This is a genomic window from Chlamydia psittaci 6BC, from assembly GCF_000204255.1.
In the GTDB taxonomy this organism is placed as follows: Bacteria; Chlamydiota; Chlamydiia; order Chlamydiales; family Chlamydiaceae; genus Chlamydia; species Chlamydia psittaci.
Window position 1 is genome coordinate 229953 of sequence record NC_017287.1, and the last position, 230686, is coordinate 460638.

Here is a 230686-nt window from a genome sequence, read left to right on the forward strand (position 1 = left end):
ACTTGAAATCGGCTGTAGTGTTGCCATCGATGGTGTCTGTCTTACTGTAGTTAAACTTGAAGAGGGTGGTAAAATGTTTTTCGACATTATTCCCGAAACTCTTTCCTGTACTACAATAGGGGAGAAGGTAGTAGGTGATCGTGTAAATGTTGAACGATCTTTAAAAGGGAGCGATGAAATTGGTGGGCATATGGTCTCTGGTCATGTTTGTGGTGTCGGAGAGATTGTGCTTATAGAGAAAAATCGGTATTATTTCCGTGTGCCAAGTTCCTTATCTATATACCTTTTTGAAAAAGGATTTATTTCTATAGATGGCATTAGCCTGACTCTTGTTACTGTAGAAGAGGATGTGTGTTCGGTTGGATTGATCCCCGAAACATTATCTCGAACGACCTTGGGATATAAACGAGAAGGATCCAAAGTAAATATAGAGCCGGATATGGCGACCAAAACACAAGTGGATACGTTAAGGCGTTTATACTCTCGATAAATAAACAAATATATGACTTATAAGTTACTAGATAGCGGTGAAGGGAAAAAGTTAGAAAGCTTTGGCCCCATAACTCTTATCCGCCCCTCGTGTACGGCAATTTGGCCGAAGACCACACCGTCCTTATGGAAAAAGGCGCATGCGGAATATGTAAGATCAGGAGAGGAGGGACAATGGCGTTGTGCAGCCTCTATTCCTGAAAGTTGGCGCATAAACCTTGACATTGTGGATTGCACGCTAAAGCTCACCTCTTTCGGTCATATAGGGATTTTCCCAGAGCATAGTGGATTTTGGCCGGAATTGAAATTGAGCATAGAACGGCATTCTTCATGCCGGGTGTTAAATTTATTTGCTTATACCGGTTCCACATCGATATTTGCTGCAAAGTGTGGAGCGAAGGTTTGTCATGTAGATGCTTCAAAACCCGCGATAAAGTGGGCGCAAAAGAATGTAGAAAACAATGCCCTGCCCGAGAAAAGGATATTTTGGGTTGTTGAAGATGTGTTTTCTTTTTTGCAAAAAGAAATACGTAAAGGGAAAAAGTACGATATCATTTTGCTCGATCCTCCCACCTATGGCCGGGGACTTAATGGAGAGATTTTTAAAATCGATAGGGATTTCTTTTCATTATTAGTTTTGTGCTCAAAATTACTTTCAGATTCTTCTTCTTATGTTTTGATCACTTCTCATACTCCCGGCCATACTCCTGCTTTTTTGCAGAGTTTAGCTATACGTGCCTTTGCTTTAGATAAACAGTTTTGGTCCTCAGGAGAAAGCTTTTGCGGCTCAGGAGATCAAGCTTTACCCTCAGGAGTGTTTGCTAAATGGAGTTTATAGGAAAAAATAACCCTAAGGTAAAAGAAGCTGTCGCGTTAAAACATAACCGCTCTCGTAAAGGCCCCGTCTTTCTTTTAGAGGGTTTTCGAGAGATTCAAAAAGCTCTAGACTCGGGATATGAGTGTGAACGGATCTTTTGTGGAACGCGCGTCTCAGAAAAAGAACAATCTTTTTTGAATGCCATCCAAAAACTCCCTATAGAAAAGGTCTACTGTTTAGAAGAAACTCTTTCCAAACTTTCCTATAAAGAACATCACGACAATTTTATTGCTGTTATGAAGAAACGGTGGTGGTCTCGAGAAGAGTTTTTAGCTCAGAAGAGAAATCCTCTACCGTTTTATTTGATTATAGAACAGGTTGAAAAGCCTGGGAATGTGGGGGCGATACTTAGAATAGCCGATGGGGTAGGGGCGGATGGAGTAATTTTATGCGATCCTGTCGTCGATGTGTATAATCCTAATGTTATTCGTTCTTCATTAGGTACTGTATTTACCTTACCTATTTGGTCTGCCACTTTGGATCAGGTATTGCAAGTCATTCTTGAGGAAAAATGGCAAGCCTTTGTCACCTCCCCTAGAGCAAAAACCATGTATTTTTGTGAAAATTACAATCAACCGCTAGTTTTGGTTTTTGGTTCTGAAAAAGACGGACTCACTGCATCTTGGCTCAAGGGAAATTTCTCAAAAATCTCCTTACCCATGCTAGGTCAAGCTGATTCTTTAAATTTATCTACGGCCGTATCTGCAGTTGCTTACGAAGTTATTCGGCAACGTTGGGAAGCCTAGTCTAGTAGATAATCAAAAGAAAACATCGTTTACAAAATCAAAAATAGTTTACTTTGTTTATCACGAGAAAAGGAATAAATTAAAAAATAGATATGATTAATTATATATAAAATTTTTTTAATTTTCCTATGTAAACTTGATTCTTAATGTTTTTTATGAGATGCTAGATGATTCCAGGATGCGGCGGAGATTGTGGTTTTAAACAATCATAATTTTCTGAGTGGATGATCAGTGAGTTATAACGAAGTTCGATGAAAACGCGCTTTCCTTCGCCCTTTTTTATTTTTTATCGCCGCTTAACCGTAGCTATTAGCTTGGGAAAGATCCTGGGTTGGGGGTGTTTTGGGAAGATACTTTCTTGGATATTCGCCGGCACCATAAGCTTTCGACGAAAGTTATTTTGTTCAGCTCCTTATCGCGTGTCTTCTACCGTAATTAGTGTGGGAAATATTGTTCTCGGTGGTTCGGGTAAGACACCTACGGTATTATGGTTAGCTGAAGTTCTAAAAACGCGAGGGTATTCCTGTGCTATTCTTTCTCGCGGATATAAAGGAAAATGTAGTGGTCAGAGAAAGTTCACTATAGTCGATCCTGAGATACATAACGCTGCTTATGTAGGAGACGAACCGTTACTTATGGCGGAGAAACTCTCCAAGGGTGCTGTTTTTGTGCACAAAGATCGTAGACTTACGGCTAAAGAAGCCGCTAAAGATTTTGATATTTTGATTTTGGATGATGGTTTCCAAAATAACAAACTACACAAAGACGTGGAAATTGTTGTAGTTAACGGTCAAGATCCTTTAGGAGGAGGAGCTTTTTTCCCTCGAGGGCGACTCCGAGATTCTCCTAAAAGATTGCAAGAGGCCGATTTTATCATAGTTAATGGTTCTTGTTGTTTAGAGAACCAGAAGCTTTTGCATACTTGGTGTACATCACCAAAAATTTTTGTTGAACCACGCATTTCTCAAGTACTTTGGGATTCGCGAGGGGAGAAACTTTCTTTGGATAGCCTGTCTGGGCTAGCCGCCGGTGTGTTCTGTGGTCTAGGATTCCCGCAGGGCTTTCTTGATATGTTAAAACGTGCCGGAGTGAAAATATTAGGAACGTATTTGTTACCTGACCACGCAGGAATAACGAAAAAAGAATTGCACTACTTCTCTTCAAAGATCGCTATGCGTCAGGGAGAGGGGTTATTGTGCACAGAAAAGGATGGCATAAAGCTCGGAAATTTGATTCACGAGCCGGGGATTCTTCCGATTGGTAAGGTTCAAATGGAATTTGATTTTACCGATCAGGAGGGTGCTACAGCCGCCTTACTGGATAAAATAGATCGGATACATAATGGTAAGAGGTAACTAATGAAACTATGGATGAAAATCTTTATAGGATTATTTGTTGGGGTTACCCTAGGTTTAATTTTAGAAGATAAAGCGATCTTTTTTAAACCTATAGGAGATATTTTCTTAAACCTATTGAGCATGGTTGTCTACCCTCTGGTATTTTGTTCCATGGTGTTGGGTATCGCTTCTATTAGTGATATGAAGAAGCTGGGGCGCATAGGAATGAAAAGCGTCGCCCTATATTTAGGGACAACATGTCTAGCGATTATTATAGGCTTATGTTTTGCTCAATTTTTCAGTCCTGGAGAGGGCTGTGACCTATCGCAGAATGTCACTGAAACGCACATAGTGGCTCCTGAGAGAAGTAGTACGTATTTCTTGTCTTTGATTTCTCAAATTTTTCCTTCAAATCCTGTCAGATCTTTCGTTGAAGGAAATATTTTACAAATCATCGTGTTTGCTATTTTCTTAGGAATAGCTATGCGTCTTTCTGGAGAACAAGGACGTCCTGTAGCTAAATTTATTGAAGGTTTTTCTGAAATTATGTTGCGCATGATCAATATGATCATGACCTTTGCGCCTTATGGTGTCGGGGCAAGTATGGCATGGATTTCGGGAAGTCACGGTTTGGTTATTCTCTGGCAATTAGGGAAATTTATTTTTGCCTATTATCTTGCCTGTCTATTTCATGCTGTGCTTGTTTTTGGTGGTATCATCCGGATGGGCTGCAAGATGTCCTTCTCTAAATTCCTTTCTGCAATGATGGATGCCATATCTTGTGCAATATCCACTTCGAGTAGTTCGGCAACACTGCCTGTGACTATGCGTTGCGTATCTAAAAATCTTGGAGTTTCTTCGGAAGTTTCTGGTTTTGTTTTGCCTTTAGGTGCTACTGTCAATATGAATGGTACTGCGATATTTCAAGGTATGGCAGCAGTATTTATTGCTCAGGCCTATAACTGTCCATTACCTTTCAGTAGTTTGTTATTAATCGTTATCGCAGCGACTTTCTCTGCGGTGGGTAGTGCAGGCGTCCCCGGGGGCGGAATGATTACTCTGGGGTCTGTATTAGCCTCTGTAGGGTTGCCTATTCAAGGAATTGCTGTTTTAGCAGGTATTGATAGGTTGCGAGACATCATAGGAACTCCTATGAACATCCTCGGAGATGCTGTGGTCGCTGTTTATGTGGCTTCCGGAGAAGGTGAGTTGTCCACACCTTTGGAGGAGAAAAAGGTATCTTTGAAAGAAAAGGTAGCTTTGAAAGAAGAGAGTACAGAGACAGTGTAGGAGAGTTTACGCATGTTTGAATTTCGATTTCCGAAAATAGGAGAGACTGGTTCTGGAGGGTTGGTAGTTCGTTGGCTCAAGCAGGTGGGAGAGAACGTTGCAAAAGATGAGCCTGTAATTGAAGTATCTACTGACAAGATTGCTACGGAGTTAGCCTCTCCTAAAGCAGGGAAATTAATTCGCTGTCTCGTAAAAGAAGGTGATGAAGTTGCTGCCGAAGAAGTGATAGCCTTAATAGATACGGAGTCTGCTGTCGAGGAAGAGGTCGTTGTCGAAGAACTGTCACCCAATGCTTCGTGTCCTCAAGATTCTGGGAAGAATTCGGCATGGTTTTCTCCGGCAGTTCTTAGTTTGGCACACCGTGAAGGTGTTTCTCTCCAGCAACTACAACAGATTTCTGGAACAGGAAATGATGGGCGCGTCACTCGTAGGGATTTAGAAAACTATATCCTTGAAATGCGCCAACCTTCGTGCCCAAATATTGCGAATGCGAATGAAAATCGCATTCCCATGTCTCCACTACGTAGAGCTATAGCTTCCTCGTTATCTAAATCTTCAGATGAAGTGCCTCATGCTTCTCTTATTGTGGATATTGATGTCACAGATTTGATGAATTTAATTGCTGAAGAGAAGGATAGATTTTTTGCAACGCATGGTGTGAAACTCACAATTACTAGTTTCATTATCCAGTGTTTAGCCAAGGCTTTGGAGCAGTTCCCGTTATTGAATGGATCTTTAGACGGCGATACAATTGTTGTGAAGAAATCAATCAATGTGGGTGTTGCTGTTAATTTGAATAAAGAGGGCGTTGTTGTTCCTGTTATTCATAATTGTCAGGATCGTGGTTTAGTAAGCATTGCGAAAACTCTCGCTGATCTTTCTGCAAGAGCTCGGGCAAATAAACTTGATCCTTCAGAAACTCAAGATGGTAGTGTCACCGTTACTAATTTCGGTATGACGGGAGCTTTAATTGGCATGCCAATAATTCGTTATCCGGAAGTAGCTATTTTAGGAATAGGAACGATACAAAAACGTGTTGTTGTGCGTGATGACGATTCTTTAGCTATTCGCAAAATGGTCTATGTTACCCTCACGTTTGACCACAGGGTATTGGATGGTATTTACGGTAGTGAATTTTTAACCTCATTGAAAAATCGGTTAGAGTCTGTTACGATGAGCTAACACACTACGATTTTTTCTGAGGACTAAAGGGATGAGCTCTCCCACAACATCCATTGATCTATGCCAAGATATTGTCAGTAAGCAAAGGGAATCTTTAGAACGTTTTTTTGATAGTTTTCAGTGTGAGGATACTTGGGTATTAGCTGAGAAGATATTAAATCATCAAGGTTCCATATTTTTTTCTGGTGTAGGAAAAAGTGGTTGTATCGCAAGGAAAATCGTTGCTACTTTACAGTCTTTTGGAGAGCGCGCTCTTTTCTTAGCTTCTGGAGATCTCCTGCATGGGGATCTTGGCGTTGTCCGTCCTGGAGATATCGTCTGTCTTTTTTCTAAAAGTGGAGAAACTCGCGAGCTTTTAGAATGTATTCCTTATTTAAAAGAGCGGGGAGTATTCATTGCAGGAATTACCTCCGCTACGTATTCGAGTTTAGCAGTTCTTTGTGATCACGTAGTTATCTTACCTATGATCGAAGAATTAGATCCTTTTAATCTTGTTCCTACAACATCAACAACATGCCAACTACTTTTTGGTGATCTTCTAGCTATTACCTTATTACGTAGTAGGCAAATCTCTCTCGCTGATTATGGAAAGAATCATCCAGGCGGTCAGATTGGTCTCAAGGTTATTGGAAAAATTCGGGATTATATGTTCCCAAAAACAGAAGTTCCTTTTTGTTCTCCAGAGGATACAATCGCAGATTCTTTGGATATCTTTTCTTCTTATGGTTGTGGCTGTGTGTGTATAGTAAATGAGAAGTTTGAAATATTAGGAATCTTCACAGATGGAGATTTACGTAGATCATTAACTCGTCATGGAGGCGATATTCTCTCTCAGAGACTTAAAGATGTCATGACACCCAATCCTCGAGTGATTAGTGAAGATGCTGATGTGCTTCTTGGCCTACAAATGATGGAAACAGGGAGTCCTGTGACCATTTTACCTGTTGTAGATGCTAAGGATCAGAAGTATGTGGTGGGATTGCTTCAGATGCATACCCTGGCAAAAGCAGGTCTCATCTAAAAGATAAAAATATCGGAAGAGAGGGTAAGCTGGATTCTGTCTACAAGATGAGAAAACCCATCTTGAGGGCAACCATTCATCTAGGGGATATATTACTATATCCCTCAAGCGATTATGAAAAAGTTCATGAGGAATACCATTCCTCATTATGCAGAAACAAAAACTTTTTCTCTTGCTTCAGATAGGGTTTGCACGTCTACTAAGTCACCTTAATAGCTCCTATTCTTAAAATAGGAATTTTCAGCCTGTCTATAAAAAGACCCTTTTATAGCGGAATGTTTTCTGTTGCACTTTCCGTAGCCTTACGGCCCCTGGAGTTTCTCCAGTATCTTTTCTTATGAAGTCCAGACTTTCCTCTTAATATACCTTAGTAAAGGTACAAAAAGCGGTTGCCTTTCTCTTCCGATGGACTTGTTTATACAGCGGCACGTCTGCGACGACGTTTTGCTGCAGAGCTGTCGTTAGCAAGAGCGTCTGCTTCTCGCCAATATAAAATTCTAGAACAATGTTCGCAGAAAATAAGTCGATCTTTTTTACGGACTAAGTTTTCGTGCTGGGGAGTAAGAACAATATGACAACCGCTACAGACACGATTATCTATTGGAACAACAACACGATCTTTTTTGTTGTTTAATAAACGTTCGTAAATAAGGAACATTTCTGGATCCGTAGTTTCTTTTAATTCACTACGTTGCTGCAGTAGGGCTCTGCCTTCTTCGTTGATCTTTTTAATACTTTCGCAGATTTCTTTTTCGATAGCGAAACTACTGTTCTCTGTTGAGGTGAGACTTTCTTTTAAAGAGACAATCAGGTCCTCACTTCCCGCCTGTTTGTCCATAAGGTCACTAAGTTGGTGCTCTAACGCACGGCGCTCTTTATTTGCTGCTGTCATTTCTTGGGTGAGTGCATTAAACTCATCCATCTTTTTCACAGCTGCTTGTTGACTTTCTAATTTGTTAATTTGATCAGAAATCTCTTGAATCCGATTCTCGCCTTCTTTAATCTGATTCTTTAAGTTTTCCATCTCCAACTCTTTTTCCTGAACTTTTCGACGAATGTCAGATTTAAGAGATTGGACTTTAGCGAGCTCTTTCTGATGCTCTTTCTTGACTCGCATTAAGCGAATCATTTTAATATCGAGCTCTTGAATGGCTAAAATACTCTGGAGTGCTTCATGCATGAAAACTATTCCTTGCTTGGCTTAGTGGTTCCTAAATACGGATGCGAAATCATAGAATTTAGGAATGAATACATCTGAAGAAGAAAGCAAGTTTACTGCTTTTTTAGCAAGAAGTAAAGAACGTTTTTTTCAATAAAAGAAATTCCTAAGGAAGAGTAACTTAAGAAGGGTTAAAAGTTTAACCACCATAACTAGCATGTAAATTAATTTTTACCAGCCCTAGCTCAAGAACGAGTTTAAAAGATGATTTAAATTTGTCCCCTGATCATAAGGTAGTTCGCTACTTCAAAACTCTCACACTTTTCTTTCCTAAATACGTAGTTCACAAGGTTGTTTTATTCGAATCTCAAAGTAGGGTAATGACGTCAGAAAAAAAATGAAAGGTTCTTTTTAAGAATTATGTATTTAAATAGAAGAGGAGAGGATTCCGATAAAAACTTCTCCTCTTTCTACTCCTTACTTTAAGCAAGGGGAGCAAAGGGATCTTGTAAGAGCACGAGGAGTTTTAAAGAATTTGGGTTAGCGCGAGCGGTTTTATCAACGGCTTCAATTAAGGCTTTTTTACACAGCGCATTACAATCCAAAATCCATTCATAATTTCTATCTTGTCTGGGTTGTTCCTCTCTACTGTCTAATTCACAAACAGAGGAGAAAAGAGGAACGGAAACAATCGAGCAGCCTTTGTTGATAGCCTCTTCTAAACAATTCTCATAAGCAAAAAGAGCGCGGTTGTAATAGTCATTTATGACCTCATTATCTTCCCCAGAGAACTCCTCAAGCCGTGGCCCACGAACATGTCCTATGTATTCTGGAAAACTTTCTTTTTTGGGATGCGTCATAGTCGGGCTGTCTTTGATGCTTAATTTTGTAGAACGCGCTTCAGTAGGCCCGAAGGGGAGTTTAATTGATGTGTCTCCTTGATACTGGGAGGCATGCCATTGGGAGTTTTGCCCAAGATTTAGGAGTTCTCTAAAGAAGAGTCGAGATTGATTTGAGTTTTGGGAGATTAACGTCTGTGCAGCAGGAAGGAGAGCATTGAATGCGATTCCGCTTTGACTTGTGACTGTTTTGAATGTGTTGGATCTGGGGAGCGCAAGGAATTTGATAGTAAATCCTGGTGTAACGCTCTCCTGAATACCGAGTTTAACCCCTGGATTTTTCTTGTTTTGATGGAAAGATAGGTGGGCTCCCGGACTAACTAAGAAGTTCGCTTGAGCAGATGACTCTGGGAGTGTTCTAAAGTTTTGGTTTAGAGCTCCAGACCAATCTCCGTCGGCTTTTTGTTGGAAGTATTTGTACACCCCTACGGTTACTAGAGCCAACAGTACGGAGGATACTGCGAGTAAAGCCAAGGCAGGCATGGCCAAAACAATGGCTAAGGTAATACCGGCTACTCCGGTTCCAAGCGTGAGAGCGCTGAGAATGGATAAAGAAGTGATTTTCAGTACCTTATCCCATTTTTTTGTGGAGATTTCTCTTGGTGAGAATATGGGACTTAAATCTGAAGTACTTTGGTTGCGCAAGGGATTCATGTTAGCCATAAATTATAATTATATTTAGTTTCAAAACTAATTTTATAAAAAATAAATGGCTTTTTCTAGACGTTTTATTTTTGCTTCTTATTTGCCTTATAACATAACTGTATTATGAATCTGATCTTCAGTGGGATAAACATGAAAGGCGATAAATAATTCCCTGAGTTTCACACCAGCTAAGAGTCTAAGGGAGAGATATATTGGAGCAATGGTTAATAGGAATGCAAAAAATATAGGATGGACGCAGCAGCCTGCAGCAGTGATCCCAGCAATCAACATTGTGATAACTATGGATTGAATTATGCAGTGGGCAACAACATGGGTGAGCTTGCTTCTCGCAACACTTCCTTTAGAAAATAAGTTCAGAGGTTCTTCACGTTGGGAAATTTGTGCCGATGTTGCTGAAATTAACATGCAGGATACTGTAAAATAAAAGCTTAAACTCCGAATGATTTAATTGTAAAAATAGTTTTTTGTCATCAGCTTTCGGTAAGGCTGTCCTTTTGAAGAAGTTCCCCAGGATGGTTGTAAATTTCCCTAAATTCTTTAAGTGTGATCGGGCCTTGGCAGATGTGTATTCTCCTTGGGAGCTGGGGGAAGAGTTTAGCATACGCCCTAACTCCAGAGGGACTGGTTAAAATTACACGGCTGCACTGCTTGAATACAGAGGGGTGTAATTGACGTTCTCGAATGGTGTAGTGGGAATAGGCAAAAAAGCTTCGGTTTTCTCTTTTTAAAAAATCTTCAATTACAGGACGCGATAAGGCTGAGTGTGGGTAGAGGATACGAGCGTTTTTGGGTAAAGAGGAGATCATTGGGAGCACGCCTTCTCCGGTTTCAATAGTAGCTAGGGAATATTGTGCTTTTGGGAGAAGCCTTGTAAGGCGACTTGCTGTGATTTCTCCTAAACAAAGGTAATGTTTGGTAGATAACGTCTTTTTAGAATTTTTTCTGCGCATTCTAGAAATAAATAGTGATGTTGAAGATGGGCTGGTGAGCAGGATATGAGAAGTTTCTTCTAGGTAACGCAGGGCGTAACGTAGTTGAGGAGAGCTTCTTGCAAAGGGAATGATCTCAAGAATCGGAACGAAGCTGGCGTGGTATCTGTTTGCTGTTTCTCGATTTAATCCTAGGTATATGGTCATAGAATTATCTTTTTCTAGAATGTAGCATATAAGCGTAGTTTAAATAGGGAGAGTTTGTTTCGCATCTAGAAAATCGTTCCTGTAATCACAGAGTAAATACAAACGTAGAAGGCGTGTTTTTAGTAGGATTTAGGTTGCATTAGGAGCTGATTGACATTTTTCGATATGCAAGCTAGGATGTCCATTTTTAGATCTTCGCTTTTTCCCTAATGAAAAAAATAGTAAGAGTTCTTGACTTTTCTTGGGTTAGATGCAGAGAGCTTCGCTTTATATTATAGTTTTTCATTCATAGAGTTGATAATAGAGGTTCGGCAATGGCGTCGTTGTTGCATAAATTTTTAGAAAATGCTTCGGGGAAGAAGGGGCAGGACCTAGCTTCTACTGCATACTTAGCTGCATTAGATCATCTTTTACACTCTTTTCCTTCGATTGGGAAAAGTATTATAGATGAGTTGAGGAGTCAACGTTCACGCTTAAAGATGATTGCTTCTGAGAATTATGCTTCTATTTCAGTTCAGCTGGCTATGGGGAACTTGCTTACGGATAAGTATTGCGAGGGGAGCCCCTTTAAGCGGTTTTATTCTTGTTGCGAGAATGTAGATGCTATCGAGTGGGAATGTGTTGAAACGGCTAAAGAACTTTTCGGAGCGGAAAGTGCTTTTGTACAACCCCATTCGGGTGCAGATGCGAATTTATTAGCCATCATGGCAATTATTACTCAGAAAATTCAAGGACCTGCGGTTAAGCGTTTAGGATACAAAACGATTAACGATCTTACGGATAAAGAATATACGGAATTAAAAGCTGAGATAGGTTCTCACGTTTGTTTAGGGCCTTCGTTGAACTCAGGAGGACATTTAACACATGGAACTGTACGTTTAAACGTTATGTCCAAGTTAATGCGTTGTGTGCCTTATGAAGTGAATAAAAAGACGGAGTGTTTTGATTATTCGGAGATCGCACGTTTAGTACGAACACATAAACCTACGGTACTCATTGCTGGGTATTCTTCATATTCCAGAAGATTAAATTTTTCCACCCTAAAACAAATAGCTGATGATTGTGGAGCTGTTTTATGGGTGGATATGGCGCATTTTGCTGGTCTTGTTGCCGGCGGTGTATTTGTTGAAGAGGAAAATCCGATTCCGTTTGCAGACATTATTACTACGACAACTCATAAAACTTTGCGAGGACCTCGTGGAGGTTTAGTTTTAGCATCCAAAGAATATGATGCAGTGATTAATCGAGCTTGTCCTTTAATGATGGGAGGTCCTTTACCCCATGTTATTGCAGCAAAGGCTGTAGCGTTAAAAGAAGCGCTCACTGTGGACTTTAAAAAATATGCTCATCAGGTTGTGGATAACGCTAGAACTTTAGCTGAGCATTTTCAAAAACAGGGATTACGCTTGCTTACTGGCGGTACAGATAACCACATGTTAATTATCGATCTAACTTCTCTAGGTATATCTGGACGTATTGCTGAGGATATATTAAGTTCTGTAGGTATTGCTGTGAATCGCAATACGATACCATCAGATGCTGTAGGGAAGTGGGACACCTCAGGAATACGTTTGGGAACACCTGCTTTAACGACTCTAGGTATGGGCAGTGATGAAATGGAAGAAGTTGCGAATATTATTGTGAAAGTATTGCGAAATATTACTTTGAGACGTAATGCTGATGATAGTTTTAGTAAAAGTGAAGGAGAGCTTCCAGAAAACATTGCTGAAGAAGCAAGAGCTCGAGTCGCAGACTTATTATCGCGGTTCCCGCTTTATCCTGAAATCGATCTGGAAACTTTAGTTTAGTTAGGAGATGTGTTGTTCTATGCCTGATGGGGAAGTAGAGAATAAGTTACGAGATGTTATAGAGAGAAAAATCTTAGATGCCCGTCGGGTATTTTTTTCTGAGCCTGTAACGGATAAGAGCGCAGCAGAGGCTATTAAGAAATTATGGTATTTAGAACTTACCAATCCTGGTCAACCTATAGTATTCGTAATTAATAGTCCTGGAGGTTCGGTAGATGCAGGATTTGCAGTTTGGGATCAGATAAAAATGATGACATCCCCCGTGACTACTGTAGTTACAGGATTAGCTGCTTCTATGGGGTCAGTATTAAGTTTATGTGCAGCTCCAGGACGTCGTTTTGCCACTCCGCATTCTCGTATCATGATTCACCAGCCATCTATCGGGGGGCCCATTACTGGACAAGCGACAGATTTAGATATTCATGCTCGTGAAATCTTAAAAACAAAGAAACGTATAGTTGATGTTTATTTAGAGGCTACGGGGCAGTCTCGAGAAGTTATTGAAAAGGCAATCGATCGAGATACATGGATGACAGCTGACGAAGCCAAGGATTTTGGTTTATTGGATGGCATCCTCTTCTCATTCAATGATTTATAAGCATAGCGTATATTCTGGGGCAGGGAATCGCTTTATCCTAAGTGAAACTTGTCCCGATATTACAATAATTCCTAGTCTATGTAAGGAATATCAAGTAGATGGGTTTTTGCTTGTTCTTCCTTCTTCCACTGCTGATGCTAAACTTATTATTTTTAATGATGACGGTTCTCGTCCTCACATGTGTGGCAACGGTCTTCGTTGTGTTGTAGCTCATTTGTCTGAGGTATTGAAAAAAGATCACATCTCTGTAGAGACAGATTCGGGTAGGTATTCTGGGAGGTTTCATTCTTGGGAGCGGGTTGTTGTAGATATGACGCTTCCGGATTGGAACTACACTTGTCACACCCTTTCACACACACTTCCTGGAGTTCCTAGAGAAGTTTTTAGTATCCATACAGGGGTGCCGCATCTTGTTGTTTTTGTCGAAGATGTATCTTGTGTTCCTGTAGATTTGTGGGGGAGTTTTCTACGTTACCACGAAGACTTTTTACCTCAAGGGACTAATGTTAACTTTATCCAGGAGATACAAACCGGAGAATTTCAACTACGCACTTATGAACGTGGTTTGGAAAGAGAGTCTTTAGCTTGTGGTACGGGAGCTACTGCAGCGGCGTTGGTTGTAGCACAACGTTACGGTTTATCCAATACCCAAATACCTATATGGACCTGGGGTGATATTTTGATTAAAATTTCTTTAGAGGGCGATCGTGTGTATCTTGAGGGCCCTGTGGATAAAGAAAGGTCTTACTAGAGTTTTTCTAATTTTTCTATTGAATTTGAATAAAAATAGATTCAAAAATGGTTAAAGGAAGGAAGAGAGATCAGAGGTTTTTTTAAGGATAGATCTCTTGCCCTCTAACTCCAATTCTTTTATACTCTTGATTTATGACTACGTATCCTGTACCACAAAATCCTCTTTTATTACGCGCCTTGCGTCTTATGGATGCATTCTCTAAGTCGGATGACGAGAGGGATTTTTATTTAGACCGAGTTGAAGGGTTCATTCTCTACATTGATTTAGATAAGGATCAAGAAGATCTAGATAAGATTTATGAAGAACTAGAGGTGAATGCAGAACGCTATTGTCTAATTCCTAAGTTAACGTTCTATGAAGTAAAGAAAATCATGGAAACGTTTATCAATGAAAAAATTTATGATATTGATACAAAGGAAAAATTTCTTGAAATTTTGCAGTCTAAAAATGCTCGTGAGCAGTTTTTAGAGTGTATCTACGATCATGAATCTGAGTTGGAGAAGTGGCAGCAATTTTATGTAGAGCGTTCTCGTATACGTATTATTGAGTGGTTACGTAATAATAAATTTCATTTTGTCTTCGAAGAAGATTTAGACTTTTCAAAGCATATTTTAGAACAATTTAAAATTCATCTTTTTGATACTAAAGTATCCAAAGAACTTGCGCAAGCGCGTCAGTTGTTGGTGAACAAGGCTAAGGTCTATTACTCTAATGAAGCATTGAATCCTCGTCCTAAGCGGGGGCGTCCTCCGAAACAGTCAGCGAAAGTGGAATCTGAGACTACAATATCGAGTGATATTTACACAAAGGTACCAGCGGTAGCGCGACGTTTCCTTTTCCTTCCGGAGATTACTTCGGCATCTTCGATTACATTTTCTGAGAAATTTGACACTGAAGAAGAATTCTTAGCTAATTTGCGTGGTTCTGGCCGTGTTGAAGATCAGTTAAATCTTGCAAATCTTTCTGAGAGATTTGCTTCGTTGAAAGAACTTTCGGCGAAATTGGGTTATGACTCCCTATCTACAGGGGATTTCTTCGGGGATGACGACGACGATAGTGATGACGAGAAGCCGGCACCTAAGAGCAGTAAAACTTCTGCTAAACGCGGTCGTAAGAAATCCTAACGGTTTAGATCTTTTTAAGTATCCAAATAGTTGCAGCTCCGAAAGCTAGCTTCCTTTTTTTTCTTATTTGGAATTTAGCCCCACTGAAGAGTTGTTCTAGGTCGTGATCGCTAGGTAGTTTTCTAATGCTTTCTGCTAGGTATGCATAAGCTTGTGTATGTTTAGAGTACAGTTTCCCTACCCATGGAACGATAGATTTTAAGTATAGTCGGTGTACTAGATATAGGGGATGACTATGGGGAGGAGAGGTAAGCTCCAAAATCCCTAGAGTCCCTTGGGGTTTTAACATACGATGGATATTTTCTAGGATGTCTTTAGGTTTAGGGAGATTTCTTAATCCGTAGGCCATGGATGCAAGTGTTTGCGACTCCTCATTTATAGGAAGTTGAGCAATATCCCCTTCTATAAAAGTAAAAGGAGCTGAAGGGTAGCGTTGTTTGGCTATATGAAGCATGTTTGCTGAAAAATCCACGAGAGTTGCTTTCGATCCTGGGTAATCACGGATATACCTATAGGCAACCTTTCCTGTGCCAGAACAAAGATCTATCAGGTGATCAGACTTTCCCAACATTTTTGAAAACGTACGATTCCATAAATGATGCATTCCTAAAGATAAGATAGAATTTATCTTATCGTATTTAGGAGCTAGAGAATCAAACATCTCCTGTAGGTTAGGCTTGTTGGTAGATAGTAGCATGATATTCTCGGAATTTTTCTATGCCTTCGTAATCTTCTTCTTTTAGTCGATAACGGCATAAGGAGTAGTAATCCCTGATCACAACTTCAGAAAGCTGCGTACGTTCTACAGCTTTTGCTATCGCTGCTTCGGGATGGGCTTCAAAATGGCTTAGAGAGTTTTCTAGAGCTTCTTGGATTCTATGGCTACCTTCAGGATGATTAGAAAGAACAACAGCAAAGACAAAAGGAAGTTGGGTAAGTTCATACCATCCCTGAGCAAGATCGTATGTTGCAAACCCTGGAATGTGAGGATGGTGTAAGGCTTTATCGCCAATTAAGAGGAGACCGTCATAATTTTCTGCTTTTTCTATAACATCATCAGATGGAAGTTGGATAATTTCCGGCATAGGAGTGTTCCATAAATGTCGGCAGAGGATATGGAATAGCATTATTGAAGAGCGGCTTTCTTTTGTAGCAGCAATACGGGGTTTTTCAGAGGTGAAAAACGTAGGAGCTGCGTACAGATTTACGCTGAGGATTTTCTTATATGCAGCTATACCGAATCCAGGAACTGTTCCTAATGGATGGGTTAATAACCCTACTGTAGAGGTAAGAGCAAATTGTAAGTCCCCATTAAGAAGTTTCTCGAGTAAATCGGATGGCGGTGCAGTATGAAGGAGAATATCGTCTCTTTTTGCAAGCTCTAAAGAAAAAGGGAAAGCGTTGATGTAGCTTACACAACCTAAAGTTAAACGTCTTTCGAATTTGTCAGACATGGTATGCGTCCTAGTTTTTTTATGAGGCTTGCCATTCCCTCAATATCCATTTTTATATTTTGGTTAGAAGAGGCCATTTGAAACACCTTTTCTCCAATATGTGTGGAGGATAAATCGTTAGCTCCACAAGATAGCAAGTGTAAAGCTTGCTCGATTCCTAAGTAATTCCACAAGGCTTTTATGTTTCTGAAATTGTCCAGGAAGAGTCTTGCAACCGCAATGATAGATGCAGGGGGGATGTGATGAGAAGTTCCTAATTTGCGTAGTCTTTTCCCTAGAGCATTATTTTCTGTTGCGAACTTCAATAATATGAAGTTTTTAAAACCTAAAGTATCATCTTGAAGGTTACGTAATTTATCCATATGAGTGACGATATCTTCGGGGCGTTCCCTATGGTAACATAACATTGTACTGTTCGTTGGGATATCAAGACTATGTGCCGTTTTATGAATGTCTAGGAATTCTTGAGAAGATAAACGCCCTGGAGCGAGTATGTGACGTATTTCATCAACCAGAATATCGAATCCTCCTCCGGGAATCGAATCTAATCCTGCATTTTTTAGGATTTTTAATACCTCAGCAACAGGAATATTGTTCAGGTTAGCCAAGTAGGCATATTCTATTCCTGTAAGTGCTTTAATATGGATGTGAGGGAAGTTTGTTTTAATTTTGCTAAACAGTTCTGTGTAGTAGTCTAAATTACAATCTGGAAAGCATCCTCCCACAATATGTGTTTCTGTAATCGGAACTTCTAATTCCCGGATTTTTTCTATGAGTTGGTCAGGTGTATGAAACCAGCCTTTAGCATCTCCTGGTTTCGCGTAAAAAGCACAAAACGTGCAATTGAATTCACAGAAGTTAGTAGGATATAAATAAAATGTGGAGGAGTAGTAGACAACATCTCCTACATACTTTTGACGTACTGCATTAGCAAAAGCCCATAAAGCACGCTGGTCACTTTCATCTTCTAAGAGGAGTAGACGCAGAGCATCTTCTCTAGAAAGACGAACTCCTTCCGTGTAATCATCGAATAAATGTTTCATCCAAGAATTTTTAGGCAGAATGCGAGGGGGTGTTATCGTCATGGAGTGATGCCTTGGTTGTAGAATCAGATTCAGTTTGTTTATTGCATGCTTTTTTACGGCAACAGTCTGATTTTCCACAACCTTTAGATAAAGGTCTTCCTAAGAGATAAGAACCTATGAGTAAAATGACTATGCCTACTCCCAATAATGCTGTAGCACAGCAAATAACAAGCAAAAGAGTCATCATAAGAAGACCAGCCTTAGAGAAAAATCGGTAATATTAATGGAGATCTACCCAAATAGGCGAACTCCATGCCATAGACTGGTCTACTTGAGTTACTCTTAGATAATAGAAGGCAAAAGGAATCTTTCCTTTGGGGTCTTTAAGAGTGACTTCAGATAGAGGTTCCATATCGTCATATTCATAATCTAGGTTACTACTCTCAGGGAAGAAGGTTTTAATGACTTCCCCATTACGGATAATCTCAACAGTTTTGAGTTGAGCCGTTCCTGCAACATATCCTGAAATATGACGATTTACAGCAAGGCCAGGCTTGGTAGTTGTTGATAACTCAGACCCCATAGGAGCTGAGGTAATGTTAAAGCTGACGATGATTCTTGGCCCCGTAGTTGCATAGCAATGACGTTGATATAACGCTTCTACGAGAGATTCTCGACTGTATTTATTACATATAATCGCAGTCAGACCTGGAGTATATTGCTGTTGGTTAGCATCGAAGAACTTGCTATAGATACCGCGATCATCCAAACCTCCAGCAACAAAACCAAAGCGTAGGTTGCGTTTCAACGCTTCCACTAATGTCCCGGATTCTACTTCAGAATCACTTCCTTTGATGGGGAAAAGATTCCCTTCTTTTTCTGTTCTTTCTGAACAACCCCAGGAGTTATAAATTTCGACAACACGTTCAAATTCCGGATGGAAATTGTTAAAATCAAAACCGTAATGTTTTGAAGCGGTAAAACATGGTATCGAAATAATCTCGTGAGTCGAAGCACTTTTATAGAGTTTCGATAAAGAAGCAATCTTGCAATCTTTCTGTTTAGAGCAAGATTTATTTTCTTTGATATAGAGAATTTGTCGAATGCCTTCTTCTCCAGGTTCTCCACAGTACTGTACGCCTGATAAGGAAACGAAGCGGTCTTCTTCGTTAAAATCTCCGATAGTTTGGTTGATCATTTTCCAAAGATCAGGAGTTAATCCTTCCTGATTTTCAAAAGATGACGATGCATAAAAGTTTAATGCGCAATCGTCTCTGAAGTGTCGCAAACACGCTTCGATGTTTTCTTCAGAATCCACGCGTTCTGATTCTCCGTGCAGCAGACCCCACATAAGGTTTGGCGCAGTGTCAGAAAAACATTTTATAGGAGCAGAGACGAAGAGCTCATTGGTTAAAAGATTTTTCAATTGGATTCTGTAGATCCCAGGTTCATTGAAATAGAGATTGGGAAGAATAACGAATCCAGTTTCAGGAATGAATAATTGCCAATTTAGGTTTTCTCTGAGGTGCTCGTAAGAGAGTTCGATACGTGTATTTTCTGGGGAAAAGTTGGTGAGATTGTTAAACTCATCTTCAAAGCGTACGGTAATATCAAAACGTTTATTTTTTACGACGTAAGAGGGAGTAAAAATTTGAATATGTTTAAGAACGTTACCACGAATATCCATGGAAAAGATATCTGGTTCGTCATAGTTCCCTTTGCCTTCAGGATCTACATAGAGATAGAATGGCTTACGGCGTTGAGTAAATAGTTGTGCTCCGTTTCCTGCTTCATCTGTTTGTGGGTAATCGGGGGAGGGCCCGAGAACAATCGTGAGAGTTTCTCCAGCTTCTAGTTCGTAGGGAAGGGTAAATTCATACTGTGGAACAGGACTATTGGGGATAGGAATGGCTACAGCAGGAAGAATATCCCCTTTAGGTGTTTCTAAGTAGATAGTATTCCGTGGTTGTTGGAGATCTGTGGAGGGAATTTCCCAGTCTATAGGTCTACCTTGACAGCCTAAGTCAAATTTGAGTTTTGTTCCTTCGGGGAGGTAGTCGACTAAAGAGTAAAGAAACTTCCATGTGGATATTTGCCCAGCTCTAGCTACGGAAGGATTAACATAACAAACAGATCTGCGCATAGTACAACATAGCGGGTTGGAATCAACTAAAGGGATTAGCATACACGAGGAAAATGTTTTTCTCAATCTTCGTCTTTGCTTAATGCTTGTAATGCTTCCTGCACAGTGTTGAACATTTTAAAATATGAAAGGAATCCGGTAACATATAGAGTTTGTTCTATTGTTTTCGGAACGCAAGTAAGAACGATTTTCCCTGAGTGTTTTCCTACTTGGTGGTAACTTTGTAAAAGGACACGAATGCCCGCACTGGACATATAATCTAAGTTTGTGCAATCAAGAACAATATTTTTGATTCCTGAAGATAGGGATTGTGAGATGTTTTCTTGTACTTCCGGAGAAGAGATCCCGTCAAGTTTTCCTTGAAGATGTAAGACAGCAGTGGTTCCGTGCTCTTCTTTTTGGATGTTATTCATTATCAATAATGCTCCCAAACCTATGGTGATTTCTCAAGACCTAACTCTGGTAAATCTATAGGTTTTTTGCAAAGAGATTTTTCTATTCTTTTGTTTCTCTGTACATTGTAGGAGTTTACGAAGGAGAGAACTTCTTTTTTCTTGGAGTGATTTTGAGTTTACCTACGCTGCGTTCTGAGCAGGTGATAATCTCGATATCAAAGTTTTCGTGATGGATTTTCATCCCTTTTTGTGGAACAGCACCGACTTTATGAAAAACGTGTCCTCCTAGTGTGTCGTAGCTATTTTCATGGTGAATCTTTAGATTAAAGTATTCTTCGGCATCGGAGATGTTCATACGCCCATCTACGATCCAAGAGTTCCCAACTTTTTTATAGGGAATATCTTCTTGAACATCATATTCATCGGCAATTTCTCCGAAAATTTCTTCAATGATATCTTCCATGCTGACGATTCCCTCAGTAATGCCATATTCGTTGACTATGATTGCTAAGTGGCGATGTTTTTGACGGAATTCTTGGAGTAAAGAGGAAACCTTTTTAATTTCAGGAGCATATAAGGGAGGTTTGGCAACTGAAGAGACTGGTAGTGAAGAGTCTACAGATTTAGGATAGACAGCGAGTAGATCTTTGACCAGGAGTACTCCGGTGATATTATCAATGTTTTTCTTGTATAGAGGAATGCGGCTATACCCTTCTTCTATGATTGCGGGAAAAGCGTTACGAATTGGGGTGTCTTCTTGAATAGCGAAGATGTCTACCTTGGGGATCATGATTTCTCGAACAATCAACTTATCAAATGACGATACGGCTTCAGAGAGTTGATTTTCCATTTCTGAGTTACATGTTTTAGGATGCTCCTCACCGTGATGAATATAACGTTGGAGGGGGCGAAAAAATGCCTGGAGTAATGAGGAGATAAAACACAGAACTGAGCTTGTTCCCTTGTGAAGTTTTATACAATAGGGAAGACAGCCGTAAGCCAGGGGGGCAGCAAGTATATACGTTGCCCAGAAAACCAAAGATAGACTTCTGGTGTTCCATGTGTATTGGGAGTAGATGGAAACGCCTAGAATTCCATAAAAACTGAGTAATACGGAAGCGAGGAGAGCGGGGGTATTCGACTGGCTGGGTTCTCGCTGGAGTTTGTCATCGTTTTCTTGTGTTTTGATAGATTTTTGAGACAGTCCCGTGGAGAATAAAAGAAAGAGGGTAGTAATTGCGAGTAGGGAATAAAGCATTTTAATCTGATAAAAGCGCGTGTTTTTCTCTCAACATACATAGCGCTTGATTTTCTTTACCTCTCATTTTTTTTCTTTCTTCGGGAGTTTGGTCATCATATCCGAGCATATGTAAGAGAGAATGGACAACATAGCGAGAAATTTCTTCGTATAGGAGGTCTGAATCCTCAGCACGGTCTTGTAAAAAACGTATTGCTGCTTTAGGACTAATGAAAGCTTCGCCAAGAATGTGAGGACGAGAAGTACTTCCCGGAGGATCTATAGGTAGTGTAATCGTATCCGTTAATGAAGGATCTGAAAATACCTCATCATGGAGCTTGGCTAAAGCTTCATCATCTAAAAAGTAAACATACACTTGATCTGTGGAAACTTTCCAGTATTGCAAGCAGCAAAGAACCAACTTTTTTACTGATTGTATCCGAATAGGGACATCACATTGCTTGTTAGAAACACAAACTTGTAAAGGAACCTTTTTCAAGATGAGAGCGCAAACTGTTTATTTTATTACAGGAGTCTTAGGAAGCCCGGTAGCTTTTTTTGCTGTGGCATCATTCCAACGGCCTAACTTACGCAAAAGATCTATCCGTTCAAAACGCTTGAGAACGTTTCTTTTAGTTTCTCCTTTAATGGATTTACCGTAACTACGATGTCGTGACATAACTGGTACTCTAGTAATTAACTAATTTGCGGAATAAAAACGCTTTCGCTGTTTACAACGTTTTTGTGTGCTTTATAAGCGATTCTTGGAGCAGGTTGTGGACGAGCAATGGCATAAACAGGTTTACGTTTTTTTGGATTCATTGCTCTTCGACGAGCTTGTTTACTCATGCGTGTCATAAGATAACTCGATATTTAACTTTTTAATTCCCCGAAGTATTTGAGAAGAAGGCCGGAGACTTATAATTAAGAAAAAGAATAATCAAAGAAGCGTTTTTTTTCAATAGAATGACCCATTTATCCCTGGGGATTCTGGCTTAAAGCTTCGGCAATAGGGGAGCAGGAGGTATTGGATCCTGAAGTTAGCACGCCACAGGAGATAATATATTTGAAAGCGTCTTCGATTTTCATATCCAAAAAAGTGATATCAGATTTTTTAAATAGGGTGAGAAAACCGGAAGTGGGGTTCGGTGTTGTGGGGATGAACACGGTGATCATGGGGTTGAGGGGATCATCGGAGCAAATATTTGGTGCATCTCCTGCAACTAGGCCGATGCAGCGTGTTTCTGCGTTAGGGAAGGGGACCATAACAACTTGTTTAAAGGATCCAGATTGAGATCCAAAGATAGTTGTCATGACTTGTTGAGCAGCTTTATAAACAGTTTTTATGATAGGGATTTTGTGAAGGATTTTATCATAGATTGAGAGTAGGGATTTAAAGATCATCAAGCGGGCAAGAAATCCTAAAAGGACGGTAGCGAAGAATAAGCCAAAGAGCAAGATGATTTGTAAAACGAATTTCAGCAGGGCTTTATGTTTGGAATAAAAACTAATACGTTCGAAAAATCCTGAGACAAGACCAACGAATGGTTGAGTAAGGAAATTCATGATCATCCCGACAATAGCAAGAGTGATTGCTAAGGGGAGAAGAATAACCAGGCCTGTAATAAAGTGTTTTTTCATAAATCGCTATTGTTGTGTTAGGAAATTGCTAGTCTGAGTTGCATCTAACATACGAGTAGAGTTGATGATATGACTCCTGAGTATTTTATTAGATTTTTTCTGTAATTTCAGTAACTAGAGTACTTATACTCCTTATATTTAATTTTTTTAACAATTTGCAGCGCTTTTTTCTAAAAAAATTTTTTACTCTTTTATGTTGAGTAGGAACCTCCAAGGAAGATCGCGGGATTCTTGAGCATAGTCTATGCCTATACGTGGTTTTTGGGTAATTGTTCCTGAAAATTTCTTTTTACTAATATGAATTTGGGGAGAGGAAAGGGAATGCGTGTTGTATTCCATGGTGAGGTTGAGAGCTTGGCAGACTTTTCCTGGTCCATTAGTGAGGAGGTGTTTTGGTTTATTTTGCCATTGGCGTCTTAGCACCATGATATCTTCGCCTTCGTAGGGAAGGATAGCGCGGATCAGTACGGCGTGGGGAAGATCTTGATGTCCGGTTACAACATTGAAGAGGGAATGCATGCCATAGCAGCGGTAGATATAAGCAATACCCCCACGGCTATACATAGGGAGGTTTCTTTTTGTTTTTCTATAGTTGTAAGCATGACAGGCTTTATCATCAGGCCCGCGATAAGCTTCCGTTTCTATGATAATTCCTGATGTTCTTTGTCCTTCTAGGTGGGTTATGAGAACATGACCTAGGAGTTCTTTTGCTAAATACAGAACATCATCGTTTAAGAAGAAGCTCTCTGGAAGCATTATTCTGTATTCCTTTTTCTTCTAGTTCTAGGTTTCTTCTCCTTAGTTTTTTTCGTGCTCGCTGGGGATTTTTTTATTGTGTTTGATGTTTTGGTTGCCAATGACCAAGTAATCACTTGATTGAGGAGATTTACCTCAGAGAGTTTGACTTTTATAGGGGCTCCTGGACGCATTTTAGGAGGTAGATCATCGGGGGATGTTTTCTTTTTCAAAGAGAATTCTTTGGGTAATTGTGCGGATGGAATAAATCCTTCTTGGCAAAATTCCGGAACGGTAAATGAGAGACCTTCAGGATTGATTGTGATGATGTAAGCTTGATAAATGGAGTCGGGTTGTTCTTTTAAGAACTTATGTAAAAAACGATTTTTTTTAAGGGTTTCAAAAGCAAATTCAGATTTTGCGGCTATACGCTCTTGAGTAGAGCATGCTCTTACAATATGTTCTAGACGGGTTTCTTCTATAGACATGGGGTTGAAGAGGAGTCTATGAACAATAAGATCGATATAGCGACGGATGGGGCTGGTGAAGTGGGTATAGAAATCCAATTTAAGACCATAATGACCTTTATTTTCGGTTGAGTATGAGGCGGTTTTCATACTACGAACAAATTGTGAATGTAGAATGGGCTCTAGAGGATGTCCTGCAGAGCTCTCTTGTAATAGGTATTGAAAATCAGGTTCTTGAGCTGGGGTCATGATAATATCAAATCCCATAGCTTTGGCGATCTCTTGGAAAGAGAGCAAACTCTCATCATTAGGAGATTCATGGATTCTAAATGGCAGAGAAACGCCTTGGTGGGAAATATGATAAGCAACGACTTCATTAGCTTTGAGCATAAACTCTTCGATGAGTTTATGTGATAGCGTTTGTCGTGTTTCTATAAGAGTTACAGGTTCTTGTAGGTTATCTAGAGACATGGTGAATGAAGGAAGAACAAGACGTATGCACCCACGTTTTTCTCTAATATCAGAGAATTTTTCGCTGAGTTCAGCCATAGCGAGAAGAGTTTTTGCTATAGGGTGGGGTTGTTTATTTTCTACGATCTCGTCCACTTCATCATAGGTCATGCGATATTTACTACGGATTACACTACGGAATATTTCGTAATCGGATAAATGACCGGATTTTGTAAACGTCATGAACACAGAAACGGCGAGTCTATCGACGTTAGGTTTTAAACTGCAGAGATTATCCGAAAGAGCGGGGGGGAGCATAGGAATCACTTTCCCAGGAAAGTAGATAGAATTACATCTTTTGCTTGCTTCTTGATCTAGAGCGGAGTGAGGTGTTACGTAGTGGGAGACATCCGCAATATGGACGCCAAGGATGTAATTATCGTTATTGTCATAGGTTAAGGATACGGCATCATCGAAGTCTTTTGCAGTTATTGAGTCAATAGTAAAGCATAGGAGATTGCGAAGATCTTTTCGTGATCTTAGTGCTTGGCTAATGTGTTTTTGTGAGAAATGGTTCGTTTCTTCGATAACAGCTTCTGGGAATTCTTCTTGAATCCCATATTCAGCTTTTATGCAGGGAAAATCGGACTTAGCGTTGGAGATATTCCCAATAAATTCGAGCATTTCCAACGGAGGGGGTTCTTTGGATTCAGGTTTTGCCTTCCATACAGGAGTACTGAGTAGTAAACGATCGCCGATTTTATAATCACGTTTAGGAATAAGTTTTGCTTTTACAGGGATTTCTGGGCCCAAAGCATTCACACAGACGAACGCTGTTGAGGCGTCAATGAGTGAGGTTATTGTTCCTACAAGAACAGTTTTGCCTCTAGAGATGACTTGGTGAATGACTCCTTTTCTTTTTTCTCCTTCTTTAGAATTGGGGAAAAGAGAGACGACAACGTGATCTCCATCTAAGGCTCCTTTAAGATCTCTTGCGGGAATAAAAATATCAAAAGGATATTCTTCTGGGTGGTCGGGTGTAACAAAACCGAAACCTTTTTTTCCATGAACAAATAGGACGCCGGAAATTAATATTTGTTTCGAGTTTCTTCTAAAGCTTTGTGGTCGTTTTTTTCTGATTCTTTTCACCAACTCTGCTCCACCTCTGGTATTATGATTTTCATGGGTTCACCTAGCCTTTGTTGGATGTTTTTAATTTAAAGATATTTTTATGGATAGGATTAAAAAGAAAATTCCCTATCCCTCTTAGAGAAATAGGGAATCAAAGATAAGATTTTCAGGATATTAATCGTTAGGTTTATCTACGATTTCCACATCTGCCTCTTCAATGTTTTCGTTATTTGTACTTGAAGAAGCGTTTCCTGCTGGTGGTTTCGTACTGAAACTGTGTTTTTTCAGATCTTCTGTATTGATGTTAGGCCCACCTTGAGCGTTTGCTGCAGCTGATGCGGATTGCGACTGCATGGCTTCTCCGATCTTTTGCATATGACGACTAAGTTCATCAGAAGCTTCTTTGATTTTCTCGGTAGGAGCATCTTCTTTAAGAGCCGTGCGTACTTTTTCTATACGCTCTTCGATTTCTTTTGTTAGAGATTCAGGTATATTCTCTTTGTAATCGTTGATCGCCTTTTCAGCTCTGAAGATCATACTGTCAGCTTCGTTTCTTACATCGGAAGCTTCGCGGCGTTTTTTATCTTCTTCTTTATTTTTCTCCGCATCGTTGATCATTCTTTGGATTTCTTCTTCTTTTAATCCAGAGCTTGCTTCGATACGAATTTTTTGTTCACGGCCACTAGCAGCATCTTTTGCAGATACGTGAAGAATTCCATTAGCATCGATATCAAAGGTGACTTCGATTTGAGGATGTCCTCGAGGTGCTGGTGGGATATCTGTAAGATCAAATCTTCCAATTTCTTTGTTGTCTTTTGCCATAGGACGTTCTCCTTGTAAGACAACAATAGTTACTGCGGGTTGGTTATCAGCAGCTGTGGAGAAAATTTGTTTTTTCTGTGTAGGGATCGTGGTATTTCTCTCTACGAGGGGAGTCATCACACCGCCGAGAGTTTCGATACCTAAGGAAAGAGGAATTACGTCGAGTAGTAAAACATCTTTCACTTCGCCGCCAAGCACACCACCTTGAATTGCAGCTCCAATAGCGACAACCTCATCAGGATTGACTCCTTTATTTGGTTCTTTACCAAAAATAGATTTTACAACCTCTTGAACTGCAGGCATTCTGGACATACCTCCAACGAGCAATACGTCATCGATATCGCTTGCGGAAAGTTTAGCGTCTGCTAAAGCTTTTTGACATGGCGCTTTTGTACGTTCAATTAGGCTAGAAGCGAGCTTTTCAAAGTGCGCACGTGTTAATGTTAATGTTAAGTGTTTAGGTCCGTTAGCATCCATAGTGATGAACGGCTGGTTAATTTCTGTGGAAGACATTCCAGAAAGTTCGATTTTTGCTTTTTCAGCAGCATCTTTGAGTCTTTGCAGAGCCATGTTGTCTTTGCTGAGATCGATGCCTTCTTGTTTTTGGAATTCTTCGATCATCCATTTAATGATCACTTCATCGAAATCGTCTCCGCCTAGGTGGGTATCACCATTTGTAGAGAGCACTTCGAATACGCCATCACCAATTTCTAAAATAGAGATATCGAAAGTTCCTCCTCCAAGATCGAAAACGGCGATTTTCTTATCACCAGCTTTATCGATTCCGTAGGCAAGAGCTGCAGCTGTTGGTTCAGGAATGATACGTTTGACATCTAGGCCAGCGATACGACCAGCGTCTTTTGTAGAAGCTCTTTGTGAGTCATTGAAGTAGGCAGGAACCGTAATCACAGCTTCTGTAACAGGCTCTCCTAGATAGGCTTCTGCGGTCTCTTTCATTTTCATAAGAACTTGAGCACCGATTTCTTCGGGTGTGAACTGTTTCCCATCGATGGGGAAGACAACATCACCATTAGATCCTGCAGCCACTTGGTAGGGAACTGTTTTAATTTCTGATTCTACTTCAGAATATTTTCTTCCGATGAAACGTTTTGTAGAAGCTAGGGTTTTGGCAGGATTGGTCACTGCTTGTCTTTTTGCAGGAATTCCTACTAAGGTTTCGTTTCCTTTGAATGCTACGATCGATGGTGTTGTACGTGTTCCTTCTGAAGAGACGATGACTTTAGCTTGCCCACCTTCCATTACGGATACACAGGAGTTTGTGGTTCCTAAGTCTATCCCTATAATTTTACTAGATTTTTTTTGTTCGCTCATAATTCTTACCTAATTTCTAGGGGGTTTATTCGTTGTTATTTTCTATTTCTTCTTCTTTCCCTTGAGGTGTGGGTGCTTTGGAGACTTTGACTTTCGCAACGCGTATAGGACGATCTCCGATTTTATAACCTTTAGAAAATTCTTCTACGACGGTGCCCTCAGGGAATTTTGTAGTCTCTTCTGTTTCTACTGCTTCATGTAAAAATGGATTAAATTTTTGTCCTACAGAAGAGTATTCTACTATGCCTTTCTCTTCAAAGACCTGTTTAAATTGTTGTAAGATCATGTTAAATCCTAGCGCCCAATTTTTCACCTCGTCTGACATCTGTGAGGCAAAACCTAAAGCTTTTTCCATACTCTCGATAGGAACTAAAAAGTCTATGAGAGCATTTTCTACAGCATATTGCATCATTTCTTGACGCTCTTTTTGCATGCGTTTTCGGGCATTTTCTGATTCCGCAAGAACCATTAAGTATTTATCATTTTTTTCTTTTAGTTCAGCTTTTAGCGTTGCTATTTCTTGTTGGAGATCCTGAATCTCGTTATCGGGGGTAGGAACTGTGGAATTTTCTGCCTCATGTTCGTTAGAGGAATCTGTCATGACGTCTCCTTAGGGGGTAATAGTTTTATAGAAGAGTACCTTGCTAATAACGTAGGTTCTTTGGAGAGTTTAGGATCGGAAGGGCAAGGTCTTCTGAAGGATAATTTAAATTTATAAAAACTTTGAGTCAGGCTTTCTTTAACTTTATCTGCAAATATTGTGAGGGTTTTATAAATCTCCTTGTATGGAAGATTTATCGGCCCTAACACACCAAAAGCTCCTAATGGAGTGCGATTCATGTAGTATGGAGTCGTGATAACAGCACAATGTGGATTAGGAGTACCAAAAATATCGGAAAGCTCGCTTCCTATAAATGCCGTGGGGCGGTCTCTGTGCATGCCAATATCTAAAAGTTTGCACATATGACGACGATTCTCGAAAAATGATAGCCCTAGAGCGAGCATATCGGGATCTTTGAATGCGTCGTATTTCAGAAGTTTAGATAATCCTGTTTGGTATAAATCTTCTTCGCTGAAATTACAGTAACGTGTGAGGTAGCGAACGACGACTTCATTATATAGGGTCATCCCAAGATCTTCTTCTTTCTGTGAGAGACTCTCTGAAGGAGGTTGCTTACGCAGGTAATTTTGAAGAAACGTTTCAATACGCTTTAAGGACGCGTAGTTTGATGTTTCGGCTAACCAGAGGGTGTCTGTAAATATCTGACCAAATTCCGTAGATAGGATAACAACAACGCGTTGTTCGTCTACCAAAGAAAGTTGGATATTGGTTACAGAGTCATTTTCAAATCTTGGAGAAGAGAAACATGTAGGTAGCTGTAAAGCTTCTCCTAAAAGTTCGGATGCCTTTTGTAAATCTTTAACAATGTTTTGACTTTCTTCAGGAAGTTGGTTTAATAGGTTCATTGTAGTTTCGGGAAGATCTTCCTGAGGACAATCTGCGCGATGGTCTACATAATAACGGAATGCTAAGTCTGTGGGAATTCTTCCTCCCGAGACGTGATTTTTCTTTAGAAAACCTTCAGCTTCTAATTCTGCGAAATAATTGCGGATAGTCGCAGTGCTCAAATTTGAACACTCATATTCTTTCAGAGTTTTTGATCCGACAGGTTGACCTGTTTTTAAATACAGCTCTGTCGTTGTTAAGAGAATGTAAAGAAGCTTAGACTCTCGTTTCGAGATCCACGACCTAGACATGACTGATTTCCAATATAAGTACTATGTTCGCTGGAGACCATTATAGAGAAATGGTTTCCTGAGGTCAAGGATATTTAGCACTCAATCTCAAAGAATGCTAACTTATTTCTAGGAAATAGGGCAAAAACAACGAGGGCTTGGAAGATGACTCTTGCACCAATTGAAAAAATCTTTTGGTTCAACAGAAAACTTTTCTATGGATCGAGATTCGATTTCTAACATCCCTGAATTGAGGAAAGTTTTTCCGAGAATGAGTTTATATGGAATCCCAATAAGATCGCTATCTTTTAATTTAAACCCAAGTCTTTCATTACGATCATCTAATAGCGGGGCGTAGCCATGGCATTGTAATTCTTTATAGATTTTTTCAGCAGCTTCTTCGCAGGTGGCATCGCCTCCATTGTAGAGAATGGTGATGTCGAAAGGAGCGATCGCTTTAGGCCAGACGATACCCCGATCATCAGCAAGTTGTTCTATGCATGCAGCTAGGGTTCTACCGATACCAATACCGTAAGTTCCCATCCAACAGGATTGTGGTTTGCCTTGCTCATCCTGGAAGACAACTTCAAAACACTCGGTATAGCGTGTACCTAGGTTGAAAATATGGGCTACTTCTACTCCCGCAAAAATTTCATAGGGGGCATTGTTGTTTGCTGGGCAGAGATCTCCTGCTTCAGCAAGAAGAAAGTCTGTATATTCGGGACGAGGAATATCACGATCCCAATTGACATTTTTGTAATGTTTGTCTTTGACGTTTCCTGCGCAGATGAAGTTCGTCATGCATTGCGTGGTTTCATCGGCATAGAAGTCAATAGGACAGTTTAAAGGACCGATAAATCCTTTCTCTACTCCTAGATGTTTTTGTATTTCCTCATCTGAAGCAAGAGAACATTCATCCGCATTAAGTTTGGAACCGATCTTAGTCAGGTTGATTTGTCGATCTCCTCGGATGCCTATAGCTGCGAATTTATCCTGTTCTCCATAGGAGAGCTTAACTACAAGAGTTTTCAGGATCCGGTGTGGAGGAACAGAGAAAAAGTCTTGGAGATTTTCTATTGTGCGTACCTCAGGTGTGGATACTTCTTCTATAGGCAGATATTCTTTATCGTACGTATATTGAGGCGGTTGTGCAACCGCTGCTTCGATATTGGCTCCGTAATGACCACTGACGCAAATTGTGTCTTCTCCTAAAGAGCTGAGAACATGAAATTCTTCAGACTTTCCTTTACCGATTTTTCCTCCATCAGCCTCTACAATAACGTATTGGATGTCTAATCTATCGAAGATATTTTGGTAGGCTTGTCGGAGCTTAGCGTACTGTTTATTCATTTGTTCAGGAGAATCTGAGAATGTGTAACTATCCTCCATGAGGAATTCTTTAGCTCGCATTAAGCCGAATCTTGGTCGAATCTCATCTCGGAATTTTGTAGCAATTTGATACAGATGGAGAGGTAAGTGTTTTCTTCCTGATAACCATTGGGAAACAAACAAAGAGACGATTTCTTCGTGTGTGGGTGCAAGACAAAATTCCTTATCTTCTCTATCTTTTAGGGTATAGAGAAGACCCTCTGAGCGAAATGCTTCCCAGCGTCCTGTTTTTTGCCAAAGTTCCGCAGGATGTAGGATAGGGAGTACCAGTTCTTGACCTCCAATAGCATTAAGTTCTTCACGAATAATCTCCATCATTTTGCGAGCAACGCGCCAAAATAGTGGGGTGTAAGTGTAAATTCCTTTTGCCGTCTTGAAAATGTAACCAGCTTTTTCCAACAGCTCGTAAGATAAAACCGAGGCTTCTTTATTGGCATTTTTAGAAGTTTTGTAAAAAAGCTGGGAAGTTTTCATAGGGGGACAATCGCAGATTTTTGATTTTTTAACCGATAGACACCGAAGTGTGTAGTATTTTTCTTTACTGAAATACGTTGGTCTTTACGAATCGCCCAATCTTAACATAGCGCCTTTTCTTGATCAATTACTAGAGTTAACAGTAGCCCATAGACTTTAGTTAATATTATTTACATTCATCTTTTGTTTTTAAAAAATAAATACGTAATTAGATATAAATATAATTAGTTAAAAATAAGATTTTTTTATTTTTATTTGGTAATTCTATGGCGTCAGTAAGCGGAAATTCTGGTCAAAATCCTAACCCCATTCCAGAAGATCTCAATAGTCGTTTGGATCAAGCAGATACTTCGAAAGATCAAGAGGAAGCCGGAAGTGGTGTTACTGAGACAGGGTTGAGTATCGAAGTTTTGTCTATTGGTGAGTTATCGAACATCGATGCTGCGGTCTCTGATATACAGGATATTGCCGGTGCAGTCATTGCTGTGGGCGCCCCTTCGAGTTTATCACCTACTTCACCAGAGGCTGCGGCTTTATCTGCAGAATTAGTCACTGATTTTTATGAAGAGAGCCTGGATAGAGATGATTCGGATAAAATTGACGAAGCTGTGGCAAGTTTATTTGCTGGAGTTCAAGACAGTACAGCTTTAGTTGATGAGTTGAAGAAGAAGATCGAGAATTTTCAGAAAACGCAACTTAATGCAAAGCAGGTATTTAGAAGATCTCAGCTTAATGACGACCTAGATTTAGGCGAGATGTATCTTGACATGCGTCGTGAACTCGCCTCATTGAATGGTAAGGTCAACGAGTTAGAGAGTTTATCTCATAGATTATTATCTACTTTAGGAGACGTACACCATGGGTTGGTGTCGATGTCTTTAGAGGAATTTCGTGATACTTTTGGAGATCACAGTGATCATGTGCGTTCGTATTTAGAGAAACTTGGATTGGTCCATAGTGACGAAGGTTGGACAATTGATTCCTCTGGTGCTGTTCCTAAGTTAGCTATAGCAATTCAAAATCAGCGTATTGCTTTAGAAAAACTGGTTATCCCTACAGAAGAAGAGTTTATTCAAGCGGCGACGGAGGCGGGAGTTCCATTTTTTCAGTCTATTATCAATAAGCTGAGAACGTTGTGGAACACATTAGTCCAGATGTTTCACACTCTTTATGATCAACTACTCTTTTTCCTATTGTGGATTGGGAAAAAACTTCGAGGTAACCAGAAAGCTATTTCTGCGGCTCAGGATGAGAAAAACCCTAAATTTGAAAATCCTTTTGCATCCACTGCAGGAAGCGTTTTGTCTCATGAAAACACTTCTTCTTTAAGGGCTTCGGTTTCTGGAAGGGGGGATTTATCGGATGAGGAGATGATCCGACGTCCTGAAGACAATACGATAGATACACAAAATGTTAATAATCAAGATGAAAAGAATAATAAAATCTATCTTGATGATATTTAAAATTAAATAAATAAGGATTATTACAATCTGTTTGAGAGTTGTTTTTTTTGAAATTCTCTAGTATGTTCACCCTTGTTACTATGGATTGTTTAGGACATCTTTATTTATGAATATCAAAAGAAAACGCTCACTGTTAGTGTGTTTCGGGGTTGTATTTCTGCTCATTACGGGTTGTTGTCCCTTTGCGGATAAAAATCCTTCCTGTGGTTCTCCTAAAAAGTATCTTCCCATTGTAAGTCATCTTTTAGAACAGTGTGATTTACCTGAGGTCGAAACTCCCGAGGAATTAGTCGAGGAAACCAAGCATTTATTTTTGACTCGAGAGCAGCGTATGGCTGCTGATTTTGATCCTTTACCAATAAAGGATGATCATGCTTTTTATAATGATCTTTCTTTATTGCGGATGACGCAGGTAGTTCCTGCTTATGCAGCTACTTATGGTAGTGCTGTTGTGTTTGGCGGTACGCTCGCCACTATTCGTCAGCGTTTAGATTTTCTTGTCCGAGAATGGCATCGAGGAGTGCGTTTCAAAAAGATCATTTTCCTATCTGGGAGAAGAGAGCGTTATGCAAAAGTAGAAGATTCGGATCAATTTTACGATAATCGTCACAACCCATTTCCTGTAGAAGAAAATTGGAATCCTGCCGAACATAAACTTCCTTCCTCAGAAGATGAAATTGCTCGATTTGTTTGGACGCAGATGGTTGTTCCTTCTTCTTGGAGAGATCTTTCAGGAGGTATGGAAGTAGAGTTTCTAGTTGCTGAGCCTGCAGAAGGTCAGAAATATGGGACACGTCATGATACATTAAAAGTACTTCGCGCGTATCATGGAGATGGTTCGGAACGTATTTTATTTGTGAGCAGCCAACCTTTTATTCATTTAGATCGTTCTCGTGTTGCAAAGCATTTTGAAAAAGAAAAGTATGATGTTGCTGGCCCTGGATTTTCCCAAGCAATTTTAAAGCATGACTGGGCTCCTAGAGTTTGTCTGCATTCTTTAGCTGCATGGGCAAGCGAAACTGATGGTCATCTTGTAATATCTCAGGAGTAACCCTTTGAATCAAGAATATTGGATTTTAGAGGTGAAGGTCACCCCAAAATCTAAAGAAAATAAAATTGTGGGATTTGAAGGTGAGGTATTGAAAATACGTGTTACTGAGGTCCCAGAAAAAGGAAAGGCTAACGAAGCAGTTATTGCTTTGTTAGCCAAAACATTGTCTTTGCCTAAACGTGACGTCACGTTAATTTCGGGAGAGACTTCCAAGAACAAAAGAATCTTATTACCGAAGGCTACAGAATCGATTGTCTCTCATTGGAGAGAAAAGGGATTTTAAGCAGGGCTGTAGTTTTTATCGGTTTCAGGTTTGTCGCTTTTCACAGCGGCTTTCTTATCTTTATTATCTTTAAAGATTATAGAACGGAATTGTTTGCGTTCTGTTCTGTTAATTTTTAAACCTAAACGGCGGATCACATCTTCATTAAATGTTGTTGTTTGTGGTAGCGGCTCGGCGATAATTTTTTTTAATCCTTCGATATCTTGCTGTTGGTTAAGTAGGTGGTAAACCATTTGAGCAGCTTGTCGGCCGGATCTTTTAAAATCTACGCCACAAGCGACGCAGGCTCCTTCAGCAACTAAAGAGAAGTCATCGGTAATGATAGGGATTTTCTCTTTAAGGATTTCTTCAATAAATGCTGTTCCGAGTTTATGAGCTAGCGAAGAGAAAGGAATAAAAATAGCAGAGGGACGTTTGTCTATTGCTTGTTGAATACGTGTTTTGAAATTCGCTGGTGTTACAGGAATTTCTGTAACGGAAATTCCTGAAGCATGGAGTTTTTTCTCGATTTCTTGTTGTAGAGCTGATGGAAAAGGCTCAGCAGGTTTTATATAGACTAATGACTCGGCGTTTGTCCTTACAGCTTGTATAGCGAAACAACATTGGTTGATATCTAGGGAGTCGTTAACACCGTAGATATTCGTTTGTTTTTTAGGAAAAACTAGAGTATCTCCTTCAGGAACTGCAGCATAGATAATCGGCTTTTTTGTTTCGATTTGACTCATGATTTTTGTTGCTATTGAGCCTAGGGTGACAATAGCAACGACATTTTGATCGCTGTGCAATGTGCGCGCAAGTTTCCTTGCTTTGACTACACTATCTTCAGCATTAACGACCAGCACTTCTGGAGAGTTTTCGAATGTCTTTAGAACATCTATGCAACTTTGACTACAATCTTCGAGTATGGAGTGAGAGAAAGATAAGAACACTGCGACTTTGGGAGAGTCTTGCTCAGGATTAGGTGAGGAGACAACTACAGAAATAAAGGAGCAGATAATGGAAAAGAAAAAAATATATTGAGCAATTTTACGAAGAATCATAGGGACAACACCATGGTATCATGCACAGATGTTAGAGTTAAACGTTGACAAGCTGCAACAATATCTTCTGTTTTCCCTAAGGAAGAAAAGCGAACATACCCTTTTCCACATGATCCGAATCCTTTTCCGGGAGTAATAGCAATATGATACTGGTGTAAGAAAAAGTCAAAAACATCTTCATCTGGGATATTCCCAGGGACTTCGACCCATAGGTAGGGAGCTTGCTCACCACCGTATACTGAGAATTCAGCTTTTTGTAGTGCTTCACGTAAAAGAGAATTATTGTAGCGATAATGTGCAACTGCTTCTAAATTAGGGAATAGAGAAATTCCTGAGATAGCAGCTTCTTGCACTGGTAAACATGCTCCATTAAATGTTGTAAATAGCAAACGTTCCCAATCGCGAATTACGGGGAGACCGTCGCTATATTTAAGATCTTTAGGAACTACATTCCATCCCAAACGTACTCCTGAAAAACCTAAAGACTTAGAAAAGGAGTTCACTTCGATAGCACAAGAACGCGCTTCAGGGATTTCAAAAATGCTCTTCGGTAAGGTAGGATCAGAAATAAACGCGCTATAGGCGGCATCGAACAAGATAATGCTCCCGTGAGCATTTGCATAGTCGACAAGTTCTTTAAGCTGTTCTCTATTCAATACAGTCCCTGTAGGATTATTGGGAGAGCATATACAGAGAATATCAATAGCCTCGCCTTGAGGAATTACAGGGAAAAAATGTGTTTCTTTTGTACAGGGAAGCTTGAGGATCTTACGACTTCCTGTAAGCAGAGCAGCATCAATATAGACGGGGTAAGAAGGGTCTTGCACGGCTATGGTTTTCCCCGGACCAAATAAGGAAAATAAACGGAAAATATCCATTTTCGCTCCTTCAGAGATGAAAATCTCTTCGGGGGAAACTTTGCCATGATAAAACACTTCTGAGAGTTTTTCCCTCAAAGCAGGCAGACCCAATTCTGGACCGTATCCACGATACGTTTTAGGATTTCCTAACTTTTCTACAGACCGTGTAAAGGTATGAATAACTGATGTATGTAGTGGATAGGAGGTATCCCCTATAGATAGGTCGATAATAGAAGCTTCGGGATGTGTTTTACGGAAAGCTTGGATTTTCTGACGAATACCAGAGAACAGATAGTTGGCTTCTAAATTTGAAAAGTTAGTGTTTCTTCGCATTGCGGTTGTTTCGTTATCTGTAGCATATGTCAGACATCTTAAGAAAGGCCCTGCTTTTTTTATATACCTTTCTATTGTTTCTGCACAAAAGCAGGTTTTCTCTTAAGGTTCTCTAGTGCAGAAGTTCGTTCTCTCTTTTGAAAAAAGATAAAGATTTCTTGATTTTAATATATATACGATCTTGTTCATGTCTTTTAATTTGGGTTTATTTTCAAATAAAGTTTTATAATTAATTAAAGCGAATTAATTATTTTAGGTTTAATTATGAATCCAATTAACCCTTACGGGAGTTCAATTCCTGGACCATCGCAAGGTCCTGCAGAAGGAGGAGGCAAGAGCGATCCTCTCCGTGGCGTGGGGGGAAAGTTCACAAGAAGAGGAGCTATTCGCGGCCGTAAAGGTGTGCGTGGATATCAAGGATATCTCGAATCCAAGGTAAGTAAGCACGGGAGTGAAAAAGCTCATAGGGCTGCGAGTCGGGTGGAACAAATTAGTACAAGAATTAAAGCTAGCGGAGCTAAAGCTAGTGATGCGATCAGCCGCGCTGCCTACAAAGCTGGAAAAATGCTGACACAAACGGCCAAGCAAGTAAAAAGCAAGATTCAAGATAAGATTAGCGGTAAGAAAGGACCTGTGAGTGGCAAGAAAGAGTCCCAGGGAGCTCCACAACAGTCACAGATGAAAGTTTTAGCTAAAGAAGCTGTGGCGAAAGTTGGGAAGATGTCTGCTGGGGTTAAGAGGAGTCTTGATGCCAGTAAATTGGGTGCTTCGAAAAGTCCTTCGAAACAATCCAAAACTGAGGGGCCATCTGCTAAGGGTCGTAGTGGTTTTAGCCCAGATTTAGGTGCTATAGCGGATAGAGATAGGGTAAAACTTCCTAGGGCTAATGTGCAATTTCAACAAGAGGGCGAGAGAAAATCTCAGCGTCTAGAAAATCAAAAGACCAAGGGAATCCTTAAACAACCTGGAGCTCCTAAAACCGGTAAGAAGGGAGTTCGTTGGGCAGACCAGGAAGGTAAGAGTCTTGAACAATAGATTTTCGGTTTGACCTGATTTTTCATTTCGAAGAGAAGAACTGCATTTTAATATTTTAAGGTGCAGTTTTTTTTATATAAAAAGGTCCCATCCAGTTAACTGGGGCAACTGGATGGGAAAGGGAAAGTTTTCTTTTTACGTGACGACTAAATTTACATTTAGAATCACAAGCTTAGGAGTGATAGAGGGTTCGTAGGCGGGCTTTTCCTACGATTTAAGTATTCCAAACTCGTACTTCTCTCTATAATTATTCCCCTATTTTTGTCCTTCTGTTTTTTTAATTTAATTAATTTATGTTCTAATATTTTTGGTTATTAAGCACATATTCTTCTCAGGGTATTTCGGAAGAAGATGGGGATTTAGAGGGATTTTTCTCAATCTATGTGTGAGGTGTTGCTAAATAAATCATCTCTTTCTATAGATTGTGGATACCATGGGAAGACTGTTACGATATGGCTGCCGTTTCTGCAGTTTAGTATTTATTGGCTATTTTTCATCTTGTGTAACTGCAGGAGCTCAGGAAGCTGGGCGTTGTCCTGATTGTGAGAGCTTTAAAAAAGCTGTTCACCGCTCGGATCAATTACCTGAAAATATTCAAGAATCTGAAAATGGTTGTTATCTTACAGGGTATGTACAAGCCCTCGTAGATATGCATTTTTTAGATAGCTGTACTCAGGTTGTTGTCGAGAATAACGTTGCCTATCTCTTCTCCCTTCCTGTCGATACGGTACTTTCTAATGCGATTATAGAGTTTATTAAAGATCTCCCGTTTATCGCTTCTGTAGAAATTTGCACTAGATCCTATCAAGAGTGTTGCAAGAGTTATAGAGAAGATCGTCCTATATTACCTAAGCAGAAGGCTTTAGGAACGGAAATTGTCTGTGGTAAAGAAGGGGTATGGTTACCACAAAATACGATTCTCTTTGCACCGTTAATTGCAGATCCTCGCCAGGTAACAAATAGTGCGGGCATTCGTTTTAATGAGAAGGTTGTTGGGAACCGAGTAGGCTCTGCTATTTTTGGTGGGGACTTCATTTTGTTACGCCTTTTCGATGTTTCTCGTTTCCATGGGGATGTAGATATTGGCATTCAAGGCGGAGTTTTTTCCGTTTTCGATTTAGATCATCCGGATTCCTGCATGGTCAACTCTGACTTTTTCGTTGCAGGTTTGTTAGGATTTGCTGTGGATAAATGGAGTTTCCGTTTACGTCTTTGGCATCTTTCTTCGCATTTGGGAGATGAATTTCTTTTAACACATCCCGATTTCCCAAGATTTAACCTCAGTGATGAGGGCATCGATATTTTTGCTTCCTTGCACTATAACCCGCAGATACGCGTGTACGGGGGAGTAGGTTACATTATCAGTAGAGATTTAACTTTCCCAGAACGTCCTTTATATATAGAAGCAGGAGCAGAATTACGTCCTTTTGGATTGCGAGAGGGGAATTTACATGCTCAGCCGATTTTCGCTATGCATTTTCGCTTCTGGGAAGAACAGCATTTTGGAATTGATCAGACCTATATCCTAGGTATGGAGTGGTCAAAATTTCGAGATGTTGGCAGAAAAATCCGTGCATTTGTCGAATACCATCAAGGATTTTCTAAAGAGGGTCAGTTTGTGCGAGAGCCGTGTAATTATTACGGCTTTCGCTTAACCTATGGCTTCTAATCATACTTCTAAAAATCCGTCGGGATAAGGAGGATGTTCGGGGCCTATAGGTAACGTGTTCGTGATATATCTTTGGAAAATTTCTATACCAGCTTGAGGGGAAGAAATACAAAATACGCAATTGCTTACCCATTCAGAACCGCGGTTGGTTCCAGTTTTGCAATTGGTTTGGTAGATGGGGGTTACTTTCTCTCTCCAATACGCAGCAGGACCAATTAAAAATATAGGAACAGGAGGTTTTTTCCCTGTTTTTATACTGATAAGCTCGAGACAAAATTCAAAATCTGTTCCCATGCCTCCAGTGACAAATAAAGCCAGATCTACATGGAAGTGCTCTTGACGTTGAATTAACGAGGAGAGCCTGTAGGTCATTTTCGCTTGTATGTAGGGGTTCATCCCTTGGTTTTTCATTGGGGACTGCTCGAAATCGATAATGTTTCCACAAGAGAGAAGGTTGAGCTCTGTAGCAACCTCGTTACCTACGGCCATGGCTCCTGGTCCTCCTCCAGTCATGATGGCTAAGGGGGTATGGGGAGGAAATCCAGGAATAGGGAAGGTTTGAATAAGATTTTGAATTCCTTGCAATAATTCCTTGAGATCTTCTTTATACCCCTCTGAAATCATGCAAGAGCCGTGAATGCCAATAAAGTACGCAGAGCGAAATTCTTGGGTGCGTGTTATAGGCACGAACATTCCTGAATCTTTTCCACGGCGTTTTACGTATTGCAAAACGTGTTTAGAAACTTTGTCTACCCAGAACGTAGGAATTCCTGCAAAGTATAAGTCCATAAGTAAAGCGCGGTCATGCTCAGAAAAATACTCGCCATAATTGTATGAAGGTATTTGGAAATAGATGTGTTTTAGATAGTAGTTGACGTGATAGGAAAGCAACATACCTTTCAGACAAGAAGAAGGGAAATAACGAGAGAAAAGTACTCCTTCGCTGGTAATGTGTCCTGTTTCCATAGCTTGTAAGAAGGGGAAACAGGGTTGTTCTTCGATGTATTCTTGAAGGTTTTCGGGATAAGGATTTTTTTTGTCGTGTAGGGATTTGGCCGATCCTATCAACCAAGAGTTTTGTGATAATTCGAGGATTTCACTACCTTTGGAAATAAATGTGGCAGCTTTTTCTTGGGTACCTGGTGTTGTTTCAAAAATATTGAAAAGACATTGTTCGGACTCTAAAGAGGATTTTAGGAAATCTCGATAACAGAAGAAAGAGTGTTCTTTATAGGGTTCTATAGTGAAGAATTCTAAAGGAATCGTCTCCACGGGAACTGTGGAAGATCCATAAAATTCGTAAATATCTCCGGATTCTTGTGTGGTAGGCTCTAAAATATTCGCTGCGGTATGTTGTATTCCTTGGGGAAGGAGTGCGTCGACAACACGAGCAAATACCGTACGGATATGTAAAGGCTCTGTTTTTATAAGTAAAATATGATCACGAAGGGGCAGTTTTTCACGTTCTATTTTATGTTGGTACAGGGATAGGAAATTTCGTACTCTCATGTTAGGCTGGCCTAATGCTTTTCCTATTAAAGGAAGGAGGCCATAAATCTTATGATCATAGTGAATGACTCCGGGAAGAGTCGGTAGGGTCACGACAAGGCGGTCGTCAATAACATCTAAAGAAATGAGATGTTCTAATTTCTTACCAAAACATAACAAAGGCATTCCTGCTTTATCGGTATGTTTGAGCATTCTTTCTAGGTATTGTGGGGAGCGTACGAGTCGACGGTCATCTGCAGCGAATAATTTTGCAATGTAATCCCCGGGTTCTAACAGGGTGAGCATCACAGAAGCTACGGGGTCGTGACTGCTAATTTGTAGTAGTAAACGTGCTCGGGAACATTCTTTACTTAATTCTATTTCTTTAATTTTGGCATCAACCCCTAATTGTGCTAGTGAGCTTTTTAGATTGAGATGTAAGCAATGCTGAGGTAAATGAAAACCCAAGAAGTACTCGGGGATATTTAGTATTTCTATTTCCCCCTCGTATGTATTCGGCGATAGCATATGCAGGGGAGACGTAAGGTACCCATCAGGAGAAGTTGCGTCGTGGTTCCTGTGGAATAAGTTATACATATATCCTCCAAAAAAAATAGGCTTTTATAGCTTGAGAGTCTTGTTTTAGATGAAAAAGATTTTTAAGAAAATGCAAAGAAATGTCTTTGCGATTGAGAATTATTTTTCTCTGGATACAATGGAGGGTTTTTAAGAAGGATGGGAAATATGCGAATTCCAAGAAGCGTTGGTACACACGACGGTTCTTTTCATGCTGATGAGGTTACAGCGTGTGCTTTACTTATTTTGTTCGATCTTGTTGATGAAGAGAAGGTCATCCGTACGCGAAATCCTGAAAAGCTCGCAGAGTGCGAATATGTGTGTGATGTCGGTGGAGTCTATTCCCCAGATCAAAAAAGATTTGATCACCACCAGGTATCCTATGAAGGACCTTGGAGTAGCGCAGGAATGGTATTGCATTATCTTAAGGAACAACGACTTATCGATCTAGAAGAATATCATTTTCTCAATCATACGTTAATTCATGGCATCGATGAACAAGACAATGGAAGGTTTTTTTCCAAAGAAGGCTTTTGTTCTTTTTCTGATATAATTAAAATCTACAATCCTGAAGAAGGGAGGAATGCTTCGGATGCGGATTTCTTTTTCTCTTTAAAATTTACTATCGACTTATTGAAGCGTTTGAGAAATAAGTTTCGCTACGATCGCATGTGTAGAGATGTTGTCAGATCTGCCATGGAAAAAGATGAATTTTGTTTATTTTTTGATCGTCCGTTGGCATGGCAAGAAAATTTCTTTTTTTTAGGTGGTGAGCAACACCCTGCAGCGTTTGTCTGTTTCCCTGCTTGTGATCAATGGATTCTTCGGGGGATCCCTCCGACTTTAGATAGGCGTATGGAAGTGCGTGTGCCCTTCCCAGAAAGTTGGGCAGGACTTCTTGGCAAAGAGCTCGAAGAAATCAGCGGGATTCCTGGAGCAATTTTCTGCCATAAGGGATTGTTTTTATCCGTTTGGGATAGCAAAGAACACTGTCGGCGAGCCTTACAGTTGGTATTAGAAAATCGAGGATTAGTATGACCATTTTTGAAAGAATTATCGAAGGCTCAATAGATTGCGAAAAAGTTTTTGAAAATGAAAATTTTATAGCTATAAAAGATCGTTTTCCCCAGGCTGCTGTACATTTGTTGATTATTCCTAAAAAACACATAGAAAAATTACAAGATATGCAGGATGAGGATTTTTCTTTACTTGCTGAAGCAGGAAAAATTATTCAGCAATTAGCGGAAGCTTTTGGTATTGCTGAAGGATATCGTGTTGTAATCAATAATGGTGTTGACGGGGGACAGAGCGTATTCCATTTACATATTCATCTTTTAGGTGGAAGCTCATTGGGGGCTATTGCCTAATTTTTTTTTCCTTATTAGCGAATGTGGCTCAGGGATCGCCATCTTTGCGCCAACATTTGCTTATTGGTGATTTCCCTCGAGCGATTCAGGAAGCTAAGGCCCTGTTGTCCTCTTCCGAATGTTCGCTCTCCGAAACTCGACTTGCTCTAAAAGCATTAGCACAGGGGAAGGATTACGCATCCTGGCATCGGGAGTTTACTAAAGCACGTAAACGCTACCCACAACTTGCTAAAGATCGCGATACTTTAGAAGATTTTGCTCAACAAGTTCTTTCCGATGGTATGCGCCACCCTTCGATGACTGTACGCGCAGTGAGTATACTGTCTATAGGCTTAGCCAGAGACTTTCGTTTAGTCCCTCTTGTTCTGGCGAGTCTGTCCGATGATAGCGTGATTGTGCGTACCTTGGGTCTACAGGTAGTCTTGCAGTATGGATCGCAGAGTTTAAAAGATGCTGTCTGTAAAATTGCGCGTCATGATGATTCTATGCAAGTGCGTATGATGGCATACCAAATTGCTGCGATTTTAGACATTGAAGAACTCCTTCCTTATCTTCAAGAACGTGCGAATAACAAACTTGTCGACGGTGAGGAACGTAGGGAAGCGTGGAAAGCTTCTCTCATGCTTACCCCACATTTGCTTTCTAGATCTAGAGTACAAGAAGATATGGATCAGGCTTTATTTGCCTGCGAACTCTTGCATCATGTGGGGGAAGAAAAAGATGAGAGTGTGCTCCTGGATTTATTATCGATTCAGTACCCTGAAGTTCAAGAAGCGGCATTACGCGCAGCATTGTCTTGTGGACGCGAGGTGAGCTGTAAATCAAAAAAAGTTGCTGATCAAGTGCGCTATATTGCGCAAACGTCTCCCTTCCCCAAAGTACGTCTACAAGCAGCAGCTCTTCTCTATCTTCAAAGAGATCCTTTAGGGGAAGAGTTGCTAGTACAAGGTTTACTTTCTCCTCTCGCCTCGATTTGTGAGTCAGCATCTGCTGCCGTATGTTCTTTAGGCATAGGTGGAAAAGATCTTGCTGATAGGTATCTGAATATTGTGGTCTCCAGGAGAGCCGCAGCAAATCTCGCGATTTTACTGCTTGTCAGTCGTACGCATGTGGAAAGAGCTGGTGATGTTATCGCTGATTTTATCAGCGATCCTGAGATGTGCTGGGCTATAGAACAGTTTCTTTGGAGTTCACAGTGGAACCCTAAAAGTGCTTCCCTCCCTCTCTATTTTGATATGGTAAAAAGAGAGATAGGGAGAAAGCTGATCCGTTTGCTTGCTGTATCAAAATATAGTAAAGTAAAAAAAGTTACGGGAGATTTTCTTGCTAATCGGCAACAACATGGCTGGAGTTTTTTTTCAGGATTATTCTGGGAAGAAGGAGATGAGCAAACGGCGCAGATATGGACTGCAGATAAAAGTTTTGCTTCTAAGTTAGAGTCAACTTTAGCTCGCTTGTGTCAGAAAAAAAATAGCGAATCTCTGCATCAAGCGATGCAGCTCTATCCTGAAAGTCGTTGGCAAGATAAACTGGCTATTTTAGAAGGTATCGCTTTTTCGGAAAATACCGAGGGTGTGGATTTCCTTCTGGAATGTTGTTACCATGAACCCCCTTCGCTGCGTTGTGCAGCAGCAGGGGCTTTATTCGCTCTATTTAAGTAGATCCGTTTCTTTTAGTTTGACGAGATTGTTTAGTGGATGTGTTGGGTCCATAGCAAGGTCGTCTAAGTTCATTTTGTACTTTTCTAATTCTTCAATTAATGTAGATAAGGCTTGCTCACATTCCTCTTTAGAAAATAAAGATTTACGTGGTTTCTCCAATGCTTCTAAAAATTCATCCACAATTTGGATTAGGTGATAAGTAAATTTTTTTAAATAGAGAGTAGGCTTCTTTTCAGTATTATTATTTGTCATAGTTAATTTATCTTGTTTGTTAGTTTCTTTTTAAAATAAAAAGGAGTTTTTTCAATAAATTTTTAATATAAAAAAGAAACTAGATAGTTTTTATAGATTTTTAAGAGCACTTATTTTAATCTAGTATGAAAGTCTAAAGCGCAGGGATTTTTCAATATGCCAACACTACATTTTTCTTTGAAAATGCTTCGCGCTTCCTTATTTTCTTTAAGTTTTCGTTATTCTGGTCGCTATCTCCATCGAATCTCACTGTTTTTTAAGTAAATTTTTTGCCGAAGATAGGAGGTAACTCTGTCTTCTCCGATAGTTGTTCTTCGGCCTGTTTATTTTTACAGTTAAGAGTTTCGCAATGAATTTTGGATTATTTTTATGTTGTTTGCTTGGCGTTCAGGCCTTATGTATATTTGTAGGTCGTCGAGGCGGCTCTACAGTTCAGGATCGTGAGGGGTATTTCCTCGCAGGAAGAAGTTTAAAAACGTTTTCTTTAACGATGACGTTTATCGCTACACAAATTGGTGGTGGGGTACTCCTAGGTGCAGCTGAAGAAGCCGCACGTTACGGTTATGGAGTGATCTTGTATCCTTTGGGTGTGGCTTTAGGTTTGATATTCCTTGGTGTGGGGCCCGGAAGGAAATTGGCTTCGGGATCGATTGTTACCGTAGTTACGCTTTTTGAGAGTGTGTATAAATCAAAAAAGCTACGTAAAATGGCCTTTCTTCTCTCAGCTCTATCTTTGTTTTTTATTCTTGTAGCGCAGATAGTCGCTTTGGATAAGCTATTCGGCGTTTTCTCTTACGGCAAATATCTCACCGCTATTTTCTGGATCACGCTCGTATTTTATACTTCTACGGGAGGATTTCGTGGTGTTGTCAGAACAGATATCGTTCAGGCGTTATTTCTGCTTATTGCTGTGATCACTTGTGCTGTTTCTGTTTGGTATGGCTCATCTAAGTTTACGCAAATCGTATCTCCCTCTGTTTTTGAACCCCTACCAACAAGCAAGCTTCCCGGATGGATTTTCATGCCTATGGTCTTTATGGTTGTCGAGCAGGATATGGCACAACGTTGTGTTGCTGCCTCCTCACCGCGAAGACTCCAATGGGCAGCAATATTTGCTGGGATCGTAATTCTTTTGTTTAATCTTATTCCATTATTTTTAGGCTCTCTAGGAGCAAAATTGGGGATTTCTCAAGGCTGTGTGCTTATTGATACCGTAGCTTATGTAAGCGGACCATCATTAGCAGCTATTATGGCAGCAGCCATTGGTGTGGCCATACTCTCTACAGCAGATTCTTTGATTAGTGCTGTTGCTCAGCTTATTAGTGAAGAAGTGCCTCAACTATCTTCATTAAACTACCGCTACCTTATTGGCATGATTGCAGTACTCGCTCCTGTTGCTGCTTTAGGCTTTAGCAATATTGTGGATTTGCTGATGCTAAGCTATGGTCTGTCCGTGTGTTGTCTTTCTGTGCCTCTAGGTACGGCTCTTCTCACGCGCTATCAAGCTAGCACTCTTGCAGCTTGGGCAGCGGTGCTCATAGGAGGAGGCGTGTATATCAGTGGGTATTTCATCACCATTCCTTTCTCTAGAGATTTGATTGCTTGGTTAAGCTCTCTTACAGCTTTTATTTTTATCGAAATTTTATACGTGTACATCGGAAAGCCTTCTGAAGAGAAAGTCTGATTCTCTGTTTTCGATGATCTTTTTCTGTACACCTGGTGTCTGTGCTCACCTTCTTGTTTTCACAAGAAGGTGAGTTGCGTAGTTAAGCTTGTCTTGAGTCAGGATTCGGAAGGTGTTTTAAACTAGAAAGGAGTTCTATAAAAGAAGATAAGAAGGCTTGGAATAAAGGTTCGTCGGGATGGTTAGGGATGCCTTGGAGTATTTTTCTACAATAATAAATTAGCCAGTATAAAGCATAAAATAGACATTGTAAAAGGTAGAGTTTGCATGTTTGTTTTACCATATACCTCCATGAAGAAAATACTCTTATTCCTTCATTGTTATTTGATAATCAAATAGTTAAACATGCAAAACTTTGCAATATAATTTTTTAAAATAAATTTAACGCATCGTTATTAAAGATTTTTATATTTCCACTGATTAGTTATTTTTAATTGTAAAGTAGCCCTTAAGATCACCTCCACGTTTTTGTGTGGTTGTGATTTTGCAGGGGAAAATTCCTATCTATGGCTTCCTTGGCAGATAGAGTACGTCTCTCTTATGGATGCGAATAGATCACTAAGTTCTTCAGGTGTGATGTGTTGTTTCCCATCACAGAGAGCTTTTTCTGGAGACTCATGTATTTCTATCATTAAGCCATCAGCACCCGCCGCCATAGCAGCTTTTGCTAGAGGAGGCACTAAAGAGCGTTTCCCCGCGGCATGAGAAGGATCTACAATCACGGGAAGAGGACTCACTTCTTTAAGTAAAGCCACAGTGTTCAGGTCTAGGGTATACCGTGTGGACGTTTCAAAAGTGCGTATACCGCGTTCACAAAGAATGACACCAGGACAGGAGGGAGAGTTCAGAAGATATTCTGCAGAGGATAGCCACTCTTCTATAGTTGCGGAAGGGTGACGTTTAAGAATAACAGGACGATGACTTTTGCTGACTTCTTGAAGCAGGACAAAGTTTTGCATATTCCTTGCTCCGATACGAAGAAAATCCACGTTTTCTGCTGTAATTTCTACATCACGAACATCTAAGACTTCGGTTTCCGTAAGTAGGCCGTGGATACGCTGAGCTTCTTTATGCCAAATCACCTTTTCTTTCCCCCAGCCTTGAAAGGTGAAGGGGCTTGTTCTAGGTTTTCTTATCGATCCTCGCAGTACTGTAGCTCCTGCTGCTTTGGCAGCAAGACCGATAGTCACAGTATGCTCGTAGCTTTCTAGAGTGCAGGGGCCTGCTATAAGAAGAGGCTCTCCTTTCCCTATGACGATATCAGAAGATAGGGAAAGAAGAAAATTCGGATCCTTAGCAGATTGTTTTAACGTGTGTGGGAGAGGATAGGTAGTCGTAAGAATAAGAAAGCATCCTTTAAGTTATGGTTGGTTTTGCGCATCTCCTTGGTTTGTTACTCTTGATGTGTCATGAGCATCTTTAGGTAACAAACAGTTGTAGTGGTTGTTTGCACGTAATACAAAAATCTTAGCCTGTTGCTCCGGAACATAGTCCGTTTGGAAAAATCCTTGAGTCGCCGCTAACGGACTGAGTTGTCTTACGGTTTGTGTTAAACTCGCATCTCCTAGGTATTGGCAAAGAGCTAATGAACCTAAAGCTGAAGAAATCGCACTAATATGCTCATCTTCTGCCTGAGTGTTTACAGAGTTAAATGTGTGCATAAGCTCTCGGATATCTATAGTGTTTAAATCATGAATAAGGGATTGATATGCCTCAGGATGTGGGTTGTTCCTACGTACTAAAGAGAAGAGGAAAGCACGTTGTAAGTTGTTATACGTAGTTAGTCTGTCAATATTTGACCAGAACAATGTCGTCCACATATCGAGATGTTCTGTTATGTCCGTTTTTATTCGGATAGTTTGTTCCATTGCATAGGTCTTGAGTCTACTTGCCAACTCTGTATTCTCATCTAACAGCTGTGCGTTCGTTTGCAAAAAGCTGTAAAGTAAAACGTCGTTGGGAACGGACTGACTAAACGGTGTAATCGTTCTTTGTGGGGTGGTTCTATGACCCACGACATCCATTTGATAAATAAATTGTTCCCATAAGAGAGGGTGGGCTGTTCGTGTATCCTGAAGTAACGCGGTCGTTTGCTCGGCATTTCCTGAATCCATGATTTGGAAGAACTTAGTTCTCATGTTGGGGCAAAGAGACAAAGCACAAGGATCTCTAGATAGGAAGGATAATAAGGATTCAATGGTTTGTGTGGTGATAGTATCTCCACATGCAGGGGGATGCCAGCAGAAGGCACCAAAAATACTTCCTCCGAAAGACAATACACGGTACGTGTTGGGCTTATTCCTTAAAGCTTGTTGTAAATGCGGTTGGTACAACAACATGATTTTCTTTGCTGCATTCGCTGTTACGCGATTGGTAAGTAAGGAAGGATATTGTAAAAGGAAGAAGAACATTTTTATCCCCTCCGCATAAACTTTATCCTTAGCATTTGTAGAAGCTTCTAAATCCAATCCCCTAAATATCTCAGAATTCATCATTTCTGTATAGGAAGCTACTTGATTAGGATTATGTTGGATATGAGATAAAATTGTGTCTAAAGATCTGCGTAATTCTTCTACAGGAGTATTTTGTGGCGTAGCTTGCATCAATTTAGCGATGAGCCTGTAGGTGTGACCTAATTGTACAATCATATTCGAAGATCTAAACCCATCACAAAGCGAGAGAGCCACTTCAATCAAGCTTCCTGCTTGTTTTTGAGCCCAAGAAGCTTGCAGTTTTGTATTAAGAATATCTGCTACTTCTCCTTGCCAATTTAGAGCGTGCTCTAAGTCTAAGTTATTGCCTATAATCCCTGCTAATGTAGTTTTTGCATGTGTTAAGAAATCATTACATACCGTATTGTTTGTTACACATGAAGGATGAGAGAGTAGGAAAGCAAGGAAAGCTACAGGGGTAGGGATCTGTTGATCTGGCCTTGCTCTCATTAGGGATTGAGTGAATTTCTGGTAATGTCCTTGAATTTCTACAGGGAGCGAGGTAATGATCGGGAGAGTATTTGCCTCAGTTAGATCTCCAGCAGTTAGGGTAGCACTCACCGTATTGAGTAACTCATCTAACGTTGTTTGAAAAAGAGTTTCTTCTTGCTGTTTTTCCTGAGGTAGCTGTTGGATTTTTTGATGGTTGAGGAGCATGTGCGATAAGAACTCTAAAACCAACTCTAATTGATTTGCAGCTCCCGTTATGGGCAATACGTCGCCTCGGAAGATATGTTGTAAAATCGGGCTCGAAGGCTCTGTTTGAATGATATTTTTCAGAGCTTCTGCTAACATCTCCGGAGCATCGGTCATCTGACCTAAAATTAAAGCTCGAACGTTCTGTTCCCCTCCCAGATTGGTTAAACGTGCTTCATCTAAAGTGTAAAGAGCCAGGTTACGTAAATAAGAAATTGCTTTAGGTGTGTGTATGGGGGAAAGAAGAATGTTATCGTACAGATCTTTCACATTGTTGTAGTTCTGGCATTGTCTAATCACCGTAGCCATCTGTTCCGTAAGTAAAAGATTTCTCGCCGATGACTGGGCAAAAGGTAATCCCATAATACGCTGAGCTTCCTTCTCGAATGCTTGCGGATCTCCTGAACGCATTAATGAACACATCCACCCTATGTGGAAAGAACGGTAAAAGCAGTTACCGTCTCCAGGAACATCAACAGAGTAATAGTTGTCATTCAGGTGGGTTAACTGGGATAACAGCAAACGAGAGACGCGAGTGTGTTCATTTTGAGGATTACCTGTGCGGACGACAGTTTCAAGATCATGCATCATTAAATGGAATGTCGAGCGAATGTTTTTAGGATAGGTAGCAATGAATAGAGGATTAAGGATTTGCGCAGAGGTAATCGTTAAACGCGCATTGTTAGGAGCTAACCCTTGTTCATTAAAATGAACCATAGCTTCTAAAGATTTATTATCCACACCTTGTGGTAACACCCCTAAGCTTTGTATGCGCCCAATAATTTCAGATAGACTAGGTAATCCTGGGAGTAGAGGTCTTTGTTGTACTTGAGGTAGTCGTAGAGTTTCTGTTTTGGGCTGAGGGAGTGGGGTAGGTCCAGCAGGGGGAGGAGTAATCGGCTGTGGATGCGGTTGTGTTGTCACTGGTGGTTGGGGTGCTGGCGGAGGAAGATCTAATATACTCTTGGTAATAGGTTGTTGAGCCGGAGGTAGGCTGGAGACTTCTTGCTGAGGGATTTGTGGAGTTTCTGTTGTGGTCTGAGGGGGTGGGATAGGTGCAGCAGGAGGAGGAACTATCGGCTGTGGATGCGGTTGTGTTGCCGCTGGTGGTTGGGGCGCTGGAGGAGGAAGATCTAATAGGCTCTTGGTAACCGGTTGTTGAGCCGGAGGCAGGCTGGGGACTTCTGGTTGAGGGCTTTGTGGAGTTTCTGTTGTGGTCTGAGGAGGTGGGGTAGGTGCAGCAGGAGGAGGAGTGATCGGCTGTGGACGCGGTTGTGTTGTCCCTGTTGGGATAGGTGTAGCCGCAGGGAGATTTACAGGAGCTGGGGGAGTAGGATGTTGAGGCGGTTGTAATGGAGCTCTTCTTCGTAAAGATTCAAGATATGCAGGTGAGCCTGCGACAGGCGTTCTAGGCAATTGTGGTAGAGGGAGTTGGGACCTGGGAGTCTGTGGTACACTTGGAGTCTGTGGTACAACAGGAATTATAGGTTGTGGGGTCACTTGTGCTGTGTGACGAGTACAGTAGTGAAAGAGCAGCAGGAGACCCAAAGTAATGATATGCAACAGCACATAGGCAACTAGCCTCAAGGCTCTAATACACAAGGGATCCTGTGGATTGACTTGTAAATGATAAAGATTATTTCTTCCTGGAGTAGGGCAGGAAGGGGGGGGTAAAGAAGATGAGCTCATAATTGAATTTTTTTATATGGTCACATACTTACTCGCTTTCGATGTCAATTAATTTAAAATCATATTTCGAGTTTGATGATTTATTATTGTGTATGTAAAGTATACCATACTTTTAGTTATTATAGCATAGTTTTTATGAAACAGTTGATTTCTTACCTTCGAATCTTGTTTTTCGGGTGTTGTTTATTCTTAGTAGGTTGCAGTTCTTCTGTTAAGAGAGATAAAATTTGGATAGTAGGTACGAATGCTACCTATCCCCCCTTTGAATTTATTGATGAAAACGGAAATACCATTGGTTTTGATATAGATCTTGCGGAAGCGATTAGCCGACAACTTGGTAAAGAATTGAAGGTTGTGGAGTTCTCTTTTGATGCATTGATTCTCAATCTAAAGAAACATCGCATAGATGCGATTTTGGCAGGGATGTCAATTACGCAATCGCGTCAAAAAGAAATTGCTATGCTTCCTTATCATGGAGAGGGCGTCCGTGAGCTCACTGTTGTATCTAAACAGCCTGTAAATAAAGATACTGTTCTTCCTTTATCTAAATATTCTTCGGTGGCTGTACAAACGGGAACTTTCCATGAGGATTACCTGTTATCTTTGCCAGGAGTCTGTGTGCGTTCTTTTGATAGCACTTTAGAGGTTCTAATGGAGGTGGGTTGTAAGAAATCCCCAATAGCTGTTCTTGAGCCTTCTGTTGCTCGTGTGGTACTAAAAGAGTTTCCTGATTTATATACGACAACCGTAGATCTACCTGAAGATCAGTGGGTTTTAGGGTGCGGCTTAGGTATAGCGAAAGATCGTCCTGAGCACGTGAAAGAAGTTCAAAACGCTTTGGATGAGCTGCAAGCTGATGGAACTATCCTAAAATTAGAAAAAAAATGGGGATTAGATAAACAGGGTTTTTAACACCTTTTTATTAAGAAGACTCTTTCTCTCTATTTTTCGATCAGTATTTTAAATAGATCAGATTATTTTCTGTTATATAAGAATGCGTTTGTTTTTATACACTTTTATAATTTGATCTTTTCTATTCCTTTTGTTATTTTCTTTCTAATTATTTTAAGGTGCCGGATATGTTTGGATCATCTCCCTGTTGCCCTGGTTTCAAGGATAACCCGGACTATGAAAACACGCATTTTTATTGTTCTTGTTGCAAAGGGGTAGTGCAACCCAGAGAAGTTTCTGTTCTTGTTGTCGGTAGTGATGGGAAGGCTAGTGGTATTGCTCCTGTTTTGCGATGTCAGAGTCATTTGATCAACGGCATGTGTTCTTCCGGGCCAATAACAACGTTATGGGGGTTGTACCCTAAGGATGAAGAGGCTGTTCGCACACAGGAAAAGATGAAAAGCGTATATTTCCGGGTCCGCAACCTAGATATCTGTGCTTTGTTGAATTTTATCGGCGCGGGTATACTATTTTTTGCCGGAGTTACTCTTGGTGTCATTGTTGCTTCCCCGGTAATCCCCGGCGTGCATCATTGGTTTTTCCCAGCAATTTTATTAGGAGTGGGTTTGATCCTATGTTTGATAGGAGCCATTTTCAGTTACTTTTCAAAGGCTCGTGTACGGGAATGGTTAGATCTTTCACAACATTATGTGCAACATTGTGAGTTGGTGCATGTACAAGCTGGTACAGAAAAATATGTGGTACTTACAGAATTTCCTCCTTCGTGCCACTTATTAGATCCTATATTAGCGGCTCCGCCGTTTCATCCAACTGTTCTTCCCTTACCTATTCCTGAACTTCTCACTACAGAATCCGCTTCTTCTTTTTCTTAATTTTCGAGATAGTTACAATTTCATTTTTACGCATGTTTTGGGATTGTCTGTGGAAAAAGGTGTACGCGGAGATGTTTCATCAGGTAAATTAACCTTTTTAGGTTCAGGAAATCCCGAAGGGATTCCCGTTGCTTTTTGTCCCTGTGAGATGTGCAAGGGAAAACACATACGGCGTTTGCGTTCTTCCGTGCTGATTGAATGGGCGGGGAAGCATATTCTTATCGACGTCGGTCCCGATTTCCGTCAGCAAATGTTGGAAAATAATATTGAGAAACTTGATGGTGTATTTCTCACCCATCCTCATTATGATCATATAGGGGGTATGGATGATTTGCGTGTTTGGTATGTACTCCATCAGCAGTCTCTCCCTGTCGTTCTTTCCTCTTTTACCTATAAATATCTTTGCAAGGCGCGTGAGCATCTTGTTTTGCCTCCAGATAGAGATGCCTCGCTTTCTGCTGCTTTAAATTTTACTATTTTAAACGAAGATTATGGTGAGAGCACATTTTTGGATCTCCCTTTTACCTATGTTACCTATCATCAGAAGTCCTGTGAGGTTATGGGGTATCGTTTTGGAAATCTTGCATACCTTACTGATATGAATCGGTATGATCATAAGATTTTTAGTTATCTTTCTGGAGTGGATACTCTGATTCTCTCGGTTTCTTCTACGCGGCCTCCTCAGGCGTTTGCTGGACTAGGTTATGCACATTTGACTATGAGTCAAGCAGAGGACTTCGCTTCTCTTGTAGGCGCAAAAAAATTAATTTTTACGCATATTAGCCATCACCTGCAAAAAGAGCTGGTAGATTATCCCAATAAGTTGTGGGCTTATGATGGTATGGAAGTTTCTTGGTCGTTCGTTAGGTAGACAATGAAAAAAAAGAGAAAAGAAGAGAAAAAGAGTCGAGAGAGTGCTTTAGGATGGCGTTTTTCTCTTCCCCGTGAAGAGCAGGATCCTTCTCAAGCATTGGCAGTTGCTTGTTACTCAGGGAAAGAGGAGCAACAGCGTGTGGAAGAACATAGTGAAGAGCTCGTTTCTCTTGCAGAATCTTGTGATATTACGGTTTTAGAAACACGTTCATGGATTTTGCGATCCCCATCTTCTTCAACATATCTAAATGAAGGCAAGCTTTTAGAAATCGAAGAGATTTTAAAAGTATTTCCTACGATTGGCACATTGATTGTTGATGAAGAAATCACCGCATCTCAGCAGAGGAATCTAGAAAAGCGTTTAGGACTCGTGGTTTTAGATCGTACAGAGTTAATCTTAGAGATTTTTGCTAATCGAGCGTTTACTGCAGAAGCGGGACTTCAGGTAGAATTAGCACGAGCACGTTACCTTCTCCCTCGTTTAAAAAGGATGTGGGGTCACCTATCGCGTCAAAAATCCGGAGGTGGTAGTGGCGGAGGATTTGTTAAGGGAGAAGGGGAGAAGCAAATCGAACTAGATAGAAGGATGATTCGTGAAAGAATTCACAAATTAACTTTGGATCTTAAGTCGGTAGAAAAGCAAAGAAAAGAGCGGCGTAAGGCTAAAGAGAAACGGGGGATTCCTTCGTTTGCTTTGATTGGTTATACCAATTCTGGGAAAAGTACTCTGTTGAATCTTTTAACTTCTGCGGAAACTTACGTTGAGGACAAACTTTTTGCGACTTTAGATCCTAAAACACGTAGGTGTGTTCTTCCTAGTGGGCAACGTGTTCTTGTTACAGATACCGTGGGGTTTATCCGGAAATTGCCCCATACTCTTGTTGCAGCATTTAAAAGTACTTTAGAAGCTGCGTTACATGAAGATGTTTTACTTCATGTTGTGGATGCTTCGCATCCCTTAGCTTTTGAGCATATAGAAACTACAAAAGAGATTTTGAAAGAATTAGGGGTAGACCATCCTAAAATCATCACAGTGTTAAATAAGATCGATGCGCTTCCCCATGGTAAGGCATCTACCAAACTTCGTTTGCTCTCACCACGTGCTGTACTCATCTCTGCCAAAACCGGAGAGGGAATTCAAAATCTTCTTGAGGCAATGACTGATGTCATTACTGAAGGCTTTCCTGAAGTTACATTAAAATTTTCTTATAAGGATTATGGCAAGTTTACAGAGCTGTATGATGCAGGTTTGGTCTTATCGCATCGTCGTAAAGATGATATTTTAATTGTAGAAGCTTATTTACCCCAAGAGCTGGAAAAACGCTACGGGCCGTTTATTGCACGTAAACGTTCTTCTCAAAAGCAAATGGAAGATGAGTTTTTCGTTTAGAGAATTCCTTTACAAGCCAATAAGAAAAAAGAGAATCTTTATTAGTGAGGAAAAGTAGGGATACTTTAGAATACTGTCTTCGTGTTTTTTTCAGATTTCATTAGAAACCTATGACAGTTATAGAAGTAAAGGGAACATTTAAACTTGTTTGTTTAGGGTGTCGTGTAAATCAATATGAAATTCAGAGTTACCGCGATCAGTTAAACTTCTTAGGATACCGCGAAATCACAGATCCTGAAGTTCCATGTGATCTTTGTATTGTGAATACCTGTGCAGTTACCGGATCCGCAGAAAGCTCGGGACGTCACGCTGTACGTCAAGTTTGTCGACAAAATCCCGATGCTTTTTTAGTTGTTACTGGTTGTTTAGGAGAGGCTGATAGGGAATTTTTTAATTCTTTAGACAGACAATGTCTTCTCGTTTCTAACAAAGAAAAGCACCTGTTAATGGAAAAGATCTTCCCCTCGATTCAAGATCTTCCAGAATTTCGCATTCGTAGTTTTTCAGGGAAATCCCGAGCTTTTATCAAAGTTCAGGATGGGTGCAACTCGTTTTGTTCCTATTGTATTATCCCTTACTTACGCGGGAGGTCGCGTTCCCGTCCCGTTCAGGAAATTCTTGAGGAGATTTCTGGTCTCGTTACTCAGGGGTATCGTGAAGTTGTGATTGCTGGGATTAATGTTGGTGATTATCAAGATCAGGGAAAATCTTTAGCTTATCTTATTAGTCAGGTAGACGAGATCCCAGGTATAGAAAGAATACGGATTTCTTCTATAGATCCCGAGGATGTTCAGGACGACCTCCGTGATATATTATTATCAGGAAAGCATACGTGTCATTCTTCGCATCTTGTTTTGCAATCAGGTTCTAATGCGATTTTAAAAAGGATGAATCGGAAGTATTCACGGGGAGATTTTTTAGATTGTGTAGATGCTTTACGTTCTGTAGATCCTCAATATGCTTTCACAACAGATGTCATCGTGGGCTTCCCTGGGGAAACAGATCAGGATTTTGAAGAGACTTTGCGCATTGTAGAAGACGTGGGTTTTATTAAAGTCCATATTTTTCCTTTTAGCCCTAGAGAACGAACAAAAGCCTATACCTTTTCTTCTCAACTGCCCGTATCTGTAATTAACGAACGGAAGAAGCATCTTGCTCATGTAGCTCGAGAGGTGGCCCATAGGGAGCAGATGCGCCGTATAGGAGATACGCTTTCGGTACTTGTTGAAAGAGTTGATGGAGGATTTGCCTACGGCCATTCTTCATACTTTGATATGGTAGGTTTCCCTGCAGATCCTTCTGAGGTTTCTGTGAATACATTAATCGATGTACGTATCGAGAGTGTCGAAGAAGATGTTCTAAAAGGAAAACGTGTATGATTAAAATAACACAGAGTTTTAGACCATATACGTTAATTCCTGGAATGTGCCTCCCTATTCCCGGATCGGCATTGTATGCTCAAGTATTTCCTACAGTATGGCGCATATTTTCGGCTTCGCATGAACTTCTTGATGAGGGTTATGTAGATGCTCAGGGACCTTTAAAGCGCTTTGCTGTATTTCAGGATTTGCATCGTGGAGGTCTTGCTGTTGTTTGTGAACAATACAAATACTACATTCTTCCCTCTGGGAAAAAAGTCGATTCTTTGAAAGGGCTCTTACCTTTTGCAGATTCTGCAGAGCCGTTACTTTCTTTAGGCGTGCATAAACATGCAGATCTACATAAAATACGCTATCGTAGAGATTTAAAAGAGATCCTTCCTTTATGGTTGCGGTTAAGTGCTCTTGTTCCCACAGATGTACAAGATGCAGAATGTTTGAACAAGGGGAGTGGAAAACTTCTCGTTACTGCATACCAAAAGATTCAAGAAAGAAAAAAAACAGAAATTTATTCTGCGCTATCTTCGTTATATTTGGCAGGCTTTTCCGAGAATCTCTTACCTAGGATTTATGATACAGAATACCAGGGGATTCTTAAAGAGATGCCAAACAAGGATGTGCTAGAAAAGGTACCGTTCTCTTTATTTAGTTACAGTTTAGCCATGTTGCGCGATCTCTTTATTATGCGGGATAAAGAAATTGTGGAGATTCTTCCTTCATTACCTCCAGAATTTCCTTGTGGGAGGCTGATCCATGTGCACCTTAAGGGAATTGGAAAAATTTCATTAGAATGGAGTAAGAAGACAGTACGGCGTGTGTGTTTACACGCTGAGGAAACAGCCGAGCTTCTTTTGTGTTTTTCTTCAGAGTTATCTAGTTGTCGTTTACGCCAATGGGAAAAGAAACAGTTGGTGAGCTCTTCTACAGTTTCTCTAGGAGAAAGTATGGAGATAAAAAACCAAACTACGTATTTATGGGATTGTTTCCGTAAATAAGATAGTTTTTCCATGGTCGAAAGGATTGTCAACTCTGAAGACGTGTCCTTATTAATTTCTGGAAGGCAGAGTAATCCTCATAAGTTTTTAGGGATTGTTTCTGAAAACTCCTCACAGGATAGAATCATTCTCTTTCGTCCTGGGGCCCATTCTGTAGTTGTCGAACTGCAGGGAAATATAGCGCATGCACAACACCATCATTCGGGGATATTTTCTCTAACTGCTCCTAAGGGGACTCTCCCTCAGGATTATCGTATCTATCATCAAAATGGCCTATTAGCTCACGATCCTTATGCGTTTTCTCCTTTGTGGGGAGAAGTAGATTCTTTTTTATTTCATCAAGGTACGCACTATAAGATTTACGAACGTATGGGAGCGATTCCCTATGATGTTCAGGGAATTTCCGGGGTGCTTTTTGTGGTTTGGGCTCCACATGCACAACGCGTATCTGTTGTCGGTGATTTTAATTTTTGGAATGGTCTTGTTAATCCTTTGCGCAAAGTCTCTGATTTAGGAGTTTGGGAATTATTTATCCCAGGTCTTGAAGAAGGAACCCTGTATAAATGGGAAATTGTTAGCGCTTCCGGAGAGGTGCTTATCAAAACTGACCCTTATGGGAAAAGTTTTGATGCTCCTCCTCATGCAGTATCTCGCGTTGTGCATAGTGATCGCTATACATGGCATGACGCCCAGTGGATGGAAAAACGTAAAAACAGAGAAGACCAGCCTTTAGCAATTTATGAGGTGCATGTAGGTTCATGGCAGTGGCATGAGGGTAAACCTTTAGGATACCGAGAGTTAGCAAAGAAACTCGCTGCCTATTGCAAAGAGATGCATTATACGCACGTTGAGCTGTTGCCAGTTACAGAACATCCTTTAAATGAATCTTGGGGATACCAAGTAACAGGATACTACGCACCTACATTTCGGTATGGATCACCTGAAGATTTTCAGTTTTTTGTAGACCACCTTCATAGTGAAAATATCGGGGTGATTTTAGATTGGGTGCCTGGGCACTTCCCCACGGATGGCTTTGCTTTAGCTCATTTTGACGGAGAAGCCCTGTATGAATCTATAGAACATAAAGAGCCATTACACCCCCATTGGCATACGTATACTTTTGATTATCGCTGCAATGAAGTCGTGAATTTCCTTTTAGGCAGCGCTCTATTTTGGTTAGATAAAATGCACATAGATGGTTTACGTGTCGATGCTGTAACCTCGATGTTGTATTTAGATTATGGCCGTCAAGAAGGAGAGTGGTCCCCCAACATCTATGGAGGTAGAGAGAATCTCGATGCTATCGAGTTCTTGAAACACTTGAATTCTGTAGTGCATAGGGAATTCCCCGGGGTATGGACATTTGCTGAGGAATCTACAGATTTCCCGAACGTGACCAAGCCGGTCGCCCAAGGAGGGTTAGGGTTCGATTATAAATGGAACTTAGGTTGGATGCACGATACCTTTCGTTATATTCAGGTCGATCCTATGTTCCGTTCGTATCACCATAATGATCTGACCTTTAGCCTTTGGTATGCCTTTAACGAAAGGTACCTCCTTCCTCTTTCTCATGATGAGGTTGTCCATGGTAAAGGTAGCCTTTTACAAAAAATGCCTGGTGATAATCCATGGACAAAGTTTGCCCATATGCGTTTGCTGTTAAGCTATCACATATGCCAGCCGGGCAAGAAACTGCTGTTTATGGGTGGGGAATTTGCTCAAGGAAAAGAATGGGCTCCGGATAGCTCTTTAGATTGGCATCTGTTAGATAACTCCTATCACGCTTGTTTACACAGGTGCGTAGCACGGATGAATGCTTTATATTGTGACCTTCCTTATTTTTGGAAAGGAGATGGTAAGCAGGAGTCTTTCCATTGGGTAGACTTCAAAGATACTGAAAATAATGTTATAGCTTACTACAGATTTGCAGGAGAAAATCGTAGTAGCGCTTTACTGTGTATCCACCATTTTAGTTCGGGATATTTTCCTTCTTACGTTCTACATTGTCAGGACATAAATACCTGCCAACTCCTTTTTAATAGCGATGATATTTGCTTTGGGGGTTCAGGGAAAGGCAACCGTCAGCCAGTTCTTTGCATAGATCAGCATGTCTCTTGGGGGGTGGATATCGAGCTGCCCCCTCTAGCAACTTTGATTTTTTATGTTCGTTTTGTAAATAAACAATCTCTTGTTTAATTATATTTAAATAATTTTACTTATTTTTGTTGTGATTTATTTAAGAAATTGATCAATGTTTGATATCTAGATTTGTGATTATAATTAATTAATAGTGAATTTTATTTTTTATTTTTTAATTTATGTCGATTTCTAGAGTTCCTGGCGATGATCACAAAAGTTTGGAGATTTTAGGGCCCCGAGGTCTCTCTCAAGTATCTCAGTATAAAAAGGTAGGCTCCCCTATACATGAGGCTTTGCATCCTGATGAAGTAGCAGATAAAAGGAGTTTCTCTCATTCTGTAGGGTTATTAGCAGGATTGATGGTCTTTGCGTTAGCTATGGTTATTGTTGTTGTGGCTTTAACTTGCATTGCTCCTGGAGTTCCTCAGAGTATTGTATTGGCAATAGCTTTAGCTGGAGTTTCTCTAGGTGGTTTTTCTGTGATGAAAAACATCGTCAATAAGGTGCGTGATCTTTTTGCTCCTAAAATGTCTGAGAAACAAAGGATAAAAAGTGCTGCAGGTATAGGAATCGGATTTACTGGATTAGGATTAGCTATGAAGGTAGGAGCTCATTTTATTCCTGGAGGTTACGGTAGCGTTGTTGGGAATTTGGGAGGAGCGGCCTACTCTAAGGGGAGCCAATCAGGTTTTACAAGCATAGCACATTACCTATACATCAAATTTGCACGTTCTGAAAAGGCGGCTTCCGGAGAGCCTTTAACACGTATAGAAATTATGCAAGAGGCTAAGAAGTTACACCGTATTAGCCTGAGTCTTTTAGTCGTAGGTGTTGGCTTTGCAGCTTTAGGGATCGCTCTTGCTATTGTAGGTACTGTAGTTTTAGGAGGAGCGCCTGCTGCCACAGCATTGATTGTGCTTGCTCCTCCTTTTATTTCCATAGGAATAGGCTTAGTTTTACAAACGTTACTCCACAGTAGCATCGGAAAGTGGAAGAATTTTTTAGACTCTCAAAAGAATCAAGCCCTTTTCCTGGATACAGGGTTGAAGAATATTCGTGATGAAGATCTTAGAACTCACGAGGTTGTTGAAGAGTCGTTAGAAAAAATCACTAAGAAAGAGATAGAAATAGAAGAGAAGACCTCGACTTTCATAAAAACGGAAAAGATTGTCGCAGATCAGAGAATTACTGCTGAGGAAATAGATAAGCGTTTATCTTTAACTCCCAGACAAAAAGTGATTTTTGCTCTTTCTGTTTTGCTAGTGCTTGCTGGGTTAGCCGCTGTTGTTTCTGCAGGATTTGTCAGCATGCCCGCATTACAAGTTCTCCTTGTTGCTACTGTAGGATCTTCGGTAGCTTCTACTGTTTTACCCATGGCCTCTTCGGGCTTGGTGTATAATGTCTTTCAATGCAAGGCCCGATTACATATTGCTAAAGCCCGTTGGAAAGAAGCCAAAGCAAAATCTCAATTTAAAAAACAGCTCATGGGGGGCATAGGTTTTTCTAAAGCAGAGCTGAATAAAGCTTGGTTACGTGTTGGAAAAGATACGATCCTTGAGACAGATCGTGCTATCCGTGAAGAAATCGCAAATTTTGAAAAAGGCCGCGGTGTAAACAGCGTGATTGTCGCTGGGATTTTTGTCATCGCTGGGGTAGGGATTATGCTTCTTACTCTTATTCCTGCTTTAGCTCCGATTATGGCTGGAGTATTGGCTATAGGATCGACTTTGATGGTCATAGGAGCGGCTATGTATTTACAAAAGTTCACAACATGGCTGTACAATCATCTGGTGACGTTAAGAGAGCGTTTATACTCACGCAGAAACTACTTAAGCGATATCTCCAGAAAAATGCAAATTTCTACAGAAGATCTTATCGTCGATGCGAACTTCGACGATATAGATTTGGATAGAGATGGGAATGACGATACTTTTGCCAATGCTTTTGGTAACTAGAGACTTATCTACATCTTATCTAGATAGAGTTTGCGTATCCTTCCCCCGAGTTTCTATCTATGTATAAGTGGGTCATTCTCTTCTATTTATAATAAAATTTATCTATTTATTATTTTAATAATTAAATATTGATAAAATTAAAATAATAATAATTCATTTTTTATCTTTAATATTAAAAGAGGCATACATATGGCGGGGGTAAGTGGAATTGGAGGTAGAGGAGGACCGAGCAACATCCCTCCTCCTGATAGCGATGATGATAAGCGTTCTGAGTCGAGTAAATTCGGAGGGCATGATATAGTTTATGGAAGTGAATCTGGAGAACACGGCCCTAGCTCAATAGAAGAAAGAGCTCATATGCTCATGAAAAGTGGTTTTCAGGTACACAACCCTGAAGAGGTCGAAGCGAGATCATCTGTTTCGCAAAAAGGAGGCCAAAAATCTGGGTTCTTCGGACGTATGTGGGATGCCGTAAAGGGAATATTCGGAAAGAAAACCAGCAAGGAATCTGTTACAACGATTTCCTCTCCCGAAATTCCTGGTTATAAAAAATATGGTAAACGTCTCCCCGAGGCTAGAGCTGTACACACCCATTTTCAATCTCAAGGCGAGGGCTTAGGGATCGATTCAGGAGATACAGATGTTGCAGATATAGAAGGAGATGCTGTAGTCGGGGATTTGGTAGATATAGAACATTCTTCAGATGCAGAATCGTCATCGAAGACTTCCAAAAATCACGGATTAGCAAAGCGTGTTCGTGGTTGGTGGGATTACACCACTAAACAACAAGAAACTCCTGTCGATGGTCGAGTCGGTTTGAGTCTTAGTGAATTACAAGATATGGTGGAACGATTCACTAAGATGATGGATGAAACGGATAATGAAAGCGAGCGTACTCTATTTGCGCAATATGTGGACACATATCAAGGCTATATCCAAGAGATGGTGTCTGCAGGAGCGGAGTTGCCTTCTGATAGATACAACTTACTAGATGGTTCTTTTGATGAGACAGCTTCGGCAAAACATGTGGATCAACTTGGAGAGTCTATACTTGTAGATAATTATCAGGATTTATCCCGAACTCCTGAAGAAGATCTTGTGAGTATGATAGATACGGGACATGACGCTGATAGTGTTTTAGGTGAGCTCAGCCCTGAAGTACGGAGAGTCTTAGATGAAGCGCAGAGTATGCGTGCCACGTTTGATGCAGGGATTTCAGAAAATGTCACACCCGATTTAAGAGAACGAATTCGCGGAGCTCTTGATAAGCTCATCTTAGGAATCAAAAACCTCTTTATTGTGATTAGGAATAGTTTAATTGGTTTATCTCGTTTAGTGAGAAATGGACTAAGAGCATTAGGAGAATTTGTAAGGCGTCGCGGAACTTTAAAAGATAGTGATTATCAATTACTCATCGATGAGGATGATGTCTCTCCAGGAGTAGGAGAGTTGCTTACGCAGTATACCGATTCGAGTAGTTCAGATTCATCTGGGGATAATTGTGTTATCCCTAGGAGTGTAGTAGAGGCTTGGGCAGACGGAATTCCTGAAGTTGTCTACATGACTCGTGTTGGGGATGGATTCGGTGAAGAAGCAGAGCGACTAGAAGAAGAAGGTCTTTATGAAGAGATTCCTGCTAAAGATTTTATGCCAAAAATGCAGGAGAATTCGTTCTATCAAACGATGCGTCCTAGAGGAATTGGCGATCTGCCTTTAGAGGAAGATAGTGTGATTTATGAAGATATGAGTGGGCTACAAGACTCTCCTCAGGAAGAGTCTATATACGATACACCACGAACTTCTCCTCTATATGAAGTTCCAAGAGGTGCTCCGGGTCTATATGATATTCCTAGATCGTATTCAACCCCGAGTGAATCAGATGAGAACGGTTATATGATACCAAATTCTGCGCGAGATGGTGTTTTTGGCGTAACTCCTGGATTTGGTCATGCTTTATCAGCTGTTTACTCAGCATCGTATATCGATAGGTTAATTGAGGAGAACGATAGGATTCGCGAAGGGATATGGACAACTGCGAGTTCTGCAGATTTTGGTCTTGAAGAAGGGCGAAGACGTTACGCTGCGGAAAATCGACCTTTACCGCCATTACCTCCTCTTGAAACACCACCACCAAGTCCTTATGGAAATAATCGGGTCATGCAATTGGTACGCCGGCTGCAAAGTGGTATGAGTAATGTATGGAAAGGTAAACGTAAATAAGGATCTTAATAAGGCTATAGAACAAATTCTATAGCCTTATTTTTTTATTTCTAAAAGGTTAATGCACTGCCTGCTTTTAGGTAATGAGAGAAAGTAGAAGAGGAGAGATCTCCTTGATAGTTGAGAAAGATTTTCAGATAGGGGAAAATCATAGTTTCGTTTTCTACTTTGTATGCAAAAGCATGTCGTGAGTTTGGCGTTCCTAAGGAAGGCCATGTTCCATTACTTGCGAGTAGTGTTGTTAATACTTTGGGGTAGTGCTTCAATACGACGGGTTGATACGCAAGTTGTGCTTGCCAGATTGTTGGCAGGTAGGCATTGCGCTTCCATTGTATCATGAGTCCCGAGGGTAGGGAAATGTTTGTCAACGGCCGCTTTAAGGTGAATGCCCTAGGAAAATCACCACGTTCTACGAAGCTGGACAAAGTCGCTCTAAATGCCAGAACTTCTATAAATGGAGTTATTGCAAAGTCTTTGTTTATGAGATTTAGATTTAGGATGCAGTTAACGCTTCCTGCAATGCTGTGTGTATAGAAATCTCCTTCGGACTTCTTATTATCCTCGATATAGAAATGTTTTGCTGTATGGGATCCGTAATTATAGGCTAGAGATGCTGATGTAATTATACTCTCGTCTAACCAAGGCAGCTGTATGAGCATACCTCCGAAGTAGTTGTTTGAAGAGAGCTTATTTTTCGAATCTTTTTCTTTTATATGAGCGGATTGTTGAGCGAAGGATAAAGAGATTCTGTGGTTATTTGCTGTTGTTGCTGTTGTTCTTACGGAATATCCTGCGGATTCCATGCGAAATCCCGATATACCTAAGCGATTTGCTTGGTGGGTAGCCATGACTAAGCCTTGACCGCCCATTTCGAAATAGTTAGGCTCAGTAATTGAAGAAGTTAGCGTACGTAGTCCTGAAAGAGTGGTATAAAACGTCCCCCAGAGAGCGTTAGCAATCAGCGGGGTCATATATTTTGGATTAGGGATGTAGCCAGTAGGCGTCCAATCTGCATAAAGGTATCTGTGGTTTGTATTTGTGGTGTCAGGAGACGTTCCATTTGTTTTGGTTGTATATTCTTCCCAATACGGAGACCAGATACCTTGGTAACCATAGTGATCCGTTTCATTAATGGCTTGGATATCCAAATCTGTAGTTGTAATTTTCTTCTCTTGGTTATCGCAAAGGTATAAGAAAGAAACTCGATTGATTCCGCTAGAGAGATTTAAAGAATCGTAAGGATCTTCATTATCGCTATTAAGGAGAAGTAAGGGTCCTGAAATTGTCGCTGAGGAACTTGTGTCTTCCTGGTACGAGGTTGTGCGATCCTTAGTAACCGCCACAGGATAAATCCAAATTTTTGGAGGTTGCGCATCTTTTTGTAAAAGCGAAGGCAGGTTTAAAGCAAGGCTCGTAATTTGGAATTCAGCATCCGCGGATTGTAGACTAGGTTCTGATTGCTTGGGTTCTGTTAGGGATCGTGGTAGTATCGATGGTGGAAGGAGGACACTGGGAGTTATATCATTCTCAGCTTCTGTTTCTGCTGGATTTTCTTGGGATGCTGTTCGAGTTGCAGCTGCCGCACTAGTTTGGATAACTGCTTTATTGCCGAGACGTAAAATACTTTTGCCTTGAGTAATTTTATGAACAGCTGCACGGGCGCCATCTTCAATAGCCAAGACACCGTTTTTAATTTCTATAGGGTTGAGTATGTAGCTGGTATAATTCCTTTCATGTTCGGTAAAAGAAGGAAGAAACTTGGATGAGAAGAGCACAGTCCCTTGCTGATCTTCTTGCTCATTGAAGATAATACTGTTTGCTGAATAGATGCATTCAATAGGATCATAGAATCGCACTGTATAGTTTTTTCTGGCACCAACTTTTAGTGTTATGCCTGCAGTGCAATGCATAGCATTTCTATGCAATATGGAGTCTCCAACACCAGAGTTATTGGTGAAGAGAATATCGCCATGATCTGCTGATATAGTGCAAGATCCGTTTTGTTTAATGAGTATAGCACCGCCCCATGTACTGTGATTATTAGTAAATTGAATAGGGCCGCTATTGTTTATCATTAACTGACTACAATATATAGCTCCACCGTTAAGGTCTGCAGAGTTGTTATTAAAGGAAATAGATCCAGGATTATCTTCTATTGTTAATTGTGCACAAGTAATAGCTCCCCCGGAGTTAATATCTTCTTGAGAAAATGCACATGAACTAGAATTATTCGCGAAGAGAATCAAATCCGCATTGTTTTTAATTGTACAGGTTTGATTGACATAACAGGCTCCTCCAAGAGGAGAAGAGTTAGAAATTAAGTATAATGGGGCTGAGTTTGCAGAGATTTCACAATTTTGGCAGTATATGGCCCCGCCTATAGCTTTTATAATTGCTGAGCGCAAGTTCCTTGCATGAAAAAAAGAACGATTATTCAAGAATAAAATAGGCGAAGAATTTTCGCTTATTTTTAATGAAGAATCTGAAGATATGGCGCCGCCTTTTATTCTTGCTTTATTATAGGCAAAGCAAATTGGACCAGAATTTTTAGTTAATTCAAATCCATTACAGCATATAGCTCCACCAAAGTTAGTATTTGTGTCTTCAGAATATTCGATAGAAATAGCTTGGTTACCAATGAAGTACTGTCTTGATGAATTTTCACTAATATTACAGCTGCTTGTAGTATAGATAACACCGCCTTTATGATTTGTAATATTATAGATAAATTTTATATCACCGCTATTGTTTCTTAAAGTAAAGGATGGTGCAGAGAAAACAGCTCCGTTTGAATTAGTTATTTGTTTTGTACAGGCAATGTTATTATAATTCTCAATAATACAATCATCAGAAGCAACTCTCGAACCATTTAGAGTATTTTGTAATTCTAGGATATCAGAGAATATTTCTGGATCGAGAAGTTGTTCATATCTGAGAAATTGGGCAGGTAAAGAATCTATTTCTTTTAGATACGCTTCTGAGAATAGTGGTAAACAAGACAAGAGAGAGGTAAGAAGACAAGTGCTAAAGAGAGTAGATGATTTAATTTCCATAGAGATACTTATTTTCTAAGTCTAAAATTGTAGTTCACTTGTTATGTTTAAGAAGTTGCATAATGTGGATCTGGAAAAATCGCCACGATAATTGATGCTCACGCTTATCTTGTCAAAGAAGGTTGTGGTGTTGTTTACAGCTACAGAACCTGCATGGTAATCGACAGGTGTTCCCGAGGTTATCCATGAGCCGTTACTTATCCATCGTGTAGTGATAATTTTAGGCTTCTGTCTGTAGATTGTTGGGGTATAAGCAAATTGGAACTTCCAATCAGTTTTTAGATTTGCTTCATATTGTGCATGACAAGAGACTCCTATAGGAAGAGCAACATTAATTAAGGGGTGTTGTGTTTCGAAACTACGAATATGTTCTCCAGTTTCTTTAAAACTTTCCTGTATAGCATGAATGCCAAGAGCTTTTATAAAAGGTCGGAATTGTAGATGAGAGACATTGCCTGCGGGAAGCATGCAACAGATTTCACTTCCCATGGTATGGCCATGGAAATGACCTTTTGCGGTTGTCTTGAGTGTTGAGTTTTTTGTTTTTACATGACTATGAGAATAGAGATAACCTAGAGAAGCCGATGTGAGAATATTTTCATCAAATAGAGGGATCTGCACTTGCGCTCCAGCGAAGTAACAATTAGAAGAGACCTTATTTTTGAATTTAGCTTCTCTTATTTCGCTGTAGAATTGAGCGAAACTCAAAGCGAAATTGTGTTGTGTTTCTGTAGATCCTGCGATTTCTGTAGAGTAACCTTTGGAGAATAGCTGGAATCCTTGTTGGGAGTTGCGTGTTTTTTGTAAGACATAGGCACCTAAACCGCCTCCAGAAATTTCTCTATTTGGTATTTTGTGAGGGAAGTGCTCTAAAGTGTGTAAGCCTGTTGTAACATTATAGGCAGATTGCCAAAGAGCATTAGCAACAAGATCTCCACGATATATGGGATTGGGAATGTATCCTGTGGGTGTCCAATCTGCGTAAAGGTATCTATGGCTTGTGTTTGCTGTTTCAGGAGATGTGTTATTTGCTTCAGTTGTATATTCTTCCCAATATGGAGACCAGATACCTTGGTAACCATAGTGATGTGTCTCATTCATGGCTTGGATATCTAGATTTTCAGTATTAATCTTTTTGTTTTTGTTATCACAAAGATAGAGCAGAGGGACACGTGTGATGCCACTGGAAAGATCTAGAGAATCGTAAGGGTCTTGATTATCGCTATCAAGGAGAAGCAGGGGGCCGGAAAGGGTTATTGTTGGGTTATTGTCTTCAACGTATGTTGTACTTCCATTGCTTGTCTGGTTATTGGGATACATCCAAATTTTTGGAGCATTCGCCCCCTGAGTAAGGATTGAGGGAAGGTTTAAAGCGAGTTTAGTAAGATCAAAACTAGAACCTTCATAGGTCTCGTCATTCCCAGTAGATGACGTACGTTTTTTTAAGGTTCTAATTACTGCATTATTGCCTAGGCGTAAAATACCTTCCTCTTGCGAGATTTTATAAATTCCTAAACCAGCTTTATCTTCTACAGCAACTACTCCGTGGGCGATTTGATATGTATTTCTTAGGAAGCTGTAATAGCTTCTTTCATTAGTTTCATCTGGAGAGAGATCCGCTCCTGAGAATAAAACCGTTCCTAAATGGTAATTTTCTGGATTAAATATGATAACTGATGTGCTAGGGTGTTCGTTTTCAATAGCGTCATAGAATTTGACTTGATAACCTTGTCTAGCCCCTATTCGCAGATTCATATTAGGGGTTGAGTGGAGGGCATTTCTATAAACTGCCCAAGGTTTTAACGATAAATTTCTTTTGAATACAATGTCTCCGTAATCTGCTGATAGATAAAACTTGGGTGCGTCTCCATGACTTTGGAGAGCAGACCCCCATCTGGCCGTGTTGTTTAAAAATAATACGGGACCATTATCTTGGATGGTCAGATTCTGAGCTAATATGGCTCCTGCACTGCGTTTTGAATCGTTATTTTCAAAAATAACTCCTTTAAGGTTATTGGTAATGGTACAGGAAGTACAAAAAATGGCCCCACCCCCAGTTTCCTTCCCTATTTTGTCTTGGTATAGGCTTGAGTTATAGAGGAACTTGATAATTTCGGAGTTGTATGAAATATTACAATCCTCTTCTGAAAAAATCCCCCCACTACAACCAGATTGATTGTCCATAAATGTTATAGGAGCATGATTCGACGTAATATAACAATTCTCACCATAGATGCCCCCCCCTTTACTTTGGTTCATAGTACATTTATTACTGATTAAAATGATCGGGCCGTAATTATCAGTAATCTGTACGTTGTTAGAAGAAATAGCCCCCCCCTGTTGCATGCTAACATTATTTATGAACTTACAGGGGCCTTGATTATTAGAGATGCTGAGTTGTGAGCACTGGATAGCACCTCCAGATTTATTAGATGGTGAGCTGATTACAGTAGTCGCATTATTGATAAAGCAACACTGTTGTTTATTATCTGTAATATTACAATTTGTAGAGAATATAGCTCCGCCATTGTTGTTAGTAGTGTTTTCTCGAAATACTAGAGGCCCGGTATTCTTGGAGATGTTTAGAGTTTTAGCTGTGACCGCGCCTCCATTGTCTTGGAAGTATTGGTAGTTAATGTAAAAATACTTTTGGTTTGAGATATCTATGTCCATCTCCGCATTATGGAGAAGGCCATAGTTTGCCGGAGGCGTATAGATACTCCCGTCAATTCCAAAAAATGGTGACAACGGATGGCTGTAGCCAGATTTGGAGACGGTATAGGAAGAGGGGATGGTTTTATCCTTAGCAAGGCAAATGAGCTCGTACGAGCAAAGACTAAAACTGATCAAGTAAAATAAAGAACGACGATAGGGGCACATACTGGGACAACAAAGATCAGAGACCACACATATTCTCCCTATACTGCAATGAATGTAAGATTGTCTAGTTTTTTATAGAGCTATGATAATCTGTACTTTTCAGTATCGTGTGGAAAGATCTCGGCACTTTGAATCAGCTCTTGTTATCAAGAACGGTGCCTTATTCATGGGGGATAGCATTCAAGCGAATAAAAAAGTTTGTTTTTCTGCAAAACAAACTTTTTTAGACAGCCTGCATTCGTATTTTTCAATACAGGCTAAAGATTTTGTCTTTTTTAGAGTCTGTAGAGACTTTAGAAGGAGAGTTTTCCTCCAGCCAGTAGATAATGGCTACATGTAGACGAGGAGATATCACACTGATAATTGCAGTTGATATGCAGGTGTTTCAGTAGTTGGATATTATTTCTGAAATTTATAGAAAATGCGTGGTAGCTTACGTCTATAGGTGAAGAAGTCCAAGAGCTGTTATCTGCAACGACTATCGAGTCAACGACAGGTACTGTGCGGAAGACGGTAGGTTTATACGCAACTTGTAATTCCCAAACTGATGGACAACATCCGTGGAAGACGAGAGCATTATGTAATCCGAAGGGTAAGCTCACATCAAGAAAAACATCAGATGCTAATAAAGTCTGTAGGTAAGTGCTTTGTTCTTGGATTTTGTTTAGCCTAGAGGAAAACGCTTGATAGCAGACAAAAGGAGTGACAGTGAGGCGATGATTTGTTTTAGCTTTTATAGGGAAGTAACAGGAAAGTGAGTTTCCTATTGTTTGACTTTCAAAGGCATCACAACAATCTTCTACACGCTGACTATCCGTAGGATTTATCTGATGATTTCCCAGGGTATAGAGATAATTTCCTACTAGGATGAGTTTCCCTTGGAAACAGTTGATTTGCCATTGACTTCCTAAAGATAGGTAATCTGTTGTGACTTCATTATGACTAGCGTTTGCCATGGCATGAGTATTCTGAGCTACAAAATGAAAGCCAACTTTATATCGAGAAGCTGCTTCTGCAGAGATTCCTGTGTAGAATCCGGTCCCATCCATATGGAATCCGCGCTTTTCTATGTCATCTTTTTGGTAAAGACAGAGACCTAAAGCACCGCCTTCAATATTAAAAGCACGATCGCTCAGAGAGTCTACAGATACTCTACCAGCATTCATTCCACACATGGTTGCATAAGTAGATTGCCAGAAGATATTGCTTACGGAATCACTTTTGTGATCGATTTGTATTTGTGTATCTTGATTTTCTTGGATTTCGGAAGTTTGAGAAGCATCTTCAGCGTATAGATTAGTGCATAATGCAAAAGTCAGACTAATAGATGTTAAGTATTTTGTAATTGTGGATTTCATATCGTTCTCTTAGGGCTTATGTAAATTATCAACGTAATCCCCTTAGATAATCGTGTTGTGGATAGTCGTGCTGAGAGGGTCGTGTGAGTTTTGGGGGATTTCTCTTAAACAATCTACAGATAATCAAACATTTTGGGAATATATAGATTATATTTTGTTTGTTCTAAGCAGCATTGTTTATTAAAAGTTTTTTAAATTGTGTATATCGATGAGTTTAAAAGTATTTGCCACTTTAGATTTATATTGATTGCAGCTTATCGTTATTTTCGTTTCAGACGATTCGCTATTATAGTGCTGAGAGGGCTTTCAGATGTTGATTGACGTGTCTAGATGCAGAGCACGTTTCTTTGGAAAACGCTTGGGATAGGATTCTGAGGTGGAGGATGGTGTACAGAAGGAGTTGTTAAAGGAAAGGAGAGAAATTCCCCTAGGGCAAAGAAAATTTCTCTCGGTAGTTGATTTAGAATTTTCCTTGCAAACCTGTGATGACACGATGGCTTGCGAAAGATTTCTTGGAGTCAAAGACGTAGTCTAAGAATCCTGTTGTATATTCGGAAAGTTCTACACTGTCATGAATCTGTAGATAGAATCCATTACGAGCGATATGCGCTCCTGATATAGGAATGCTTTCGTTGTTCGCTAGAATGGTGACTACGTTATGAGGATTCACACGATAAATATCTGGCTTGTAAGCGAGTTTTAATGTGAGTGTTGAAGGAGCTTTCTTAAATGGTGTATGCCATTCTGAAGTGAATCCTATAGGTAGTGTGATGTTATGACCACGACCTCGGGAGAAACTCCTTGGCAGATATCCTTGTTCTGCAAATGCATTTTGCCAACCACCCATAAATTCTGCGGATATGAACCCTGAGAAATCAAAGTCACGAGCCACTTTACGTGTGAGTGTGCACCAGGTTAAGAACGGATGTTCTACAGATACCGAGGCATAATAGGTGTTATTGTGCCAACGTCCTTTCGATTTTCTCGTTTTTTGGGTGATAGGGTTTAGGTAATTTGTTTTCATATGGTTTACTGTGTAACCATAAGCGGCTTCCCAGGAGATACTCGTTGCCGTATTTTCTGTAGCTACAGGAAACTTCCCGAAGAAAGCGAATAAGCTGATTTGCTCTGTGCTATGTGTATCGTAAGGTTTACTCTTTACTTGACCATAGAGCTGACCAAAAGCGAGTCCTATAGAAGCTTCGTCAGGATAGTTGATTCCGATAGAGGCTTGATATCCTCCGTATCGTCCTTTGAATCCTTCATGACCGTTATGTATAGGATGGAGGATATAATTTCCTATAGCCTTTGCAGAAACAAGAACACCTTCGTGTTGGCTTAAGAAGGTCTCTTCTAAAGCTTCTGAAAATACTTGAGTTGCTAAGAAGGAGGTCCACAGAGTATTCGATACAAGTTCACCACGACGTTCGGGATCTAAAATATAGGGAGCACGATGTGTTGGTTCCGGTCTCCATACAACATAAAGAGTCCGATTATTTGTTCCTGATGGAATGCCTCCGTTAGGCGTAGGCGCAAGTAGAGGTGTTGTCCATGAGGATGACCACACTCCTTGGTAGCCGTAGTGCTGGGGGACAGTGAGAGGTCCCGAGTTGAAGCTACTTGTTGTTGGGTCGGTATTGTTACTTGTAAAGGTGGCAAAAGGAAAAGATAATGCCCCTTGTAATAAGGGATTATCGTACAGCTCAGCGTCGTTTTCAGAGACTAGGTCTAGGGAGCCGGATAATGTAATTGTCTTGTTGTTTGATGTTGTTACAGAAGCAGGAGAAAAGTTAGGATTTAGGTAGGATTGTACATCGCATCCTAACTTGCTAATCGTGAAGCTTTCAGCAGCTGGATTATCGCCTGTTGTTGATAATAATCCGATACTAGCTCCAGAACCTAGAGTTAACTTGCCTGTTTCAGTAGTTAGACCAAGGACATTGAGGTTAGCGTTGTTAGTGACAATAAGCTGTCCATCTTGGATAACTACTTTCCCGAAAAGGGATGACGTTGTATTTGCGGGATTTAATTTCTCTGATATGGTCAGAGTTTCTGATGTAAATTTTACTGATCCAGAATAACCCGGGGAATTAACAGTGATCGTATTTAATTGCTCACCATCACGAGCCGCTGTTGTGGTTCCTAAGTTGGTGATGGGATCATGAAAGATCAGGTTGGAGAGACCGGAAGCATTAAGAGCTGTGATCTTACTATTTCCCTCCACATGGATAGCGTTGCGTACTCCTGGAAAACCATCGAGCATATTGCCGATAAAGACCATATCCCCAGATTTTGCTGTTAGACTTAAGGTAGACTCCGAAGGATCCGAGGTATTGCCAACAGCGGGATCGATATAAATAGCCCCACCTTTTTGTGCTCTGTTATTGAAGAACACCATAGGGCCCTGAGCGTTTATTGTCAGGACTTTGGCACAAATAGCCCCACCATTTTCTTTGGCGGAGTTTTTCGTGATATGTGTAGGGGAGTTATTTGAAAAGGTACATGTGGTTGCATAAATAGCTCCGCCATCTTTTTGAGCAAGATTGCAGCAAATATTACAACCGCCAGTATTGCCCACAAAGGAAACAGATTTTGTGGGGACACAAATGGCTCCTCCACAACCTGCGCCTATGACTTTAGGAGGATTTGGAGTTTTAGTTAGCAAACCATTGGCTGCGGTATTGCCTGATAAGGAAATGGGTCCGGAGTTATTTTTAAATGTGACAGTTCCGTCATAAATAGCTCCACCACCGCAAGCAGCAAAGTTTTGAGAAAACGAGATAGCAGCAGAGTTATTTTCAATATTGCAGGATGCGCCTGTATCATTAAGAAGTGCTGATCCAAAGTTTCCTGAGTTGCTGTCAAAGGTAATTTGATTACGAATATTCGTAATATTTAAGCTTGTTGTTGTGTGAACAGCAGAACCACAAAAACAGTTTACCGTAACTGAACTAGGTTCAGAGTCTGTAACTACAGGAGTGTAGGGGGTTCTGTTATTGGTTACGGTTACCGCTTTTGAGGAGGTAATCGAGATATCCTTTCCGGAAATTAGCCCATGCTTTCCTGTAGAGATGTTTTCATTAAGTACAAGCTTGGAAAGATTGGATAAGGTAAGAGCTTCTGTAGCTGAGATTAATGAAGCACCTTCTTTTGCAGGAGCATGACATTGCGTAAATGTTAATGAACGTCGTTTCCCAAATATGCTAAGGTTCGAACTGGATCCTAAGAAAGATGAAGGGAACTTTGCTCCATAGACATCTTCGATGAAACAATTAGAGGTAAGGTAAAAAGCTTCCCCTATATCATACAAAGGAGGCGTAAGGTTAGTTTGATTTATGGTTTGGGCAGCAACCCACCCAGAGCTGCATAAGCAAGCCAAAAAGCAAAAAGAAGAAGATCTTAAAGAAAGAGGCATGCCTCAACCCTATCGTTAGTAATATTTAGAATCGAAATTTACTTCCTATATTTATATTGTAATTGCGAGAAGATTTACGTAGCTCGCAACTACCATGGCTAAAGATTTCAATATTATTATTTACGGCTGTATGTGTAGACCCTTCTATTAACAGACCTTGTCTATCTAGGTTTGTTGCTAGGGTTTTCCATCTAGCGCCGTTGGCTAATAATAACGTTGTACATCCGGGGTTTCTCCTCCACACATCGGGAACATAGGACACAGCTAAGCTGTAGAAATCCGGGTAGGAGTGAGAACGTCTATCTATTTTAAAACCACAAGGAATCGCTAGGTTAATTAAACGAGAGGAACAGAAAGATCGTGCTTCAGCGAGTTGTTCTCTGAAGGAGCCATGTTCCGCGTAACCAATCTGCACGTTCACAAAAGGAACGAATTGATTTAGGTGTAATTTACCAGTGTTCAGAACAATAGGCAAGCTTCCGCCTACTTCTCCTAACCAGCAATTGTTATCCCAATTACAGCTTTCTTCAGGGATGAAGGTATAGCGTGTTTTCATATCTTCATTAGTATGGCTGTAGTTGATTCTTGCAGCGAACGTTGTGAAGATCGTATTGCTTAATGGGCGTTTTATAGATAGATAAGCGCTACCTACTAGAGCTTGTGATTTTGTTGTGGAGACCACGTAGTCTTTAGATTTTCCGAATACCTGAGAGAAAGCTACGCCAAATACAGAATCCGATAGTGTTTGTGAATTTGCTCCAATGACGTAGCCACCACTAATACGGCGGAAACCATGAGATACAGAATTGCGATCGTGGTGGAAAACATTAGAGATTCCCGCTACCCATAATCCTTTGCTGTAGCCAAAGCCATCACAGCTTGCTGTAGCGAGTGCGTTCATAGAGCGTAGATCTATGAAGGCTCCCCATAAGCTGTTAGGAACTAAAGAAGCTTGACGTTCTGGGCTGGGAACAAATCCTGTTTTTGTCCAAGTAGCTTTTAATATTTTCTTTTTAGTGGCATCTCCATTGGCTCCGTTTTCCCAACTGAGTGTCCACGAACCTTGGTATCCATATTGAGGATCTGCATCTCCTCTTGGGGTGAGTTGGAGATCGTTGCTCGTTATTTTACTTTCACTTTTTGTTGATAGAGAAAGGAGGTTGAGCGTGACTGTATTTTTATTGAATAAATCATGGTTTTCATAAGCATTCCCAGAAACATCGTCTAAAGAAATGTGCCCGGTGATTGTAATGGTACCATTCGAACCTTTTACATCGATTTTAGCTCCTTCTCCAGCTTGTGTCAGAGAACCAAGATTGATGTGTAGATCCTTTATTGAGATTGATCCGTTATCATTGGGTTGATTGGTCACAGAGGCTGTAGTGGTTGTAGTCGATGTAGCGCTACTTGCCTCAGCAGTAGTCGACATAACAACAGCAGCAGCTGCTGCTGCTCCAGCTGCTACAGTAGCAGGAGTGGCATGGGAGTTATCGGTAGTTGACAATGAGGTCCCACTATCCATGAGGAGGATAGAATCAGATTGCTGATCAAAGGAAACCACAGATAGGCTAGCTTTATCCGCTAAGACGAGTTTCCCACCGCCTAGAACCACTTTCTGATAAATAGTTGATGCGTTGGGAGTGCTTTCTGTGGAGTTTACGTGAGCTCCAGAAAAGAGAACAGTTCCAATATAATTAGTAAAGGGAGTAGCACTTTCTCTATCTGGGTTGATAGTTAAAGTATTCTCACCATTAGGAGCTTGTTCAGGAAGAGTAGTTACAATAGGATCATAGAAACAGAGTTTATGATCTCCGGAAGCAGCAAGCAACTTGATAGTAGCTCCCTTATCTAGAGTAATGGCATTTCTTTTGGGAGATCCATCATTGGTGTTGAGATTGTCATAGAAAATCATATTGCCGTAGTCAGCGGATAGGCTGAGATCTCCGCCAGCAGCAATATAGATCGCTCCACCGGTTTTTGCGGTGTTGTTGGTAAACACCGTTTTTCCTGAAGAAGTAATGCTAACTTTTTCTCCATAAATAGCTCCGCCCGCGTTTGCTGCGAAGTTATTAGCAAAGAAGATATCGTGTTGGTTCGTTATAGTTAACCCAGTGAAGGTTGGAGTAGATACTTCAGCTTTAGATTTTTCTTCTTCCTTTTTCTCTTCCGCTACCGGCGCAGTTGCCTGGGTACAATAGATTGCTCCTCCTTGACCTAATACCTCATTAGTATCCCCGATTTCAGGAGATGCAGAATTGTTCTGCATGATTAATTGAGCGTTGTTCGAGAAGTTAATATTCCCTTTAGAGTAAATACCCCCGCCAGATTTAGCGTTATTCGCATCGAATTGTACAGAGCCGTTGTCTGAAAAGTTAACAACAGTGTTGATAACCCCATTTTTAGAAGGCGGTGGCGGGGGTGGGGGAGTTTGTGGATTCACAGAGTGGATAGCACCACCGAGCTTTTCCGCAGAGTTGGATCTAAAAAGAATGGATGGGCAACGCGTAACATTCAGACTTGTTGAAGCCCCTATAGCACCTCCGTTGGCGCCTACGTTGCTCAGAAACTGTAATGATTTTGTTACATTGCTAATGTCGACTACTTGTCCCCATAAAGCTCCACCATTATTTCCTGCACGGTTATTCTTAAATATGACGTTTTGAATGTCTTTGAAGAATATAGGTGCCTTAGAATATACCGCACCTCCTTTAGGAGAAGTGAACTTACTGTCATTGGTTTGTCCGATTAATACTGCACAATTAGAGCAAGAGAATGTCTTGATTCCTGTGATGGTATAGGACAACGATTCAGGAGTTGACGTAGGGATAGAGCTTAAAGCAGCACCGTTTACCGATGTGCGAAGATTAGTAAAGGTTAAATTATGACCTTTTCCTACAATTGTCATGGACCCAGCAGAGTTAAAAAAGCAACTTGAAGGAGTTGCTGCCATGGAGTTGTCGAGATTTAAAATATTTAGGTCTCCTGACAGGATCGCTGTTGTTCCTTCTGGATTTGACGTAATCGTGTAGGGAAACATTTCTCTAAGATAACCGTCATAAGTTCCGTTAGGAACTACAATTTCCAAAGAAAAGGCTTGGAATGAATAAGGAAGAGTCAGCGTTGTAGAAACTAAGAACTTACGAAAAGACGCTTTCATTTGCTAGACAGGATGCAACAAGATTGATTTTGCTGATAAACAAAAATCATTAAAAAAACAATAGGATAGGGAAAATTTCAAATAAAAGCCTAGGATTAAACGCTTTAAATCTCTTCCTGACAGATTGTGTGATACAAGCAGATCTGCTTGTCTGAAAGAAAAAAGAGAAATTCAGAAAGCGATTGTTGATCAGGTTTCTGAATTTCTCAAAGTTAAGTTTTCTACCTACAGATCAAAATAGCAATTGGCTTCCCAGATCCCCTGAATAATATTGCGAGGACTTCCGTAGTTCTGTGCAAAATTTTGAGAACAGGGAGATGTTATCTAAAATTGCACAATGTAAGGAAAGTTGTGCGGATAAGGCTTGTCGTGAGAGATTTGTTCCTGAGGTTTCCCATACGGGGAAAGGATCATAGGTAGCTGTAATTGTAGCAGAAGGATTTTTACGATATAGATCTGAGATAAACGTTGCAGAAGCTGAATAGAAAATAGGGTAGTGTGAGGCATGGCCTTCTAAACGGATACCCATAGGTAAAGAAAGATTCGCTAACGTACTACTGGTAATTTCGTGTTTCTTCACTCCTTCTTCTTTGAATTTCCTTTGGTAGGCATAGACTGCCTGAAGATTCATGAAGGGGAGGATGTGCTGGAATATATTATGTTCTTCATGGAAGTCAAAGGAAAGCGAGGACCCGAGTTCTGCACCTACACAATGGGTATTCCAATACCCTTGGGTGATTTCTGAGGATTTGCGATTTATTGTGAGGGTGTTTTTACTATGACTATAAGTTGCTTGAGCACTGAAAATTAGAGGAAGATCAGCAGAGACTTTAGATAAGGACTCAGGATGAACGAAAAAGTTTCCTAAGGACCAATTTAAAATAGGTTTTACAGGTAGGCTATGTTGGAGGTACATAGATCCCGCAAGGATATTCTCATGGTTTTTGGCTAGGGACGCATCTTTAGAAACCCCAAACATTTGGAAAAAGCCTATCGAGAAGATATCTTTGGACGGAGTTTGTTTTGAGATCCCTAAGGCATAGCCTCCGCTAGTATGGCGAAATCCTTGGTTATCTTTATGATGGTCTTTATGGAAGTATCGAGAAATTTCTGATACCCACAGGCCATTGCGGTATAGGCTGCCATCAGAGATGGTATCCATAAGATTATGAATACCGCGGATGTCTACAAAGGCATTCCATAGGCTATTAGGAACTAGGGAATTCCCTTGACAATCTATCAGGCGTGGTCGATAGCCTTTGGGAGTCCATACGAGTTCTCCTATCGTTTTTGCAAGTGATACTGTATGAGTATTTAACTGTTTTGGTGCAGTGTCTACCCATTCAAGATCCCAAGATCCTTGATATCCGTAAGGTTGAGTTGGAACTGTGAGATGATCTACTTTGATATGTGTATTTTCTAGTTTGTCAGATTCGATTTTAATTAGGGGAATTCTAAGAGATGAGGCTAATTCTTTATTCTCATAGAAATCTTCATCTTGCAAATGGACGTGTATAGATCCGGAAAACGATAGTTTTTTGTCTGCCGACAAAAGGAAGATTTGCCCGGGGTCTCTAGACGATAATGAGCGGTATTTTATTTTCGAATTTTCTGGTAGGGGGTCTAAAGCATAGAGTTTTAATGGTATGGTAATGTTTGATAGCTCGGCATTTTCGTGAATTCTCATCATACTACTATGATCGAGAATGAGTGTGGTGTTAGGACGTTGGATAAAGTTTAAAACTCCGAGGATGACGCCACTGTTTAATTTTAGAGTTCCTCCTGCTAGTACCACGTCTTGTGAAATTCTGCTCATATTTACGGTTGCCAGAGTAGAACAGGAATAAAGACAATTTGTCGAAGAGAACAATACGGTGCCATGATGTATGCCTCCACCGGGGATTTGATTGATAAGTAGAGGGACTGTGGAGCGCGATGTTGAAGTAATCGCATCATAGAATTGCACAGATTTGCCTTCTCTGGCGCCTATATGGCTGATGAAGGCACCATTTTCTAAATGGATAGCGTTTTTTTCGATATGCCTTCCTCTTATCGTACTATTCCCTGCGAAGATAATATCACCCTTTTCAGCGAATAACCCCAGCTCTCCTTCGGGAGCAATGGCAATCGCCCCTCCGCCAGGACGGGAATCTTGATCACCAACAGCTGTATTATCAATGAATACGCTATCATCCATAGCGGTGAGGTATAAGTTTTTAGCATAGATAGCCCCTCCACCGTTTACTGAAGTGTTATTAGAGAAGGTGATTTTTCGATTTCTATAAAAGGAAAGAGAAGAAGGGCTTTTTGAACCTGGATTGGGTATACAACAGATAGCTCCGCCTTTGTCTGATGAGTAGCATCCTGTAAAGGTAATCGTATCATTGGAGCGAAACATGAGAGATCCTTTAGAGACAACGGCACTTTTCCCTTTTCTTGAACTTAGCGGTTCCAAAAACTTAAGATGAGCAAAGCATGAAAGTGTACAGAAGCTTTCTACGTCATGAAGAATCATTTTTCCTTCACTGCTCGTCGTGATTTTATCGAAGGTCAAGCTGCGGTTATTCCCATTAAATAATAGATCCCCTTTGGTGTTTTTAAAACAGCTAGAGTTGTTTGGTGTTGTCGCCGCTACATTTTGTATTAGAATGTCATCAGATAAGATATACGTGGTACCTTGATCATTATCAGAAGATTTAATAGGGAAAGCCGCGTTATTTATGCCGTTAAAGTTATCAGCAGAGGAGAGTGTTTTCAACACAGCAGAATCTGCTGTGGGAAAACACATATAGGACATAGCATAGCAGCAAAAAATCCATAGATTCGGTCTTTGCGTCATACGTTATTTCAAATGTATATGTTCAGAATATTTTTTGCTTAGGGGAGGGAAATAGAGAAAAGCCTTTTAGTTCATAGGCAATTTTTTAAAATTAATCAAGATCAATAATGGACATTCTTTGGAAGGTGTTTACACACAAGGGAATCGAAAAAAAATAGATTTTCGTTAAGATGTTCCCCGCTCATAAAGAGCAGGGAAACACATTTAGAAGTGGATAGAGCTGCCTGCGTTAGCGTGGTAGCCTCTTGCAGATTTACGTAGTTCTATACTTCCTTGAGCAAATAGATGGATATACGAGGTTAAGGCATAATCTCCACAACATTCGAATCGTGCAGCATGTCTTTGTAGATTTGTAGCTGTTGTTATCCATGGTGTGGTAACAACATTGGTCACAAGCGGTGTCGTTGTGTTTTTAGGATTATGGCGGTAAGCATCTCCTATATATGCTGCAGAAAGTTCGTAATGGAGATCGTTAGATGGAGAATCTCCATGAATGCGTAGCCCTAAGGGTATAGAGATATTCGTCAAATAGGTATGACTAAAAGCTCTTCGTCTCAAGCCTTTTTCATGGAAGCCTTTTTGATATATGTATACGCTTTGTACTTTTACAAATGGCGTAGCCTTTTGCAGAATGCCATCTTTACTTTTTATAGGTAGAGTTATAGATGCACCTATGTCTCCTGCATAACAGTGATTTTCCCAGGAGCTGTGCGTTTGTGTAGCATCTGCGTATTTTATTTTCATGGAGTTATCCCCATAAAAATAACCACATTGCGACTGGAATTTTACTAGGAAATCCTCAGGAACTTGTTTTAAAAATTTTGGTTTAAACACTGAAGTTCCTGCAAGGAATTTTAGAATAGGCAGCAATTCTGTAGAGTATTCGGTATATAGAGAGCCTGAAAGGATTTTTTCATGGATCCTTGCACCTCCATAATCTTTAGCTCGTCCAAATAGCTGGCTCAAACCAAAGCTAAATTTAAACTTATGAAGAGATTCCGAGCTTACTCCTACAGCATAGCCAGAGCTAAAATTACGGAATTTACGATTTTTATTCGTTTTCTTTGCTTGGAAAAAGTTAGATAATCCGGCACCCCAGATATCCTTACCAGTAGCAGAGTGGGCTTCACTCTCAATTAATCTTTGGATCGCTGTGACATCAGCAAACATACCCCAGAGACTGTTAGGCACTAAAGCAGTGTAGCTTTGTGTATCTGCAGTCGTAGGAATGTATCCTAAGGGTTGCCAATTTAAATTCGCAACCTTGGCACTTCCAGAGCCTTCTGCTGGAGAGTCCTCCCAGGTTAATTTCCATATACCTTGATAACCTGCGTGAGCCTCTTCTTTGTCATTGGTCGCATCGCCATTGGAAACAGTGACTTGCCCTGTAGCGGATACTTTTAAAAATTCTCTATTGAGTTGTTGTGCCAGCTCAGGGTTTTCATAAAAATCAGGGTCAGAAATAGCAACAATCACCGGACCTGAAATGTCAATATTTCCAGAACTGCCCGTAGTACTGACTGTTGCCAATGTAGTAGAATTCAGGTCCTTAATGTCTAACCACAAGTTTTTCAGATCCATGGAGTCTGAAGCTTGTAGCTTTGTGTTTTGTTCCAATAGAACGCAAGAGTCGGCATCTGCCTGCTTGAAGGTTTTTGCAGAGAGTGAAGCACCATCGGATAAAACCAATGTTCCTGCAGTGAGTTCCACAGGGGTGGGAAACGTGAAGGTCGGGGTGCCTTCCTTAACATTGGTAGCACTTTCCCCAGAGAAAACCACCTTCCCTGTATAGCTTTTGGGTGTTGATTGAACATCACCTTCGGCTCTGATCATCAATTTCCCCATGGTGGGAAGAGCTGTTTTTTCTGGCAACGCGTCTGGAGCATTGATTTTTAGTGTTTCTTGAGTACCAGCATTAGCAAGTGCGATTTCAGTACCAGCACCCGAGCTAAATGTTATGGGATCATAAAAAATAATGGAACTTCCTTGGGATGCCCGCAAGTCGGTAATTTTAGCTGTTGATCCTATATTTATAGCATTCGGAGCATCATCTTTGCCCTTATTTCCTTTAAAGATAATGTCTCCAGATTCTGCGGTTAAGGAGAGAGTCCCACCATCAGCAATCGCAATCGCCCCACCTGCTTCCTGGGCTGTATTATCGGTAAATAAGGTCGGGCCACCAGAGACAATCTTGAGGTTTTTAGCATAGATCGCTCCGCCGTTTTTGCTTGAAGAATTCCCAGAAAATGTTAACCCAGAGTTCCCTTCAAAGGTAAAGACGCTATTATCAGTAACTTCTGCTGATTTAGCCTTCGAGTGCATTATCCCCACAGGGGATGGAATTGATCCTAAATTGGCGTCCTTAAGTCTAATTAGAGAACTAGCTTCTCCTTCAGGAACTTCAGGCTCCGGCTCAGGTCCCGGCTCGGGGGGGGGTAGTCTTATAACATATAGCCCCGCCGTTATCGGTAGAGTGGTTATTTGAGAATATAACGTTAGTGTTATCCTTGACTTGTAGTGAGGAGCCTTCGCATAAAATGGCTCCCTTACCTGAAACGCTATCTCCTGGACATGAGGAGAATGTAAGGTTAGAGATACTAGATAAATTTAATGTTTTACCAGATGCTTTATTGCTAATCGCAGCACCCGGTCCTGTGAGGGAGATATCGGTAAATGCTAGAGAATGAGAATTACCGGCAAAGGAAAGATCTCCTTCAGTATTGGTAAAGCAGCTTCCTTCAGTATTTTTACTCCCAGTTCTTAGAAGTTCTTCTGTTGCTTTAGTCACAGAGGTAATGTTTGAAAAGGAAATATCTGTAGTTAGGGTATACGTAGTTCCTTCAGCATTACTTGTTGCTTTTGATGTAAATCCTTGACTTGGTTGTGTAGATCCATCAAAACCGTCTGATAATTCTGTATTGTCGGCTGCTTTAGTTATAGCAGATGTTTCAGAGACAGAATCTGATGACGGTTCGGCGAATATAATATGGGTAGAGAGTAGCGACGATGAGAGTAAAAACCCATAAACGGAAAGTTTCATGAGGCATCTTGGGTTACAAATGTCTAACCCGCAACATAGAAAAAAAAATAAAAAATTTCAAGTTTATCAGAGAGGATAAGGAGAAATAGGGGATACTCCCTGCTCTTTAAAGAACAGGGAGAGAGGAAGATCTAAAAATGTACTTTAGCACCGAAATCATAGTTATAACTATGGGAAGAAGAACGGAGTTCGCAGTTGCCTTTGGCGAAGATTTCGATGTTAGGTCGAACAGCGAATCGTCCAGATCCTTGAACAACTAGAGCTTTGTTATCTAGATTTGTTGCTGGTGTTGTCCATGGAGCTAACCCTCCAATTAAGAATAACGTCATAGTTTCAGGGTTAATGCGGAAGATATCCTGAACATACATGGCAGAAAGATCATAAGCAAGAAGTTCTCGAGGACAGGTACCTTGGATTTTTATCCCTAGAGGAAGAGCAAGGTTAGCTAAATATGTACTTGAGAATGAGCAGCGACGTAAGCCTTCTTCTGTGAATTTCCTTTGTTCAGAATACACCCCTTGGAGTTTGATAAATGGGGATACATTTTTGAATATAGAGGGACATTTACTCAAAGTATAAACAAATGTAGATCCTAATTCTGTAGCTAGGGAGTAATTCGACCAGTTCCCTGTCGTTTTGGTTTTATCTTCGTGAGTTATGGTAAGATTGTTATTGCTATGACTATAACTGAGTTGAGCACTGAGAATAACAGGAATGAAAGGAGATGCTTGCAGTTCAGGAACGCAATTTGTAGAGCCACCACAGAGGAATCGTAACATAGGTACAGTACCTACGTGATGTGCATACAAAGATCCTGAAAGTGTTTGGTGTTCTACCTGACCTTTAGCATCATCTCTATCTTTACCAAAGAGTTGAGAAAATGCTGCAGAAAATACATTTTCTGACAGCGTATGTTTATTTATGCCGATGGCATAGCCAGCATTGTTATGTTGGAAAACATAATTTTTTTCTGCACCATGAGCATAGAAAAAGTTTTTAATTCCTGTAGCCCAGAATCCTTCAGAACACAGAGAATTCGTAGCTAGAGATTCTACAGTTCTTTCTAAATTGCGGATGTCTGAGAAATTTCCCCATAGAGTGTTAGGAACTAAAGGTGTGGTAATTTCTTGCGCACCACCAAAAGGAATGTATCCCGTAGGTCTCCAATGTACAGTGGCTGTTTTCGTGCCAAGAGTAGTCACCCCTCCAGATGTAGAACCAGGAACCGTTTTCCAATCTACAGTCCAACTACCTTGATATCCACGATGGGTGTTAAGATTTTCTCTTACAGATTCAGGAACATCCACTAAAGAGATTTTTGTAATGTCTTGGTCAGCAAGTTGTAGTAGCTCTTGATCAACGTTATTAGCAAGAGCATGGTGATTATAAAAAGCCTCTTGATCAGCGAAGATCCCCAAAGGACCTTTAACTGTTACGGTATGAGCAGCCCCTGAAGATGAGATATTTGCTGCTGTAGGTTCCACAAACTCATCAAGGCTTAACCACAGTTCTTTAATATCAACGTTTTCTTGAACTTTTATGCTCGAAGTTTGATCTAAGATAATTTTAGATCCTTCAGTTTGTGTTAGTGATTTGGCTTCTAAATGAGCTCCTTTTTCTAAAACTAAAGATCCTGCAGAAAGAGTCAAAGGTTGCGTGAATTTAGAAACATGTTTCATCTTTTTATGAGGACTATTGATATGCCTGCCTGAAAAGATAATAGATCCTGTATAAGTGGTGGCTCCATTCACTTTGTTGATTTCTAGGTTGTCAGCCGCTGCCCCTTCAACAAGAATAGGATCGTAAAATAGAATAGATTGTGCTTCTTTCGCTTCGAGTTTTACAAATTTCCCATTTGCCCCGACATAAATCGCATTGTTGACTCTATTCCCTCCGTCTGTGTAGGTATTCCCTTTAAAGATAATGCTACCGTTATCCGCAGATAAACTGATCTCCCCAGAATCAGCAATGGAAATCGCCCCACCTTTTTGCGTGGCATGGTTATTTTCAAATAAAGTATTTCCCCCAGTTTTAAGTACAAGTTTATCCGTATGAATAGCTCCGCCTTTAGTTGCTGAGGAGTTATTCCTAAAGATCATAGAAGCATTGTTCTCTAGGGTGAGTGTTGTTGCCGTTGCCCCTGTTTTTAAACAATGAATAGCGCCGCCCGCTGCCGTAGAGTGGTTGGTATCAAAAACGAGCTGCTTGTTTTCTTTGATTGTTATAGAAGCTATACCATAAATCGCAGCATTTCCAGTAATTGCTTGGGGAGCGGAAATGAAGGATAGAACATTAAACCCAGACATCGTGATTGTTTTGCCATCAGTATTTGTACTGATAGCAGCTCCTTGAGCTGTAGAGGCGATATCTTCAAATATTAAGGAGTGGTTTGCTCCAACAAATGTTACATTGCCAGTAGAGTTTTTAAAACAGCTGGTATTTGCGGGTGTGGTTGATTTGACATGTTCGATAGTAACATCTGCAGTTAGAGTGTAGGTAGTTCCCCCTGCTTGTGAGGATTGCTTAGCAGTAAATTGCCCGGCTCCTGTAGAACCGTCAAAACTCGCCGAAGAGTCTAAGTTTTCAGCGTTTGCAAAAGCTATGGATACAGTAAAAGATGAAAGGATTAAAACCCCATAAATAGAGTTTTTCATAATACATTCCCTGTTGTTTTATAGGAAAAAATGTTTCTTCTTTTAGGAATGGTGATAACTTGGAAAGTTATACCGAACCAAAAAAGCAGATTAGTTCAGTGTTGGGTTGCTATGACATAGGCATACCCCTTCCTAAGTGGTCGGGGTATACACAGTTAAAAATGCACCCTGCTGCCAAAATCCATGTTGTAACTATAAGAGGAACGGCGGAATTCCACAGTTCCTTGCGCAAAGACATTGATGTGTGATGTAAGAGACACGTTACTCGATCCTTGCAACAGAGCTGCTTGCTTGCTAAGATTTGTCCCTGTTGTTGTCCAGGGGAGTAGGCCTCCAGAGATTAATGAAGTCACGCTCTCAGGATTGCAACGATATAGATCAGTAATGTACATCCCCGTGAGTTCATAAGAGAGACGATGTAGTGATTGTCCTTGGATTTTAAGACCGATGGGCAATGAGAGATTTTTTAAATTACTGTTGTTAAAAGCACGTCTTTTTATTCCTTGTTCTTGAAATTGTACCTGATGAGCATATAGCCAATGCAGTTTGATAAAAGGAGAGACATATTGGAACAAGGTATGAGATACATCTAAAACAAAAGGAATCGAACTGCCGATTTGCGCGCTATACCCATAGGTGTTCCATGAGCCTCTTGTTTGTGTGCGGTCAGCATTTTTGACTGTCATGTTGTTGTTGTCATAGCTGTAACTCACAAGGACATCAAAATTGACAGGAAGATCCCTAGGGATACTCAATAAGAATCGCGGTTGATATTTTGATGTTCCTGCAAGGAATCTCATAATAGGAAGTAAACGTCTAGAATGCTGAGCATAGAAAGAACCTGATAAGAATTTATCCTTAGATGTTGCAGATCCAAAATCTTTAGATCTCCCAAAGAGCTGAGAAAAACTTACACTAAAGATGTCATCTTGAAGTGTGTGGATTTTCCCTCCTACGATATATCCTGAACTCTTATGACGAAAGCCGTGGTTGTTGTTAGTAGAACCTTTAAGAAAAGAATTGGTCATGGATGAAATCCAAATACCGTTACCCGAAGATAACGCATGTTTCTCAAGAGCTTGTTGAGAAAAGCGGGTATCTAAAAAGAGATTCCATAAGCTATTAGGAACTAAAGATGTCGTAAACTCTCCAGTTCCTCCTGAGAAAGGAACATAACCGGAAGGTTTCCAAATTAAGAGCATCTGCTTATTAGGTGAGACATTAGCCTTCCCAAAGGTACGTTTAGGTTGCTCTTTCCAAGAGATTTCCCATGTACCTTGATAACCACGATGCGATTCTAACGTAAGGATAGGCGCTTTGGGAACGTCATCAATAGTGATATTGTCGAGATGGGGAGAGCTGAGATTTAAACACTCTACAGATAACTCATTCGCTAATGCTATCTGGTTATAGAAGATCTCATCATCTATATGCATAACTACAGGTCCGCGAATGTCCACACCAGAAGCATCGTCTGTTGTGGTGATATATGCGGGCTCTTCTGTTATCTTGTTAAGATCGAGATGGAGATTCTTTACTGAGATGTTGTTGGTAGTTTGTAACTTCGTCCCAGGATGCATGAAGAGTATGGAGTGAGGATTTTGATCAAAGGACGGAGCTTGTATACATACTCCCTCGTCTAAAATTAATGATCCTCCCGCTAAAGTGAGATCTTGAGAAAATGAAGAGAGTTTACACTCAGGGGAATGAATGAAAAAGTTGTGACTAGAAAATACAATCGACCCCTCGTAAGTAGAGGCTTCTCCTTGCGAGTTGTTAATAATTAACCGATCTGCAACAGATCCCGTGGTTGTAATGGGGTCATAAAAAAATATGCTTTTGTTTTTAGCGGCACGTAATTGAAGGAATTTCGCATTGTCTTCTAGGTGAATAGCATTGGAAATATCTTGGTCGTTGACAACTCTAAGGTTTCTTTCAAAGATGATATTTCCTCTATCCGCGGATAGACTAATTTCTCCATTAGCAGCAATGGCAATTGCCCCGCCTTTATCATAGCTAATATTGGATTGAAATTTTGTATATCCTCCTGCGGATAAGATCATTTTCTCAGCATAAATCGCTCCTCCAGAACTGGTAGCTACATTACCTACATTAAGAAACTCTCCGTTATTTCGTATTGTTAATGTAGGTGATGTAGCTCCTGCATCCGTACTTTTCTCACAACAAATGAAGGCGCCTTTCCCTGCAGACCGATTCATTCCAGAGCTCCCTTGAGAATTATTCTCTATGAGTACAGAGCTATTCGAATAAATGGCGCCATTCCCTGTATCTAATCGTGGAGACATATAGAAAATCAGTTGTAAGGCCCCTGATATTGTGAGTGTCTTGCCATCCGCAGTTGTGCTAATAGCAGCACCTTTCGCTGTCGATGAAATATTATTGAAATAGAGAAGTCGTCGATTCCCAGTAAAAGTTAGATCCCCAGCTGTATTCGCAAAACAGCTAGTATTTGCTGGTTGTAATTGATTTATGTGTTCAAAGGTAATCGCGCTGCTTAGAGTATATGTTGTCCCATCAGCATTATTTGTTTGTTTAACATTGAAAGTTTCACTAGTGGAGCCGTTGAATCCAGTTGCAAGGTTGACAGAGTCGGCATCTGCAAGAAGTTTGGTAGCAGTGGATAAGGCAAAAGAGGAAAACAGCAAAACCCCATAAATAGAGTTTTTCATTAGTATTCCCTGCATATTTTGCGGCTCTACTTGACATAAGGGAAAGAGGAAAATAAAGCAAGAGTTGCTGTATGTTGATGAGGAAAATGCAGAGGATATCCTCTGCTTAGATAACGATCTAAGATAAGAAGCTTCTAGAAGATCAAGGCGTTAACAACACGGACAGTGATAACGTTTTCCTATCTCTTGCTATGCATGCAGAATAGATACAGCAGGACAAGATATGCCTGTTGGTCTTGCAAGTGAGCAGATTTTTACCCTTGTAATTAAGAAAAGGGTACACACTAGATCAAGTATTTGTTTTTCTGGTACTTCGTTCGAGATCCTTGAGGAAGGATAAAGATCCCTAGGCCCTACCCCGTGAGAGCGGGGTAGGAGAGGTGGATGAGATTAGAACTGGATCTTCGATCCGAGATCTACGTTATAAGTTCGAGAAGAACCCCTGAGTTCGAAACCGAACTGGCTGAAGAGTTCTATGTTGTGACTTAAAGACAAGTAGTTTCCTGCTTGTAGTATGAAAGCACTTCGCGCGAGGTTATTAGCTTTCGTTACCCAAACGGCAGAGTCGGGGCTCACTAACAGAGAAGTAGTACAGTCAGGGTTGCTTCTTACGATATCCGGAGCATACGCAGCAGTGACATGATAAGAAGCTGTATCGTTATTCGCAAATCTCTCAAACTTTATACCGATAGGTAGGGAAAGGTTGGTGAGATTGCTACTTTCGAAATATCTTCCCTCAGAGCTATTGGTTTCCTTAAAGTCATCTTGGTGCGCATGCACAAGTTGGAGTTTTAAGAAAGGTGAATACATATCGAATAGGAGAGAAGATTCTGTTTGGATAGGCACAGTTGCCCCAAGCTCGACTCCGAAACAATCGTTACCCCAATCACCCTTGATTTCTGAATACGTTGTTTTATGAGGAGCGTAAGTAGTTGTCATGTTGGTTTTCATATCATTTGAAGCATGACAATAAGTTAACTGTGCGTTAAGGACTAACGGAGCTTCCGCACCGATAGTATTTTGTAGCAGATTCTGCCAAGCATTCCAGTAAGAGATATGTTGATAGTAGAGAGAACCTGCATAAATGTTGGCGTTGTTTTTCGACACTAAATAGTCTTTGTCTTTTCCGAAGAGTTGGCAGAAAGCCGCACTGAAAATATCATCAGAAGGAGTTTTTGCGTAGACGCCTAAAGCGTATCCGGCGCTATTGTGACGGAACTTACGTTTAGTATCAGAACCACTTTTGTGTAGGAAGTTGGCTAGACCGGATACCCAGAATCCTCTATGGTAATCAGCACCATTAACGCTGATATCCATTAAGTTTTGTATGGCACGGATATCCGAGAAGGAACCCCAAAGAGTGTTAGGAACCAAAGGTCCTTGACGTTCTGGGTTAGGGGAGTAGCCAGTTTGTTCCCAATTTAGAGTGGCTATTTGCTCTTGGGTGCCTGATCCTTGTGCCCAAGTTACCGTCCAATTTCCTTGGTAACCGTAATGGGTAGGAGGGACATAATTTGTTGGATTGCTTTCTGGTGCAGTAGTAGTCTGTCCAGAACTAGATATTACTGTTATTGCTGAGAAAGGTTTAGATGAAGAAAGGATGGGATTTTCGTAAGAATTACTATCGGTGTTGACTAGATTGACAGCGTTGATGGTGACTTTTTGGCTGTCTGTAGTTGCTGCGACTTTAGCAGGAGTAGGAGCGACCCCCCCCCCCCCCAACGAGGCGATGTTAATATCCAAATTAGTCAAAGTGATGGCTTCTCCACCTGAGGAAGGTGTTTGTAACGTGGTCCCTAAATCCATGACAACGGTAGAGCCTTCTGTCTGCGTGACTTTTTTTGCTTCTAAAGTGACTCCATCTTTAAGGACTAAAGAACCGGCACCGATTTGTAGGGGTTGTGTGAAATATGATTTTAGATTGTCCACATCTGTTTTTTCTTCGTCAGATAATTTTTCTCCTGAGAAGACGATCTTGCCTGTATAATTAATGGAGTCAGCAGCTTTATTTAACTCTATTGGGGTGCTAGTATCTCCTTGATTAGCAATAGGGTCATAGAAGAAAATCCCAAAACCTTCTTTAGCATCTAGTTTTGTAAATTTCCCACTAGAAGAGCCAAGATCGATGGAATTTCTTTTGACTGTTGCAGCACTGTCTCTAGCAGTTGTGATGATTTTGTTTCCGTCGAAGATAATATCTCCGAGATTCGCTGTTAGGCTACATTCACCACCGGAATCTTTTAGGCAAATAGCTCCGCCTGTAGGGGATGAACTTTTGGATACGGAGTTGTTAGAAAATAACGTAGGCCCACCTGAGACAATGGTGAGTTTATCAGCATAAATAGCCCCGCCTTTGGTATTAGAAGAGTTCTCTGAGAAAACCAGATTCTGATTATTTTCCATTTTTAATTCAGCGGCACTGCTTCCTATACACTGAATGGCCCCACCATCTGTTGTCGAACAGTTTTTATGGAAGACAAGACTAGAGTTATCTTTGATAGTGGTATTTCCTGCAGCTTTGATGGCTCCATAACCGTTTGTACCTGGAGGGCAGTGAGCACATGAAAATAACGAAAATCCTGAGATGCCTAAGGTTTTATCGCTACCACTAACATTAATGGCTCCGGGGTTACTAGCTGCAGTAGTAATATTATCAAAACACAATGTGTAACCATTTCCTACGAAGGCAAGGTTACCTGCAGTATCAGTAAAGCAACTTTTGGCTAAGCCATCTCCGCCTAACCCCGCATAGGAAATACATATATTCCCTGTACACGTGTATGTTGTTCCTTGAGGTGCAGAGGTTTCTTTCGGTTGAAATTCTTGATCCCCAGCCGTATTCCCATTATAGCTATCAGCAGAGGTTAAGGTTTTTTGCTCTACGTCAGCAAAACATAATGAGGTCGAGGCAAATAGACTCGAGGATATTAAGAACCAGTAGACTGGATGTTTCATAAATTCATGCTTTGGGTGATTTGAGATATCCCAAACCGATCATAAAAATAATTAAAAGTCAAGGGCGTTAGCGAGAGTAGATCAAAGAAGGTCCTACCCCACTTTCGTGGGGTAGGAGAGGGGGGTGAGATTAGAACTGGATTTTCGATCCGAGATCTATATTATAGGTACGACAAGAACCTCGGAGCTCAAAACCGAACTGGCTGAAGAGTTCCACGTTGCGACTTAAAGCCAGGTAGTTTCCCGCTTGTAGTATGAAAGCATGTCGCGCGAGGTTATTGGCTTTCGTTACCCAGACAGCAGAAGTCGGGTTCATTAACAGAGAAGCAGTACAATCCGGGTTGCTTCTTATGATGTCAGGAGCATAAGCGGCAGTAATGTGATAAGAAGCTGCATCATGGTGAGAAGATCTCCCCAGTTTTACACCAATAGGCATAGAGAGGTTGGTGAGATTACTACTTTCGAAATATCTTCCCTGATCACTATTGTTCTCCTTAAAGTCATCTTGGTGCGCATGCACAAGTTGCAACTTCAAGAAAGGTGAATACATATCGAATAGGAGAGAGGCTGGTGTTTCTATGGATGCCGTAGCTCCAAATTCGATTCCGAAACAATCATTCCCCCAATCACCCTTGATTTCTGAATATGTTGTTTTGGGAGGAGCATAGGTATCTGTCATGTTTGTTTTCATATTATTCGAAGCATGACAATAAGTTAACTGTGCATTAAGGACTAACGGAGCTTGCGCACCAATAGTATTTTGTAGCAGATTTTGCCAAGCATGCCAATAAGAGACATGTTGATAGTAGAGAGAACCTGCGTAGATGTTAGCATGATTTTTTGATACTAAATAATCTTTGTCGTTTCCGAAGAGTTGGCAGAAAGCAGCACTGAAGAGATCTTCTGTAGGAGTTTGTGCGTGAACGCCTAAGACATACCCGGCACTATTGTGACGGAACTTTTGTTTATTAGCTGAACCACTTTTATGTAGGAAGTTAGCAATTCCGGATACCCAAAAACCTCTATGGTAGTTAGCGCCATTGGCACTTACCTCCATTAAGTTTTGTATAGCTCTAAGATCAGAGAAGGCGCCCCAAAGGGTGTTAGGGACTAAAGATCCTTGACGCTCTGGATTGGCAATATAGCCGGTGTGCTCCCAAGATAGCGTGGCTGTTCGAGTGTTATCTTTTTCGGGGGTCCAAGCTAGAGTCCAATTTCCTTGATAACCATAATGGGTAGGAGGGACATAATTCGTGAGATTGTTTTCTGGTGGAGAGACTGGATTTTTACCGGTGGCTGTTATTGCTGAAAAAGATTTTGATGCGGAGAGTATGGGATCTTCATAAGCATTACCATGGGTATCGACGAGATTAACAGCATTGATCGTAACTGTTTTATCTGAGGTTTGTGCTGCGACTTTAGCAGGAGCAGTAACCCCCCCCCCCCCCAACGAGGCAACATTAATGTCCAAATTAGTTAGGGCAATACCTTCTCCATCTGAGGAAGGCGTTTGTAATGTGGTTCCTAGATCCATAACAACAGAGGAGCCTGCTGTCTGTGTGACTTGTTTAGCTTCTAAAGTGACACCATCTTTAAGAACTAAAGAACCCGAACCGATTTTTAAGGGTTGTTTGAAATATGATTGTAGATTGGACGGAACCTTTTTCTCTTCATCGGATAACCTTTCTCCTGAGAAGACGATCTTGCCTGTGTAAGTAGTAGTAGAGCTGTCGTCAGCTTTATTTAACTCTATTTCTGTAGACCCTCCTGTGTTAGCGATAGGGTCGTAAAAGAAAATACCGAAACCTTCTTTAGCACTTAGTTTTGTAAAATTCCCAGCAGAGCCGAGATCTATGGAATTTCTTGTTACTGTATTCTCACTAGTTTTTATTATTTTGTTTCCATCGAAGATAATGTCTCCGAGATTCGCTGTTATGCTACATTTACTATTTGTACCTTTCAAACAAATAGCCCCGCCTTGAGGTGACTCAGCGGATACAGAATTGTTAGAAAATAACGTAGGCCCACCTGAGACAATAGTGAGTTTATCAGCATAAATAGCGCCACCTTTTACAGAGGAGGAGTTCTCTGAGAAAACCAGATTCTGATTATTGACTAATTTCACTCTACCATTAGAGTCGTTTGATTCACATTTAATGGCCCCGCCTTCCGCTGTTGAACAGTTCTTATGGAAGACAAGACTAGAGTTATCTTTTAAAGTTATAATGCCTTTGGTTTGTATCGCTCCGTAACCGGTTGTACCCGGGGGACAGTGGGCACATGAAAACAAGGAAAATCCTATGACGTCTAAGGTTTTCCCATTGCTACTAACACTAATAGCGCCTGGGTTACTATCTTCAGTAGTAATATTATCAAAACACAATGTGTAACCATTTCCTATGAAAGAAAGATTCTCAGTAGTCTCTGTGAAACAACTTTTTTTTAGAGGAGAGCTTTTACCTGCATAGGAGATACACACATTGCCTTCACAAGTATATATCACTCCTGTTGACGTGTCTTTTACTTCGAACTCTGAAGACGCTGTATTTCCATTATAGCTATCCGAGGGAGTTAAGGTTGTTTGAACTTCTTCAGCAAAGCCCAAGGAATGTGAGGCCAATAGGCTCGAGGACATTAAAAACCAGTAGACTGGATGTTTCATAAATTCATACTTTGGGTGATTTGAGATGGCCTAAATCGATCATAAAAATATTAAAAAGTCAAGAGAATAAGGAAGATAAAGACCGTAGGCCCTACCCCGTGAGAGCGGGGTAGGAGAGGTGGATGAGATTAGAATTGAATCTTGGATCCGAGATCTACGTTATAGGTTCGAGAAGAACCTCTGAGCTCGAAACCAAACTGGCTGAAGAGTTCTATGTTGTGACGTAAAGCCAAGTAGTTTCCTGCTTGTAGCATGAAAGCATTTCGTGCGAGGTTATTGGCTTTTGTTACCCAGACAGCGGAGTTGGGGCTCACTAACAGAGAGGCAGTACAGTCAGGATTGCTTCTTACGATATCCGGAGCATAAGCTAGGATGAGGTTATAGGAAGCAGTATCCTCGTGAGAGAATCTCTCCAGTTTCACACCGATCGGCATAGAGAGGTTGGTGAGATTGCTGCTTTCGAAATATCTTCCCTCAGCGCTATTGGTTTCCTTAAAGTCATCCTGGTGTGCATGCACAAGCTGGAGTTTTAAGAAAGGTAAATACATATCGAAGAGGATAGAAGATGGCGTTTCTATAGGTGCCATAGCTCCAAACTCGACTCCGAAACAATCGTTACCCCAATCACCCTTGATTTCTGTGAGTGTGACGTTTTTAGGAGTATATGTATTTGTCATGTTTGTTTTCATATTGTTAGAAGCATGACAATAAGTTAACTGTGCGTTTAGAACTAACGGAGCCTCTGCACCGATAGTGCTTTGTAGTAGATTCTGCCAAGCGTTCCAATAAGAGATATGCTGGTAATAGAGAGAACCCGCATAGACGTTGGAACTATTTTTAGAGACGAAATAGTCTTTGTCTTTTCCGAAGAGTTGGCAGAAAGCCGCACTGAAGATATCCTCAGAAGGAGTTTTTGCGTAGACGCCTAAAGCATAACCGGCACTATTGTGACGGAACTTGCGTTTCGTATCAGAACCGCTTTTGTGTAAGAAGTTGGCTAGACCGGATACCCAGAACCCTCTAGGGTAATCAGCACCATTTACACTTACATCTATAAGATTTTGTATGGCACGGATATCTGAGAAGGAACCCCAAAGAGTGTTTGGGACTAACGAACCTTCACGTTCTGGATTCACAATGTAGCCGGTATTCTCCCAAGATAGCGTGGCTGTTCGTGTGTTACCTCCTTCGGGGGCCCAAGCTAGAGTCCAATTTCCTTGATAACCGTAATGAGTAGGGGGGACATAATTTGTTGGATTGCTATCAGGTACAGTTACTGTACTAGTGTTAGTTGTAGCTACTATCGCTGTGAAAGGTTGAGATGCAGCAAGAATCGGATACTCGTAAGCGTTACCGTCAGTATCGACTAGATTGACAGCGTTGATTGTAACTGTTTTACTTGAGGTTTGTGATGTGACTTTAGCAGGAGCGACCCCCCCCCCCCCCAACGAGGCGACGTTAATATCTAAATTAGTTAGGGTAATAGTGTCTCCATTTGAGGAAGGTGTCTGTAACGTAGTTCCTAAATCCATGACAACAGTGCCTGCTGTCTGTGTGAAGGATTTTGCTTCTAAAGTGACACCATCTTTAAGGACTAAAGAACCAGAACCAAGTTTTAAAGGCTGTTTGAAATATGATTTCAGATTGTCTGGAATCGTTTTTTCTTCATCAGATAATTTTTCACCAGAGAAGACGATCTTGCCTGTGTAAGTAGTTTCGCTTTCGGCTTTATTTAGCTCGATTGTTTCGCTAGTATCCCCTTGATTAGCGATGGGGTCATAGAAGAAAATCCCGAAACCTTCTTTAGCTCTCAAGTTTGTAAATTTCCCACCAGTACCGAGGTCTATGGAATTTCTTTTGACTGTAGAACTTCCGCTACTAGTTGTGATGATTTTGTTCCCATCAAAGGTAATATCCCCGAGATTCGCCGTTAGACTACACTCACTGCTGGTATCATCCAAACAAATAGCACCGCCTTTAGGGGATGAACCGTTGGATACAGAGTTATTAGAAAATAACGTAGGCCCATCAGCAGTAATTGTCAGCTTTTTTGTGTAGATGGCCCCACCTTTTTTCTGAGAAGAATTTCCAGAAAAGACTACGTAGCCATTTCCTTCCAATTTGAGCTCTGGATTACTTCCTGTAGCACACTTAATGGCTCCACCTTCTCCTGTAGAGCAATTGTTATCAAAAATGAGTTTGTTATTGCCACTGAAAGTAGATACGCCTTTAGTCTGTATAGCTCCGTAACCGGTCGTGCCTGGAGGGCAATGAGCACATGAAAATAATGAAAATCCTGAGACGTTTAAGGTTTTATCGTTACCACTAACATTAATGGCCCCGGGGTTATCAGCTTGCGTAGTAATATTATCAAAACACAGTGTGTAACCATTTCCTATAAAAGAAAGATTGCCAGAGCTATCAGCAAAGCAACTACTAGACAAACCATTTCCACTTAGTCCTGCATAAGCAATGCACACATTTCCTACACACGTGTATGTTATTCCATTGGATTCAGTAGTTGTTTTTGGTTGAAATTCTTGATTTCCGGCCGTCTTCCCATTGTAGCTATCAGCAGGTGATAGGGTTTCTTCTTTTGCGTCAGCGAAGCATAATGAGCTTGAGGCAAAAAGGCTCGAGGATATTAAGAACCAGTAGACTGGATGTTTCATAAATTCATGCTTTGGGTGATTTGAGATATCCTAAACCGATCATAAAAATCATTAAAAGTCAAGGTCGCTGGCTGGGGTAAACAAAGGGAGGCCCTGCTCCGCACATACGGAGCAGGGGAGGTGGATGAGATTAGAATTGAATCTTGGATCCGAGATCTACGTTATAGGTTCGAGAAGAACCTCTGAGCTCGAAACCCAACTGACTGAAGAGTTCTATATTGTGACTTAAAGACAAATAGTTTCCTGCTTGTAGCATGAAAGCACTTCGCGCAAGATTGTTGGCTTTCGTTACCCAAACAGCCGTGGTTGGGCTCACTAACAGAGAAGCGTTGCAGTCAGGGTTGCTTCTTACGATATCCGGAGCATACGCAGCAGTGAGATGATAAGAAGCTGAATCGTTATTCGCAAATCTCTCAAACTTGATGCCGATAGGCAGAGAAAGGTTGGTGAGATTGCTGCTTTCGAAATATCTTCCCTGATCACTATTGTTTTCTTTAAAGTCATCTTGGTGTGCATGCACAAGTTGCAACTTCAAGAAAGGTGAATACCTATCAAATAGGAAAGAGGTTGGCGTTTCTACGGGTGCCATAGCTCCAAACTCAACTCCGAAACAATCATTTCCCCAATCGCCCTTGATTTCTGAGAGTGTGACGTTTTTGGGAATATATGTATTTGTCATGTGTGTTTTCATGTTATTCGAGGCATGACAATAAGTTAACTGCGCATGAAGGACTAACGGAGCTTCTACGCCGATAGTGTTTTGTAGCAGATTCTGCCAAGCGTTCCAATAAGAGATATGCTGGTAATAAAGAGAACCTGCGTAGATATTAGAACTATTTTTGGAGACGAAATAGTCTTTGTCTTTGCCAAAGAGTTGGCAGAAAGCCGCACTGAATACGTCTTCTGAAGGAGTTTGCGCGTAGACGCCTAAAGCGTATCCGGCACTATGGTGACGGAACTTGCGTTTCGTATCAGAACCGCTTTTGTGTAAGAAGTTGGCTAGACCGGATACCCAAAAACCTCTATGGTAATCAGCACCATTGACGCTGATATCCATTAAGTTTTGTATGGCACGGATATCCGAGAAGGAACCCCAGAGAGTATTCGGAACTAAAGATCCTTGGCGTTCTGGGTTAGGAGAATAACCAGTTTGTTCCCAATTTAGAGTGGCTATTTGCTCTTGGGCACTTGATCCTTCTTTCCAAGTTACGGTCCAATTTCCTTGGTAACCGTAATGGGTAGGAGGAGTATAGTTTTCTAGATTGGTTGTGGGTGCAGTAGTAGTGGCGCTAGAACCAGATTTTGCTTCTATTGCTGTGAAAGGTTTGGATGAAGAGAGGATGGGATCTTCATAAGTATTGCCATCAGCATCGACTAGATTGACAGCGTTGATGGTGACTTTTTTACTGTCTGTATTTGCTGCGACTTTAGCAGGAGTAGTACCCCCCCCCCCCCCAACGAGGCGATGTTGATATCCAAATTAGTTAGGTCAATGGCTTCTCCACCTGAGGAAGGCGTTTGTAACGTAGTTCCTAAATCCATGACAACAGTAGAGCCTGCTGTTTGCGTGACTTGTTTTGCTTCTAAAGTGACACCATCCTTAAGGACTAAAGAACCTGCACCGATTTTTAGGGGTTGTTTGAAATATGATTGTAGATTGGCCGGAACCTTTTTCTCTTCATCGGATAATTTTTCACCAGAGAAGACAATTTTGCCTGTATAAGTAGAAGGTCCCTCTCCGTCAGCTTTATTGAGCTCTATTGTTTCGCTAGTATTCCCTTGATTAGCGATGGGGTCATAGAAGAAAATCCCGAATCCATCTTTAGCATTTAGTTTTGTGAATTTCCCATTAGTGCCGAGGTCAATGGAATTTCTTTTTACATCGGGATCGCTTCTACCACTAGTTGTGATGATTTTGTTCCCATCAAAGGTGATATCTCCAAGATTCGCCGTTAGACTACACTCACCATTGGTATCATCTAAATAAATAGCTCCACCTTTAGGAGATGAACCGTTGGATACAGAGTTATTAGAAAATAACGTAGGCCCACCGGAAGTTATGGTGAGTTTTTGAGTAAATATAGCCCCACCTTTGGTGTTAGAAGAGTTCTCTGAGAAAACCAGATTCTGATTATTTTCTATTTTTAATTCAGCAGTACTACTGCTTGCTTTACAGTAAATGACACCACCATCTGTGTTCGAACAGTTTTTGTGGAAGACAAGACTAGAGTTATCTTTGATAGTGGTATTCCCTACAGCTTTAATAGCCCCGTAACCGGTTGTGCCCGGAGGGCAGTGAGCACATGAAAATAACGAAAATCCTGAGACGTTTAAGGTTTTATCGCTACCTTTAACATTAATGGCTCCGGGGTTACTAGCTTCAGTAGTAATATTATCAAAGCAAAGAGTATAGCCGTTTCCTAAGAAAGAAAGGTTACCTGCCGTATCAGTAAAGCAACTATTGGACAAGGCCGAGTCACTTGACCCCGCATAGGCAATACATATATTCCCTGTACACGTGTATGTTGTTCCTTGAGATGCAGAGGTTTCTTTTGGTGTAAATTTTTGATCCCCAGCTGTATTCCCATTATAGCTATCAGCAGAGGTTAAGGTTTTTTGATCTGCTTCCTCAGAGCATAGGGAGTTCGAGACAAGTAGGCTCGAGGATATTAAGAACCAGTAGACTGGATGTTTCATAAATTCATGCTTTGGGTGATTTGAGATATCCCAAACCGATCATAAAAATAATTAAAAGTCAAGGGGGTTGTGTGGGCGAGAGTAAGGGAGAACCCTGCCCAGAGCTGGGCAGGGGAGAGATTTTTAGAAAGAGACCTTAGCTCCAAGATCTACGTTATAATTTCTTGAAGAGCTTCGTAATTCGCAACCAAACTGACTGAACATCTCAACACCAGAGGATAAGGCAATATGGTTACCTGCGCGAACTATGAAAGCTTGTCTAGCAAGATTCGTCGCTGTGGTTAACCAGGAAACGTCATTGATCGCTAATCCTGTCATACAGCTGGGATTATGACGGTACACATCAGGTACATACATAAGCGTAAGATCATAAGCTGTTTTCTCTCCATAGGAGAGTTTCTCAAATTTTATACCTATAGGTACAGAAACATTGAGAAGATCGCTGCTTTCAAAGGTTCGGCCTTCTGTTGTTGGTTCTTTAAAGTCATCTTGGTGAGCATAGACAACTTGTAGTTTTGCAAACGGTGCATAACTATCAAAGATAGAAGAACTAAATACTGGGATAGGTACGCTAGTTGACAAAGCTACGCCAAGAGTATCATTACCCCAGGAACCTTTCACTTCAGGATAGTCCGTATAGGACGTTGTCATGTTGTTGGCGGTATGACAATAGGTAACTTGCGCATCCAAGAAAATAGGAATCTCTTTAGAAAACCCTGAACAACATGTGTTAGGCCCATTAAATAACCGTGTTAGGTCATCAAACTTGCTCACATGTTGATAATAAATAGAACCCGCATAGACGTTTCCAGCATTTTTACTTACAAGGTAGTCTTTATCTTTTGCAAATAACTGACAGAAAGCGACACTAAGAGAATCCTCTCTAGAAGTATTGGTTGTGGCTCCTAACACATATCCCGAACTGATATGACGGAATTTGCGATTTTCAGCACTCTGATCTTTATGGAAGAAGTTCCCAATTCCAGAGACCCACAGACCACGACGTGTCTCAAGAATACTGTCAACACTACGTTCCATAACATCCTGAATAGAACGTAAATCCATAAAGGATCCCCAAAGGCTATTCAGTACTAGGGGAGCACGACGTTCAGGATTTGGAACATATCCTGTTTTATTCCAAGTAAAGACAGCGGTTTGTGTTTTAGGATCAGAGTTATTATCTTTGATCCAACTGACAGACCAGTTTCCTTGATAACCATAGTGTGTCTCAGCAACACCTACAACATGACTAGGAACGTTTGTTGTTGTAACGGCACCTTTCCCAGAAAGTAGAATTCCTCCTAAAGCTAACGTATCATTGAGCTTGTGGTTTTCATAAAACTTTCCCGTAGGATCAACAACGCCAATAGCACCTGATACAGTCACATTTTTCCCAGCAGCAACGGCATCGACTACAGCGAATGTTTTCCCATCTAAGGTATTCGGATTAATAGCCAGATTCGTCAGTGTAACATCTTCTGTTTTTGCTGATAACTTTGTGCCTGTATCCATGAGAATCAAAGATCCTGCTGTTTGCGAGACAGTTTTTGCTTCTACTTCAACGCCCCTTCGTAACACAAGTTCACCAGCAGCTAAAGTTATTGGCTGTGTAAATATTGTCTTAAGGTTATCAGCAACAGCAGCTTGTTCTTCAGTGAGCTTTTCCCCAGAGAAAACAATTCTTCCATTATACACCTTATCACCCTCAGCTTTATTTAAAGTGAGAAGATCAGCAGCATTACCTTCAACTGTTATAGGATCATAAAAAGAAATCGTCTTTTCAGACGCTGCACGTAGGTTGAGGAATTTTCCATTGCCTTCAATGTTAATCGCGTTTCTTTTTATTGTAGCGTTGTTTTGTGTGGCTATAAGGTTATTTTCAAAAGTAATATCCCCATGTTCAGCTGTTAAGCTACATTCTCCATTGGAACCAATACCAATAGCTCCACCTTTAGGTGCAGCATGGGTAACTTTGTTATTGATAAATAACGTAGGTCCTCCCGAAGTCAATATGAGCTTATCGGTGTAAATAGCCCCACCTTTTGATGAAGAAGTATTTTCCTCAAAAATCAAGACTTTGTTATCTCTTATAGTAAGGGTCGGTGCTGAACCTGCTTTGCTACAATGGATAGCTCCACCGCAACCATCAGCAGAACCGGAAACAGCGTTGTTGTTAAAAACAACACGATCGTTACCCGCAATAGTCGTAGCAGCTTCTGAATATACTGCTCCCCCAGAATTAATCGCAGTGTTTCCAGAAAATCTGATTGTTCCTTGGTTGTCCGAAAGATGAGCTATTCCCGTAGCAGCAATCGCTCCACCTTTTTTCGCACTAGAGTTAGTGGTGAAGCTGATTTCCTTGCTCGAGCCGGTTAGAGAAAAAGCTTTGCAAGAGATCGCTCCACCATTATCAGCGGAATGGTTCTGGTCAAACAAAATGCTGGCATTATTCGCCAAGTTTAATGCTCCTCCGGATTGCATAGCTCCTTTCCCATTATTTACTAGAGAAGATGGGCATGCCGTGAAGCTCAACTTAGAAAAATCTGTCAAAGTAAGAATCTTACCGTCAGTGCTAACGTTAATTCCTCCGGGATTAGCTCCGGCATTCACGTTGGTTATGGATAAGCTATGGTTGTTCCCTTTGAAAGTTAGATTGTCCGCAGTTTGAACAAAAGCTGAAGAAGCAAGAGCAGCTGTCTGTCCTGCATCTACAATAGAAATATCACTCTCGACGTTGTAAGTCGTTCCTCCCGCAGTGTTTGTAGATTGCGGACTGAATGCTCCATTTGCATCGAGAATAGATTCTTGAGTTAAAGCCACTTCTGCATGCAATTGCGAGAAGTGAAAAGATATTGGTATCGTCAGAGTTGACGATATTAAAATCTTATATAAAGAAGGCCTCATTTTATACACTTGTGGTGAAATGAAAAAAACAGTTTCGTTAAATACTCAAAGATACAAAAGAAAGCAAGTCTAATACAGAAAAGACTTGACATGTTTTTATCATTTTTGGTAAGAGGCCCCGAAGTTTTAGAGAGGACAGCCTGTTAGAATTTGTACCTGCCTCCTATGTCAACGTTGTAATTTCTAGAAGATCCTCGGAGTTCGAAAGCTCCATGGCAAAATACCTCTAGGTTGTCTGTTAAATGGTGATGATCAGAACCATCAATGATCATGGCTTGTCTTGATAAATTTGTTGCTCCCGTAGACCAAGCAGTATTTACAGAAGGTAAAAAGACTTTAGATTTTGGAGCATCGCGATAAATATCCGGTTGATATGCAAGCCTGATATTGTAGGTGTTGAGCTTGTTTGTTTTTTCAAATTTCACACCAAGAGGCAAGGAAACGTTGATAAAGTGTGCACTTTGGAAGTTCCTATTTTCAGTTCCTCCTTTGGTTTCTTTGAAATCTTCTTGTTGTACAAAGACGATATGAAGCTTCACGAAAGGAAAGAGTTCTTCAATTGCCGGATGATCCACAAGTATAGGAAGGTAACTTCCAAGTTCACCAGCTACGCAGTGGTTGTTCCATTTTCCTCTCGATGAAGGATTTGGCGTATGCTTTGTCTTCATAGAGTTATGATTTAAGCTATAACTTAGTTGTGCATCAAAGATTACAGGGGACTTCTCAGGCTTGCGTGTAAGTATAGCTCCTTTTCTATTCGACAATTTATAGTGGTTAACTAACTTCTCAAATTTTGTATGGACAGAAGCTGCGTAGACATGGGATCGAGCATCTGCAAGGTGGTAATCTTTAGATTTCCCTAACATTTGACAGAAAGCAAGATCAATAACTTTATCCGAGATAGGTTGTGTGCTTACACCAACAACATATCCAGAGCTGATATGACGGAATCCTTCTTGTTCTTTCATAGAGTCTCTATGAAAGAAGTTGGAAATCCCTGAAATCCATAAGCCTTTGTGGAAGTCTTCACCTTCGGTGCTAACTTCAACAAGCTTTTGAAATGCACGCATATCAATAGCAGAACACCATAAGCTATTAGGGACGAGGGTTGCACGTCGATTAGCTGTCGGTATGTAACCTGCAGATACCCATTTGATTTCGAATGAGACTTTTCCACTCGAGTCTTTAATTTCAGTAACTTCCCATTTTCCTTGATAACCAAGATCAGAGCCTGTAGCCCCTTGAGGGATCATATTGAAGCCCTCGGTATGGATTTTATCTGTAGTAGGCGCAGAAATATCTAAGAAGTTTAATGTAAAATTCTTATTTAATAAGGGGTTGTCATAGAAATTTTGGTTACTATCTTGGAATTGCAAATTCCCAGTTAAGGTAACACTTCCCGTTCCGCCTTTAGCTGCTAGGGTAATGACTTTTCCATTCTCTAAAGAATCTAAGTTCACAGCAAGGTTATTAATGGTAATCGAGCCATCGGGACTTTCTTCTACTGTAGGAACCACGTCTCCCGTTGCAGAGAAGCTTCTTTCTTTGAAGTTGATTAAAGAAGACGCTATGCGTTGTGATACCGCCCTGATTCCAGGAATTGGAGTTTTAGGATCTGGTGTAGATCTACTTTGTAAACCTTCGCTAGCAGGAGTCACGTTGGTGATAATGGATGTTCCGCCATCCATAACGATTAAAGAGCCTTCTTTCTGAGTGAAAGAATCAACAAGAAGACCTGCACCATTGCTTAAAACAAGAGTTCCTGCTTCAAGAGATACATCGTTATGAATAACACTTATTGCATTTAAAGGATTTTGAGCATCTTCACTTGAGAGCTTCTCTCCTGAAAATACAATTTTTCCGTTATACACCGCAGATTGTTGAGCTGTTTCAGCCGCAACTTTTTGTGCTGGATCCGGTGTGTCTGGAGCGTTGATTTTTAGAGGAGTTTTTACTACGGCAGGGGCGGGCGCAGATACTGCAGGCGCCGAGGCTGGGATCCTAGAGGTCGCTTTAGCAACGGAAACCTTTGGTTGTTTCAAGTTAGCTGGAGCAGCCGGTGCAGTAGTCGTTATAGGATCATAGAAAAAGATGGTTTGTCCTGTTTGCGCACGTAGCTGTGAAATTTTAGCGCCACTACCTAAATGAATAGAGTTACACGTAGGTTTATTATTCTCTTCAGCTTGTGCTTCATCTTGTACTTTAGCTTTGTTAGCCAAAGTGAAAAATGCTGAGGTAATGTCTGCAGATGCACTACCACTTGCTTGAGAAGAATCTGTTTTCTCTTCAGTGTGTTTCTTTTCTTCAATAGATGCAGCAGCTATGGCTGTTTCTTTCTTTGTAGGAAGCGTAATTGGATCAGCTGCTGTGACTTTATTGCCTTGGAAGATAATTGATCCTGTAGCAGCAGTGATGCTGATATCACCGTCATCAGCAATATAAATCGCTCCACCTTTTCCTGAGGAGTTATTGGAGAAAGTCATGTTGCCATTAGAGGATAAAACGACTTTCTTAGCATGAATGGCTCCGCCTGTAACTTTAGAAGAGTTATTATTAAAGGTAACTGAAGTATTGCCTGAGATAGTTAAACAAGGATCAGCAGAAGGTTCTTCTTGTGGTGCGACTTTCGTATGAGTTTCTGCTAATAGTGCGTCTGGTTCTGGAGAGGGAAGCGTTTGTTTAGGTGGTTGGATAGGTATAGCAGGAATAGAAATCGGCGCTTTTAAGCAATAAATCGCCCCACCAGCTCCTTTAGCCTCTACTGGTTCCTCGACAACATCTTCTTCAACAGTAACTATTGAAGGGGCGGGTATTTCTTGAGCTTGGTTGCCAGAGAAGACAACGTTTTATTCCCTGTGATATCGCAGTTGCCATTAACAGAGATGGCCCCGCCTTGCTCTTTAGCATTATTGTTCGAGAAAGTGCATGTGCCAGTGTTATTTTCTATGGTTGCTGATCCAGACACACAGATAGCTCCACCTGCTTTCTTAGAGGAGTTGCTACTAAATGTGATATTTACATTTTGTTGAAGGATAATGTCAGGGGAAGGTGCCGCTACCTCTTCTTTTTCTGCACCACCTTGAGTGGCAGTTGCGTCATGTTTAGCGGGGTCTTTTTGAGATTCTCCAGATATAACAGCAGCATCCGAAGATATTCCTGCATACTTGACTAAAGCCTCTGTGTTAACACTACCTTCAGTATGTGAATTTGCTTGGGATTGCTTTGAGTCTACACTTTGTCCACTATCACTACTAACTGCTTTGGGGCCTACGTAGATTGCGCTATCTGCTTTTGTTTGATCTTGGTCTGTAGCAGAAATAAAAGATAGGTCTTTAAATCCTGAGAATGTGAGTGCAGATCCCGCACTGTTGTTTATGGCAGATCCTTTGGCTGTTACGCTAATATTACTAAAAGTTAAAGAGTGACCGCCTCCCACGAAAGTAAGAGAGCCTTCAGTATTGGAGAAACAACTTGCAGAAGTTGCTCCATTCGCTTGAGATGTTGTTGCAGTCGGTGCTGTTTTGGTTTCATGACTTGGAGCGCCATTCTCATTGGCAACATCGGATGATGCGGTGAAAGATAACGGTGCATGGGGTATTGAACTTTCTAAAGCTTCCTTTTCTTTTTCATCTTCTTTAACTTCGTTATCCGCTTCTGTCTTTTCTTCTACTTTTGTACTGCCTGCCTCTTCAGAAGATGCTTTATCTTGTTTGTCTTCAGTAGCTCCTGTATCCCCACTAGGAGAGGTGGCATCTCCATTTGTATCCTCTGTCGAGGATTCTGGTGAAACAGGGCTGGGATGAGGATCTGCTCCTGTAGAATCCGTACTATCTTTTGTATCATCAGAGTCTGATGGTGTGGCTGGGGTGGATGGGGAGCTAGGCTCTTGCTTATCTGTATTTTCAGATTCATTTTTTTGGGCTTCAGGGGATTGCTGTGATGCAGGAGCTTGAGTTTTGCTTACGTTGGTAAAGGATACGTCACTGGTAAGAGTATAAGTAGTTCCTGAGGCAAAAGAGGAATTTTTACATGTAAAAGGCGTTTCGGGTAAACTGCTTCCATCGTAATTATCGCTAGAGCTTAGTGTGTGTTCTCCTGTTTCTTGAGATGCAGAGGACGATACTGCTTGTTCATTAGCAAGAGATGATAGAGGGAATGTAATCGCTGATGAGATTAACAACCAAGGAACGGAAGACTTCATAACAAGGTTCTTTTGGTGATAAAAAGGATTGCTCAACGCAATAGGTGGTGGAAATTAAAAAATCAAGAGACATTAGACGAGTAGAAACAGGGGAATACCTGGAGATATTGAAAATGAAAAATATCAAAAGCTACGGAAAATCACGCAGCTTTTGATTTTTCTCTTTAACTTCTATAAAACTAGGAGAATTATTTTAGGAAGAAATCTCGATTTGCTTAAGAAGGGAATTTAATTTTTAGGATCGCAATGGTGAGATGAATGTCCTTTAGGGCAGCAATCCCCATTTTGGTGTTTTTTAGCACGACAACTACAAAAACTTATTAAAGAAATCACCCCAGCGACTCCAATAACAATGTAAGTAATTTGTGTTGCTGTTGCACTTGCGCCCCCGCATAGTCGAGCAATAAGGTTTACTTTATGATGAGTTAATCCTATAATTCCTACGTTCAATGCACCAAGAACAACAATAAGAGAGGATAGTCCCCGAACGAGTTTGCCTAGCATTGCTTTTCTCCTAAGTGATGTATACTTAATTCCATCTTTTAATCTTTTTTATAATTTAATAAAGTTTTTTTTTGTTCTCAGGCTATTGGGGAGACATTGACTTTTTGTATACAAGGAGTTAAGTTGTGCAAGAAGTTTTTTGTTATAAAAACTAAAAGTGAATATTAGCTTCATCGGAATGAAATACCGGGATTAGGAAAATGACACAACCCTATGTAACTAGAGAAGACATTATACTTTTGGCAAAGAGTTCAGCTCTGGAATTAAGCGAAGAGCTTATTCAAGAGTATGAAAGTTCTTTGAATGAAGTCATTAAAACTATGGCAGCGTCCATCGCTATGGATGTAACAGACGTGGTTATCGAGGTTGGTTTATCCCATGTCATCAGTCCCGAAGATTTACGAGAAGATATCGTTGCCTCAAGTTTCTCTCGTGAGGAGTTTCTTACTAATGTCCCCGAATCTTTAGGGGGATTAGTAAAAGTACCCACAGTAATTAAGTAGAGATCGCAGTTTTAGGAAGATATGTATCGGAAGAGTGCCTTAGAGTTAAGAAATGCCGTAGTTAGTGGAGAGTCTTCAGCTACAGCAATAGCAAAGTATTTTTATAATAGAATAAAAACAGAAGACAATCAGATAGGAGCTTTTCTTTCTCTTTGTGAAGAAAGAGCTTATGAGAAAGCCGCTATCATAGATGCGAAACTTGCACGAGGAGAACCTGTAGGGAAACTCGCAGGTGTCCCCGTGGGAATAAAAGATAATATTCATATTCGGGGTTTACGCACTACTTGCGCTTCTAAAATGTTAGAAAACTATATAGCCCCTTTTGATGCTACAGTAGTCGAACGGATAGAGGCTGAAGATGGGGTGATTTTAGGCAAACTCAATATGGATGAGTTTGCCATGGGATCTACAACACAATATTCTGCTTTTCATCCTACGAAAAATCCCTGGGATTTCTCCCGCGTGCCAGGAGGATCTTCAGGAGGATCTGCCGCAGCAGTTTCCGCAAGATTTTGTCCTATAGCGTTAGGTTCCGATACAGGGGGATCTATACGTCAGCCAGCGGCATTTTGTGGAGTTGTTGGGTTTAAGCCTTCCTATGGAGCAGTCTCCCGTTACGGTTTAGTCGCTTTCGGATCGTCATTAGATCAAATAGGCCCTTTAACAACCGTTGTTGAAGATGTCGCCTTAGCTATGGACGTATTCGCAGGTAAGGATGACAGAGATGCAACTTCTCAGAAGTTTTTTACAGGATCTTTCCAAGAGGCGTTGTCTTTAGAAGTTCCGAGTTTAATCGGCGTGCCTATGGGATTTTTAGACGGTTTACGTGATGATGTTAAAGAGAATTTCTTTGCATCTTTAAATGTTTTAGAGCGTCAAGGTAGCCGCATTGTTGAAGTTGATCTTAACATCCTAGATCACGCTGTGTCTGTTTACTACATTGTTGCTTCTGCAGAAGCCGCAACAAATCTCGCAAGATTTGATGGTATTCGTTACGGCTACCGTTCTCCAGAAGCTCATAGTATAGAAGATATTTATTCGATCTCTCGCGTGCAAGGTTTCGGTAAGGAAGTCATGCGTAGGATTCTGTTGGGTAACTATGTGTTATCAGCTGAACGCCAAAGTGTCTATTATAAGAAAGGCTCGGCGATTCGAGCAAAAATCATTCAAGCTTTCCAAAAAGCTTATGAAAAGTGTGATGTTATTGCGATGCCAGTATGCTCATGCCCAGCATTCACCGATGGTGAAATTCTTGATCCTACCTCTCTATACCTCCAGGATATCTATACCGTTGCTATGAACTTAGCCTTCCTCCCTGCTATCGCAGTTCCTTCCGGGTTTTCTCGAGAAGGGTTGCCTCTAGGATTTCAGGTGATTGGGCAAAAGGGTAAGGATCAGCAGGTATGCCAGGTAGGCTATAGCTTCCAAGAACATTCAGGAATTAAGAATTTATACCCTAAAGGATGTAACAAACTTTTTGATGGAGAGGTGAAATAATGAGCGACGTTTATGCTGATTGGGAATCCGTCATAGGTCTTGAAGTCCACGTAGAATTAAACACAGAATCTAAATTATTTAGTTGTGCTCGCAACCGTTTTGGAGATGAGCCTAATACAAATATCTCTCCTGTATGCACCGGTATGCCAGGGTCTCTTCCTGTACTCAATAAAGAGGCTGTGAGAAAGGCAGTGTTATTTGGTTGTGCTGTTGAGGGTGAAGTCGCTTTGCTAAGCCGTTTTGATAGGAAGTCCTATTTGTATCCCGATAGCCCAAGGAACTTTCAAATTACTCAATTCGAACATCCTATTGTGCGCGGAGGACATATAAAAGCTATCGTTCAAGGTGAAGAACGCTATTTTGAACTTGCTCAAGCACATATCGAAGATGATGCCGGTATGTTAAAACATTTCGGAGAATTCGCTGGAGTAGATTATAACCGCGCTGGTGTACCTCTAATAGAGATCGTTTCTAAGCCGTGCATGTTTTGTGCTGATGATGCTGTTGCTTATGCCACAGCTCTGGTGTCTTTATTAGACTACATCGGCATTTCTGACTGTAATATGGAAGAAGGTTCGGTACGTTTCGATGTAAACATATCCGTACGTCCGAAAGGTAGCGAAGAACTACGCAATAAAGTAGAGATTAAAAACATGAACTCCTTTGCTTTTATGGCGCAAGCTTTAGAAGCAGAGCGTTGTCGTCAGATTGATGCGTATTTAGAAAATCCAAATAAAGACCCCAAAACTGTTATTCCGGGAGCGACATACCGTTGGGATCCCGAAAAGAAAAAAACAGTGTTGATGCGTCTTAAGGAGCGGGCTGAAGATTACAAATATTTCATAGAGCCTGATCTCCCCGTATTGCAATTAACAGAAGCTTATATTGACGAAGTCCGTAATACGCTTCCTGAGCTTCCTTTCAACAAATACCAAAGGTATTTGCACGAATACGCTCTTGCCGAAGACATCGCGGCAATTTTAATTAGTGATAAGCATATTGCTAACTTCTTTGAATTAGCTGCTCGAGAATGTAAAAACTACAGAGCCCTTTCTAATTGGTTAACTGTTGAGTTTGCCGGACGTTGTAAACTCAAAGGTAAGCATCTCGCTTTCTCAGGTATCCTACCCAGTAGTGTAGCTCAGCTTGTTAATTTTATTGATAAGGGAGTGATTACAGGAAAGATCGCTAAGGATATCGCAGACATGATGATGGAATCTCCTGAAAAGAGTCCTGAAACTATCCTTAAAGAACATCCTGAAATGTTGCCAATGACAGACGAAAGTGCGTTAGTTGCAATCATTTCCGAGGTGGTTACTGCGAATCCGCAGTCTGTTATAGACTATAAAAGTGGTAAGACCAAGGCTTTAGGATTTTTAGTTGGGCAAATTATGAAGCATACCCAGGGCAAGGCACCTCCAAATAGGGTGAATGAGCTTTTACTTGCGGAATTAAGTAAATAATAATTGAAAAAACTCATGGTTTTTCTTATGCTATTGGGTATCTAAGGGAACGGAGGCTCTTTTGAAGTTAAAAACTTCAAAAGAGCTCTTTTATTTTGTCTGAAAAGAGATCCAAAAAACTTAGTTTTTCTTCTTTCTTTTTTTCCTAGTTTGTTTGTTTTCTAGTTCTGAGCCTTCCGCATCAGAAGATTCGTCATCGTTATGACTCGAATCTCGACTGTGTTGTTCTTCGTCTCTATTACGCGATCTTGTTGAGGATACCGATTCTACGCGACTTACCCTCCGCGGTGTGGAGGTAAGAGGCCCGGGAAGCACAGGCTCCCCAGTCATAGCCTGACCTAAAGGCACATTCTGTGCAGCAGATGATAATCCCTCTAGAGGTAATGAGGGAGCTTGGTAGTTATAGGAAAAGGGATTGTATGCATCATGAAGGAAGGAAAAATCCCGCTGTAAAAATGTGGAGTTCTCTCCATTTTCTAAGGATATAGAGTCGGAATCGGATTCTGAGACTTCTAAGTGATTTCTAGGTGAATGATAAAGCACTCCTTGGGAGGTTTGGCTGATATGTCTATGCCGTGTATGCATACGATTTTCTTGATCTGCATGCTCACGTCGAGCTTCGGCAGCAAAATCGCGTCTTCTTTCATGAGAAACACGTCTTGCGTCTCTTTCATAAGGTACATTTGGCGCTATAGACTGTTCAGAAATATCAATAACCTTTTGCTGAGCCTTGATTAAAGCTTGAGTTTTAAAGTGTTGGAATGTGACCTTGCTCAATGATACTAAAGCCAAACCTATGGTCATAAAGCCCATAAGGAATTGAGGATTAGCTAGAATAAGCGTACTTCCTCCAGCAGTGAAGTATGCTGAGGCAATTAATGCCGAAGCAATGCCTAGAAGAATAAAGGGTAGAAGGACAGCTGTGATCGTATCGGCAATTTTTTGTGACTTTGGTGTGTCGGCAATATCAGAAACTAACATCGTCAATCCCAAAGCACCAAAGATAAATCCAGGAATTAATCCAAATAGTAATAAACCTTGACCCTGAGAGGCGACAAGAATACCAATGATCGAGATAACAGCAATAGCAATAATCCCTATGTCAAAGACATAACGCATCTTGGGATTGCGATCGGGAAGAGAAAGCAGCCTTCCAAAAAATCCTACGGAAGTCGCTCCGATACGCTTACCTAAGCCGGTATGCGGTGCGGGCACGGGATTTCTTGGAATCGGTTGGTGTGATTGCCCTAAAGGATCTAAAGGATTACCCATGTACTCAACTCTATTTTCTTTGTATAGTTTTTAGTTGTTAAAACAATTTTAAATAAGTTAGTTAACAACTGATAAATTATATTATAGAAGTTATCTTCGTTTAGTTGTGATAGTTTTATTCTTTAACTATGTTAATTTTAGGTAAAGATTCTCTCTTTATCAAAACTTCAGGCGAGGATTTCCCAAGATATGACCTAGCAAGAACAAAATGAAAACTTAAACATTTTCGTTTTCTGGAGTTTACGTATCGAGGTTCGCAACTTCAGAAGAATTTTGCCGGTTAAGTGTCGGCGAGAGTTCTGCTATGGATGGAGAAGAAGGGCTTTCTTCTAAGCTTGCAGTTCTTTTAATCTCTTGAGTTTGTAAAGATTTTACAGGAAATAATCCCCGGTGAATGTTTAAAAGAGTAGCGCTGGCACCCAAGGCTCCGAAAACACCAATCATAAAGAAAACTACTTGCGGAGAGATCATCACCAAACCGAAAATCGCCCCAATGATCATTGCAGAAATTAACAAACTCATCACCCAAGCATTGAAATAAGAAAGAGCTTGGCTGCAGTCTCTTGAGCGGAGGGATGAGACCATAAAGGTAAGAGGGAGTGAGATTAAGTTTGAGAATGTCAATAGGGGGAAAGTAATAATTTTAATTGTACCAAAAACAACAGAGGCGAGAACTTCAATGGCCATGGCGGTTTTTGGATATTGCTGAGCTTTATTTTGACAACGACGCGCGACAACCCTCTCAGGAAAAGTAGAATCGAAATAAATCTGTAAGCTCTCTTTACAAACTTCACGACAATTCATTTTAACCTTAAAAGTGCGCTTACATTTTAGAATGCGAACATTTTAGATAGTTGTAAAATTTACTACAATCTAAATTCCAATTTAAACTGATAATTCAGACAGAACATCTACAACAGTTTTGTGATTGATGGTCGGTTTGTGGAAAATAGATGCCTTTTCTTTTCTTCTAAAAAGAAAGCACAGCAGATCCACCGAAGAAAGCCGAAGATTTAAACGGATAATTCGTTACGTTATTATTATGGCTATCAGCGAGTGAGATATCACTACCGATAGACCACCCATAAAATAACTTCACGAAGCTTCCTGGCCATGGATAGAGTTTAACATTACCCTCGATTTCCCGACCTTGGTATTCAAAGATACCCTCAGAAGAAGGAAGATCATTGGGATGGAGTTTTTTTCTTAATCGAGTGAGGCGATAGGCAGCGCCAAAATCACAAACAGAAGTGCAATTATACTCTACAGAGAAGTTTACCGGATAGATGCAGTTGATGGTAAGTTTGTCATTAGGTTTATAAGTGGCACCGAGTAAAGGCCAGGCCTTTTCTTGATGTAATCCTGTTTCATTAATTACACCAAAAATCACGGAGAGTTGTGGTGTAGCTTGATATTTTCCAGAGAGTACTGCTTGATATAGGCTATAGCCTGCTTCAATATTTTCCGGATCGATAAGGCTGGACACAACTGCAGACCATTGCCAATTTTTTAATGACAAGGTGTAAACCCCTGCAGACAGCAAGATATAGCTATAATACGATTTCTTTTGGAAGGTATAGTACCCTAAAGAGTTGGGATCTCCAACCACAGGCTGCGCATTATCCCAAAGGATACGCGCTCCTACATACCCTGTAGAAAGGAGAACGCCAGTTTGTGATGTGATCGGGAGCGTACAAAGTACAGTTGTGTCAAATTGACGGTAGCCAAGGGATTGATTTTCGAGTTTTTTAAAGTCGGCTTTTTCTACTTGTAGGTATTGAGTTTGTAGGGAAAAAGGATGGGGCTTAGGAGCAGCTTCTCGAGTTTCTTTATCGATACCGCAAGCATCATGAATAATGTAAATGGGTGTGGAGAGCAGATGACCAGCTAGCGTCATCACATGAAATAACAACTTCAACATATCTCTATTTACAACTCCTACAAGAAACTATCCTCTCAGCAATGTTTTTTAAGAAGGAGGGGTCGTCCTTTTTTGAAAACGAGTATTAGCTATTTTGACCTATCTTAATGAAAATTAGACTATACTTTCATAGGATAGATTACTACTCATTTTCACAAGAGTACATTATACGCCGATTTTTATTTCTACAGTTTGTGCTTTGTTTTCCATAGTGCCCTGTTATATATCTGTAGAGCCACAAATTTCATAGAATGTTTTGAAATGCGTCTTACACACAAGCGATAAAATCTCTTTCCCCTGAGTGTTTAATATGGTTTTCCCTGCCGATTTCACATGAGCAGAGGCTCCTTTAGGTAGCTTTACAGAAAAACGTTGTTCTAGTTTGGTTATAGTATTAATGAAGGCTTCTCTTGCTAATATAGAAGCTGCGGCAACAACGATATCTTGTTCTGCGCGGACTCTTTGAATTACCGAGATATCAGTGCTTTTTTTTCTTAATGCTTCAAGTAAAACACTTTCTGATGAAGCAAATTGGTCTGAGATAGCAAAGACTTCTCCAGAGGGACGCGGAGCAAGTTGATCGATAATAGTAGCATGAGCCCAGGCTAGAAGAATATTCAGATTATGGAACTTTGCATAAAGTTCGTTATATTTTTCTGGATAAAGAATCATCACATCATATGTAGAACATGCTCGAATGGTTTTTGCTAATGATAGGATTTGGTTATCATTGAGCATTTTTGAATCTTGGATTTTTGTTTTATAAAGATTTTTCAAAGTCTCCGCATCGCGAGCATAGACTCCCGCGATACATAGAGGACCAAAAAAATCTCCTTTCCCCGATTCATCTACGCCTAGGCGAGGACGCAGATCCTTCTCCATACGGTTATGGGTAAATGTCAATAAAATTTCTGGTTCTAAGAAAAAATCAATGAACTCTTGTGAACCTTTCCCCTGAACAACGAGTTTCCCTGAGTTATAGAGAGTACAGCTTACCGAGGGAGAACGTGCTTGGAAAATGGTGTGCTGCGGTTGCGTTAAAATGAAACCCTTTTCCTCAAGGCGATCTTTAAGTAGGCCGTGGAGAGAAGGCGAGAGTGTGGTAACAAACGGTGTGGACATAAGCGTCGAATTCTTTTGGCATACTTAGGATGGGAAATCTCTATCCTGATGTATCTTTTTACTAGGTATATTTATTGTTATGCTATACATAGCATAAGGGTATATAGTGTATAATGCGGTTTTTGAAGTACAAATTAAACGTTAATCCTGTATATTCCCGCAAGTGAGCAGGATCTTGACACAGAGGGAAGTGTCTTATTTTTACAGAAAATGAGACTAGGAGACTCTAGAAAGATCTAGAGTTTAGCATTTAGGTACCTGCAAAGGAATCTCTATGGCAGAACAAATTCATAAAGAACTCTTACATTTAGGAGAGGTATTTCGCACAAAACGCGAAGAACAGTCCTTATCTTTAAAAGATGTAGAAGCAGCAACATCCATACGTTACTCATGTTTAGAAGCTATAGAAAACGGCTATTTGGGGAAGCTCATTTCTCCCATTTATGCTCAGGGATTTATAAAGAAATATGCCGCCTACTTGGGGTTAGATGGTGAGCGCATTCTTCAAGACCATCCCTATGTTATGAAAATCTTCAAAGAATTTTCAGAGCATAATATGGAAATGCTGCTGGATTTAGAATCTATGGGAGGAAGAAACTCACCAGAGAAGGCAATTCGTAGTTTATCTAATCTTTGGTGGGCTGCACTTATCGTCTTCAGTGGTATTGCGATTTGGTGGTTAGGATCCCTACTTTCTCTTTTCTAATAGGTAGATGGCCTATGCTAAAGTACAAGGGGACAACTCGCCCCTTTGTTTCTACCTATCTTCAAATTGCTACCCTAGAAACGCTACGGAGCTGGAGACTTTACCACATAATCCGAGTAATTGCTCCTGATGATGGTTTGAACACCATCCATGCTCCGCATTCTCATCCTCGTCGTCCGGATCTACTACATTTGCGCTTCTTGGTTGAGGAGTACGTCCGGAACCCACTTTTTTCCCACCATCTACTTCTAGACCATCAGAATCATTGTCTCCTGGGATAAATGGTCGGCCGCCCGTACCACATTGTATGTTGAAGAGATCTGGTGTTGGACGCTGTGGTTTAGGATTACGTCCGGAACTCACTCTTCCACTATCTATTTCTACATCGTCGTCAGAATAATTGCCATAATCATTATCTCCTGGGATAAATGGTCGGCCGTACCTATCCCATTGCGTTTTGAAGAAATCGGATACCTGTTTTAATTGATCAAATGTTGCGGAAGGAATGTCCCCTTTATTATTTGTAGGGGCATAACCTAATGCTAGAAGTGCAAGAATAATCAGCTTTAACAGGGACTCGGGTGATAAACTAAGGCTATAACCTGGAATTCCAAAAGTGAAGCATGGGGCGTGTCCAACTAAACAAGCTAGCGTGTTTTGCAATATCTGCAAGGCGTTTTTCCCCTCTTTTCCTCCTAGAGGGAACACGTCTCTACTACCTAGATCCACCACGTTAAGATGGTAGAGCTGAGAGCGGAGTTTGAGATAATCGAGATGTTTAGCATAATGTATTTCACTTTGTAGTGATCCTGAAGGCTCTCCGTGACCCTCCCCTTTGTTATAGATAACCCAACATGGTGGAGGTATATCGTGTTTTTGATCGCGGAAATCACCATAACCACGTTTTGCCATTATGGTTTCGACGTCGTTTACTTCAGGAACTTTTTTAGGATCATTAGCCAGATCAAAGAGTTCTTGTTGTATTCCACCTGCCAAGAGTTTCTTTAAAAGTTTTTTTGCTTCAACGCACAAACGATCAAAATCGTCTTTTTGCTCCTCAGTTAGGGTGGCACCTTCAGAGAGAAGACGAGGCCAATCATGACCACTTTTCTCTGCTCCCATCCCTAAAACAATCGGGCCATGCTTCTTTTTCATATCATCTAAGAAACTTAGAAGATCAGGATGAGCTCCTGATGGTTGCTCTGGGGGATTGATGATGCAGGTACATAGGCAATGAAAGCAATGGGAAAGCCAGTTCGGGCAATGGCTATCACACCAAGGACTACAATGTTCATTGCAATAACTCGCACCGCGTTGTGTTTGAGGTGCATTTAACAAAGAGGATGCTATGACTCCTGCTTTTTGTATAGTCTCTGCTACTGGAGTGTCTCCAACATGAACCTCAAAGGAAACTTTATTTCCAGCTCCAGGTTGTTGGGTAACCACCTTGTGTTGTAGCGGTGTATTTTCTTGTGAAGGACCACCGGCTCCTTCTTGCACAGTTACCTTGCAACCACATTCACCCAGTGGACAGCACATACAATAGCTCCTGATAATGAAAGATAGGGAGGTAAGATGCTTACATCTTATCTCTTGCGATTAACACCGCTTCCATGGTTTCAAAAAGCGTGTTTTTTTACCAAGGGTTTCTTTTCTTTTAGGTGTCTGAATATGTAGGGGATAAGGCAACAATGTGCGGAAGTTGTGGTTGGCACGGAATTATGTGAAGATTTTAATCTTTTCACGTAGTCAAGATTGTGAGATATCTGTATAAATTGAACGACTTGTTGGATAGTAGAGGCGGAGGAAGCCGCCCCTAATCGTGTGTTGATATTATCTTAAAAATAGACTTGAAGTCATAGCTGTGATGTTTTTAGCCGTTTTGAGAAGAGCTTCTTGAGATTTAGGATTTGTGAAATCCCAAAGCTGAGCACCACTTGTGTCTCCAGGTGTGACCCCGTCAACACACGATGTTCCAGCATTTTCAGTCAAACGACCGTTAAGAACAACTTTTTGTCCGTATTTAGGCAAAGGATGGAGTGTTCCTGCGTTGACTTTGACTTCCGTTCCGAAAGATCGTGAATCTACAGAAGATCCAGGCGTATGTTTCTCTTTTGTACGAAGTTCTTTACTTGTATTTTCTAATTGTTCTAAAGACGTAGGGACCTCTTGTTCTGCACCTAAAGGAATAAAACCTAAAGCTAGTAAGGAAAGAAGAAGTAAAGTACGGTATTTTGATTCTTCGATGCTCAATCCAAATCCTGGATGATCAAAGATATTTTTCTCCTCATTTACATACTTATTTAAGGTGAGTAACAAAATATTTACAGCAGCCCGAGCTTGAAATCCTAAGAAACCGGTCGTTTGAGAATTCACATCTAAAACTTCTAGTTGGCTAAGTTGGTGCTGTAACCTTTGGATATTCAGAGAGTACCCAGATCTTTGTTCATTCGCAGCTGTGTCATTGCTTTCAGAAGGATAAAGAATTAAACATGTGGGAAGAGAAGGAGGAGTTGAGATGTTGATAGACTCTTCTAAAGAGTTTTTCACATTTTCTAGCTCTGTAGAACCTTTTGAAGGAAGTTGATGCGCAGCATTAGCAACTTTGAAGAGTTCTTGTTGAGAGCCTCCTTTTAAGCATCTACCTAACTGATTTTTTGCTTCTTCACATTTTTCTGAAAATAGCGCTTTCTGCTCTGCAGATAAAGTAAAACCTTCTGCGAGTAGTTTAGAAATATCCCAAGGGCCGTTTTTCATTGCGATACCAACGCAAATAGGACCAAACGCATCTCTTTGCTGTTGGATAAAATCAGTTAAATCATCGTATTTTGCTTCAGATCCTAGATTTTCATCAGGAGTAATCATGCATGTGCAAAGACAATCGAAGAAACAGAGGAAAGGACTCCAGCAATTGTCTGCACACCAAGGCCTGCAAGAATCTTGGCAGAATTGGCTGGTGCGTTGTATTCTTGCAGAATTTAAAGCATCAGAGACAAGGTCTCCAGCAGCACGAATGGTATCTAGTAATGTTGGATCACCCACTTTTAAACTAAATTCTGAAGTGGATCCAGGTTGTTTTGTAATCCCATTTAAAGACATAGTTTCTTCTTCATAGGCATCTTGTCTTGAGCGGCAGCTCATACTAATTCCAGGGCAGCACATAATTTACTCCATAAATAACAATGTGGTTTACTAAGAACCCTTATACTGTTGATGGTTCTTATTCTTTTGCTAAATGGCTTTATGCACTTTTGACGTTTTGTGGAGAGGGTTTATAAGAGTTGTTACTCTTGTGTAAAATAGACAGATGACATTGTTAATCTTGGAGAAAATGTGAAACAACTAATGTGTGAATTATCCTCATTTTATGTGCTAAAAAGCATTTAGGGGGCAGATGTTGTTCAAAAAAATATTTTAAGTCTATAAAAAATTTTTGAATGCAAGGGGCTGCCTGTAGGATAAAAAGTCGCTTTATACGGTTTTACAGTCTATTTTCATGTTCTGTCCAACATCGTGTTCTCGCAGAAAGTCGTACGCTTAAATTACCGGCATGTTGAACCCAGATGCTTTGTTATGCTTCATCCTGACGATGAAGTTTAGTCACACCTTCTTCATTTACAGAATCTAAGCCAAACTCTGCATAACAAGGAAGACTACAGTAGCCCGATCAGGTCGTGTAACCTTTGTGTATTTTCGTGATCTGGAGGAGATGTCGAGCGTTTCCCAATAAAGATAGAATGTGTTCGCTAGTCGCTTCCAAAGAATATTGGGGTGATCTCTATGGGACTCTGTTCTGAATTTTTTTACAAATACTTTGTGGATTTGAACAAGTGCAAAGGGAAAACACGGAATTTGCCGAAGGAATTTAGTGATAATCATGAAAGTGGAAAAATCGTTGAAATAGGAGTGTGGGACGAATTTTTTTCGTCTGATAAAATCTTTCTTGTTGATTTTATTTCAAAAAATTCTTATGACTTTTTCACTTATACAACCAAGATGTGATAAAAGTGATAAGTCTGCTGAAATATCTTCCTAAGGTGTCCATACTTATAGTAGCTACCTTAGGTACATTGACTACAGCTGAGGCGGCAAAGAAAAAACATGTGCCAATGACAATGGTTTATTCTTTTGACGAGGTTTTTACACATTTAGAAAAAAACAAAGAGGATACTTTATTTTGTATTAACGTAGATAGTGTAATTCAGCATAAGTACATAGGTTCTCCGGGCTGGTATCAAAATAGGTTGTCAAGGCTTTCTAAGCGTTTTGGAGATTTTTTTAAGGCAAAAAAACGGGTGGCTGAAGAACAGGTGCTCATAGATACATTAGTAAGCAAAGAATGTTTAGAGTTAAATGTGGCAGATCGATTTTCTCAGATACTTTCTGAATGTTCATGTTCTTTACTAGGAGTTTCTTCATTAGGAATCGAATCTGTTTCTTCAACATTAAAGAGTCTAAAAGAATGCGGTATAGAATTGTATTCGCGAGCATTTCCTACAGAAGACTTTTTTTTGGAAACCACACAGAAGTGTAGTGCATCTGCATTAGTACAAGACGGTGTTTTATTTTGTAGTACTTTAGGGTTTTCAGAAGCTATGAAGCTGTTGTTTATCTATGAAAATAAAATGCCAAAGAACATAGTATTTTTAACTGATAATCCTGAAGAAATCAAAACTTTAGGACGAGAATGTATAGATTTGGGGATCAAATTTTTTGGCTTAGTGTATTATCCTGCTGCAGAAAGCATATTTTCCTATGTTTACCCTTATTCAGCAGCGGTTGAGATTCAAGAAGAACATGCGTTGAAAGTTATCTCCGATGCTACAGCGCAATTATCGCTAGATTCTCTTAATCAAAAGAGTTAACATTATTTACTTGAAACAAGCCTTATAGTATCCTCTCTGTCCCCCTGAGAGGGTGCTTAGGGCCCTTTTTTAGTTTTACTCACATAGTGAATCCTTAGGTTGCTTTATATAAAAAAATATTTCCATCCTAAAGGGATGCTCCGTACAATAAAATAATTTTTTGTCTTTGAGAGCATTGCTATGAAGGTAATATTTTTTATCTCAATTTTCTTTTCAGTATTTTCCTTAGAAGCAAGTATTATCAAAGTGTCTGATATACAAGCTGTGAATAAATACGCAAGAAAAGGTTCGTTAGTTTTATTAGGCTTGGACGAAACTCTTGTCTTCCCTAAACAAATGCTTGGAACCAACTCTTGGTTTAACGAACGTCTAGAAAATCTAAAAAAAGAAGAGTCTGATTATGATCCTATGGCAAAGGCGTTTGGCGAAAGAATTGCTGTGTCATTTGCTGTAGAGTATGAGCTTATTCATCCCGAAGTTCCTAAAGCTATAGAAACTTTAGCTTTATCTGAAGCTTGGGTAATGGGAGTGTCTCAATTTCCTCTCCCCATGGCGAATCATTTCCTTCGTTCTGCCGAAGCTTTAGGTGTCGTGTTTTCTTCATGCTTACCAGCCCGTAGTGATGGGTGGATGCAACATCGAAAACACTGGGTAGACCTCAACATATGATGTTTATAGAAGAGCAAGTACTCTTTACTGGAGGGCTTGTTAACGGCATCACCATGGAAGAAGTTCTTTCCACTTTATTTTCAACTTTAGAAACCTTGCCACAACAAGTGATCTATGTGGATCAGAACAAGGAGAACCTGATTTCTGCAGAAGCAGCATGTAAGCAAGCAAATGTGTATTTTATAGGGATGCTCTATAATCCTGCGGTAAAACGGGTCAAGAGCTATAAATCTGACATTGCTAACCTGCAGTGGTTGCAATTATGTAACCAACTCTCCGATAGGTATTTTCAGTCTTTGCTGACCTATGTCATTGGTCCAGAGGGGCAAGGATAGTATTTTAAAAAAGTTAGGGAAAAGCCCTTAGGATAAAACCATGGGCTGATTCCCTAAACTTGAATTCTTCAGAAAGAAATACATAACGGAAGAGAAGGGATTCGAACCCCCGGTTCCTTTAAGAGAACTTCTGATTTCGAATCAGATGCATTCGACCACTCTGCCACTCTTCCTTGAGAGCACTAGTGTAGGTATTCCTCGCTAGGAAATCAAGCCCAACCATAATTTTCTTCTATTCTTAAAACGCTAAAAACACGCGAGTGTGCCTTGCGATCTCTTGTCATGGTGTTGGAGACGTCCTACAGTCATCTCAAGAGCGATTGTATTGAAAATCAATAAGATGGGAATCTTTATTATTATTTGCTTAAATTGAAATGAAATTAATTAGAATTATGGCTTTATGTATAAGCAATTTAATAAAAATTGAATGATAAAATCATATTAAAAGTACGTTTTTTGATCTAAAATGGAGTATAGATTTTTGGTTTTTTTATTTTATCATGTCGCAGCCGCTATATACGAACAGACTTATTACTGAAAAATCACCGTATTTGCTTCTTTATGCTCATACGCCGGTAAATTGGTATCCTTGGTGTAGCGAGGCTTTTGACCTGGCTGTGAAAGAGGATAAGCCCATTTTTCTTTCTATTGGTTGTGCACATTCTCGATGGTGTCAGGTTATGCTTCAGGAAAGCTTCGAAAATCCTGAAATTGCCGCAATACTCAACGAGAATTTTATTAATATTAAGGTAGATAAAGAAGAATTGCCTCATGTGGCGAATCTTTATTTTGATCTCGCACAAATGCTTTCGATATCAGAAGAACATCAAAGTTCTCCTTCTTGGCCATTAAATGTATTTTTAACTCCAGATCTTCTGCCTTTTTTCTCCGCAAATTATTTGGCGGCAGAAGGGAAATTAGGGCTACCGTCGTTTTCACAGACGATAGAAAGGCTGAATTTGATGTGGGAGAATCCTGAGGAAAGAGATGTGCTTGTTCGTCAAGCTCATAAGATTCTTGAGATTGCTTCATTTATAGAAAGATGCGCAAGAAAAGAAATGTTAGAAGAGGGGATCCTCCGAAAAACAGTAGAGGCAATATACCACGATATTGATCCCCACTATGGAGGAGTAAAAGCATTTCCCAAAACCCCACCAGCTTTGTTGAGCCAGTTTCTTTTGCGTTATGGTGTAGAGTACCAAGATAATAGAAGTCTATTTTTTGTAGATCGTTCTTTGGACATGATGGCAAAAGGAGGGATTTTCGATCATTTAGGTGGGGGATTTTATTGCTACACCATTGATGATAAATGGTTGATTCCATGTTTTGAAAAACGTCTGATCGATAACTCTTTCTTGTTATTGGATTATTTGGATGCTTGGGTATGTATGAAAAAACCTGAGTATCGTTCTATAGCTAAGCAAACGCTCCATTACATTCTTTCTGAGCTCTATAATCCTGAGGTGGGAGCCTTCTATACTTCAGAACATGGAGAACGTTGGGGGGATACTGAGGGAAGATACGCCACTTGGTCCGGAGAGGAAATCCGCGAAGTCCTGGGAGAAAATGCCGAGATCTTTTGTGAATACTATGGGATTTCTAGAGAGGGATTTTGTAATGGAAGAAATATTCTTCACATTCCTTCGCATATTGATATCGAAGAGATCACCGATAAGTATGGTTGCACAATAGAAGAATTCCATGAGATTATCGATAGGCTTAAAGAAAAATTGCTCATACATAGAAATAAGAAAGCACGGCCTTTCAAAGATGACCAATCTCTTGCTTTTCAAAATGGTTGGATGGTCTACACGCTAGCCTATGCAGGAAGAATCCTCGGTGATTTTTCCTACATCAGTATTGCGAAAAAGTGTGGCGAGTTCATTTGTAAAAATTTATGTAAGCATTCCATTTTATTGCGTAGATGGCGCGATGGCGACGCAAAATACTCAGGAGGATTGGAAGACTACGCCGGGGTGATTTTAGGAGCCATAGCTCTTTACGAAACGGGTTGTGGAGCGCAGTGGTTATTATTAGCTGAAGATCTTATGAAAGAGGTAATTGTCTCCTTTCGTTCGGAAAGTGGGGGATTTTACACCACAGATGGTAGGGACTCTGCATTACTGTTAAAACAAGAAAATCTCTCTGATGGTGAAACCATTTCGGGAAATGCTCTTATTTGCCAAGCTTTGATCAAATTGCATATGCTTACAGAAAAGAAACATTACCTTACCTATGCGGAAGATATCCTACAGATTGCACAAGCTCGATGGCATACCCACAAGTTTTCTTCTTTAGGGAATCTCATAGCCGCACAAGCATATTTTTCACGTAATCATCAAAAAATCCTTATTTCCTTAGCCAATGATCATGATCGTGAGGAAATCTTATCCTGCTTAGCAGGATTGTTCCTTCCTCATATCTCTATTGTTTGGATGCGGGAAAAAGAGCGTGAATCCTTAGAAGAGATTCTTCCTGAATATGAACACTGTCTAATCCCTAAGGAAGGGCAAACATCCACAGTGATTTGCTTATTAGAGTCCGGAGTAGGGAGGAAATTCTCCAACATTGAAGAGTTTCGCACCTACATGAATTCAAAATAATTCTTTGTCTTTCATTTATTTGTGAGAAGATTTCTTCTCGAAGTGGTCAAAATTTGGTTAATTTCTTATAGTTAGTCCCTAGACATGTCAACCAGTAGGGAGTAGCAAATCATGAAGAACAAAACACTAAGCGTTTTCTCTTTGGTCGGTTTGGTTTGTTTACCGGGATGTTTACTAGGGCATGAAGGTTCTCTTCCTACTCAACAGCGCGAGTATCCCTACCATAACGAAAAGATTCCTGAGGAACCCGCAGGAATAGCGATTCATGATCGTGTGTTATTTAAAATAGATGACGATACCGTTGTTACTACTTTAGATGTGATCCAGAAGTTAAATCTTCTTTTTGCTTCTTCCTACCCCCAACTTATGGAGTCTTACCCCGCACGTTCGCAGTACTACACAGCTATGTGGCCGGTAGTTTTAGAATCTGTAATTGACGAATTTCTCATGGTTGCCGACGCTAAAGCTAAAAAAATCCAAGTCGACCCTACTACAGTGAATCAGGAAGTCGAAGCGATGTTCGGTAGAGATTTATCTTTCTTTTACGTGCATTTCGACATGACCCCTGACGATGTATTTAAAGTAGTTCATCGTACATTGGTAGCGCAAAGAGTGATGGGAATGATGGTGCGCTCTAAGGTAATGCTTAAGATTACTCCGGGGAAAATCCGAGAGCATTACAACCAGTTGGCTGAAGAAGCTGCAAAAACTACACTATGGAAATACCGAGTAGTGACGATTAAAGCCGCCACAGAATCCCTATCTAGTCAAATTGCCGATAAGATATGCGCGCGGTTAAATGAAACACAAAGTTGGAATAAAGAGCGCTTATCTGCACTGGCTCTATCTCAAGGGGGACAATTTGTCTGTTCTGAAGAGTTTATACGTAATGATAAAGAATTGTCAGATGCTCATAAAATGGAATTATCTAGTGTGAACTATCCCCTGGCGATGTGCAGTCAACCAAAAGCTCATAAATCAGGGCATAAGCTCTATGTGCTGCTTGAAAAATCTACAATGCCTATGCAGCCCTTGGAAGAAATAGAAACTCAGATTAAGCAAACGTTATTTATGAATTATGCGGAGAGTATAGAAAGTCAGTATAAAAAGAAATTGCGTGCGCGCTATGGCTTTGACTCATCGATGATTGCTAAGTTGCTTTCTGAAGAAGCTCCACCTCTATTTTCATTACTTTAGGAGATCGTTTGTCACGCAGTTCTCCTGAACAACTTACCCGCTTTTTAGCTGAAGTTCATGGCCATCCTAAAAAAGGCCTTTCACAGAACTTTTTGATAGATGGGAATATTCTAAGGAAGATCCTTGCTGTTTCTTGTGTACAGGCAGGGGATTGGGTATTAGAAATCGGCCCCGGATTCGGAGCTCTTACCGAAGTACTCGTGAATCAAGGAGCTCATGTCGTTGCTTTAGAAAAGGATCCTATGTTTGAGGAAACATTAAAGCAACTTCCCATACATCTAGAAATCACAGATGCTTGTAAATATCCTTTGTCACAACTTCAAGATAAGGGATGGCAAGGAAAAGGACGCGTTGTTGCTAACCTGCCCTATCATGTTACCACACCTTTATTAACAAAGTTATTTTTAGAAGTTCCTAACCAGTGGAAAACGGTTACGGTAATGATCCAAGATGAAGTCGCGCGACGTATTAAAGCGCAACCCGGAGGTAAAGAATACGGATCATTAACTATCTTTTTACAATTTTTCGTTGATGTGCGCTACGCTTTTAAAGTGAGCCCAGGATGCTTTTTACCAAAACCGCAGGTATCCTCAGCGGTTGTTCATATGACAGTAAAAGATCGCTTTCCTCTTGAAGAACCTCTCCGTACGAAATTCTTTTCTTTAACTAGAGCGGCATTTGGCCAGAGACGAAAACTCTTGGCGAATGCTCTTAAAGATCTTTATCCTAAAGAACGTGTTTTTGAGGCTTTAAGCCAACTAAATTTTTCTGATAAAACTCGTCCAGAGACCCTGTCTCTCGATGACTATCTCAAACTATTTGAACTTCTCTCATTGCACGCCTAAGTGCATCTCAGGCTATTGTTAAAGCAGACTTTTTCTATATAAGAGAAAAAATATAAATTAAACGCAGAAGATTTTAATTTATATCTCTTATAAGAGATTTTTTATTTTTATAAAGGCGTTTTTTTAATGAAAAAACAAGAAATTGAAAGTCTAATATGGTATTATTTCTCGTCAGGATTAACAGAAGAGAGGGGAGGATTTCCCTAAATGCTGTTGGTCAGTAAATATTCAGAATACATACTCTAGGAATCTTTCATGGAGACTTGGTTATACTATTGCAAAGTGCGTACACGTAATTATATTCCCTGCCTTCCGGTGTTATCTCCCGTCATTTTGCAAGCGGATCAGTGTCTTCCTACGTTATACTTATCACCGTTTAGTCGTTGCTGCAGGGAAACTAAATTTGTAGCTTCTGTAACAGGTTAAGTACGGAAAAAAGAACACATAATCCTTTGCTAAAGGACTAGACAATACTTAACTTGTTAGATGGAGCCTTCTTTGTACGGAAGTTAAAGTATGTGAGAATACGTTTCACCATACTATCTACATCTAGTCCTACTCTTTTTAATAAACTCTCTTTATCTCCATGCAAAAAGATACTATCGGGAATGCCAAAGTGTAAGACGTCCACTTTGAAGTTATAGGTAGCTAGAAAATCGTTAAATTCCGACGCCAAACCTCCGCGAATAGAATGTTCTTCTATAATGATAACTTTGGAATGGTGCATCAATAAGATGCTAAAGAGATTGTTATCAAATGGCTTAATGAATACAGGGTCTACGACAGTGGCAGAAATTCCATGGCTAAGTAACTGCAATTTTATAGATAATGCCGCACTACACATGTGCCCCAGACCTACAATCAAAACATCTTCACCCTGACTCAGGATTTCTCCTAATCCTGGATCACGATACATCGTTATATCGGTAGCGATAGGGTCACCTTGAAGCGCTGTAATATTGGGGTAACGAATTGCTGAAGGCTGTTTCCAATGTAGAGAAGATTGTAGCAGTTGTTGGAACACTATAGAGCTTCTCGGCTGACAGATAATCATGTTGGGCATAGCACGAAGAAAACTCAAATCATAAATACCGTGGTGGCTACAACCATCTCCATAGGCTAAACCTGCACGATCTATACCAAAGATCACCGGGAGATTTTGTAAACATACATCATGGAAAACGTTATCCATAGCACGATGCAAAAATGTCGAATAAATCGAACAAATGACAGGAGTATTCGCTTTCGCAATTCCCGCTGAAAACGTCACAGCATGACCTTCAGCAATGCCTACATCGATAAAACGCTCTGGAAATGTTTCTTTAAACGTTTCTAACCGTGATCCTAAGGACATCGCCGGTGTAACCACATGTAAATTCGGAGAGATTTCTCCAAGTTTGCATACAGTTTTCCCAAAAATATCAGGATAAGTCAGCTGCGGTTGAATCGTCGGAAGTAACTTATCTTCCGCTGTAAGTTTGAAATTCGCCTTGACTCCATGGTATTTTGTAGGATTTTCCTGAGCTATCTCTAAACCTTTTCCTTTTTTTGTACAGACATGGATAAGAATAGGGAAGGGTAAGTCACGTACCTTCTGAAATAAAGAGACTAATGCTTTTATGTCGTGACCGTCCACAGGACCCATATACGCTAAGTTAAACTGCTCAAAAATAGGAATCGGACAAACTAAAGACCTTAAACACGTGGAAATCTTATGCGAGCACTTAGCGATACTTTTGCCGTAGCGGGGAATCTTGGATAATGATCTTTCTAGTTTGCGCGAAAGCAAACTAAATTTAGGGTGGTGAATCCATTGTGATAAGCTTTTGGACATTACACCCACGTTTTTAGAAATCGACATGTTATTGTCATTTAAAATGACAATAAATTTAGATAGATCCGTATGAATATTATTTAAAGCTTCGAAGGTTAATCCACAGGAAAAAGCTGCGTCACCAAGAATAGGAAGAACGTGTGTTTGAGATTTCTCAGTAGCTTTTGCCATGCCTAAAGCTAAAGATAAAGCGTTGCCTGCATGACCAGAAAAGAATAAATCGTGAGCACTTTCTAAAGGCGAGGTAAATCCACTTAATCCTCCATCATGACGAATGCGCTCGAATTCTTCTATGTTTCTCCCTGTAAGCAGTTTGTGCGTGTATGTTTGATGCCCAACGTCAAAGATAAATTTATCTTCTGGAGAAGAAAAGACATAATGTAAAGCTATCGTTAATTCAATAATTCCTAAATTAGAAGCTAAATGTCCTCCTGTTTTAATAAGGACAGAAATAATTTTATGACGTATTTGCTCAGCAAGAAGAGAAAGCTCAGAAAAAGAAAGCTTCTTAAGATCTTCTGGAGAAGAAATTTGACTTAAAATAGAGGAAGTATAAGAAGTCATGGTTGTGTAGTCATAGAAAATGTTTGTAGAACAGGTTCATCTAATGCATCTTTTAGAAGAGTTCCATTAGGCTGAACAGAAAGGAGATAACATTGTTGATCTTTGACTAAGATCTCATCTAAACCCTGATGTATCAGGGAAAACATTTTTTCATATACAACTAAAATAGCATCAAGAGAGTCGAGAGTGCTTAAATGATCTTGTAACGAACTCAGCTCTTGAATTAGGGTATCTACATCATTACAAGGCATCGCTCTCTCTACAGTTAGTGTACGAAAGACTCTTCTTCTGAAAGAAAATCATCATTTCGTTTTTCAGACAACTCACGTACACGCTCTTCCGCTTTACGGATCCGTGATTCACATATACGCATTAGGGCATCTGCTTCTTCATAAAATTTTAAAGAAGCATCTAAAGATGTCGAAGGTTGATTCATGAGATCTACGATCTCTTCTAACCTTTCCATAGCCTTTTCAAAGGGAATTTCTTCCATAGTTTAAAACTCTTGAGTTTCAAAGTTCTGAACATCCGTCACAGTAAGAGTGGCTTCTCCATCCTGTAGTCTTACCCTTACACAACTATGTTTATGTAAACTTTTGGCCGAAATGATAGCCGAATTTTCATTAAAGTCAAAGAGCATAGCATACCCGCGTTTTAAAACATTTTTAGGATTTAATGAAATTAACTGTTTGGAAACAGTGTGGTATTTTGCTCGATGTCTTTCCACAAGATGGTTTAGGGAAAGGAAGAGATTTTCTTTAGCGTATAAAAAATGCTCCCTACGTTCGCATACTGTATAAACGAAAGCTTTATTTAACCGTCTTTTTAAGAGGTTAAGGGCAGATGTTTCTTTTATAAATAATTGATTAATTTTGGTTGTAAAATGTTTTAATAACGTTTGCTTGTGAGCTAAAGATTGCTGAAAATATCCTAAACGCTGAGATAAAGCTCTGTGAATTTGATCTCTACAAGGATCGAATCTCTGCCTATACTGCTGCGTGTTGTGAATAACAAGATTTTTTTTAATATGCACACAGTGGTGTTTTAAAGCCAGCAAACGATTTTGGAAAGCGAGATTGATCATTTTCCAAAGATCTTGGAGACGGTACGTCATACGTTGTAAAATATCACTTTGCAACCAGCGCGTATATTGCATATAGCGTTGCTTGCTTTGTGAAAGTTTTGTTTGTATTGACCGTTCTATAGAGACACGAAGATAGTCTAAAGATTGATGGGGAGGACGGAAAAAATCTACGTGATCTAAGTACCGCTTCCATTGCTGAATTTGCTTTGCTTTCCCTGCAAGCAGTTGCTGTGCATGAGCATTCAAATAGCGTAAATGACTTTTAAATATTTGAATTTGTTCTTGACTACTTTGACAGACAATTTCTGCAGCAGCTGAAGGGGTGGGCGCACGCACGTCAGCAGCAAAATCACATAATGTATAATCTGTTTCATGTCCAACAGCAGAAATAATAGGGATTGTGCTGGCATCTATGGCCTTGACAATGATTTCTTCGTTAAAAGCCCAAAGATCTTCAATACTGCCACCACCGCGAGCTATGACAAGAACATCAACAAGCTTATCTCTATTCATTACTTCAATCGCTTGAGATATTTCTTTTGCTGCTGTAGCTCCTTGTACTGTCACAGGATAAATTAGGACCTTATACTGATAACAACGACGAGAAAGAATACGTAAAATGTCTTGAATTACGGCTCCTGTTGGGCTGGTAATCACGCCAATACATTTTGGAATTCTCGGAAGGGGTTGTTTTTTTTCTATAGAGAAGTACCCTTCGGCTGCAAGACGCTTCTTAGTTTCTTCGAATTTTTGTAAGAGATCACCTTCCCCAGCATAAACTAAGGCGTGGGCTACGATTTGGTATTGACCTCTCGGTGCATAAACAGTCAGTTTCCCGTGAATGATCACCGAGTCGCCATCTTTAGGGCGACGGTCAAAATACTTACTTTTAAAATGAAAAAAAGCACCGTTTAAAAAAGATTTACTATCTTTAATACCAAAATAGAGATGCCCGCTCGGCTGTAAAGAGACGTTACTTAATTCTCCTTTAACCACAATATGGCAAAAATTTGACTCGAGTAGATTTTTTATAGACTCGGTAAGAGTCGTTACCGCTTGAGGAGGAGATGAAGTTGCCATGCCCTAGAATACAGAAAGGTTTCAAGTTCTATTATTTTAAAATAAAGCACCTTCCTAGTAAAAAACTAGCAAGAATCGTGAAATCATGTCTATAGTGGGAGATGAACGAGCTAACAAATAGAGGACGTAGATGGAACGTAAGCGTTATATTTTCGGTAATTGGAAAATGCATAAGACAGCTAAAGAGGCTAAAGATTATTTGTCTGTTTTCTGCCCTCTCCTTGAAGAAGTTGCTCCTGTATCTCGTGTGGGTATCACCCCCGCATTCACAGCGTTACATGCTTGCTGTGAATCTATAAAGTCTTTTCACAGTCCTCTGTGGCTGGGAGCGCAAAATGTCCATCAGGATGCCTCGGGAGCCTTTACAGGTGAAATTTCCTTGCCTATGCTCAAAGAATTTGATGTCAATTTTGTACTTTTAGGTCACTCCGAATGCCGTCATATTTTTCATGAAGAAGATACGACCATTGCGCTTAAGGTTGGTGCCGCAGCTCGTGAAGGCATTATTCCCGTTCTGTGTATCGGAGAAACTCTAGAAGTTAGAGAAAAAGGCGCGACGGAAGCTATGTTATCTAACCAGTTGATGTTGGGGCTTGCGCAACTTCCGGAAACTGCCTCTGTAATCATTGCTTATGAACCCGTATGGGCAATTGGTACGGGTAAAGTAGCTTCAGCGGTTGATGTGCAAGAGGCACATGCCTTTTGTCGAGAGGTGCTTGCGAATATATTTTCCAAAGAGAAAGCTGAGGAGATTTCCATTCTTTATGGGGGATCTGTAAAGGCAGATAATGCTGAAGGATTTGCTCGTTGTCCTGATGTAGACGGGTTGTTAGTAGGAGGCGCTTCCTTAGATCCTAAAGTTTTTGCCGATGTTGTCGCGAATTTTCATCGTTAGCTAGTAAAAATTATATTAGCTTTTTGGCCATGTTGTGTGAAATATTTTCATAGAATTTACACCAAGGTTTTGTTTGAGAACAGTGTTCCAAATCAATAAAATGTTTTTCAATATGGTGATTAATTTAGTTTTATACGAGAATATTTCCAGGGCCTTTTTAGGGATTTTTACAGTTTATAGAGACACTGGCTTAGAAAGAAATTTTTAAGATCCTAATGAATTAAAGGGCTAGGAATTCACCTCAGATAGGTTTTTTGATTTAGGAGAAGCATTGTGACCGCCTTGTTTTATTCGTTTTTATTTATCTTTCTTCTTTTGTGCGTAATTCTTTGCGGACTGATTTTGATTCAAGAAAGCAAGAGTATGGGACTCGGTTCTTCTTTTGGCGTGGATTCAGGAGATTCCGTTTTTGGTGTATCTACCCCGGATATTTTAAAGAAAGTCACTGCTTGGTTGGCAGTAGTTTTCTGCTTTAGTTGTTTGTTTCTATCTTTTGCGACAACATACTTGGGGAAAAATTCTCAAGAACCTCCTGTACATGTTCTAGAACAAGTTTCTTCAGATGGAGAAGAAATCTCTAGCGAATAGAAAGCTTCGCTAGAGGTTATCGACTTTTACCTAAAGCACATTATCTATTTTTAGGAAGTAAAATTAAAACAGTCACTATCTTATGAAAAAAGTCTTTTATATATTTTGTCTCTATGGTCTACTACCTGGCTCTACAATATTTTCAGTAGAAAAAGTTCAAAAAGAGATGGAGAACCCTTCGCCATTGCCTACAGTCTGTCCCTTTCATTCAATAGAAGAGGCACATGCGTAGCGAATCTGCGGGGTGATAAATCATGATTAGAGAATTAGAATATTACGGTAGCCCTACGTTACGTAGAGAGGCTGATGCTATTCTTGACATTACTGATGAGATTCGTCAGTTGGCTCAAGATATGTATGAGACTATGGTAGCTCATAAGGGGGTAGGTTTAGCAGCTCCTCAAGTAGGGGAAAGCGTAAGACTTTTTGTTATGTGTGTTGAGGGAGAAACAGAAGATGGGGATCTGATTTTTTGTGACTTCCCCAAGGTGTATATTAATCCTGTACTTTCTGATGTTTCTGAGGATCTTGTTTTAGGTAGGGAAGGATGTTTATCGATTCCTGGGTTGCGAGCTGATGTTTACCGCCCGCGTAGCATTACCGTAAAAGCAATCAACCTCGACGGTCAAGAATTCACGGAACATTTAGAAGGGTTTCCTGCGCGTATTATCATGCATGAAAATGACCATCTCAATGGAGTTTTATACATTGATAAGATGGAAGAGCCTAAGGATTATAAGAAGTTCAAGTCTACCTTAGAGAAAATTCGCCGTCGTTATAATAATCATTTAACAGATAAAGCTTCTTAGTCGTATTGTATTATCTAAAGCTTGCTTGTCTTATTGATTTCTTCAAGTTCAAAAGAAGCCTTAACCATTTGAGTAAAAGATTACTGATTACTTGGATGTTTTGGCTTATCGAGTTTGAGGTAAAAGAAGAAGCGGTTATCCGCTTCTCTTTTCTCGTATACCGAGTATAGCTGCCAGTGCTCAAAGATTTTGGTTCCTAAAACCATTTGATATTCGAGATAGTTAGGTGCCTCGGTTCTATGCCAGCCATATCGTAGCGTCAGATGATAATTCCAACAGGGATGCGGACGAACAAAGACCTTCCCTAAAATGAGATTCCGACGATCTGATAAAGGAGAATTAAAAAGTTCTTCAGGAGAGCGACTCACATCTAGAATATAGTTTTCCTTATCACATTTAAGAAGGCTGTACTTGCTTCTATGCAGGAATTCTAAAGTTAAACCGATATTATCACTTCCTACCCATTGCCAAAGCAGATTCATATGATCCCAGCAATGTTTTTTCCATATCCATTCAGCATCTAGAGATAGGGTATTCTTACGATCTAAAGGTAAGGAAATCACGCATGCTGTTTTGGGAAATGTCGATCTTGCAAATGTATTTTTAAAAATTTGTGTTGTCCAAATTTTGGCGGAAGCGCGTGGAGCACTAGGAGAAACACGATTTAATATAAAGGATTCAATACCTATCTTACATAAATGTAGAGAAGAGAAAGCATCATTGATAGAAAAGATATAGTGCTCGTGGTTCTTTGCTAATGGATGTGTTGCCGATGTAAATGAAATAAAAGGCTCTACAATATGCTTGGTGTGTAGGTAATTCTTATATGCTGAAAAACGATAATCTAAATTTATTTGCGCAGAAGCTTGGCAATGACGTTGGGAGGTGTTGGGGACGTTGCCGTAATAAATCGCTGATGCTGATACCGTGGGGGTTAGTGTCCCTATAAGTAGGGGAATCGCACGGTATACTTTAGGAGAGGCCGCAGCTCTCAGTGAAGAAAAATTGGAGCCAGCAATGTTATTGCTAAAAGCAAAGTTTAAATAGCCACATTCAAACAGATTCTCAATGAAAATCCCTGTATTTTTAATATTCACAGGGTGTTGCTTCAAAGAAAGATAGGGAAGTTCTTGATTCACATTCTGGAACGGATTTACCTTCACAGAAGAAGAGAGTTGGCCGTCTAATAGCGCATCATGCCAGGTAAGGCGCACTTGTGTAGGACCAGTATTTTTTAAAGAGAAATTATTTGGAAAAATGTCAGCAACCGTTTCCCAGCTGTCGCTTAAATGATACTCCCCGGATAACTTGGTCTGTTTATGTGCTAGAGAAAAATTTCCATGGAAGCGGTAGCGATCTCGAGGTTCTGCCATATCAATCGCTAAGCGGTGGGCATAGTAACTTTTCATATTAAAGACATTTTCAGGTTTCTCTTTTTGTGAAAAGTGCATGTTATAGCCAACACCTATGCCATGCTTGAAAAAGCTATCTAAAAAAAATGTAGATAGAAAATGCTTTTTAGAAATAGGTGAGTAGCTCACCCCTAAATAAGAACCTAAAAATCCTCCCGTACCTCCGCGGAAATTAATCGGAGGTTTCGGAATTTCCATGGGCATAATAGAAAATTTCGGGAGGAATAATAAAGGAACATTACAAATACTGAATGTGGTTTTCCCTATAGAAAGTACACTGTCTGAAGAGTATTCTAAGTAGTCTCCCGAAAGACAAATATGTTTTTTAGGACCTTCCGATGTGGAGATGTATCCTTTGTGGATAATTAAAGTTTCTGGAGTCAACGTCATCATAGACCCGCCCAAAAACCAAGGATACATTGCAAATCTCCCATTGGTCAAAAGACATGAATCCGTATCTTCGTAGTATTCCAAGTAGTCGCAAACTAATGTCTTTCCTCGGTAATTGACCATGACATTTCCATGAGCAATTAATTTCATGCCACGTTCGGGAACATTGTCTACGTAGGCACGATTTGCCTGTATGCGCAGATTATTATGAATATTGAGGACGCCATCTTCGATATCTAAAGTTCCAGATAGCCCTTTAAAATGGCTCAGATAGGATACTTTTTTCTTTGCAGCTTCTTTATGAGTTAACGCCTCTGAAGAAAATGAACACGACAGTAGTGCTGATAGAAGGAAATAGGGGAAACAACGTTTCATATGTCTTCACTATTCTATCATTTTCATCAATAACCCAGCTAAGATATGACAATTTTTTGCTTTTGTTTGTGTCATTAGCTGAATAAGTAAACGAATATCCTCATGTGTCTTGGATACCACAAGAGTTTCAAGAATATCTAACATGAGTTTTGCACGTATTTCTGGAGTAATTTGATAACGAAGATAAGGAGAATCAGGGTGGGGTTGCTTATCTTCTGTATCAATAAACAATAACGTTTCTTGGATGAGCTCCTGAGCATAACGATGTAGGGATAATTTTTTCTCAGGGTCTTTAGTCAAGTTGTATAATGCTAAATCGGCATAAGCACGGATTACAGGCTCTCCAGGAAGTTGGGATGCTCGTGAAAGGATATCTAAAGCTTGTTGATGAGAAGAATGTGCTAAAAAAGAGATGGCTTTAGAAGCCAGCGCTGTTTTCTGACTTAAGAGTATTTTCTCTATATAAGGAAGATACGCCTCTTTAGGTAGTTGTAAAAGAGAAACAAGGATCTGCTCTTCAGCATGTTGAATAGCAGATAAGGCTTTAGCACGTTCTGTAGGATTTTGAGGGAGGATTACTGCTTGGCATTTCCACCCTTGTGTCGCACGACCTTTGGAAAATGTAGGCACTAATGCTCGGGTATATTGTCGCTGAACTAACCATTCTGTAATGTATGCAAGAAGTTCTGGATGATCGCAGCCTAAATGTATCAAAGCTAGAGCAGCATTTAACTTTGCTTCGCTGTTTTTAGTATGTAAAAATACAGGAAGTACTAAAGGAATCCCTATCTCTTTAGAGAGTAATCGTGCTGTGTATAAAGCTCTAGGGTGTTCTTCTTGTATCTGCTTTTCGAAAATAGGAAGCGCATCCTCTTCTTTACCAATAGCAAGTAACGCTTGAGCCGAGGCTAAAGATAAATCGGGATCGGGTTTCTCTGAAAGCTTTTTTATAGCGTTATAACTTTGACCATCTTTTAACATTCCTAAAGCATATACGGCAGCTTCACGATCTAAAGGGGAAGCGCTGGTTAATAAATGCCGTAGTGTTGGTAAGAACCGTTTTTGTTGGTATTCTCCTATCAACAGAGCTGCATAGCTTCTTGTCGTACTTTTTGTTGAAGAGAGTAACTGACGGATATACGTATCCGCTTCTTCAGTTTCTAATCTTAGGAAAATAGCAGCCGAGAGACATTGGATTTCTTCAGGAAGCTTATAAATAAAAGATTGGAGATGATCGATGACTTTAATATTTTTTAATCCCGCCAAGCGGTAAGCAGCTTCTAAACGAATTACAGGATAGGCCGAGGCTAGAGCTTTGAATAAAAGTTCATCAGAGCTTTTCCCTAAATGTGAAGATAACGCTGATAATACCAACAATTGTTGTAAAGGATCGTTGGTTTCCATTGCTTGCGAGAGAATCTCAAATGCTTCTGCAGAACCTACAATACCCGCGCCAATAATGGTGCTTTTTCGAATGTAGGGATCATCAGAGCGTAATCCCTGTTTTAAACAGTTCTCAGAGATTTTTCTTAATAACGCAAAATCATGGTCTCCTTGCGTTTCTAAGGTGTCTAGATAGGCGGTAAGAGCTTGTTCTACAGATTTTTGGCTCGTATAAAGGATCTTATGACTTACAGGATCAGGAAAACTACTAAAAACCAAACTAGGAAAACTTAAACATAGTCCTAGGGGTATGATTAAACGAGATAATCCCATAAGTTAACGTTAAACTCCAACAAGAGGTGTTTCAGTGTTTTAATCGGAAGACCTTGGACATTATATGCACATCCTTGGATATTATGAATAATCAAGCCACCACCTTCTTGAATACTGTAGCCTCCACATTTATCTAGGGTAGAAAATGCTTTGACATACCTTCCCAAGTACGCTTCGGGTAGTTGGGTAAATGTTACCCATGTGGTCTCTTCTCCAGTGACTAATTTCTTATCTTGCAGAAGCGCTATACTGGTAATTACGGAATGGGTTTGACCACTTAATGTTTTTAACATTTCAATAGCCTCATCATAAGAACCCGGCTTATTGAAAATTTTCCCTTCATACACCACAACGGTATCCGCAGTAAGAATAAGACCTTCAGGATGATGATCCTTCACTATAGACTCGGCTTTACCTACAGCCAATTCGCGAGAATACGCTATAGGATCACCATGATAAGGAACCAAATGTTCTTCAAAATTTGAGGAGATACAGGTAAAAGGAATACGAAAGTATTCTAGTATCGATTTTCTTCGTGGAGAAGAAGAACCCAGGATGAGCTTTGGTTCCATACGCCCTCAATAAAATATATCCTAGACTTACATTCCTTAGGCTATAGCTTTCTACTGCTTGTGTAGTCCGCCATTGTCCCGTCAAAGAAAGTAATCTTACCTTTTTCAAAAATCAATAATTTCGTTGCGCATTCTTCGATGAGGGTTCTGTCATGAGAAACAAATATGGATGTCCCTTTGTAATCATTGATAGCCCAAGCGAGTGCAGAAACAGACTCTAAATCTAAATGGTTATTGGCTTCGTCAAGAATAAGTGTGTTGTGGTTTTCCAACATCATCCCAGCCATAAGCAAACGAGCTGTTTCTCCTCCGGATAGAGCCTTGATCTTCTTGAAAGCGTCATCGCCACCAAATAACATCTTCCCTAAAACGCTACGGATCTCTTGATCGTTAATTCCCGTTTTACGATTACGTAACCATTCGAATAGCGTTTCATCTCCACAATCTTTTAAGACGTCAGAGTGATTTTGAGGAAAATAGGAATAAGCAATTTGATGACCAGTTTTTATAGATCCTTGAGTAGGGGACTCTACACCAGCTAACAGTTTCATTAATGTCGTTTTCCCAAGGCCGTTGTTCCCAATAATTCCTAACTTATCTCCTTGATATATCTCTAAAGAGAAAGGTTGGAATAGGTGAGCTTCGTCATTATAACTTTTGGTAATACCTTCTAGAGAAAAGACAATCTTACCAGAAGCTTTTTCTGATAAAGGGAAACGTATGTAAGGACGCTGAATATTTGATTTCTTTAATTCTTGAGGCTGGAGCTTTTTAATTTCTCGTAAGCGTGATTGTACTTGACTTGCTCGAGAGCCCGCTCCAAATTTAGCCACAAATTCTTTAAGCTGGGCTATTTTCTTTTCTTTGGATTTGATATCTGCTTTCTCTTGATCTCGAGAAGCTGTTTTCATTTCTACCATAGCATCGTAATTTCCAGGATAGATAATGACAGTGTCATAATCAATATCAGCAATATGGGTAGTGATGGTATTTAAAAAGTGCCTGTCATGGCTAACAACAATCACAGTCCCATCATAATCCTTTAAGAAATTCCCTAGCCAGTTGATAGAGTGAATATCCAGGTGGTTGGTAGGCTCGTCAAGAAGAAGAGCTTCAGGATGACCAAACAAAGACTGACATAAAAGCACACGAAACTGTAGGTCTATAGGAATCGTGGACATTTTATTGTTAAATAATGCTTCTGGAATTCCAATTCCTGTAAGTAGTTCTTCAGCCTCAGATTCCGCTCGGTAACCATTTTCTTCGCCAATGATTTCTTCCATTTCACCGAGTTTAATGCCAATAGCATCAGTGAACTCTTCAAGATACAAAGCATCTCTTTTTTGCAAAGCATCCCACAACCGTGCGTTACCCATGATTACGCAGTCTAAAACGGAAACATCACCAAAGCTATCTATATTTTGGCGTAGAATACCTACTTTCTTAGGTAAAGAAATAGAGCCACGAGTAGGTTCTACACAGCCTGTGATAATTTTTAGTAAGGTAGACTTTCCTGCACCATTGGGTCCTGTTAGTCCATAGCGATTGCCAGGGTTAAAGACGACAGACACGTCGTCGAACAGTACACGTGTGCCTAAGGTTTTGCCAATTTTGTCAAGTACAATGCTCATAGCGCATAGCATAACAAAGAGGAGCTTAGAGCACAAGAGGTTTGCCTAAGGTTTAGCTATGGGGGTGGGACTCATCATGTGTTTGCTTTTTAAGCTTCATAGATACATGAGTATAAATAGTTGTGGTTTCTAAAGAACTATGACCGAGCAGAGCTTGAATGGTTTTTAAATCCATGCCGTTCTCTAGCCAATGCGTAGCAATTGTATGGCGGATGGTATGGGGGGTAATATTCCCTGATAAACCCGACTGGCGAAGATATTTTTGAAATTTTCTATCAATAGAGCGAGTCGTTAATCTTTTCCCAAAACGATTTAAAAAAATTGCTTGTGAATCTTTTTCAATGCCTGTTCTCGCAGGATGAGTGAGGTATTGTTGTAGCCATTGTGCTGCATGAGGAGTCATAGGAACAAGACGTTCTTTTTTTCCTTTCCCTCGGATGCGAATGAGATGGGAGGTGAAGTCAATATCCCAGTGGTTTATAGCAACAATTTCGCTGATACGTAATCCTGAGCTATAGAATAATTCTAATAAGCAACGATCACGAAATCCTGTATATTTCGATAGATCCGGAGTTGCCATGAGTATTTCTACTTGCTCATAAGTGATAGGTGAAGGCAGTTCTTTAGGTAATCTAGGTCCTTGAATTGTTTCGGTAGGATCTTCAGGAAGAATACGATGTTTCACACAATACTGTGAGAAGCTTTTAATTGCTGAAAGTCGACGTTTGATTGTGCGTTTTGCTTTGTTTTCTTGCATGAGTTTTAAAATGTAGAGACGCACAGCATCTTTTGTTAGTAGAGAAAAAGGAAGCTCAGCTTCCTGTCTTTCTTTTGTGACTAAACAGATGGGAGGGGATGGGGTGAGCTCACCATGTTTTTCTAAAAAGTTTTTAAAATCATTTAAATCGATACAATAATTTCTTAACGTATGAGGGGAAGCAGTTTTTATATTTTTTAGATAATCAAGAAAAGCATAAAAAGCTGAGACCATAATGTTCCTAAACACTTTTTCTGCAGTATCCTTTATATAGGGATTTATTTAGAAGAAGGGTTTTTAGGGAAGGGATAACTACGGAATTCTTCAGCTGCAGTAACATTAGGGAAAATTTTCCCCGCTTCTATTTCAAACTCTTTAGAATTTAAGTAGCGTGCAGAAAAGTGTGTAAGCACGAGCTGTTGTGCTCCAGCAGCTAAGGCTTGGGTAGCTGCTTGCTTGGCTGTCATGTGGTAGTGACTTTCTGCTAAATGGCGATGCTCTTCAAGATAAGTACTTTCACACAACATAATTCTTGCATTTTTAGCTAAGTCTACAATGGATGGGCAGGGAAGCGTATCTGCGATAACAGCAATGCTATCACCCTTTCTAATATAGCTTAGGTCTTTGAGATATAGGGTTTTCCCGTTTACTGTGACTTGTTCATTACGAAGAAGATCTTGCATAATAGGACCACGTAATCCCGCAGCCTTGATCTTTTCTGGAATGAATTTTACCGTGTCGGGTTCGGTGATTCGCCATCCTAAAGTATCAACAAGATGATTGAGTTTACGCGCTTCGATACGGAAATTTCCAAAATCCTCAACAATCCCTTCTTTATCTATAGGATGTTCAATAACATTGATAGTCTCGTGATAAATCGTGCCGTAGCGTAATCTATCGAAATACTTTTTCCCCGAAGCTGGATAATAACAATGTATGGGATGGGTAACCTTATCCAAGTTTAATCTCATCAGCATAGAGCCTAAACCTAGACAATGATCACCATGAAAATGACTAATAAAGATCCTAGAGACAACAGTAGGAGCAATATTAGCAAAAATGAATTGTCTTTGTGTTCCTTCGCCGGGATCAAAAAGCAAACCTTCGTTATTCCATCGAAATAAGTAGGCTCCTTGATTGCGAGTTCGCGTCGGTTGTTGACTGGAACAACCTAAAATAACTAATTCTCTACAGCTCATAAATTTAGGAGAAAGTGTTCGGGAAAAGGAATAGAATAAACCAATCTAGTAAAAATACTCTACTAGAACTTGCCAGAGAGTGTGGTGAATTTTTATTTTTAATTTAATCTATACAATGCATGTAATTTTCATATTTTTTAGGGAACACAGGTTTAGGTAGTACAATAGGCTGTTGAGTGTTGTGATCACTGGAACTGTCATCCGAATCAAGAGAAGATGAATTAGAAGATGGAGATGAAGAGTTTCTAGGACGAATCAGATTTAAGACTGAGGATGTTCTTCTGCGAGGTTTTTGTACTTCATCAGATGAACTTGCCTTTACTTGCTTTCTTCGGGGAAGGGTTCTCAAACTTCTTCTTTGTCTTCTTTGTAGTTTTGCTTCTTGTTCTTTCGCGTATTTTTTCTCATCTTCTTTGATGGTTTCATGAAGTAAGCGATTGTATCGTACATCTAATTTAGAGAGGTCTAAATCTCTAGGCCGTATATGAGCAACAGGTGGTTTGGATGAGCATGTGATTATTAAAGGAAATAGGATGATGCCAATGAGAAGGGAGATTAGGGCAGCGATGCCAATATATATTCCTTTAGGAGAGAATAGGGCGGCTATAAATCCTCCTATCATGATCACAGCGAGTAAAGCTAGGATGAGTATAGAGATCGAAATAATCAGTCTATTTTTTTGTGAGCTTTCTGTTTTTTGTTCTGAATTTCGGGTTATGGTACAGCTAGTTTGATTTTTGGGAACAGTGGCATCAGGGACTAGTTTAGACGGAGTCATGAAAACTACAACGCAGGTTTATTTTAAAGCGCGTAGTTTAGAAATTTTAATAACATTTGTAAATATACAGTTTTTTTTGTAATGATAATTTAGAACCGTTAATTAAACAAAAACGGTTCTAAATTATCTTCTGAGAGCTAATTAATGTGCGGAAAGGCTACTTTGAAAACATCATCGTAATGAGCCACAAAATGAATTTTCAGTCCTTTTTTTAGATAAGCTGGAAGCTCCTCATAGTCACGACGGTTATCTTCTGGGAAAATTAACACATTGAGTCGGGATCGACGAGCGGCTATGAGTTTCTCTCGAATGCCCCCAACTCCTAATACGCGACCAGTTAGAGTAATTTCTCCTGTCATACCTAAGTTTTCTAAAATAGGTGTATCTAAAAGCAGGGAAAGCAACGATGTGACCATGGTTACACCTGCTGAAGGGCCGTCTTTAGGAGTTGCTCCCTCAGGAATGTGAATGTGTACCTGAGATTTTGGGAAAAAGCTATAACCTGGAGCGTAGCGCTCTAATGCACTATGAAGATATGTCCACGCAATTTGAGAAGACTCTTTCATAACATCCCCAGCCTGCCCTGTGAGATGCATGTCTGTTTTCATTGAGGGAACTTGAACACTTTCGATATATAAAGTTGCACCGCCTAATGATGTCCAGGCTAACCCAGTAGCAACACCTACAGGCGTATGATCATAAAAACGATCACTAGAAAAAATCGGCTTGCCTAGGTAGTCCTGAAGGTTTTTTACATTAATTTTATATTGCGTGTGCTTTGGATGTGCTTTTTCCTGATTTTTAACTATCTTAAGCGCTACTTTTCTTAGGACTTTTTTAATATTGCCATTCAATGTACGCACACCAGCTTCTCGAGCATAGTTGTTAATCATATGCTTTAAAGCTTCGGGTTGGAAGACAATCTCTCGAGCTGTTAATCCCATTTCCTTGCGTGCTCTAGGCACAAGATATTTCGTGGCTATTTGCAGTTTTTCTTCAAGGATATAACCAGAAAGTCGCAATATTTCCATACGATCCAAAAGTGGATCAGGAATAGTATCTAAAACGTTTGCAGTTAGAATGAACAAAACATTCGATAGGTCAACACGGACGTCTAGGTAATGATCTAAAAAATCTTTGTTTTGTTCTGGATCTAAAACTTCTAACAAAGCTGATGCGGGATCGCCGTGATAGCTTGCTCCAATTTTATCAACCTCGTCTATCATAATAACCGGGTTCATCGCTTGGCTTTGTTTTAAAGCTTGCACCATTTTTCCAGGCATAGCACCAATGTACGTGCGTCGATGCCCTTTGATTTCAGCTTCATCTCGCATTCCGCCTACGGAAAAACGGAAAAATTTACGATGTAAAACTTTGGCTATACTACGGCCAATGCTTGTTTTACCCACGCCTGGAGGGCCTACTAGGCAAATGATACTTCCTTTAAGACCTTTGGATAATTTACCAACACTGATCAGTTCTAAGATGCGTTGCTTAATGTCTTCTAAACCATAGTGATCCTTGTTAAGAATAATCTCCGCTTTTTTGAGGTCGTGATACTCTTTACTTTGGATGCCCCAAGGAATAATGGTTAACCAGTCTAGATAGTTGCGGCAAACAGTGTATTCAGCGGACGATGTTTCTAAGGTTTGAAGCTTCTCTATCTCGTCTTGTATAACTTCCATCGCATAATCAGGAACCTGACGTTTTTTCAACCGGTTCATGAATTTCTCTAAGTCAATAGCCCGATCTTCTTTTTCTAATCCCAGCTCTTTTTTGATCGTTTTTAACTGTTCTTTTAAGAAGAATTCTTTCTGGCTTTTTGTGATTGTAGCTTCGATTTTTTGATTGATGCTACTTTGCAGACGACTAAGATCAAGTTCCTTTTTTAGAAGAATCAGAGCTTTGTCAATACGATCATGCATATTGGTTGTTTCAAGAACTTCTTGGAGTTCTTCCCTCGTGGCAGTAGTCAGCGCTACAGAAAAATCCGCAAGCTTTCCCGGTTCTGTAAAATCAGAGTGGCCAAGAAAGATTTGAAGTTCTTCTTTAAATAGAGGGTTGAGCTTTAAAAGATCCTTAATTACTGAAACAATGCTAATAGAATACGCTTTTAATTCTTCAGTTAGCTCTTTGTTATCTTTATGGTAGGAGACGCGTGCTTTGAGATATTTATCTTTAAGAGGTTCTACAATGCGGATACGCTCTTCTATACTTAATAATATTTGTGCGCTGCCTCCTTCTATAGGCATAATACGAAGGATACGCGCGGCAACACCCACACTATAAAGTTGGTTGAAACCTACTTTTAAAATATCCGCGTCTTCTTTTTTAGTAAGAACTAAACCTATGTATTTTTGTGAGGATTTAGCTAGAAGTTTTAAAACTTCATAATAAGGTCCCGATTCTATAAGAATCGGAGCCGCCATACCCGGGAAAAAGGGACGCTTGTTTAGCGGGAGAATAAATAAATCGGAAGGCAAGGAGCGATCATCTGATTTTTCTTCGACTTCCTCGGATTCATCTAAGAGTTTTTCTACTTCTTCAGGATTAGGATCCAAGATCTGAGAGTCGTTATTTATTGTAGAGTCCACAATTGTCCTTATACTAAAATCGTCGGATACTTTTATCTAAGTTGCTCTGATAACTTATTGATAGTAGCACTTTCAATAATAAAGATCCTCTTTTCGATATATTACAAAATAATCGAAATTCGTGCACCTACACAACCACTAAGGGAAATAGCAGAGCTAAGGAATAAGAATTAAAAAAGACGAGGGTTTAACGCAAATCGTTTTTCCTGATTTTAAAAAAAACAATCACTGAATATTTCTTCCTACATGTTTCATATTAAATAATTTCTCATGTTTTTTTATCAGATTTTAATTTAGAATGATTTGCAGATTATCGGGATCACCTTCGTTACTAATTACTTGGATTGTGTGGAGCTCGTAAAAAATTTTCTGATAATTCGCGAATTTTTTATCAGTTTTCTCGCGAGTGCATGGTGTTGCTGGATTTTCTCTGCAAAGAGAATGCGCGATCGTTTAATCAAAAATCACGGTCTTTTTTAGATTAAAAAAAGTTTTTGCTTTTTTTTGTGAATATAACCAATCTATCTTGTGTTTATATTCAGAATTTAAATAATTCTACATCTTTAAAAGTTACTTATTTGTTATTTTTTTTGATTAAAAGTTTTTTAGTTGATATAGTTTTTTTCTGTTCGATTCTAATTTGGGTTATGCATTTTCATAGATACGTTATTATTGATACATCAGGGTATCAACCGTTTTTAGCTTATGTAGATCATCAGAAAGTGTTAAAACAATGGGATCTACCTGTCGGTCCGGACCAGGGACTAGTTTTAGAATTTATTTTTAAAAATAGTTCTTTAAGTTTCCAAGGGATCGGAGTGGCTGCTGGGCCAGGGAACTTTTCTGCAACCCGTGTTGGATTGTCCTTTGCTCAGGGGTTGGCGTTATCTAGAAAGGTCCCGATGATAGGCTACAGTTCTTTAGAGGGATATTTGACTCCTAAGGATAAAGGGAAAGCTTTGATGCTTCCTTTAGGAAAAAAGGGGGGGGTGTTAACTCTTAGTTCAGATCTCTCAGAGGATGGGTTTATTCATGACAAGAATGGGGTGGGTCCCGGCATTTTACTGCCCTATGAAGAGGCCTCTAAGTATTGTTTGGCCAATAACTGTTACCACGTTGTCTCTCCTAATCCACAACTTTTTATTGATAGTTTTTCAAATAGAATTCGGATAGAAAAAGCAGTACCCTCTATAGACCACATTAGAAGAAACGTAGTTTCTCAACTTATGCTTCTAGAGTGCAGTCAGCAATTGACGCCAGATTACCGCAGTTGTTCTTGTTTTTTCTAGCCTTAACATCATTTTCATTAGATAGGGGGAGCGGATAAAATCCATCATCCCGCTTTTTCAGCACGTTGCGAGTCAACTAACTCTTGAAGGGTAATAGATCTGATGGTACAATCGAGGCGCCTCTAACATGGCAGAGTGAGACGTATACCTGTGTTGTTTTAGGCTTAACAGTGATTATTATGCAAAATAAGGTAATGCATGCCCAGTGTTAAAGTTAGAGTTGGTGAGCCTGTAGATCGAGCTCTGAGAATTTTGAAAAAGAAAGTCGATAAAGAAGGGATCTTAAAGGCCGCTAAAGCTCATAGGTTTTATGATAAACCTTCAGTAAAGAAGCGTGCGAAATCTAAAGCCGCAGCTAAATACCGCAGTCGTTAGAAAATATCCTCTCTAGTGGTGTTTGATTTATGGATTACTATGATGTTTTAGGTGTTTCTAAAACTGCTTCTCCTGAGGAGATTAAAAAATCTTATCGTAAGTTGGCTGTTAAGTATCACCCTGATAAAAATCCAGGGGATGCTGAAGCTGAGAAACGTTTTAAAGAAGTTTCAGAAGCTTATGAAGTGTTAAGCGACCCTCAAAAACGTGAGTCCTATGACCGTTACGGTAAGGATGGACCTTTTGCCGGAGCTGGTGGCTTCGGTGGTGCAGGCATGGGCAATATGGAAGATGCCTTGCGCACCTTTATGGGAGCTTTTGGCGGAGAATTTGGTGGTGGCGGAAGCTTTTTCGAAGGCCTGTTTGGTGGTCTAGGTGAAGCTTTCGGCATGCGTGGAGATCCAGCAGGAGCTCGTCAGGGAGCTAGTAAGAAGGTTCACATCACTTTAACATTTGAAGAGGCCGCTCGCGGTGTAAACAAAGAACTTCTTGTTTCTGGATACAAGACCTGTGAAACTTGTTCCGGTAGCGGTGCCGCGAGTAAGCAGGGAATCAAATGTTGTGACCGTTGTAAAGGTTCTGGACAGATTGTTCAGAGTCGCGGTTTCTTTTCTATGGCCTCGACATGTCCTGAATGTGGTGGAGAAGGCCGTATTATTACAGACCCTTGCTCAAATTGTCGAGGACAAGGAAGAATCAAGGATAAACGCAGTGTTCATGTACAAATCCCTGCGGGTGTAGATTCAGGAATGCGTTTAAAGATGGAAGGCTATGGAGATGCTGGTCAAAATGGTGCTCCTGCCGGAGATCTTTATGTTTTCATTGATGTAGAAGCACATCCTGTATTCGAGAGACGAGGGGATGATTTAATTTTAGAATTGCCTATCGGCTTTGTCGACGCTGCTTTAGGAATGAAGAAAGAAGTTCCCACTTTATTAAAAGAGAGTGCTTGTCGTCTTACAGTGCCTGAAGGGATTCAAAGCGGAACGATTCTTAAGATTAAAAATCAAGGATTCCCTAATGTCCATGGCAGAGGACGTGGAGACTTGCTTGTGCGAGTTTCTGTAGAAACTCCACAAAATCTTTCTGAAGAACAGAAAGAATTACTTCGCAAGTTCGCAGCTACGGAAAAAGCAGAAAATTTCCCTAAGAAACGTAGTTTCTTGGATAAAATAAAGGGTTTTTTTTCTGACTTCACCGTATAGATAAGGATAGCACGGATCTATCCCAGGAGCAGATATGGTAGCAATACAGCATGAATTAGGATCTTCTATTAAAGAAGTTCTGAAATTAGTCTGGGGTTTAAGATTTGCTGAAAATAAGATGCTCCTTCTTTCTCGCCAGAGCGATTCTGGAGGGACCTTCCAGTTGTCTTGTGCTGGTCACGAGCTTGTTGGAGTCGTTGCTGGGAAAAGCCTCATTCCTGGGAAGGATTGGTCTTTCCCCTACTATAGGGATCAAGGATTCCCTGTAGGTCTAGGGTGTGACCTTTCTGAGATTTTTGCTTCCTTTCTTGCTCGATTAGCTCCGAATCATTCTTCTGGTAGGATGATGCCCTACCACTATTCCCATAAAAAACTCCGTATTTGTTGCCAATCGAGTGTGGTAGGTTCGCAATTTCTTCAGGCAGCGGGACGTGCATGGGCTGTAAAACATACCAAATCTAACGAAGTAGTTTACGTCTCTGGAGGGGATGGATCAACTTCTCAAGGTGAATTTCATGAGATGTTAAACTATGTTGCGTTGCATAAGCTACCTGTAGTTACAGTCATACAGAATAATGCTTGGGCGATCTCCGTTCCTTTTAAAGATCAGTGTTCTACAGATTTAGTACGTTTAGGGGAGAGTTATCAAGGTCTATCTGTTTATGAGGTAGATGGTGGTGATTACTTTGAGCTCGTAGATACTTTTTCTAAAGCTGTAGATCAAGCTAGACATGCCTCGGTTCCCGCGTTAATTCTCGTCAATGTTATGCGTTTAGAGCCGCATAGCAACTCTGATAACCATGAGAAATATCGTAGTCGTGAAGATTTAGATCATTGTAAGAGTAATGATCCTTTAGTCCGGTTAGAACGGCTGATGATAGATGAATGTGGCATTTCACCCGCGGAGATTTTAGATATAAAAGCAGAGGCTGAATTCGAAGTTACTCGTGCTTGTGAAATCGCTGAGGGTATGCCCTTCCCTAGTAAAGGTTCTACGAGCCATGATGTATTTTCTCCGCATACAACTTCTTTAATTGACTATGAAAATTCTTTAGAAGCTCAGCGTTTGCGCGACACTCAACCAAAAGTTATGCGTGATGCCATTACAGAAGCGCTCATTGAAGAAATGAGTCGTGATTCTGGTGTGGTTGTTTTCGGTGAGGATGTAGCTGGAGATAAAGGTGGGGTTTTTGGTGTTACTAGAGGTCTTACAGACAGGTTCGGAATCGAGCGTTGTTTTAATACACCGTTAGCAGAGGCCACCATTATAGGAACAGCTATTGGTATGGCCATGGATGGGATCCATAAGCCTGTTGCTGAGATTCAGTTTGCAGATTATATCTGGCCCGGTATTAATCAATTGTTTTCTGAAGCTTCGAGTATTTACTACCGTTCTGCTGGTGAGTGGGAAGTGCCTTTAGTTATTCGTGCTCCTTGTGGAGGTTACATACAAGGTGGCCCCTACCATTCACAAAGTATAGAAGCGTTTTTAGCACATTGCCCGGGCATCAAGGTGGCTTATCCATCTAATGCTGCAGATGCAAAAGCTTTGTTAAAGGCAGCTATTCGTGATCCTAACCCTGTAGTTTTTTTAGAACATAAGGCGTTGTATCAACGACGTATTTTTAGTGCATGTCCGGTATTTTCTTCGGATTATGTTTTGCCTTTTGGTAAAGCGGCTATCACTCAAGTAGGTTCAGATTTGACCATTGTTTCTTGGGGAATGTCTTTAGTTATGAGTATGGAAGTAGCTAAGGAATTGGCAGCTTTAGGTATTTCTGTAGAGGTTATAGATTTACGTACGATAGTACCTTGTGATTTTTCTACTGTTATAGAATCAGTTAAGAAAACGAGTAAGTTACTTATAGCTCATGAGGCGTCAGAGTTTTGTGGGTTTGGTGGGGAGCTTGCTGCCACTGTAGCCGAGCAAGCGTATGCATATCTCGATGCACCTATTAGACGTGTTGCGGGATTACATGCCCCAGTTCCTTATTCAAAAATACTGGAAAACGAAGTTCTTCCTCAGAAGGAGAAAATCTTTCAAGCAGCAAAAAGCTTAGCCGAGTTTTAGTTGCGACTTTCATTAAATGCTTTCTGTAAGATGTTCAATAGTGGAAGTTCTTTTAGGTGGTTTACAGTAATTTGTAGTACTGTCTTGTCTTTGTTTTTTTCTTCTATGTCTATGGCTTCTAATAAGGCTAGAGCACATAGAGAATACCAGCGTTCGTATTCTTCTTGAGAAGAGCTCATATCGCTGAGTCCTAAAAGCTCCATCTGTATAGAGGAAATACCGTTTTGGCGACAGATATGGAAACATTTTAGGTACGCATCCACCAGATTTTCAAAAGCTTTCTCGTAGTTAAAATCTTGCCAAGTCATTGCTTTGGACACGTGTTTATTCGTATGAATCAGTGTTGCTATGGTGGGGGGATTGATGAAGATCAGATAAGAAGCGGGAGCTGTTATCTGTGATTTATTTACCCAGGGTCCGTAGGCGATCTCTCCAGGAGGGAATGTTCTAGAACCTGGTTGTGTGATCTCATTCCAACAATCTTTTTCTATGCGTCCGATTAAAGCGAGTGTTCTGTTAATCGCATAGCTGAAATTTCTTTCTGAATTTATGCATAGAAGTATAGCAGAGTTCTTATTCTTTAATAGAGGATCGTTTAGAGGGTGGCCTTTATGAAAACAGAGTCGCAGATGTGTATTCTGATTATGTAGATATACACACTCTGTATTTCTATGTATTTTGTTGGCTCGGGGTGCAGCGTGTTCCAGTGTAAAGGTCGTCCTCAAACGGTGGGCAACGCTTGATAAAGTCAAGTCTGTAAGTTGAATCGAAGGGGTAGACTGACTTTTGCTGAATACTATTAAAATCATCCCGCAAAGAACCATAAAAAGTACACCCGCAATAAATAAGGGTAGAGATAAGAGAAGTGATGGTTCTATAGCTATTGTGAGTACCCCTCCAAGCATACAGGCTATACTCAAAGCAGCAATCCCATAGGGAATACGCGACTGCGTTACCTTGTGACTCAGAGAGTACTCATGACTTAATGAAGGAAGATGAGGACTTTTATCCGTGTCATACACCACGAGCATAGATACAACCTAAGCTTAACAACACAAAAGATTTATCTAAAAATGATGAAATAAGGATGCTTTATTCACAATAAAGTTTTGATAGAAGGTAGAGTTTACCCATGTTTTATAACTCAGAAATTGAGTGTAGGGATGGATTTTCTGGGGTTTTTGTTTTTTCTAAGCTCACTCCGATATGGAATACGAAAATGAGAAATAGAGTGAGTTGCCAAGGGGATAGGGGTGAAGGTGCTAAAGAGATAAGGACATTGTGACCATGAAGACAGGGCTGTCCAATTAGCCAGGAGATACAGAATTCTGTTATAGGTACCAGGCACGGTAAGGCAAGAGAAAAGAGAATAAGAAAGAAGATAGGAAGGACGCATAGAGGGAAGAAGAGGTTAAAGATAAGACCATCTAAAGGTAGGGACCCGAAAAAGTTTACAGTAGGGAACAAGAGAAAGATTTGTGAGGAGAGTCCTAGGGATAAGGCTCCCCAAATATAGCGAAGGAAAGGAAGTAAGTATTTTGGTGCTATTTGCTTCCACGGTGTATAGAAGAAACGAAAAAGGTGAGAAAAGAAAAGTAAAATACCCGCAGTAGCTAAGAAGCTTAACGCGAATGCAGGAGTAAGCGGGGAGAAGACGCATGTGCAGAGAATACAGCCTATGCCTAAACGATTGAAGCTTGAGCATACACCAGAAGAAAAAGGAGAGAGACAAAGTAAAGATAAGGAAATCCAAGCACGCCATACTGAAGGAGTCCCTGGAAACAATAGGGTGAATCCCAGAAGTATAATAAAGGTAAGAAAATATTTTATTTTTGTTGGAAAGATATAGAAAAAGAAAAACAACAATGAAGCACATAGGGAGAAATGCCACCCAGAAATGGCAAAAATATGAGCCAACCCCTTCTTTTTGAAAATGTCTTTTAAGTGTTTGGGTAAGGGAGTGCCAAGAAGCAGACTGGATGCAAAAGATCCTGATTCTCTAGAAGAAAAAAGGTTGAGAATGCGTCGATGACATGTTTCTCGTAGTTTGTGGTGCAGTAGTGCTATTCTTGAAGGCTGTATTTCTTTATAGCAACCATTAGACTTAAAAATAATTTGGGATGTATGATTTAACGTCGTTCCTTTTAGATGGTATTTTTTATTTAGTTCTAAGTGCGCATCTACAAGAATAGTACAGGGAACATGACGGTGTTTTTGTCCACAAGGATACGACAAGTGAATAGCTTCTCCAAAATATCGATTTTCTTTCCCCGATTTAATGACAAAGCTTCCCGACGCGACTCCTCCATGAATAATAGAAGAAGGTTCCGATAGCATGATTAGAGGGATAAGCCAGCAAGCTCCTATAAACAGTTGGTGTTTCAGTTGTTTGGGGATAAATGGATGAAGAGCTACAAGGAGTATAGCCCCACATAGAGGGTAAGGACGCGATATTATCCCCGTTATCCAATACAATGCACTAATCAATAAAGGATGTTGTTGTTGAAAGTATCGGCAAGAATGGATTAGCTGTATCCATAGGGAGTGTAAGGTGTGAACAAGGACAGAGGATGAAAAAGTTTCAAAACGTATTAGCATCAACTCATTCTTTCCCTCAGCTCGAAGTATATTCTGTAGAACAATTACGAGAGGAAATGTCTTGGGAAGCAATTTCCAAGAAGGCTCCGCGCTTGCCCCGAGGTTGGTACGAGCTCATGGGACTATCGAAAAAAGATAGATTAGACTTTTGCCAAGAGTATTGGCTTACTGTTTTGGGAATAGATGATAATCAATTCCCAGGTATTTGTCGTTTTTTTTCTCTTTTAGATAGTTTAGATGTCTATATTTACCGCTCTGCTAATGAGCCCTATGGCGTCAAAATGCTCTACACTTTTAGTGATGGGCGTTGTGGATTTCAAGGTGAGCCCCCCTTGTTAGATATGAAGGGGTACTGTTTCCCTAGTTTAGGGGATGACGGGTATTACAAATTTTTTACCATCCACAATGGATTTGGTAAATGGGAAGATGAAGGGATTTTTTCTTACCGTTCTCTCGCTAAGGTACAACATAAATTGCAGCAGCTCCTCATCCGTCTGGGCAAGATTCCTCATGACGACGATTGTGCATCTTTGGGGATTTTCCCTTTTTATGGTTATGAAGAACCCTTGACTTACCAGTGTTTTCTTTTTGATCCGGAAGTGCGTAGGGATTTTCCCTCTCCTAACGTATTGTTAAGTACGGAAAGCCTACAGCATAGAACTTTAGGAAGTATTGAACTTTTACATTTAACTACAAGTCACTATCCTTCTTTTATTTCTTGGCTAGAAAATTACTTACATAGTGAAGAGGTGTATAGTGGATGAATGTAGAGAGTGTGTTGTAGATATCGAGAATCCGGAAGAGCCTGTGGATTTTGATAATGAAGAAGAATTAACCTGTGTATGTGTTGTAAAAAACACTTCTGGAATCCATGTGCGTCCTGCGGGGGCCATTGTAAAGTTGTTTGATGGCGAAGAATGTGAGGTAAATTTTACCTATGCGGGGAAGACGGTAAATGCCAAAAGTATCATGAGCATACTTATACTAGGGGCTCCACAAAATGGAGAGATTTTCGTGCGTATTAAAGGGAAAGATGCAAGTCGGGTATTGCAAAAAGTGCAGAATGCCTTTGACTCAGGTTTTGGAGAGTTGTAAATGAACACACCCACACCTTCTCTAGAGCAAAATAAGGAATGGCGAGTTCCTGGCATGACTTTAGTTCCTGGGGTAGCTATAGGAAAAGCTTTTTTCTTAGGTACTTCTCCTCTGCAAATTCATGAACTTACCTTGCCTCAAGAAGAGGTGGAACACGAAATACACCGTTATTATAAAGCATTAAACCGTTCCAAATCTGATATCGTTGCCTTAGAACAAGAAGCCCAGGGTAAGCAAGGTCAACAAGAAATCTCTTCCATACTCCAAGCACATCTAGAGATAATTAAAGATCCTATTTTGACAGAAGAGGTTGTCAATACCATCAGAAAAGATCGTAAAAACGCCGAATACGTCTTTTCTTCTGTTATGGAAAAAATAGAGGAGTCATTAACTGCAGTTCAAGGAACTTCTCTAGCTGTAGATCGTGTTCAGGATATCCATGATATTTCTAATCGTGTGATTGGGCATTTGTGCTGTCAGCATAAGAGTTCTTTAGGTGATGCAGATCAAAATATCATTGTTTTCTCTAAAGAACTTACTCCTTCAGAAGTCGCTAGTGCGAATCCCTCATATATTCGTGGATTTGTTTCTTTTATTGGGGCGCCGACATCGCATACAGCTATCGTTTCTAGAGCGAAAAATATTCCCTATTTAGCGAATTTTTCTCAGGAAAACTGGGAGCGTATTCAAGGATATACCGGAAAACTTGTCTTGATAGACGGTATTCGTGGCGAGATTATTTTTAATCCTAAATCAAAAACTCTTGAAAATTGTTATAGGCAAAAGAGTACTTCATATAGTGTAAAATCGTATCCTCAACCGTCCCCACGCGCGATAGTATCTTCGCATGCTGCAAGCCTTGAAGAGCTGCGCATGCTTTCGGAGTTCTTTCCACAAACTTCTATTGGGTTATTTCGTTCTGAATTTCTCGCTATAGCTGAAGATCGTTTACCTACAGTAGAAGAACAAGCAGGAGTTTATAAATCTTTAGCCTTGTTTCCTGAGCGGGTCTCGGTATTACGTTTATTTGATTTTGGTGAAGATAAGCTCTGTCCTGGTCACGAGCCGATCAAAGAGCGCTCCATACGTTATTTATTGAAAAACTCGCATGTGCTTGACGATCAGCTTTGTGCTATTTTAACAGCTTCGGTATCAGGTTCTTTGAAAGTGTTAATTCCTGGAACTGCTGATGTTATAGAAATCATAGAAGTAAAACGTCGGTTAGAGAATATACGTCGTTCTTTTAACAAAGATCATGCCATAGAAAATATCGTCTGGGGAAGCATGATAGAACTTCCTTCAGCAGTATTGATGATTGATGAGATTCTTCAGGAATGTGATTTTATTTCTATAGGAACGAATGATCTCATGCAATATACCTTAGGGAATAATCGAGAAACGGTACTTCCTCATTATCTTGATAATCCACTGCATCCTTCGGTGATGCGCATGATTCGTCATGTAGTTTCTAGTGCGAAGCAGCGCGATGTTCACGTATCTATTTGTGGAGAGGCTGCAGCAAATCTTTCCTTAACACCATTTTTCTTAGGCTTAGGAGTCCAAGAACTCGCAGTGGCTATGCCAGCAATTGTAGAATTGCGAGAAAGAATAGCATCTTTAAATTTCAGTGATTGTGTAGAACATACGGAAAAGTTATTAAAAGCCAGGACCTGTGCAGAAGTTCAGGCCCTGTTAGCTTAAAAAGGCATGCCAGCACGCATTACAGATAATTCTTTGTCCATAGCATCTTTAGCTTCTTTAAATGCTGAACGGAAAAGATCTTCAACAACTTCAGGATCTTCAGGATCAAGACAGGTAGGCTTCACTTTTACAGAGACAATATCACATTTACCATTGATCACTATGGAGACGAGTCCATTACCAGCTTGTCCTTCATAGTGCTTTTTCTCTAGAGCAGCTTCCATTTCTAGAAATTGTTGTTCCATGATTTTTGCTTCTTTTTTCTTTTTTGCATACCCACTTCCCATGCGTTTACTCCTTGGTTAAAATTCCTGCAAACTCAACAACAGCAAATTGTAAAAGCGTATCTATAGTAGCTGATCCCACTAAAGAAGGGGAAGCTTCTTTTTGATGCTGAACTTTTGGAGTGGGAGACGGTGAAGTTAAGAAACTCTGATCTTGATAGTGTTTTTCAGGTTGTATCATGGGCTTCGGAGGTTCTTGCTGCTGAGGTAGGTTTCTCGGTGTATCAAAAGTTGATGTTTTCAGTTGAGAAAATAGAGTTTCTAAAGAGGGACGCTGGCATATCCGAATGAGATGGATGATTACTGTTTCTAAAAATGTTTTTTCAAAAATAGTTTGTTGTAGATGTTTGGCTGCTTCGCCAAGGAAATCAATAATTTCTAATAAACATTCACTGGAATAGTGCATGGCGATTGCAGATAGAGGAGAATTTCCCTGGTCTTTATTAAGAAGTACATCGCGATAAAACACCGTGAGGTCGTGGAGAAAGGTGATTGGAGCGACTCCAGAATTGATCGCTGTAGTTACAGGGAGCAAAGCTTCAGCATATTTTTGCGTGCGAATACATTCTGATAATGTAGCTAAGGTGTCTTGAGATAATAGACCTAATGCGTCTGCAACTAACTCTGGAGATAAAGAGTTCGGGAATAGCCCAATGACATAATCATAAAGGGATTCAGCATCGCGTAGGCTTCCCTGAGCTGCTCTTGCAATAGGGAGAAGAGCTTCTCGAGAGGTTTCTATACCACCTGCTTGAGATATGGATTCTAGCTTATCTACGATCATGGTCTCAGGAATTCTTTTTAGGTGCATTTTTTGACAACGACTTAAAATTGTCCCTGGTATTTTATAATTTTCTGTAGTAGCTAAGAAGAATTTTACATGGCTCGGAGGCTCTTCTAAAGTTTTTAGTAAGGAATTAAACGCCTCCTTAGTCAGCATATGGACTTCATCTATAATATAGATTTTATATTGTGATTTGGCAGGAGTAAAGAGAACGGTTTCGTTGATTTGACGGATATCTTCAATACCTCGGTGTGAAGCACCATCGATTTCGATCACGTCTAAGGAGGTTCCTGAAGAGATTTCTTTACAGACACAACATTGGTTGCAAGGTTCATGTTCAGGAGTCAGTTCTTTACAGTTTAAGGCTTTTGCGAAGATTCTTGCTAAAGTTGTTTTTCCTGTTCCGCGAATTCCTGAAAATAAATAAGCATGCGCGACACGTTGAAACTGCAAAGCATTTTTTAAAACAGTGACCACGGCATCTTGCCCTAACATTTCGGAAAATGTTTGCGGGCGATATTTTCTAGAAGAAACTTGGTATGTTGCTGATGTCATTTGTTGTGCCTCTAAAAATGATTGCGAGGAGTTTTTTTTATTTAATTCAGGTGACTATTTTTTCTAGGATTTCTAGACTGGGTATCCCAAAAATCCACATATTAACAAATTCACAGTTGGAAGAGATCATTTTAACGTTCACTATAGTACAAGGAGTGGAAATTGTCCCTCTTTAATAAAGATATTCGTCGATTAGATACGAAGATACGATTTTCTAGGTAAAAAGTAGGATCCCATCAATGGGCGTCATTTTTCTTTGTTATATATTAAGCTATGGTCAATAGTATGAAATCCTTAATTGAAATAGAGCAAAGTTCACGACTTAGATAATACACTTTAAGTGATGTCATTTGTTATAAGATTTTTAGAATTTTCTTATTTGCAAGTGACAGAGTTTGTTTGTGAAGAGAACGAAAAGTTGGTTTTGAATAAAAAATAGCGTTTTGTTCCTTGGTGTGATAGCTAAAAAATAATAGATGTATCTTGAATTGAGCGTATGATCAAGCAAATGGAAGACCGTAGGCAAGTTTACCGGAGTTGCACTACTGCTGAAATAGATCGGCCGTGGTCAAGGTATCTTTTATGTTTGGGTATTACGAGTATTTTTGGAGTAACATTATTCTCTTTTATTTATCTTAGAGTTCTTCATGTTCCTGTCTATAAGGAGGGAGATTTTGCTCAGGTCTCTTTGAACTCTCCTATAGATTTTTCTATTAGTTGGAATGTACACGCATTTTACAGTAAGAGAGCTGCAATCCCAGAAGTATTTGGCAAGGTCTATCGCATTTGTGAAAATACTTGTTTCGAAGAGCCAGAAGAAGAAGAAACTCGTCGGTGGTTAAAAAAAACTCAAGATTTTCTTGGGTCTGTAGGGTTTATAGATAGTTCTACAGAGACGTGTCTGCAAGATCTCCATTTGCGCCCCTCAGCTTTAAAAGAACGAGATCGTCTATTAGGGATTCACGTAAGTTCTGATTCTAGAGAAGTCATTCATCAATGTGTAGAACATGTGGATAATTTTCTAAAATCTGAAAACTGTCCTGCATCATGTAGATTGCTCATCATCAATAACCTAAAGGAAAAACCCTTAGATATCGCCGTGGATAAGGAAAAGTCAGGCTATGTTAAGGGAGACTTGTTAGGGACGCGGCGTATAGAGTATTTTCGTAAGGGCAGCCCGATCATCCGACAGTATCAAAGAATTAGTGCTAGAGATGCAAAGATTCTTCGTTGTTTACGTCAGCAGCTTTTATCTTCAACCACGTTGTTTTCTTATCGCGGAGCCTTCGGGGTTCTTCTGTTAGTTGCCATTATTTTAATTTGGGGATACCGCTTATTAGTTACGTTTTGTCCAGAGCTACTGAAGTCACCAAAACGTTACACACTCTACATTGCTATCTTTTCTCTATCTTTAATTGGAGCAAAAATTACAGAGACTCTTTGTGCTCTAGGGCCCCAAAGCTGGGAAGCTTATCTTTCGTATCCTTTAATTCTTCCTTTTACTGCTATTCTTCTAGGGCATCTTGTGGGCATTCCTCTAGCTGGAGTTTCATGTACATTACTCGGGATGCTCTATACTCTAGAATCAGATATTTGGAATAACAGCTGGTTTCTTGTTATGAACCTGCTGAGTTCTTGGAGGATTTTATTCACGTTAAATCGAGTTACGCGTCTATCTTCTCTATTTTGGTGCTGTATGAAATTGTGGTGGGTATCCACGGCAATTTTAACAGGATTGCGTATATTCTCTGATGTTGCTTCTATAACGGCTTTCCGTGCTGATTGCTTGGGAAGCTTTGTCTATAGTTTAATGACTGCATTAGGTGTAGGTGCGTTGATCCCTGTTTTTGAGTCCTCATTTGGTGCATGTACCCATAACCATTTATTAGCCTATCTAGATTCCGATTATCCTTTATTAAAACGTCTCTTCGAAGAGGCTCCAGGTACGTATCAGCATTCTGTATTGGTGGGGATCCTTGCAGAATCAGCAGCTAACGCTATTCATGCTGATGGGCTTTTCTGCCGCGTGGTAGCGCAATATCACGACATTGGTAAGTTGATTAATCCCGGGTTTTTCTTAGAGAATCACCAAATGCTTGGAACCTCAGTAAGTAATCTTTCTCCTATAGAAAGTGCGAAAATGATCATGCGGCATATTCCCGAAGGGGTAGAGTTAGCAAGAAAAGCAGGTCTCCCCGATTCATTTATTCGTATTATTGAAGAACATCACGGCACGTCAGTTATCCTTTCCACTTACCATCGTCATCTACAAAATAATCCTAATACAGGAGCCTCAGATGAGGAGCTCTTCCGTTATCCAGGAAGGAAACCTTCCTCTAAAGAATCCACAATTATTATGATTGCAGATTCTTTTGAAGCTGCAGCCCGTTCTTTAGAGGGGACAAGCATGATCGCTTTAAGGGAGCTGGTAGAAAAGATTGTATCAGCAAAAATGCATGACGGACAGTTTGCAGATTCTCCGATAACTTTAGATGAGTTAACCACTATCTGTGAAACTATGGTGAAGACTCTTTATAGTGCTTTGCATTCTCGTGCAAAATATCCTGAAATGGCCTTAAAACCTTGTGTGTAAGATACGTTTTAACGAGAACTTATTTCTTTAAGCAACTTTTCATTGCCCCTACTATAGATGTTCCTAAACCTATAAAAGCTTTAGCTAGACCCACAATTAAAAGAATGGGAATAAGCAGAATAAGCAGGGGAGTCATAAGGCCTAAGCCTCCAAGCATAGAACAGATGATAGGTGACCACATAGTGTAGAAGGTGCTTCGGCATTCGGGGCACCTGGCGTTTGGTGTAAAGTTATATGTCTTGTGGATGGCAGCTTGAGCTTTGGCGTATCTATAACAAAATACTCCAGCATAAATTAGACCAATAATCGGGATCAAAATCATAGGAAGATGTTGTAGACGACGCAATACACCATGCAAAACTATAGGGCATCCATGAATAACGTCTGGCAAGATAGTGGTAGGTACTTCACAAATGCTACCGTTATAGTTTACGTGTGTATGTCTAGGAATTTCTATAGTGCTCATGATCATTACTTAATTGAAAATATAAAGGGTTGTAATTAATCTTTTTCAATTATTAATGTTTTAAATTAAGAAAGAGAATTATATTACCGTTTATTAATTAGTTCGATTAATTTTTTTTGTAGAACAAGAAATCTTAACTTTTGAAACAGGTAAGATGAAAAATGTGTCCTGCTTTGTTTAAGATCTTTTGATAAAGAATAGGAATTAAAACTCTGAATAGAAGAAACACCTGAGTTTCACATGTTATTGGCCATACTATACCCAGGTGTTTTGATAAGAGTACAACCCTCCACTACACTAGATTTTGGGTGCGGAAGGGTTTTCGTATATCGAATTAAGTTGGTAACATGGAGTCAGTTTGGGAGCGTTGATAACAACAACCAATAATTTTCAAAACTATATGCATAATTAAGCAGACAAGACCAAACAGCCCTACGATAGGGAATAAAAGACCTAAGCCGCCAAATATAGACATGGTAATAGCGAAGTTCAAGCGGGAAGGATCAAGGTTTGAACACGTCAGATTAGGGCATTTTTCATTAGGTGTGTAACCTAACCGTGAATAAGCATCTTTCATCACGGTATGTTTTTGATAGATAAGATAACCTGCAACAAATAAACCAACTACAGGAAGAAGAGACAGGATTTTTTCTACACGAGCTGACGTGGTGCTCGGATCAAGACGGTTTTTTGGCACGTGAAGATTGGGAGAAGTTTGTAGATGGATTTGAGCGCCATTTTTTGACACATGTGTGTGTGCCGGAATAATCGTACTAACCATATGCATGATAGAAACACCTTGGTTAAATTTTTAGTTTTTGTGGGTTTGTTAAGGATTTGTACCCAGGAGCCTATTCTCTATTGCTAGTTAGGAGAAGGGTGTTTCAATTTAAAAAAAGTTTTTTCGGAATCGGTCTGGTAGAAAAACAAGGCAACAAATTATCTCATAAAGTCACATAAAAACAAAGCGTTTTTTTAGAATACGCATAACCAGATATAGAGTGATTCCTAGGATAAGAAAAGGAAGTAACGCTCCTATACCTCCAAAAATCCCGAAAATAATCAAAGATTTGTAATATTCAGGATGTATACGAGAACAGAGCTTATTCTCACATTGTTTATTCGGTGTATAGTTTAAATTTGAATACACGGCACGCATTACCGTAAACCTACGATAAATTACAAAAACACTAAAGACAAGCCCGAGAATGGGGAGAACTAAGAAACGCATACTTATTTCCGGAAAGTACACCGTGTTACACACTGTAATATGTGTTTTTGGAACAGAAACAAAGGTGTTTTGAGTTTCTGTATGGATATGGCTGGGTAGGATAACGGATGAAGTAAATCTCATCTTGCCTCACGAATTCATAACCTATGCGTGTAGAGTGTTTCGTTTCTCTAAAAACAAACACGCGTTTTCATAGTAGTAATTAAAAAAGCTGCAGAAGCAATGATAAGTCGTAGCTTCAGATTACATTCGGGCTGAGGAGAGTTTCCTGACTTGTGGTTGCGGTATTTAGAGGAAGCAAAAAGGTTTTCCAGGCTTCTATATCTTTCCCTGCGGTAATCGCTAATCGTCCTTGCAGAGGGTGGTAAGGTGGAGGAAGTACTTTGGTATAGGGTAAATGTAGATGGAGTCGGAGAATAGCTGCTTTGGCAATAACAATAGCATCATATTTTCCGTTCTCTAGCTGTTCTAGCCTTTCTTCTATAGTTCCACGAATATCAAGAATTCGTCCTTCAGGAAACAGCGTTTTTAGTGTTTCTCCACGACGTAAAGAAGAACTCCCTAATCTAGGGACTTTAGGAAAGCGTTTCCATAAGTAGCGTTCGGCATAAACTAAGAGATCTGATGGGTCTAAGCCCTTAGTTATAGCTACAACAGGGGTAGCAGGAGGGTCGGGAAGATCTTTTGCAGAATGTACAGCAAGATGGCAATTTCCACGAATGACAAGCTTGTCTACCGCATCTGTGAAAAATTGGGAATTCTCTACAAGACGCAAGGGAGTGGTTTTGTCTTTATCTCCACGAGTACTTATCGTGTGTATTTGAATCCAAAGTTTAGGAAACCATGAACGCAGCAAACGTACGCATTCGTGTACCTGAGCTTGTGCTAAGGTAGACTTTCGAGACGCTATGCGTAAAGGACGTCTTCCTAAACAAAAATCAGAAAGAAAAGGATCATTGTAACAAGCGGATAGCATCTTTTATAGTTTTTACCCCTCGAATATCTAAGCTATTTTTAATTTCTGAGGGTAGTCCTGCGATTTGACCTTCAGGAATTACAGCACCCTCAAAACCCATGAGTTTACTTTCTTTAAGACGCCTCTCTAAATGCGTGACGTGGCGGATTTCCCCTCCTAGGCCTATCTCTCCAGTAAAGGTGTAATTTTGGGGAGAAAGACGATTATACAAAGAAGAGACTACAGCAAGTCCTGCTCCTAAATCCGCAGCAGGTTCAGTAATTTTTAATCCCCCAGCTATGGAAAGAAAAACATCAGCAGTATGCAATTTTATTTGAGCGCGCTTTTCTAGGACAGCTAAGAGTAATAAAAATCGATTTTGATCGAATCCTGAGGTTTTTCGAATAGGATTTGCAAAAGGAGAAGATGAAGCTAAAGCTTGCATCTCAATGAGTAGGGTGGCAGAACCCTCAATAATAGGAATAATCGCAGAACCTGTGGTTTCGGTAATTTTTTCTTGTAGAAATAACCCAGAAGGATTAGTGACTTCCTTTAAACCCTCAGAATGCATAGATAAAATAAGTAATTCATTTGTCGGGCCGAAACGATTTTTCACAGAACGTATCATGCGATAATTTGCATGCGAATTCCCTTCAAAATACAGAACAGTATCTACAAGATGTTCTAAGACTCTAGGACCTGCAATTTCTCCTGATTTTGTTACATGACCGATAACAAAAGTTGAGATTTGGGATTGCTTAGCAATGTGCATCAGCTCAGAAGTGACTTCACGTACTTGAGCTACAGATCCCGGGGAAGAATGTAAGGTAGGAGTATATACAATCTGAATAGAATCAATAATTAAGATGTCAGGCTTGAGTGTCGCTATTTGCTGTTTGATATCATCAAGATTCGTCTCAGGGAAAAGGTAAATATTCGCATGAGAAATTTTTAAGCGACGCGCGCGTAATGATGTTTGTGTTACAGACTCCTCACCACAAACATACAGGACTTTATGACCGTGATGGGCGAATTTCGCTGCTGTCTGTAAAAGTAACGTCGACTTGCCTATGCCAGGGTCGCCGCCTAATAGGGTAAGACTTCCCCGAACAGCACCTCCACCTAAAATGCGGTCCCATCCAGAATCTCCTATACACAAACGCTCTTCCTCTCGCAGCTCTATGGTATTCAAAGACACTGCAGTCGCTTGCGATTCGAGCCTTTTCTTGCTCTGATGAGGAGAAACATGTTCTTCAACTAATGTATTCCATTGTAAACATCCCGGGCATTGACCTAACCATTTAGGAGCCTGAGTGCCACATTCATTACAAGTCCATTGCGTTTTTATCTTCATAGTCATGGGTGTCTAAAGCTTGTTGAGCAGCGAGTTTCTCTGCTTCTTTTTTTGATAAGGCAAATCCTTCACCCCAAACCTCATTATTCACTATTACGCGAATATGATACCCCGAAGCACCTTGTGGTGATGTCCACGACTCACATTGATATACAGGTAACGTACGTAAGTGTTTTTGTGTGAGCTGTTGTAAACGGTTTTTCGGGTTTCCAAGCATGAGAGGAAGAATATCCTTTTTTGAAGGCAATAGAGGCACAGTGATTTGTCTTGCCGGAGCTAAACCACCATCTAGATACACCGCACCTAAAATAGCCTCGAATAAATTTGCATAGGCTGAAGTTCGGCCTCGTTCATTTTGAATTCTTTCTCCCTTACCTATAAGTAGATATTCTCCTAATCCTAATGCGTCCGTATATTGACAGCAAGAAACAGCATTTATCAAAGCTGCGCGTGCCGTGGATAAAGTTCCCTCATCCATAGAAGGGAATAATAGGAATAAGTGTTCAGTTACGATTAAACATAACACGGCGTCTCCTAAGAATTCCAAACGCTCGCTGTCTTCGGTAATAGTTGCAGTCTCGTTCCTATAAGAAGGGTGAGTGAGAGCTGTAACTAAGAGTTTCGGTTGAGTAAATGTAAAATTTAATTTAGCTTCAACTTCTTTAATATTGATCAGATTATTCATAAAATTATGAAATGTTGCCCTATTAACATATAACGCATTAGTTGTCGGAGTTTTTTTATAGGCGGAAAAGGGCTTAAAGTCTATAGTACTTTTGGTAGAATTCTCTTAAATGGATGAGTATGAGGTTCGTTCTACATTTAGAACACCTGCGCCATTTTCAAAATCAAGGTAGTATATTATTCGAAGATCTGGTCTCTAGCAATGAGTGTTTTGCTTTAGAAATAAAACTAAAACATTTCGTAGAATCAGTTTCTAAAAATACAAAAGATGTGCGCTGGAGAGAAAATATATTCCGTTCCCTTCCCCAAGTTTCCGCTTTAGTTAAAAAGCGGCGGTTGGATGTTTTTGCAGCAAATCTTGTTCATCGTCCACGACTATCTTTGGTCGGAGATTTTTGGGTTTTCCCCGGAGATAAAATCGTAGAGAGAGAAGAAGATTGTCAGCTACTCCTGTGTTTATCTGGAGAGAAGATAGGGCATGGAGTCTTTTTTACCGGATCTTATCCTACAGAGCTTTATTTTCCTCAAGAAAATGAAACCGCCTTGCTTCTTTCCTTCTCTTCTGTAGGGATTCCCATTTCTTAAAGAAATTTCCTTATTGTAAAAGCACGAAATTGTTTGCCTAGAGCGATTTTTATGTTATGACGACATAAGATCGCGATGTGTTTTTAGGAACTTTTATGCAGCATCTTCAGCAGAAAATAGAAGCTCTTTGCAGTCCCATCACTACAAAGAATATCCTTACCTGGTTATCTAACGATTGTAATAAAAAAGATCAGGATGCCATAGCTGAGCTTCTAAAAAATGATCCGCAACGTCTTGAAGAGCTATTCGGAACAACTCTTTCCTTTGGTACAGGGGGGCTGCGGAGCCCTATGGGATTCGGTACCAATAGAATCAATGTGTTTACTGTAAGACGTGCTACACAGGGATTGGCTCAAGTATTAAAAAAACATCATTCCCATTCTGAAGATCCCATTCGCGTGGTTATAGGCTATGATACACGCCATAATTCTTTCGATTTTGCTCAAGAGACTGCTAAGGTTTTAGCAGGAAATCAAATTCACGTTCTCCTATTTAAAAACCCTGAACCCCTGGCTCTTGTCTCCTTCACTTTAAGAACAGAACGCGCTTTGGCTGGAGTCATGATTACAGCTTCTCATAATCCTCCAGAGTATAACGGGTACAAAGTGTACATGGCATCGGGAGGACAGGTACTCCCTCCTTTGGATCAGGAAATTATACACGCCTCGGCACATGTAGAAGAGATTGCCATTGTTGGCTCGCTACAAGATCCTTATATTCATTTTATAGGGGAGGAATATGAGCAGCTGTATGTCGACACTGTGCATAAACTGCAGCTCTATCCTGAAGATAATCGTATTTCTGGACAAGCGATCCATGTAAGCTATTCTCCACTACATGGAACTGGAGTCTCCATGATTCCTCGAGTTTTAAGAGATTGGAATTTCCCTATGGTCAAGCTTGTTGAAAAACAGGCGATTCCTGATGGCGATTTCCCCACAGTACACCTGCCCAACCCCGAAGATCCTGAAGCGCTCACTTTGGGGATTGAGCAAATGATAAAAAATCAAGACGATATTTTTATAGCTACAGACCCTGATGCAGACCGGTTAGGCGTTGTGTGTTTGCATGAGAATCAACCCTATAGATTTAACGGAAATCAAATAGCCTGTTTACTTGCGGATCATATTTTACGTGCTTTATCTGCTCGCGAGCCCCTAGGAAAGGAAGATAAAGTAGTCAAAAGTTTAGTCACTACAGAAATGCTCGCCGCAATCGTAAAATTTTATGGCGGCGATATCGTGAATGTAGGGACAGGATTTAAATATATCGGAGAGAAAATAGAAGCTTGGCGAGGGAGTGGAGTAAGATACATATTTGGTGCCGAAGAATCGTACGGCTATCTGTATGGCACACATGTAGAAGATAAAGATGCAATGAGTACTTCGGCATTAATTACCGAGGCTGCTTTGCATCAGAAGCTCCAAGGAAAAACTCTTCGAGATGCTATTTTAGACCTATATGAAACCCATGGATATTTCATGAATAAAACGCTTTCGTTGTCTTTTGAAGAAGGACAAGAAAGTGTGATGAAATCACATATAGAAAAGTTGGCCATGCTCGATCCTTCCACAATGTCCTTAAGAGGATATTCGGTTGTCACATTTGAAAATTATTATCAGGGAATAGGAAACCATATTGCCTCCGGGACTGCGTATACATTGACTCTCCCTAAGATGGCCATGTTGTGTTATTACTATCAAAATGGCGGAAAAATTATCGTTCGTCCTTCAGGAACAGAACCGAAAATCAAACTCTATTTTGAGCTTGTAAATCATTACGATGTAATCACAGGCAATAAAAACGAGCAAAGACAACGAGAAGAGGAAAGCATGACACAATTAGAGAAGTTTATTGCGGAATTTAAAGAGAAATTTTTCTCTATAGAGGCGGAATAATAAAATCAAAATCATCTTGTAGTAATATCTTCAGCGCATCTACACTGGCAAAGTAGCAAATTGGTGATTTTTGTTTCAGGATCTCTTGTTGTTAGAGGCGAAAGCAAAAATACATCGATGAAAAAGAATATCACCAAACAATGTTCTTGATATAACTCAAGACAGATATAAAGGACTTTCTTATGACCTTTGTTCCCTATACTTTGCCCCCATTGCCCTATGATTATTCTGCTCTAGAGCCAGTAATTAGTGCTGAGATTATGCATCTACATCATCAAAAGCATCATCAAGGTTATATAAATAATTTGAATGAGGCCTTGAAGAAGTTAGATCTGGCTGATACACAACAAGACCTTACGCGATTGATTGCTTTGGAGCCTACTCTACGATTTAATGGTGGGGGACATATTAACCACTCCCTATTTTGGGAAATGCTCGCCCCGATAGGTCAAGGCGGAGGGGTCCCTCCAAAGCACGGCTTACTGAAGCTGATTGAGAAATTCTGGGGAACTTTTGACAACTTTTTAAAAGAATTTATTAAATTTGCCGCTCCGATTCAGGGGTCTGGGTGGGCTTGGCTAGCTTTTTGTCCCGAAAAACAGGAGCTTATGCTACACGCAACAGCAAACCAGGATCCTCTAGAAGCCACCACCGGTAAGGTGCCTCTTCTCGGAGTAGATGTCTGGGAGCATGCGTATTACCTCCAGTATAAAAATGTTAGATTAGATTATTTAAAAGCAATTCCTCAAGTAATTAATTGGGGATATATTGAAAAAAGATTTTCTGAGATAACTAATTAAAAGAGTATTTTTAATTGAAGAGTTAATAACTTTAATTTAAAATTACTTATGCTAAAAAGTTGGATTAGGTAGCTTGTGCGTTTATTTTCTTACGATAAACCTAAGATTAAAGTGCAAAAAATAAAAGCTGATGGTTTTAGCGGGTGGTTAAAGTGCACGCATTGCCATGAAATGATTCATGCAAATGAATTAGGACAGAATTTTAATTGTTGTCCTAAGTGCTCTTACCACTATCGTATTACCGCAACTGAACGCATCAAATTGCTCGCTGATAAAGATTCTTGGCGTCCTTTGTACACAAATCTAAAATCACAAGATCCTCTCAAGTTTGTCGATACAGACACCTACACAAATCGTTTGGCTAAAGCTAGAAAAGATAATACAGAAAGCGAAGGCGTTCTCGTGGGTGTTTGTACCATAGGAGAGCATCCTGTGGCTTTGGCTGTGATGGATTTCAGTTTTATGGCAGGCTCTATGGGTGCGGTGGTTGGTGAAAAATTAACGCGCCTTATAGAAAAAGCTATAGAATCTCGGCTCCCCGTGATTATTGTATGTGCTTCCGGAGGCGCTCGGATGCAAGAATCCATGTTCTCCTTAATGCAAATGGCAAAAACATCTGCGGCATTAGCAAAGTTACACGAAGCTGGCCTGCCTTATATCTCCGTGTTGACTAACCCTACATCCGGAGGGGTTACAGCTTCTTTTGCTTCTTTAGGGGATGTCATTATTGCAGAACCTAAAGCTCTTATTTGCTTCGCTGGTCCTCGAGTTGTCGCTCAAGTGATTGGTGAAGATCTTCCCGAAGGTGCTCAAAAATCTGAATTTCTTCTCGAACACGGAATGATTGATAAAGTGGTAGAGAGAAAACAATTAAAGAGTACTTTGCAGAGTTTACTTGATTACTTTTGTTCTCAAGAATACACTGGCGGCCAAGATAAAGCCCCTAGGGATTTATCTAAGACAATTAAAGAAATTTTTTTGTTGACAGATGACAGTGAATGAAACATCATACCCGCTACTCGTAGTAACCACGGCGCTGTTCCTATGACTATATTATGTGAATTAGAATCTGGAGTAGATCTTCCAGAATATGCTACCGAAGGTGCTTCCGGAGCCGACCTTCGAGCGAATATTGAAGAGCCGATTGCTGTCTTGCCAGGACAACGTATACTGGTTCCTACAGGAATAAAAATGCAAATCCCGCAAGGCTATGAAGTTCAAGTGCGTCCACGCAGTGGGTTGGCATTGAAGCATGGGATTATGGTTGTTAATTCTCCGGGAACAATTGATGCTGATTATCGTGGTGAGATTTGCATTATACTTGCAAATTTTGGAGAGAGTACTTTTATTATCGAACCCAAGATGCGCATCGCTCAAGCTGTAGTTGCTCCCGTAGTCCAGGCAAAGTTTATCGCCGTGGATCAAGAAGAAGGACTAACGACAACGTCTCGGGGAAGTAGAGGTTTTGGGCATACCGGAGAGAAGTGACATGCCTTTCTATTGCGAGAGTCAACCTGAGTTTTCCTTGTTTTCTCTTTTATCTCCTAACTTGATTATGTTTTTGAATAAAACCTCACGGGAGGAGATTCTCCAAGATCTTACGGATCTTGCTAGTACTGCCGGTTTACTTGAGAATAAAGAAGAATTTTTTCAAGCACTTGTAACCCGTGAAAATATTATGTCTACCGGTATCGGTATGGGCGTGGCAATTCCACACGGTAAATTGCCGAGTTGTTCTGACTTTTTTATCGCTATCGGTATCCACCCTCAAGGAATTCTCTGGGATGCTATAGATGGGGCTTTAGTACGTTTGGTATTTCTGATAGGGGGGCCGGATAATGCCCAAGCTGAGTATCTCAAATTGTTATCTATATTGACTCTTTCTCTCAGAGATGAATCTCGACGTCAAAAGTTGCTCCAAGTAACGACTATTGAAGAAGTTATGAATGTGTTTTTAGGAATGTAGTGTTATGGATTTGAAATTAGAAGAGCTGGCTTCTTTGTTGGATATTTCTGAAAATACAGTCCGTCGGTGGCTGGATGAGGGAGCTATTCCTAGTTACAGTATGAATAATGAATATAGATTTAATCGAGAAGAAATAGAAGATTGGATCCTAAATAATCAAGCGCTACTAGGATTAGAAAAAGAAGAAAAAACAGACAAAGATTTTCGAGACCTCTCTTTGAAGTATAGCTTATATAAAGCGATTTATCGCGGGGGCGTTATCCGCAATGTCTCAGTAAAAAATAAAGCCGAAGCTTTGCAATACGCTTCTTCATACATCGCCGAGAAATTTAATCTCGATGCGAGTGTTCTTTTCGAAATGCTTACTTATCGAGAAAGTCTCATGTCTACAGGTATCGGAGAAGGAATAGCCCTTCCTCATGCTAAAGACTTTTTAATCAACGCGTATTACGATGTTGTTGTTCCTATGTTCCTATCCAACAGTATTGATTTTGGTGCTCTTGATGGGAAGCCTGTGAGGGTTTTGTTTTTCCTTTTTGCCTCTCAGGATAAAAGTCATTTAAATTTAATAAATAAAATAGTCCATCTCGGTATGTCTTTGGAAGCACGCAGTTTCCTGACAAGTTATCCAGAAAAAGACCAGCTTCTTGCTTACATTAAGAATTGGGAATCACAAATTCATTAACTATCAATCTCTATAAAAGATTTGCAAGTCCAAGTTGTGAAAAAAGTCCTATTGTTGTTATGGTGATCTCATAGGCTGATCTAGGAGATTATAGCAGCATGATGAGTTCTAAGCGTACTTCGCAACTTGCAATGCTTTCCATTTTGTTAACTTTCACTCACTCTGTTGGTTACGCAAGTGCTACAGTTGCTCCTTTTGAAGTTAGCTCCATGTATTCTGAAGCTTCTTTAGTTGCTTCGGAAAGTCCAAAAAGCAAGAAAGAAATACGAATTCAGAAGATAAAAGAACGTAGACTTGCAAAGAAGAAATTAAAAGAATCTTCGGAAGAGCAAAAAAATACCGAAGATGTAGCAAGTCAGCCTAAAAAACTCGATAAAATTACATCTTTATTCTCTAATAAGTTCGGCAAGGAGCAAAGAGCTCGTTGTCAAGAACGTAAGAAACAACACCTTTCTTTTAAAGAGCAATACCGTTCAAAAACTCAAGAACTTAAGGAAGAGCAACGTTCCCTAGCTCAACAACTTAAGCAGAGTATCGATCTTTGCTGTGAAGAACTTGTTCATCGTGGAGCGGGAAATCTTTTAACTCGCGGTGGGAAATATTCACAAAGATACAATAAATTTCGTAATTGTGAACAAACTGCTCAAGAAAATCAGTCCGCTGGTTCGCTACCTAACTTGTCAGCAAGAGAAAGAGCTAAACTTAGAAAAAGAGCGGGTACAATAGTTCGTGCAGCTCCTCGTAGTGAATCACCAAAGTCTTTGCTAAAGACCATCATTGTAAATAGAGATTCAGCGGTTGCTCCAGAGAACAACGAAGAAATTCAAGTTGTTCACAATATCAAAGACGGTCCTGTATTACCTATTTTTGTTCGTCCTGATGTAAAAGTAGTTGCTCAGGAAGAGAGAAATAAGCTGATACAAGATTTAGCTAGAGAGCAAAGAATCGCAAAGAGAAGATCTGCGAGAGAAGCTCTAGAAGCTCGAGCAAAAGAAAATAAAATCCCCAGAGATGGGAAGGTTACCTCTACATTACGTTATGATGTTGAAAAAGCTGCAGCTGTTAAGGTTAGACGTAATTCGTCAGTAAATTCTCAGGTGCGAGCTCAAAAAGCATCAAATGGACGCAGAAACTCTCGTAGCGAACATAACCAAAAAGATTCGGCTCAACACTCTAAGCCTAATGCTTCTGATAAGCAAGATCAACTTGCTGGCAATGTACCTGCCGATGATTATTATGGTGTAACTTCAGCAGCTGGAAATACAAACATCAATAGCTATCTAACTGCAAAACAGTATAGTTGTGATTCCTCCGAAACAGACTGGCCATGCTCCTCATGTGTTGCTAAGCGTCGTACGCATACAAGCATTTCCGTATGTACTATGGTTGTTACTGTGATTGCTATGATCGTAGGAGCTATCATCATCGCTAATGCTTCAGATTCTACAACCACTAACGGTGGTGGAACCACACCTCCACCAAACCCATCACCAGCTCCCTAAAATCCACTTAAGGTAGCAGATTTATACGTAAGAGACAGAACTTCATGGGGTTCTGTCTATTTTTTTTGTCTGTAAATCTGGTTTGTTCCGTAGTTTGTTTATTTAATTTTGTAGTTAATTAATTCTGGTAGGATAATTAATTATATAATTAATCATTCTTTTTTTTTGTTTTAACTATGTCTGAACAACATCCAATACATCAGAGCTCTAGGTTAAACCAGATCGAGATTGGAAAATCCTTTCTAGATCATAATCCTAAAGTTGCTCGAGCGCTTCAGATTGTGGGAATTATCCTCTCTATTTTAGCTGTAGTTTCTTCAGTATTTCTGGTGGTAGCTACTCCCGTAGGTTTGCCTATTTCTATGGCATTAGGAGGAGTTTTGCTCGGTATAGGAGGAAGTGCGCTTTTTACTTCTATCAACTCTTTGGCCAGTAGCGTGAAGAAGGCTGCTATCGAGAAGAAGCGTCAGAATATCTTAATCCAGGAAAAATCTGAGGAGATAGAGGTAGGACATCAGACAAACGAAAGCATTTGGCCTAAGTACAATAAGATGGTGGATAGGTTTGCGAATTTAAACATGCGCATAGGTAAGCATGAAAGAAGCATCCTAAAACAGATGGGCAGAGAAGAAGGACTTGAACTGATTGAAAATTTAGACCGGATTACCGGAGATTATATCATGTGTACAAGTTTACTAGAGGGACGCCAAGAAGTCTATTCTGAAGAGGATTACGCACAAAGAGATGATAGTTATCCAACTTCTATAAGAAAGAATGATCTCCTAATCAAATTAGGAAATAGTATTATTTCCAAGTTGTCTCAGGGTGGCGGGGTCTTTTCTTTAAAATTACAGCCACTAAGTAAGACAATGTCGAAAGTTCATACTGGGGTTACTCTAGGTTTAGTAGCTGGAGGTATTGCTGCTGTTGGTGTTATTGCTGCATTCATTCCTGGGGGGATATTAGCTTTTCCGTTAATTCTCGCCTCAGCAATAGGCATAGGTTTAGCCATTCTGGGATTATCTTACGCAATAAAAACAATATTAAAGAGATCCAAGACAAACAAAAAACAGTTACTCAACGATTTAAAATCAGAAATAGATATCGATGCGCTTAAAGATATGACCCGTCATCAACATGTTCTTATGGGCATGTTGAGAACTTCATTACAAGCTGATCAAAGAATGACTTTAGATCATAAAGATTTTTATCAGGATTACAACAAAGTCCGTGATGCTTTACAGATGTTAAATGAACATCTTGATGAAATAGAGTTTAAATACAAACATACAAGTGAAAGTTATCAAAGACGTGCGGATAGTTTAGAAAAAACCATACTTCAACTTTCGGATCTTAAGAATGCTTCAGAGGGAGAGATGTACTATCCTCAAGTTCCTTCTTCTGATCGCGCAGGATTATTGAGCGATACAGCAGGCTTTGATGAGATGGTCGCTAAAGGGGTACAAGCCGCTCGAGAAAGACGGCAAAAAGATCAACGAGGGGAAATTTCCCTAGGTGATTATTCTCAATACTTAGATGAAGATGAGCTAGCATTTGGTGATGGGTGGAGCCCTTCGGGTAAACGTGCTCTCGAGACTATGTGGTCGGCAAAACCCACAGTAATGAATGAGGAAGATTATCTCATCTTAAATGAGGATGTAAACAAAGTCCTTCGCTCTTATCGAAATGATATACTACGTATGAAAGCAGATATTGCTCGCATTGAAAATCTTTTCGAAGAGCTTCAAGCAGGAAAACAACGGATTGAGCTATTTGCAGACCAGATAATTGATATTTGGCATAACGTATCCAGCGATTGTCATGAAATTCTTAATCATTTAGTTGGAATGCAAATGCGATTAGTTTCATTAGTAGAACATGACCTAACGGAATCTTCATAAGATAACATTAGCAAGAAGGTATCTTGTTGCGTACGGGGGTACCTTTTTGTTCGTAAGAATTCCAACGATCTAACTGCTCGCGTAATGTTTGGGTTTGATAAGCCTGGGGATTTCTTTCTATCCAGCTGGACAACTCTTGCTGTTTATCATGCACCAGAGACTCTAAACTGCTAGAGAGATTGCGAATTTGCTCTTCTTTGTTAGAGATCACTGTGTCGTAGTCATTTAATAGTTTGTTATGCAAATCACGCATATTTGGAATAAATGTATTGCGTATATTCGCGAACGCGACACGACATTTTTCAATAGATTCTACACCTACATTCGATATATCCTGAGAGATTTCGTTAGTTAATGTAGTCCCAAAAAACTTATTTTTCACCGGTAAATCCAAAATAAGAGCAACGGAAATAAGCAGGAGAATTATACCTAAGCTCATTCCAAAAAATACCCAATTTCCATTGATGATAGCATAGCTCATCAAAGCAATCGATCCTAAACATGTGAGTACTGCTATAGTAAAACAGACTGTAGTACGCAATATGAGACTCGTACGATAATTATCCCAGGGAATGAGAAGAACAGTTTTATTTTCTGAAGATATGGGCAAGAGTATCATGACAATGAAAATCAACTTATTAAATTATGGTTATTCGACGGAGAAGAAGGCATTTCCTGAGTTGCATGAGTGATTTCTTGCCATCTTTGCAATCTAAGTAGTAAGCGGTGTTCTTCTTGTTTTAGCCGTTCTATACGTTGTTCCTTATCTATAATTGAGTAAATCAGTTTTGAATAGGCATCTTGAAGTAACTGAAAAGAAGAAAGTGACGACGTTTTGTTATTCACGAGAGTGATGGTTTGTTGCACTTTAGATGGTAAACACTTGATCAGATAAATCATGCTAATAAGTAGAAATATACAGACTAAGGATGCAACCATCACAGTCATCCCTCCAATCATTTCAGGAAGACTCTTAGAAATACATCCAAAAGCAACAACTATACTGCCTCCTATCATGGTACCAATCAAAAGTATAATAGCTAAAATATAAGAAGAAGAGCTTTGCTCAATGAAAATAGCAACTTTTTTTTGTAATACAGTAGCATCCCTTTCCGCGTTGAAAAGAAGAGAACTTTGGTTTGGTAAAGAGAGAAGCGTTTGGGGAATAGAATTAGAAAGACTTAATACCACAGAATTCCTTAAAATATAGCAAAAAAATCTAAAGAAAGTATTCATTTTATTCAACACGTAACATAAAGTAATTCTTTTGTTTTCTAATTATTTATGAATAAAACTGTTGTTGTTGCTATGTCTGGAGGAGTAGATTCCTCCGTAGTTGCTTATCTTTTAAAAAAAATGACTTCCTATAGGGTCCTAGGGATTTTTATGAAGAACTGGGAAGAAGAAGATAGCAATGGTTTATGTTCCACAGCTAAAGATTATGAAGATGTTGAAAGAGTCGCTGAGCAGTTGGACATTCCCTATTATACGGTATCTTTTGCTAGAGAGTACCGTGAAAGGGTATTCTCACGTTTCCTTAAAGAATATTCTCAAGGTTATACACCCAATCCTGACGTTCTTTGCAATCGTGAAATAAAATTTGATTTACTTCAGAAGAAAGTTGTCGAGCTAGGAGGGGATTTCCTTGCTACAGGACATTACTGCCGATTAGATGTAAGGAGGCAAGGAGTAGAATTACTTCGTGGGAAGGATCCACATAAAGATCAAAGTTATTTCCTTTGTGGCACGCGCCAAGAGTCTTTGAAAAATGTCCTTTTCCCTTTGGGCGACATGACAAAAACTGAAGTACGCGCTATAGCTGCCCAAGCCGGACTGGCAACAGCTCAAAAAAGAGACAGCACGGGTATCTGTTTTATAGGGAAGCGGCCGTTTAAAAGTTTTCTTGAACAGTTTGTTCCCAATTTAGAGGGAGATATCATGGATTATGATTCTCAGAAAATCGTCGGGAGTCATGAAGGAGCCCATTACTACACTATAGGGCAACGCCGAGGTTTAGATATTGGCGGCTCTGAAAAACCTTGTTATGTTGTGGGCAAGGATATGGAGAAGAATATTGTTTATATCGTACGAGGGGAAGATCATCCTCTACTTTATCAACAGGAACTTACAGCTAAAGAATTGAATTGGTTTGTTTCTCCAGAATCTATAACGAGGTGTAGTGCTAAGGTACGCTACCGTTCCGAAGATGAAGAATGTGAAATTCTACATACGGGAGAACAAGATAAAGTGCGCGTGCGCTTTGCTTCTCCTGTTAAAGCAATCACCCCAGGACAAACCATCGCATTTTATGATGGGGAGAGATGCCTGGGGGGAGGGGTCATAGAAGTGTCTATGACTCCACATTTGGTATAGTTGCCGCAACGTTTTCAGCTTGTTCTTCATAGCGCTCGAAAGTTACACGATCTTCAATGAGATGGGCACGTAGCTTTCGCGCTTCCTGACGACAAGATTCCTTCAGCAAGAGTTCTGCAAGAGGATCTTCAAGATACTGTTCAATAACCCGACGTAAAGGCCGTGCTCCCATTTCCGGAGAATGTCCTTTCGTTACTAAGAAAGAAATCACAGAATCTGGAATACTTAATGCCATCTGGTAATTTTTCAAGCGAGAATCGAGTTTGTTAATTTCCAAATGGATGATTTCAGATAACGCTGATTTTTCTAAAGGACGGAAGATCACACTTTCATCTAAACGGTTAATAAATTCCGGTTTTAAATGTTTCTTCACAGCATTTTCAATTTTTTCTTGAATCACTTTGTAATCGAAATTGGAACGAGCACCGAAACCGATTTCTCCGCTTTTCTTAATTAAGTCGGCGCCTAAGTTTGAAGTCATGATGATAATTGCATGACGAAAATCTACCTTGCGACCAAACGAATCTGTGAGACGTCCTTGCTCTAAGATCTGCAACATTAAATCCATGATGTCTGGATGAGCTTTTTCAATCTCATCGAATAGCACAACACAATAAGGACGACGACGCACTTGTTCTGTAAGATGTCCACCTTCCTCATGACCAACATATCCTGGAGGTGATCCCATCATTTTTGTAGCAGCGAATTTTTCCATGTACTCAGACATGTCTACTTGAATTAAAGCATCTTCACCGCCAAACATTTCAATAGCGATTTGTTGAGCAAGTAGTGTTTTTCCAACTCCAGTAGGTCCTAGGAATAAGAAGGAACCTGTAGGACGGTTAGGATCTTTAATTCCTGTTCTTGAGCGTCGAATTGCTCGACAGATACTCGCTACAGCTTGATCTTGACCTATGACTTTCTTACGTAGAGTATCTTCAAGTTTTAAGAGTTTTTCGCTCTCTGCTTCAGTAAGTCGTGCAGAAGGGATGCCTGTTTGCAAGGAAACAACTTGAGCAACAGCTTCCTCATCAACGGGAATTTGATGTTCTTCTTTGTGATTCTCCCACTCTTGCTTCATATTGGCAAGACGTTCACGAAGCTTTTTCTCTTCGTCGCGTAATCCTGCAGCTTTTTCATATTCTTGAGTGCCAATAGCTTGCTCTTTAGCTAATTTCGTTGTTTCAATCTCAGCTTCGAGCTTCATTAACTCTGTGGGCTGATCCATAGTGTTTACACGTACTCGTGCTCCAGCCTCATCAAGTAAATCAATCGCTTTATCTGGGAGGAAGCGTCCGTGAACATATTGATCAGATAGCGTAGCTGCTGCTTTCAACGCTTCTTCTGTAATAGAAACATTATGATGTTCTTCATATTTCTTTTTTAAGCCACGTAGAATCTCTATAGTTTCGTCCACACTTGGGGGTTGGACAATAATTTTCTGGAATCTACGTTCTAAAGCCGCGTCTTTTTCAATATGTTTGCGGTATTCATCTATTGTTGTCGCTCCAATACACTGGATCTCACCACGTGCTAGTGCTGGCTTTAAAATGTTAGAAGCATCAATAGCTCCTTCCGCAGCGCCAGCGCCTACAATTGTATGCAGCTCATCGATAAACAACAGGATATTGCCATGTTTACGGACTTCGTCCATAACGGCTTTGATACGTTCTTCAAATTGACCCCGATACTTTGTTCCCGCGATCATTAAGGCTAGATCTAAAGTGATTAAACGCTTTTTACGTAAAGTATCAGGCACTTCATTAGAAATAATTTTTTGTGCTAAGCCTTCAACAATAGCGGTTTTTCCGACACCGGCTTCACCGATAAGTACAGGGTTGTTTTTCCTTCTGCGGCATAAGATTAAAATTAAACGTTCCACTTCTGTAGAACGGCCAATAACAGGATCGAGTTTAGACTCGCGAAACATCTCTGTTAAATCATAACCATAGGCTTTTAATGCTGATAATTTATCGCTTTTGTCTCCACCTAAAGTATGACCAAGAGAGGAAGATTTGGAAGATGATGAAGTACTCCCTCTGGGATTCGACGAAGATGCAGGTGGGAGCTGAAGATTAAACGTCTCTAATTCTTTAAGAATTTCTTTGCGAACTTCTCTAGGATCAATATGTAAATTTTCCAAAACTTGTAGAGCAACACCGTCAGCTTGGTTTAAAATACCTAAAAGCAGGTGTTCTGTGCCGACGTAATTATGCTCTAAGATTCCAGCTTCTTCATTCGCTGATTCAAAAGATTTTTTTACTCTGCCAGTCAGAGCGGGATCGCCGTAAACTTGGATTTCTGGTCCATAACCGATCAAGCGTTCGACTTCTTGCTTGGCAGTGTCAAAGTCTACCCCTAAATTACGCAATACATTGACAGCTACGCCTTGACCTAGTTTGAGTAGGCCTAGAAGTATGTGCTCTGTGCCTAGATAGTTATGATTTAACCTCTGAGCTTCTTTTTTAGCCAATTTAATGACTTGTTTTGCTCTGTTAGTAAACTTCTCAAACATAAAAACCTAAAAGACCGGGTAGAACTTTCCTTAAGCATATACGAAATTTAAAATAATGATGCAACTCTTCGATAGACGGATAGAGTATTCCCGAGACCAAAGAATTTTTTTCACAAAAATAGCAAAGAATCCTCATCGATGTTATACTATTTCTACATTTTTAACGAATGCCCACCTTTTTAGTTATGACCGTTCGCATAGTAGATTCTGGAAAAGGGAGTGCTGAGACTCACATGGCCAGAGATAAGTATTTACTCGAACACCTCAAAAAGGGGGAGGTAATTCTTCACCTATATGAGTGGGATAGTCTCTACCCTCTGACTTACGGCCTCTTCATGCGTCCAGAAAAATTTTTAATTGATAATAGGGCCGCTCTCGGTATGGATGCTGCTGTCCGACCTACAGGAGGAGGGTTTGTTTTCCATCATGGAGATTATGCATTTTCTTTACTAGTCTCATCGGAACATCCTCTGTATGCACCTACAGTATTAGAAAACTATTATACGGTAAATCAGATGGTATTACAGGTTTTGAGTAGGGTTTTCCGGATAAAAGGATCTCTTTCTTTTGATGAGGATATGCATCACCCAAAAACTTCGAATTTTTGTATGGCCAGAGCCTCAAAATACGATATTTTGATGGGAGATAAGAAAGTAGGTGGTGCAGCTCAGCGTACTGTTAAACAAGGATTTTTGCATCAAGGGTCCGTATTTTTATCGGGCAGTTCTTTAGAGTTTTATGAAACATTTCTTTTGCCAGAGGTCATTGATATTATCGTCCCGGCAATTGAGAAACGTGCCTTTTTTCCTTTAGGTCTGTCAGCACCTTCATCAGATCTTTTAGAAGCAAGAAGAGAAATTAAAGAGGGGCTAATTCAAATATTTTCACGTGGTTGTTTATGAATAAAATGCGATGGAGCTTAATTATAGCACTTGTTTTTGTGTTTATCACAAAAGATGCTCCTGCTTTTATAGTGCATTTTCCTGAATCTAAAGAACATGCGGGTGTTATTGTTCATGATAATAGCGTTGAAGTGTATGAAAGCATTTTGTCTGCTATAGATGTGGCGAATCATTACATTGAATTATCTCCTTGTATGGCAGGAGGGAACTTATTAAAAGAGATCATCGAGCATATAGATGCACGTATGGCGCTCATTTCTGAACTACGCGCCTATCTTCTTATCCAACCCACATTTATTGATAGCGATGATAAGAGTGTTCTTGAGAGTATAAAATCGCGTTGGCCTGATCGTTTCTTTTACTTATTTACGGGATGTCCTCCTGGACCCAGTATTCTTTCTCCTAATGTTATAGAAAGTCATGTGAAGATTTCTATCGTCGATGGAAAGTATATTTTTATGGGGGGGACAAATTTTGAAGATTTTATGTGTACCCGAGGGGATTCTATTCCTGAACCGGTAGAGTCTCCTCGGCTGGTTATCGGAGGCATTCACAGACCTTTAGCATTTCGTGACCAGGATATTACCGTGAGTTCTGCACAACTCGGTACCGAATTAAGAAAGGAATATCATGCGCATTATGCGCTTTGGAGTGCTTATGCAGAGAGACCTTGGTTTAATAAAAATGTCGATGATTTTCGCGCTCTTCCTTTCCCACAGCTTGCTATAGAAGACGCTCAAGCCACGTATTGTCGTGAAATCGAAGAAAACTCAGATCTAGTCTCTACAGATTTGAAAAACATTCGTGTGATTTTTTCAGGACCCGATGAGAGCAACAACGCGATTACTCAAGGATACATAGACTTAATAGATAACGCAAAGAAGTCTATAAAAATTGCGAATATGTACTTCATTCCTAACGACAAAATTCTTGAGAGTTTGAGATCAGCGTCTTTGAGTCGTAAAGTACATACAGAAGTTATTACGAATGGATCCAATGAAAATAGTCCCAAACTGACCGAAGTATATGCTTGGGGAAATCGTATGAACTATTTCTTTCTATCTTATGGTGAACGCCCGGCATTATGGAAAAAGTTCGTTTTTTCTAAAAAACAGCCGAGTTCTTCCCTATTTATAAACGAATATTACGTTCGAGATACACAGTTACATAAAAAATGTATGATTGTAGACGATCGTGTGTTTGTAATAGGTAGCTACAATTTTGGAAAGAAAAGTGATCTTTTCGATTATGAAGGTATCATATTAATTGATTCTCCAGAAGTTGCTGCTAAAGCCAATGTCGTCTTTAAGAAAGATTTGAGTTTATCCAAACCTGTAGAGCATTCTGAAATTCTCGATTGGTATTTCGATCCGATGTATAATCTTCTTGGTCATTTACAGATTAATTTTATGCCAGCTTAAATAGGAGTTGACCATCCTATTGGGAAAAGAGAACTTCTCTTTTCTGGTTCTCAGGGGATCCTTCTTGGTTTTTTCCGATCAATAGTTTACACTAAGTTTTTTACTGTTTATTCCAAGAGGGTGGCTTTGCTAGCGTTCTTTTATAAGCATCAGAAAAAATTCATTGGTTTGGTTATTGTTGGCGTATGCGTATCAGGTATAGGCATAGGTTGGGGACGCTATCCAGGAGAATCTTCCCGTGGCTCTAAGAAAGTTGTTTTTTCTGTTCCGGGTAAAAAATATTCTGAGAAAGAATTTTTAGCTTTTAAGAGATTCTTCACAAACGAAGCTTATCCTTTTACAGGGAACCCTCAAGAGTGGAACTTCTTAAATGAAGGTTTATTAACAGAGCGGTTTCTCACGAATAAGTTAGGGGAAAAGCTGTTTTTAAAAGTATATTCTCAGAATTATCCAGCCTTTAAAAAAGAAAAAAACTATCAGGCGTATCGACGATTCGACACTCCTTTTATTTCTTCCGAAGAGGTGTGGAAATCCTCAGCACCACGTTTATATCAAGCTTTAATTGCTTTGCAGGAAATCCATGATCCTGTATCTCCTGAAGGCTTTGTCGCTAGGGTTCAGCTGTTTTTAGAAGAAAAGAAATTCCCTCATTATATTCTTAAACAAATGCTTGAATATCGTAGGCAGATGTTTAATCTTCCTCAAGATCCCGCCTTAGTTCAGGGCAAGGATCTGCATTTATTTGGTTATAGAAACATTTCTGATTGGTTTGGTGATGCGTATGTTTCTGCTGCTGTTGAAGCTTTATTGCGTTTTGTCAATGAGCAGAAAAAACATGTGGCTATGCCTTCCTTAAAAGAAGCTCAACAAGATTTTCAAGACAAAGCCAGACAAGCTTTTACGAAGTTAAGTAAACACGCGGGCCTGACTTTAAGCTTTGATCAGTTTGTTGCTTCTTATTTTGATTTTATGGGAGTCAGCGAAGCAGAATTTTTCAATATATATCGTGAGATTCTGTTATGTAAGAGAGCTTTCTTACAATTAGAGGGTAGCGTAACTTTTGATTATCGTCCTTTGCAAGAGTTCTTCTCCATGGGTAGAGACTCTACGTCTGTAGAAATGGTCAAACTTCCTCGGGAGTATCAATTTAAGAATAAAGAGGATCTAGAAGCTTTTGAAATTTACATTAGTCTTGTGGGCGAGCCTATAAAGGATTGTCTTAGTGTCCCTCGGTATACTTTGCCTATTAAAACGATAAAAGCTAAAGAGCCCAGGTTAGTAGGACGGAGGTTTTTAGTTTCTTACAAGAGCGTGAAACTTCAGGATCTGGAAACCAAAGTTCCTATGGTTGAGGTGCACCAGTGGCAGCAAAATCCTGAAAATTTCCAAGTTCTACTCCAACAATTTCCTAAAATTGAGACATGTAGTTCGAGCAAGGATTTCCAAACTCTTAAACCTTCCCTTGTGGAAAAGACCTATTCTTTCACAAGAAAAGAGATACTCAGATCCTCTCCTAAAAGAATCATGGAGGGGTTAGCTCAATGTGAACAGAAAAATCATGAAGTTTTCCTCTCTTCAGGGAAAGATAGTGTCTTAGAAGGCATTCTAGATGGGAATGAGTTGGCCAAGTTGTTGTTAGATAATGAGGTGGTAGAAGCCTATAGTCAAGATGGCGAACATTATTACACTTTTATAGTGGATACATGCTTTGAAGGAGAAGAAGTGATTCCTTATCGTGAAGTTTTACGTAAAGGTCTTGCCAAGGCATTGGTTTCCTCTCATAAACATATTTCGCATATAGATAGAGTGGTTGCTGCTTTAAAATCACGATATCAAGAAGAAGAGAACAGTAACTTATGGCAAAAGCGGCTTTGGTCGCTCATCGAGGAACATAGAGAGGGTACATATCAGCCGGGCACTCTTTCTTGGAATCTTGAAAAATCTATCAAAATATTTACTCGTGGGGATCAAAATATTCCTCAGCCCTATCCTGTCTTAGCGTCTATGGAGGAGGGGGCATTATCTAGTGTTGAGTTTAACTCTGACGAAGGTCCATTTTTCTATAAATGTTTATCTCACCAAAGATGTGTTGAGCCTGCTAGTGTGGAAAAGTTGTTCCTGACTAAAAACCATTTAAACGAAGAAATCCTTGGTAGTTATATAGAACATTTTATTGATGAAGGAGTCAGATAATGTGGTATTCTGATTATCATGTGTGGATCGACCCCATACACGAGGATATTGTACGTCTAGGATTGACGTCTAGGATGAGAGAAAACCTGGGACAAATCCTTCATATTGACCTGCCGGATCCAGGAAGCTTCTGTAAGGAAGGCGAGGTTCTTGTTATTTTGGAGTCTTCGAAATCTGCTATTGAGGTATTAAGTCCGGTTTCTGGAGAAATTCTTGAAGTTAATGAGAATCTCAAAGAGGACGTACGGCTTCTTAATCATTCTCCCGAAGAAGCTGGCTGGTTTGTAATCGTTAAATTAGATCAAAAATTAAATATACAAAATCTTTCTCCCAAAGAATAGTCTGGTTATCTTTTCAAAAAAATATTGTATAGTTTATATTTTTTGAACTTGGATTAGAGTTTTTTTTTATCTTTTGAAGGAGTAAAATCTTTCCCTAAAAGATAAAAAAACAAGTTTCACTATGTCTTCGCCTATAGTTAACGTCTCTAATCCTACAGAGATGGCGAATCTCCGATTGCAGCTATCTAAGCAGCTTAAAATCTTAACATTTGTTACGGTAATATTAACTTTAGCTGTTATAGGTTTTGCCTGCTACGGACTGTTCGGGACTCCATTAATCGCTATTCAGTTAATGATATGGATTATGTGTACTTCTATGACTATTGTGGCGTTGGTTTGTTCGTGTGCGAAGTACCATCTGATTCGTCGTTATGAAAACATTTACGTAGTAGCAGGAAGTCTACTAGATAAAGGAATTAAGACTTATGATCATTAGTATCCAAAGATTTCAGCGTCCCTCCGCAGAGACTCCAACTACAGCGACGTTATTATATCAATTACATGAAGGCCCGATAGGGGAATCCGAAGGGCTAAGAACGTTTCGAAGAGTGTTATCCGTGTTATTGACCTCTCTGGCAATACTCGTGATGACAATATTTACTGTTCAATCTCCTACAATCACTCCTGCAGCATTATATACAGCAATTTTTTTTGCTTGCTGTACTCTTGTGTGTATAGCTATGTTTATAGTGAAACACGTGTTATGTCAATTTCCAGAAATTGCTAGGGGAAGTATAGAAGACGCTTCTACTACGTAATTACTGAGGTTTTCCCTTTTTTGCATTTATAGTTTTTGTCTTGCCGGCGCGTTGCTGAGCTGAGCGTATTTTTTTTATCGGTTTGAGCTCATTGACTTCTGCCGAAGAGACTTTTTTGGTTTCTATGACATCAGATACCGCGACTGTGGCTGAGGGTTTAGAGATATCAATACCTGTCAGACTCATGAAAGCCATAGCGATAAGGCCTGTAGTAATGAAAGAGATTCCCATTCCCTGAAGATTTTTAGGAATATCAGAATAAGCGAGCTTTTCTTTAATAGTGGCAAACAAAACGATCGCCAACCACCAGCCGCTTCCAGCGCCTAAAGAGAATATCATCATGGGAATAAACGGATAGTTGCGTGTGATGCCAAAGAGTACTCCGCCTAAGATTGCGCAGTTTACCGCGATTAGGGGGAGGAAGATTCCTAAGGAGAGGTAGAGATTTCTTGATACTTTTTCTAAAAACAGTTCCAGGATTTGTGTGAAAGCAGCAATCACAACGATGAAGATGATGAGTTCTAGAAAATTTAAGTTTACGTTAGCTAATGCAGGGGATATCCAAGTTAAAGCTTTAGGTCCTGTGATAAAGGCGTGTACGAACCAGTTAATACTTCCAGTGACAGTGAGTACCAATGCCACGGACATTCCTAAACCGTTAGCTGTAGAGACTCGTGCTGAACAGGCAAGATAGCTGCACATCCCAAGAAAATTGGATAGTAGGATGTTTTGGATAAAGGTGGCTTGTAAAAAGATACCAAAGACATTTAGCCATGTATACTCACCTAACCACATAGATCTACCTTCTTTCCTTCTTAGATCTCAGAATATTTACACCCCAAATCATAATACCTAAAAGGAAGAATGCTGAGGGAGCTAAAACCATCAAACCAAAGTTTTCATACCCATCGGGATGAGCTTCTGAGGCGTAAAAACATTTAGGAATCAGTTGTATTCCAAGAATTGTCCCAAAGCCGAAGAATTCTCTTATTATACTTACAGCAACTAATACCCAACCGTAACCTAATCCTGATGCAAAACCATCTAAAAAAGCAGGAATAGGTGGAACATTTCTTGCTAAACTTTCTGCTCTTCCCATGACGATACAGTTCGTGATAATTAACCCGACGAAAACAGAAAGTGTCTTGGAGATATTAAAGAAAAAAGCCTTTAGGAACTGATCAATGACAATCACAAATAAGCTAATGATAATTAGCTGGGTGATCATACGCACGCTATCAGGAGTGACTTTCCGTAATAAAGATACAAAGAAAGAAGAACATCCCGTAACGAAACTTACAGCAAGACCCATAGTAATTGCTGTATTTACTGTTGTTGTTACTGCCAACGCAGAGCAAATCCCTAAAATAGCGATAAGGGGTTGGTTATTGTTCCAAAGAGGATCAAGAAAATAACTCTTGTATGATTTATTTGCTGCCATTTTGATCTCCCCGGTTATTAAGTTTAGCGAAAGACATCAACAAACTGCGATAGGGAGCTAAAGATTGGGCATAAGCTTCAGTAACACCGTTACATGTTAACGTAGCTCCAGAAATGCCATCGATAGAAGAGAGAGCTTTAGGAGATGTCCCGAATGCGGATTGCACTGATCCTTTGATTACTTCAAGACCCAGGGGAGTCGTTGAAAAATCTGTATTTCCTGAAGCATCTTGTAAAAAGATCTTTTTCCCATAAAATTGCTTTTGCCATTGGGGATTGGCAATATTGGCGCCTAATCCTGGAGTTTCTCCTTGTTGATACCACGCTGTTCCTAATACTGTATCACCATTATTTTCTACAGCGAGATAGCCGTAAATAGGCCCCCACAAGCCAAATCCTGAAATAGGAATGACAATAGCGTCTATTACGGAAGGATTTTTCACAACTTCAGCAGCGCTCATCACTCTAGCTTGCTCTGTATTTGCTAAGACTACATAAAATAAAAGTAATGGCTGCTGATAGAAATGTCCATTTTGATGTTTTTCTATAAACTCTGAGACATTGATATTTTTCTCTTCAAAAGAAAACATTTGTCCTTGTCTATCTGCAAGTAAGGGACGGACAAATCCTTGTGTATAGGAGTCTAAAACAGAGCTTGTGACAACCGGAGCACTTTTGTCAGCAACTTTAAGTAATTGGGATTTTTTGTCATACGTGGCCAGTTTCCAGGAACCCTTCTCATAGATTTGAAATTTTCCTGAAAAGTCTAAAACATGAGCTGCAGTGAGCAGTTGTTGATCGCGATCAAAAGTCGCTGCGCGTTCTTGAAAAGGAGCAAGAACATAATACACAGTAGAAAGGAAAACGCTGGAGAACAAACTTAGTACAAAAATAAAAAGGGTAACATACCAAGTGTGATTCAGATAGCGTTTGGGTTTCTCTGAGGACATAGTTTAAATTCTCCTTCGTCTATACTTTCTTACAGCAAAGTAATCAAGAAGAGGAGCAAATACATTTCCAAGAAGAATGGCCAGCATAACTCCTTCAGGATATGCAGGATTGATTAATCGGATAATTATGGTCATAAAACCAATGAATAATCCGTAAATCCATTTTGCTAATTTCATGGTTGGTGATGATACAGGATCTGTCGCCATGAATACGAGACCGAAGGCTAAACCTCCTAGGAATAACTGACGGTAGGCTGGAATAAAGAATCTTGCAGGAGCCCAAGCTCCGTGTTTTCCAGCAATAAGAATACTGAAAATCTTAAATAACCACGCTGTGACGAAAGCACCTATACCGAAAGACACCATCGTTCTCCATGAGGCAATCCCTGTAATCACAAGGAATATAGCACCGAGTAAACAGGCAAATGTCGATGTTTCTCCTAGGGAACCGATAATGTTCCCCCAGAAAAGGTTTCCCGAAGAGAATTTCCCAATTCCATAGATCACATCGGTAATAGCATATGCTGAGTCAAATTGCGTGGGGAGTAAGCCGAGACCGCCTTCACTTAATGGAGAGGTCACAAAGTTTTGCAGTTGTTCTAAAGTTAGCTTGTCTAACATCAATCCGGGATGAGACTCTGCCCAGATCGAAAATTGTGATTGTATGACATTTTGTGTGGGGACGTGTGTCATATGTAAAATGTTAGAGGCTATAGCATCTACATGGACTCTTTTTACAGAAGGTGGTGTAGAGTTTAATGTTTGTAGGCAGGTAGATTGCGAAAAGCCGTCTATGATGGATTTTCCTGCTGTTGCGTTCATGGTAAGCAGGCTGTCTTTAATGTGTGTTGGGTTGCTTCCTACCCAAACATCACCGCTCATCTTTGCTGGAAATGTAAAAAATAGAAAAGCTCTTCCTGATAGTGCAGGATTGAGAATATTCATTCCCGTCCCACCGAACAATTCTTTACTAACAACAACACCGAAAGCAATCCCTAAAGCGGCCATCCAATAAGGAATTGTGGGAGGTAAGGTAAGGGGATAGAGGATCCCTGTGACGAGTAGTCCTTCAGCAATTTTATGTCTTCTAACAACCGCAAAGAGTACTTCGCAAGCTCCTCCCACTGAATAGCTAATGATGAGTAAGGGAAGAAAAATTTTGCATCCCGTCCAAAGCACGGAAAACATGCCTATGTCATTAAAGATAAAGGAGAGATAACTGCGAAATCCTGAGATATGTAAAAATGATTCCATGAGCTGGGGATTTCCAGAGCCATAGACTAAAGCCTGAACACCAGAATTCCATATAGCTAAGAATGTCGCTGGAAAGAGTGCAATAACCACAAGCATCATCCAACGCTTAACATCTACAGCATCGCGAATGAATGGTGGAGATGAAGATTTGTGGATGGGTTCGTAGCAAAACGTATCAATAGCGTCTGCAACTGGAGTAAAGCGTTGAAACTTGTCTTTTTGACAAATTTCCCAGATGGAATTAACAAATCGTTTAAGCATTGCTACTGAGAGGGAAGTTGAAGCTTCTACGTTTAAGAACGTAGCAAATTAATTAAAATTTTAGGAATAAAAATTTTCGGTGATTCAGAGATTCTTGAGTTTTTTCCTTCATTTAATTTTTCCGAAACTCTGTTATGGTTGTCGAAAGCCCGGAGAGTTTTTATGTCAGGGATGTTTAGAAACTTTAAAAGTAGAAAAGGTCGCAGGGCGTTGTCCACATTGTTATAGTGTTTTAGGTATAGGAGAAACACGGACTTGTCGTGATTGTTTGCCTTCGTTTTCTCGGAAAACTTTTTGTCTTTATGTTCCTTCAACAAAAGTACTCGCTCTATATTCTCAAGCTTGCCTAGGGAAGGCACCAGCTATTCATTTTTTTACCAAGGTGATCAAACGACAGTGGGAACTTCACCAAATTTTTCCTAAAGCGATTTTTTATCTTATATCAAAAATACCTAAAGACATTGCTAAACAATTATCCCAGGAGACAAGAATTCCTTATCGAGGGATTTTGCCTTTAGAAAGAGAGTTACGGAGATTGAAAAACTACGTAAATGAAGGAGCTATATGTATTTTATCAGATTATCCTTTGCCACGTGAATGGCAAGATACTATTGAGCGATGTGCTCCACAGCCAGCAATCCTTATGAGTCTTTTTCTTTCTGAGATTCTGAGTTAACTCCCACAATAGCTACATAGCCTAAAAGACGAACACCTTCATCAACGCAAAGAGTCCCTGCTTGGATATCTCCTTTAACTATAGCTTCACCACGGAGCTCTAATTTTCCGCTGACTGTAATATTCCCTTCGACAGCACCTTCGATAATGGCTTCTTGAAGTTGTATATCAGCTTTCACGCAACCTTTAGGGCCGATGATAATTTTCCCATTAGAAACTAAGATCCCTTCAAAGGTACCATCAATACGCAACAAACGATCAAAGGCTAACTCACCTTTAAATGTTACACCTTCGCCTAAAGTGGTTTCAGGCTCTTCAGAAAATGAGAGCAAAGAATCTACTTCAGAAGATACAGGGACCCACTTTTGTGCTTCTTCATTTAGAGGATAGGTAGGAGACAAAGGGCGTGTTTCTGGAGATTTTGGAGAGTCAAAAAGATTTGGAGGGGAATCTAAACGCTCAGATCTAGGATAAGAAGAATAATTAGAATGCGAAGATGTTTCTTCTTCATATAACGTTTGAACATCTTCAAAGGGATTTTTTCCAGTTCTACGGAACATGAGAAATTCTCCTAGATTACCCAACAATATGGTTTTTACATAAACTAATTTGACGCGTTAGAGTTTCATCTTTTTCTATTTTTTGTTCTATAGTTTTGCAAGCATAAAGCACTGTAGAATGTGTTTTTCCAAAAGCAGAACCGATAGCAACTAAAGAATCTGTGATTAATGTTTTTGCAAGGTACATAGCAACTTGACGTGCCAAAACGAGTTCTTTAGAACGAGAGTTTCCTTTGAGATCTTGGAGCTTTACTTGAAAGACTGTGGCCACACTTTTTAATATGCTTTCTACAGAAACTTTTTGTTTAGAGGGGGAGCGAAAAAGTTCTTTTAACGTGTCGCGAACAATACTTTCGGTAAGTGTTTTCCCGAATAAACGGCAATAAGCAGTGAGTTTATTAATTGCTCCTTCGAGTTGGCGTACATTTCCATAGATATGATCCGCGATGTAGAATGCAATTTCATTAGGAATATGTAAGCCTTTCTGTTCTGCTTTATGTTGTAAAATTGCTACGCGGGTTTCTAAATCTGGAATGCCTACGTGAGCAACTAACCCCCATTCCATTCTAGCAATGATACGTTCGGAAAGTTTTAATTGTCCTGGAGGCTTATCACTAGTAATGACAATTTGTTTATTTAAGTTAATTAATGTCTCAAAGGTATTGCAAAATTCTTCTTCGAAATTTTGTCTGTTTTGCAAAAATTGGATATCATCAACAAGAAGTAGGTCTAACGAACGATAAAAATTTTTCATTTTATCAATCGATTTCAATCTGAGGTGTTGCACGAGATCATTAATAAAAGCTTCAGTTGTGATGCAGTGCACACGAAGGTTTTTGTGATGCTCTCTGACGTAGTGACCCACAGCATGGAGAAGGTGGGTTTTTCCTAGACCTACGCCTCCATGAATGAACAGAGGATTATACGAACGCCCCGGACGGCCAGCAATCCCTACAGCTGCAGATTTCACAAATTGATTTGAAGGGCCTTCTATAAAATTATCAAAACGATAAGCGGTATTTAACTTGAGTTCGAAGTCTTTAGATTCTTCAAAAGTTTCTGTAGGAGTTTCTTGCTGCTCTCGAGGGGCTAGGGGTTGTGGAGGGGCTTTTTTAATTTCCGCAACAACAAACTCTAAAGCTGGCTCCCCTTGAGCATCAAGAGGAACAAAAGAACATAGATCTTGTTTATAATTATCAAGAAGGTAGTTTTGAACAAAGATATTGGGAACTTCTAAACGGATCTTTTCTTGTGTTTCTTCTATAATTTGAATAGGAGAAATCCAGTTTTCAAAAGCCGTTTTGGAGCAACGTGTCTTAACATAATTCACAAACTGTTCCCAAGTACTACAATCGCTACAGGTTAACATGCTGCTCTCTTTTATGTGTCGAGGATTTCCTTACAGACGGGCAATTCCTGCTCGTTTAGGAAGAAATTGCCAATGTACCATTGCTGTTGATAAGCAATCAATAGTTTTTCTGCAAAAAAACAGCAGGATGATACCAAATAGATGAGAAATTTATTTTAATCGCATGCGTCACTTCTTAGTAAGTGGGCAAAAGATTAATGAGAAAGAGCCGCGGGCTTTTTGATGATTTTTTTTGTATAGCTCATAAGCAAAGCTTCAGCATCATTAGCGATTACAGGATCATCACAAGATGTCAGATAGACAGCTATTGCGGAGGCCTCATCAATACGATTTAGGCAAAAGAGAGCTTTAGTTTTGTTTAATAGTGTGGGCAGATGGTCGCCTTGCATACGTAAAGCTTGATCTAAAACTCCTAAAGCTTTGGCATTTTCTCCTATTTGCAAATATAATCCCCCGAGGGTTTGGAAATCATAAATGCTTAATGGATCTAAAATCACCAAGGCTTCGAAAAAAAGAATAGCCTTATGATAATGTCCTTGGCGAAGAAATATGTAACCAGAATTGCGTAGCTCTTCGAGTTCTTGATCTCCCCAACCTAAGATCGCTTTCCATTCGTTATCTAACATGTCTTAGCCTTGAACAAATTGAAAAATACGGGAAATAACGTAGTCGATCATAATATTTGAAGACTTCAATCCTAGATCAATAGCCTTAAGTAAAATTTTACCTTCTTGAACGATTACGTCTTCGTCAGAATCCGCAGCTTCTTCGTCGTCTTTACTTTCTTCTTGATCTTTATAAGACAATGAAGAATTGGCACGACTCTGATAAGAAAATTTTCCTCGGGTCAGTACTTTTAAGTAGGAAGAAATTTTCTCTAAATCCTCGTCTTGCTGATCGGGAGATCCTAGAGAAGGAGCTAAATAGGGAGTAGAAAACCGCTGTTTATAAAAGTTGCTAGGAGGTGAAAAGAAAGCCCAATCGGTTTTCTTATTCGTTTGCATTAGGGAGCACAAGGCTGAGGGCTTTGGCGTCATGTCCAAAATTTGGGCATGCTTAGCCACATCACGGATCGTCAAACCTTCCATGTGAACTTCCTTGCGGAAGTCATTCACTATTTTAGTATTAGACGCGTGTTTTTCGTAAACAGAAGTACTGTAATTAAAAATTTCTACCATAATACAGCCTTTAAAACCCTACTTTCTAAATCATAGTAGGGTAAAGGAAAAAGTCAATAGTCTTAATTATTCTTAAAATAGAGAATGAGGAATAAATAGAAATCTTTTCCCATTCTCTCTAATGGTGTATCTTTTTCTTGCATTGATGGTTTTAGAATGATTTAGGCGTTTTTGTGTCTGCAACCCCTTCCCATATTCCGGTATTGGTAAATGAATGTTTATCTTTATTTGCTAATCGTAATCCCAAATTTTTCTGTGATGTTACTGTAGGAGCTGGAGGTCATGCTGAAGCTTTCCTCTCAGAATATCCTTCTATAGTTTCTTATGATGCATCCGATCGAGATAGTGCCGCTTTGTCTCTTGCTAAGGAGCGTTTAGAAAAATTTGGTGATCGTGTGCATTTTCGGCATGCATCATTTGAAGATCTTTCTAAAGATTCTAAGGAACATGTTTATGATGGCATACTTGCCGATCTTGGAGTTTCCTCTATGCAACTTGATAATCTCTCCCGAGGTTTTAGTTTTCAAGGAGACGATCATGATTTAGATATGCGCATGGATGTGACTAAAGGAATTACTGCGAGTGAGGTTTTAAATACGCTTCGTGAAGAAGAGTTAGGGAAAATTTTTCGTGAATACGGAGAGGAACCTCAGTGGAAAAATGCGGCTAGTGCTGTCGTACATTTTAGGAAACGTAAGAAAATCATCACGGTTAGAGATTTAAAAGACGCAACAGCAAAAGTTTTTCCTTCTTATCGTTTGCGAAAGAAAATCCATCCATTAACTTTGATTTTTCAAGCTTTACGGGTGTATGTAAATCAAGAAGACCTGCAATTGAAAGTATTTTTGGAGTCGGCTATGCGTTGGCTTGCTCCTGGAGGGCGTTTGATCATTATTTCGTTTTGTAGCTCCGAAGATCGCCCAGTAAAATGGTTTTTTAGAGAAGCTGAGAAATCGGGATTAGGAACCATACTGACCAAGAAAGTGGTCATGCCTACCTATGAAGAGACTAGGAAAAATCCTCGTTGTAGATCGGCAAAGCTCCGTTGTTTTGAAAAGAAATTGTTATGAATAATTATCGTTTTGTACGTCTATTTTTTTGTTTTTGTTTTCTAGGCGGGTTACTTTACTCCTATATTAATAAACAAAATGATCTGACGAAATTACGATTAGAGATTCCTACTTTATGGTCGAAGTTGCGACAGAGAGAACAAGAGAATATATCTCTACACTTTCTTATTGATAAAATAGAGAGCCCAGAGCATCTCATGCATATAGCTAGCCTTCCTGAATATCAATATCTCCAATATCCTACAGAAGATAGTGTTTGTGTTGTAACTTATGAATCATCGTAAATGCTTAACCATGATTACCTGTGGAGTCCTGCTCTCCTACTCTTTCCTTATCGTACGGTACTATAAAATTCAGATTTGTGAGGAGAAGCGTTGGGCAGCAGAAGCTTTAGGACAACATGAATTTCGCGTAAAAGACCCTTTTCGTAGAGGGACTTTTTTTTCTCAGATGAATTTACGTAAAGGGGATTCCGAGCAACGACAACCTCTCGCTGTTGATATTACGAAATTTCATCTTTGTTTAGATGCTGTGGCTATTCCTGAAGAACATCGTGATGTAATTGCTAAGAAAGTGTTTAGTCTCATTGGTGAAGGTGATTATGACAAACTCCGTGCGGAGTTTGATAAAAAATCGCGACATCGAAAATTATTTCTTTGGTTAGATCGTGCAGAACATGACCGCATTTTGTCTTGGTGGCGGGGGTACGCAGCAAAAGCTAAACTACCCTCGAATGCTTTGTTTTTCATGACTGACTATCAAAGATCCTATCCTTTTGGCAAACTTTTAGGCCAAGTTCTTCATACTCTCAGAGAAGTCAAGGATGAGAAAACAGGAAAAGCTTTTCCTACAGGAGGTTTAGAAGCATATTTTAACCACGTCCTTGAAGGAGAGCCTGGGGAACGAAAATTCTTACGTTCTCCTTTGAATCGTTTAGATCTAGATAAAATCACAAAGATTCCTAGAGACGGTTCAGATATTTATCTCACAGTAAATCCTTGTATACAGACGATAGCGGAAGAAGAATTAGAAAAAGGCGTAAAGGAAGCCAAAGCGAAAGGTGGGCGTCTGATTTTAATGAATGCTTATACAGGAGAGATTCTTGCTTTAGCCCAATATCCTTTCTTTAATCCTTCGGAATACAAGGAATTTTTCAATGATAAGGAAAAAATAGAGCACACAAAAGTGACATCGGTAAGTGATGTTTTTGAACCAGGCTCTATCATGAAACCTCTGACTCTTGCTATTGCGTTGCTTGCGAATGAAGAGATGGTGAAAAGATCAGGGAAGCCCTTATTTGATCCTTGTGCACCTATAGATGTTACCCGCAGGATTTTCCCAGGAAGAAAGCAATTTCCGCTTAAAGATATCTCATCGAATCGGCGTTTAAATATGTACATGGCGATTCAAAAGTCTTCGAACGTTTATGTAGCTCAACTTGCTGATCTTATAGTGCAACATCTAGGGAACCACTGGTATGAGGACAAGTTATTGTTATTAGGATTTGGTAAGAAGACGGGTATAGAATTGCCGGGGGAAGCTTCAGGATTAGTCCCTTCACCCAAGCGTTTTCATATTAATGGGGTTCCTGAATGGTCGTTATCTACTCCTTATTCTCTTGCTATGGGTTACAATATCCTGGCTACGGGAGTTCAGATGGTTAAAGCCTATGCCATTCTTGCTAACGGTGGTTATGACGTACGTCCTACTTTGATAAAAAAAATCGTCACAACTTCTGGAAAAGAATATGTTTTGCATCCACAAGTTCGTGGAGAGAGAATTCTTTCTCAGGAGATTGTGGATGAGGTATTGAAAGCTACGCGTTTTACTACATATCCTGGAGGCACGGGATTCCGGGCTGCGCCTAAAAAGCATTCGAGTGCAGGGAAAACAGGAACAACAGAAAAGCTAGTTAATGGAAAGTATGATAAGCATCGTCATATTTCTTCATTTATAGGTATCACGCCTATATATCCTTCGGCTGGGGGGAGTGCTCCTTTGGTCATGCTTGTCTCTATAGATGATCCCGATCATCGTGTTCGTGAGGATGGAACAAAGAACTATATGGGAGGAAGATGTGCAGCTCCTGTATTCGGAAGAGTGGCTGATCGTGTTTTATCTTATCTAGGGGTTCCTGAAGATAAAGAAAAATACAGTTATCAGAGTGAGGTTGCTGCTATGAAATCTTTGTATGAGGAATGGAATCGTTCGGGGAAATAGTTTTATGCTATGTTTCCGTAGTAGCGGATTGGGCATTGAGCAAATTCTGGCTGTTTCTGAAAAAATCGGACAAGTACGACTGTGACTGTAAAAATAATTTTCAGTACCAAGACGATTAAACCAAGGCCGAGCATTTCTAGGATTCCAGCAAAGGTGTGAACTGCAATGTCGACTTTACTGTCTTCTTTTGTAGGGACGGCAAATATACTAAAAAGTTTTGAGGCTCCTAAAATATTACCTAGTAAGGGTATAGCGCGTGCAAGAGTTTCTAAAACAATTTTTTTATTATTCAACAACCAATCATTATGGATAATGCCCTGGTGGTTGCGTATACATCCTAAGCGTAGGATTTTTGGGAAATAGCTTTCGTGTGCAACGAAGTCTTGATTGTTTCTGTACAAGCAGTTCTTGCTTCTAGTCTCATAGTGAAGATGTTGCTCCATCTTTTCCCTTTTTCTTCTTGTGCTCTGAACCGGGGAAGGTAATTTTTATTGGGCAACACTTTCTTTTCACTAAAATCTTTTCACTAAAAATAGTATATTTTTTTTATGCGATAAAAAATAGGTAGACTATTTTAATAGCTGTAAGTAAGACAGTTCGGCGGCAATTTTTATGGGCATGGCGAATTTTTGAAAGTTTATTTATAACTTATAGAATACGGGTGTTATTTTTGTTCTTTGTCGAATGAAAATAAGAGTGCTTATAGATATATTAGGAACAATTTTGCATATAGAAGTGGTCTAGCTTTTGAAGAAGGACCTCAGGCTAAAAAATGAATTTAAAAGAACTCCTCCACAATACCAAAGCGAAAATTTATGGGAAAATTTCTTCTGTAGAAGTAAGAAATCTCACAAGAGATTCTCGTAATGTTGGAGTTGGAGATATCTTTATAGCCAGTAAAGGCAAGCACTCTGATGGTAATGACTTTTCCCATTTAGCTATTGAAAATGGAGCTATTGCTGTAGCTTCTTCTATTTACAATCCTTTTTTACCTGTTGTTCAAATTATTTCTTCCGATCTTCCTCAGCTTGAAGCGGATCTTGCAGCAAAATACTACGGTCATCCTTCGCAAAAACTCTGTGTGGTTGGTATTACAGGCACCAATGGGAAAACTACAGTTTCCCATTTAATAAAATTTCTGTTTGATGCTTGCGACAAGCCTGCAGGCTTAATAGGTACTATTGAGCATATTCTGGGAAATAGTCGTATTCAAGATGGGTATACCACTCCTGAATCCTGTTTGTTGCAAAAGTATTTAGCTGAGATGGTGAAGAGCAATCTTTCTGCTGCAGTTATGGAAGTATCTTCTATCGGTCTTGCTGTCAACAGACTGGCTAACGTCCATTTTGATGTTGGTGTCTTAACTAACATTACTCTAGATCATTTAGATTTTCATTCTTCGTTTGAAGAGTATAAACAAGCAAAGCTTAAGCTATTTTCGATGCTTCCTTCTTCAGGTCTAGCTGTAGTGAATAACGACTTACATTATGCTGCGCAGTTTATTGAAGCTACCCAAGCCCAACCTATTACCTATGGAATCGAGCAGCATGCAGATTATCGCGCTTCTAATTTGCGCTTTTCTCCGTTCGGAACGGATTTTGACTTACTCTATAAAGGGGAAACCTTTGCATGTTCCTCACCCTTAATAGGGCAGCACAACATTTATAATGTTCTTGCTGCGATTTCTGTCGCTCACCAACGATTAGGTTGTGATTTACAACAACTGATCTCTGCTGTTGCCAATGTAGAAACCCCTAGAGGGCGGTTAGAACCTGTATTTTCCGGCCCCTGTCCTATTTACATTGATTATGCTCATACTCCCGATGCCTTAGATAATGTATGCAAAACACTCCAAGCTCTACTTCCCCAAGATGGAAGGCTTATCGTGGTCTTTGGATGTGGAGGCGATCGAGATCAGAGCAAAAGAAAAATCATGGCTCAAGTCGTCGAGAAGTATGGATTCGCTGTTGTGACTACGGACAATCCTCGCGGCGAAGATCCAGAAATGATCATTAATGAAATTTGTTCAGGTTTTTTTAAAAGAAATTTTTCTATCGAAATCGACAGAAAACAAGCAATTACATATGCTTTGTCCATTGCCTCAGATAGGGATATAGTGTTAGTGGCAGGTAAAGGGCATGAGACGTACCAGATCTTTAAACATCAAACCATCGCTTTTGATGATAAGGAAATCGTGCTCGAGGTATTGTCGTCTTATGTTTAATCGTTACACTTTACTCACTCTCTGTGTCTTCGGCACTGCTTTGGGAGGAATTGCAGCTGAAAGTGCGCCTCCACAGCGTGTGCGTCGTAATGAAGTGATCTTTATCGACCCAGGACACGGAGGTAAAGATCAGGGCACTGCAAGTAAAGAGTTCCATTATGAGGAAAAATCTTTAACCCTATCTCTTGCGTTTTCAGTGCAGAGTTATCTCAAGAGAATGGGGTATAAGCCAGTTCTTACTCGAACATCTGATGTGTATGTAGATCTTGGGAAAAGAGCGGCTTTAGCAAATCAAAACAAAGCTGATATTTTTGTCAGTATTCACTGTAACTATTCGTCCAACACGTCAGCCTTTGGTACTGAAGTATATTTTTATAATGGCAAAAATAATGTTGCTTCGAGAAGTCGTGCTTCGGAAGCTCTAGCTAAGGATGTCCTAAATGCTATGCAAAAAAATGGCGCATTGAAAAATCGAGGAGCGAAGAATGGGAATTTCGCTGTTATTCGAGAAACCACAATGCCTGCGATTTTAATTGAAACAGGATTCCTTTCAAACCCTAGAGAACGAGCTGCACTTTCGGATGCACGTTACCGAATGCATATAGCCAAAGGCATAGCCGAGGGCGTTCATACATTTCTTACTGGTCCTAACTTTCAGAAACCAAGTTTAGCGAATGTGAAGGCCAGAAAACTTTCTGCAAAGGTGAATTAATTTTTTTAACAAGAAAGAGTAAGGGGAAAAGTCGTCCTCGATGCGATTCGAACGCATGGCCTGCTGCTTAGGAGGCAACCGCTCTATCCTACTGAGCTACGAGGACACGAACACCAGTACTTTATCAAGTTGGATTAAAGAAGTCACGTGTTTGCCGTTATTAAATTAGAATAGGAAAGCTTAGAAATTTTTGTCGGACTGTAAGGTGCAGAAATCATAAGTTTTGACAAATATGAATTTTCGTTACTTATAACGATATAGAACAACCACGTATTTTTAAAAAATGTCTTGAATCCAAAGGATGAATAGATATGATACGCATATACTTCAAAAGTTTATTATTTAGGGCTACTCAACAAGTTACTTTAGGGCACTTTAATTAGGAGGCAATGGCTAATATGGCTACCATGACCAAGAAAAAACTGATCAGTACAATATCACAGGATCACAAGATTCACCCGAATCATGTGCGTACTGTAATCCAAAATTTTTTGGATAAAATGACAGATGCTCTAGTCAAAGGTGATAGGTTAGAGTTTAGAGATTTCGGCGTTTTACAGGTTGTAGAACGAAAACCTAAAGTAGGTCGTAATCCTAAAAACGCTACTGTTCCTATTCACATTCCTGCGAGACGTGCCGTCAAATTTACTCCAGGAAAAAGAATGAAACGTTTAATCGAAACTCCTTCGAAGCATTCCTAATTTCGTGCCTTTCTCTTTTATCTAATTTATCAGGGTCAAGTTTTTAGGATTTACTTAGAGGCTTGACTCTAAAGTTTTTTGTTATTATTGTCTGGGCGCAATCCGTTTTTGAGTAAGAAATTGTGAATGGTGATGGGATCACAGCTAAGATTACAAGAATGTATCGAAGTGTTTCCCCATTCAAATTTTGATTTGCAGGTTAGACAATTAATCTATGCTTGTCAGGATAAGAAACTTCGCGATTTCGTCTTTAAATTTTTTCGCTATCATCCTTTATTAAAAGTGCATGACATTGCAAGAGCAGTGTACTTGCTTATCGCTTTGGAAGAGGGAAAGGATTTAGGATTGGACTTCTTGAAGTTAGATCAAGAAGACTCGGGGGCTACGCGTTTATTTGGTCGTGGAGGTTTCCCCTGGAAAGGACTGCCTTATCCCGGAGAACATGCAGAACTCGGACTTTTGCTTTTGCAAATCTCTAGGTTTTATGATGACAGTTTGAAACAAGCGAAGATGATGAGTGAGTTTCAACAGGCATTATTTATGCATGAGGCTACGATTTTCCCTGCTTTATGGAGTCAGGAACACGCGCGATCCATAAAAGAAAAGACCTCATTGAGTAAGTCTTTCCTATACCAATTAGACCAACAGGTGATTAGTGAGTATAGGTTTACGGATCCGAATTTAGGTTTTTGGATGCAACGGACGCGATCAGCATCCACTTTTGTTTCTGGATCAGGATGTAAAAGTGGCGTGGGAGCTTACTATTCCGGAGATGTTGGTGTAGTCAACTACGGCCCATGTTACGGTGATATTAGTGATTGTCAAGGCTTTGGTCTGAGTGGAACGGTTAAGGAATTCTCTTTTGTAGAAAATCCCGACACTACAAAAATTTCTTTTCTTTCAGCTTCGTCTGTTCCTTGTTCTAGGATCACAGGTTTTTCTTACTTACAAGATGCCTACCTAGGCTCTAAAGTTCGTCATGATATTACGATTTCTGAGAGACGGTGTCAGATATACTCTTTGATAGAAGATCCGAGCAAATCCACTTTTTCAATTTTTTGTAAGGGAAAAAGTTGCCAAGTGGTTGAGGGGCCGAGGTTACGGTCAAGCTCCTTAGATTCTTATAAAGGGCCGTCTAACGATGTCATTATTCATGGAGAGCGCGACTCTTTGCGTATCTTGTCCTCAAGTCTCTATATGGAAATTTTTTCTTTACAAGGAAAAGAAAGGTTTTGGGGAAGTAATTTTTTGATTAATATTCCCTATCAAGACGCCGAAGTCTCGGTTGTTTTTGAAAAATGCAATTAATAGTTTATTATTTTTTTTCGAAAATGGAAGAGAAAATAATCTTATAATTGTTTTTAAGAATTATTTGTATTAAAATTATCCTTTTTGTAAGAGGAGAGAATGTTGTTATGGAGCTTCTTCCCCATGAAAAACAAGTAGTAGAGTACGAAAAAACGATAGCAGAGTTTAAAGAAAAAAATAAAAAAAATTCTTTATTGTCCTCCTCAGAGATACAAAAATTGGAAAGGCGCTTAGATAAGTTAAAAGAGAAGATCTATGCAGATTTGACTCCTTGGGAACGCGTGCAGATATGCCGGCATCCTTCGCGTCCTCGATCAGTGAATTACATTGAAGGAATGTGTGAGGAGTTTGTAGAGCTTTGTGGAGATCGTACGTTCCGTGATGACCCTGCTGTTGTTGGTGGATTAGCTAAGATTCAGGGCCAGAGATTTATGCTTATTGGCCAGGAAAAAGGGTGTGACACCGAATCCCGGGTGCATAGGAACTTCGGTATGCTCTGCCCTGAAGGCTTTCGTAAGGCATTACGTCTTGCAAAAATGGCTGAGAAATTCGGTCTTCCTATTGTCTTTTTGGTTGATACTCCAGGAGCTTTCCCCGGTCTTACTGCTGAAGAACGTGGTCAAGGATGGGCGATTGCTAACAATCTTTTCCAACTCGCTAGATTAAAAACCCCGATTATCGTTCTTGTTATCGGAGAAGGGTGTTCTGGAGGTGCTTTAGGCATGGCTATCGGAGATGTGATTGCTATGTTAGAACACTCCTATTATTCTGTAATTTCTCCCGAAGGCTGCGCCTCTATTCTTTGGAAAGATCCAAAAAAGAATAGTGAAGCGGCTGCGATGTTAAAAATGCATGGTGAGGATCTCAAACAATTTGCTATTGTGGATGTTGTCATTAAGGAGCCGGTAGGTGGTGCTCACCACAACCCAGCTGCTGTATATCGCGATGTTCAAGATTTTATACTTCGGGAATGGTTACGACTCAAAGACCTATCAATAGAAGATTTGTTAGAAAAGCGATATCAGAAATTTCGAACTATAGGTCTCTATGAAACTTCTTCTGAAAGCAGTCCTGAGGCATAAAAAGCATCTCACTCTATTGGGTTTTTCTTTGCTTGCCATCTTGGGATTAACTGTATCGTCTCAAGCAGAGATTTTTTCTCTAGGTATTATTGCAAAAACAGGACCTGATGCTTTTCTTCTTTTCGCTCGTAAGGAAAATAATCAACTTATCAAAGCTTCGCAGTTAAGCCAAGAACAGATTTTAGAGAGATGGTCCGACATCTCTCCCAATTCCGATACGATCACCACAGCAGAGGCACATGCCTATATTTCTCGTTATGGAAAGCGAGGAACATCGATAACTAGCAGATTATCATGTTTTATTTCTCGCTATATAGATTTGTCATGTTTTGGTTCCCTAGCTTTGTTTTTAGTTATTGTGGCGATTTTTAAAGCCGTGACTCTATTCTTTCAGAGATTCCTCTCTCAAGTGGTAGCTATTCGCGTGAGTTGTGATCTCCGCAGGGATTATTTTAGAGCATTACAAAAGTTGCCGATGACCTTTTTCCATGCTCATGATATGGGAAATCTTAGTAGTCGTGTGATTACAGATTCTACCAGCATCGCTCAAGCAGTAAATTCTTTGATGGTGAATTATGTCCAAGCGCCGATAACTCTAACATTAGCTTTAGCCGTATGTTTATCGATATCTTGGAAATTTTCTCTTTTAGTGTGTATTGCTTTTCCTGTATTGATTCTTCCTATTGTGATCATCGCGAAGAAAATCAAAGCCTTGGCGAAGAGAATACAAAAAAATCAAGATCAGTTTTCTTCCGTACTTTTAGATTTTCTTGCGGGAATAGTCACCGTAAAGGTTTTCCGTACGGAAGCATTCGCATTTAAGAAATATTGTGATCAAAATAGTCGAATAGCCGCTTTAGAAGAAAAAAGTACTGCTTACGGACTCCTCCCACGTCCTTTACTGCATACAATAGCTTCATTATTTTTTGCTTTTGTTGTCATTATTGGTCTTTATAAATTTCATATTGCTCCCGAAGAGCTTATTGTATTTTGTGGTTTATTATATCTCATCTATGACCCTGTGAAGAAATTCGGAGATGAGAACACGACCATTATGAAAGGTTGCGCTGCTGCGGAACGGTTTTATGAGGTGCTTTCCCATCCTGATTTGTATAATGAGTCTGAAGATAGTCAAGAGTTTCTGGGGTTAACAAGAAATTTAGAATTCCGTGATGTTTCTTTTTCTTATGATAATGAGAGGAAGGTTCTTAAGAATCTTAGCTTCACTATCAATAAGGGCGAAGCTATTGGTATTGTAGGTCCTACAGGAAGTGGGAAGACAACAATCAGTAAATTGCTTCCTAGGTTATATGAGGTCTCTCAAGGAGATATCCTTCTAGATGGCGTTTCTATTAAGTCGTATAGCAAGTCTTCTCTTAGAGATCATATTGGTTGTGTCTTACAAAACCCCTTTTTGTTTTATGACACTATTTGGAATAACCTTACTTGTGGTAAGGATATCCCTGAGGAAGATGTCATCCATGCATTGAAGCAAGCTTCTGCTTATGAATTTGTGCAGAAGATGCCTCAGGGAGTGCATAGCCTTCTTGAAGAATCAGGGAAAAATCTTTCTGGAGGGCAGCAGCAAAGATTAACAATAGCGCGAGCGTTGTTGAAAAATGCTTCGATTTTGATTTTAGATGAGGCGACTTCTTCTCTAGATGCTATTAGTGAAAACTATATTAAAGAGATCATAGGGCAGTTAAAAGGCCAGTGTACTCAAATCATCATAGCACACAAGCTCTCCACTTTGGAGTATGTAGATCGGGTAATTTATTTAGAACACGGTAGTAAAGTGGCAGAGGGAATGAAAGATGAACTTTTGTCGTCTTGTCCTGCTTTCTTAAAAATGTGGGAATTATCGGGAACTAAAGACTGGGAAACTTCCCCATCTGTAAGTCCAGAGTTGATTACACCACTTTCCTTCAGTTAATCGGCGAAGACCTGTAGACCTGCTGTAGGATAGAGCATTCGATAATGTCGTAAATAGTTGAGGCGAAAGCACAGGAAAGTTTTTCAGATAACACATGCTTGTGCTGTTTAATATAGTCTCTGCCATCTTCTGTGGTATAATCCGAAGTGATTTTCAACATCATACACCGTAGATTCACGTTTTTACATAACTCGGCGATAGCATATCCTTCCATATCTACAAGCTGAAATGTGTCGTGGAATCCGTATGTATAAGGAGCATGAGCAGAAACTAAGGTCGCTTTAGGTAGGCTAGGAAGAGCTATGACTGTCAATTCAGGTGTAGTATCGAGTTGGTTAGGAAGATCTTTGCTAAGCTGAGATACTCTATCAATAGTATAGCACGTTTGGAGAGGGAATCTCGGGGAGCAGGCCCCTGCAAACCCCACATTTACACAGGAATCATAATTTTTTAATACGGTATTTGTTAAAGCTCGAATAACACCATCTTTTCCCCACTGGTCGAGGATAATCATATCTATCAATATAGACATATGCATATCTGGACATCGGTAGAAATTCTCTGTGAGTTTTGTGAAAGCAAAATCTTGAAGTAAGGATTGTGCTTCGCTTCTGTCTGCTAAGACAAGGAGAATTTTGCAGAGATAATTAGATGGTACAGCTGACATAATTTGCTAGTGTGTGCAGAGCTTTTTTCCCTAAGTTAGATAATACGAGAGTTTCTTCATTAACATAAGTAGTTATAAATTCTCTAATGACAGCTGTGTCTTTATTTCTGGAGTATTCTAAGGCTTTGTTTTCAGAACCTTCAGAGTCTTTCAGTGCAAGAAATAAGGATTTTCTCAATGCTAAGGTCAGACGATTTACAACATCTTGGGGAACCGTCTTTGATACAACAAGACACCCTAAAGGTAGAGGAAGTCGTGTCTTCTCTTCCCATAACTTGCCCAGATCTGCTCTTGGGAATAGTTGCGATGCGTAGTGAAACTTTTCTTCATGGATGATAGTCCCTGCATCTACAGTACCACGAAGAATAGCCTCGATAATTTCGTGATATTTCATAGGGATAAGCTCTGCCTCAGGATAAAATATCTTGCAGAGAAGGTGAGCAGTTGTTGTGATTCCAGGAGTTGCTATTGTTTGGATAGGTGCTTGAGGATCTAAAGCTAAAACTAAAGGACCTACTCCGTAGCCAATAATCGTCCCTACTTCCATAAGAATATAATCATCAGTGACTTTTGGGAGTAGTGCCGCTGATATTTTGACTAAAGAACAGCGGTGCTGTAAGGCTAATTCATTTAACGTTGAGATATCTGCTATCCTAATTTGATTTAACAAGGTGGATTCCTTATCCCGTTCTAAAAAAGAACGAAATAGGAAAATATCATTGGGGCAGGGTGAAAAAGCAGCTGAAAGTATCATGTCAATTGTTTCATTAAGTCAATAGCAGCTTTCATATCTTTATCTAAGTTCCCTTGGTTTTCTAACCATTGGATATAAGATGGAGGCACTTCACTTAGGGGTTTACCCTTGTATTTCCCAAAAGGCATTTTAAATGTTTTAGGGTGGTAACTTTCTTCCATTAAGGCAAGTACTTGCTCTGCGGAAAGATCTCCAATAAGTGCGGAAAATACATTATGCAGGGTAATGACATCGTCTAAAGCTCGGTGTGCTTGGTTTTCGGCAAACCCGTACACTTGACGGAGATATTGTAAATTGTGTTTAGGTAGGTCGGGCCGGTACTTTTGAGCCCATTTAAGCGAGTCTATTGTTTTTAGGGATAAAGGTGGTAAGGCATGTCGCCGACATTCCTTTTCAAGTAGTGGGAAATCAAAACTATCATTATTGTGTGCAACAAGAACAGCTTCATTCCCACAAAAGTCGCAGAAATGTTTATAGGCTTCTGGGAACTTAGGGGCTGAGATTACTGTAGATGTAGTAATACCATGAATCTTCGACGCTTCCTCAGGAATAGGAATTTCTGGGTTTACATAAGTGACAAAAGATTCTTTAGTTTTATGATTATAGGCAGCAATTTCAATAATACGATCCTTATCTATCTGTGTTCCTGTAGTTTCAGTATCGTAAAAAATGAGTGTTGTCATCAAATGTGCCCTAAGTTATTCATTTTTTTCTTTACGTGCTTGTTTTTTCAATTCATCAAGATTCATATTTCCTGAAGAGATCAAACCTATAGAGTGAGAAAAACTATCGCAAACTAATCGAATTGTGTCGATATATACACGTAATAATGTTTCGTTAATTTCACCTTTTAAGCAGGGAATAACTAAACGATAGAAAATGAGTCCCTGTTCTTCATCCATACCGAACCCAGGAATGTCCACATCTCTATTCAGTAAGTGGAGGAGCCGTGCTGTCGCTTCTTTTTGGTTATCATATAGCTGATAGGGAAAGTAGCATATCATCTGAAGGATTTCTCCTTCACTGCGAATCACAAAAAATAAGGGGAGTTCATGATCTTCAGCTTGAATGTTGATATAAGTTAAACCACTCTCTTTCTCTAAAAGAGGTTCTAATCCCGCACGTGTGAGATATTGTGATAAGTTATTTTGATTTAAAGACCATGTTGTCATTTAAAATACTCCATATTATTCATAATATGCGATTAAACTTCTTTGTCAGCCAAATTAGAGACACGAGAGTTGTCTATTTTCTTATTCTTATGCAATTTTTGAATGCTTTTACTAAGAAAAGCAGAGGTAGATGAAGATCGTTTTTTCTCATTTTGCTGCATGAGCTCGTTAATGTCCGTATCTGGAGGAAATTCTGAAAGTAGGGTAATTTTTTCTCCAGATTCCGCAATAACAAGAATTTTATTTACAACGCGAATGATGTAGATACAAGTTTTCGGGTTGATGGAGCGTCTATCAAGAATTTTTATTGTTGAAGAGTTTCCTAGCGCTTGACCCTTACTTCTTAAGAACTTCTTAAAAGCCCAAACTCCGATGCCAAATAAAGCAAGCAGTAGTGTTAAGGAACCCAGCATTTTAAACATTTCAAGTTTCATATTTTCTGGAAACATTCCTGGGAGATGCATTTGCTCGCTAGAAGTATCAGCAAGAGCAAGGTCGTCTATACAAAATATGAGGAAAGACAAGATTTTATCAGGCATGTTGGAGACTTTGTTGCGTTTCTATGTCGTCATAAACTAAGAAACAATTTTAAGTTAGGATGTTTTACGAACGAATAGTTTTCAATCCGTTCTTTATAAGTTAATGTTTGATTAGTTCCAAGAATAAATTAAACTGTAACTTTATGTGTTCCTGTCAGCGTGTATATTTAGATGATGAATTTTGAGTTTAAGGGGTATGTACTAAGATCGGTCTAGAAGGGTTTTTAATAGTTTCTTTCTTTATCATATTTTATATTGATTTTGTTCTTTATTATAGGCCTATTTTCATTCATGAGAATCAGGTTCGGTGAAAGGAGCAAAATAAGTTTACGGGGAGGGGTAAAGTTACTTATGGATAAATTACTCATTACGGATATAGACGGTACGATTACTCATCTTCCGCGTCATTTGGATCCTAAAATTATTCAGTATTTAATCCATCTCTATCATTCTGGATGGACGTTATTTTTTCTTACTGGCAGGTATTTTTCCTACGCGAATCATCTCTTTAAAGATTTCCCTGTTCCCTATTTATTGGGTTGTCAAAATGGTGCTTGTGTTTGGTCTTCGGTAGAGAATCAATTTCTTTATTTTCAAAATATTCCCCATGAAATTTTACCCGAGTTAGAAATGTGTATAGAGGATAGTGATGTCATTTGTTCTATAGAATCGGGTGCTCTGTATCAAGACCATTGTTATCGCCACGCTTATTGTCCTAGTGCGGAAGATCTTTTGCGTCACCTAAATCCTGTGTATTTCCCTAATACGAAAGACCGCGAGAGATTAGTAGAAACGAAAAAACTTTCTCAGGACTATCCCAATGCAACGTTTGCCGTTGCGAAAATATTTGGTAAGAAAAACGAGGTAGAAAAGGTTCGGGAGAGGATTATCCAATCGAAAGAGTTAGTTAATAATTTGACCATTACATTCATGCGTTGGCCGTTTGATTTTGACTATGCCATTTTGTTCATGACTGATAAATCCGTCTCTAAAGGTTGTGCTGTTGATCGTGTGGTTGACATAGTTTATGAGGGACAGAAGCCCTTTATTATCGCTTCGGGAGATGATGCTAATGATATTGATTTGATAGAGCGTGGTGACTTTAAGATCGTCATGAGCTCTGCTCCGCAGCCGATGCATAGTATTGCAGATTTTCTTGCCTCCCCAGCGAAAGAACTAGGGATTCTTTCGGCATGGGAGGCAGGGGTGGCACAATACCACAGAATTAAGAATGCTTAGGAAGCATTTCAGGACCAACTCCCATGATACTTGCTCCATGATCTACATAGAGAGTTTCTCCGGTAATTGCGCTAGCTAACGGAGAAGCTAGGAAAGCAGCAACGGCTCCCACATGTTCTGTTGTCATAGGTTCAGGAATAGGGGTCCATTCTAAATAGTAATCGACCATTTTTTCGATAAATCCAATAGCTTTTCCTGCGCGACTGGCTAGAGGACCTGCCGAAATAGTGTTTACACGGACGCCCCATTTTCTTCCTGCTTCCCAAGCGAGCAGTTTTGTATCACTTTCTAAAGCAGCTTTTGCTGCGTTCATTCCTCCACCATATCCTGGAACTGCTCGAGAAGAAGCTAGGTAAGTTAAAGAAATACTTGTGCTTCCTCGAGGCATAATAGGTCCAAAGTGAGCTAATAAACTCACTAACGAATAACTTGATGAGCTTAATGCAGCTAAATAGCCTTTACGTGATGTTTCTAAAAGTGGTTTGGAAATTTCCGGGCTGTTTGCTAGGGAGTGGACTAAAATATCAATATGACCGAAATCTTTAGTAATGTGTTCAACAACCTCTGAGATAGTATATCCTGACATACCTTTATAACGTTTACTTTCTGCAACGTCTTCAGGAACATCTTCAGGTTTATCAAAACTTGCGTCCATAGGATAAATTTTTTTAATTTCTAAGAGGTTGCCATCAGATAACTTTCTAGACTGATTAAATTTCCCTAAATCCCAAGACTGCGTGAAGATTTTATAGATGGGTACCCAGGTTCCTACGATAATAGTGGCTCCTGCTTCTGCTAGTGCCTTAGCGATTCCCCAGCCATAACCTTGATCGTCACCAATCCCCGCTATAAAAGCCACTTTCCCAGTTAAATCGATTTTTAACATGCGTCAACCTTATTTCTAGTCTGCATTGATATTCTGAGAGGAGGGTAGCAGATTTCTTGATTATTACGAAACTCTTTGAAAATCCCTTCTCATTGCTCTGTGGCGATAGATTTTTTTTCTTAATCCTCTCAATGACAATTAAAATTTTTATTTACATTTTAGTTTCTCGAATATAGATTCTCAGCCCCTTGCGCAAGTTCGCAAGTCAAATCCTATGTTTAGTGTGATCTGTAAGTGAATAGGATGAAATTAAAATAGGAGAAAAATCATGGCATTTCCATTAGGGAACATACGTTCTTTTTTAGGTTATGGAGAACCTCAAGAAGAACCTAACATTACAGAGAACACATCATTGGTTTCTACTGTTGCTGAAACCGTATTGACTGGTGTAACCACACCTTCAACTTCACAAGCATCCCCAGAAACTTCAAATGGTCGAGAGATTACTTCTTCTGCTTTTGTCGCCGATGCAGGTGAAGCAGCAGCAGCAGCTTTATCAGCTTTAGACTCAAGTTTAGAAGATATTTATGTAGATATGGAGCCAACTAGACGTGATAGTGCATCACAAACAGATGGAGTTACTTATTTGGAATATCTAAAAGAGAGACAAAATGAGACAGTAGTGTTACGTGATCATGTAAGAGACGTGATGACACGCTCGGTTTCACTTGGAGCAGATCTTTTTGCAAGATCTTCAATATTGACCCAACCACGTGCGAGTATAGAGTGCTTAGATGATCTTTCACTTTCAGATTCAGCAACCACCCCTTTAACAGCAAGTAACGAAGAAGGGGAGTCAATAGAGAAATCTCCAGTATTGCGTACGCAGTTATTCAGTTTTTTTATTGATCTCCTAAAACAAGATTTGTTTCACGGTAGCATTAGTGGGGGGAAAATCGAAGCATTGTTTAATCTCCTTTCAGGAGGGATGTCTAGAGAAGAATATAGTGATTTACTGAACTTGATTAAAGAAGGGGATTTCACCTCTGTAAGAGACATTACTAAGTTCTGTAACATAATTATGGAAACACCTGTCTGTAAATCTTCTAACGAGATGCAGATGTTATTTAACTTCTTTAAGGGTGAAGGCGGAGCGATCACTCTCGTGGTATTGCATGAGTTAATGGGGATATTAACAGAGACATTAGGCTTGCCTCTTCCTGAAGGCATAAACTCTTTCTTAATTGCCATTAAAAATTTATATGAAACTACCCACCCGGATGGAGTATCCAATGTAGCGACTGCTGTTTCTATACTTTCTTTAGTTTCTGGGGTATTGCAAAGCGAGACAACACGACGTGTTATGCAGTCGTGTTATGATGGCTGCGCAGATTCTTGTTCAGGAAATTGTGGGTGCGTAGGTTGTGGATGTGCAGAAGGAGCTGGTGGTTGCGGCGGCTTTGGTTCATTGTTATGTGGTCTTTTTGCAGGGTGCTTTAATTTAGATACCCGCAGAGGAGCGATTACGGAAGATGAATTCAGAAAACTAGAAACAAAATACAGCTCAGCTGTTGTTTTAGTCGCTTTAAATAACTTAGGAGTAAATACGGTAGATCTTTTAGCTGGTAAACGTGTAGGTTTGCCTACTCTAGATCAAATTAAAGTTGAATGTGACCTTGCTTCAAAAGATCTTAATAAAATTATTAAAAGTAAAAGCAAAGAGATGTGGGGAGAAGCTGCGTGCAATTATGCCCATATTTTATCACGTCCGCTTCTTAAGGAAGGCATTATATCAGGATTATCTAATCATCACATCGTGATTAATAACGATAAATTGCGTGGAAAAGTCATGATCGATTGTTCTTGGGGATCACAAGGATTTATTGCGACTAATGAACCCTTTGATGCTGAAAGATTGGTCAGTTCTCTTGTTTCTCTTGTAGTTATGAAAGCGGAATCTGAAGATGCAGATGCAAAAGTTCATCGTAGGTTAGGTGCTTCTGATGCTTCTAGTGTTATGACTCATGTGTCTAGGATTCTTTCTGCGGCTGTATCGTATGGGGATAATATTTGGTTATCTACGGAAGATCTTATGACTTTAGTTTGTATTGTTTTAGCTCATAAGAATCTTGTTGTAGTAGATGAAACTGGTTCTGATAAAACTAGAATACATAGAGATCAGGAAATTAAACAACTATTGGAGATGGTTCAAGAGAAATATGTTCAGTTAGAAAGAAACAAGCGTAGTGATATTAGAGCGAGTATGAACGCTTCTGTTTTATATACTCATATAGCTAGAAAGGTATCACAGAAAGAAAATAGCAATCGCACCTTGAAAGACAGAGCAAAAACTGAGGTTAGGGATAACCTAGTTATCAAGATGTCTATGCCATGGATGAGAGCTGCTGGATTGGTATTAAAAAAACCAGACCAGTACGGACGTGCTGTTGTAGGCCAACCTGTTGTCAGATCCCTCAACAATCCTAGAGGTATCTATATTCCTGAGGAGTATCGCGAGACCTCCGTGTAATATAATTTTTTTAAAAAAATCAAATTTCGAGCATGTAAGCATTCAGCTCAATTCCGTTCTTAAGTTCTTAAGCCGTAAAGAGTAATGAGAGAACGGAAGAGCATCTGTTACATGCTCACTTTCTTAAATTCAAATTTTTTCTATACATTTCTTGTCTTCTTATCTAAGCTCCTTAGTACTAACTTTGTAAGGTCAACAACTTCGGGTTAAATTCCCTTTATTAGTTATTTTAATCAAGGAGACATAGAAATGACAGTACCCACAAGTAGGGGTAATACAAACCCCGCTTTTACTTTTGATGATGGTAACTCAGGAATATTCGGAAATTCTTCACGTCAGGGATCTAGAACATTGACAACGCTCCCTCCTACGATTACGACGCAGTCTGCTTCCAATGGCGAAGTACAAACAGCGGCGAATAATCAAGCACTTTTAGATATGATCATACAAAGTATTGGTGGTACTTCAGGTCACAATTCTCACCAACTTATTTCTTTACTTCAGAGCCTTGCAGGAAGTCCTGTTTCTCAGATACAAAGCCCACAAGATTTGGTCAATATACTCCATAGACAAGACCATGCAAATATGGAGCTATTGATTTCAGCTTTAATACACTTAGCAGGTAGAAACACGAGAGGTTCTTCTAGCGTGGGGAAGGTGATGCACCTCGTCGATGCGTTAGGAGGTTTAGCTGGACCCGCAGGTGCTGCTGCCGTCTCTTTGGCCTCTCTTATTTCTGCTGCTGTCAATAGTGAACGAGCTAGACGTAGCGGAAGGTTCTGTTATGATTACTGTCATAAGTGCTGTGAGAGAAATTGTTGTTGTCCTGCATGTGGATGTAGCCAGGGAGAGTATGGTTGTGGAGTTGTAGGAAGATTTTTGTGTGGTCTATTTGGGAATTTTTGTGGAGTAGAAGTTGATGTTAGAAGAGATTTAGAGGAAGAGCTGCAACGTATAGAAAATGAGTATTCTAGTACGATATTGCTTTTGGCTTTGAATCGTTTAGGAGTTGATATAGTTGCTCTCTTGTCAGGAAATTCCACAGTTCGTTTGCCTTCTTTAGAGCAAATTCGCGAAGAATGTAGTAAATGTTCTAGAGACCTGCCCAGGATTTTGAAAGACAAAACAAATACTATGTGGTGTTGTGCTGCACAAAGTTATAACCGTATTTTAAAAAATACTTTTTTACGATCAGTTTTTGTATCAGGAATGGGAAGTTCTTGTGATATCGATAGTGTACAGTTGGGGCAGTGCGTGCGTATTCTTCATGAATGGCGAGGGGATGAAGATGTTATGGCTGCTTCAGAGTTTGATATGGAAAAACTGGCTCTTAGTCTTCCGGATCTTTCTGTGATTTCTCGTCGGCATTCAGAAATAGGACCTTTAGGAGTGGTTACATCTGCCTATGTTATGCAGGATTTAGGGAAAGTTTTAATGAAAGCATCTCATGGTGGAAGACAGGTTTGGCTGGGTGTGAACGACTTAATGACAATCATGTGCATGATTTTAGCCTATCGTGGTATCACCGTTGTATCTGATGAGATTCCTCTTGAAGAGTCAAGAATATGTGATAGGTTAGAGATGCGTACGTTATTTAATGATATCGATAATCGTCGTGTGATCAATGAGCGTACTCAAAGGCAGTTAAATCAAGAACCACAGGAAAACCCTTACCTTAATCTTGCTAAGAAGTGTTTTGATAAGCGTAGTGCGCAAATGGATAACATTCAAAATCTTAGTGAAGAATCCAAACAAGAGATTTTACAGAAAATTTCTAGAAAATGGATGTTATTAGCTGGAGTCCAACAAAATTCTGTTGTAACACAACAACCCATTAGGCAACAGCAAGCTCCTATAGTAACACGATCTACAGCTTCTGGGCTACAGTTGGCTCGGTCTAGATTGAGTACAACAGATCGCGATTATGAACAAGAGGGAGCGCGTCCTCGAAGTGTACAAAATAAATACGGAGATCAACTAGATAGCCGTAAGGACCAACACGCTCAAGACAACAGTGAAGGAGAGGAAGTCAATAAAGCTTCTCATACTGTCACAATAGAAGAAAAGACTAGGGTTTTATGAGTAAATGAGACGCTTCTTCTCGAGGATCTCCAAAAGAAGAAGCGGTAACCTCTACCTTTTCTTTTGAAAAAGGCGATGTGAAGGTTAAGGCATGAGCATGTAATAAGGGACGAAATACATGTTTCGGTTGTTCTTTTCTGCCATAATCTACATCGCCTACAATAGGATGACCTAGTGTGTGCATATGAAGACGGATCTGGTGTGTTCTTCCTGTGATAGGTTCACAGCGCATTAGGGTGTACTGCTTATAAGCACAAAGAATAGACCACTGGGTAATCGTCAATTTCCCATGATTTTTTTGGGTATTTCCAAAAATTACCGCGCCACAACGACGAGATTTAGGAGCAGTATAAGAAATTAGCGTTCCTGAAGATTTTTTTGGATGACCAAAAACTAAAGCGGTGTATTGTTTATGTATTTTTCGTTTCTTGAATAGTTCTGAGAGGGCATGGGCAGCACTGGCATGTTTGGCGAATAAGATACACCCCGTTGTGTCTCTATCTAGCCTATGGACAATATTGAGTCCGGTAATTTTTGCCAGATCTTCTGTAGAGGTGTGCGAAGGCTTGTTATAAATGCAGTAGTGTTCATCTTCCCAAAGGATTTGTGGCTCTAATCTTGTTTGCACAGTGAGAGTAACGCGATCTCCAGGTTGCACCCTATACGACTCGAACCTTTCCAAACGACCATTTACACGACAACCGTGGTAACGGATCGAATCCAGTATGATGTGTTTTTTGTGATCGGGCAGCCGTGAACGCAGGAAGGATGATAATCTTTCTTCGTGATGCGCAACCCATGAGAATTCTTTCATAAAGTGTGGCAAAAATTAAAACTTAGGTAAAATTTTACGAGAATTTGTATGACAAAGATAGCTTTTTCTGAAAGGGCGAAGAATTTTCCTATAGGAAAGTTAAAACAATGGTTTACAGATAATAAACGTAGCTTTCCTTGGAGAGACAATCCTTCACCCTATAACGTCTGGGTTTCTGAAGTTATGCTTCAGCAAACTCGAGCGGAGGTTGTTGTAAAATATTTTATTGAATGGATGGAAAAATTTCCTACCATAGAATCGTTAGCCACAGCTAATGAGGAGCACGTGATGAAGGCTTGGGAAGGCCTGGGATATTATACGAGAGCCCGAAATCTTCTGCAGGGAGCTCGCATGGTGATGACAGATTTTGGTGGGAAGCTTCCTGATGATCCTTTGGATTTAATGCAGATCAAAGGTTTAGGTCCTTATACAGTACATGCCATTTTAGCATTTGCTTTTAAAAGACGCACTGCAGCGGTCGATGGCAATGTACTACGTGTAATTAGTAGAGTTTTTTTGATCAATGCTTCTATAGATTTAGAGTCTACGAAAGCCTGGGTATTTAGAATCGTCTTGTCTTTTTTGCCTGCCCAAGATCCTCAGGTGATTGCTGAAGCTTTGATCGAACTAGGGGCGTGTATTTGTAAACGTGCTCCCAAGTGTGAGATTTGTCCTTTAAACTCTATTTGTGGTGCTTTTAAAGAAGGAAGACAAAAATCTCTTCCTGTACGTCATGCTAGGAAAAAAACTGTTACGCTATTTCGTTGGGTAGCGATTGTTCTGTATAAAGGTTTTATTGTTCTTGAACAGAGAAAACCTGAGGAGATGATGGCAGGTTTGTATGAATTCCCTTATATAGAGGTTGAGTCTTTTGACGATCTTTCGGATATAGATAGATTAATTCAAAACATGGAAGAGTATGTACAAGCTCCTTTAGTTTTTGCTGGGGAATTAGAAGAACAACGTCATGCATTTACTCACTATAAGGTACGCCTTGTTCCTAAAATTTTTCATGCAAAATCAGAACCAAAATCAGAGCTTCTCTATCCTTTAGATACTATGGATTCTTTACCTTTTTCTTCTGGACATAGGAAAATCAAGGCTTGGTTATTAGAGAATCCTTGTGCTATCTTTCATTCTGAGCTTAAACAGGTTTGAAGTTCATGAAAAATATAGATTTTTCTCAGTTGCTAGAGCTTGTTAGAAAAATGGTCTTGGATGGTGTTTGTCCTTGGACAGATCGTCAGGATTTTGATTCCATAATTCATCATATTCTTCAAGAGTGTAAGGAGCTTTGTGAAGCTGTTCATGAAAGGCATCCTGTTGAGGAGGTCACCTCCGAAGCTGGGGATGTCCTTACACTCGTGTTGTTGTTGTGTTTTAAAATGGAGTCCCTAGGAATGACTTCTGTCGGAGCTATTGTTAATGAAGCCTTTGCTAAAATCCGTCGTAGAGCTCCTCATGTTTTCGATACGAGTAAAACAATTTCTTATGAAGAAGCAAGGAAGGCGTGGACTCTTGCTAAACTTGAAGAAAAACGAGAAAAATAGACTGTTTTTCCCAAGGCTTTCCTCTTTAGTAAAATTCACCAAGTATGCTATCAAAGAGCAGTAAGTTGGGGACCTTTTAAGAAAAGAGACCTACGAACCGGGTCAGGACTGGAAGGTAGCAGCCCTAAGAAGTGTTTTCTTTTGCTAGGAGTGTTTCTCCAGCTTACTCTTTTTCTCTCTAGATTGTCTTACACAGATAGCATTCCAATGTTCGTAGAGTTAAATAATATGTGTAGTGCTATAGGTGCCGCAATATGACGTTCTTTTTCATACAGAAATCCTGTAAATAGAGAAAAGACAAGAAGAACAGGGACGAACACTAAGCTCCCCCAGGAATGCTCTACGTGAGTAAGAGCAAAGATTACCGAAGAATACAGAAGAGCATAAATTCTATTCATTTTATTTTTCAGAAAGGTTTGTAGAAAGCCTCTGAAAAATATCTCCTCAGCAAAGGGGATCAAAACCCCTAAACTGAAAATAAACCCGCCATCATACATTGTTGATGTTAAGGTATTTTGAACTTCTCGAGTGAGCGTTTGTTCTTGTATAGCTTCGAGAGGTATGATGAGCATCAATCCTTTGTTTAGCACTAAACCGATGATTTGCGTAACAGGAATAACAATTACCCACATCCGGATAGCAGAGATTATAGCTTTAAAAAAAGTAGCTTCAGGCTTGTTGCTTGAATAAAGGACGCTTCTTGTAATTTCAATAGGTAGACCTAAGAGATAAAAGATAAACGCGCATGATAAAAATATTCCATAAAATGAATGCGTGGTTACTTCAGAGTGCGATCCTGCAAACAAAGGAATCCATCCTGGAAGAAACAAAAGAACAACTCCAACAAGAATATGTCGTAGTTGTATGGGGGTTTTTTCTGCAGGTTTTGGCCAAACAAAAAAGTTCCTTGATACTACCGCTGCTAAAGCTAGCAATACAAGAAGGAATAACCAAGAATGCATCATAAGTTACGAATAATTTGCACAGACATAGCCTTCAACTCTGGCGACGACTTCTCGAAATAGACGTTGATGCATCAAACCCATAGGTGTGGCTTCGAAATTTTTTGTTTGCCACCCATAACGGTGATAATCGCTGGTTGTGATAGCAAGAGGCTGGCTAGATTCAATAATTTCTTGATAAATCAAAGAAACTTTGTTGTGACGAATATCAAAAACACGAACACGAACAGATGCTGTTATGGAGTCGTGACCAAACATATCTTGAGAAGTTTTTTGCTCCAGAAGTTCTGTAGCGACAATAAACTCGGCGGGGAGCAATTCTGCTACTGCTTGAGGAGAAAACTCAGGAACCACAGGGGAATAAAACTGTGAAATGATCTGTGGAGACGCTGTATGTTTAATTAAAAATACTTTATCAGAGGCATGGAGTCTCTTGCTAATTTCCTGAGTGAATTCTGCTTGTAAGTTCCATGGAAGGGCTTCTGAGGCTTTGCCAGCACGATAAAATACAGGTAGCATAGCAACAACACCTTTTGCCTTACTCCCTGATTTATAAAGCTTAGGGTGATAGCTTCCTGATGCTGGTAGAGAACAGCTAGTTAGGTTGATAGACAAAAGTCCACAAGAAACTAATAAAAGTAGTTTTCGCATAGTTGCTGTCCTTACATTGACGCATACCCTTAGGGTATGGGATTTTATTTTATAAAGCCCTCTTTCCTTTTGCAAGGATCTATATTTTCCTCATGAATGGGGCTGCTAACTTATTACCTCTGTTAAGTTATAACAAAGAAAAAAATAAAAACAAGTCCCGACTCATAATCATAGGAAACTCGAGATCACCATGCCTTGGATTTTTGTTATTTTGATAAAGAAGAATCTGCACTGTGATATTCGCAGGGACATTCCCAGTCTTTAGGGATTAACGTACACCCGGGAATTAATAATGCAGGGGATGAGAATACAAGAATAGAAAGAAACCATTTCATTACTATGCTTATCCTTACAATGTCTTTTTCTATCGATTCATAATATTAAGCACGGTTTTATGCAAAGTCTATTTACTACATTTGCTTACAAGAAAACTAGGAGTGCTGAGCTAAGATCTCTAGGAGATGAGGTGAAGAGATCATCCACATGCCCGCAATTTTGCGGACATGAGATGTTTCGCAAACAACTAAACAGTTTCAGTCTTTTTAGAGAGTGAATTCACTTGCTGAGTTGCTATTTTGCGTTGATATTGAGTGTTCTTGAGTGAGGTCAGTCCTGCTCTCTTCATGTACTTCGGAAGGCTATTCAGATACTGTGACATCATCAAGACTGATCTTTCTTGGAGTTGTAGAGTCTATTCCGATGATATCTTCAAGCGTGTAAGGTTTAGATTCTTTACTTTCTTTAGTCTCGCTAGTTGTTGAAGAGGGAATGGGTTCCATTTCGATTAAACTCGGAGGTTGCTTTTGCATAGAGAGTTCTTTACTACAACGGTGCTTATGAATTGCAATTAACACAGCTATAGCAAGTAGTATGGCCGCTACAGGTAGTGCGAACAAACCAGCAATGCCAGTTACAGTAGCACTAATTATACCAGCAGCAGTACATAACGTTGTAGCCACTATGGTGATAATCGAGAGGATTGTTAGCTTATCTATCTTTTTAAGAGATTCTGGAGTCTGTGTGTTTGAAGTTACTATAGGGTTTATCGATGGGTTACTTTCTATCGATGCAGGTATAGAAGTTGTCATAGTTTTCACCTCAAATAATGTTTTCCGAGACATGCTAGCAAAAATATAATTATAAGTCTCTGAATAAGAGTGAGTTATTGTTTCTATAAGTGAAAGAGGGTAGAGAGTTTTTTAAGCAAAAATACCCGAAATTTCATCGTATGCGAGATGCTATCTGGAACAGCTTGATGACAAAAAAAAGAACCCAGAAAGGTGTCTGGGTTCATTAATCTTTCTCATTTGGAACAGGAAATGTACGTTTTACTCTTGTCTAAGAAGCTCTGCTCCTAATCCTTGAGCGAAATCAGGCTCTGTATTAGCAAACCCTAATACTGGGCCTTTGCTAGATTCTCCAAATGGGATGAGGGAAAACTTAGTTCGTGACCTTTGAATAACTAGGATTAAAACTACAGAAAGAACCAACGCAGCTACAGGTATAGCCCATAAAGCTCCTATCCCGGTAACTACCGCAGCGGATATACCCGCAGCAGCTACAAGTGTTCCCACGGCAACCAAAAGAACGGAAAGGGCTCGTACCTTTTTTGATCCCCTATCATATGATTGGGGAGTGATGAATGATTGTTGATTTACCCCAAGAGTATTTAATGAGGTCTCCGAAGATGCAGGAGATAAAGACATGCTAACCTAAAAATAAAAGTATTAATTATATATTTTAATATAAAGTAGGTTTTAAGTCTTTTATTTATAAGTGTATAATTTCATTAATCATCAGTTTGTTGATAAGAGTATTCTATAGGCATACCCCGCTCCTTGACTACTACTACTGTTAAGGAACTGTTAGGGTGTCTCTCAGAAAACTCCTGGAGGGCTACCACGAGAGCAGCTTTTGCTGCTTTTAGATGTGGATGATCAAAAGGCAGGTCTTCATCATCATAGGGGTCTCTTCGGATCGACTCCGAGAATAGTAAGGGGATTTGAACCATGGTGGCCGGGATTTCCCCTAAAATAGCTTCTTCAAAGCATTTTATATAGGTTTCTTTACATATTTCAAATGACCGTAAGGGATCATAGCATTCAGGAGATAGAGGATTATAGACGTGAGAAAACCAAAAGGGTAAACCTGTATTTGGAGGATTTTTAGACTTGTCAATAGTTTCCCAGCGACATTTTTTAGAGCAGGTCCCTGGAGTTAAATAGGCATTCTTTGTGGAAGTTCGTTTTGCTCGGTTCCAGCAATCCGTGCTTACAGTTTTATAGAAGGTATAACGTCCCCAAAAGATATCCTCCCTGGTCATTTCAGTATTTGTAGGATTTACCATCATTAATGTGCACTCAGAGGTGGTTCTTGGTAGCGTAACATCTCCCACCGTAGAGATTAAAATGATTTCAGGATTGCGATTTAGCCGCCATACAGCTTGCTGTATGCTATCAGGTAAGGGACGTATCCGGTGAGGTAGATCACGCCAGCGGGCTTCTGTCCATAGAGTAGCTAACAAGTCGTTGTATTTAGGAGGTACAGTAGGTGCTTTAACAACTGAGCGGACTTCCATAGGTTGATATGGGTATTTTTTTGTTAGCAGGTCACCACAGTTAAAAGAGCTCTGTTGTAGAGGTGGGATGGAAGAAGTTTTCATGTTTATGAAATCCAAAAGACAGCATAGAATCATCAAGCTAAAAGCTAGGGATAACACGATACTAAATACTGCTGAAGGATAGGCCATGGCAAAGATAATGCTGGATAAAATGAGAACAGCCGAAAGACTGAGAATGCATGCTACGATGCTTTTCTCATGGGTTTTTAATAAACCAGAGTAGGATTTTGGTGTATTTAGGGAAGGGCTAGGTACCTTTAACAATTTTAGTGGTGATGGCTGGATGCACATTGGGTATGCCAAATCATGTAAATTGTTTTACTTCATTAGGTTGTATTTTGAAAATTCACGATCAGAATGCACGAACTTACGAGGGTGTTCGCTAAGACACAACCCTCTCTATTTTAGCTTATTAGTATTATCTCGTATCTAAAAAAGTAGAAAACTAAATATAAAAAATTTTCTAAATATTATTGTTTTGGTATATCCCAAGAAGAATACTTAGTTATAATTTTCCGTTGATTGACCTAATCAAGTGTCAGAAAATCTCTAATTTATACTTGTGTTTAGTGACTTATAGTTTTCATGCAAAATACTGTAGATTTTGATTATTTTGGTCTTAGCGATATAGGGATGGTTCGCTCCCGAAACGAGGATTTTTGGCAGGTAAATCTTTCTTTGAGAGCTGTTGCTATTGCAGATGGCATGGGAGGATGCTCTGGAGGAGATGTCGCTTCTCATGAAGCGATTTTCAGTCTCATGGAGTTGATAGATGCTCGACAACCCTACTTAGCTGAGTTTAAAGATGATCAATATCGCGAGGCACTTAAGGTTATCCTTTCCGAAGTTAATGGTACGATTTATGAGCATAGTCTCATGGAAACACGGCTTCGCGGCATGGGAACAACATTAAGCTTTATGCAGTTTTTTCGAGAAAAAGCCTGGTTACTCCATGTTGGAGATAGCCGGATTTATCGTTTGAGGGGTGATGAGCTGGCTTGTTTAACAGAAGATCATTCCCTAGCAAATCAGTTAAAAAATCGTTATGGACTTTCTAAACAATCAGATAAGGTGTATCCTTATCGTCATATTCTGACTAATGTTTTGGGAAGTCGTCCCTATGTTACCCCTGATATTCGGGATATTTCTTACGAGAAAGAAGATTTATTTGTCTTTTGCTCTGACGGTTTGACAAATATGGTTTCCGATGCAGATATAAGGGATATTTTACTTCAAACTACGACTTTAGAAGAGGGTGGGAATATTTTAATTTCTCTAGCAAATAGTCGTGGGGGATCCGACAACGTTACCATAGTGTTAGTCCGAATACAATAGTATCCGTCTTAAGGAACTTTGTAATGATTTATCTGGATAATAACGCTATGGCTTCCTTAGAGCCAGGGCTTTTAGATTTTCTACAGCAACTGTTTTGTCAGGGCATTTATGCGAATCCTTCAAGCGTCCATAGTGCCGGAAAGAAATCTCGAAAACTCATTCATGACACGACAAGTGTAATTCAGAAAGTTCTGTCTTTTCCTGGAAAGGTAATCTATACGGCAAGTGCTACAGAAAGTTTGAATCTTGCTATTGCTAGCCTTCCTAAAGGAAGTCATGTCATTACCTGTAGTGGTGAACATCCGGCGATTATCGAGCCTTTAAAACATGCGAATCTTTCCGTTTCATATTTAGATCCTGAACAAGGAAGCTGCGTAGTTAGTCCTCAGCAAGTAGAAGCTGCTATCCTCCCAACGACTTCAGCTATTGTTTTAGGTTGGGTAAATAGCGAAATTGGTGCAAAAATCAATATAGAGGCAATTGCACGTATCGCTAACGAACGTAATTTACAATTTATTGTAGATGCTACAGCAATTATAGGTCGAGAGAAGGTGAGTATTCCTAAAGGCGTGACTATGGTTGCCTTCAGTGGGCATAAGTTTCATGCTCTCTCAGGAATAGGCGCTCTTCTTGTCTCTTCAGGAGTGAAGATTTCTCCTTTAATTTGGGGTGGTGGTCAGCAAGGAGGAGTGCGTTCCGGAACAGAGAATCTCTGGGGTATAGCTTCGCTGTTTTATATTTTTACCATGTTAGATAAGAAGCAGGAAGAAATAGCCGAAAGCATTGTAAATTATCGGAATTACTTTGAAAAACGTCTGAAAGAACATCTTCCTGAGATTAAAATTCATTGTGAGCATCAACCTCGGGTAAATAATATCTCCGCTATAGCTTTCCCTCCTTTAGAGGGTGAGGTAATGCAAATAGCTTTAGACGTGGAAGGTATAGCCTGTGGCTACGGTTCTGCATGTTCTTCTGGAGCGACTACAGCTTTTAAATCCCTAGTTGCTATGAACATGGAACAGGATATTGCTGTAGCCACGTTAAGGTTTTCTTTCTCTCATTTGTTATCTCAGGAAGATCTTGAGTTGGCTATAGAGAAGATTGTGAAGGTAGTTACGCGATTAAAAAGTGCTTGGTAAGACCTACGAGAGCAGATTCTTAATAGAGACGCTTTTAATGCCATATAATGACACTTCTTTAACTTCTAAAAGAAGGTTATCCGTAATTACCGATGTTCCAATTTCAGCAGGGGTATCTAGCAATTGTAACACTAATTGGGCTAGGGTTTCTACTCCATAACGTGTAAGTTCAATACCTAACTCTTTTTGTAGGTCTTCTAAGGGCGTATTTCCAGGGCATGTTCTTTCTATTACAGAGACGGTTTTAGGTTTTAGTTGAGCAATGTTGGTCGTATTAAATAGGATGTTAAAAATCGCACTTAAACTAAGAATTCCCATAGGTTCTCCAGAGGAATTCAAAACAACAGCAACACTAGAACGATTATCCCTAAACTCTTTTAAGATACGTATTAATTTAGATTTTGCTGTAATGAACCACGGTGAATGGAGGTTGTGAATTAAAGCGTCATCAGGGCGTTTGTTTACAAAATCTTTGGGAAGCGCTATCCCTATCACATTTTTACGTACCTTGTGATAGACAGGGATAAATTCCATGTCAGTATTTTTAATCTTACGGCGTAAATCTTTCACATTTGCTGTAGAAGGCAACATCGTTACTTGGTCTAAAGGAAGACATACTTGCTCTGCGGACGTTGCACTCAAAGAGAAAATATTCGTCGCAATCACATTAAAGTCTTGTTCTTCATGATGTGTTTCTAAGGCTTTCTGAAATTCATCACGACTTAATGTGGAGTTCAGTTTTTCTTTTTTGATTTTTAACAGGTAATACACTCCTTCAGTGAGACTACCTATAAACTGAATTAAGGGATAAAACACATAGTGGGAGTAATATAAGATGGGGGCACCCCAAAGTGCTAGTCTCTCAGGAACTTTACGTGATATCGTTAACGGAAGAAGTTCAGCAAAAATGACTACAAGGAAAATCTGAGTAAATGGAGCATAATCAGGGGAAAAACCTAAAGCTTTATAACAGTTCCTCGAGGATTCAGAGCCTACTTGAAGCGCTATATTCACACCGAGCATTACCGTTCCGAATAGGCGGTAAGGACGGCGAATAAGAAAATTAATATAACGAGCTTTTTTGTGGTCTTTGGTTAAATAATATTGCAGGCGCACGCGATTGAAAGAAACGCAAGCCATTTCCATCATGGAATAAAATCCCTGAAGGACAATGCATAGAAAATTAATTCCAAGCCAAAAGAAAGGAGAGTCAGTCATGCATTTTCCTTATATAGACTCGGCGTATGCGATTCGGCGCAGCATCCAAAACTTGAAACATAAGATTATTCCAAGTGATCTTTGTTCCTGTGATGGGAATGGATTCCATCTGCTCAGTTAACCACCCTCCTAAAGTCGCACTATTGTTATGAGTGGGAAGATTAATATTAAAAATCTCACTAAGGTCACTTAACTCTAAAGTTCCTGCAGCAATAATAACATCTTTCCCAGACATTGTATAAAGAACTTTTTCACTTCGTTGATCTATGATTTCTCCTGAAACAATTTCAAACAAGTCTTCTTGAGTAATCAACCCTTCAATAGAACCATATTCATCAATAATCATACCGAGAGTTTCACCTTCAGCAGCAAGATGACATAAGGCAGTTTTTGCTGATATCGTTTCAGGCATGTAGTAAGGCTTTTTCAATAAGGGTAAAAGGTCTTCGGAAGACTGCAAAGGCTTGCCGTGGAGTAGCAAAGCTTTTGCTGTACAGATGCCTAATAAATTTTGCAAATTATCATTGCATACGGGAACTCGTGAGCAATGCTGTTCAGAAAATAGATCGTAGAGATTATCTAGGGGCGTTTGAATGTCGTAGAATAACACATCTTGTCGGGGTTTCATGCGCTCTTTTACACTACAATCACTAAGAGATAAATAACCATACAGTAGACGGCTTTCATCTTGGTTGACAACACCGAAGTCCTTACAACTTTGTAAAACTTCTTTCAACTCTTGAGGTTGGATAATATCCGTTTTCTGAGACGAAAGAATCCATTGTACAACATAATTAATCCCGCTAATCGCCCAATAAAGTAACGGCCGAAGAACTTTAGTAAATACTAAAATCAAAGGAGCGACAAAAGAGGCGATCTGTGTGTTATAAGGTAGAGCTACAGCTTTGGGTAAAATCTCACAAAGAACTAAAGTTAGCGCTAGGGGAAAACCGACAATAAGTAACCAAGATGCTTGATCTCCAACAAGTATAGCAACACAGTTTTGAATCCCAATATTTAAACCAATATCAAGAAAAATCAGAGTGATTAATAAATGATGGGGATGAGAGAGTAGCGAAGCTACTAACTGCTGGTTTTTATACCTAGAGCGCTTGTAGTGAGAAATTAAAGACGTAGGAAGAGAAAAAAGTGCGATCTGTGATAGCGAAATAAATCCAGAACATAGAGTGAAAAATATGATTAAAAGGATCAATGCAGTAGGAATCATGCCCGCTTCTCAATCTGTACTCTTCGATTCTATAACCGGAGAAAAACATATTTTAGTATAACCTTTAGGAATCAAGCCTAGTCTACGAATCAAAGCAGATTCAATCACTACAGGATTATCCCAGCATTGAATATGCAGTCGAAGCTCTTTTTGTTCTTCTTCAGCACAAAAAATTTTTTCTTGAAGTTCCGATACACGCTTTTGTAATCGACTCTCTTCTTGTTTTAACTCACGAATAGCACGATCATACATAAACCCACTAATAAGCATGCAGAGGACTAACCACCAAGAGTTAACCACAATTTCTTCAAGGCATTTCTGCCAGTGAACTTTTTGCATAGTAAAACTTTAAACAAAAGGAACTGTAATTCCCTGCTGTTTTTGATATTTACCGTTTCTCTCAGCGTAAGACACTTCACATATCTCATCAGCTTCAAAGAACAATACCTGAGCAATTCCTTCATTGGCATAAATTTTTGCCGGTAAGGGGGTTGTGTTAGAAATTTCTATGGTAACGTAACCCTCCCATTCAGGTTCAAAAGGCGTTACATTAACAATAAGTCCGCAACGTGCATATGTAGATTTCCCTATACACATTGTTAAGACATTTCTTGGAATACGAAAATACTCTACACTATGAGCGAGAGCGAATGAATTCGGAGGAATGATACAAACATCATCAGTAATCGAAATAAATGTGTCTTCTGTAAAACGTTTAGGGTCAACTAAAGAATTGTAAACGTTAGTGAAAACTTTAAATTCTCGGGACAAACGAAGATCATAACCATAGCTAGATAAGCCATAGCTGATTAACTTTTCTCCAGTCTCTGGGTTGAGATTTACTTGACCATCAGCAAAAGGCTCGATCATTCCGTGAGCCAATGCCATTTTGCGAATCCATTTATCTTCTTTAATGCTCATTTAGAAACCTTAATATTTAGATTCTATAGAACGTTTTCGTAGTATTTTGACTTCATAGAACTATTCTTTCCTGCCATGCAGAAAATGCAGTTCTTTAATACAGTAATAGAATACATCTTTTGTCGGTATATGCAAATACCTAAAAAATTCAAAGGTCTTTTAACTTTTGAAACAACATCTCTAGTCTCTCTAAAAAACAAAGACATAGCGTTTGATACGACTCTACGGGATGTTAGATAATACCATAGGAAAAAGGCAAATCTTATTTTTCTTAAGATTTGTTTTATTGCTGATAAAGATTATAGTACTTTGCATAAGTTTCGTAGTTTTCGAGAGCATTGACTTTAATTAGTTGTGTTCAAAATTTTGTAAGCTATTGTTTTGAGTTTTTTCCTAAATGAGTTGTGTTGACTCTATAGAATGCGCATGAGTATAAGGACGTTGCTTGTGATGATCAAATGCGTGGTGAAAATTCGAAAAAAAACATAAGCTATGCTTCGCTTCGATCTGACTTCAAAGAAATCATACGCATAGGATTGGTGTAAATTTCTTAGAAGACAGAAATTCTTATCCTTTGTGAGACTAAAGGAAATACGGTAATATATGACACATCAAGTATCTGTCTTACACCAAGATAAAAAGTTCGATGTTTCTTTAAGACCTAAGGGTTTAAAAGAGTTTTGCGGCCAAGCTCAGCTTACAGAACGATTGGAGTTGTTTCTTAATGCCGCGATACAACGAGGAGAAGTTCCTGGGCATTGTCTTTTTTTTGGTCCTCCGGGATTGGGGAAAACCTCACTCGCTCATATTGTGGCGAACACAGTAGGGAAAGGACTGATTGTAGCTTCAGGCCCACAATTAGTTAAACCCTCCGATTTATTAGGATTGTTAACCAGTTTACAAGAAGGGGACGTTTTCTTTATTGATGAAATCCATCGTATGGGAAAGGTTGCTGAAGAGTATTTATATTCTGCAATGGAAGACTATAAGATTGACATCACCATTGATTCGGGTCCCGGTGCACGGTCTGTTTCTATAGATCTCGCTCCTTTTAGTTTGGTTGGAGCTACAACCCGCTCCGGAATGTTAAGTGAACCTCTCCGCGCACGTTTTTCTTTTACTGGCAGAGTGTCGTATTATTCCGACGAAGATTTAGCGACAATTCTTCGACGATCTTCAAATTTATTAGGGATTGATGCAGATCCTTCTGCTCTATACGAAATTGCACGAAGATCTAGAGGAACACCTAGGTTAGCCAATAACCTTTTGCGTTGGGTGCGTGATTTTGCACAGATGCGAGAGGGGAATTGCATCAATAGTGACGTAGCCGAAAAAGCTTTAGCTATGCTATTAATAGATGAGTGGGGATTAAATGAGATTGATATTAAACTCCTCACCACAATAATGGATTATTATCAGGGTGGTCCTGTAGGAATTAAAACTTTGTCAGTGGCCGTAGGAGAAGACATCAGAACCTTAGAAGATGTATATGAGCCTTTCTTAATTTTAAAAGGTTTATTAAAGAAAACATCTCGAGGGAGAATGGTTACCCAACTTGCCTATAATCATTTGAAAAGATGTTCAGATAATTTGCAGAGTTTAGGAGAAGAAAAGTGAAGATATTGAAGTACATCCTTTTAGGACTTTCCTTCAGTATGGGTGTAGCCGGGTACGCAGAAGTTAAGGTTTCTGATACTTTTGCGGTTCAACCTATTGTTTCTGAACCTAAAATTCGGGTTCTTCTTCTGAATGAAAGTACAACAGCCTTGATAGAAGCCAAAGCTCCTTATCGTCTTTATGGCGATAATACATTATTACAAACCTCGCCTCATGGTTTGCGTTGTGCAGCTCACGCACTTTATGGAGGAGTGCGCTGGGGAGAAAACTTCCCAGGAGTGCAATGTTTGAAAATAGAACCTATTGATGATTCTGCCTCATTATTTGTTAACGGACTACAGTATAAAGGGGCTCTATATATCCATAAGACAGATAAGCATTGTATTCTTGTAACTAATGAGCTTACTGTCGAAGAGTATCTTAAGTCCATTCTTTCTACAAAATATCTCAAGGAATTAGATAAAGAAGCTTTGTCCGCATGCGTAATCTTAGAAAGAACAGCTTTATATGAAAGGCTGCTCGCTAAAAATCCTCAGGACTTCTGGCATGTTACAGGAGATGAGGATAATTATTGTGGTTACGGAGCGACAAAACAATTTTATGGTGTTGAGGATGCTGTAGATTGGACGTCACGCTTGATTGTTGATAATCCTGAGGGATTAATTATTGATGCTGATGGCCTGCTCAAAGCTAACGTAGATCGTCTTGCTGTAGAAGGCTATAATGCACGCCAAATCCTCGAAAAATTCTATAAAGATGCTGATTTTGTAGTTATAGAATCCTGGAATGATGAAGCTAATGAAATGAGCTAGTGCTTGTCATCGGCATAGCTCATAGCAACTAGCATCATGTAAGAGTCTAAAGTGATTTTTTCTGGTAAGTACTGAGAAACAAAGCCAGAAGAGCTGTCAGCTATTTTTTGGTAAGGAATAAACTTCTCTCTTAAGTTTGGTAGATGTACTTCTATCTGCCCTTCTCCTGTATAGAACGCAGTAAATAAGCTATAGTGAGCATGTTTCAGTTCATAAGCTAAAAATTTGCCGGGGCTCCATTGTATAGGATTGGCAGTAGCATCCAGCCAAGTAATATTGTCTTGAGTAAGAAATCCTTGATTGAAGATTTCCTTATGCTTTTTTCTAAAGTGAATTGCATTACAGACAAAGTCTACAAGAGAGGAGTTGTTAGATAGTTCATCCCAAAGAAAATGGTTGGCATCAGTATCTAATGACCAGCGATTATTATTGCCCTTTGCTGTGTGGCCGTATTCATCTCCAGATTGTAACATGGGTATTCCTTGAGAAAGGAATAGGGTCAGTAAGAAATTACGCATTTGACGTTGCCGTAATTCTATGATCTGTGGATTTTGAGTTTCTCCTTCTTCTCCAAAATTATAACTGTAATTTGCATCACTTCCGTCGCAATTGCCTTCCTGATTTTCTTCGTTATGTTTGTTATTATAGGAAACCGTGTCGTACAAAGTGAAGCCATCATGGCTACAAATATAGTTAATGGAATTACAGGGAGATCCATAAGGATAGAGATCCTGAGATCCAGAAATTTTTGAAGCAAAAGTACCAATGAGCTGATCATTTCCATTTAGAAAAGCTTTTACTGTGTCTCGGTATTGGCCATTCCATTCGCTCCAACGTGAATTTAGAGTGGGGAAATAACCTAATTGATAGAGACCAGCAGCATCCCAAGGTTCGGCAATGATTTTCGTTTCAGCAAGGATAGGATCATAGCTAATAGCCTGTAAAATAGGGGAAAATGGAAGAGGTTTCCCCGAAGGATCACGTGAGAAGATAGAGGCAAGGTCAAAACGAAATCCATCCACGTGCATTTCCTGAACCCAATAACGTAAGGAATCCAAAATCAATTGCGTGGTGGGAGTGTGATTCGTATTTACCGTATTGCCACACCCTGAATAATTGGCAAACTCTCCTTGGGAATTCACTATGTAATAAGAAGGAAGATCTATCCACTGTAGAGGACAAGTTGTATTTTCTAATCCGGTATGATTGAAAACAACATCAAGAATGACTTCAATACCTGCTTGATGCAATGCTTTGACTAGAGTTTTGAATTCTCGGATAGGTGCACATGGATCCGACCCATAGGCATAGCGTCGACAAGGAGAAAAAAAATTTACTGGAGAATAACCCCAGTAGTTGCAAAGGTGGGGGAAATGCTCATTGCGAAAAGGATGATGTGTTTCATCAAATTCAAAAATAGGGAGCAGCTCAATAGCAGTAATTCCTAGCTTTTTTAGGTAATCTATTTTCTCCACAATCCCTAGGAAAGTTCCCGGATAACGTGACTTAGAAGAATTATTCCAAGTAAATGAGCGCACATGCATTTCATAAATGATTGATTCTTCTTTAGGTAAATTGAGACTACGATCTCCTTCCCAAGAAAACTCTTCATTTTTTAAATAACTAAAGGCATAGTCTCCAGGAGTTTTTGTAGACCCAAAAGTTTGTGGAGAACGAAGGTTTTTTGCATAAGGATCAGCAAGATATTTTTTAAAATCAAATCTGCCTAAAGAGCTTGTAGGACCATCTACACGAAAAGCATATGACCATAGATCTGAAATTCCTTCCACTTCTATGTGCCAGATGGCTCCTGTGCGGTTTTCTTTGCGAGACAAAACGATTTCTTGCGTATAGAAGTTTTTATCAGCAAGAACAAGTACAACTTGAGTGGCTTGTGAAGAAAATAACGCAAAACGATAACGGTCAGAAGAAAGCTGAGTCGCTCCCAAAGGTAGTGGAGAGCCTGGATAAAAACTAATTTTGCCCATTGCTAACCCGATAGCATAATGGGTTGAGAAACACAAGAAAGTTTTTGATTTCAAGTCTTTGAAATCGTTTACTAACAAATCTACAATATGTTAACTTAAAGAAGTAACAATTATCACAAGGAGATTCCCTCATGTCTAGGCAAAATGCTGAGGAAAATCTAAAAAATTTTGCTAAAGAACTAAAGCTACCTGACGTAGCTTTTGATCAGAATAATACGTGCATTTTGTTTGTTGACGGCGAATTTTCTCTTCACCTCACTTACGAAGAACATTCTGATCGTTTGTATGTGTACGCTCCCTTGTTAGACGGTTTGCCAGATAATACCCAAAGAAAGCTAGCTTTATATGAAAAGCTTTTAGAGGGATCTATGCTTGGCGGACAAATGGCTGGTGGTGGCGTTGGAGTTGCTACTAAGGAACAGCTCGTTTTAATGCATTGTGTTTTAGATATGAAATATGCTGAAACCAACCTTTTAAAAGCATTCGCTCAGTTGTTTATTGAAACTGTTGTGAAGTGGCGGACTGTTTGTGCTGATATTTGTGCAGGTAGGGAACCTTCCGTAGATACTATGCCTCAAATGCCTCAAACCGGTGGCGGAATGCAACCTCCTCCTACAGGAATTCGTGCGTAAAGCGTAACTTCATCCAGGGTGCGTCACGCGTTTTTTCTATATGGCAAAGACGCTCCTTGTTCTTAGCTAAGTTGCACAACTTTCTATAAATAAAAAGTTTTGAAGTCATTGCTAACTCCTTCCTTTTAGTTAAATCATTCTGTGATTTTGCATCATAGATAATCGTTTTCGTGTGCGAGGAAAATTCTCTTCGCCATTCTTTTTTTCGTTTTCCAATGACTCATATTGACGATATTATTTTGCAGATGTATAACACATTGTCTCGTGATATTAGCTTCTAAGACAAGCTGACCAAGCTGATATTGAGGTTTGGGTGATAGGCTATGCCCAACTAGATAGTAAAGAGACACTTTGTAGTAGCCCATGTGAAGAATACATCGTGCCTCTCGAATAAATTCCAGAGGAAAGTTTGAATTTATTGACAAAATTACAAGTGGCGAGATTTTTTCAATTTTGTGTTATGTGTGAACGTCTTTAGCTATATCCTTGAGGTATTTTACAGAAGCCTTATTGGAGTTCTAATC

Annotated in this window: 190 protein-coding genes, 2 tRNA genes, 2 other RNA genes and 2 pseudogenes (1 of these 196 running past the window's edge); 88 read left to right on the forward strand and 108 right to left on the reverse strand. The window is 39.9% G+C overall.

The features are described 5' to 3' along the window. The 7 genes from G5O_RS06255 to G5O_RS06285 all read left to right on the forward strand — a co-directional run. A protein-coding gene (locus G5O_RS06255) for a riboflavin synthase (RefSeq protein WP_006342891.1) crosses the window boundary here: on the forward strand, positions 1-490 show its 3' portion. 104 nt of this gene lie to the left of the window's left edge; 490 of the gene's 594 nt are visible here — the last part of the coding sequence; the start codon falls outside the window, past its left edge; it ends in the stop codon at positions 488-490. A gap of 12 nt (positions 491-502) precedes the next feature. Beyond that, on the forward strand, positions 503-1327 hold the full coding sequence (locus tag G5O_RS06260; RefSeq protein ID WP_006342892.1) for an RsmD family RNA methyltransferase: 825 nt from the start codon (positions 503-505) through the stop codon (positions 1325-1327). Continuing rightward, positions 1315-2112, forward strand: a complete 798-nt coding sequence (locus tag G5O_RS06265; protein WP_006342893.1) for an RNA methyltransferase — start codon at positions 1315-1317, stop codon at positions 2110-2112. Before G5O_RS06260 ends, G5O_RS06265 begins: the two co-directional genes overlap by 13 nt. A gap of 251 nt (positions 2113-2363) precedes the next feature. Beyond that, on the forward strand, positions 2364-3467 hold the full coding sequence (lpxK, locus tag G5O_RS06270; protein WP_006342894.1) for a tetraacyldisaccharide 4'-kinase: 1104 nt from the start codon (positions 2364-2366) through the stop codon (positions 3465-3467). Between the two features lie 3 nt (positions 3468-3470). Beyond that, the gene (locus G5O_RS06275; protein ID WP_006342895.1) at positions 3471-4739 is read left to right on the forward strand and encodes a dicarboxylate/amino acid:cation symporter; all 1269 of its coding nucleotides are present in this window, start codon (positions 3471-3473) and stop codon (positions 4737-4739) included. A gap of 12 nt (positions 4740-4751) precedes the next feature. Further along, positions 4752-5921, forward strand: coding sequence for a dihydrolipoamide acetyltransferase family protein (locus tag G5O_RS06280; protein ID WP_006342896.1), 1170 nt, complete (start codon positions 4752-4754; stop codon positions 5919-5921). A 31-nt stretch (positions 5922-5952) separates the two neighbouring features. After that, positions 5953-6942 (forward strand): KpsF/GutQ family sugar-phosphate isomerase, encoded by a 990-nt coding sequence (locus G5O_RS06285; protein ID WP_006342897.1) that lies wholly within the window; start codon positions 5953-5955, stop codon positions 6940-6942. Between the two features lie 9 nt (positions 6943-6951). On the opposite strand, the gene rnpB is transcribed toward G5O_RS06285, so the two are convergent. From rnpB to G5O_RS06305, 5 genes are all read right to left on the reverse strand, one after another. Further along, positions 6952-7347: RNase P RNA component class A (rnpB, locus tag G5O_RS10275), an RNA gene on the reverse strand. A 10-nt stretch (positions 7348-7357) separates the two neighbouring features. Further along, a complete protein-coding gene (gene cdsZ / locus G5O_RS06290; protein WP_006342898.1) occupies positions 7358-8122 on the reverse strand; it encodes a zinc ribbon domain regulatory protein CdsZ in 765 nt (254 codons plus the stop codon). A gap of 461 nt (positions 8123-8583) precedes the next feature. Then, on the reverse strand, positions 8584-9663 hold the full coding sequence (locus G5O_RS06295; protein WP_006342899.1) for a macro domain-containing protein: 1080 nt from the start codon (positions 9661-9663) through the stop codon (positions 8584-8586). 87 nt (positions 9664-9750) lie between these two features. Further along, positions 9751-10023 (reverse strand): hypothetical protein, encoded by a 273-nt coding sequence (locus G5O_RS10455; RefSeq protein WP_306409255.1) that lies wholly within the window; start codon positions 10021-10023, stop codon positions 9751-9753. A gap of 113 nt (positions 10024-10136) precedes the next feature. Further along, complete coding sequence (locus tag G5O_RS06305; protein WP_006342901.1) at positions 10137-10802, reverse strand: uroporphyrinogen-III synthase; 666 nt, start codon at positions 10800-10802, stop codon at positions 10137-10139. Positions 10803-11116: 314 nt separating this feature from the next. Between G5O_RS06305 and G5O_RS06310 the strand changes: the two genes are divergently transcribed. The 4 genes from G5O_RS06310 to G5O_RS06325 all read left to right on the forward strand — a co-directional run bounded on the left by G5O_RS06310 (position 11117) and on the right by G5O_RS06325 (position 15086). Next, the gene (locus G5O_RS06310; RefSeq protein ID WP_006342902.1) at positions 11117-12610 is read left to right on the forward strand and encodes a glycine hydroxymethyltransferase; all 1494 of its coding nucleotides are present in this window, start codon (positions 11117-11119) and stop codon (positions 12608-12610) included. A 19-nt stretch (positions 12611-12629) separates the two neighbouring features. Continuing rightward, positions 12630-13208, forward strand: coding sequence for an ATP-dependent Clp protease proteolytic subunit (locus tag G5O_RS06315; RefSeq protein ID WP_006342903.1), 579 nt, complete (start codon positions 12630-12632; stop codon positions 13206-13208). Beyond that, a complete protein-coding gene (gene dapF, locus G5O_RS06320) occupies positions 13177-13959 on the forward strand; it encodes a bifunctional diaminopimelate epimerase/glutamate racemase (protein ID WP_006342904.1) in 783 nt (260 codons plus the stop codon). The genes G5O_RS06315 and dapF overlap by 32 nt, the downstream gene beginning before the upstream one ends. A 134-nt stretch (positions 13960-14093) precedes the next feature. Continuing rightward, positions 14094-15086, forward strand: a complete 993-nt coding sequence (locus G5O_RS06325; RefSeq protein WP_006342905.1) for a UPF0158 family protein — start codon at positions 14094-14096, stop codon at positions 15084-15086. A gap of 4 nt (positions 15087-15090) precedes the next feature. Here G5O_RS06325 and ubiE read toward each other — a convergent pair whose 3' ends face one another. The 17 genes from ubiE to G5O_RS06400 form a co-directional block, all read right to left on the reverse strand. Beyond that, positions 15091-15783, reverse strand: coding sequence for a bifunctional demethylmenaquinone methyltransferase/2-methoxy-6-polyprenyl-1,4-benzoquinol methylase UbiE (ubiE, locus tag G5O_RS06330; protein ID WP_013462609.1), 693 nt, complete (start codon positions 15781-15783; stop codon positions 15091-15093). Next, positions 15758-16540: a menaquinone biosynthesis protein gene (locus G5O_RS06335; protein ID WP_006342907.1), complete on the reverse strand. Its 783-nt coding sequence runs from the start codon at positions 16538-16540 to the stop codon at positions 15758-15760. Before G5O_RS06335 ends, ubiE begins: the two co-directional genes overlap by 26 nt. After that, positions 16513-17625, reverse strand: a complete 1113-nt coding sequence (locus G5O_RS06340) for a CofH family radical SAM protein (protein ID WP_006342908.1) — start codon at positions 17623-17625, stop codon at positions 16513-16515. Before G5O_RS06340 ends, G5O_RS06335 begins: the two co-directional genes overlap by 28 nt. Continuing rightward, the gene (locus tag G5O_RS06345) at positions 17594-17812 is read right to left on the reverse strand and encodes a hypothetical protein (protein WP_006342909.1); all 219 of its coding nucleotides are present in this window, start codon (positions 17810-17812) and stop codon (positions 17594-17596) included. Before G5O_RS06345 ends, G5O_RS06340 begins: the two co-directional genes overlap by 32 nt. A 33-nt stretch (positions 17813-17845) precedes the next feature. Then, positions 17846-19708, reverse strand: a complete 1863-nt coding sequence (locus G5O_RS06350; protein WP_006342910.1) for a DUF3604 domain-containing protein — start codon at positions 19706-19708, stop codon at positions 17846-17848. Between the two features lie 62 nt (positions 19709-19770). Further along, a complete protein-coding gene (locus G5O_RS06355) occupies positions 19771-20121 on the reverse strand; it encodes an anti-sigma factor antagonist (protein ID WP_006342911.1) in 351 nt (116 codons plus the stop codon). A gap of 115 nt (positions 20122-20236) precedes the next feature. Beyond that, a complete protein-coding gene (locus G5O_RS06360; RefSeq protein WP_006342912.1) occupies positions 20237-21361 on the reverse strand; it encodes a hemolysin family protein in 1125 nt (374 codons plus the stop codon). 1 nt (position 21362) lies between these two features. Beyond that, positions 21363-21839, reverse strand: a complete 477-nt coding sequence (gene ybeY, locus G5O_RS06365) for an rRNA maturation RNase YbeY (RefSeq protein WP_006342913.1) — start codon at positions 21837-21839, stop codon at positions 21363-21365. A gap of 18 nt (positions 21840-21857) precedes the next feature. Beyond that, entirely contained in the window at positions 21858-22019 is a 162-nt protein-coding gene (locus tag G5O_RS10310; RefSeq protein ID WP_006342914.1) for a small basic protein, read from the reverse strand. Between the two features lie 17 nt (positions 22020-22036). Beyond that, entirely contained in the window at positions 22037-22198 is a 162-nt protein-coding gene (locus tag G5O_RS10395; RefSeq protein WP_006342915.1) for a hypothetical protein, read from the reverse strand. 117 nt (positions 22199-22315) lie between these two features. Then, positions 22316-22981, reverse strand: a complete 666-nt coding sequence (locus tag G5O_RS06370; RefSeq protein ID WP_006342916.1) for a DUF502 domain-containing protein — start codon at positions 22979-22981, stop codon at positions 22316-22318. Between the two features lie 183 nt (positions 22982-23164). Beyond that, positions 23165-23737 carry a DNA-3-methyladenine glycosylase gene (locus G5O_RS06375; protein ID WP_006342917.1) on the reverse strand — a complete coding sequence of 191 codons (573 nt, stop codon included), beginning with the start codon at positions 23735-23737 and terminating at the stop codon, positions 23165-23167. Next, positions 23737-25782 (reverse strand): ribonuclease R family protein, encoded by a 2046-nt coding sequence (locus G5O_RS06380; RefSeq protein ID WP_013747332.1) that lies wholly within the window; start codon positions 25780-25782, stop codon positions 23737-23739. The genes G5O_RS06375 and G5O_RS06380 overlap by 1 nt, the downstream gene beginning before the upstream one ends. 156 nt (positions 25783-25938) lie before the next feature. Continuing rightward, positions 25939-27918 (reverse strand): molecular chaperone DnaK, encoded by a 1980-nt coding sequence (gene dnaK / locus G5O_RS06385; RefSeq protein WP_013462611.1) that lies wholly within the window; start codon positions 27916-27918, stop codon positions 25939-25941. Positions 27919-27943: 25 nt separating this feature from the next. Further along, the gene (locus G5O_RS06390) at positions 27944-28519 is read right to left on the reverse strand and encodes a nucleotide exchange factor GrpE (RefSeq protein WP_006342920.1); all 576 of its coding nucleotides are present in this window, start codon (positions 28517-28519) and stop codon (positions 27944-27946) included. Beyond that, positions 28516-29676 carry a heat-inducible transcriptional repressor HrcA gene (hrcA, locus tag G5O_RS06395; protein WP_006342921.1) on the reverse strand — a complete coding sequence of 387 codons (1161 nt, stop codon included), beginning with the start codon at positions 29674-29676 and terminating at the stop codon, positions 28516-28518. The genes G5O_RS06390 and hrcA overlap by 4 nt, the downstream gene beginning before the upstream one ends. 108 nt (positions 29677-29784) lie before the next feature. After that, complete coding sequence (locus G5O_RS06400; protein ID WP_006342922.1) at positions 29785-31518, reverse strand: proline--tRNA ligase; 1734 nt, start codon at positions 31516-31518, stop codon at positions 29785-29787. Positions 31519-31784: 266 nt separating this feature from the next. On the opposite strand from G5O_RS06400, the gene G5O_RS06405 reads away from it, so the two are divergent. The 3 genes from G5O_RS06405 (at position 31785) to G5O_RS06415 (ending at position 34315) form a co-directional block, all read left to right on the forward strand. After that, positions 31785-32981, forward strand: a complete 1197-nt coding sequence (locus G5O_RS06405) for a CT392 family protein (RefSeq protein ID WP_006342923.1) — start codon at positions 31785-31787, stop codon at positions 32979-32981. 106 nt (positions 32982-33087) lie between these two features. Next, positions 33088-34032, forward strand: coding sequence for a hypothetical protein (locus tag G5O_RS06410; RefSeq protein ID WP_006342924.1), 945 nt, complete (start codon positions 33088-33090; stop codon positions 34030-34032). A 4-nt stretch (positions 34033-34036) separates the two neighbouring features. Beyond that, positions 34037-34315, forward strand: coding sequence for a DUF167 domain-containing protein (locus tag G5O_RS06415; protein ID WP_006342925.1), 279 nt, complete (start codon positions 34037-34039; stop codon positions 34313-34315). Here G5O_RS06415 and G5O_RS06420 read toward each other — a convergent pair. Then, a complete protein-coding gene (locus G5O_RS06420) occupies positions 34312-35355 on the reverse strand; it encodes an ABC transporter substrate-binding protein (RefSeq protein ID WP_006342926.1) in 1044 nt (347 codons plus the stop codon). The two genes, G5O_RS06415 and G5O_RS06420, sit on opposite strands and share 4 nt — an antisense overlap. Beyond that, on the reverse strand, positions 35352-36548 hold the full coding sequence (locus G5O_RS06425; RefSeq protein WP_006342927.1) for an LL-diaminopimelate aminotransferase: 1197 nt from the start codon (positions 36546-36548) through the stop codon (positions 35352-35354). Before G5O_RS06425 ends, G5O_RS06420 begins: the two co-directional genes overlap by 4 nt. A 264-nt stretch (positions 36549-36812) precedes the next feature. Here G5O_RS06425 and G5O_RS06430 point away from each other — a divergent pair, with 264 nt between their 5' ends. Together G5O_RS06430 and G5O_RS06435 are read left to right on the forward strand one after the other, a co-directional pair. Next, complete coding sequence (locus G5O_RS06430) at positions 36813-37583, forward strand: hypothetical protein (RefSeq protein ID WP_006342928.1); 771 nt, start codon at positions 36813-36815, stop codon at positions 37581-37583. Between the two features lie 433 nt (positions 37584-38016). Further along, positions 38017-39252, forward strand: a complete 1236-nt coding sequence (locus G5O_RS06435) for a DUF1207 domain-containing protein (protein ID WP_006342929.1) — start codon at positions 38017-38019, stop codon at positions 39250-39252. On the opposite strand, the gene G5O_RS06440 is transcribed toward G5O_RS06435, so the two are convergent. Then, positions 39253-41337, reverse strand: a complete 2085-nt coding sequence (locus tag G5O_RS06440; protein ID WP_006342930.1) for an LOG family protein — start codon at positions 41335-41337, stop codon at positions 39253-39255. A gap of 147 nt (positions 41338-41484) precedes the next feature. Here G5O_RS06440 and G5O_RS06445 point away from each other — a divergent pair, with 147 nt between their 5' ends. The 3 genes from G5O_RS06445 to G5O_RS06455 are packed head-to-tail and all read left to right on the forward strand — an operon-like array spanning position 41485 to position 44344. Then, on the forward strand, positions 41485-42354 hold the full coding sequence (locus G5O_RS06445) for an MYG1 family protein (RefSeq protein ID WP_013462613.1): 870 nt from the start codon (positions 41485-41487) through the stop codon (positions 42352-42354). Then, complete coding sequence (locus G5O_RS06450; RefSeq protein ID WP_006342933.1) at positions 42351-42683, forward strand: histidine triad nucleotide-binding protein; 333 nt, start codon at positions 42351-42353, stop codon at positions 42681-42683. The genes G5O_RS06445 and G5O_RS06450 overlap by 4 nt, the downstream gene beginning before the upstream one ends. Before the next feature lie 44 nt (positions 42684-42727). Beyond that, positions 42728-44344, forward strand: coding sequence for a HEAT repeat domain-containing protein (locus G5O_RS06455; protein WP_013462614.1), 1617 nt, complete (start codon positions 42728-42730; stop codon positions 44342-44344). Here the strand turns inward: G5O_RS06455 and G5O_RS06460 are convergent. After that, positions 44333-44596 (reverse strand): hypothetical protein, encoded by a 264-nt coding sequence (locus G5O_RS06460; protein ID WP_006342935.1) that lies wholly within the window; start codon positions 44594-44596, stop codon positions 44333-44335. The genes G5O_RS06455 and G5O_RS06460 overlap by 12 nt on opposite strands. A 349-nt stretch (positions 44597-44945) precedes the next feature. On the opposite strand from G5O_RS06460, the gene G5O_RS06465 reads away from it, so the two are divergent. Continuing rightward, on the forward strand, positions 44946-46280 hold the full coding sequence (locus G5O_RS06465) for a sodium:solute symporter family protein (RefSeq protein WP_006342936.1): 1335 nt from the start codon (positions 44946-44948) through the stop codon (positions 46278-46280). Between the two features lie 82 nt (positions 46281-46362). Here the strand turns inward: G5O_RS06465 and G5O_RS06470 are convergent, their stop codons facing one another. The 3 genes from G5O_RS06470 to G5O_RS06480 all read right to left on the reverse strand — a co-directional run bounded on the left by G5O_RS06470 (position 46363) and on the right by G5O_RS06480 (position 51157). Continuing rightward, positions 46363-46563 (reverse strand): hypothetical protein, encoded by a 201-nt coding sequence (locus tag G5O_RS06470; RefSeq protein WP_006342937.1) that lies wholly within the window; start codon positions 46561-46563, stop codon positions 46363-46365. Between the two features lie 217 nt (positions 46564-46780). After that, positions 46781-47623 carry a 3-deoxy-7-phosphoheptulonate synthase gene (gene aroF / locus G5O_RS06475; protein ID WP_028444368.1) on the reverse strand — a complete coding sequence of 281 codons (843 nt, stop codon included), beginning with the start codon at positions 47621-47623 and terminating at the stop codon, positions 46781-46783. 18 nt (positions 47624-47641) lie between these two features. Then, on the reverse strand, positions 47642-51157 hold the full coding sequence (locus G5O_RS06480; protein ID WP_013747333.1) for an OTU domain-containing protein: 3516 nt from the start codon (positions 51155-51157) through the stop codon (positions 47642-47644). 135 nt (positions 51158-51292) lie between these two features. Here G5O_RS06480 and G5O_RS06485 point away from each other — a divergent pair, with 135 nt between their 5' ends. From G5O_RS06485 to G5O_RS06525, 9 genes are all read left to right on the forward strand, one after another. Then, positions 51293-52069, forward strand: coding sequence for a transporter substrate-binding domain-containing protein (locus G5O_RS06485; protein ID WP_006342940.1), 777 nt, complete (start codon positions 51293-51295; stop codon positions 52067-52069). Positions 52070-52236: 167 nt separating this feature from the next. Continuing rightward, complete coding sequence (locus G5O_RS06490; RefSeq protein WP_006342941.1) at positions 52237-52941, forward strand: membrane protein; 705 nt, start codon at positions 52237-52239, stop codon at positions 52939-52941. A gap of 49 nt (positions 52942-52990) precedes the next feature. After that, entirely contained in the window at positions 52991-53812 is an 822-nt protein-coding gene (locus G5O_RS06495; RefSeq protein ID WP_006342942.1) for an MBL fold metallo-hydrolase, read from the forward strand. Positions 53813-53815: 3 nt separating this feature from the next. Next, positions 53816-55204 (forward strand): GTPase HflX, encoded by a 1389-nt coding sequence (hflX, locus tag G5O_RS06500; protein ID WP_006342943.1) that lies wholly within the window; start codon positions 53816-53818, stop codon positions 55202-55204. Between the two features lie 110 nt (positions 55205-55314). Beyond that, positions 55315-56583, forward strand: coding sequence for a tRNA (N(6)-L-threonylcarbamoyladenosine(37)-C(2))-methylthiotransferase MtaB (mtaB, locus tag G5O_RS06505; protein ID WP_006342944.1), 1269 nt, complete (start codon positions 55315-55317; stop codon positions 56581-56583). Beyond that, a complete protein-coding gene (locus G5O_RS06510) occupies positions 56580-57578 on the forward strand; it encodes a hypothetical protein (RefSeq protein WP_013462616.1) in 999 nt (332 codons plus the stop codon). The genes mtaB and G5O_RS06510 overlap by 4 nt, the downstream gene beginning before the upstream one ends. 12 nt (positions 57579-57590) lie before the next feature. Next, positions 57591-59774, forward strand: a complete 2184-nt coding sequence (gene glgB, locus G5O_RS06515; protein WP_006342947.1) for a 1,4-alpha-glucan branching protein GlgB — start codon at positions 57591-57593, stop codon at positions 59772-59774. A 122-nt stretch (positions 59775-59896) separates the two neighbouring features. Then, complete coding sequence (locus tag G5O_RS06520; protein WP_006342948.1) at positions 59897-61672, forward strand: hypothetical protein; 1776 nt, start codon at positions 59897-59899, stop codon at positions 61670-61672. 189 nt (positions 61673-61861) lie between these two features. Next, positions 61862-63892, forward strand: a complete 2031-nt coding sequence (locus G5O_RS06525; RefSeq protein WP_006342949.1) for a hypothetical protein — start codon at positions 61862-61864, stop codon at positions 63890-63892. Positions 63893-63942: 50 nt separating this feature from the next. On the opposite strand, the gene G5O_RS06530 is transcribed toward G5O_RS06525, so the two are convergent. The 19 genes and pseudogenes from G5O_RS06530 to G5O_RS06615 all read right to left on the reverse strand — a co-directional run bounded on the left by G5O_RS06530 (position 63943) and on the right by G5O_RS06615 (position 107573). Beyond that, positions 63943-66945: a polymorphic outer membrane protein middle domain-containing protein gene (locus G5O_RS06530; protein ID WP_006342950.1), complete on the reverse strand. Its 3003-nt coding sequence runs from the start codon at positions 66943-66945 to the stop codon at positions 63943-63945. Between the two features lie 21 nt (positions 66946-66966). Beyond that, positions 66967-69852 carry a polymorphic outer membrane protein middle domain-containing protein gene (locus G5O_RS06535; RefSeq protein ID WP_006342951.1) on the reverse strand — a complete coding sequence of 962 codons (2886 nt, stop codon included), beginning with the start codon at positions 69850-69852 and terminating at the stop codon, positions 66967-66969. Between the two features lie 266 nt (positions 69853-70118). Then, the gene (locus tag G5O_RS06540; RefSeq protein WP_006342952.1) at positions 70119-71183 is read right to left on the reverse strand and encodes an autotransporter outer membrane beta-barrel domain-containing protein; all 1065 of its coding nucleotides are present in this window, start codon (positions 71181-71183) and stop codon (positions 70119-70121) included. A 460-nt stretch (positions 71184-71643) separates the two neighbouring features. Beyond that, positions 71644-74598, reverse strand: coding sequence for a polymorphic outer membrane protein middle domain-containing protein (locus G5O_RS06545; RefSeq protein WP_006342953.1), 2955 nt, complete (start codon positions 74596-74598; stop codon positions 71644-71646). 25 nt (positions 74599-74623) lie between these two features. Next, positions 74624-77755: a polymorphic outer membrane protein middle domain-containing protein gene (locus G5O_RS06550; RefSeq protein ID WP_006342954.1), complete on the reverse strand. Its 3132-nt coding sequence runs from the start codon at positions 77753-77755 to the stop codon at positions 74624-74626. Positions 77756-77987: 232 nt separating this feature from the next. Next, the gene (locus tag G5O_RS06555; protein WP_013747335.1) at positions 77988-80543 is read right to left on the reverse strand and encodes a polymorphic outer membrane protein middle domain-containing protein; all 2556 of its coding nucleotides are present in this window, start codon (positions 80541-80543) and stop codon (positions 77988-77990) included. Between the two features lie 255 nt (positions 80544-80798). Continuing rightward, complete coding sequence (locus tag G5O_RS06560) at positions 80799-82916, reverse strand: autotransporter domain-containing protein (RefSeq protein ID WP_006342957.1); 2118 nt, start codon at positions 82914-82916, stop codon at positions 80799-80801. 91 nt (positions 82917-83007) lie between these two features. After that, positions 83008-83634: a chemotaxis protein gene (locus G5O_RS06565; RefSeq protein WP_014943360.1), complete on the reverse strand. Its 627-nt coding sequence runs from the start codon at positions 83632-83634 to the stop codon at positions 83008-83010. A gap of 131 nt (positions 83635-83765) precedes the next feature. Beyond that, positions 83766-86288 carry a polymorphic outer membrane protein middle domain-containing protein gene (locus G5O_RS06570; protein WP_013462619.1) on the reverse strand — a complete coding sequence of 841 codons (2523 nt, stop codon included), beginning with the start codon at positions 86286-86288 and terminating at the stop codon, positions 83766-83768. Between the two features lie 155 nt (positions 86289-86443). After that, the gene (locus tag G5O_RS06575; RefSeq protein WP_006342960.1) at positions 86444-88978 is read right to left on the reverse strand and encodes an autotransporter domain-containing protein; all 2535 of its coding nucleotides are present in this window, start codon (positions 88976-88978) and stop codon (positions 86444-86446) included. 390 nt (positions 88979-89368) lie between these two features. After that, positions 89369-91933 carry an autotransporter domain-containing protein gene (locus tag G5O_RS06580; RefSeq protein WP_013747337.1) on the reverse strand — a complete coding sequence of 855 codons (2565 nt, stop codon included), beginning with the start codon at positions 91931-91933 and terminating at the stop codon, positions 89369-89371. 130 nt (positions 91934-92063) lie between these two features. Then, positions 92064-94595 carry an autotransporter domain-containing protein gene (locus G5O_RS06585; protein ID WP_013747338.1) on the reverse strand — a complete coding sequence of 844 codons (2532 nt, stop codon included), beginning with the start codon at positions 94593-94595 and terminating at the stop codon, positions 92064-92066. Between the two features lie 128 nt (positions 94596-94723). Beyond that, complete coding sequence (locus G5O_RS06590) at positions 94724-97267, reverse strand: polymorphic outer membrane protein middle domain-containing protein (protein ID WP_013747339.1); 2544 nt, start codon at positions 97265-97267, stop codon at positions 94724-94726. A 130-nt stretch (positions 97268-97397) separates the two neighbouring features. Then, positions 97398-98324 carry an autotransporter outer membrane beta-barrel domain-containing protein gene (locus G5O_RS10460; protein WP_014943368.1) on the reverse strand — a complete coding sequence of 309 codons (927 nt, stop codon included), beginning with the start codon at positions 98322-98324 and terminating at the stop codon, positions 97398-97400. A 156-nt stretch (positions 98325-98480) separates the two neighbouring features. Further along, a pseudogene (locus G5O_RS10500) lies at positions 98481-98660 on the reverse strand (autotransporter domain-containing protein); the annotation flags it as partial. Further along, positions 98642-99964, reverse strand: coding sequence for a polymorphic outer membrane protein middle domain-containing protein (locus G5O_RS10465; protein WP_006342965.1), 1323 nt, complete (start codon positions 99962-99964; stop codon positions 98642-98644). The pseudogene G5O_RS10500 and the gene G5O_RS10465, both read right to left, overlap by 19 nt. A 123-nt stretch (positions 99965-100087) precedes the next feature. Next, positions 100088-102868 carry an autotransporter domain-containing protein gene (locus tag G5O_RS06605; RefSeq protein ID WP_013462622.1) on the reverse strand — a complete coding sequence of 927 codons (2781 nt, stop codon included), beginning with the start codon at positions 102866-102868 and terminating at the stop codon, positions 100088-100090. Between the two features lie 143 nt (positions 102869-103011). After that, a pseudogene (locus G5O_RS10525) lies at positions 103012-107069 on the reverse strand (polymorphic outer membrane protein middle domain-containing protein). 228 nt (positions 107070-107297) lie between these two features. After that, positions 107298-107573, reverse strand: a complete 276-nt coding sequence (locus tag G5O_RS06615; RefSeq protein ID WP_006342969.1) for a DUF378 domain-containing protein — start codon at positions 107571-107573, stop codon at positions 107298-107300. Between the two features lie 200 nt (positions 107574-107773). On the opposite strand from G5O_RS06615, the gene gatC reads away from it, so the two are divergent. From gatC to gatB, 3 genes are read left to right on the forward strand one after another with little or no spacing between them, the layout of a single operon-like run. Further along, positions 107774-108076 (forward strand): Asp-tRNA(Asn)/Glu-tRNA(Gln) amidotransferase subunit GatC, encoded by a 303-nt coding sequence (gene gatC / locus G5O_RS06620; protein ID WP_006342970.1) that lies wholly within the window; start codon positions 107774-107776, stop codon positions 108074-108076. Positions 108077-108097: 21 nt separating this feature from the next. Further along, positions 108098-109573, forward strand: a complete 1476-nt coding sequence (gene gatA / locus G5O_RS06625) for an Asp-tRNA(Asn)/Glu-tRNA(Gln) amidotransferase subunit GatA (RefSeq protein WP_006342971.1) — start codon at positions 108098-108100, stop codon at positions 109571-109573. Continuing rightward, the gene (gene gatB / locus G5O_RS06630) at positions 109573-111036 is read left to right on the forward strand and encodes an Asp-tRNA(Asn)/Glu-tRNA(Gln) amidotransferase subunit GatB (protein WP_013747343.1); all 1464 of its coding nucleotides are present in this window, start codon (positions 109573-109575) and stop codon (positions 111034-111036) included. Before gatA ends, gatB begins: the two co-directional genes overlap by 1 nt. 120 nt (positions 111037-111156) lie before the next feature. Here gatB and G5O_RS06635 read toward each other — a convergent pair whose 3' ends face one another. From G5O_RS06635 to rnhC, 4 genes are all read right to left on the reverse strand, one after another. Next, positions 111157-112308 (reverse strand): IncV family inclusion membrane protein, encoded by a 1152-nt coding sequence (locus G5O_RS06635; RefSeq protein ID WP_006342973.1) that lies wholly within the window; start codon positions 112306-112308, stop codon positions 111157-111159. Between the two features lie 240 nt (positions 112309-112548). Beyond that, positions 112549-113112: a DUF5422 family protein gene (locus G5O_RS06640; protein WP_006342974.1), complete on the reverse strand. Its 564-nt coding sequence runs from the start codon at positions 113110-113112 to the stop codon at positions 112549-112551. Positions 113113-113278: 166 nt separating this feature from the next. Continuing rightward, entirely contained in the window at positions 113279-114229 is a 951-nt protein-coding gene (locus G5O_RS06645) for a hypothetical protein (protein ID WP_006342975.1), read from the reverse strand. A 219-nt stretch (positions 114230-114448) separates the two neighbouring features. Further along, positions 114449-115351, reverse strand: a complete 903-nt coding sequence (gene rnhC, locus G5O_RS06650; RefSeq protein WP_006342976.1) for a ribonuclease HIII — start codon at positions 115349-115351, stop codon at positions 114449-114451. Positions 115352-115625: 274 nt separating this feature from the next. On the opposite strand from rnhC, the gene G5O_RS06655 reads away from it, so the two are divergent. Further along, positions 115626-116057, forward strand: coding sequence for a helix-turn-helix domain-containing protein (locus G5O_RS06655; RefSeq protein WP_006342977.1), 432 nt, complete (start codon positions 115626-115628; stop codon positions 116055-116057). 69 nt (positions 116058-116126) lie between these two features. On the opposite strand, the gene G5O_RS06660 is transcribed toward G5O_RS06655, so the two are convergent. Together G5O_RS06660 and G5O_RS06665 are read right to left on the reverse strand one after the other, a co-directional pair. Continuing rightward, entirely contained in the window at positions 116127-117596 is a 1470-nt protein-coding gene (locus tag G5O_RS06660; protein WP_013462623.1) for a hypothetical protein, read from the reverse strand. Between the two features lie 294 nt (positions 117597-117890). Beyond that, positions 117891-119219, reverse strand: a complete 1329-nt coding sequence (locus tag G5O_RS06665) for a hypothetical protein (protein WP_006342979.1) — start codon at positions 119217-119219, stop codon at positions 117891-117893. Positions 119220-120064: 845 nt separating this feature from the next. Here G5O_RS06665 and G5O_RS06675 point away from each other — a divergent pair. The 3 genes from G5O_RS06675 (at position 120065) to G5O_RS10510 (ending at position 121926) form a co-directional block, all read left to right on the forward strand. Further along, positions 120065-120922: a DUF2608 domain-containing protein gene (locus tag G5O_RS06675; protein WP_006342980.1), complete on the forward strand. Its 858-nt coding sequence runs from the start codon at positions 120065-120067 to the stop codon at positions 120920-120922. A gap of 180 nt (positions 120923-121102) precedes the next feature. Continuing rightward, entirely contained in the window at positions 121103-121591 is a 489-nt protein-coding gene (locus G5O_RS10505) for a DUF2608 domain-containing protein (RefSeq protein WP_006342981.1), read from the forward strand. After that, complete coding sequence (locus G5O_RS10510) at positions 121588-121926, forward strand: DUF2608 domain-containing protein (protein WP_006342982.1); 339 nt, start codon at positions 121588-121590, stop codon at positions 121924-121926. The genes G5O_RS10505 and G5O_RS10510 overlap by 4 nt, the downstream gene beginning before the upstream one ends. Positions 121927-122012: 86 nt before the next feature. Here the strand turns inward: G5O_RS10510 and G5O_RS06690 are convergent. After that, positions 122013-122099, reverse strand: a tRNA-Ser gene (locus tag G5O_RS06690). 327 nt (positions 122100-122426) lie between these two features. Here G5O_RS06690 and G5O_RS06695 point away from each other — a divergent pair. The 4 genes from G5O_RS06695 to G5O_RS10435 all read left to right on the forward strand — a co-directional run bounded on the left by G5O_RS06695 (position 122427) and on the right by G5O_RS10435 (position 126997). After that, the gene (locus G5O_RS06695) at positions 122427-124529 is read left to right on the forward strand and encodes a thioredoxin domain-containing protein (protein WP_013462625.1); all 2103 of its coding nucleotides are present in this window, start codon (positions 122427-122429) and stop codon (positions 124527-124529) included. 111 nt (positions 124530-124640) lie between these two features. Beyond that, on the forward strand, positions 124641-125726 hold the full coding sequence (locus G5O_RS06700; protein ID WP_006342984.1) for a hypothetical protein: 1086 nt from the start codon (positions 124641-124643) through the stop codon (positions 125724-125726). Positions 125727-125734: 8 nt separating this feature from the next. Further along, a complete protein-coding gene (gene rsmA / locus G5O_RS06705; protein WP_006342985.1) occupies positions 125735-126571 on the forward strand; it encodes a 16S rRNA (adenine(1518)-N(6)/adenine(1519)-N(6))-dimethyltransferase RsmA in 837 nt (278 codons plus the stop codon). Positions 126572-126826: 255 nt separating this feature from the next. Next, positions 126827-126997: a hypothetical protein gene (locus G5O_RS10435; RefSeq protein ID WP_014946532.1), complete on the forward strand. Its 171-nt coding sequence runs from the start codon at positions 126827-126829 to the stop codon at positions 126995-126997. Between the two features lie 37 nt (positions 126998-127034). Here the strand turns inward: G5O_RS10435 and G5O_RS06710 are convergent, their stop codons facing one another. Genes G5O_RS06710 through xseA form a run of 4 tightly spaced genes read right to left on the reverse strand, consistent with a single transcriptional unit; the run spans position 127035 to position 131133 of the window. Next, complete coding sequence (locus G5O_RS06710) at positions 127035-128969, reverse strand: 1-deoxy-D-xylulose-5-phosphate synthase (protein WP_006342986.1); 1935 nt, start codon at positions 128967-128969, stop codon at positions 127035-127037. Then, positions 128966-129220, reverse strand: coding sequence for a hypothetical protein (locus G5O_RS06715; protein ID WP_006342987.1), 255 nt, complete (start codon positions 129218-129220; stop codon positions 128966-128968). The genes G5O_RS06710 and G5O_RS06715 overlap by 4 nt, the downstream gene beginning before the upstream one ends. A gap of 14 nt (positions 129221-129234) precedes the next feature. Beyond that, positions 129235-129462, reverse strand: a complete 228-nt coding sequence (locus G5O_RS06720; protein ID WP_006342988.1) for an exodeoxyribonuclease VII small subunit — start codon at positions 129460-129462, stop codon at positions 129235-129237. A gap of 3 nt (positions 129463-129465) precedes the next feature. Then, a complete protein-coding gene (gene xseA / locus G5O_RS06725) occupies positions 129466-131133 on the reverse strand; it encodes an exodeoxyribonuclease VII large subunit (protein ID WP_006342989.1) in 1668 nt (555 codons plus the stop codon). A 130-nt stretch (positions 131134-131263) separates the two neighbouring features. Between xseA and tpiA the strand changes: the two genes are divergently transcribed. The 3 genes from tpiA (at position 131264) to def (ending at position 133425) form a co-directional block, all read left to right on the forward strand. Further along, positions 131264-132028: a triose-phosphate isomerase gene (gene tpiA, locus G5O_RS06730; RefSeq protein WP_006342990.1), complete on the forward strand. Its 765-nt coding sequence runs from the start codon at positions 131264-131266 to the stop codon at positions 132026-132028. 273 nt (positions 132029-132301) lie between these two features. Then, on the forward strand, positions 132302-132616 hold the full coding sequence (secG, locus tag G5O_RS06735) for a preprotein translocase subunit SecG (RefSeq protein WP_006343955.1): 315 nt from the start codon (positions 132302-132304) through the stop codon (positions 132614-132616). 254 nt (positions 132617-132870) lie between these two features. Then, complete coding sequence (gene def, locus G5O_RS06740; protein ID WP_006342992.1) at positions 132871-133425, forward strand: peptide deformylase; 555 nt, start codon at positions 132871-132873, stop codon at positions 133423-133425. A gap of 80 nt (positions 133426-133505) precedes the next feature. Here def and G5O_RS06745 read toward each other — a convergent pair whose 3' ends face one another. The 8 genes from G5O_RS06745 to lon all read right to left on the reverse strand — a co-directional run bounded on the left by G5O_RS06745 (position 133506) and on the right by lon (position 144849). Then, positions 133506-135602: a CT351 family outer membrane beta-barrel protein gene (locus tag G5O_RS06745; protein WP_006342993.1), complete on the reverse strand. Its 2097-nt coding sequence runs from the start codon at positions 135600-135602 to the stop codon at positions 133506-133508. A gap of 9 nt (positions 135603-135611) precedes the next feature. Beyond that, positions 135612-137318, reverse strand: coding sequence for a HEAT repeat domain-containing protein (locus G5O_RS06750; protein ID WP_006342994.1), 1707 nt, complete (start codon positions 137316-137318; stop codon positions 135612-135614). Next, entirely contained in the window at positions 137300-137890 is a 591-nt protein-coding gene (locus G5O_RS06755; protein ID WP_006342995.1) for a Maf-like protein, read from the reverse strand. The genes G5O_RS06750 and G5O_RS06755 overlap by 19 nt, the downstream gene beginning before the upstream one ends. A gap of 41 nt (positions 137891-137931) precedes the next feature. After that, a complete protein-coding gene (locus G5O_RS06760) occupies positions 137932-139521 on the reverse strand; it encodes an ABC-F family ATP-binding cassette domain-containing protein (protein ID WP_013747344.1) in 1590 nt (529 codons plus the stop codon). Positions 139522-139573: 52 nt separating this feature from the next. After that, complete coding sequence (locus G5O_RS06765; RefSeq protein WP_006342997.1) at positions 139574-140512, reverse strand: tyrosine recombinase XerC; 939 nt, start codon at positions 140510-140512, stop codon at positions 139574-139576. 44 nt (positions 140513-140556) lie between these two features. Further along, positions 140557-141477, reverse strand: coding sequence for a ribonuclease Z (locus G5O_RS06770; protein ID WP_006342998.1), 921 nt, complete (start codon positions 141475-141477; stop codon positions 140557-140559). Between the two features lie 103 nt (positions 141478-141580). Then, complete coding sequence (locus G5O_RS06775) at positions 141581-142255, reverse strand: IncA family protein (protein WP_006342999.1); 675 nt, start codon at positions 142253-142255, stop codon at positions 141581-141583. A gap of 137 nt (positions 142256-142392) precedes the next feature. Next, positions 142393-144849: an endopeptidase La gene (gene lon / locus G5O_RS06780; protein WP_006343000.1), complete on the reverse strand. Its 2457-nt coding sequence runs from the start codon at positions 144847-144849 to the stop codon at positions 142393-142395. A gap of 647 nt (positions 144850-145496) precedes the next feature. Here lon and G5O_RS06785 point away from each other — a divergent pair. From G5O_RS06785 to G5O_RS06800, 4 genes are all read left to right on the forward strand, one after another. Further along, on the forward strand, positions 145497-146138 hold the full coding sequence (locus G5O_RS06785; RefSeq protein ID WP_006343001.1) for a tRNA threonylcarbamoyladenosine biosynthesis protein TsaB: 642 nt from the start codon (positions 145497-145499) through the stop codon (positions 146136-146138). Positions 146139-146336: 198 nt separating this feature from the next. Then, complete coding sequence (gene rpsU, locus G5O_RS06790; RefSeq protein WP_006343002.1) at positions 146337-146513, forward strand: 30S ribosomal protein S21; 177 nt, start codon at positions 146337-146339, stop codon at positions 146511-146513. 29 nt (positions 146514-146542) lie between these two features. Further along, on the forward strand, positions 146543-147718 hold the full coding sequence (gene dnaJ / locus G5O_RS06795; protein ID WP_006343003.1) for a molecular chaperone DnaJ: 1176 nt from the start codon (positions 146543-146545) through the stop codon (positions 147716-147718). A gap of 34 nt (positions 147719-147752) precedes the next feature. Next, the gene (locus G5O_RS06800) at positions 147753-149789 is read left to right on the forward strand and encodes an alpha-ketoacid dehydrogenase subunit alpha/beta (protein ID WP_006343004.1); all 2037 of its coding nucleotides are present in this window, start codon (positions 147753-147755) and stop codon (positions 149787-149789) included. Here G5O_RS06800 and G5O_RS06805 read toward each other — a convergent pair. Continuing rightward, positions 149786-150820, reverse strand: coding sequence for a macro domain-containing protein (locus G5O_RS06805; RefSeq protein ID WP_006343005.1), 1035 nt, complete (start codon positions 150818-150820; stop codon positions 149786-149788). The two genes, G5O_RS06800 and G5O_RS06805, sit on opposite strands and share 4 nt — an antisense overlap. Before the next feature lie 106 nt (positions 150821-150926). After that, the gene (locus G5O_RS06810; RefSeq protein ID WP_006343006.1) at positions 150927-152387 is read right to left on the reverse strand and encodes a ComEC/Rec2 family competence protein; all 1461 of its coding nucleotides are present in this window, start codon (positions 152385-152387) and stop codon (positions 150927-150929) included. Between G5O_RS06810 and G5O_RS06815 the strand changes: the two genes are divergently transcribed. From G5O_RS06815 to ptsP, 3 genes are read left to right on the forward strand one after another with little or no spacing between them, the layout of a single operon-like run. Then, positions 152360-153151: a hypothetical protein gene (locus G5O_RS06815; RefSeq protein WP_006343007.1), complete on the forward strand. Its 792-nt coding sequence runs from the start codon at positions 152360-152362 to the stop codon at positions 153149-153151. The genes G5O_RS06810 and G5O_RS06815 overlap by 28 nt on opposite strands. A 43-nt stretch (positions 153152-153194) precedes the next feature. Continuing rightward, complete coding sequence (locus G5O_RS06820) at positions 153195-153482, forward strand: HPr family phosphocarrier protein (RefSeq protein ID WP_016980260.1); 288 nt, start codon at positions 153195-153197, stop codon at positions 153480-153482. Then, complete coding sequence (gene ptsP, locus G5O_RS06825; RefSeq protein ID WP_006343009.1) at positions 153483-155183, forward strand: phosphoenolpyruvate--protein phosphotransferase; 1701 nt, start codon at positions 153483-153485, stop codon at positions 155181-155183. On the opposite strand, the gene G5O_RS06830 is transcribed toward ptsP, so the two are convergent. Further along, on the reverse strand, positions 155180-155470 hold the full coding sequence (locus tag G5O_RS06830; RefSeq protein WP_006343010.1) for a YbaB/EbfC family nucleoid-associated protein: 291 nt from the start codon (positions 155468-155470) through the stop codon (positions 155180-155182). The two genes, ptsP and G5O_RS06830, sit on opposite strands and share 4 nt — an antisense overlap. A 4-nt stretch (positions 155471-155474) precedes the next feature. Continuing rightward, on the reverse strand, positions 155475-156806 hold the full coding sequence (gene dnaX, locus G5O_RS06835; protein WP_006343011.1) for a DNA polymerase III subunit gamma/tau: 1332 nt from the start codon (positions 156804-156806) through the stop codon (positions 155475-155477). A gap of 496 nt (positions 156807-157302) precedes the next feature. Between dnaX and G5O_RS06840 the strand changes: the two genes are divergently transcribed. Further along, entirely contained in the window at positions 157303-159399 is a 2097-nt protein-coding gene (locus tag G5O_RS06840) for an HDIG domain-containing metalloprotein (protein WP_013462628.1), read from the forward strand. Positions 159400-159418: 19 nt separating this feature from the next. Here the strand turns inward: G5O_RS06840 and G5O_RS06845 are convergent, their stop codons facing one another. From G5O_RS06845 to rnc, 6 genes are all read right to left on the reverse strand, one after another. Beyond that, positions 159419-159865, reverse strand: coding sequence for a hypothetical protein (locus tag G5O_RS06845; RefSeq protein ID WP_013747345.1), 447 nt, complete (start codon positions 159863-159865; stop codon positions 159419-159421). Between the two features lie 334 nt (positions 159866-160199). Then, positions 160200-160652 (reverse strand): hypothetical protein, encoded by a 453-nt coding sequence (locus G5O_RS06850; RefSeq protein ID WP_006343014.1) that lies wholly within the window; start codon positions 160650-160652, stop codon positions 160200-160202. A gap of 165 nt (positions 160653-160817) precedes the next feature. Beyond that, on the reverse strand, positions 160818-161219 hold the full coding sequence (locus G5O_RS06855) for a hypothetical protein (RefSeq protein ID WP_013462630.1): 402 nt from the start codon (positions 161217-161219) through the stop codon (positions 160818-160820). 115 nt (positions 161220-161334) lie between these two features. Beyond that, on the reverse strand, positions 161335-162072 hold the full coding sequence (locus G5O_RS06860; protein WP_006343016.1) for a hydroxymethylbilane synthase: 738 nt from the start codon (positions 162070-162072) through the stop codon (positions 161335-161337). After that, positions 162050-163411 carry a DNA repair protein RadA gene (gene radA, locus G5O_RS06865; protein ID WP_006343017.1) on the reverse strand — a complete coding sequence of 454 codons (1362 nt, stop codon included), beginning with the start codon at positions 163409-163411 and terminating at the stop codon, positions 162050-162052. The genes G5O_RS06860 and radA overlap by 23 nt, the downstream gene beginning before the upstream one ends. Beyond that, positions 163377-164090, reverse strand: a complete 714-nt coding sequence (rnc, locus tag G5O_RS06870; RefSeq protein WP_006343018.1) for a ribonuclease III — start codon at positions 164088-164090, stop codon at positions 163377-163379. The genes radA and rnc overlap by 35 nt, the downstream gene beginning before the upstream one ends. Positions 164091-164209: 119 nt before the next feature. Here rnc and G5O_RS06875 point away from each other — a divergent pair, with 119 nt between their 5' ends. From G5O_RS06875 to G5O_RS06915, 9 genes are all read left to right on the forward strand, one after another. Then, entirely contained in the window at positions 164210-164674 is a 465-nt protein-coding gene (locus tag G5O_RS06875) for a DUF5070 domain-containing protein (RefSeq protein WP_006343019.1), read from the forward strand. Between the two features lie 95 nt (positions 164675-164769). Next, positions 164770-166572, forward strand: coding sequence for a phospho-sugar mutase (locus G5O_RS06880; protein WP_006343020.1), 1803 nt, complete (start codon positions 164770-164772; stop codon positions 166570-166572). Positions 166573-166754: 182 nt separating this feature from the next. Beyond that, positions 166755-167372, forward strand: a complete 618-nt coding sequence (locus G5O_RS06885; protein WP_006343021.1) for a superoxide dismutase — start codon at positions 166755-166757, stop codon at positions 167370-167372. Positions 167373-167447: 75 nt separating this feature from the next. Then, complete coding sequence (accD, locus tag G5O_RS06890) at positions 167448-168374, forward strand: acetyl-CoA carboxylase, carboxyltransferase subunit beta (RefSeq protein WP_006343022.1); 927 nt, start codon at positions 167448-167450, stop codon at positions 168372-168374. A gap of 42 nt (positions 168375-168416) precedes the next feature. Then, entirely contained in the window at positions 168417-168860 is a 444-nt protein-coding gene (gene dut / locus G5O_RS06895; RefSeq protein WP_006343023.1) for a dUTP diphosphatase, read from the forward strand. A gap of 1 nt (position 168861) precedes the next feature. Beyond that, complete coding sequence (locus tag G5O_RS06900; RefSeq protein WP_006343024.1) at positions 168862-169338, forward strand: PTS sugar transporter subunit IIA; 477 nt, start codon at positions 168862-168864, stop codon at positions 169336-169338. Positions 169339-169342: 4 nt separating this feature from the next. Then, the gene (locus tag G5O_RS06905) at positions 169343-170023 is read left to right on the forward strand and encodes a PTS sugar transporter subunit IIA (protein ID WP_006343025.1); all 681 of its coding nucleotides are present in this window, start codon (positions 169343-169345) and stop codon (positions 170021-170023) included. Between the two features lie 98 nt (positions 170024-170121). Continuing rightward, a complete protein-coding gene (locus G5O_RS06910; protein WP_006343026.1) occupies positions 170122-171525 on the forward strand; it encodes a hypothetical protein in 1404 nt (467 codons plus the stop codon). Positions 171526-171701: 176 nt separating this feature from the next. Beyond that, positions 171702-173426, forward strand: a complete 1725-nt coding sequence (locus tag G5O_RS06915) for a stage II sporulation protein M (RefSeq protein ID WP_006343027.1) — start codon at positions 171702-171704, stop codon at positions 173424-173426. 7 nt (positions 173427-173433) lie between these two features. Here the strand turns inward: G5O_RS06915 and G5O_RS06920 are convergent, their stop codons facing one another. Both G5O_RS06920 and G5O_RS06925 read right to left on the reverse strand, forming a co-directional pair. Then, positions 173434-174045, reverse strand: coding sequence for a hypothetical protein (locus tag G5O_RS06920; protein WP_006343028.1), 612 nt, complete (start codon positions 174043-174045; stop codon positions 173434-173436). Positions 174046-174056: 11 nt separating this feature from the next. Continuing rightward, positions 174057-174617 (reverse strand): hypothetical protein, encoded by a 561-nt coding sequence (locus G5O_RS06925; protein ID WP_006343029.1) that lies wholly within the window; start codon positions 174615-174617, stop codon positions 174057-174059. 93 nt (positions 174618-174710) lie between these two features. Between G5O_RS06925 and mnmA the strand changes: the two genes are divergently transcribed. Further along, the gene (mnmA, locus tag G5O_RS06930; RefSeq protein WP_006343030.1) at positions 174711-175799 is read left to right on the forward strand and encodes a tRNA 2-thiouridine(34) synthase MnmA; all 1089 of its coding nucleotides are present in this window, start codon (positions 174711-174713) and stop codon (positions 175797-175799) included. Here mnmA and G5O_RS06935 read toward each other — a convergent pair. Beyond that, positions 175777-178314 carry an ATP-dependent Clp protease ATP-binding subunit gene (locus G5O_RS06935; RefSeq protein WP_006343031.1) on the reverse strand — a complete coding sequence of 846 codons (2538 nt, stop codon included), beginning with the start codon at positions 178312-178314 and terminating at the stop codon, positions 175777-175779. The genes mnmA and G5O_RS06935 overlap by 23 nt on opposite strands. A 185-nt stretch (positions 178315-178499) precedes the next feature. Between G5O_RS06935 and G5O_RS06940 the strand changes: the two genes are divergently transcribed. From G5O_RS06940 to G5O_RS06965, 6 genes are all read left to right on the forward strand, one after another. Continuing rightward, positions 178500-179216, forward strand: coding sequence for a lipoyl protein ligase domain-containing protein (locus tag G5O_RS06940; protein WP_014518354.1), 717 nt, complete (start codon positions 178500-178502; stop codon positions 179214-179216). Then, a complete protein-coding gene (locus G5O_RS06945; RefSeq protein WP_013747347.1) occupies positions 179213-180637 on the forward strand; it encodes a phospholipase D-like domain-containing protein in 1425 nt (474 codons plus the stop codon). Before G5O_RS06940 ends, G5O_RS06945 begins: the two co-directional genes overlap by 4 nt. A 126-nt stretch (positions 180638-180763) precedes the next feature. Continuing rightward, positions 180764-182830 carry a hypothetical protein gene (locus tag G5O_RS06950; protein WP_006343034.1) on the forward strand — a complete coding sequence of 689 codons (2067 nt, stop codon included), beginning with the start codon at positions 180764-180766 and terminating at the stop codon, positions 182828-182830. Then, a complete protein-coding gene (locus G5O_RS06955; protein ID WP_006343035.1) occupies positions 182830-183171 on the forward strand; it encodes a glycine cleavage protein H-like protein in 342 nt (113 codons plus the stop codon). The genes G5O_RS06950 and G5O_RS06955 overlap by 1 nt, the downstream gene beginning before the upstream one ends. Positions 183172-183292: 121 nt before the next feature. After that, positions 183293-183607 carry a hypothetical protein gene (locus tag G5O_RS06960; protein WP_013462636.1) on the forward strand — a complete coding sequence of 105 codons (315 nt, stop codon included), beginning with the start codon at positions 183293-183295 and terminating at the stop codon, positions 183605-183607. Beyond that, positions 183597-183929, forward strand: coding sequence for a membrane protein (locus G5O_RS06965; protein WP_006343036.1), 333 nt, complete (start codon positions 183597-183599; stop codon positions 183927-183929). The genes G5O_RS06960 and G5O_RS06965 overlap by 11 nt, the downstream gene beginning before the upstream one ends. On the opposite strand, the gene nqrE is transcribed toward G5O_RS06965, so the two are convergent. From nqrE to G5O_RS06985, 4 genes are read right to left on the reverse strand one after another with little or no spacing between them, the layout of a single operon-like run. After that, positions 183930-184724, reverse strand: coding sequence for an NADH:ubiquinone reductase (Na(+)-transporting) subunit E (gene nqrE, locus G5O_RS06970; protein ID WP_006343037.1), 795 nt, complete (start codon positions 184722-184724; stop codon positions 183930-183932). 4 nt (positions 184725-184728) lie between these two features. Then, positions 184729-185370 carry an NADH:ubiquinone reductase (Na(+)-transporting) subunit D gene (gene nqrD / locus G5O_RS06975; RefSeq protein WP_006343038.1) on the reverse strand — a complete coding sequence of 214 codons (642 nt, stop codon included), beginning with the start codon at positions 185368-185370 and terminating at the stop codon, positions 184729-184731. Next, positions 185357-186319, reverse strand: a complete 963-nt coding sequence (locus G5O_RS06980) for a Na(+)-translocating NADH-quinone reductase subunit C (RefSeq protein ID WP_006343039.1) — start codon at positions 186317-186319, stop codon at positions 185357-185359. The genes nqrD and G5O_RS06980 overlap by 14 nt, the downstream gene beginning before the upstream one ends. A gap of 3 nt (positions 186320-186322) precedes the next feature. After that, positions 186323-187834 carry a Na(+)-transporting NADH-quinone reductase subunit B gene (locus G5O_RS06985; RefSeq protein WP_006343040.1) on the reverse strand — a complete coding sequence of 504 codons (1512 nt, stop codon included), beginning with the start codon at positions 187832-187834 and terminating at the stop codon, positions 186323-186325. 79 nt (positions 187835-187913) lie between these two features. On the opposite strand from G5O_RS06985, the gene G5O_RS06990 reads away from it, so the two are divergent. After that, on the forward strand, positions 187914-188510 hold the full coding sequence (locus G5O_RS06990) for a hypothetical protein (protein WP_006343041.1): 597 nt from the start codon (positions 187914-187916) through the stop codon (positions 188508-188510). On the opposite strand, the gene G5O_RS06995 is transcribed toward G5O_RS06990, so the two are convergent. The 4 genes from G5O_RS06995 to G5O_RS07010 all read right to left on the reverse strand — a co-directional run bounded on the left by G5O_RS06995 (position 188476) and on the right by G5O_RS07010 (position 191616). After that, positions 188476-189069: a bactofilin family protein gene (locus tag G5O_RS06995; protein ID WP_006343042.1), complete on the reverse strand. Its 594-nt coding sequence runs from the start codon at positions 189067-189069 to the stop codon at positions 188476-188478. The genes G5O_RS06990 and G5O_RS06995 overlap by 35 nt on opposite strands. Before the next feature lie 16 nt (positions 189070-189085). Then, on the reverse strand, positions 189086-190438 hold the full coding sequence (gene dnaA / locus G5O_RS07000; RefSeq protein WP_006343043.1) for a chromosomal replication initiator protein DnaA: 1353 nt from the start codon (positions 190436-190438) through the stop codon (positions 189086-189088). Positions 190439-190632: 194 nt separating this feature from the next. Then, the gene (locus G5O_RS07005; RefSeq protein ID WP_006343044.1) at positions 190633-191064 is read right to left on the reverse strand and encodes a hypothetical protein; all 432 of its coding nucleotides are present in this window, start codon (positions 191062-191064) and stop codon (positions 190633-190635) included. Positions 191065-191067: 3 nt separating this feature from the next. Next, entirely contained in the window at positions 191068-191616 is a 549-nt protein-coding gene (locus G5O_RS07010; protein WP_013462638.1) for a DUF5399 family protein, read from the reverse strand. Between the two features lie 173 nt (positions 191617-191789). On the opposite strand from G5O_RS07010, the gene rsmH reads away from it, so the two are divergent. From rsmH to G5O_RS07025, 3 genes are read left to right on the forward strand one after another with little or no spacing between them, the layout of a single operon-like run. Then, positions 191790-192686: a 16S rRNA (cytosine(1402)-N(4))-methyltransferase RsmH gene (rsmH, locus tag G5O_RS07015; RefSeq protein WP_006343046.1), complete on the forward strand. Its 897-nt coding sequence runs from the start codon at positions 191790-191792 to the stop codon at positions 192684-192686. Continuing rightward, positions 192683-192970, forward strand: a complete 288-nt coding sequence (locus tag G5O_RS07020) for a hypothetical protein (RefSeq protein ID WP_006343047.1) — start codon at positions 192683-192685, stop codon at positions 192968-192970. The genes rsmH and G5O_RS07020 overlap by 4 nt, the downstream gene beginning before the upstream one ends. Further along, positions 192957-194906: a peptidoglycan D,D-transpeptidase FtsI family protein gene (locus G5O_RS07025; RefSeq protein WP_013462639.1), complete on the forward strand. Its 1950-nt coding sequence runs from the start codon at positions 192957-192959 to the stop codon at positions 194904-194906. The genes G5O_RS07020 and G5O_RS07025 overlap by 14 nt, the downstream gene beginning before the upstream one ends. 2 nt (positions 194907-194908) lie before the next feature. Here the strand turns inward: G5O_RS07025 and G5O_RS07030 are convergent, their stop codons facing one another. Continuing rightward, positions 194909-195307, reverse strand: coding sequence for a hypothetical protein (locus tag G5O_RS07030; protein ID WP_013747350.1), 399 nt, complete (start codon positions 195305-195307; stop codon positions 194909-194911). Positions 195308-195678: 371 nt separating this feature from the next. On the opposite strand from G5O_RS07030, the gene G5O_RS07035 reads away from it, so the two are divergent. Next, on the forward strand, positions 195679-197130 hold the full coding sequence (locus G5O_RS07035) for a UDP-N-acetylmuramoyl-L-alanyl-D-glutamate--2,6-diaminopimelate ligase (protein ID WP_006343049.1): 1452 nt from the start codon (positions 195679-195681) through the stop codon (positions 197128-197130). Then, positions 197123-197842, forward strand: a complete 720-nt coding sequence (locus G5O_RS07040) for an N-acetylmuramoyl-L-alanine amidase family protein (RefSeq protein ID WP_006343050.1) — start codon at positions 197123-197125, stop codon at positions 197840-197842. Before G5O_RS07035 ends, G5O_RS07040 begins: the two co-directional genes overlap by 8 nt. A 32-nt stretch (positions 197843-197874) precedes the next feature. Here the strand turns inward: G5O_RS07040 and G5O_RS07045 are convergent. Beyond that, a tRNA-Arg gene (locus G5O_RS07045) sits at positions 197875-197948 on the reverse strand. 292 nt (positions 197949-198240) lie between these two features. On the opposite strand from G5O_RS07045, the gene G5O_RS07050 reads away from it, so the two are divergent. The 4 genes from G5O_RS07050 to G5O_RS07065 all read left to right on the forward strand — a co-directional run bounded on the left by G5O_RS07050 (position 198241) and on the right by G5O_RS07065 (position 202866). Beyond that, on the forward strand, positions 198241-198543 hold the full coding sequence (locus G5O_RS07050) for an HU family DNA-binding protein (protein WP_006344016.1): 303 nt from the start codon (positions 198241-198243) through the stop codon (positions 198541-198543). Between the two features lie 126 nt (positions 198544-198669). Next, positions 198670-199851, forward strand: a complete 1182-nt coding sequence (locus tag G5O_RS07055) for a hypothetical protein (RefSeq protein WP_013462641.1) — start codon at positions 198670-198672, stop codon at positions 199849-199851. Between the two features lie 107 nt (positions 199852-199958). After that, positions 199959-200933: an acetyl-CoA carboxylase carboxyltransferase subunit alpha gene (locus G5O_RS07060; RefSeq protein ID WP_013462642.1), complete on the forward strand. Its 975-nt coding sequence runs from the start codon at positions 199959-199961 to the stop codon at positions 200931-200933. After that, complete coding sequence (locus G5O_RS07065) at positions 200899-202866, forward strand: ABC transporter ATP-binding protein (RefSeq protein WP_013462643.1); 1968 nt, start codon at positions 200899-200901, stop codon at positions 202864-202866. The genes G5O_RS07060 and G5O_RS07065 overlap by 35 nt, the downstream gene beginning before the upstream one ends. Here G5O_RS07065 and G5O_RS07070 read toward each other — a convergent pair. From G5O_RS07070 to G5O_RS07090, 5 genes are read right to left on the reverse strand one after another with little or no spacing between them, the layout of a single operon-like run. Next, positions 202859-203533: a nucleoside phosphorylase-I family protein gene (locus tag G5O_RS07070; protein ID WP_006343055.1), complete on the reverse strand. Its 675-nt coding sequence runs from the start codon at positions 203531-203533 to the stop codon at positions 202859-202861. The genes G5O_RS07065 and G5O_RS07070 overlap by 8 nt on opposite strands. After that, entirely contained in the window at positions 203514-204287 is a 774-nt protein-coding gene (locus G5O_RS07075; RefSeq protein WP_006343056.1) for a 1,4-dihydroxy-6-naphtoate synthase, read from the reverse strand. Before G5O_RS07075 ends, G5O_RS07070 begins: the two co-directional genes overlap by 20 nt. Then, positions 204284-204970, reverse strand: coding sequence for a putative quorum-sensing-regulated virulence factor (locus G5O_RS07080; protein WP_006343057.1), 687 nt, complete (start codon positions 204968-204970; stop codon positions 204284-204286). The genes G5O_RS07075 and G5O_RS07080 overlap by 4 nt, the downstream gene beginning before the upstream one ends. 15 nt (positions 204971-204985) lie before the next feature. Next, the gene (locus G5O_RS07085) at positions 204986-205459 is read right to left on the reverse strand and encodes a type III secretion system chaperone family protein (RefSeq protein ID WP_006343058.1); all 474 of its coding nucleotides are present in this window, start codon (positions 205457-205459) and stop codon (positions 204986-204988) included. A 32-nt stretch (positions 205460-205491) separates the two neighbouring features. After that, positions 205492-205998, reverse strand: a complete 507-nt coding sequence (locus tag G5O_RS07090) for a FliO/MopB family protein (RefSeq protein ID WP_006343059.1) — start codon at positions 205996-205998, stop codon at positions 205492-205494. A gap of 351 nt (positions 205999-206349) precedes the next feature. Between G5O_RS07090 and G5O_RS07095 the strand changes: the two genes are divergently transcribed. Beyond that, positions 206350-207237 carry an HAD-IIB family hydrolase gene (locus G5O_RS07095; RefSeq protein WP_006343060.1) on the forward strand — a complete coding sequence of 296 codons (888 nt, stop codon included), beginning with the start codon at positions 206350-206352 and terminating at the stop codon, positions 207235-207237. Here the strand turns inward: G5O_RS07095 and G5O_RS07100 are convergent. Continuing rightward, positions 207224-208123, reverse strand: a complete 900-nt coding sequence (locus G5O_RS07100; RefSeq protein WP_006343061.1) for an enoyl-[acyl-carrier-protein] reductase — start codon at positions 208121-208123, stop codon at positions 207224-207226. The genes G5O_RS07095 and G5O_RS07100 overlap by 14 nt on opposite strands. Positions 208124-208391: 268 nt before the next feature. Between G5O_RS07100 and G5O_RS07105 the strand changes: the two genes are divergently transcribed. Further along, a complete protein-coding gene (locus G5O_RS07105) occupies positions 208392-210593 on the forward strand; it encodes a hypothetical protein (protein ID WP_006343062.1) in 2202 nt (733 codons plus the stop codon). 249 nt (positions 210594-210842) lie between these two features. Continuing rightward, positions 210843-212675 carry a hypothetical protein gene (locus G5O_RS07110; RefSeq protein WP_006343063.1) on the forward strand — a complete coding sequence of 611 codons (1833 nt, stop codon included), beginning with the start codon at positions 210843-210845 and terminating at the stop codon, positions 212673-212675. Here the strand turns inward: G5O_RS07110 and G5O_RS07115 are convergent. Next, positions 212662-213489, reverse strand: coding sequence for an RluA family pseudouridine synthase (locus G5O_RS07115; RefSeq protein ID WP_006343064.1), 828 nt, complete (start codon positions 213487-213489; stop codon positions 212662-212664). The two genes, G5O_RS07110 and G5O_RS07115, sit on opposite strands and share 14 nt — an antisense overlap. A gap of 48 nt (positions 213490-213537) precedes the next feature. Here G5O_RS07115 and mutY point away from each other — a divergent pair, with 48 nt between their 5' ends. The 3 genes from mutY (at position 213538) to ffs (ending at position 215202) form a co-directional block, all read left to right on the forward strand. Continuing rightward, the gene (mutY, locus tag G5O_RS07120; RefSeq protein WP_006343065.1) at positions 213538-214647 is read left to right on the forward strand and encodes an A/G-specific adenine glycosylase; all 1110 of its coding nucleotides are present in this window, start codon (positions 213538-213540) and stop codon (positions 214645-214647) included. A 5-nt stretch (positions 214648-214652) separates the two neighbouring features. Next, the gene (locus tag G5O_RS07125; RefSeq protein WP_006343066.1) at positions 214653-215039 is read left to right on the forward strand and encodes a MazG nucleotide pyrophosphohydrolase domain-containing protein; all 387 of its coding nucleotides are present in this window, start codon (positions 214653-214655) and stop codon (positions 215037-215039) included. A 65-nt stretch (positions 215040-215104) separates the two neighbouring features. Continuing rightward, positions 215105-215202: signal recognition particle sRNA small type (gene ffs, locus G5O_RS10330), an RNA gene on the forward strand. A 25-nt stretch (positions 215203-215227) separates the two neighbouring features. Here the strand turns inward: ffs and G5O_RS07130 are convergent. From G5O_RS07130 to G5O_RS07150, 6 genes are all read right to left on the reverse strand, one after another. Beyond that, complete coding sequence (locus tag G5O_RS07130) at positions 215228-216004, reverse strand: CPBP family intramembrane glutamic endopeptidase (RefSeq protein ID WP_006343067.1); 777 nt, start codon at positions 216002-216004, stop codon at positions 215228-215230. A 3-nt stretch (positions 216005-216007) separates the two neighbouring features. Beyond that, on the reverse strand, positions 216008-216652 hold the full coding sequence (locus tag G5O_RS07135; protein ID WP_006343068.1) for a CT253 family lipoprotein: 645 nt from the start codon (positions 216650-216652) through the stop codon (positions 216008-216010). A 206-nt stretch (positions 216653-216858) separates the two neighbouring features. After that, positions 216859-216987 carry a hypothetical protein gene (locus G5O_RS10515; RefSeq protein WP_006343069.1) on the reverse strand — a complete coding sequence of 43 codons (129 nt, stop codon included), beginning with the start codon at positions 216985-216987 and terminating at the stop codon, positions 216859-216861. A gap of 303 nt (positions 216988-217290) precedes the next feature. After that, entirely contained in the window at positions 217291-217740 is a 450-nt protein-coding gene (locus G5O_RS07140) for a hypothetical protein (protein WP_006343070.1), read from the reverse strand. Between the two features lie 240 nt (positions 217741-217980). Further along, positions 217981-218358: a hypothetical protein gene (locus G5O_RS07145; protein ID WP_006343071.1), complete on the reverse strand. Its 378-nt coding sequence runs from the start codon at positions 218356-218358 to the stop codon at positions 217981-217983. 83 nt (positions 218359-218441) lie between these two features. Then, on the reverse strand, positions 218442-219563 hold the full coding sequence (locus tag G5O_RS07150) for a hypothetical protein (protein WP_006343072.1): 1122 nt from the start codon (positions 219561-219563) through the stop codon (positions 218442-218444). A 294-nt stretch (positions 219564-219857) separates the two neighbouring features. On the opposite strand from G5O_RS07150, the gene G5O_RS07155 reads away from it, so the two are divergent. Next, entirely contained in the window at positions 219858-220607 is a 750-nt protein-coding gene (locus G5O_RS07155; protein ID WP_013747351.1) for a PP2C family protein-serine/threonine phosphatase, read from the forward strand. 23 nt (positions 220608-220630) lie between these two features. Continuing rightward, on the forward strand, positions 220631-221746 hold the full coding sequence (locus G5O_RS07160; protein ID WP_006343074.1) for a cysteine desulfurase family protein: 1116 nt from the start codon (positions 220631-220633) through the stop codon (positions 221744-221746). A 3-nt stretch (positions 221747-221749) separates the two neighbouring features. Here G5O_RS07160 and G5O_RS07165 read toward each other — a convergent pair whose 3' ends face one another. From G5O_RS07165 to dcd, 4 genes are read right to left on the reverse strand one after another with little or no spacing between them, the layout of a single operon-like run. After that, positions 221750-222964 carry a CNNM domain-containing protein gene (locus G5O_RS07165; protein WP_013747352.1) on the reverse strand — a complete coding sequence of 405 codons (1215 nt, stop codon included), beginning with the start codon at positions 222962-222964 and terminating at the stop codon, positions 221750-221752. Next, positions 222957-224192, reverse strand: coding sequence for a hemolysin family protein (locus tag G5O_RS07170; RefSeq protein ID WP_006343076.1), 1236 nt, complete (start codon positions 224190-224192; stop codon positions 222957-222959). The genes G5O_RS07165 and G5O_RS07170 overlap by 8 nt, the downstream gene beginning before the upstream one ends. A 9-nt stretch (positions 224193-224201) precedes the next feature. Continuing rightward, on the reverse strand, positions 224202-224531 hold the full coding sequence (locus tag G5O_RS07175) for a hypothetical protein (protein WP_013462647.1): 330 nt from the start codon (positions 224529-224531) through the stop codon (positions 224202-224204). A gap of 9 nt (positions 224532-224540) precedes the next feature. Further along, complete coding sequence (gene dcd / locus G5O_RS07180) at positions 224541-225113, reverse strand: dCTP deaminase (RefSeq protein ID WP_006343078.1); 573 nt, start codon at positions 225111-225113, stop codon at positions 224541-224543. Positions 225114-225716: 603 nt separating this feature from the next. On the opposite strand from dcd, the gene ruvB reads away from it, so the two are divergent. Continuing rightward, positions 225717-226730 carry a Holliday junction branch migration DNA helicase RuvB gene (ruvB, locus tag G5O_RS07185; RefSeq protein WP_006343079.1) on the forward strand — a complete coding sequence of 338 codons (1014 nt, stop codon included), beginning with the start codon at positions 225717-225719 and terminating at the stop codon, positions 226728-226730. Next, on the forward strand, positions 226727-227542 hold the full coding sequence (locus G5O_RS07190; protein WP_013462648.1) for a SpoIID/LytB domain-containing protein: 816 nt from the start codon (positions 226727-226729) through the stop codon (positions 227540-227542). The genes ruvB and G5O_RS07190 overlap by 4 nt, the downstream gene beginning before the upstream one ends. Here G5O_RS07190 and G5O_RS07195 read toward each other — a convergent pair. After that, positions 227539-229530 (reverse strand): glycogen debranching protein, encoded by a 1992-nt coding sequence (locus tag G5O_RS07195; RefSeq protein ID WP_006343081.1) that lies wholly within the window; start codon positions 229528-229530, stop codon positions 227539-227541. The two genes, G5O_RS07190 and G5O_RS07195, sit on opposite strands and share 4 nt — an antisense overlap. 131 nt (positions 229531-229661) lie before the next feature. Here G5O_RS07195 and G5O_RS07200 point away from each other — a divergent pair, with 131 nt between their 5' ends. Further along, positions 229662-230162: a type III secretion chaperone Slc1 gene (locus G5O_RS07200; protein WP_006343082.1), complete on the forward strand. Its 501-nt coding sequence runs from the start codon at positions 229662-229664 to the stop codon at positions 230160-230162. The last annotated feature ends 524 nt before the right edge of the window (positions 230163-230686 follow it).

Coding starts and splice junctions, on each gene's coding strand:
- G5O_RS06260 (WP_006342892.1), top strand. CDS start 503: ATGACTTATAAGTTACTAGATAGCGGTGAAGGGAAAAAGTTAGAAAGC.
- G5O_RS06265 (WP_006342893.1), top strand. CDS start 1,315: ATGGAGTTTATAGGAAAAAATAACCCTAAGGTAAAAGAAGCTGTCGCG.
- lpxK (WP_006342894.1), top strand. CDS start 2,364: ATGAAAACGCGCTTTCCTTCGCCCTTTTTTATTTTTTATCGCCGCTTA.
- G5O_RS06275 (WP_006342895.1), top strand. CDS start 3,471: ATGAAACTATGGATGAAAATCTTTATAGGATTATTTGTTGGGGTTACC.
- G5O_RS06280 (WP_006342896.1), top strand. CDS start 4,752: ATGTTTGAATTTCGATTTCCGAAAATAGGAGAGACTGGTTCTGGAGGG.
- G5O_RS06285 (WP_006342897.1), top strand. CDS start 5,953: ATGAGCTCTCCCACAACATCCATTGATCTATGCCAAGATATTGTCAGT.
- cdsZ (WP_006342898.1), bottom strand. CDS start 8,122: ATGCATGAAGCACTCCAGAGTATTTTAGCCATTCAAGAGCTCGATATT.
- G5O_RS06295 (WP_006342899.1), bottom strand. CDS start 9,663: ATGGCTAACATGAATCCCTTGCGCAACCAAAGTACTTCAGATTTAAGT.
- G5O_RS06305 (WP_006342901.1), bottom strand. CDS start 10,802: ATGACCATATACCTAGGATTAAATCGAGAAACAGCAAACAGATACCAC.
- G5O_RS06310 (WP_006342902.1), top strand. CDS start 11,117: ATGGCGTCGTTGTTGCATAAATTTTTAGAAAATGCTTCGGGGAAGAAG.
- G5O_RS06315 (WP_006342903.1), top strand. CDS start 12,630: ATGCCTGATGGGGAAGTAGAGAATAAGTTACGAGATGTTATAGAGAGA.
- dapF (WP_006342904.1), top strand. CDS start 13,177: ATGGCATCCTCTTCTCATTCAATGATTTATAAGCATAGCGTATATTCT.
- G5O_RS06325 (WP_006342905.1), top strand. CDS start 14,094: ATGACTACGTATCCTGTACCACAAAATCCTCTTTTATTACGCGCCTTG.
- ubiE (WP_013462609.1), bottom strand. CDS start 15,783: ATGCTACTATCTACCAACAAGCCTAACCTACAGGAGATGTTTGATTCT.
- G5O_RS06335 (WP_006342907.1), bottom strand. CDS start 16,540: ATGTCTGACAAATTCGAAAGACGTTTAACTTTAGGTTGTGTAAGCTAC.
- G5O_RS06340 (WP_006342908.1), bottom strand. CDS start 17,625: ATGACGATAACACCCCCTCGCATTCTGCCTAAAAATTCTTGGATGAAA.
- G5O_RS06345 (WP_006342909.1), bottom strand. CDS start 17,812: ATGATGACTCTTTTGCTTGTTATTTGCTGTGCTACAGCATTATTGGGA.
- G5O_RS06350 (WP_006342910.1), bottom strand. CDS start 19,708: ATGCGCAGATCTGTTTGTTATGTTAATCCTTCCGTAGCTAGAGCTGGG.
- G5O_RS06355 (WP_006342911.1), bottom strand. CDS start 20,121: ATGAATAACATCCAAAAAGAAGAGCACGGAACCACTGCTGTCTTACAT.
- G5O_RS06360 (WP_006342912.1), bottom strand. CDS start 21,361: ATGCTTTATTCCCTACTCGCAATTACTACCCTCTTTCTTTTATTCTCC.
- G5O_RS10310 (WP_006342914.1), bottom strand. CDS start 22,019: ATGTCACGACATCGTAGTTACGGTAAATCCATTAAAGGAGAAACTAAA.
- G5O_RS10395 (WP_006342915.1), bottom strand. CDS start 22,198: ATGACACGCATGAGTAAACAAGCTCGTCGAAGAGCAATGAATCCAAAA.
- G5O_RS06370 (WP_006342916.1), bottom strand. CDS start 22,981: ATGAAAAAACACTTTATTACAGGCCTGGTTATTCTTCTCCCCTTAGCA.
- G5O_RS06375 (WP_006342917.1), bottom strand. CDS start 23,737: ATGCTTCCAGAGAGCTTCTTCTTAAACGATGATGTTCTGTATTTAGCA.
- dnaK (WP_013462611.1), bottom strand. CDS start 27,918: ATGAGCGAACAAAAAAAATCTAGTAAAATTATAGGGATAGACTTAGGA.
- G5O_RS06390 (WP_006342920.1), bottom strand. CDS start 28,519: ATGACAGATTCCTCTAACGAACATGAGGCAGAAAATTCCACAGTTCCT.
- hrcA (WP_006342921.1), bottom strand. CDS start 29,676: ATGTCTAGGTCGTGGATCTCGAAACGAGAGTCTAAGCTTCTTTACATT.
- G5O_RS06400 (WP_006342922.1), bottom strand. CDS start 31,518: ATGAAAACTTCCCAGCTTTTTTACAAAACTTCTAAAAATGCCAATAAA.
- G5O_RS06405 (WP_006342923.1), top strand. CDS start 31,785: ATGGCGTCAGTAAGCGGAAATTCTGGTCAAAATCCTAACCCCATTCCA.
- G5O_RS06410 (WP_006342924.1), top strand. CDS start 33,088: ATGAATATCAAAAGAAAACGCTCACTGTTAGTGTGTTTCGGGGTTGTA.
- G5O_RS06420 (WP_006342926.1), bottom strand. CDS start 35,355: ATGATTCTTCGTAAAATTGCTCAATATATTTTTTTCTTTTCCATTATC.
- G5O_RS06425 (WP_006342927.1), bottom strand. CDS start 36,548: ATGCGAAGAAACACTAACTTTTCAAATTTAGAAGCCAACTATCTGTTC.
- G5O_RS06430 (WP_006342928.1), top strand. CDS start 36,813: ATGAATCCAATTAACCCTTACGGGAGTTCAATTCCTGGACCATCGCAA.
- G5O_RS06435 (WP_006342929.1), top strand. CDS start 38,017: ATGGGAAGACTGTTACGATATGGCTGCCGTTTCTGCAGTTTAGTATTT.
- G5O_RS06440 (WP_006342930.1), bottom strand. CDS start 41,337: ATGTATAACTTATTCCACAGGAACCACGACGCAACTTCTCCTGATGGG.
- G5O_RS06445 (WP_013462613.1), top strand. CDS start 41,485: ATGCGAATTCCAAGAAGCGTTGGTACACACGACGGTTCTTTTCATGCT.
- G5O_RS06450 (WP_006342933.1), top strand. CDS start 42,351: ATGACCATTTTTGAAAGAATTATCGAAGGCTCAATAGATTGCGAAAAA.
- G5O_RS06460 (WP_006342935.1), bottom strand. CDS start 44,596: ATGACAAATAATAATACTGAAAAGAAGCCTACTCTCTATTTAAAAAAA.
- G5O_RS06465 (WP_006342936.1), top strand. CDS start 44,946: ATGAATTTTGGATTATTTTTATGTTGTTTGCTTGGCGTTCAGGCCTTA.
- G5O_RS06470 (WP_006342937.1), bottom strand. CDS start 46,563: ATGGTAAAACAAACATGCAAACTCTACCTTTTACAATGTCTATTTTAT.
- G5O_RS06480 (WP_013747333.1), bottom strand. CDS start 51,157: ATGAGCTCATCTTCTTTACCCCCCCCTTCCTGCCCTACTCCAGGAAGA.
- G5O_RS06485 (WP_006342940.1), top strand. CDS start 51,293: ATGAAACAGTTGATTTCTTACCTTCGAATCTTGTTTTTCGGGTGTTGT.
- G5O_RS06490 (WP_006342941.1), top strand. CDS start 52,237: ATGTTTGGATCATCTCCCTGTTGCCCTGGTTTCAAGGATAACCCGGAC.
- hflX (WP_006342943.1), top strand. CDS start 53,816: ATGAAAAAAAAGAGAAAAGAAGAGAAAAAGAGTCGAGAGAGTGCTTTA.
- mtaB (WP_006342944.1), top strand. CDS start 55,315: ATGACAGTTATAGAAGTAAAGGGAACATTTAAACTTGTTTGTTTAGGG.
- G5O_RS06510 (WP_013462616.1), top strand. CDS start 56,580: ATGATTAAAATAACACAGAGTTTTAGACCATATACGTTAATTCCTGGA.
- glgB (WP_006342947.1), top strand. CDS start 57,591: ATGGTCGAAAGGATTGTCAACTCTGAAGACGTGTCCTTATTAATTTCT.
- G5O_RS06520 (WP_006342948.1), top strand. CDS start 59,897: ATGTCGATTTCTAGAGTTCCTGGCGATGATCACAAAAGTTTGGAGATT.
- G5O_RS06525 (WP_006342949.1), top strand. CDS start 61,862: ATGGCGGGGGTAAGTGGAATTGGAGGTAGAGGAGGACCGAGCAACATC.
- G5O_RS06530 (WP_006342950.1), bottom strand. CDS start 66,945: ATGGAAATTAAATCATCTACTCTCTTTAGCACTTGTCTTCTTACCTCT.
- G5O_RS06540 (WP_006342952.1), bottom strand. CDS start 71,183: ATGAAATCCACAATTACAAAATACTTAACATCTATTAGTCTGACTTTT.
- G5O_RS06545 (WP_006342953.1), bottom strand. CDS start 74,598: ATGCCTCTTTCTTTAAGATCTTCTTCTTTTTGCTTTTTGGCTTGCTTA.
- G5O_RS06550 (WP_006342954.1), bottom strand. CDS start 77,755: ATGAAAGCGTCTTTTCGTAAGTTCTTAGTTTCTACAACGCTGACTCTT.
- G5O_RS06555 (WP_013747335.1), bottom strand. CDS start 80,543: ATGTGTTTTCCCACAGCAGATTCTGCTGTGTTGAAAACACTCTCCTCT.
- G5O_RS06560 (WP_006342957.1), bottom strand. CDS start 82,916: ATGCACTCGAAGGCTAAATCAGCAGAAGTTACTGATAATAGCGTCTTT.
- G5O_RS06565 (WP_014943360.1), bottom strand. CDS start 83,634: ATGAAACTTTCCGTTTATGGGTTTTTACTCTCATCGTCGCTACTCTCT.
- G5O_RS06570 (WP_013462619.1), bottom strand. CDS start 86,288: ATGAAAAACTCTATTTATGGGGTTTTAATCCTTTCATCTTTTACTGTA.
- G5O_RS06575 (WP_006342960.1), bottom strand. CDS start 88,978: ATGAAAAACTCTATTTATGGGGTTTTGCTGTTTTCCTCTTTTGCCTTA.
- G5O_RS06580 (WP_013747337.1), bottom strand. CDS start 91,933: ATGAAACATCCAGTCTACTGGTTCTTAATATCCTCGAGTCTATTTGCC.
- G5O_RS06585 (WP_013747338.1), bottom strand. CDS start 94,595: ATGAAACATCCAGTCTACTGGTTTTTAATGTCCTCGAGCCTATTGGCC.
- G5O_RS06590 (WP_013747339.1), bottom strand. CDS start 97,267: ATGAAACATCCAGTCTACTGGTTCTTAATATCCTCGAGCCTTTTTGCC.
- G5O_RS10460 (WP_014943368.1), bottom strand. CDS start 98,324: ATGGATATCAGCGTCAATGGTGCTGATTACCATAGAGGTTTTTGGGTA.
- G5O_RS10465 (WP_006342965.1), bottom strand. CDS start 99,964: ATGAAACATCCAGTCTACTGGTTCTTAATATCCTCGAGCCTACTTGTC.
- G5O_RS06605 (WP_013462622.1), bottom strand. CDS start 102,868: ATGAGGCCTTCTTTATATAAGATTTTAATATCGTCAACTCTGACGATA.
- G5O_RS06615 (WP_006342969.1), bottom strand. CDS start 107,573: ATGCTAGGCAAACTCGTTCGGGGACTATCCTCTCTTATTGTTGTTCTT.
- gatC (WP_006342970.1), top strand. CDS start 107,774: ATGACACAACCCTATGTAACTAGAGAAGACATTATACTTTTGGCAAAG.
- gatA (WP_006342971.1), top strand. CDS start 108,098: ATGTATCGGAAGAGTGCCTTAGAGTTAAGAAATGCCGTAGTTAGTGGA.
- gatB (WP_013747343.1), top strand. CDS start 109,573: ATGAGCGACGTTTATGCTGATTGGGAATCCGTCATAGGTCTTGAAGTC.
- G5O_RS06635 (WP_006342973.1), bottom strand. CDS start 112,308: ATGGGTAATCCTTTAGATCCTTTAGGGCAATCACACCAACCGATTCCA.
- G5O_RS06640 (WP_006342974.1), bottom strand. CDS start 113,112: ATGAATTGTCGTGAAGTTTGTAAAGAGAGCTTACAGATTTATTTCGAT.
- G5O_RS06645 (WP_006342975.1), bottom strand. CDS start 114,229: ATGTTGAAGTTGTTATTTCATGTGATGACGCTAGCTGGTCATCTGCTC.
- rnhC (WP_006342976.1), bottom strand. CDS start 115,351: ATGTCCACACCGTTTGTTACCACACTCTCGCCTTCTCTCCACGGCCTA.
- G5O_RS06655 (WP_006342977.1), top strand. CDS start 115,626: ATGGCAGAACAAATTCATAAAGAACTCTTACATTTAGGAGAGGTATTT.
- G5O_RS06660 (WP_013462623.1), bottom strand. CDS start 117,596: ATGTGCTGTCCACTGGGTGAATGTGGTTGCAAGGTAACTGTGCAAGAA.
- G5O_RS06665 (WP_006342979.1), bottom strand. CDS start 119,219: ATGTGCTGCCCTGGAATTAGTATGAGCTGCCGCTCAAGACAAGATGCC.
- G5O_RS10505 (WP_006342981.1), top strand. CDS start 121,103: ATGAAGGTAATATTTTTTATCTCAATTTTCTTTTCAGTATTTTCCTTA.
- G5O_RS10510 (WP_006342982.1), top strand. CDS start 121,588: ATGATGTTTATAGAAGAGCAAGTACTCTTTACTGGAGGGCTTGTTAAC.
- G5O_RS06695 (WP_013462625.1), top strand. CDS start 122,427: ATGTCGCAGCCGCTATATACGAACAGACTTATTACTGAAAAATCACCG.
- G5O_RS06700 (WP_006342984.1), top strand. CDS start 124,641: ATGAAGAACAAAACACTAAGCGTTTTCTCTTTGGTCGGTTTGGTTTGT.
- G5O_RS10435 (WP_014946532.1), top strand. CDS start 126,827: ATGGAGACTTGGTTATACTATTGCAAAGTGCGTACACGTAATTATATT.
- G5O_RS06710 (WP_006342986.1), bottom strand. CDS start 128,969: ATGACTTCTTATACTTCCTCTATTTTAAGTCAAATTTCTTCTCCAGAA.
- G5O_RS06715 (WP_006342987.1), bottom strand. CDS start 129,220: ATGCCTTGTAATGATGTAGATACCCTAATTCAAGAGCTGAGTTCGTTA.
- G5O_RS06720 (WP_006342988.1), bottom strand. CDS start 129,462: ATGGAAGAAATTCCCTTTGAAAAGGCTATGGAAAGGTTAGAAGAGATC.
- xseA (WP_006342989.1), bottom strand. CDS start 131,133: ATGGCAACTTCATCTCCTCCTCAAGCGGTAACGACTCTTACCGAGTCT.
- tpiA (WP_006342990.1), top strand. CDS start 131,264: ATGGAACGTAAGCGTTATATTTTCGGTAATTGGAAAATGCATAAGACA.
- def (WP_006342992.1), top strand. CDS start 132,871: ATGATTAGAGAATTAGAATATTACGGTAGCCCTACGTTACGTAGAGAG.
- G5O_RS06745 (WP_006342993.1), bottom strand. CDS start 135,602: ATGAAACGTTGTTTCCCCTATTTCCTTCTATCAGCACTACTGTCGTGT.
- G5O_RS06750 (WP_006342994.1), bottom strand. CDS start 137,318: ATGGGATTATCTCGTTTAATCATACCCCTAGGACTATGTTTAAGTTTT.
- G5O_RS06755 (WP_006342995.1), bottom strand. CDS start 137,890: ATGGAACCAAAGCTCATCCTGGGTTCTTCTTCTCCACGAAGAAAATCG.
- G5O_RS06760 (WP_013747344.1), bottom strand. CDS start 139,521: ATGAGCATTGTACTTGACAAAATTGGCAAAACCTTAGGCACACGTGTA.
- G5O_RS06765 (WP_006342997.1), bottom strand. CDS start 140,512: ATGGTCTCAGCTTTTTATGCTTTTCTTGATTATCTAAAAAATATAAAA.
- G5O_RS06770 (WP_006342998.1), bottom strand. CDS start 141,477: ATGAGCTGTAGAGAATTAGTTATTTTAGGTTGTTCCAGTCAACAACCG.
- G5O_RS06775 (WP_006342999.1), bottom strand. CDS start 142,255: ATGACTCCGTCTAAACTAGTCCCTGATGCCACTGTTCCCAAAAATCAA.
- G5O_RS06785 (WP_006343001.1), top strand. CDS start 145,497: ATGCATTTTCATAGATACGTTATTATTGATACATCAGGGTATCAACCG.
- rpsU (WP_006343002.1), top strand. CDS start 146,337: ATGCCCAGTGTTAAAGTTAGAGTTGGTGAGCCTGTAGATCGAGCTCTG.
- dnaJ (WP_006343003.1), top strand. CDS start 146,543: ATGGATTACTATGATGTTTTAGGTGTTTCTAAAACTGCTTCTCCTGAG.
- G5O_RS06800 (WP_006343004.1), top strand. CDS start 147,753: ATGGTAGCAATACAGCATGAATTAGGATCTTCTATTAAAGAAGTTCTG.
- G5O_RS06805 (WP_006343005.1), bottom strand. CDS start 150,820: ATGCTCGTGGTGTATGACACGGATAAAAGTCCTCATCTTCCTTCATTA.
- G5O_RS06815 (WP_006343007.1), top strand. CDS start 152,360: ATGAAAAAGTTTCAAAACGTATTAGCATCAACTCATTCTTTCCCTCAG.
- G5O_RS06810 (WP_006343006.1), bottom strand. CDS start 152,387: ATGCTAATACGTTTTGAAACTTTTTCATCCTCTGTCCTTGTTCACACC.
- ptsP (WP_006343009.1), top strand. CDS start 153,483: ATGAACACACCCACACCTTCTCTAGAGCAAAATAAGGAATGGCGAGTT.
- G5O_RS06830 (WP_006343010.1), bottom strand. CDS start 155,470: ATGGGAAGTGGGTATGCAAAAAAGAAAAAAGAAGCAAAAATCATGGAA.
- dnaX (WP_006343011.1), bottom strand. CDS start 156,806: ATGACATCAGCAACATACCAAGTTTCTTCTAGAAAATATCGCCCGCAA.
- G5O_RS06840 (WP_013462628.1), top strand. CDS start 157,303: ATGATCAAGCAAATGGAAGACCGTAGGCAAGTTTACCGGAGTTGCACT.
- G5O_RS06845 (WP_013747345.1), bottom strand. CDS start 159,865: ATGAGCACTATAGAAATTCCTAGACATACACACGTAAACTATAACGGT.
- G5O_RS06850 (WP_006343014.1), bottom strand. CDS start 160,652: ATGCATATGGTTAGTACGATTATTCCGGCACACACACATGTGTCAAAA.
- G5O_RS06855 (WP_013462630.1), bottom strand. CDS start 161,219: ATGAGATTTACTTCATCCGTTATCCTACCCAGCCATATCCATACAGAA.
- G5O_RS06860 (WP_006343016.1), bottom strand. CDS start 162,072: ATGCTATCCGCTTGTTACAATGATCCTTTTCTTTCTGATTTTTGTTTA.
- radA (WP_006343017.1), bottom strand. CDS start 163,411: ATGACTATGAAGATAAAAACGCAATGGACTTGTAATGAATGTGGCACT.
- rnc (WP_006343018.1), bottom strand. CDS start 164,090: ATGAATAATCTGATCAATATTAAAGAAGTTGAAGCTAAATTAAATTTT.
- G5O_RS06875 (WP_006343019.1), top strand. CDS start 164,210: ATGAGGTTCGTTCTACATTTAGAACACCTGCGCCATTTTCAAAATCAA.
- G5O_RS06880 (WP_006343020.1), top strand. CDS start 164,770: ATGCAGCATCTTCAGCAGAAAATAGAAGCTCTTTGCAGTCCCATCACT.
- G5O_RS06885 (WP_006343021.1), top strand. CDS start 166,755: ATGACCTTTGTTCCCTATACTTTGCCCCCATTGCCCTATGATTATTCT.
- dut (WP_006343023.1), top strand. CDS start 168,417: ATGACTATATTATGTGAATTAGAATCTGGAGTAGATCTTCCAGAATAT.
- G5O_RS06900 (WP_006343024.1), top strand. CDS start 168,862: ATGCCTTTCTATTGCGAGAGTCAACCTGAGTTTTCCTTGTTTTCTCTT.
- G5O_RS06905 (WP_006343025.1), top strand. CDS start 169,343: ATGGATTTGAAATTAGAAGAGCTGGCTTCTTTGTTGGATATTTCTGAA.
- G5O_RS06910 (WP_006343026.1), top strand. CDS start 170,122: ATGATGAGTTCTAAGCGTACTTCGCAACTTGCAATGCTTTCCATTTTG.
- G5O_RS06915 (WP_006343027.1), top strand. CDS start 171,702: ATGTCTGAACAACATCCAATACATCAGAGCTCTAGGTTAAACCAGATC.
- G5O_RS06920 (WP_006343028.1), bottom strand. CDS start 174,045: ATGATACTCTTGCCCATATCTTCAGAAAATAAAACTGTTCTTCTCATT.
- mnmA (WP_006343030.1), top strand. CDS start 174,711: ATGAATAAAACTGTTGTTGTTGCTATGTCTGGAGGAGTAGATTCCTCC.
- G5O_RS06935 (WP_006343031.1), bottom strand. CDS start 178,314: ATGTTTGAGAAGTTTACTAACAGAGCAAAACAAGTCATTAAATTGGCT.
- G5O_RS06940 (WP_014518354.1), top strand. CDS start 178,500: ATGACCGTTCGCATAGTAGATTCTGGAAAAGGGAGTGCTGAGACTCAC.
- G5O_RS06945 (WP_013747347.1), top strand. CDS start 179,213: ATGAATAAAATGCGATGGAGCTTAATTATAGCACTTGTTTTTGTGTTT.
- G5O_RS06955 (WP_006343035.1), top strand. CDS start 182,830: ATGTGGTATTCTGATTATCATGTGTGGATCGACCCCATACACGAGGAT.
- G5O_RS06960 (WP_013462636.1), top strand. CDS start 183,293: ATGTCTTCGCCTATAGTTAACGTCTCTAATCCTACAGAGATGGCGAAT.
- G5O_RS06965 (WP_006343036.1), top strand. CDS start 183,597: ATGATCATTAGTATCCAAAGATTTCAGCGTCCCTCCGCAGAGACTCCA.
- nqrE (WP_006343037.1), bottom strand. CDS start 184,724: ATGTGGTTAGGTGAGTATACATGGCTAAATGTCTTTGGTATCTTTTTA.
- nqrD (WP_006343038.1), bottom strand. CDS start 185,370: ATGGCAGCAAATAAATCATACAAGAGTTATTTTCTTGATCCTCTTTGG.
- G5O_RS06980 (WP_006343039.1), bottom strand. CDS start 186,319: ATGTCCTCAGAGAAACCCAAACGCTATCTGAATCACACTTGGTATGTT.
- G5O_RS06985 (WP_006343040.1), bottom strand. CDS start 187,834: ATGCTTAAACGATTTGTTAATTCCATCTGGGAAATTTGTCAAAAAGAC.
- G5O_RS06995 (WP_006343042.1), bottom strand. CDS start 189,069: ATGTTCCGTAGAACTGGAAAAAATCCCTTTGAAGATGTTCAAACGTTA.
- dnaA (WP_006343043.1), bottom strand. CDS start 190,438: ATGTTAACCTGTAGCGATTGTAGTACTTGGGAACAGTTTGTGAATTAT.
- G5O_RS07005 (WP_006343044.1), bottom strand. CDS start 191,064: ATGTTAGATAACGAATGGAAAGCGATCTTAGGTTGGGGAGATCAAGAA.
- G5O_RS07010 (WP_013462638.1), bottom strand. CDS start 191,616: ATGGTAGAAATTTTTAATTACAGTACTTCTGTTTACGAAAAACACGCG.
- G5O_RS07020 (WP_006343047.1), top strand. CDS start 192,683: ATGAATAATTATCGTTTTGTACGTCTATTTTTTTGTTTTTGTTTTCTA.
- G5O_RS07025 (WP_013462639.1), top strand. CDS start 192,957: ATGAATCATCGTAAATGCTTAACCATGATTACCTGTGGAGTCCTGCTC.
- G5O_RS07035 (WP_006343049.1), top strand. CDS start 195,679: ATGAATTTAAAAGAACTCCTCCACAATACCAAAGCGAAAATTTATGGG.
- G5O_RS07040 (WP_006343050.1), top strand. CDS start 197,123: ATGTTTAATCGTTACACTTTACTCACTCTCTGTGTCTTCGGCACTGCT.
- G5O_RS07050 (WP_006344016.1), top strand. CDS start 198,241: ATGGCTACCATGACCAAGAAAAAACTGATCAGTACAATATCACAGGAT.
- G5O_RS07055 (WP_013462641.1), top strand. CDS start 198,670: ATGGTGATGGGATCACAGCTAAGATTACAAGAATGTATCGAAGTGTTT.
- G5O_RS07060 (WP_013462642.1), top strand. CDS start 199,959: ATGGAGCTTCTTCCCCATGAAAAACAAGTAGTAGAGTACGAAAAAACG.
- G5O_RS07065 (WP_013462643.1), top strand. CDS start 200,899: ATGAAACTTCTTCTGAAAGCAGTCCTGAGGCATAAAAAGCATCTCACT.
- G5O_RS07070 (WP_006343055.1), bottom strand. CDS start 203,533: ATGTCAGCTGTACCATCTAATTATCTCTGCAAAATTCTCCTTGTCTTA.
- G5O_RS07075 (WP_006343056.1), bottom strand. CDS start 204,287: ATGATACTTTCAGCTGCTTTTTCACCCTGCCCCAATGATATTTTCCTA.
- G5O_RS07080 (WP_006343057.1), bottom strand. CDS start 204,970: ATGACAACACTCATTTTTTACGATACTGAAACTACAGGAACACAGATA.
- G5O_RS07085 (WP_006343058.1), bottom strand. CDS start 205,459: ATGACAACATGGTCTTTAAATCAAAATAACTTATCACAATATCTCACA.
- G5O_RS07090 (WP_006343059.1), bottom strand. CDS start 205,998: ATGCCTGATAAAATCTTGTCTTTCCTCATATTTTGTATAGACGACCTT.
- G5O_RS07095 (WP_006343060.1), top strand. CDS start 206,350: ATGGATAAATTACTCATTACGGATATAGACGGTACGATTACTCATCTT.
- G5O_RS07100 (WP_006343061.1), bottom strand. CDS start 208,123: ATGTTAAAAATCGATTTAACTGGGAAAGTGGCTTTTATAGCGGGGATT.
- G5O_RS07105 (WP_006343062.1), top strand. CDS start 208,392: ATGGCATTTCCATTAGGGAACATACGTTCTTTTTTAGGTTATGGAGAA.
- G5O_RS07110 (WP_006343063.1), top strand. CDS start 210,843: ATGACAGTACCCACAAGTAGGGGTAATACAAACCCCGCTTTTACTTTT.
- G5O_RS07115 (WP_006343064.1), bottom strand. CDS start 213,489: ATGAAAGAATTCTCATGGGTTGCGCATCACGAAGAAAGATTATCATCC.
- mutY (WP_006343065.1), top strand. CDS start 213,538: ATGACAAAGATAGCTTTTTCTGAAAGGGCGAAGAATTTTCCTATAGGA.
- G5O_RS07125 (WP_006343066.1), top strand. CDS start 214,653: ATGAAAAATATAGATTTTTCTCAGTTGCTAGAGCTTGTTAGAAAAATG.
- G5O_RS07130 (WP_006343067.1), bottom strand. CDS start 216,004: ATGATGCATTCTTGGTTATTCCTTCTTGTATTGCTAGCTTTAGCAGCG.
- G5O_RS07135 (WP_006343068.1), bottom strand. CDS start 216,652: ATGCGAAAACTACTTTTATTAGTTTCTTGTGGACTTTTGTCTATCAAC.
- G5O_RS10515 (WP_006343069.1), bottom strand. CDS start 216,987: ATGAAATGGTTTCTTTCTATTCTTGTATTCTCATCCCCTGCATTATTA.
- G5O_RS07140 (WP_006343070.1), bottom strand. CDS start 217,740: ATGACAACTTCTATACCTGCATCGATAGAAAGTAACCCATCGATAAAC.
- G5O_RS07145 (WP_006343071.1), bottom strand. CDS start 218,358: ATGTCTTTATCTCCTGCATCTTCGGAGACCTCATTAAATACTCTTGGG.
- G5O_RS07150 (WP_006343072.1), bottom strand. CDS start 219,563: ATGTGCATCCAGCCATCACCACTAAAATTGTTAAAGGTACCTAGCCCT.
- G5O_RS07155 (WP_013747351.1), top strand. CDS start 219,858: ATGCAAAATACTGTAGATTTTGATTATTTTGGTCTTAGCGATATAGGG.
- G5O_RS07160 (WP_006343074.1), top strand. CDS start 220,631: ATGATTTATCTGGATAATAACGCTATGGCTTCCTTAGAGCCAGGGCTT.
- G5O_RS07165 (WP_013747352.1), bottom strand. CDS start 222,964: ATGACTGACTCTCCTTTCTTTTGGCTTGGAATTAATTTTCTATGCATT.
- G5O_RS07170 (WP_006343076.1), bottom strand. CDS start 224,192: ATGATTCCTACTGCATTGATCCTTTTAATCATATTTTTCACTCTATGT.
- G5O_RS07175 (WP_013462647.1), bottom strand. CDS start 224,531: ATGCAAAAAGTTCACTGGCAGAAATGCCTTGAAGAAATTGTGGTTAAC.
- dcd (WP_006343078.1), bottom strand. CDS start 225,113: ATGAGCATTAAAGAAGATAAATGGATTCGCAAAATGGCATTGGCTCAC.
- ruvB (WP_006343079.1), top strand. CDS start 225,717: ATGACACATCAAGTATCTGTCTTACACCAAGATAAAAAGTTCGATGTT.
- G5O_RS07195 (WP_006343081.1), bottom strand. CDS start 229,530: ATGGGCAAAATTAGTTTTTATCCAGGCTCTCCACTACCTTTGGGAGCG.
- G5O_RS07200 (WP_006343082.1), top strand. CDS start 229,662: ATGTCTAGGCAAAATGCTGAGGAAAATCTAAAAAATTTTGCTAAAGAA.